Source organism: Bombella sp. ESL0378, from assembly GCF_009725845.1.
Lineage (GTDB): Bacteria > Pseudomonadota > Alphaproteobacteria > Acetobacterales > Acetobacteraceae > Bombella > Bombella pollinis.
In genome coordinates this window covers 1-230,686 of record NZ_WNIF01000005.1, presented here as the reverse complement: position 1 = coordinate 230,686, position 230,686 = coordinate 1, and the positions used below count along the sequence as shown (strand labels likewise).

The 230,686-nt window shown below is 53.5% G+C and carries 203 protein-coding genes, 2 tRNA genes, 1 pseudogene and 1 riboswitch (1 of these 207 cut by a window edge); of the genes and pseudogenes, 68 read left to right on the top strand and 138 right to left on the bottom strand.

The genetic code is table 11. The annotated features are described in order from the left end of the window. The 4 genes in view from GM556_RS02680 to lptB are tightly spaced (at most 7 nt apart) and all read left to right on the top strand, a layout consistent with a single transcriptional unit that may run on beyond the window. On the top strand, nucleotides 1–637 hold the 3' portion of the coding sequence (locus tag GM556_RS02680) for an SIS domain-containing protein (RefSeq protein WP_155572965.1). 341 nt of this gene lie to the left of the window's left edge; the window shows 637 of its 978 coding nt (coding positions 342–978); its start codon lies off the left edge, out of view; the stop codon is at nucleotides 635–637. Beyond that, a complete protein-coding gene (gene lptC / locus GM556_RS02675) occupies nucleotides 634–1,374 on the top strand; it encodes an LPS export ABC transporter periplasmic protein LptC (RefSeq protein WP_155572964.1) in 741 nt (246 codons plus the stop codon). Before GM556_RS02680 ends, lptC begins: the two co-directional genes overlap by 4 nt. Nucleotides 1,375–1,381: 7 nt before the next feature. Further along, the gene (locus tag GM556_RS02670; protein WP_230873254.1) at nucleotides 1,382–2,302 is read left to right on the top strand and encodes an LptA/OstA family protein; all 921 of its coding nucleotides are present in this window, start codon (nucleotides 1,382–1,384) and stop codon (nucleotides 2,300–2,302) included. Next, nucleotides 2,299–3,045 (top strand): LPS export ABC transporter ATP-binding protein, encoded by a 747-nt coding sequence (gene lptB / locus GM556_RS02665; protein WP_155572963.1) that lies wholly within the window; start codon nucleotides 2,299–2,301, stop codon nucleotides 3,043–3,045. Before GM556_RS02670 ends, lptB begins: the two co-directional genes overlap by 4 nt. An 8-nt stretch (nucleotides 3,046–3,053) precedes the next feature. On the opposite strand, the gene GM556_RS02660 is transcribed toward lptB, so the two are convergent. Both GM556_RS02660 and GM556_RS02655 read right to left on the bottom strand, forming a co-directional pair. Next, nucleotides 3,054–3,263, bottom strand: a complete 210-nt coding sequence (locus tag GM556_RS02660) for a DUF1150 family protein (protein ID WP_155579175.1) — start codon at nucleotides 3,261–3,263, stop codon at nucleotides 3,054–3,056. 49 nt (nucleotides 3,264–3,312) lie between these two features. Next, on the bottom strand, nucleotides 3,313–3,831 hold the full coding sequence (locus tag GM556_RS02655; RefSeq protein ID WP_230873253.1) for an Hsp20 family protein: 519 nt from the start codon (nucleotides 3,829–3,831) through the stop codon (nucleotides 3,313–3,315). Nucleotides 3,832–4,004: 173 nt separating this feature from the next. Between GM556_RS02655 and def the strand changes: the two genes are divergently transcribed. The 5 genes from def to GM556_RS02630 are packed head-to-tail and all read left to right on the top strand — an operon-like array spanning nucleotide 4,005 to nucleotide 8,954. After that, nucleotides 4,005–4,556, top strand: coding sequence for a peptide deformylase (gene def, locus GM556_RS02650; protein ID WP_155572961.1), 552 nt, complete (start codon nucleotides 4,005–4,007; stop codon nucleotides 4,554–4,556). 4 nt (nucleotides 4,557–4,560) lie between these two features. Further along, nucleotides 4,561–5,493, top strand: coding sequence for a methionyl-tRNA formyltransferase (gene fmt, locus GM556_RS02645; RefSeq protein WP_155579174.1), 933 nt, complete (start codon nucleotides 4,561–4,563; stop codon nucleotides 5,491–5,493). Further along, nucleotides 5,486–6,286, top strand: a complete 801-nt coding sequence (gene truA, locus GM556_RS02640) for a tRNA pseudouridine(38-40) synthase TruA (RefSeq protein WP_155579173.1) — start codon at nucleotides 5,486–5,488, stop codon at nucleotides 6,284–6,286. The genes fmt and truA overlap by 8 nt, the downstream gene beginning before the upstream one ends. A gap of 32 nt (nucleotides 6,287–6,318) precedes the next feature. After that, nucleotides 6,319–7,806, top strand: a complete 1,488-nt coding sequence (gene rfaE2 / locus GM556_RS02635; protein ID WP_155579172.1) for a D-glycero-beta-D-manno-heptose 1-phosphate adenylyltransferase — start codon at nucleotides 6,319–6,321, stop codon at nucleotides 7,804–7,806. Further along, on the top strand, nucleotides 7,806–8,954 hold the full coding sequence (locus tag GM556_RS02630) for an AGE family epimerase/isomerase (protein ID WP_155579171.1): 1,149 nt from the start codon (nucleotides 7,806–7,808) through the stop codon (nucleotides 8,952–8,954). The genes rfaE2 and GM556_RS02630 overlap by 1 nt, the downstream gene beginning before the upstream one ends. Here the strand turns inward: GM556_RS02630 and dapE are convergent. From dapE to rpoZ, 27 genes are all read right to left on the bottom strand, one after another. After that, nucleotides 8,951–10,096, bottom strand: a complete 1,146-nt coding sequence (gene dapE, locus GM556_RS02625) for a succinyl-diaminopimelate desuccinylase (protein WP_155579170.1) — start codon at nucleotides 10,094–10,096, stop codon at nucleotides 8,951–8,953. The two genes, GM556_RS02630 and dapE, sit on opposite strands and share 4 nt — an antisense overlap. Nucleotides 10,097–10,104: 8 nt before the next feature. Continuing rightward, the gene (gene dapD, locus GM556_RS02620) at nucleotides 10,105–10,935 is read right to left on the bottom strand and encodes a 2,3,4,5-tetrahydropyridine-2,6-dicarboxylate N-succinyltransferase (RefSeq protein WP_155572955.1); all 831 of its coding nucleotides are present in this window, start codon (nucleotides 10,933–10,935) and stop codon (nucleotides 10,105–10,107) included. 52 nt (nucleotides 10,936–10,987) lie between these two features. Continuing rightward, nucleotides 10,988–11,902, bottom strand: coding sequence for an acetylglutamate kinase (gene argB / locus GM556_RS02615; protein WP_155579277.1), 915 nt, complete (start codon nucleotides 11,900–11,902; stop codon nucleotides 10,988–10,990). Nucleotides 11,903–11,952: 50 nt separating this feature from the next. Continuing rightward, nucleotides 11,953–12,615 carry a ribosome biogenesis GTP-binding protein YihA/YsxC gene (gene yihA / locus GM556_RS02610; RefSeq protein ID WP_155579169.1) on the bottom strand — a complete coding sequence of 221 codons (663 nt, stop codon included), beginning with the start codon at nucleotides 12,613–12,615 and terminating at the stop codon, nucleotides 11,953–11,955. Beyond that, complete coding sequence (gene yidC, locus GM556_RS02605; protein ID WP_155572953.1) at nucleotides 12,615–14,408, bottom strand: membrane protein insertase YidC; 1,794 nt, start codon at nucleotides 14,406–14,408, stop codon at nucleotides 12,615–12,617. The genes yihA and yidC overlap by 1 nt, the downstream gene beginning before the upstream one ends. Before the next feature lie 122 nt (nucleotides 14,409–14,530). Continuing rightward, nucleotides 14,531–14,752, bottom strand: coding sequence for a membrane protein insertion efficiency factor YidD (gene yidD, locus GM556_RS02600; protein ID WP_155572952.1), 222 nt, complete (start codon nucleotides 14,750–14,752; stop codon nucleotides 14,531–14,533). Further along, nucleotides 14,749–15,099 (bottom strand): ribonuclease P protein component, encoded by a 351-nt coding sequence (rnpA, locus tag GM556_RS02595; protein ID WP_266137725.1) that lies wholly within the window; start codon nucleotides 15,097–15,099, stop codon nucleotides 14,749–14,751. The genes yidD and rnpA overlap by 4 nt, the downstream gene beginning before the upstream one ends. Further along, a complete protein-coding gene (rpmH, locus tag GM556_RS02590; RefSeq protein ID WP_018979184.1) occupies nucleotides 15,099–15,233 on the bottom strand; it encodes a 50S ribosomal protein L34 in 135 nt (44 codons plus the stop codon). The genes rnpA and rpmH overlap by 1 nt, the downstream gene beginning before the upstream one ends. Before the next feature lie 155 nt (nucleotides 15,234–15,388). Beyond that, the gene (gene gloA / locus GM556_RS02585; protein WP_155572950.1) at nucleotides 15,389–15,796 is read right to left on the bottom strand and encodes a lactoylglutathione lyase; all 408 of its coding nucleotides are present in this window, start codon (nucleotides 15,794–15,796) and stop codon (nucleotides 15,389–15,391) included. Nucleotides 15,797–15,815: 19 nt separating this feature from the next. Next, nucleotides 15,816–16,655, bottom strand: a complete 840-nt coding sequence (locus tag GM556_RS02580; RefSeq protein WP_370513573.1) for an LpxI family protein — start codon at nucleotides 16,653–16,655, stop codon at nucleotides 15,816–15,818. Further along, on the bottom strand, nucleotides 16,652–17,509 hold the full coding sequence (gene lpxA / locus GM556_RS02575; protein WP_155579168.1) for an acyl-ACP--UDP-N-acetylglucosamine O-acyltransferase: 858 nt from the start codon (nucleotides 17,507–17,509) through the stop codon (nucleotides 16,652–16,654). Before lpxA ends, GM556_RS02580 begins: the two co-directional genes overlap by 4 nt. Before the next feature lie 5 nt (nucleotides 17,510–17,514). Then, entirely contained in the window at nucleotides 17,515–17,934 is a 420-nt protein-coding gene (gene fabZ, locus GM556_RS02570) for a 3-hydroxyacyl-ACP dehydratase FabZ (RefSeq protein ID WP_155573491.1), read from the bottom strand. Nucleotides 17,935–18,102: 168 nt separating this feature from the next. Then, on the bottom strand, nucleotides 18,103–19,146 hold the full coding sequence (gene lpxD / locus GM556_RS02565; protein ID WP_155579167.1) for a UDP-3-O-(3-hydroxymyristoyl)glucosamine N-acyltransferase: 1,044 nt from the start codon (nucleotides 19,144–19,146) through the stop codon (nucleotides 18,103–18,105). Nucleotides 19,147–19,164: 18 nt separating this feature from the next. Continuing rightward, a complete protein-coding gene (locus tag GM556_RS02560; RefSeq protein ID WP_155572947.1) occupies nucleotides 19,165–20,085 on the bottom strand; it encodes an OmpH family outer membrane protein in 921 nt (306 codons plus the stop codon). A 54-nt stretch (nucleotides 20,086–20,139) separates the two neighbouring features. Beyond that, nucleotides 20,140–22,647, bottom strand: coding sequence for an outer membrane protein assembly factor BamA (gene bamA, locus GM556_RS02555; RefSeq protein ID WP_155572946.1), 2,508 nt, complete (start codon nucleotides 22,645–22,647; stop codon nucleotides 20,140–20,142). A gap of 226 nt (nucleotides 22,648–22,873) precedes the next feature. Further along, nucleotides 22,874–23,962, bottom strand: coding sequence for an RIP metalloprotease RseP (gene rseP, locus GM556_RS02550; RefSeq protein WP_230873252.1), 1,089 nt, complete (start codon nucleotides 23,960–23,962; stop codon nucleotides 22,874–22,876). Beyond that, the gene (gene dxr, locus GM556_RS02545) at nucleotides 23,962–25,137 is read right to left on the bottom strand and encodes a 1-deoxy-D-xylulose-5-phosphate reductoisomerase (protein ID WP_155572945.1); all 1,176 of its coding nucleotides are present in this window, start codon (nucleotides 25,135–25,137) and stop codon (nucleotides 23,962–23,964) included. Before dxr ends, rseP begins: the two co-directional genes overlap by 1 nt. 89 nt (nucleotides 25,138–25,226) lie before the next feature. Then, a complete protein-coding gene (locus GM556_RS02540) occupies nucleotides 25,227–25,994 on the bottom strand; it encodes a phosphatidate cytidylyltransferase (RefSeq protein ID WP_155579166.1) in 768 nt (255 codons plus the stop codon). Continuing rightward, a complete protein-coding gene (gene uppS, locus GM556_RS02535) occupies nucleotides 25,991–26,677 on the bottom strand; it encodes a polyprenyl diphosphate synthase (protein WP_155573489.1) in 687 nt (228 codons plus the stop codon). The genes GM556_RS02540 and uppS overlap by 4 nt, the downstream gene beginning before the upstream one ends. A 68-nt stretch (nucleotides 26,678–26,745) precedes the next feature. Next, the gene (gene frr / locus GM556_RS02530; protein ID WP_099026109.1) at nucleotides 26,746–27,312 is read right to left on the bottom strand and encodes a ribosome recycling factor; all 567 of its coding nucleotides are present in this window, start codon (nucleotides 27,310–27,312) and stop codon (nucleotides 26,746–26,748) included. Nucleotides 27,313–27,363: 51 nt separating this feature from the next. Then, nucleotides 27,364–28,101: a UMP kinase gene (gene pyrH, locus GM556_RS02525; RefSeq protein WP_155572943.1), complete on the bottom strand. Its 738-nt coding sequence runs from the start codon at nucleotides 28,099–28,101 to the stop codon at nucleotides 27,364–27,366. Between the two features lie 94 nt (nucleotides 28,102–28,195). Then, a complete protein-coding gene (era, locus tag GM556_RS02520) occupies nucleotides 28,196–29,137 on the bottom strand; it encodes a GTPase Era (RefSeq protein WP_155572942.1) in 942 nt (313 codons plus the stop codon). Beyond that, nucleotides 29,130–29,882 (bottom strand): ribonuclease III, encoded by a 753-nt coding sequence (gene rnc, locus GM556_RS02515; protein ID WP_155572941.1) that lies wholly within the window; start codon nucleotides 29,880–29,882, stop codon nucleotides 29,130–29,132. The genes era and rnc overlap by 8 nt, the downstream gene beginning before the upstream one ends. Continuing rightward, the gene (lepB, locus tag GM556_RS02510) at nucleotides 29,882–30,721 is read right to left on the bottom strand and encodes a signal peptidase I (RefSeq protein WP_155579165.1); all 840 of its coding nucleotides are present in this window, start codon (nucleotides 30,719–30,721) and stop codon (nucleotides 29,882–29,884) included. Before lepB ends, rnc begins: the two co-directional genes overlap by 1 nt. 67 nt (nucleotides 30,722–30,788) lie before the next feature. After that, nucleotides 30,789–31,220, bottom strand: coding sequence for a holo-ACP synthase (acpS, locus tag GM556_RS02505; protein ID WP_155579164.1), 432 nt, complete (start codon nucleotides 31,218–31,220; stop codon nucleotides 30,789–30,791). Nucleotides 31,221–31,225: 5 nt separating this feature from the next. Continuing rightward, nucleotides 31,226–33,532, bottom strand: coding sequence for a bifunctional (p)ppGpp synthetase/guanosine-3',5'-bis(diphosphate) 3'-pyrophosphohydrolase (locus tag GM556_RS02500; RefSeq protein ID WP_155579275.1), 2,307 nt, complete (start codon nucleotides 33,530–33,532; stop codon nucleotides 31,226–31,228). A 112-nt stretch (nucleotides 33,533–33,644) separates the two neighbouring features. Next, the gene (rpoZ, locus tag GM556_RS02495; RefSeq protein ID WP_155572938.1) at nucleotides 33,645–34,010 is read right to left on the bottom strand and encodes a DNA-directed RNA polymerase subunit omega; all 366 of its coding nucleotides are present in this window, start codon (nucleotides 34,008–34,010) and stop codon (nucleotides 33,645–33,647) included. Nucleotides 34,011–34,377: 367 nt separating this feature from the next. Here rpoZ and GM556_RS02490 point away from each other — a divergent pair, with 367 nt between their 5' ends. Then, on the top strand, nucleotides 34,378–34,986 hold the full coding sequence (locus GM556_RS02490; protein ID WP_099026116.1) for an NYN domain-containing protein: 609 nt from the start codon (nucleotides 34,378–34,380) through the stop codon (nucleotides 34,984–34,986). Nucleotides 34,987–35,199: 213 nt separating this feature from the next. Continuing rightward, complete coding sequence (locus GM556_RS02485; RefSeq protein ID WP_155572937.1) at nucleotides 35,200–35,808, top strand: superoxide dismutase; 609 nt, start codon at nucleotides 35,200–35,202, stop codon at nucleotides 35,806–35,808. 83 nt (nucleotides 35,809–35,891) lie between these two features. Here GM556_RS02485 and yajC read toward each other — a convergent pair whose 3' ends face one another. Then, a complete protein-coding gene (gene yajC / locus GM556_RS02480) occupies nucleotides 35,892–36,242 on the bottom strand; it encodes a preprotein translocase subunit YajC (protein WP_099026118.1) in 351 nt (116 codons plus the stop codon). Between the two features lie 88 nt (nucleotides 36,243–36,330). Here yajC and GM556_RS02475 point away from each other — a divergent pair, with 88 nt between their 5' ends. Further along, nucleotides 36,331–37,206 (top strand): ATP-binding protein, encoded by an 876-nt coding sequence (locus GM556_RS02475; RefSeq protein WP_155579163.1) that lies wholly within the window; start codon nucleotides 36,331–36,333, stop codon nucleotides 37,204–37,206. Between the two features lie 43 nt (nucleotides 37,207–37,249). Here GM556_RS02475 and GM556_RS02470 read toward each other — a convergent pair whose 3' ends face one another. After that, complete coding sequence (locus GM556_RS02470) at nucleotides 37,250–39,727, bottom strand: TonB-dependent receptor (protein WP_370513572.1); 2,478 nt, start codon at nucleotides 39,725–39,727, stop codon at nucleotides 37,250–37,252. 240 nt (nucleotides 39,728–39,967) lie between these two features. Between GM556_RS02470 and mutT the strand changes: the two are divergent. After that, a pseudogene (mutT, locus tag GM556_RS02465) lies at nucleotides 39,968–40,375 on the top strand (8-oxo-dGTP diphosphatase MutT); the annotation flags it as partial. A gap of 28 nt (nucleotides 40,376–40,403) precedes the next feature. Here mutT and GM556_RS02460 read toward each other — a convergent pair. Next, nucleotides 40,404–41,297 carry an SMP-30/gluconolactonase/LRE family protein gene (locus GM556_RS02460; protein WP_155579273.1) on the bottom strand — a complete coding sequence of 298 codons (894 nt, stop codon included), beginning with the start codon at nucleotides 41,295–41,297 and terminating at the stop codon, nucleotides 40,404–40,406. 135 nt (nucleotides 41,298–41,432) lie between these two features. Here GM556_RS02460 and GM556_RS02455 point away from each other — a divergent pair, with 135 nt between their 5' ends. Continuing rightward, nucleotides 41,433–42,197 carry a molybdopterin-binding protein gene (locus GM556_RS02455; protein ID WP_155579162.1) on the top strand — a complete coding sequence of 255 codons (765 nt, stop codon included), beginning with the start codon at nucleotides 41,433–41,435 and terminating at the stop codon, nucleotides 42,195–42,197. Between the two features lie 45 nt (nucleotides 42,198–42,242). On the opposite strand, the gene GM556_RS02450 is transcribed toward GM556_RS02455, so the two are convergent. Beyond that, nucleotides 42,243–42,962: a MutH/Sau3AI family endonuclease gene (locus GM556_RS02450; protein WP_196424584.1), complete on the bottom strand. Its 720-nt coding sequence runs from the start codon at nucleotides 42,960–42,962 to the stop codon at nucleotides 42,243–42,245. A 208-nt stretch (nucleotides 42,963–43,170) separates the two neighbouring features. On the opposite strand from GM556_RS02450, the gene GM556_RS02445 reads away from it, so the two are divergent. Continuing rightward, entirely contained in the window at nucleotides 43,171–44,010 is an 840-nt protein-coding gene (locus GM556_RS02445; RefSeq protein ID WP_155579161.1) for a DNA adenine methylase, read from the top strand. A gap of 125 nt (nucleotides 44,011–44,135) precedes the next feature. On the opposite strand, the gene GM556_RS02440 is transcribed toward GM556_RS02445, so the two are convergent. The 3 genes from GM556_RS02440 to GM556_RS02430 form a co-directional block, all read right to left on the bottom strand. Next, entirely contained in the window at nucleotides 44,136–45,104 is a 969-nt protein-coding gene (locus tag GM556_RS02440; RefSeq protein ID WP_099026123.1) for an acetyl-CoA carboxylase carboxyltransferase subunit alpha, read from the bottom strand. A 73-nt stretch (nucleotides 45,105–45,177) separates the two neighbouring features. Continuing rightward, complete coding sequence (locus GM556_RS02435; RefSeq protein WP_155579272.1) at nucleotides 45,178–46,074, bottom strand: tyrosine recombinase; 897 nt, start codon at nucleotides 46,072–46,074, stop codon at nucleotides 45,178–45,180. A gap of 14 nt (nucleotides 46,075–46,088) precedes the next feature. Beyond that, nucleotides 46,089–46,292 carry a hypothetical protein gene (locus tag GM556_RS02430; protein ID WP_155572931.1) on the bottom strand — a complete coding sequence of 68 codons (204 nt, stop codon included), beginning with the start codon at nucleotides 46,290–46,292 and terminating at the stop codon, nucleotides 46,089–46,091. Between the two features lie 131 nt (nucleotides 46,293–46,423). On the opposite strand from GM556_RS02430, the gene aroB reads away from it, so the two are divergent. The 6 genes from aroB (at nucleotide 46,424) to GM556_RS02400 (ending at nucleotide 54,512) form a co-directional block, all read left to right on the top strand. Then, nucleotides 46,424–48,103: a 3-dehydroquinate synthase gene (gene aroB, locus GM556_RS02425; RefSeq protein WP_155579160.1), complete on the top strand. Its 1,680-nt coding sequence runs from the start codon at nucleotides 46,424–46,426 to the stop codon at nucleotides 48,101–48,103. A gap of 187 nt (nucleotides 48,104–48,290) precedes the next feature. Then, nucleotides 48,291–49,439, top strand: coding sequence for an OmpA family protein (locus GM556_RS02420; protein WP_155572929.1), 1,149 nt, complete (start codon nucleotides 48,291–48,293; stop codon nucleotides 49,437–49,439). 176 nt (nucleotides 49,440–49,615) lie between these two features. Then, the gene (locus GM556_RS02415; RefSeq protein WP_155572928.1) at nucleotides 49,616–50,050 is read left to right on the top strand and encodes a GtrA family protein; all 435 of its coding nucleotides are present in this window, start codon (nucleotides 49,616–49,618) and stop codon (nucleotides 50,048–50,050) included. 92 nt (nucleotides 50,051–50,142) lie between these two features. Continuing rightward, nucleotides 50,143–52,782, top strand: a complete 2,640-nt coding sequence (alaS, locus tag GM556_RS02410; protein ID WP_155579159.1) for an alanine--tRNA ligase — start codon at nucleotides 50,143–50,145, stop codon at nucleotides 52,780–52,782. A gap of 136 nt (nucleotides 52,783–52,918) precedes the next feature. After that, complete coding sequence (locus GM556_RS02405) at nucleotides 52,919–53,611, top strand: carbonic anhydrase (protein ID WP_155572926.1); 693 nt, start codon at nucleotides 52,919–52,921, stop codon at nucleotides 53,609–53,611. Between the two features lie 10 nt (nucleotides 53,612–53,621). Further along, nucleotides 53,622–54,512, top strand: coding sequence for an endonuclease/exonuclease/phosphatase family protein (locus GM556_RS02400; RefSeq protein ID WP_230873251.1), 891 nt, complete (start codon nucleotides 53,622–53,624; stop codon nucleotides 54,510–54,512). Here GM556_RS02400 and GM556_RS02395 read toward each other — a convergent pair. The 3 genes from GM556_RS02395 to GM556_RS02385 form a co-directional block, all read right to left on the bottom strand. Further along, a complete protein-coding gene (locus GM556_RS02395) occupies nucleotides 54,509–56,062 on the bottom strand; it encodes a peptide chain release factor 3 (RefSeq protein WP_099026130.1) in 1,554 nt (517 codons plus the stop codon). The two genes, GM556_RS02400 and GM556_RS02395, sit on opposite strands and share 4 nt — an antisense overlap. A gap of 89 nt (nucleotides 56,063–56,151) precedes the next feature. Beyond that, nucleotides 56,152–56,769, bottom strand: coding sequence for a 30S ribosomal protein S4 (gene rpsD / locus GM556_RS02390; RefSeq protein WP_043560719.1), 618 nt, complete (start codon nucleotides 56,767–56,769; stop codon nucleotides 56,152–56,154). A gap of 81 nt (nucleotides 56,770–56,850) precedes the next feature. Continuing rightward, on the bottom strand, nucleotides 56,851–57,009 hold the full coding sequence (locus tag GM556_RS02385) for a hypothetical protein (protein WP_155572925.1): 159 nt from the start codon (nucleotides 57,007–57,009) through the stop codon (nucleotides 56,851–56,853). 119 nt (nucleotides 57,010–57,128) lie between these two features. On the opposite strand from GM556_RS02385, the gene GM556_RS02380 reads away from it, so the two are divergent. Beyond that, nucleotides 57,129–58,331 (top strand): MFS transporter, encoded by a 1,203-nt coding sequence (locus GM556_RS02380; protein ID WP_155579158.1) that lies wholly within the window; start codon nucleotides 57,129–57,131, stop codon nucleotides 58,329–58,331. 21 nt (nucleotides 58,332–58,352) lie between these two features. Here GM556_RS02380 and GM556_RS02375 read toward each other — a convergent pair whose 3' ends face one another. From GM556_RS02375 to GM556_RS02355, 5 genes are all read right to left on the bottom strand, one after another. Continuing rightward, nucleotides 58,353–60,059, bottom strand: a complete 1,707-nt coding sequence (locus GM556_RS02375) for a TolC family protein (protein WP_196424583.1) — start codon at nucleotides 60,057–60,059, stop codon at nucleotides 58,353–58,355. A 26-nt stretch (nucleotides 60,060–60,085) separates the two neighbouring features. Then, nucleotides 60,086–61,948 (bottom strand): FUSC family protein, encoded by a 1,863-nt coding sequence (locus GM556_RS02370; RefSeq protein WP_196424582.1) that lies wholly within the window; start codon nucleotides 61,946–61,948, stop codon nucleotides 60,086–60,088. Continuing rightward, on the bottom strand, nucleotides 61,941–62,999 hold the full coding sequence (gene mdtN, locus GM556_RS02365; protein WP_155572921.1) for a multidrug transporter subunit MdtN: 1,059 nt from the start codon (nucleotides 62,997–62,999) through the stop codon (nucleotides 61,941–61,943). Before mdtN ends, GM556_RS02370 begins: the two co-directional genes overlap by 8 nt. A gap of 10 nt (nucleotides 63,000–63,009) precedes the next feature. Further along, on the bottom strand, nucleotides 63,010–63,309 hold the full coding sequence (locus tag GM556_RS02360; protein WP_196424581.1) for a YtcA family lipoprotein: 300 nt from the start codon (nucleotides 63,307–63,309) through the stop codon (nucleotides 63,010–63,012). Nucleotides 63,310–63,544: 235 nt separating this feature from the next. Next, nucleotides 63,545–64,903: an MATE family efflux transporter gene (locus GM556_RS02355; RefSeq protein ID WP_155579270.1), complete on the bottom strand. Its 1,359-nt coding sequence runs from the start codon at nucleotides 64,901–64,903 to the stop codon at nucleotides 63,545–63,547. Nucleotides 64,904–65,038: 135 nt separating this feature from the next. On the opposite strand from GM556_RS02355, the gene cysS reads away from it, so the two are divergent. From cysS to GM556_RS02340, 3 genes are read left to right on the top strand one after another with little or no spacing between them, the layout of a single operon-like run. Next, complete coding sequence (gene cysS, locus GM556_RS02350; RefSeq protein WP_155572919.1) at nucleotides 65,039–66,427, top strand: cysteine--tRNA ligase; 1,389 nt, start codon at nucleotides 65,039–65,041, stop codon at nucleotides 66,425–66,427. Between the two features lie 6 nt (nucleotides 66,428–66,433). After that, nucleotides 66,434–67,219, top strand: coding sequence for an RNA methyltransferase (locus tag GM556_RS02345; RefSeq protein ID WP_155572918.1), 786 nt, complete (start codon nucleotides 66,434–66,436; stop codon nucleotides 67,217–67,219). A gap of 10 nt (nucleotides 67,220–67,229) precedes the next feature. Further along, the gene (locus tag GM556_RS02340; RefSeq protein WP_155572917.1) at nucleotides 67,230–68,261 is read left to right on the top strand and encodes an ion channel; all 1,032 of its coding nucleotides are present in this window, start codon (nucleotides 67,230–67,232) and stop codon (nucleotides 68,259–68,261) included. A 1-nt stretch (nucleotide 68,262) separates the two neighbouring features. Here GM556_RS02340 and gltX read toward each other — a convergent pair whose 3' ends face one another. The 4 genes from gltX to GM556_RS02320 all read right to left on the bottom strand — a co-directional run bounded on the left by gltX (nucleotide 68,263) and on the right by GM556_RS02320 (nucleotide 72,812). Further along, entirely contained in the window at nucleotides 68,263–69,597 is a 1,335-nt protein-coding gene (gene gltX / locus GM556_RS02335) for a glutamate--tRNA ligase (protein WP_155572916.1), read from the bottom strand. Nucleotides 69,598–69,651: 54 nt separating this feature from the next. Further along, nucleotides 69,652–70,206 carry a hypothetical protein gene (locus tag GM556_RS02330; RefSeq protein ID WP_230873250.1) on the bottom strand — a complete coding sequence of 185 codons (555 nt, stop codon included), beginning with the start codon at nucleotides 70,204–70,206 and terminating at the stop codon, nucleotides 69,652–69,654. Further along, entirely contained in the window at nucleotides 70,203–71,282 is a 1,080-nt protein-coding gene (locus GM556_RS02325; RefSeq protein ID WP_196424609.1) for a nicotinate phosphoribosyltransferase, read from the bottom strand. Before GM556_RS02325 ends, GM556_RS02330 begins: the two co-directional genes overlap by 4 nt. Nucleotides 71,283–71,435: 153 nt before the next feature. Further along, on the bottom strand, nucleotides 71,436–72,812 hold the full coding sequence (locus GM556_RS02320; RefSeq protein WP_155572915.1) for a class II 3-deoxy-7-phosphoheptulonate synthase: 1,377 nt from the start codon (nucleotides 72,810–72,812) through the stop codon (nucleotides 71,436–71,438). 240 nt (nucleotides 72,813–73,052) lie between these two features. Here GM556_RS02320 and GM556_RS02315 point away from each other — a divergent pair, with 240 nt between their 5' ends. Then, complete coding sequence (locus tag GM556_RS02315; RefSeq protein ID WP_230873249.1) at nucleotides 73,053–73,490, top strand: hypothetical protein; 438 nt, start codon at nucleotides 73,053–73,055, stop codon at nucleotides 73,488–73,490. A 29-nt stretch (nucleotides 73,491–73,519) separates the two neighbouring features. Here GM556_RS02315 and GM556_RS02310 read toward each other — a convergent pair whose 3' ends face one another. From GM556_RS02310 to GM556_RS02300, 3 genes are read right to left on the bottom strand one after another with little or no spacing between them, the layout of a single operon-like run. Next, the gene (locus GM556_RS02310) at nucleotides 73,520–75,622 is read right to left on the bottom strand and encodes an FUSC family protein (RefSeq protein WP_155579157.1); all 2,103 of its coding nucleotides are present in this window, start codon (nucleotides 75,620–75,622) and stop codon (nucleotides 73,520–73,522) included. 26 nt (nucleotides 75,623–75,648) lie between these two features. Further along, nucleotides 75,649–77,040: a glutathione-disulfide reductase gene (gene gorA, locus GM556_RS02305; RefSeq protein WP_155579156.1), complete on the bottom strand. Its 1,392-nt coding sequence runs from the start codon at nucleotides 77,038–77,040 to the stop codon at nucleotides 75,649–75,651. Nucleotides 77,041–77,086: 46 nt separating this feature from the next. Beyond that, entirely contained in the window at nucleotides 77,087–77,980 is an 894-nt protein-coding gene (locus GM556_RS02300; RefSeq protein ID WP_155572912.1) for a ferredoxin--NADP reductase, read from the bottom strand. Between the two features lie 193 nt (nucleotides 77,981–78,173). On the opposite strand from GM556_RS02300, the gene GM556_RS02295 reads away from it, so the two are divergent. Further along, nucleotides 78,174–80,597: a helicase-related protein gene (locus tag GM556_RS02295; protein WP_155579155.1), complete on the top strand. Its 2,424-nt coding sequence runs from the start codon at nucleotides 78,174–78,176 to the stop codon at nucleotides 80,595–80,597. Nucleotides 80,598–80,730: 133 nt separating this feature from the next. Here GM556_RS02295 and GM556_RS02290 read toward each other — a convergent pair whose 3' ends face one another. The 9 genes from GM556_RS02290 to GM556_RS02250 form a co-directional block, all read right to left on the bottom strand. Beyond that, nucleotides 80,731–81,837: a hypothetical protein gene (locus GM556_RS02290; RefSeq protein WP_155572910.1), complete on the bottom strand. Its 1,107-nt coding sequence runs from the start codon at nucleotides 81,835–81,837 to the stop codon at nucleotides 80,731–80,733. A 145-nt stretch (nucleotides 81,838–81,982) separates the two neighbouring features. Then, nucleotides 81,983–83,248, bottom strand: coding sequence for a serine--tRNA ligase (serS, locus tag GM556_RS02285; RefSeq protein WP_155572909.1), 1,266 nt, complete (start codon nucleotides 83,246–83,248; stop codon nucleotides 81,983–81,985). A gap of 29 nt (nucleotides 83,249–83,277) precedes the next feature. Further along, the gene (gene tatC, locus GM556_RS02280) at nucleotides 83,278–84,051 is read right to left on the bottom strand and encodes a twin-arginine translocase subunit TatC (protein ID WP_230873269.1); all 774 of its coding nucleotides are present in this window, start codon (nucleotides 84,049–84,051) and stop codon (nucleotides 83,278–83,280) included. A gap of 92 nt (nucleotides 84,052–84,143) precedes the next feature. Next, nucleotides 84,144–84,752, bottom strand: coding sequence for a Sec-independent protein translocase protein TatB (tatB, locus tag GM556_RS02275; RefSeq protein WP_155579154.1), 609 nt, complete (start codon nucleotides 84,750–84,752; stop codon nucleotides 84,144–84,146). A 15-nt stretch (nucleotides 84,753–84,767) separates the two neighbouring features. After that, nucleotides 84,768–85,406: an SMC-Scp complex subunit ScpB gene (gene scpB / locus GM556_RS02270; protein ID WP_155579153.1), complete on the bottom strand. Its 639-nt coding sequence runs from the start codon at nucleotides 85,404–85,406 to the stop codon at nucleotides 84,768–84,770. Then, a complete protein-coding gene (locus GM556_RS02265) occupies nucleotides 85,399–86,160 on the bottom strand; it encodes a ScpA family protein (protein WP_370513571.1) in 762 nt (253 codons plus the stop codon). The genes scpB and GM556_RS02265 overlap by 8 nt, the downstream gene beginning before the upstream one ends. An 18-nt stretch (nucleotides 86,161–86,178) precedes the next feature. Next, nucleotides 86,179–87,183 carry an SPOR domain-containing protein gene (locus tag GM556_RS02260; RefSeq protein WP_155579152.1) on the bottom strand — a complete coding sequence of 335 codons (1,005 nt, stop codon included), beginning with the start codon at nucleotides 87,181–87,183 and terminating at the stop codon, nucleotides 86,179–86,181. Between the two features lie 3 nt (nucleotides 87,184–87,186). Further along, the gene (argS, locus tag GM556_RS02255; RefSeq protein ID WP_155579151.1) at nucleotides 87,187–88,998 is read right to left on the bottom strand and encodes an arginine--tRNA ligase; all 1,812 of its coding nucleotides are present in this window, start codon (nucleotides 88,996–88,998) and stop codon (nucleotides 87,187–87,189) included. Between the two features lie 76 nt (nucleotides 88,999–89,074). Then, the gene (locus tag GM556_RS02250; RefSeq protein ID WP_155572903.1) at nucleotides 89,075–90,244 is read right to left on the bottom strand and encodes a deoxyguanosinetriphosphate triphosphohydrolase; all 1,170 of its coding nucleotides are present in this window, start codon (nucleotides 90,242–90,244) and stop codon (nucleotides 89,075–89,077) included. A gap of 154 nt (nucleotides 90,245–90,398) precedes the next feature. Between GM556_RS02250 and GM556_RS02245 the strand changes: the two genes are divergently transcribed. Further along, the gene (locus tag GM556_RS02245; RefSeq protein WP_155579150.1) at nucleotides 90,399–90,734 is read left to right on the top strand and encodes an iron-sulfur cluster assembly accessory protein; all 336 of its coding nucleotides are present in this window, start codon (nucleotides 90,399–90,401) and stop codon (nucleotides 90,732–90,734) included. A 26-nt stretch (nucleotides 90,735–90,760) separates the two neighbouring features. Continuing rightward, nucleotides 90,761–91,531 carry an exodeoxyribonuclease III gene (gene xth, locus GM556_RS02240; RefSeq protein WP_155579149.1) on the top strand — a complete coding sequence of 257 codons (771 nt, stop codon included), beginning with the start codon at nucleotides 90,761–90,763 and terminating at the stop codon, nucleotides 91,529–91,531. On the opposite strand, the gene GM556_RS02235 is transcribed toward xth, so the two are convergent. From GM556_RS02235 to GM556_RS02215, 5 genes are all read right to left on the bottom strand, one after another. Then, nucleotides 91,528–92,343 carry a nucleotidyltransferase domain-containing protein gene (locus GM556_RS02235; RefSeq protein ID WP_196424760.1) on the bottom strand — a complete coding sequence of 272 codons (816 nt, stop codon included), beginning with the start codon at nucleotides 92,341–92,343 and terminating at the stop codon, nucleotides 91,528–91,530. The two genes, xth and GM556_RS02235, sit on opposite strands and share 4 nt — an antisense overlap. A gap of 137 nt (nucleotides 92,344–92,480) precedes the next feature. Beyond that, nucleotides 92,481–94,301, bottom strand: a complete 1,821-nt coding sequence (gene aspS, locus GM556_RS02230) for an aspartate--tRNA ligase (protein WP_155579147.1) — start codon at nucleotides 94,299–94,301, stop codon at nucleotides 92,481–92,483. Nucleotides 94,302–94,454: 153 nt separating this feature from the next. After that, on the bottom strand, nucleotides 94,455–95,405 hold the full coding sequence (locus GM556_RS02225; RefSeq protein ID WP_196424759.1) for a GNAT family N-acetyltransferase: 951 nt from the start codon (nucleotides 95,403–95,405) through the stop codon (nucleotides 94,455–94,457). 149 nt (nucleotides 95,406–95,554) lie between these two features. Continuing rightward, the gene (locus GM556_RS02220; RefSeq protein WP_155579145.1) at nucleotides 95,555–97,165 is read right to left on the bottom strand and encodes an FAD-dependent oxidoreductase; all 1,611 of its coding nucleotides are present in this window, start codon (nucleotides 97,163–97,165) and stop codon (nucleotides 95,555–95,557) included. A gap of 59 nt (nucleotides 97,166–97,224) precedes the next feature. Further along, the gene (locus tag GM556_RS02215) at nucleotides 97,225–98,025 is read right to left on the bottom strand and encodes a DUF2076 domain-containing protein (RefSeq protein ID WP_155579144.1); all 801 of its coding nucleotides are present in this window, start codon (nucleotides 98,023–98,025) and stop codon (nucleotides 97,225–97,227) included. A gap of 183 nt (nucleotides 98,026–98,208) precedes the next feature. Between GM556_RS02215 and GM556_RS02210 the strand changes: the two genes are divergently transcribed. Together GM556_RS02210 and glyS are read left to right on the top strand one after the other, a co-directional pair. Further along, nucleotides 98,209–99,105 carry a glycine--tRNA ligase subunit alpha gene (locus GM556_RS02210; RefSeq protein ID WP_155572895.1) on the top strand — a complete coding sequence of 299 codons (897 nt, stop codon included), beginning with the start codon at nucleotides 98,209–98,211 and terminating at the stop codon, nucleotides 99,103–99,105. Continuing rightward, complete coding sequence (glyS, locus tag GM556_RS02205; RefSeq protein WP_155579143.1) at nucleotides 99,098–101,200, top strand: glycine--tRNA ligase subunit beta; 2,103 nt, start codon at nucleotides 99,098–99,100, stop codon at nucleotides 101,198–101,200. The genes GM556_RS02210 and glyS overlap by 8 nt, the downstream gene beginning before the upstream one ends. Before the next feature lie 84 nt (nucleotides 101,201–101,284). Here the strand turns inward: glyS and GM556_RS02200 are convergent, their stop codons facing one another. From GM556_RS02200 to GM556_RS02160, 9 genes are all read right to left on the bottom strand, one after another. Further along, nucleotides 101,285–101,944, bottom strand: coding sequence for a LysE family translocator (locus GM556_RS02200; protein ID WP_155572893.1), 660 nt, complete (start codon nucleotides 101,942–101,944; stop codon nucleotides 101,285–101,287). Between the two features lie 30 nt (nucleotides 101,945–101,974). Further along, nucleotides 101,975–103,129, bottom strand: coding sequence for a rod shape-determining protein RodA (rodA, locus tag GM556_RS02195; protein WP_099026165.1), 1,155 nt, complete (start codon nucleotides 103,127–103,129; stop codon nucleotides 101,975–101,977). Between the two features lie 9 nt (nucleotides 103,130–103,138). Further along, nucleotides 103,139–105,073 carry a penicillin-binding protein 2 gene (mrdA, locus tag GM556_RS02190; RefSeq protein WP_155579142.1) on the bottom strand — a complete coding sequence of 645 codons (1,935 nt, stop codon included), beginning with the start codon at nucleotides 105,071–105,073 and terminating at the stop codon, nucleotides 103,139–103,141. A gap of 71 nt (nucleotides 105,074–105,144) precedes the next feature. Further along, on the bottom strand, nucleotides 105,145–105,705 hold the full coding sequence (locus tag GM556_RS02185; protein WP_155579141.1) for a hypothetical protein: 561 nt from the start codon (nucleotides 105,703–105,705) through the stop codon (nucleotides 105,145–105,147). Between the two features lie 51 nt (nucleotides 105,706–105,756). Continuing rightward, nucleotides 105,757–106,692 carry a rod shape-determining protein MreC gene (gene mreC / locus GM556_RS02180; RefSeq protein WP_155572890.1) on the bottom strand — a complete coding sequence of 312 codons (936 nt, stop codon included), beginning with the start codon at nucleotides 106,690–106,692 and terminating at the stop codon, nucleotides 105,757–105,759. An 82-nt stretch (nucleotides 106,693–106,774) separates the two neighbouring features. Further along, nucleotides 106,775–107,821, bottom strand: coding sequence for a rod shape-determining protein (locus GM556_RS02175; protein WP_155572889.1), 1,047 nt, complete (start codon nucleotides 107,819–107,821; stop codon nucleotides 106,775–106,777). Nucleotides 107,822–108,041: 220 nt separating this feature from the next. After that, the gene (locus GM556_RS02170) at nucleotides 108,042–109,613 is read right to left on the bottom strand and encodes a 2-isopropylmalate synthase (protein ID WP_155579140.1); all 1,572 of its coding nucleotides are present in this window, start codon (nucleotides 109,611–109,613) and stop codon (nucleotides 108,042–108,044) included. A gap of 193 nt (nucleotides 109,614–109,806) precedes the next feature. Then, on the bottom strand, nucleotides 109,807–110,655 hold the full coding sequence (locus GM556_RS02165) for an N-acetylmuramoyl-L-alanine amidase (protein ID WP_155579139.1): 849 nt from the start codon (nucleotides 110,653–110,655) through the stop codon (nucleotides 109,807–109,809). Between the two features lie 52 nt (nucleotides 110,656–110,707). Continuing rightward, nucleotides 110,708–110,854 (bottom strand): hypothetical protein, encoded by a 147-nt coding sequence (locus GM556_RS02160; RefSeq protein WP_155572886.1) that lies wholly within the window; start codon nucleotides 110,852–110,854, stop codon nucleotides 110,708–110,710. A 334-nt stretch (nucleotides 110,855–111,188) separates the two neighbouring features. Here GM556_RS02160 and GM556_RS02155 point away from each other — a divergent pair, with 334 nt between their 5' ends. Then, nucleotides 111,189–113,966 (top strand): ribonuclease E/G, encoded by a 2,778-nt coding sequence (locus GM556_RS02155; protein WP_196424758.1) that lies wholly within the window; start codon nucleotides 111,189–111,191, stop codon nucleotides 113,964–113,966. 107 nt (nucleotides 113,967–114,073) lie between these two features. On the opposite strand, the gene GM556_RS02150 is transcribed toward GM556_RS02155, so the two are convergent. Further along, nucleotides 114,074–114,421, bottom strand: coding sequence for a hypothetical protein (locus GM556_RS02150; RefSeq protein WP_155579138.1), 348 nt, complete (start codon nucleotides 114,419–114,421; stop codon nucleotides 114,074–114,076). 24 nt (nucleotides 114,422–114,445) lie between these two features. Continuing rightward, nucleotides 114,446–115,978 carry an exodeoxyribonuclease VII large subunit gene (gene xseA, locus GM556_RS02145; RefSeq protein WP_230873266.1) on the bottom strand — a complete coding sequence of 511 codons (1,533 nt, stop codon included), beginning with the start codon at nucleotides 115,976–115,978 and terminating at the stop codon, nucleotides 114,446–114,448. 78 nt (nucleotides 115,979–116,056) lie between these two features. On the opposite strand from xseA, the gene purD reads away from it, so the two are divergent. Then, complete coding sequence (gene purD, locus GM556_RS02140; protein ID WP_155579136.1) at nucleotides 116,057–117,295, top strand: phosphoribosylamine--glycine ligase; 1,239 nt, start codon at nucleotides 116,057–116,059, stop codon at nucleotides 117,293–117,295. Nucleotides 117,296–117,350: 55 nt separating this feature from the next. On the opposite strand, the gene GM556_RS02135 is transcribed toward purD, so the two are convergent. From GM556_RS02135 to polA, 3 genes are read right to left on the bottom strand one after another with little or no spacing between them, the layout of a single operon-like run. Beyond that, a complete protein-coding gene (locus tag GM556_RS02135; protein WP_099026176.1) occupies nucleotides 117,351–118,025 on the bottom strand; it encodes an HAD family hydrolase in 675 nt (224 codons plus the stop codon). An 11-nt stretch (nucleotides 118,026–118,036) separates the two neighbouring features. Next, on the bottom strand, nucleotides 118,037–118,702 hold the full coding sequence (locus tag GM556_RS02130) for an SCO family protein (RefSeq protein ID WP_155579135.1): 666 nt from the start codon (nucleotides 118,700–118,702) through the stop codon (nucleotides 118,037–118,039). 23 nt (nucleotides 118,703–118,725) lie between these two features. Beyond that, the gene (gene polA, locus GM556_RS02125; RefSeq protein ID WP_155579134.1) at nucleotides 118,726–121,530 is read right to left on the bottom strand and encodes a DNA polymerase I; all 2,805 of its coding nucleotides are present in this window, start codon (nucleotides 121,528–121,530) and stop codon (nucleotides 118,726–118,728) included. Here polA and GM556_RS02120 point away from each other — a divergent pair. Further along, nucleotides 121,460–122,608, top strand: coding sequence for an alpha/beta fold hydrolase (locus tag GM556_RS02120; protein WP_230873248.1), 1,149 nt, complete (start codon nucleotides 121,460–121,462; stop codon nucleotides 122,606–122,608). The genes polA and GM556_RS02120 overlap by 71 nt on opposite strands. 66 nt (nucleotides 122,609–122,674) lie before the next feature. Beyond that, a tRNA-Arg gene (locus tag GM556_RS02115) sits at nucleotides 122,675–122,751 on the top strand. A 74-nt stretch (nucleotides 122,752–122,825) separates the two neighbouring features. On the opposite strand, the gene GM556_RS02110 is transcribed toward GM556_RS02115, so the two are convergent. After that, nucleotides 122,826–128,078, bottom strand: coding sequence for a type ISP restriction/modification enzyme (locus GM556_RS02110; protein ID WP_196424757.1), 5,253 nt, complete (start codon nucleotides 128,076–128,078; stop codon nucleotides 122,826–122,828). A 325-nt stretch (nucleotides 128,079–128,403) separates the two neighbouring features. Here GM556_RS02110 and GM556_RS02105 point away from each other — a divergent pair, with 325 nt between their 5' ends. Next, nucleotides 128,404–128,832, top strand: coding sequence for an EamA family transporter (locus tag GM556_RS02105; protein WP_155579132.1), 429 nt, complete (start codon nucleotides 128,404–128,406; stop codon nucleotides 128,830–128,832). A 54-nt stretch (nucleotides 128,833–128,886) separates the two neighbouring features. On the opposite strand, the gene GM556_RS02100 is transcribed toward GM556_RS02105, so the two are convergent. From GM556_RS02100 to GM556_RS02045, 12 genes are all read right to left on the bottom strand, one after another. Then, a complete protein-coding gene (locus tag GM556_RS02100) occupies nucleotides 128,887–130,317 on the bottom strand; it encodes an amino acid permease (RefSeq protein WP_155572877.1) in 1,431 nt (476 codons plus the stop codon). 130 nt (nucleotides 130,318–130,447) lie between these two features. Further along, nucleotides 130,448–131,977 carry a hypothetical protein gene (locus GM556_RS02095; RefSeq protein WP_230873247.1) on the bottom strand — a complete coding sequence of 510 codons (1,530 nt, stop codon included), beginning with the start codon at nucleotides 131,975–131,977 and terminating at the stop codon, nucleotides 130,448–130,450. Nucleotides 131,978–132,227: 250 nt separating this feature from the next. Beyond that, entirely contained in the window at nucleotides 132,228–133,757 is a 1,530-nt protein-coding gene (locus GM556_RS02090; protein ID WP_230873246.1) for an alginate export family protein, read from the bottom strand. 176 nt (nucleotides 133,758–133,933) lie between these two features. Beyond that, the gene (locus GM556_RS02085) at nucleotides 133,934–134,974 is read right to left on the bottom strand and encodes an SDR family oxidoreductase (RefSeq protein ID WP_155579131.1); all 1,041 of its coding nucleotides are present in this window, start codon (nucleotides 134,972–134,974) and stop codon (nucleotides 133,934–133,936) included. Nucleotides 134,975–135,061: 87 nt separating this feature from the next. After that, nucleotides 135,062–136,303 carry a glutamate-5-semialdehyde dehydrogenase gene (locus GM556_RS02080; protein ID WP_155579130.1) on the bottom strand — a complete coding sequence of 414 codons (1,242 nt, stop codon included), beginning with the start codon at nucleotides 136,301–136,303 and terminating at the stop codon, nucleotides 135,062–135,064. 25 nt (nucleotides 136,304–136,328) lie between these two features. After that, nucleotides 136,329–136,979, bottom strand: coding sequence for an invasion associated locus B family protein (locus tag GM556_RS02075; protein WP_196424756.1), 651 nt, complete (start codon nucleotides 136,977–136,979; stop codon nucleotides 136,329–136,331). Nucleotides 136,980–137,014: 35 nt separating this feature from the next. Then, nucleotides 137,015–137,701 (bottom strand): hypothetical protein, encoded by a 687-nt coding sequence (locus tag GM556_RS02070; protein WP_155579128.1) that lies wholly within the window; start codon nucleotides 137,699–137,701, stop codon nucleotides 137,015–137,017. A gap of 116 nt (nucleotides 137,702–137,817) precedes the next feature. Further along, a complete protein-coding gene (locus GM556_RS02065) occupies nucleotides 137,818–138,177 on the bottom strand; it encodes an invasion associated locus B family protein (RefSeq protein ID WP_196424755.1) in 360 nt (119 codons plus the stop codon). Between the two features lie 24 nt (nucleotides 138,178–138,201). After that, a complete protein-coding gene (locus GM556_RS02060) occupies nucleotides 138,202–138,435 on the bottom strand; it encodes a hypothetical protein (RefSeq protein WP_155579126.1) in 234 nt (77 codons plus the stop codon). Between the two features lie 135 nt (nucleotides 138,436–138,570). Then, nucleotides 138,571–138,828 carry an invasion associated locus B family protein gene (locus GM556_RS08590; protein ID WP_370513579.1) on the bottom strand — a complete coding sequence of 86 codons (258 nt, stop codon included), beginning with the start codon at nucleotides 138,826–138,828 and terminating at the stop codon, nucleotides 138,571–138,573. Between the two features lie 32 nt (nucleotides 138,829–138,860). Then, the gene (locus GM556_RS02050) at nucleotides 138,861–139,163 is read right to left on the bottom strand and encodes a hypothetical protein (protein WP_155579124.1); all 303 of its coding nucleotides are present in this window, start codon (nucleotides 139,161–139,163) and stop codon (nucleotides 138,861–138,863) included. Between the two features lie 137 nt (nucleotides 139,164–139,300). Then, nucleotides 139,301–139,840, bottom strand: a complete 540-nt coding sequence (locus GM556_RS02045) for an HdeD family acid-resistance protein (RefSeq protein ID WP_155572869.1) — start codon at nucleotides 139,838–139,840, stop codon at nucleotides 139,301–139,303. 158 nt (nucleotides 139,841–139,998) lie between these two features. Between GM556_RS02045 and gpmA the strand changes: the two genes are divergently transcribed. Next, nucleotides 139,999–140,706: a 2,3-diphosphoglycerate-dependent phosphoglycerate mutase gene (gene gpmA, locus GM556_RS02040; protein ID WP_155579123.1), complete on the top strand. Its 708-nt coding sequence runs from the start codon at nucleotides 139,999–140,001 to the stop codon at nucleotides 140,704–140,706. Nucleotides 140,707–140,718: 12 nt separating this feature from the next. Here the strand turns inward: gpmA and GM556_RS02035 are convergent, their stop codons facing one another. From GM556_RS02035 to GM556_RS02015, 5 genes are all read right to left on the bottom strand, one after another. Continuing rightward, nucleotides 140,719–141,600: a GIY-YIG nuclease family protein gene (locus GM556_RS02035; protein WP_155579122.1), complete on the bottom strand. Its 882-nt coding sequence runs from the start codon at nucleotides 141,598–141,600 to the stop codon at nucleotides 140,719–140,721. A gap of 169 nt (nucleotides 141,601–141,769) precedes the next feature. Continuing rightward, the gene (locus GM556_RS02030) at nucleotides 141,770–142,993 is read right to left on the bottom strand and encodes an SMP-30/gluconolactonase/LRE family protein (RefSeq protein WP_196424573.1); all 1,224 of its coding nucleotides are present in this window, start codon (nucleotides 142,991–142,993) and stop codon (nucleotides 141,770–141,772) included. A gap of 84 nt (nucleotides 142,994–143,077) precedes the next feature. After that, a complete protein-coding gene (locus tag GM556_RS02025) occupies nucleotides 143,078–144,142 on the bottom strand; it encodes an asparaginase (RefSeq protein WP_230873245.1) in 1,065 nt (354 codons plus the stop codon). Between the two features lie 63 nt (nucleotides 144,143–144,205). Continuing rightward, on the bottom strand, nucleotides 144,206–145,423 hold the full coding sequence (locus tag GM556_RS02020) for a hypothetical protein (protein WP_155572865.1): 1,218 nt from the start codon (nucleotides 145,421–145,423) through the stop codon (nucleotides 144,206–144,208). A 58-nt stretch (nucleotides 145,424–145,481) separates the two neighbouring features. Beyond that, entirely contained in the window at nucleotides 145,482–145,997 is a 516-nt protein-coding gene (locus tag GM556_RS02015; protein WP_155572864.1) for a hypothetical protein, read from the bottom strand. 331 nt (nucleotides 145,998–146,328) lie between these two features. Between GM556_RS02015 and GM556_RS02010 the strand changes: the two genes are divergently transcribed. Continuing rightward, complete coding sequence (locus GM556_RS02010) at nucleotides 146,329–147,834, top strand: globin-coupled sensor protein (protein WP_155579121.1); 1,506 nt, start codon at nucleotides 146,329–146,331, stop codon at nucleotides 147,832–147,834. 104 nt (nucleotides 147,835–147,938) lie between these two features. On the opposite strand, the gene GM556_RS02005 is transcribed toward GM556_RS02010, so the two are convergent. Beyond that, the gene (locus GM556_RS02005; protein WP_155579120.1) at nucleotides 147,939–149,060 is read right to left on the bottom strand and encodes a glycerol dehydrogenase; all 1,122 of its coding nucleotides are present in this window, start codon (nucleotides 149,058–149,060) and stop codon (nucleotides 147,939–147,941) included. 296 nt (nucleotides 149,061–149,356) lie between these two features. Beyond that, nucleotides 149,357–150,190 (bottom strand): pantoate--beta-alanine ligase, encoded by an 834-nt coding sequence (panC, locus tag GM556_RS02000; RefSeq protein WP_155579119.1) that lies wholly within the window; start codon nucleotides 150,188–150,190, stop codon nucleotides 149,357–149,359. Between the two features lie 177 nt (nucleotides 150,191–150,367). Between panC and GM556_RS01995 the strand changes: the two genes are divergently transcribed. Both GM556_RS01995 and GM556_RS01990 read left to right on the top strand, forming a co-directional pair. After that, entirely contained in the window at nucleotides 150,368–151,609 is a 1,242-nt protein-coding gene (locus GM556_RS01995) for a TIGR03862 family flavoprotein (protein ID WP_155579118.1), read from the top strand. Continuing rightward, nucleotides 151,606–153,072 (top strand): ATP-binding protein, encoded by a 1,467-nt coding sequence (locus GM556_RS01990; RefSeq protein ID WP_155579117.1) that lies wholly within the window; start codon nucleotides 151,606–151,608, stop codon nucleotides 153,070–153,072. The genes GM556_RS01995 and GM556_RS01990 overlap by 4 nt, the downstream gene beginning before the upstream one ends. Here the strand turns inward: GM556_RS01990 and GM556_RS01985 are convergent. The 8 genes from GM556_RS01985 to tkt all read right to left on the bottom strand — a co-directional run bounded on the left by GM556_RS01985 (nucleotide 153,069) and on the right by tkt (nucleotide 163,700). Next, a complete protein-coding gene (locus GM556_RS01985) occupies nucleotides 153,069–154,685 on the bottom strand; it encodes a DUF563 domain-containing protein (RefSeq protein ID WP_155579116.1) in 1,617 nt (538 codons plus the stop codon). The genes GM556_RS01990 and GM556_RS01985 overlap by 4 nt on opposite strands. Nucleotides 154,686–154,857: 172 nt before the next feature. Next, nucleotides 154,858–155,424 carry a gluconokinase gene (locus GM556_RS01980; protein WP_155572857.1) on the bottom strand — a complete coding sequence of 189 codons (567 nt, stop codon included), beginning with the start codon at nucleotides 155,422–155,424 and terminating at the stop codon, nucleotides 154,858–154,860. Further along, nucleotides 155,412–156,098, bottom strand: a complete 687-nt coding sequence (gene rpiA, locus GM556_RS01975) for a ribose-5-phosphate isomerase RpiA (protein WP_155579115.1) — start codon at nucleotides 156,096–156,098, stop codon at nucleotides 155,412–155,414. Before rpiA ends, GM556_RS01980 begins: the two co-directional genes overlap by 13 nt. After that, nucleotides 156,095–156,835, bottom strand: a complete 741-nt coding sequence (pgl, locus tag GM556_RS01970) for a 6-phosphogluconolactonase (protein ID WP_155572855.1) — start codon at nucleotides 156,833–156,835, stop codon at nucleotides 156,095–156,097. The genes rpiA and pgl overlap by 4 nt, the downstream gene beginning before the upstream one ends. Nucleotides 156,836–156,864: 29 nt before the next feature. After that, nucleotides 156,865–157,692, bottom strand: a complete 828-nt coding sequence (locus GM556_RS01965; RefSeq protein WP_230873244.1) for a Cof-type HAD-IIB family hydrolase — start codon at nucleotides 157,690–157,692, stop codon at nucleotides 156,865–156,867. Between the two features lie 72 nt (nucleotides 157,693–157,764). After that, nucleotides 157,765–158,769, bottom strand: coding sequence for a phosphogluconate dehydrogenase (NAD(+)-dependent, decarboxylating) (gene gnd, locus GM556_RS01960; RefSeq protein WP_155572854.1), 1,005 nt, complete (start codon nucleotides 158,767–158,769; stop codon nucleotides 157,765–157,767). Nucleotides 158,770–158,771: 2 nt separating this feature from the next. Continuing rightward, entirely contained in the window at nucleotides 158,772–161,618 is a 2,847-nt protein-coding gene (locus tag GM556_RS01955; protein ID WP_155579114.1) for a bifunctional transaldolase/phosoglucose isomerase, read from the bottom strand. A gap of 15 nt (nucleotides 161,619–161,633) precedes the next feature. After that, nucleotides 161,634–163,700 carry a transketolase gene (gene tkt / locus GM556_RS01950; protein ID WP_155579113.1) on the bottom strand — a complete coding sequence of 689 codons (2,067 nt, stop codon included), beginning with the start codon at nucleotides 163,698–163,700 and terminating at the stop codon, nucleotides 161,634–161,636. 319 nt (nucleotides 163,701–164,019) lie between these two features. On the opposite strand from tkt, the gene GM556_RS01945 reads away from it, so the two are divergent. The 5 genes from GM556_RS01945 (at nucleotide 164,020) to GM556_RS01925 (ending at nucleotide 168,574) form a co-directional block, all read left to right on the top strand. Then, complete coding sequence (locus GM556_RS01945) at nucleotides 164,020–164,526, top strand: ankyrin repeat domain-containing protein (protein WP_155579112.1); 507 nt, start codon at nucleotides 164,020–164,022, stop codon at nucleotides 164,524–164,526. Then, a complete protein-coding gene (hisC, locus tag GM556_RS01940; RefSeq protein ID WP_155579111.1) occupies nucleotides 164,523–165,587 on the top strand; it encodes a histidinol-phosphate transaminase in 1,065 nt (354 codons plus the stop codon). The genes GM556_RS01945 and hisC overlap by 4 nt, the downstream gene beginning before the upstream one ends. A gap of 37 nt (nucleotides 165,588–165,624) precedes the next feature. Then, nucleotides 165,625–166,863: an aminopeptidase gene (locus GM556_RS01935; RefSeq protein ID WP_155579110.1), complete on the top strand. Its 1,239-nt coding sequence runs from the start codon at nucleotides 165,625–165,627 to the stop codon at nucleotides 166,861–166,863. A gap of 21 nt (nucleotides 166,864–166,884) precedes the next feature. Next, a complete protein-coding gene (locus GM556_RS01930) occupies nucleotides 166,885–167,328 on the top strand; it encodes a hypothetical protein (protein WP_155572848.1) in 444 nt (147 codons plus the stop codon). Between the two features lie 481 nt (nucleotides 167,329–167,809). Continuing rightward, complete coding sequence (locus tag GM556_RS01925; RefSeq protein ID WP_155572847.1) at nucleotides 167,810–168,574, top strand: response regulator transcription factor; 765 nt, start codon at nucleotides 167,810–167,812, stop codon at nucleotides 168,572–168,574. A gap of 67 nt (nucleotides 168,575–168,641) precedes the next feature. Here the strand turns inward: GM556_RS01925 and glmM are convergent, their stop codons facing one another. From glmM to secA, 15 genes are all read right to left on the bottom strand, one after another. Beyond that, the gene (gene glmM, locus GM556_RS01920) at nucleotides 168,642–170,012 is read right to left on the bottom strand and encodes a phosphoglucosamine mutase (RefSeq protein WP_155579109.1); all 1,371 of its coding nucleotides are present in this window, start codon (nucleotides 170,010–170,012) and stop codon (nucleotides 168,642–168,644) included. A gap of 142 nt (nucleotides 170,013–170,154) precedes the next feature. Next, nucleotides 170,155–172,047, bottom strand: a complete 1,893-nt coding sequence (gene ftsH / locus GM556_RS01915) for an ATP-dependent zinc metalloprotease FtsH (RefSeq protein WP_155579108.1) — start codon at nucleotides 172,045–172,047, stop codon at nucleotides 170,155–170,157. Between the two features lie 169 nt (nucleotides 172,048–172,216). Beyond that, nucleotides 172,217–173,590 (bottom strand): tRNA lysidine(34) synthetase TilS, encoded by a 1,374-nt coding sequence (gene tilS / locus GM556_RS01910; RefSeq protein ID WP_370513570.1) that lies wholly within the window; start codon nucleotides 173,588–173,590, stop codon nucleotides 172,217–172,219. Next, on the bottom strand, nucleotides 173,568–174,533 hold the full coding sequence (locus GM556_RS01905) for a tol-pal system YbgF family protein (protein ID WP_155579107.1): 966 nt from the start codon (nucleotides 174,531–174,533) through the stop codon (nucleotides 173,568–173,570). Before GM556_RS01905 ends, tilS begins: the two co-directional genes overlap by 23 nt. A 108-nt stretch (nucleotides 174,534–174,641) precedes the next feature. Further along, entirely contained in the window at nucleotides 174,642–175,130 is a 489-nt protein-coding gene (gene pal, locus GM556_RS01900) for a peptidoglycan-associated lipoprotein Pal (protein ID WP_155572844.1), read from the bottom strand. 85 nt (nucleotides 175,131–175,215) lie between these two features. Further along, a complete protein-coding gene (gene tolB, locus GM556_RS01895) occupies nucleotides 175,216–176,583 on the bottom strand; it encodes a Tol-Pal system beta propeller repeat protein TolB (protein WP_155572843.1) in 1,368 nt (455 codons plus the stop codon). 24 nt (nucleotides 176,584–176,607) lie between these two features. After that, the gene (locus GM556_RS01890; protein ID WP_155573471.1) at nucleotides 176,608–177,576 is read right to left on the bottom strand and encodes an energy transducer TonB; all 969 of its coding nucleotides are present in this window, start codon (nucleotides 177,574–177,576) and stop codon (nucleotides 176,608–176,610) included. Nucleotides 177,577–177,640: 64 nt separating this feature from the next. Continuing rightward, a complete protein-coding gene (gene tolR, locus GM556_RS01885) occupies nucleotides 177,641–178,069 on the bottom strand; it encodes a protein TolR (protein WP_099026211.1) in 429 nt (142 codons plus the stop codon). Nucleotides 178,070–178,074: 5 nt separating this feature from the next. Beyond that, nucleotides 178,075–178,806, bottom strand: coding sequence for a protein TolQ (tolQ, locus tag GM556_RS01880; RefSeq protein ID WP_266137563.1), 732 nt, complete (start codon nucleotides 178,804–178,806; stop codon nucleotides 178,075–178,077). A 111-nt stretch (nucleotides 178,807–178,917) separates the two neighbouring features. After that, on the bottom strand, nucleotides 178,918–179,346 hold the full coding sequence (locus tag GM556_RS01875) for a YbgC/FadM family acyl-CoA thioesterase (RefSeq protein WP_099026213.1): 429 nt from the start codon (nucleotides 179,344–179,346) through the stop codon (nucleotides 178,918–178,920). Nucleotides 179,347–179,358: 12 nt separating this feature from the next. Then, nucleotides 179,359–180,417, bottom strand: coding sequence for a Holliday junction branch migration DNA helicase RuvB (ruvB, locus tag GM556_RS01870; protein ID WP_370513569.1), 1,059 nt, complete (start codon nucleotides 180,415–180,417; stop codon nucleotides 179,359–179,361). Further along, nucleotides 180,414–181,052 (bottom strand): Holliday junction branch migration protein RuvA, encoded by a 639-nt coding sequence (ruvA, locus tag GM556_RS01865; RefSeq protein WP_155572842.1) that lies wholly within the window; start codon nucleotides 181,050–181,052, stop codon nucleotides 180,414–180,416. The genes ruvB and ruvA overlap by 4 nt, the downstream gene beginning before the upstream one ends. Further along, entirely contained in the window at nucleotides 181,049–181,555 is a 507-nt protein-coding gene (ruvC, locus tag GM556_RS01860) for a crossover junction endodeoxyribonuclease RuvC (protein ID WP_155572841.1), read from the bottom strand. Before ruvC ends, ruvA begins: the two co-directional genes overlap by 4 nt. Further along, nucleotides 181,552–182,301: a YebC/PmpR family DNA-binding transcriptional regulator gene (locus tag GM556_RS01855; protein WP_099026216.1), complete on the bottom strand. Its 750-nt coding sequence runs from the start codon at nucleotides 182,299–182,301 to the stop codon at nucleotides 181,552–181,554. The genes ruvC and GM556_RS01855 overlap by 4 nt, the downstream gene beginning before the upstream one ends. 14 nt (nucleotides 182,302–182,315) lie before the next feature. Continuing rightward, nucleotides 182,316–184,970: a preprotein translocase subunit SecA gene (gene secA, locus GM556_RS01850; RefSeq protein WP_155579262.1), complete on the bottom strand. Its 2,655-nt coding sequence runs from the start codon at nucleotides 184,968–184,970 to the stop codon at nucleotides 182,316–182,318. A 359-nt stretch (nucleotides 184,971–185,329) separates the two neighbouring features. On the opposite strand from secA, the gene GM556_RS01845 reads away from it, so the two are divergent. The 5 genes from GM556_RS01845 to GM556_RS01825 all read left to right on the top strand — a co-directional run bounded on the left by GM556_RS01845 (nucleotide 185,330) and on the right by GM556_RS01825 (nucleotide 190,402). Then, entirely contained in the window at nucleotides 185,330–186,310 is a 981-nt protein-coding gene (locus GM556_RS01845; RefSeq protein WP_155579106.1) for a peptidylprolyl isomerase, read from the top strand. A gap of 3 nt (nucleotides 186,311–186,313) precedes the next feature. Then, nucleotides 186,314–187,549 carry a bifunctional glutamate N-acetyltransferase/amino-acid acetyltransferase ArgJ gene (argJ, locus tag GM556_RS01840; protein WP_155572839.1) on the top strand — a complete coding sequence of 412 codons (1,236 nt, stop codon included), beginning with the start codon at nucleotides 186,314–186,316 and terminating at the stop codon, nucleotides 187,547–187,549. A 158-nt stretch (nucleotides 187,550–187,707) separates the two neighbouring features. Beyond that, on the top strand, nucleotides 187,708–188,964 hold the full coding sequence (locus GM556_RS01835) for an NAD(P)/FAD-dependent oxidoreductase (RefSeq protein ID WP_155579105.1): 1,257 nt from the start codon (nucleotides 187,708–187,710) through the stop codon (nucleotides 188,962–188,964). 143 nt (nucleotides 188,965–189,107) lie between these two features. Beyond that, entirely contained in the window at nucleotides 189,108–189,836 is a 729-nt protein-coding gene (locus tag GM556_RS01830) for a 2OG-Fe dioxygenase family protein (RefSeq protein WP_155572837.1), read from the top strand. A gap of 53 nt (nucleotides 189,837–189,889) precedes the next feature. Then, nucleotides 189,890–190,402 carry a hypothetical protein gene (locus GM556_RS01825; RefSeq protein ID WP_155579104.1) on the top strand — a complete coding sequence of 171 codons (513 nt, stop codon included), beginning with the start codon at nucleotides 189,890–189,892 and terminating at the stop codon, nucleotides 190,400–190,402. 48 nt (nucleotides 190,403–190,450) lie between these two features. On the opposite strand, the gene GM556_RS01820 is transcribed toward GM556_RS01825, so the two are convergent. Next, nucleotides 190,451–190,524, bottom strand: a tRNA-Gly gene (locus GM556_RS01820). 121 nt (nucleotides 190,525–190,645) lie between these two features. Further along, nucleotides 190,646–190,726: riboswitch (SAM riboswitch) on the top strand. Nucleotides 190,727–190,806: 80 nt separating this feature from the next. On the opposite strand from GM556_RS01820, the gene metZ reads away from it, so the two are divergent. From metZ to ispF, 3 genes are all read left to right on the top strand, one after another. Beyond that, nucleotides 190,807–192,021 carry an O-succinylhomoserine sulfhydrylase gene (metZ, locus tag GM556_RS01815; RefSeq protein ID WP_155579261.1) on the top strand — a complete coding sequence of 405 codons (1,215 nt, stop codon included), beginning with the start codon at nucleotides 190,807–190,809 and terminating at the stop codon, nucleotides 192,019–192,021. 138 nt (nucleotides 192,022–192,159) lie between these two features. Further along, complete coding sequence (gene apaG / locus GM556_RS01810; RefSeq protein WP_155572836.1) at nucleotides 192,160–192,636, top strand: Co2+/Mg2+ efflux protein ApaG; 477 nt, start codon at nucleotides 192,160–192,162, stop codon at nucleotides 192,634–192,636. A gap of 27 nt (nucleotides 192,637–192,663) precedes the next feature. Next, nucleotides 192,664–193,881, top strand: a complete 1,218-nt coding sequence (gene ispF, locus GM556_RS01805) for a 2-C-methyl-D-erythritol 2,4-cyclodiphosphate synthase (RefSeq protein WP_155579103.1) — start codon at nucleotides 192,664–192,666, stop codon at nucleotides 193,879–193,881. 13 nt (nucleotides 193,882–193,894) lie between these two features. Here the strand turns inward: ispF and GM556_RS01800 are convergent, their stop codons facing one another. The 8 genes from GM556_RS01800 to aat form a co-directional block, all read right to left on the bottom strand. Then, nucleotides 193,895–194,593: an ATP12 family protein gene (locus GM556_RS01800; protein ID WP_155579102.1), complete on the bottom strand. Its 699-nt coding sequence runs from the start codon at nucleotides 194,591–194,593 to the stop codon at nucleotides 193,895–193,897. A gap of 17 nt (nucleotides 194,594–194,610) precedes the next feature. Further along, nucleotides 194,611–197,340 carry an AsmA family protein gene (locus GM556_RS01795; RefSeq protein ID WP_155579101.1) on the bottom strand — a complete coding sequence of 910 codons (2,730 nt, stop codon included), beginning with the start codon at nucleotides 197,338–197,340 and terminating at the stop codon, nucleotides 194,611–194,613. Between the two features lie 59 nt (nucleotides 197,341–197,399). Next, a complete protein-coding gene (locus GM556_RS01790; protein ID WP_155572832.1) occupies nucleotides 197,400–198,371 on the bottom strand; it encodes an RluA family pseudouridine synthase in 972 nt (323 codons plus the stop codon). Continuing rightward, nucleotides 198,368–199,732: a replication-associated recombination protein A gene (locus tag GM556_RS01785; RefSeq protein WP_155579100.1), complete on the bottom strand. Its 1,365-nt coding sequence runs from the start codon at nucleotides 199,730–199,732 to the stop codon at nucleotides 198,368–198,370. The genes GM556_RS01790 and GM556_RS01785 overlap by 4 nt, the downstream gene beginning before the upstream one ends. Nucleotides 199,733–199,785: 53 nt before the next feature. Beyond that, nucleotides 199,786–203,028, bottom strand: coding sequence for an AsmA-like C-terminal region-containing protein (locus GM556_RS01780; RefSeq protein WP_155579099.1), 3,243 nt, complete (start codon nucleotides 203,026–203,028; stop codon nucleotides 199,786–199,788). Between the two features lie 38 nt (nucleotides 203,029–203,066). Next, on the bottom strand, nucleotides 203,067–203,564 hold the full coding sequence (gene bcp, locus GM556_RS01775) for a thioredoxin-dependent thiol peroxidase (protein WP_155572829.1): 498 nt from the start codon (nucleotides 203,562–203,564) through the stop codon (nucleotides 203,067–203,069). A 3-nt stretch (nucleotides 203,565–203,567) separates the two neighbouring features. Then, nucleotides 203,568–204,434, bottom strand: coding sequence for a hypothetical protein (locus tag GM556_RS01770; RefSeq protein ID WP_099026229.1), 867 nt, complete (start codon nucleotides 204,432–204,434; stop codon nucleotides 203,568–203,570). Between the two features lie 96 nt (nucleotides 204,435–204,530). Further along, entirely contained in the window at nucleotides 204,531–205,205 is a 675-nt protein-coding gene (aat, locus tag GM556_RS01765; protein WP_155579098.1) for a leucyl/phenylalanyl-tRNA--protein transferase, read from the bottom strand. Nucleotides 205,206–205,236: 31 nt separating this feature from the next. Between aat and GM556_RS01760 the strand changes: the two genes are divergently transcribed. Then, nucleotides 205,237–205,437, top strand: coding sequence for a hypothetical protein (locus tag GM556_RS01760; RefSeq protein WP_155579097.1), 201 nt, complete (start codon nucleotides 205,237–205,239; stop codon nucleotides 205,435–205,437). Here GM556_RS01760 and GM556_RS01755 read toward each other — a convergent pair. Both GM556_RS01755 and GM556_RS01750 read right to left on the bottom strand, forming a co-directional pair. Beyond that, on the bottom strand, nucleotides 205,434–206,273 hold the full coding sequence (locus GM556_RS01755; protein WP_155579096.1) for an EcsC family protein: 840 nt from the start codon (nucleotides 206,271–206,273) through the stop codon (nucleotides 205,434–205,436). The genes GM556_RS01760 and GM556_RS01755 overlap by 4 nt on opposite strands. Nucleotides 206,274–206,338: 65 nt before the next feature. Next, on the bottom strand, nucleotides 206,339–206,755 hold the full coding sequence (locus tag GM556_RS01750) for an EVE domain-containing protein (RefSeq protein ID WP_155579095.1): 417 nt from the start codon (nucleotides 206,753–206,755) through the stop codon (nucleotides 206,339–206,341). A gap of 163 nt (nucleotides 206,756–206,918) precedes the next feature. Here GM556_RS01750 and ccmC point away from each other — a divergent pair, with 163 nt between their 5' ends. The 10 genes from ccmC to GM556_RS01705 all read left to right on the top strand — a co-directional run bounded on the left by ccmC (nucleotide 206,919) and on the right by GM556_RS01705 (nucleotide 215,488). Next, a complete protein-coding gene (gene ccmC / locus GM556_RS01745) occupies nucleotides 206,919–207,659 on the top strand; it encodes a heme ABC transporter permease CcmC (RefSeq protein WP_155579094.1) in 741 nt (246 codons plus the stop codon). Beyond that, a complete protein-coding gene (gene ccmD / locus GM556_RS08585; protein WP_180794174.1) occupies nucleotides 207,656–207,826 on the top strand; it encodes a heme exporter protein CcmD in 171 nt (56 codons plus the stop codon). The genes ccmC and ccmD overlap by 4 nt, the downstream gene beginning before the upstream one ends. Nucleotides 207,827–207,853: 27 nt before the next feature. Then, nucleotides 207,854–208,381 (top strand): cytochrome c maturation protein CcmE, encoded by a 528-nt coding sequence (gene ccmE / locus GM556_RS01740; protein ID WP_155579260.1) that lies wholly within the window; start codon nucleotides 207,854–207,856, stop codon nucleotides 208,379–208,381. Nucleotide 208,382: 1 nt separating this feature from the next. Then, nucleotides 208,383–210,416, top strand: coding sequence for a heme lyase CcmF/NrfE family subunit (locus tag GM556_RS01735; RefSeq protein ID WP_155579093.1), 2,034 nt, complete (start codon nucleotides 208,383–208,385; stop codon nucleotides 210,414–210,416). Beyond that, a complete protein-coding gene (locus GM556_RS01730; RefSeq protein ID WP_155579092.1) occupies nucleotides 210,407–211,006 on the top strand; it encodes a redoxin domain-containing protein in 600 nt (199 codons plus the stop codon). Before GM556_RS01735 ends, GM556_RS01730 begins: the two co-directional genes overlap by 10 nt. After that, entirely contained in the window at nucleotides 211,003–211,473 is a 471-nt protein-coding gene (locus tag GM556_RS01725; RefSeq protein ID WP_155579091.1) for a cytochrome c-type biogenesis protein, read from the top strand. Before GM556_RS01730 ends, GM556_RS01725 begins: the two co-directional genes overlap by 4 nt. 5 nt (nucleotides 211,474–211,478) lie before the next feature. Beyond that, complete coding sequence (gene ccmI, locus GM556_RS01720) at nucleotides 211,479–211,934, top strand: c-type cytochrome biogenesis protein CcmI (RefSeq protein ID WP_155572820.1); 456 nt, start codon at nucleotides 211,479–211,481, stop codon at nucleotides 211,932–211,934. Continuing rightward, nucleotides 211,931–212,287: a hypothetical protein gene (locus GM556_RS01715; protein WP_155572819.1), complete on the top strand. Its 357-nt coding sequence runs from the start codon at nucleotides 211,931–211,933 to the stop codon at nucleotides 212,285–212,287. The genes ccmI and GM556_RS01715 overlap by 4 nt, the downstream gene beginning before the upstream one ends. An 84-nt stretch (nucleotides 212,288–212,371) precedes the next feature. Next, nucleotides 212,372–214,042, top strand: coding sequence for an NAD-dependent malic enzyme (locus GM556_RS01710; protein WP_155579090.1), 1,671 nt, complete (start codon nucleotides 212,372–212,374; stop codon nucleotides 214,040–214,042). Nucleotides 214,043–214,081: 39 nt separating this feature from the next. Continuing rightward, on the top strand, nucleotides 214,082–215,488 hold the full coding sequence (locus GM556_RS01705) for a lyase family protein (RefSeq protein WP_155572817.1): 1,407 nt from the start codon (nucleotides 214,082–214,084) through the stop codon (nucleotides 215,486–215,488). A gap of 126 nt (nucleotides 215,489–215,614) precedes the next feature. Here the strand turns inward: GM556_RS01705 and GM556_RS01700 are convergent, their stop codons facing one another. From GM556_RS01700 to GM556_RS01685, 4 genes are all read right to left on the bottom strand, one after another. Continuing rightward, the gene (locus GM556_RS01700) at nucleotides 215,615–220,564 is read right to left on the bottom strand and encodes an autotransporter outer membrane beta-barrel domain-containing protein (RefSeq protein ID WP_155579089.1); all 4,950 of its coding nucleotides are present in this window, start codon (nucleotides 220,562–220,564) and stop codon (nucleotides 215,615–215,617) included. Nucleotides 220,565–220,691: 127 nt separating this feature from the next. After that, nucleotides 220,692–222,134 (bottom strand): amidophosphoribosyltransferase, encoded by a 1,443-nt coding sequence (purF, locus tag GM556_RS01695; protein ID WP_155579088.1) that lies wholly within the window; start codon nucleotides 222,132–222,134, stop codon nucleotides 220,692–220,694. Nucleotides 222,135–222,205: 71 nt separating this feature from the next. After that, entirely contained in the window at nucleotides 222,206–222,760 is a 555-nt protein-coding gene (locus GM556_RS01690; protein ID WP_155572814.1) for a CvpA family protein, read from the bottom strand. 33 nt (nucleotides 222,761–222,793) lie between these two features. Then, on the bottom strand, nucleotides 222,794–223,102 hold the full coding sequence (locus tag GM556_RS01685; RefSeq protein WP_155572813.1) for a hypothetical protein: 309 nt from the start codon (nucleotides 223,100–223,102) through the stop codon (nucleotides 222,794–222,796). A 271-nt stretch (nucleotides 223,103–223,373) separates the two neighbouring features. Between GM556_RS01685 and GM556_RS01680 the strand changes: the two genes are divergently transcribed. From GM556_RS01680 to GM556_RS01670, 3 genes are all read left to right on the top strand, one after another. Then, complete coding sequence (locus GM556_RS01680; protein WP_155579087.1) at nucleotides 223,374–225,029, top strand: Hint domain-containing protein; 1,656 nt, start codon at nucleotides 223,374–223,376, stop codon at nucleotides 225,027–225,029. Nucleotides 225,030–225,176: 147 nt separating this feature from the next. Further along, complete coding sequence (locus tag GM556_RS01675) at nucleotides 225,177–225,878, top strand: hypothetical protein (RefSeq protein WP_155579086.1); 702 nt, start codon at nucleotides 225,177–225,179, stop codon at nucleotides 225,876–225,878. Continuing rightward, nucleotides 225,878–227,776, top strand: a complete 1,899-nt coding sequence (locus tag GM556_RS01670) for a ShlB/FhaC/HecB family hemolysin secretion/activation protein (protein WP_155579085.1) — start codon at nucleotides 225,878–225,880, stop codon at nucleotides 227,774–227,776. The genes GM556_RS01675 and GM556_RS01670 overlap by 1 nt, the downstream gene beginning before the upstream one ends. Here GM556_RS01670 and hemA read toward each other — a convergent pair. Next, nucleotides 227,773–228,981, bottom strand: a complete 1,209-nt coding sequence (gene hemA / locus GM556_RS01665) for a 5-aminolevulinate synthase (RefSeq protein ID WP_099026246.1) — start codon at nucleotides 228,979–228,981, stop codon at nucleotides 227,773–227,775. The two genes, GM556_RS01670 and hemA, sit on opposite strands and share 4 nt — an antisense overlap. 202 nt (nucleotides 228,982–229,183) lie before the next feature. Between hemA and GM556_RS01660 the strand changes: the two genes are divergently transcribed. Next, the gene (locus tag GM556_RS01660) at nucleotides 229,184–230,440 is read left to right on the top strand and encodes an MFS transporter (RefSeq protein ID WP_155572809.1); all 1,257 of its coding nucleotides are present in this window, start codon (nucleotides 229,184–229,186) and stop codon (nucleotides 230,438–230,440) included. The last annotated feature ends 246 nt before the right edge of the window (nucleotides 230,441–230,686 follow it).

The window sequence follows — 230,686 nt, the reverse complement described above, 5'->3', positions numbered from 1 at the left end:
CCATGCGACGCGATTGGGGTTGGTGCAAATTGCCCTCACCAGCAATCCCGACTCTACCCTTGCTCGTGCTGTGCAGATTCCGCTTATCCTCCCACAAGTGCCCGAGGCCTGCCCAATGGGCCTAGCCCCTACGACCTCTTGCCTGCTGCAACTCGCTCTGGGTGATGCTCTAGCGATTGCCCTTTTAGGCCGCCGGGGGTTTAATCAAGACGATTTCCACCAACTGCACCCTGCTGGCACATTAGGCGCGCGCTTACGCCCTGTAAGTGACTTTATGCATAGCGGCGATGAGATGCCTCTCGGGCAAGAGACCATGCCGCTGCGTTCTATCATTTTAGAAATGACGCGCAAACGCTTTGGCTGTATCGGCATTTTAGATGAAGCTGGCCGCCTAAGTGGCTTTATCAGCGATGGTGACCTCCGCCCCGCTTTGGAGCGCGACCTTGATGCAACCTATGCAGCCGATATTATGAATCGCAGCCCGCTCACCACAACAGCACATGCCCGCGCACAGGAGGTGCAACATCTTATGAGCCACCGTCCCACCCCTGTGAGCAGCTTGTTCGTCTTGGATGAAGAACGCCGGCCTCTTGGTATCCTCCATATCCATGACCTTTTACGGGCAGGTCTCTCATGAAGGCTCCCCCTCCTAATCGAGATGATTTTGACCCAGACCGCGCAGCAAAAACGCAGCAACTAGCCCAATTACGGCAAGAGGCCCTCGCGCGCCGGCGTACACCGCCCTCTGCCGCCGCAATGGCCCGCCGCCGCCTATTATTCAAACGGGCGAAATGGGGATTGCCAGCTTTTGCAGCTTTTATGCTGCTCTGCATTGCCATTTGGCCGGAAATCAATCATCTCATCCACCAAAATAAAGCTATCTTAGAGATGATGCGCCATACCCATACTGATAGCGGTATGATGGAACACGCTATTTATCACGATATTGATTCGCATGAACGGCCCTACACGCTCACCGCGCGCATCGCCCAGCAAAGCGAGCATAACCGCATTGATATGACCGACCCCGTGGCCGATATTATGCTCCATAACGGGCAATGGATTCATGTGAGGGCTGATATAGGGATGTACCTCCAGCATGAACAAACATTGACCCTAACCGGCCATGTTGTCCTTTATCGCAGTGATGGCTTATTGCTGAATAGCCCTACGGCTGATATCGACCTGCCACAACAAATTGTCGCCACGCATGATTGGGTCCATGCAGAAGGGCCTTTTGGCACACAGGACGCTGAAGGGGCTTTTATGGACCAACAAACAAATACGATTCAGTTCATCGGGGCAGGAAAGACGAATCATTTTGCTGATTTATCGCCCACCCCCTCTTCTCCCAAACCCGTAAAAAGCCCATAAGGAGGGCATGATGCGTTTTTCTGTCCTCTCTCGCTCTTATACTCCTCTGGCAGTGGCCGGGTTAACACTCGCCACCTCCCTTCTTGCAGCCCCTTGCTCTGCTCATGCGGCTGATACTGTCATGCCCGACCAATCACACGGGCAAGTTGTGCATCTCTTTTGGAAGAAGGAGGAGATTTACGACCATAACCGCCAGACCGTTACCCTCACAGGTGGAGCGCGTGCCCAGCGTGGTGATATGACTGTGGATGCAGATACGCTGGTTGGTTATCTCCGCCCCAAACCCCAAAGCGCACAAACTACAGAGAGCGATACGGGGAATATGGAGCTTTACCGCGTAGAGGCCTTTGGGCATGTCCATATCTATAACCTTGTGGACCAAGGATGGGGGGATCACGGGCTTTATGATGTCGATAAAGGCGTCATGCTGATGACTGGCAAAGCCATGAAGTTCACAAGCCCACGCCATCTCCTCACCGCACGCGACCTTGTGGAATATTACCCCCATACGCGCGTCTCCATCGGCTGGGGAGATGCTACTGTCAATACGAGTGACGGCAAACGCATCACCGCCGATATTATGCAAGCTTTTGAGCTCACTGATGCCCAGAAGGCGGCTAACCGTGCCAGCCAAAAGGGGCAGAGTGCTAACAATTCTGACCAACAAGACACAAATCTAGACCGCGCTTACGGTTGGGGGCATGTGGTCGTCCGCACCGAGCGACAAACCGCCACGGGAGACCGAGGGGTGTATCTAGCTGGGCCGCAACTTGCCCGTATGGTGGGTAATGTGCATGTCACCCAAGGGCAGAATCAAAATAACGGCTCCCAAGCGATTGTGGATTTTAAAACAGGCATTTCCCACATGCTCTCTGGCTCTAGTGACCCTGTACAGGGCCTAATTGTCCCAAATGAGACCAAGCAATGACTACCGACCTTATCAGCGAGACCCCCGGCTTAGCCGCACATGGCATTGCCAAGAGCTATAAAAAGCGCACTGTTGTGCATGATGTTTCCCTCCATGTGCAACGGGGTGAGGCTGTAGGGCTGCTTGGCCCGAATGGGGCAGGGAAAACCACCAGCTTTTACATGATTGTTGGTCTTGTGCAGGCCGATATGGGCAGTATCACCCTTGATGGTGCTGATATTACCCCCCTCCCCATGTATCGCCGGGCACGCTTAGGCGTTGGCTATCTCCCCCAAGAGGCCAGCATCTTCCGTGGGTTAAATGTTGAACAAAATATTCTTGTCGCGCTCGAAGCAGTGGAGAAAGACCGCGACAAACGCCACGCTATGCTAGATGGCCTGCTTGCAGAGTTTGGTATTACACGGCTGCGGCGGTCCCCTGCACTTGCTCTATCAGGGGGTGAGCGGCGGCGGCTAGAAATCGCCCGCGCTCTTGCTAGCCAGCCTAATTATATCCTCCTAGATGAGCCTCTAGCGGGGATTGATCCTATTGCGGTGAGTGAGATTCGCGACCTTGTCTCGCACCTAAAAGATCGCGGCATTGGCGTGTTAATTACTGACCATAATGTCCGCGAAACGCTGGAAGTGATTGACCGCGCTTATATCCTCCATAGCGGGCGCGTCTTAATGGAAGGCACACCGGAAGCCATTGTGGCTAACGAGGACGTTCGCCGCGTCTATCTGGGGGAGAACTTCTCCCTCTAATCCCAGGGCTAATGCAGGAAGGTCGGCACCATATCTTGCTCAAGGATGGCATCAAACGCGCTGGCTTCATCCTCAGCAATCGCTACGGGTGTGCCATCAGCGGCATAAATTGCCACAAGGGAAGCTCCCTCATAGGGGAGAGGCCGCAGATAAGCGACCTCTGTCAGACCCCAATCCCGCAGCTCCGCACCTGTCATCGCACGGGCACGGGCGTGCATCTCCTCTATAACATCATGTGCGGACTTAGTTTGAGTGGGCTTCCCCTTCTTACTCCCGCCCAAACGGCCCCTCCTCCATCACAGGGGATAGGTCACGCGCGGGGCTTACATCATCCCGGCGGGCTATATCGGGCATCGCAGTGGCAAGCTCAGCACTGCCTTGCTGGATGGTAATGTGTTTTATCCGCACCTCTGGCTCTGGGCGATGGAGGTCGATATGCAGCAAGCCATTATCAAGCCACGCCCCAGCAATCTCAATGCCTTCTGCTAAGACAAAGGCTTTATGAAACTGCCGCGCTGCAATCCCGCGATGGATGAACACGCGGCCCTGCGCGTCATCAGCTTGGCGACCACGAATGACGAGCTGATTATCCTCTTGGGTAATCTGCAAATCATCCATCACAAACCCTGCCACAGCAAGGGTAATCCGCAGAGCCGTACGGCTTAACTGCTCGATATTATACGGCGGGTAACCGTCTGATGCTGTTTTTGAAGCACGCTCAAGCATTTGTTCCAAATGGTCAAACCCCAAAAACATGGGGGATGTAAAAAGACGTCCTGACGACATAAGCGAAACGGCCTCCTCAAGGAGCGAGACGTGATAACAAGCAGGCGACCCTACCAAAGGCATCCCCCACGCTGCATGATATGATAATCCACCTCCTAAGATGCAAGCCCTCCCTCATTAGGCATACAAAGAAGACGCTGGAATTAACACCGCCCAGCCGCTAACATAGCCGTATGAAAGACTTAGATTTTCTTGAGCGGCTTGATGATATAGCCCCAACGTCAATTCTTGTTGCGCCGCAACCTGTTCTCAGCCGTGTCGCCCATGAGGTACGACCAGAGGATATGAGCGGGATTCGTGAGGCTCTGCCGGGGATGTTCTCGGCTATGTATAAGGCCCCCGGTATTGGCCTTGCGGCCCCACAAGTGGGCCTAAGCCAACGCTTTGTCCTTGTCGATGTTGCCCGCGAAGATGAACCACGCGACCCGATGGTCCTCATCAATCCAGAAATCATCGATTCTGCTGAGACACTCGCCGCGCGAGAGGAAGGCTGCCTCTCCCTCCCTAACCAATATGCTGAGGTTATCCGCCCGGAATCCATCCGTGTGCGCTATCGTAATTTAGCTGGTGAGACCATTGAGCAAGAGGCATCGGGCTTACTGGCCACCTGTATCCAACATGAGATTGACCATCTCGATGGTATTTTATTTGTGGACCATCTCTCCTCGCTAAAACGCAATATGATTATGCGGCGTCTAGCGAAGGAACAAAAACGGAGACGATAAACCCATGCGCCTCATCTTCATGGGGTCGCCGGATTTTGCCGTCCCTGCCCTTCATGCGCTTATAAAAGCGGGCCATGATATTGTGGCCGTCTATACCCAGCCCCCACGCCCCGCAGGCCGGGGGAAGTCATTACGCCGGCAACCCGTGCATGAGGCCGCAGATGCGCTAAACATTCCTGTTCGCACCCCAGAAAGACTGCGCCATAATGAGGAAGAGCTGGCTATCTTCCAATCCTTCAACGCAGATGCGGCGATTGTGGCGGCCTATGGGTTGCTTCTTCCAGAGGCGATTCTTAATGCTCCCCGCCTTGGGTGCTTAAATATTCATGCCAGCCTCCTGCCGCGTTGGCGGGGGGCTTCGCCCATCCAATCAGCCATTCGCGCTGGGGATGAAAAAAGCGGTGTCTGCATTATGCAGATGGATAAAGGGCTTGATACGGGGGCGGTCATTCTCTCCGAGGCCACACCCATCACCCCCACGGATACCGCTGGGAGCTTGCATGATAAATTAGCGGAGAGTGGTGGGCGTTTAATCGTCCGTGCTTTAGCCGAGCACCCCACCCCTCGCCCGCAAGATGATGCCCAAAGCTGCTACGCTCCGCGCTTAGAACGCAAAGATGGGCATATCGATTGGACACGCCCCGCCCATGAGATCGAGCGGCAAATCCGGGCCTTTATCCCTTGGCCAGGAAGCTATGCCTTATTGGATGAGCAAAGCTATCGCATTGGGGCCGTAACGCTAGTGGATGACGCCGAAGCCACTGCTCTCACCGCTGCATCCCCTATGCCGGGCACCATATTGGATAACGCTTTAACCATTGCGTGCGGGCAAGGCTGTTTGCGTATTGAGCAAATTCAAAAACCGGGGCGAGCCATGATGGCACGAGACGCCTTCCTCCGCGGTACCACGCTTAGCAAAGGGGCCCGCTTTGTTTGATGCTGCTCCCCCCGGTATTAGCCGCTGGGCTATTCGTATTGAGTTTGATGGACGGCCCTTTGTAGGCTGGCAGCGGCAAAAGAGCGGCCTTTCCGTCCAACAACTGATTGAAGAAGCTGCGCAGCATCTCACACAGGGCCGCAAGGTCAGCAGCGTAACGGCAGGGCGGACGGATTCGGGCGTGCATGCAGCGGGGCTTGTCGCGCATTTAGACTTCCCAGAAGATGCCCCGCTCAGCCGCAAAGCTGTGCGTGATGCGCTGGGCTATCACCTCAAACCCCACCCTATCTCCATTTTAGAGGCTGCCCCCGCACCGGATGGATGGAATGCCCGCTTCTCTGCAACATGGCGGCGATATCGTTACACCATCCTCAACCGCCCGGCTCGGCCTGCGATGCAGGAGGGCTTTGTCTGGCATATTCGCGCCCCGCTCGATATTGAGGCAATGCAGGAAGGGGCCAATCACCTCCTCGGCAGTCACGATTTTACATCCTTCCGTGCTGTCGCTTGCCAAGCGCGTGATGCCCTCCGCACCTTGGATGAGCTGACCATCACACGCTCGGGAGAGGCTGTGTATATTGATACACAAGCACGCTCTTTTCTCCATCATCAAGTCCGCAATATGGTGGGAACGTTAGCGTTAGTTGGCCATCATCAATGGTCCCCCGAGCGTGTAAAAACAGCCTTAGAGGCCCGTAATCGCTGCAAAGCAGGCCCTACGGCTCCACCTGATGGGCTATGCCTGATGAATGTTGGTTATCCTGATAATCCCTTCGCAACCCAAACGCGCTAACATCCTATGACTTCTATGAAGGGGTATGTATTTTGTCCAAGCCTGTAACAACCCGCACCATCACCATTCTGGGCGACCTGCTTTTAGACCAATATATTAGCGGTGAGGTCAATCGCATCTCCCCAGAGGCCCCCGTCCCCGTCTTATTGCACACTCAAGAGCATGTAACCCCCGGTGGGGCCGCAAATGTCGCGGTGAATGCAGCGGCTCTTGGCCATCCGGTCCATCTCATCGGGGTTGTAGGCAAGGACCCTGCGGCAGAAACACTCCGTCAGGCCCTAGCACAATGGTCGGACATCGCTTTAACGGGCCTTATCACCGATCCTAACTGGACAACCATTACCAAAACCCGTGTTCTTAGCGGGCGGCAACAAATTGTTCGCTTAGACCAAGAGAAACTGAACCCCTTCCCCCGTGCGGTTGAGGATGCCCTCATTGCTGCAACGCTCACCGCGTTAGAGACAAGCCGCATCCTCATTTGCTCCGACTACGCCAAGGGTGTGCTGTCTGATTATGTGCTGCAACATGTTATTGCCGCCGCTCGCGCACGGGACATTCCTATCTTAGTGGACCCTAAACGGGCTGATATATCCGCCTATCGCGGGGCAAGCCTTTTAACACCCAACCGGCAAGAATTGCGCACCGCGTTAAAAACCGCCTCTATCCGCCCGCCTACTGGACATGAATGGGCCTTAGATGAGGAGGCAGAGATTGAACAAGCCTGCACAGCCATAGCCCCTCTTACAGGTAGCGATATCCTCCTCACACGCTCCGAGAAAGGAATGACCCTCTGGCAGCAAAAGGCCGCCCCCCTCCATTGCCAAGCTCATCCTTCAGAGGTGTATGATGTCTCTGGCGCGGGCGATACGGTCATCGCCACAATCGCCTGCGCGTTGGCCGATGGTCATGCCCTCCCCAGTGCGGTCACTATGGCTACCACAGCCGCCGCTATTGCGGTGAGCAAATTAGGCACAGCCTATGTGACGCATGAGGAATTGCATCAGCATCTCCTCGCGGAAATTGCCGATAACGGCTCTTACCTCCCTCTTACTGATGCCTGTGCGATTGTGGAGACGTGGAAGCGTCATGGGGCTTCGGTCGTCTTTACGAATGGCTGTTTTGACTTGCTCCATCCCGGCCATGTTGCCCTTGTTCAATATGCTGCAGGGCAAGGTGATAAACTCATTGTAGCCCTCAATAGCGATGCTTCTATCAAACGGCTCAAAGGTCCACGGCGGCCTTTGCAGCATGAGCAAGCCCGCGCAACGGTTATACGCGCCCTACGCCATGTCGATCTTGTTGTTCTATTTGATGAGGACACCCCCCTTGAGACCATTACCGCCCTTAAACCGGACATCATCGTTAAAGGGGCTGATTACAAAGAGGATGAAGTCGTAGGGGGAGATTTCGTCAAGGCCTATGGCGGACGGGTCTGCCTTGCTCCACTGCTAGATGGCCATTCCACAAGCCGCATCGTTAAAATCATGGATGACACGCACCCTTTAAAGGACGTTCCCTAATGCCGTCTCTCACAACAGAGCAAACACAATGGCACTCATGGTTATGCCAGAAGGCCCTACCCCTCTGGAACCAAGCTGGTTTTGATGAACAAGCTGGCTTGTATCATGAACGCCTCACCTTTGCAGGAGCTCCCATCCCCCTCCCTCATCGCCGTTTGATGGTCCAAGCACGTCAGGTTGCGACTTATTGCCAAGCGGCTTTAAACGGCCATTATAAAGCAGGAGAACGCGCTTTGGCCTGTTTGGCACAACTCACCAAACGCTATCATCGTGCTGATGGTCAAGCGGGATGGGTCTTTGCTTTAGGGCCGGACCTTGCCCCCTCTGACACCAAGCGCGACCTTTACGGCCATGCTTTCATCCTCTTTGCCCATGGATGGGCCTATCGCCTTAGCGGGGATACAGCCCTCCTTACCATAGCTGAGGAAAGCCTTGCTGAGATTGATGCCCTCTTTCCATCCCCTCAAGGGGGGTATCGTGACGCTATTCCTGCCCTCTCTGAGCGACATTCCCAAAACCCGCATATGCATCTTCTGGAAGCCTGCCTGACCCTTTTTGAGGTCTCACAAAGGGAGGTTTTTCTCCATCATGCAGAAGCTATTCTGGCTCTGGCCCTGCGCGCCTTCATTCCTCAAGGGACAGATGCGCTGTTGGAGTTCTTTACCCCCGCTTGGACGCCAGAAGAACCCTATGGGCGCAATCGTGTCGAACCCGGCCATCAAGCCGAATGGTGCTGGCTGTTAGGAGAGTATCATCGTCTTGCCCCAACAGGTGCGCACGCCACTGCTGCACGCAAGGCCCAACATAAGCTCTATGACCGCCTCCACCAAACTGTTCCCGGTCCACTCCTGCCCGATGCGTTATATGATGATGGTACCCTACTAGAGGCCACAACACGCATCTGGCCCCAAACGGAGATGATGCGCCTGCTCGCTCAACACGCGCCCGCTGATCCTGCTACGCGGTATCAACGTCTATGTCGTATGAGCCAACTTTTCTTCACCCAATACGCGCCTACTACGCTCTTTGGTGGGTGGATTGACCGGCTAGATGAAGCAGGCAACAGCGCAACGGACCATATGCCCGCTAGCAGCTTGTATCATATCTATAGCGCGGGGCAGGCTATCCTTAACGCCCCACCCGCTTAAACACCAAAACGCTGCATGAACTCCCCGTAAATCTGGGTTAGCTCCTCCAATGAAGCGAGGGAGACATGCTCATCACATTTATGCATCGTTGCCCCCACGAGACCGAACTCCGCCACAGGGCAGCAATGCGTGATAAAACGGGCATCGGACGTGCCCCCGCCAGTATCGAGCTTCGGCGTCCGCCCTGTTACAGCCTCCACCGCTTGGGAGAGATGCTCTACCTCCGCCCCCGCTATAGTGCGAAAGGCTTCCCCACTGATGGAGACATCCACCGTGCCATGCGCTGTATGGCACGCCACAACATCCTCTATCCAGCCCGAAAGACTTTCCCCCGTATGGAGGTCATTAAAGCGAATATTCACCCGCGCTTGTGCCGTAGCGGGAATCACATTCGTTGCAGAATTACCGACATCAATGCTGGTAATTTGCAAAGATGAGGGCGCGAACCACTCATTGCCTTGGTCCAGCACACGCGCTGTTAGGTCACTTAAAATCTTCACAAGCCGATGGGTGGGGTTATCTGCCAAATGTGGATAGGCCACATGCCCCTGCACCCCACGCACCGTAATGACGGCATTCATGCTGCCACGGCGGCCAATCTTAATCACCTCCCCCATCTCTGTTGGGTTGGTCGGCTCACCCAGGAGGCAGAAATCAGGCTGTTCCCCCTGCTCTTGCATCCACTCCAACACGGAGCGTGTGCCGTAATGCGCGGGGCCTTCCTCATCCCCTGTAATCAGGAAGGCAAGGCTTCCTTTAAGAGGCCCGGCCTCCAGCCGGCGCGCTACAGAGGCCAGAGCGGCCGCTACACCGCCTTTCATATCCGCTGTACCACGGCCATAAATACGACCCTCGCGCACCTCCCCCGCAAATGGGTCGCTGCTCCACCCCTCACCGGGGGGCACAACATCTGTATGACCAGCAAAGCAAAGGCAGGGACGACCCTCCCCTAACCGCGCATAAAGATTGGGGGTCTCCTCCCCCTTAGGGCCAAAGGCCAACCTTCTGACGGTAAAGCCCATCATCTCCAACGCCTCTGCCACGACGCCCAAAGCTCCGTCATCAGCCGGGGTAACAGAACGACAACGAAGAAGGGCCTGCAAAAGGGCAAGCGGGTCCCGCAGGGAAGATGACAGGCTCATAAGGTCACTCAGTCGCGCAAGAGCTCATTGATGGATGTTTTAGAGCGTGTCCGCTCATCCACACGCTTCACGATGACCGCGCAAGCTAAAGAAGGCCCACCCGGTGTCTTGGGTGGCAATGTACCCGGCACAACAACAGAGTAAGCCGGGACACGGCCCATATGAATCTCACCTGTTGTGCGATCCACAATCTTCGTGGAGGCCCCAAGGAAAACCCCCATGGAGAGAACAGAGCCACGCTCGACCACGACGCCCTCAGCCACCTCAGAGCGTGCGCCGATGAAGCAATCATCCCCAATAATCACCGGTGCGGCTTGGAGGGGTTCCAGCACCCCGCCAATCCCTGCCCCACCACTAATGTGGCAGTTCTTCCCAATTTGAGCGCAGGAGCCCACTGTGGCCCATGTATCAACCATTGTGCCGCTTTCCACACGGGCACCGAGATTAACGAAGCTGGGCATCAAAACCACACCCGGCGCAATATAAGCCGAACGCCGTACAACAGCCCCCGGTACAGCGCGGAAGCCTGCTTTCTCGAACTCAGCCTTGCCCCAACCAGCAAATTTGAGCGGCACTTTATCAAAGCCCGGGGCACCACCACAGCCATAAGCCATAGGCTCGGACTCATAAAGACGGAAGGACATAAGAACGGCCTTCTTCAGCCATTCATGAACAATACGCTCCTCGCCCTTTTGCTCTGCAACACGGAAGGTCCCGTTATCCAACCCTGCCAGAGCAGCCTCTACGACATCGCGCGCCTCCCCTTTGGTTTGAGGAGAGAGGCTTGCACGGTCCTCCCACAAAGTTTCTACATGCTTACGCAGCGTTGCGTGGTCCATAATTCATTCCTTTTTAACAACCATCATGAGGGCAAATAGCGTGCCCTTTTCCTCATTCTGCCGTGATGAGCGTGCCCGGTCCGGCGCGGGTAAACAGCTCTAGCAAGCATGTATGAGGCACGCGACCATCCAAAATAACCGCAGCCTTAGCCCCTGCTTGCACGGCTTTAAGGCATGTCTCCACCTTCGGAATCATCCCGCCTGTGATATGCCCCTCTTTAATAAGCCGGCGTGCCTCTGCTGCGGTAAGCTCCTCAATGCGCTTACCATGCTCATCCAAAACACCGGGTACATCGGTCAGCATCAATAGACGAGAGGCCCGCACAGCCCCCGCTACGGCCCCGGCGGCTGTATCGGCATTAATGTTATAAATCTCGCCTTCCTTACCGGCCCCTAAAGGAGCAACAACGGGAATCACCCCCGCCCCTAAAAGCGCATAAAGAACGCGCGGCTCCACCCGCACAGGCGTGCCGACAAAGCCGAGGTCTATAGCCTCCTGATGTGCCGCATCACCCCGGCGATAATGGACTAACCGCTCGGCCTGAATCAAACGCCCATCCCGGCCGGAAATCCCAACGGCCAAGGCCCCTGCATGGCTGATAAGGTCTGCCACTTGCTTATTGACCGTACCGGAGAGGACCATCTCGATGACATCAATCATCTCACGGTCTGTCACGCGCAGCCCATCCACGAACTGGGATTCAACCCCCAGACGCTTCATCATAGCGTTAATTTGCGGCCCCCCGCCATGCACCACGATGGGGTTAATCCCCACAAGCTTGAGCAAGGCAATATCGCGCCCAAATGTCGCGGCAAGGTCATTCTCAACCATTGCATGGCCGCCATATTTCACCACAATAGTATCACCGGCATAGCGACGCAGATAAGGCAAAGCCCCTGCAAGAATAGCCGCTTGCTCTTGCTCGCTTAATTTATCGGACGCCAGAAATTCTTCCGGGAGTGGCATAGGAGGGGAAGATGAAGAAGACATGACCATTCACTCTCAGACACTATTTTTCAAGGACGCCCAATAGCGGGTTCAGCAAACTGCGCTATTATGCCACGCAATTCCGCAATACCCAACGCAGTTGTACTACTTGTCGCCACAATATGGGGGAAGGCTGCCGCATGGCTTTTCGCCAAGGCTTCCACTTCCTTCACACGCTCTGTTAGAACCGTGGGGGATAAAGCATCGCATTTTGTCAGCACGATTTGAAAGACAACCGCCGCCTTATCCAAAAGGGCACAAACCTCTTTATCAGAGGTTTTAAGGCCAACCCGGCCATCAATCAGCAAAATCACACGGGCCAGATTCGGACGGCCACGCAAATAGGCGAACATCGTCCTCTGCCAATCTTCCTTCACCGCTTTGGAGGCTTTAGCAAAGCCATAACCCGGCATATCCACCAAAGAAAGACGCCCGCCGAGGTCGAAGAAATTAAGCTGCTTTGTCCGCCCCGGCTCTGATGAGGCACGGGCCAAAGCCCGCCGCCCCGTCAAAGCGTTAATGATGCTGGATTTGCCTACATTAGAGCGTCCTGCAAACGCCACCTCTGCCCGCTCTGGCGGGGGAAGCTGCTCGATCGTCTGCGCGCCGAAGAAGAAGTCACAAGGGCCTGCAAAAAGCCGCCGACCTTCCTCAAGTTCTTCCTCACTCAGAGCAGGGATATGATGTGGCATCACGGCTCGTTCTTCTTGCCAAAGCGTTTACGCAAAGCGCGCCCGCCCAGCTTCATCAACGGTACAGGCAGGGCCGTCCGCCGCTCGATATAATGCTGCTGGAGGAAGGTCAGCACGTTGTTCCATGTATAATAAACCAGCAGACCAGCAGGAAAGCTCGACATCACAAAGACATACACCACCGGCATGAATTGCATAATCCGTGCCTGTGCTGGGTCCATCTGAATCATGCTATGCTTCTGCAACAGCCAGAAGGTAATGCCCAATGCCGCTCCCCAGACGCTAAGATGCAAGAAGGAGAAAATATGGGTTGGGTCAAACGGCAAGAGACCAAATAAGTTAAACAGATTTGTTGGGTCTGGGACGGAGAGGTCCTTAATCCACCCAAAGAAGGGCGCGTGCCGCTCATCAATGCTCAGATTCAGCATCTTATACAAGCAGAAGAAGATAGGAGCTTGGATAAGCATCGGCAAACAACCCCCAACCGGGTTAATTTGCTCCTCCTTATACAAGGCCATGACCTTCTGATTCATCGTCACCGGGTCATCTTTATATTTCTGCCGTATCTCTGTGACTTTAGGGGCCACGAGCCGCATACGTGCTGATGATTGTGCCGCTTTAGACGCCAAGGGAAAGAGAACAATCTTCACCAACAGCGTTAAAGCCATCAAAGCAAGGCCGAAATTACCAATATGGATATAAAGCCAATGCAGCACGAAAAGGATGGGCTTATTCAGGTAGGAGAAAGCACTCCAACCGAAATCAATACTATCATCAAAGCGGGGCAAACCTAGCTTGCGGCCATAATAACGCAGCAATCCGGGTTCTTTCGCACCAGCAAAGAGGTAACTCCCCTGCCCTAGCCGCGCACCATCCTGAATGACCATCGGCTCTTGTGGGGTAAAGGTTGCGCGATAAGAGCCGCTCTGTGGGAGATAACTTTCTTGCAAACGGACAGGCAAAGCCGAATCCGCCCCGATGGCTGCTAACCAATATTTATCCGTAATGCCACCCCAACCACCTTTGCTCGTGGCCTCCCACGAGACATGATTCGGCTTGCCAGCATCACCACGAATGTCTTTATACCCATTGCGTGTCAGGTCATTTTCCATGACGGAAACAAGGCCCTCAAACTCTGTTAAAGAGCCTGTGTTTTGCGGCAGATAATCACGCTGTATCCGTTGGAAAGGATAAAGTGAGACAGGCTGGCCAGAGTGATTCTCCACCTCCTGCCGTACCGTCACCATATAGTGACGATCCTGCGCTAAATGAATAATGAAGCGCACATTCGCGCCATTATCCCAATAAAGCGTCACGGGCTGCTCTGGTGTAAGGGCCTCCTGCCCACCATCGACCTGCCAGAGGGATTGCTCATCAGGCACACGGGTTTTATCCCCCTCCCCATTCTGCCAGCCTAACACAAGATAGGTCGGCATTTTGCTGCCTGCTTTATCCAGCAACCGCACGAGCGGACTATCATGGGCGATCGTTTCGCGATAGCGCGTAAGCTCCAAATCATCCAACCGCGCCCCGCGCAGATTGAAGGAGCCTTGCACATCAGGACTCCGCACCGCTAGACGATGCTCTTTGTGGTCGTCCTGTGCTGCCTCTGCCACAGCCGGAGAGGCCATAGGAGTCGTAACAGCGGGCGATTGATTCGCCACAACAGAGGCCGGAGCCGGTGGGGGCGCGGCCTCTGGCTTATGCGCTTTCTGCGGCACAAGAAAATTAAAGCCAATCAGAATTAACGCTGATAAGCCAAAAGCGAGGATAAATCTTTTGCTACTTTCCATCGGGCTAGAGCCGCTCTTTCGTTGAACTGGAAGGGTAGATGGCCCTTCACTGGCGTAAAATCATCCCTAAAACAATAGCCGGGTTCATTTTTTTATCCATCCCGCCCTTATTAAATAGGCTGCTAAGGGGGATGATCCACACCCCCCGGATGAAAGGGATGACATTTTAAAATACGGCGTATCGTCAACCAAGAGCCATAAAACGGCCCATATCGGCGTATCGATTCCTCACCATAAGCACTGCAAGACGGGTAAAAACGACAACGCCCACCCATAAGCGGCCCTAGCAAAATCTGGTACAGCTTTATTAAACCGACCAAAAAGACACTAAGCACATGCCTCATCTCCCCTCACCCTCTAAGGCGCGGAGGACTTTCCGAACATCTTTCTTTAAAAGAGAGAAAGGCCGTTGCCTCGTTGCAGCACGGCCTATCAAAACAAGGTCACCAGAAGGAGGGCAGCCCTCCTCCTTCACGCTCACACGTAAAGCCTCACGCAGACGGCGGCGGGTGCGATTACGCACAACAGAATTACCGACCTTTTTCGTTACGGTAAAACCAGCACGCACCCCCACATCCCCCTCTCGCGGCAGAACCTGCCCAATGAGACCGGGAGACACGACCTTCTGCCCCTTACGGGCTAAATATAGAAACTGCGACCGCTTTTTGAGACGGTCAAGCCGCTCCATAATTAGGCAGAAAGCTTCTTACGACCTTTTGCACGGCGGTTAGCCAGCACGCGACGCCCGCCAACAGTAGCGGAGCGTGTACGGAAGCCGTGACGACGCTTACGAACCAGACGGGAAGGCTGATATGTGCGCTTCATTCTTTCTATCCTCTAATCTTTAGAACATGCTCAATGGCACGTTTTAGAACAGGACGCACCCAATAACGCCCCTCCACTTAGGGGTGGCTTTTAAGGGGCTGGCCCTGCTCTGTCAATCCTACAATGCCCACTCATTGCTTATAAGGCATTAGAACTTAGGCAGGCTTCGGAGCGTCAGCTTTCTCAATCAGCTCAATCTTATAGCCATCAGGGTCCTGCACGAAGGCAATCACAATGCCCGTATTGCCCATCGGCCCAGCCTCACGCGTAACGCGCCCACCTCCCTGGCGAACAACCTCTACCGCCTCCGCAACATTTGGCACCCCAACAGCAAAATGCCCGAAGCCCGTGCCGTGAGTATAATCTTCTGTTTGGTCCCAATTATAGGTGAACTCAATTTCCGCTTCACCATGCTCATTGCCGCCATAGCCAATATAAACCAGCGTAAACCGCCCCTCTGGCACTTCTAACCGCCGCAGCTCACGCATGCCTAGCAGCCGGTAAAAGCTTAAACTACGCTCAAGGTCACGTACACGAACCATTGTGTGAAGATAAATGCTCATATCTCTTTCGTCCTACTCTCTATAAAGAGGGTGTTTCCGCCCCCAAGCCATAAAGAAATAATCCTAAACGGTCTGCCTCTTTTATACAGTGCTTCTCATCCAGCACCAAGGTCAGCTGTGGGGGAAAAGCGACCCCACGCAACCCAGCCTCTGCCGCCCTTACAAGAGTCATCGGACCGATTGTTGGCATATCAGCACGCAGCTCTTGCCCCGCTTTGGGCATTTTAACGAGCACCCCGCCTGCCCCCTCCTGCTGCAAAGCCGCACAACGCTGGAGCATCGCATCCGTCCCCTCCAGAGCTTCTACCGCCAAGGTCAGCCCTTGCTGAACAACACAGCCCTGCCCAATATCTAGCGGTCCCATCACGGATAAAATATGCACCGCTTGCTTTATATCCGCTAACGCTTGTTCATCAGGCTGAAACCTGCCCCATGCTCCCTTCTGGCAACATGACGGTGTGAGAAACTCATGCGCCCCACGGATGCGAAAGCCTTCCTCCTCCAATAGGCGTACAATCGCAGCAAGAAGGCCATCATCCCCCGCAAAGAGGGCACGGCCTAACCGGCCTATCAAGCGCATCCCCTCTGCATCAGGCCGTAAAGCCCGCCATGAGGGTCGCTTAATTGGGCCTATTAAAACAAGCTCTCGGCAATGCTGCGCCCTCAAAGCGCGCAGAATCGCCCCAGCCTCACCGAGGCGTATAACCTCATGAGGGTAGGGCGTAAGCAACGCCTCATCTACAAAATCTTGAAAACCGATAAGAAACGGCTCACGCCCTTGCTGGCGTAGGGCCGCAGCAACACGAGCAGGCAAGGGACCACCACCGGCTAAAATCCCAACCCGCTCTTGCTGGATCACCCCTCATCATCCTTTTCCCACGCAGCCCCTCTCCCCGGGCGGGTCAGACCGCGGCGCGTTGGGGCCTCCATAAAGTGGAGCATCTCCGCCACACGCTCAATATGCCCATATTTTTGGCGAACAGCCTTCACACGCTCCCCTAAAAGGGCGTCCCCTCCACGAATACGAGGGTATAATTCCCGAAAAGCGAGGCGCATCTTCTGGATTTCCCCTGCATCCACCCCCGCACGTTTCAGCCCTACCCAATTAAGCCCTACGAGACGAGCACGGTTACCTAAAACACTCCCATAGGGGATAACATCCATCTCCACACCGCACAGCCCCCCCACAACGGCCCCACGGCCAATGCGGACAAACTGATGCAACGCAGCCGATCCCATAATGCGTGCTTGCTCCCCAATAATCACGTGACCGCCCATCACCACATTATTGACAATGATAACACCATCACCCAACACACAATCATGCGCGATATGGGCATTGGCCATGATGAGACAATCTCGCCCGATATGGGTCTCCCCCGCGCCTTGGGCTGTACCACGATGAATTGTGACACTCTCCCGCACGATGGTCCGCGCCCCAATATGGCACCGTGTCGGCTCATTTTTATATTTTAAGTCTTGCGGGGGATACCCCACTGTCGTGAAGGGATAAATCTCCACCCCTTCCTCCACAACAGTATGCCCCTCTATCATAACAGACGCATGCAGGCGGACATCATCGCCCATACGCACATGCGGACCCACCACACACCAAGGGCCTATCTGTACCCCTCGGCCTAAAGTCGCTTGTGGGTCCACAAAGGAGGTGGGGTGAATCTCCGTCTTTTTAGGGAGATGTCCCGGTTCTGGCATCAAAGTCAGTCCACAATCATCGCGCTGAATGATGCCTCAGCCACAACGACATCATCAACCTTTGCCACCCCACGAAAACGCCACACAGTCCCCCGTGCGCGCTCTTTTTTAACATGAATCCGCAACTGGTCGCCCGGACCAACAGGACGGCGGAACTTCGCGTTCTCCACCGTCATGAAATAAACCAACTTCCCCTCGAAAGCCTTCCCGAGGGTTAGCACCACCAAGGTTGCCGCTGTTTGCGCCATGGCCTCAATGATGAGAACACCTGGCATAACAGGCCGCGCCGGGAAATGCCCCTGAAAGAAAGGTTCATTAACTGTCACATTCTTAATGCCGACAGCGGATTCCCCTGCCTCAATGTCTTCCATCTTGTCCAGCAAGAGGAAAGGATAGCGATGCGGAATCGCCTTCATAATCTGCATGACATCAACGCTCTCTGGCACTTGATGTGTCTGCTCAGCAGCCTCTCCCACCTATTTCATCTCCCGGATTTTTTTGACAAAACGCGACCAGCCCTCATCACCTTAGGATGAAGGGAGCAATCTTTGCCCCTTTTACCAAAAAAATCCCCAAAAACCAATCCGGGAATGTTATTTGCGCGACAACTTCCTTAATGTCGCCACATTGCGAAAAAACTCTCGGAAAGGCATCGCGGGGCTACCAATCACATCGGCCCCCGCTTCCACATCATTCATAACGCCGCATTGCGCACCAATCCGCGCCTTACGGCCAATATGAATATGGCCAATCAGACCCGCCTGCGCGGCAATCGTTACGAAATCCTCAATCACGGTGGACCCAGATACACCCGCTTGGGACACAACAATACAGCAACGGCCAAGCTGTGCATTATGGCCTATTTGCACCAGATTATCGATGCGTGTCCCCGCCCCAATCACCGTGTCACGCATTGATCCACGATCAATAGTTGAGTTCGCTCCAACCTCAACACCATCACCCAGCACAACACGACCTAGCTGCGGGACCGTCTCAAACCCTTCCGGCCCCACGGCAAAGCCAAAACCATCTTGCCCAATCCGCGCACCGGGATACAAAACCACGCGCTCCCCCAACAAGGCGTGGCTAAGTGAAACATGCGCCCCAATCCGGCACCCTGCCCCTATAACAACATGGTCGCCCACCGAGGCATGCGCGCCAACCACACAGCCATCCCCAAGGCTCACCCCATCACCAATAACAGCGAACGGCCCTATCTCCACCCGCTCCCCAATCGTAACATCCTGCCCAATAACGGCAGTAGGATGCCGTTTGGCTTGAACAGGCGGTAAAGGATGGAATAAACGCGCAACACGGGACCAGAGCAAATAAGGCTCACGACTCACCAGCGCGGTACAGCCCTCAGGCACTTTATCAACAAAAGCAGGCCCTAGCACGACCAGACCCGCCCCCGTTTTCTCTAACAAAGGCAGATAACGGCGGTTATCACAAAAACTAACATGCTGCGGCCCGGCTGCATGGAGCGGAGCGACCCCCTCAAAGAGGGTTCCTCCCCCAGCAGGACCCGTTGCCTCCGCCCCGGTGGCCTTCACCAACTCATCTAGAGAAAACGGCCCAGCACGCGTGAAGAAACGAGAATCACCCGGTAATTGTGTTTTCTGTGCATCCGCCACCATGGCCACCGCCCTCTGGTTTTAGTGACGCCGCACTACAGAGCCTGCTGCTGGTGTTTGCGCAGGTGCAGGTGGTTGCTGTGCAGCCTGCATCATACGCTCCTCATCAGCAGTAGTCGGCATTTTACCAGATTTTGCCAGAACCTCCGGGTCCACACCATCAGCAGGGATGAACACATGGGGCAAAACCTTGTTCAAGCGGTCTGCCACTTCCTCGGTAATATCCTGACCATCAACATGAAGAACTGCCTGCTCCGCATGGAGGATGAGATTCATGCCATGGGCAGCCGCAACCTTGGCAATAATGCCATCGCGTTGCTCCAACACCCGCTCAATCTGATGGAAGGCCACTTGATAAGCCTCTTGAATGATTCGTGCTTGATTGCCAAAATCATGCTGATCCTTCGCGCGGCGTTCTTGCAAATGCCGTACACGCAGCTGAAGTTGGTCGGATGTCAGACTACGCGCTTGCACTTGGAGCTTCTGCTGCTCCTCCCGCCATGCCGCTTCTTCCTTTTGGACCTGCTGTGCGAGGCGATCACGCCGTGCCCCAAGGACCTGCTGCATCTCTTGCGCTGCTGTAGAAAGCTGCATCACACCTTGGACACTAATCAACCCCAATGTAAGCGGTGGTGGAGCATCCTCCCGTGGAACAGCTGGTGAGCTAGGCACAGCAGGAAGTGGCAAAATAGCCGGGGCCTGCTGTGGTGCATCACCCTCACCTTCATCAGAGGCTCCATCATCCACACCAGCGGCATTTTGTGAAGCCACAGGCACCGTAGGAGCCGCCGCAGCATGGTGATGCACTGCTGGGGTGGCTGGCTGAGCCGCCTTCGGCACGAACCATGCCCCACTTCCATTATTGTCAGCAGCAACAGCCTGCCCTAGCGGCAAAAGAGCCACCGTGCTGGCGAGCATCAAAGAGACGGAAAAGCGTGACATGAAACCCTCTTATTCAAAAAGTCCTAGCGTAACGAAAAGACTGCTCAACAGATTTTAAAATTGCTGCCCAAAGCCAAAGCGAATTGGATACAGGCGGTCCCCTCTCTCACGCCGAATCGGCACAGCACCATCAATATTAACCAATCCGAAAGGACTTTTCCATGAAATCCCCAAACCACCAGAGACACGCGGCGTCATCGTGCTACCACCGATTGGCGTATAATAGGGGTCATTAAAATTACGATAATGGCTACGGTCCTTCACGCGCTTGCCAGAGAGGCTACCTGCGTCAATAAAGCCACGCCCAGAAATACCGAGACTCTCGCCAAATGGCAGCGGGAAGTTCACCTGCGCTGAGGCTGTGTACATGAAAGTACCCCCTAACAGGTCATCCTGCCCAGCACCGGGGCAATAACCATTACGCGCTTGTGCGAGCGTATTATTCGCTGCGGTTGGATGACAGGGTGCAGGATAGTGGGAGCTACGCGGCCCCACACCACCTTGCAGGAAGCCGCGCAGATTCTCACCACCGAGATAGAAGTTATCAACGATGTTTCTATCCCCGCTAGAGCTCCAGTCATGCATATAACCCACGCCACCTTTAAATTGGAGGCCCCAATTATGCGTTCCTGTCAAATCATCCAACGGTACATAATACGCACCATTTGCCTTTACGCGGTAATATTTCTCATTACCCCCTAAGCCAGCAAACTCCCCGCCCGCGCTCACAACATAACCAGAGCGTGGGTTCATGCGGTTATCGCGCCGATCATATGTAATCGTAGTACCAATCTGCGATAGCAGAGACCAACCCGCCGCATTACGCACATAGACAGAAGGCGTATCATCCTGCCACCCTGCATAATCTTGATTCGGCACGCCATTACCCACATGACGATCCACCACCGTGTAAGTCCACGATTGGGAAAGATAGCGGTTATAAGCGTAGCCTAGACGGATGGAGGCACCATACTGCCCCTCATTATAGCTCTGATACGTTTGATAATTATTCTGAACCGTATAAATATCAAACCCAGCAACAAAGTTACGCCCTAAAAAGTAAGGGTCTGTAAAAGACAAATCCGCCTGCTTCTCGTAATACGCAACCGTACCGGAGAACCCAGCATCCACACCTGTCCCTAAAAGGTTATGCTGCTTGAGGCCCACATTCCCCATCACACCGGCATCTGTCGAGTACCCACCACCAAGGGAGAACTCCCCTGTTGGCTTCTCCACCACATTAGCACTGACATTAACCTTATCTGGAGCAGAGCCTTGGCTTTGATCCACATTTGTACTGCTAAAATAGCCCATATCTTGCAGGGCCATCTTTGTATATTTGCGGTTGAAGGGCGTATAAGCATCCCCCTCGACCATAGGCAGATTACGGCGGATGACATGGTCACGCGTGACAGTATTGCCGTTGATATCAATCCGCTCCACATAAACATGTGGACCTTCCACAATATCAAAAAGGAGGTCAACCACCTTCTTTTCTGGGTTGCGTGCAATCTCTGGACGGACCATCGCGAAGGGATGACCGTTTGCCTGCAACCATTCCTGCATATCGGTCGCATTATCTTGCACGGCTGTGCCGTCATAATACTGGTTTTTATAAACCTCGATATGCTTCTTCACCATCTCTGGGGTGACATGATGCACATTAGAGCGCACGCCAATCTTATTCAGCTTATAACGTGGTCCCTCATGGATCGTGAAGGTGATATAGAAACTCTTATGATCCGGTGATAACTCGCCTGTGGAATCAACAAGATGAAAATCCACAAAACCATTATGCAAATAGAACCGCCTTAACAGCTCTGCATCATACCGGACGCGCTCTGGATTATACTCATCAGAGGATGAGAAAAAGCGATACCATGCAGATTCCTTGGAGGAGATCGCATGCGATAATACAGCCTCGCTATAGGTATTATTCCCCACAAAGGAGATTTTCCGCACTAGCGTCTGCTGCGCTTCGTTAATATTAAAAATGACATCAACACGATTATGCGATAGCCGAATCACTTGCGGGACCACCGTTGCCCCGTAGCGGGCACGGGCAGCATACATATTCAAAATCTTCTGACGGTCTGCGGCAACAATTTGTGTTGAGAAGACCGCACGCGTCCGCAAGCTAATCTCTTTTCTCAAATCAGCATCTTTGAGGGTATGATTTCCCTCAAAAACAATCCGATTCACCACCGGATTTTCTACCAAATTGACAATCAACGTGCTGCCTTGACGCTGCAAAGTAACGTCCCGAAACAAACCCGTTGCGTATAATGTTTTTAAGGAGCGATTAAGAGCATCGCGGTTAAAGCTATCGCCCGGCTGCACCACTAAATATGATAAGACGGTGCTGGTCTCAATCCGCGTATTCCCACGAACATCAATAGACTGAATCATCCCCCCTAAGGCGAGCCCCCCCGGCTCGGCCTGATTCGCTACGGGATGAGCATGCCCCCCACGCCCATGACCTCCCAGAGGCGCAGCCTGTGCAGCACTAAGCAGGGTTGGTGCCGTACAGACAGACGCCAGCAGAGCCAGTCGAACGGCCATTGGCCGAAAGCTTTTTGTACGCAATCCTGACAAAACCGGTATTCCTCGTCTCAAAGTTCTACGAACAGCCATCCCACATCATTCCGATGCAAGCCGCTCAACACAGTCCTATACGCATAGCGCAACCCACCGCAGCTCTTTAACCATATAATGACCAAAGACCCACTTATTTTAGTTATAATACGCTACCCAAGTATGGTCTTTTCCCTCATTGAGGGGGCAAAAATCAACCCCCATGTGCAAACAACCAGTGAAAAACACCCAACCCCCTGAGATCATTCACTGTTGAATAGACAAAAAGAGCCACAACGAGCAATAATCCAAATTGCAGCGCGTAACCTTGTGTCCGTTCTGATAAAGGACGACCTAAGACAGCCTCGCAGGCATAAAACAGCAAATGCCCGCCATCAAGCATCGGCACGGGGAACAGATTAATCAAACCTAAATTAAGCGACAAAAGTGCCACAAACCCAACTGCGCTCGCCACCCCATAGTCCACCGCTTGGCCGGACATATGAATAATGCCTATCGTCCCCGAGAGCTGCTTCGCGCTCCGCTGCCCACTGACAATCTGCCAAATGCCCTCCAGCATATTAGCGCACATATCCCATGTTTGCCCAAACGCTGCGGGAATAGCCTTGTAAACAGGCAAAGGTGCCCCATGCTTCAACATAAAGCCCACGCCTAAACGGCCGACCTCATGCCCATCTTGTGTGAGACGATCCAACGTCACGGGGAGTTCTAGCTCTTTGCCCTCCCGCATCACGCTGACCTGCATCACTGCCCCCGGATGAGCCGCTACTTGCGTCTGAATATCACCAATGCTGAGGATACGATGCCCATCCAGCTTGGTAATCTCATCCCCCAACTTTAAGCCCGCACGGCTAGCGGCACCATTAGCAGCGAGGCTACCAATATCGGGCTTTGCCTCTGGTTTGCCGAAGCAAGAAAGCAAAACAGCAAATAATATGATGGTCAGTAAGAAATTGAACACCGGCCCTGCGACAGTTACAAGCGCACGGGAGAGAACGGACTTGCGGTTGAAGGCGTTCTCATCGCCTTCCTCAGCGGGGGCATCAGGGTGCTTCTCAAAGCCATGCAGCTTAACATATCCCCCCAGTGGCAAGAGGCTAATTTGCCATTTTGTCCCTACCCGGTCCTGCCATGATGTCAGAGCTGGGCCGAAACCAATGGAGAATACATCCACCTGCACCCCACGCCAGCGCGCGGCCAAATAATGCCCCATCTCGTGAACGAACACGACAATCCCAAAAACGACTAACCCGGCAATAACCGTATATACGGTATGCATCATCAGCTCATACGCTCCATTTGCTCACGGGCGAGGACGCGACCACGTTCATCCCAATGATAAATATCCTCCAAAGAGGTTGGCTCTGGATTCTCGGGCATAGCCTGCAAACTTGCCTCAATAAGCTGGCCAATACCGAGGAAACGAATCTTCCCTGCTAAAAACGCCTCAACGGCAATCTCATTCGCTGCGGAGAACACCGTTGGGGCCACACCGCCTGCTCGCAATACTTGGCGAGCTAGACCGAGAGGGCGGAAACGGTCCTCATCAACGGCCTCAAACTCCATCCGGCCAAGCTTTACAAAATCCAACCGCTCGCATTTTGTCTCCATCCGCGTAGGGGCCGCTAATGTGTGAGCGATGGGAATCCGCATATCAGCCGTACCCATCTGGGCTACGAAGCTCCCATCCCGAAAACACACCATCCCATGCACGACCGATTGCGGATGAACCAGAACATCTATCTGATGCTCCGGCAGCGAAAAGAGGCGTGCGGCCTCAATGACCTCTAACCCTTTATTGGCCATAGAGGCTGAGTCAATCGTAATCTTCGCCCCCATAGACCATGTTGGATGCTTTAAAGCCTGCTCTGGCGTGGCTTTGGCCATCTCCTCCTTGCTCGCCCGGCGGAATGGCCCGCCAGAAGCGGTAAGGACGATCTTCTCCACTAAAGACATATCCGCCCCGCCGAGGGATTGGACAATCGCATTATGCTCGGAGTCAACCGGCAGCAACTCTGCCCCGGCATCGCGCACGGCCTTGAGCATGACATCCCCCGCGCAAACGAGGGCTTCTTTATTGGCTAAAGCGACCTGATGCCCATTTTGCACCGCTGCCAATGTAGGGGCGAGACCCGCCGCCCCTGTGATGGCGGCCATGGTCCAATCTGCCTCTAGCGCGCCTGCCTCAATCACAGCTTGCCGCCCTGCTGCGACCTTTGTAGATGTCCCGGCTAGACGCTCTTTAAGCTCGGCATAATGGCTCTCATCATTTAAGACGGCTAGCTCCGCATTTAACGCACGCGCTTGCTCTGCCAAAAGAGCCGCATTCCGCCCGCCTACCAGAGCCCGCACTTGGATGGACTCTGCCTGCGTTTTTAAAAGGTCAACGGTAGAAACACCAATACTGCCCGTGCTGCCTAATACGCTGACCCGCCGCCGCTCAGAACCTCCACCCATAAACACCCTCTCCTTTAATTGTTCCATCATCTCGCATAAAAGCCTCTGCCCTATAGCAGATCACCCACCAAATCCTTAAAGAAATAAGCCTAAAATAGCGTCCAAAAGGCTGCCTGACCGCTGCATAGAGCACATAACGCCGCAATGGGGGCTGCCAGTAACAGCGCATCTAGCCTATCTAGCAACCCGCCATGACCGGGAATCAGCTTACCCGAGTCCTTTACCCCTAAACGCCGCTTAAAGGCACTCTCCATCAAGTCCCCACATTGGGCCGCAATGGCTAAAATGCCCCCCATAAGACAGGCACTAACAGACCAACCCGCCCCCGCAGCATGAGCAATGACCCCGCCCATCACCACAGCTCCTATAATCCCTCCGATAGAGCCAGAAATGGTCTTACCGGGGGAGATCGCTGGGGCAAGCTTAGGCCCGCCAATCAAACGGCCTGTCGCATAAGCGCAACTATCACTCGCAATCACGGCAAATATGACAAAGAGTGTCTCATACAAGCCTTCTGGGCGACTACGCAGCCATAAAAGGGCAATCCCCCCAAAAATGGAGACCAACACCGGCCCGCAAGTGGGGAGACCAAACAAAAGACTCGCCCCCACCAAAGACGCCACAGCCAACCATTGCCCCTTAATCGCGATCAACCCCGCGCAAAGCGGCCATAACATCAACAAGACACCACGCAGAGTTTTCATCCGTTGGCCGAGCAGGCTTTCACCCTCCCAGACCAGACCTATCATAACCAGAAGCACTAATGCCCGGTACACCCATCCGCCCGACCATAAGCAAAACAGCACGATAGGCACTAAAACGAGGCTAGAGAGAATACGCTTTTGCAGCTCCGTCATGATGGCCGTCCTCCAAACCGCCGTTGGCGGCTTTTATAATGCTGGAGAACCTCTGCAAAATCAGCCTCGCTAAAATCCGGCCAGAACACATCAAGAAAAATCAGTTCCGCATAGGCAGACTGCCATAAGAGGAAGTTGGACAGGCGTGCCTCTCCACTTGTACGGACCACAATATCCGGGTCTGGGACATCATGTGTCTGCAAAGCGGAGGCAAAGCGGCCCTCATCAATCGCTTCTGGCTGTAATGTCCCGGCTTTTACTTGCTCTGCCAAAGCGCGCGCACTTGCGGCAATTTCTGCACGCCCCCCGTAAGACAAAGCCAAAATTAGCGTTAGCCGCGTATTCTGTGCGGTTTTATCTTCCGCACGGCGTAACTCTTTACAAAAAGCTGCCCCAAAACGCTCAGGCTCACCAATAATCCGCAGCCGTACCCCTTGCTCATCCAGCTCCTTAAAGCGATGGCGCAAGTAAAATTGCATCAGACCGGTAAGGTCCTTGATCTCATCACCAGAGCGCCGCCAATTCTCGGAGGAGAAAGCATAAAGGGTGAGATACTTCACCCCATTTTGTATGGCAGCCCGCACACAACGCTGCACAGCCTCCCCACCAGCGCGGTGGCCCTGCACTGTAGGTAAGCCGCGCTGCTGCGCCCAACGCCCATTACCATCCATAATCACAGCCATATGGCGCGGCACGGCGGGAACATCCTTAGCAGATGATGAGAGGGAAGAAGCCACCACGACTCTAGCGATCAGACCTGCTTAATATCACGCTCTTTATCAGCAAGCAGCGTATCAACCCGGCCAATATAATCATCGGTTAGTTTTTGGATGGCAGCTGTCCAGACCTTCAGGTCATCTTGGCTGATATCGCCATCCTTCTCTAGCCCTTTGGCTTTATCCATCCCATCACGGCGGACACCACGCACAGCAACACGTCCGCCTTCGGCATAGCGTGCCGCGGCTTTGGCCATCTCATTGCGGCGTTCTTCCGTCAATTGAGGGATGGGTACACGAATCGTCTGACCCTCAGCGGCAGGGTTCAGCCCCAGCCCGCTATCGCGAATCGCTTTCTCAACAGAGGACACAACGCTAGCATCCCATACGGAGACTGTTAGCATACGCGCTTCTGGCACAGCGACAGAGCCAACCTGCGAGAGCGGCACAACAGAGCCATAAACCTCCACCCGCACCGGCTCCAACAAATTAGGGCTAGCCCGACCAGAACGCAGGCCGGAGAGGTCTCGCCGCAAACTCTCTATCGCGCCTTCCATGCGGCGTTTTAGGTCATCTAGCAGGGTGTTTAATTCTGTACTCATAACATGCTTCCTCAAAAACCATTCTTTTAAACGCGCTTAGCGCGTCTTACCTCAGCCTTCAACAATGCGCGTAAAGGGTCCTTCCCCCTTCATCGCCGCAGCAAAGGCACCCGGTGCATGAATGTTAAAAACAATAATGGGCAGCGTATTCTCTCGCGCAAGGCTCACAGCGGCAGCGTCCATAACCTTCAGGTTGCGTGCTAAAGCATCCATATAGGTAAGCTGCTCATACCGCGTGGCTTCAGGATTGCGGCGTGGGTCGTCAGAGTAAACACCATCAACCTGCGTCCCTTTAAAGAGGGCATCGCACTCCATCTCATTTGCGCGTAACGCCGCGGCGGTGTCGGTCGTGAAGAAAGGATTACCCGTCCCCGCAGCGAAAATAACAACTCGCCCCTTCTCCATATGCCGCAAAGCACGCCGCCGGATGTAAGGCTCAGCGATAGACGCCATATGAATAGCCGTCATCACGCGGGTTTCAACCTCGCGCTTCTCCAACGCATTTTGCAACATGAGCGCATTGATAACCGTTGCCAACATCCCGGCATAATCGCCCTGTACGCGGTCCATCCCCTTGGCTGCTGCGGCTAACCCGCGAAAGATATTGCCGCCCCCAACAACAAGGCACACCTCCCCTCCCATCGCGACCACGGCGGCAATATCGGCCGCGACCATATCCACCATCTCCGGGTCTACACCGGCTGTCCCTTTGCCCATGAGGGCCTCACCAGACACTTTGAGGAGAACACGTTTATAAGGGAAGGAAGGGTTTTGTGGGGCGGAACTCATAATCGTAGGGGCTCTCTAGCTTAGGGGTGTCCGGATATTTGTCAGCCCTCTCATACAGAGCCAACTCTCAGCAAACAAGAAAAACTCATAACCCTCAGCTATGCTCAGCAAGACCAAGGGCACGGAGGCGGGCTGTTTCTTCATCCCATGCTGCACGTTCCTTCACATTCAGGAAAAGATGGCACGGCGCGCCAAGCAAGCCTGATAGCTGCTTCCGCGCCCGCATCCCAATCTCCCGGATGCGCTGGCCGCGCTCGCCAATCAAAATCGCTTTATGACCAGACCGCGAGACATAAACTGTTACATCAATACGGATTGACCCATCAGGCCGCACTTTAAACGATTCCGTCTCCACAGTGGCATGATAAGGAATCTCCTCATGGGTCTGTAAAAACACCTGCTCCCGCACAATCTCAGCAGCAAGAAAACGGTCAGGCAGGTCCGTTAGGTCATCCTCTGGATAATGGTATGGCCCTGCAGGCAAGACTTTGGCCAGCCCATCTAACAACCCATCCACCCCGTCACCAGAGCGCGCACTGACCATATACACCTCCTCCACCCGCAGCAAATCCGTAACGGCTTTGGTCAGGGGGAGAAGCTGATCATGGGCGATGAGGTCGGTTTTATTCAGCACCAACCAGACAGGACGTTTGCTTTCCTTTAGCGTGGTGATGATGTCGCGGATTTCATCCGTCAAACCAATGCGGCTATCAATCAATAAAAGGCTTAAATCAGCATCTTGCACACCGCTCCAAGCCGCTTTTACCATCGCGCGGTCCAACCGCCGACGGGGTTTAAAAATCCCCGGCAAATCCACAAACACAATCTGCGCTGCCCCACGCATGACAATGCCTAAAGTCCGAAAGCGTGTCGTCTGTGCTTTAGGGCTAACGATGGAAAGCTTGGTCCCCACGATATAATTCATCAAGGTGGATTTACCAGCATTAGGAGCCCCTACTAGAGCCACAAACCCGCAACGAGCCACACCATCATGAGCGGGGGATAATGTCTCTGGATGGGTAAAAGCCTCAGTCATGGTCCACCTCCCGTCCTAACTGCTTTAACAACGCTTTTGCAGCAGCACTTTCTGCCGCGCGTTTACTGCCCGCCTGCCCAACACCGACCTGCCCTAGCGCATGCACTTCCACACAAAATACAGGCGCATGAGATGGCCCCTCAGCAGACGTCAGCTCATAATGCGGCAAAGCTTCCCCACGGCCTAGCAAAAACTCTTGTAATAACGTTTTAGGCTCTTTATGCGGCTGGCCGCTCCGCTCAATATCCCTATCCCATAAGCGGCGGACAACATGCCGTGCAGGCTCCAGCCCAGCATCAAGATATAACGCCCCTAAAAGGGCCTCCATCCCATCGGCAAGGACACTCGCTAACTCGCGAATCCCGGCATGTTCCTCATGTTGGGCAATTTGTATAGCCTCAGAAAGTTCAATCCGCTCCGCAATGCGGGCTAAAACAGGGCGTGAGACCAAATGTGCATGGCGCGCCCCTAAGGCCCCTTCTTGCTCCTCTGGGTACCGCTCAAACAGCCATTCAGCCATGAGCAAGCCCAAAACACGGTCACCTATAAACTCCAACCGCTCATTAGAGCCTTGCCCACGGGGCTTCTTTACGCCCTTTTGGTCCTTCTTCTGTCCCCGATTCCGCCCTGCCCGCCGAGGCACGGCAGAGCGATGGGTCAAAGCTTCATGCAACAGAGCTGAATCCTCAAAATGATGATTCAGCTTAGCTTCCACAAGGCGAACGGCGTCCTCTCGTGTCATCATTAGTCGATACCGTGTAAAAAGCGGCCCCACCGAATCTCCACAGGCCAGTACCAAAATTGCCATGCTGGATGGCGCATCTCTACAGAGAAAAGAACAACCTTCGCCTTACCCACCAGATTTCCTACAGGGACGAATCCGAGGTCATGCCCGCTACTATCGCTGAGATACGCATTCCCCGGTGGGGCCGCACATGCCCCTGTCTCACGCCCCCCTTGGAAGCGGCTATCAGAGCTATCATCTCGATCATCCCCCATAGCGAAAAGACAGCCCTGCGGGACGATATATTCCGGCGTATTATTAGCGAGGTCATGGTCACGCATTTTCAAAATATCATGCGCAACAACGCGACCATCCTCCCGCGGTATCACCTCACGATAACGCGTGCCAGAAAGCACATAGCCGCGCTCATCCTGCACGCTATAAGGGCCTTTATCCTGCCTTGGCACGGCCTGCCCATTGATGAAGAGCCGCCCCTCCTCCATACGAATCCGGTCCCCCGGCAAGCCAACAATACGCTTGATATAATCAATGGAGGTATTCTGCGTATAACGGAACACCGCTACATCCCCACGATGAGGCATACTGGCAAAATAACGCCCAGAGATGAAAGAAGGCGACATCGGGAAGGAATAGCGGGAATAGCCGTAGCTCATCTTAGAGACAGCAACAAAATCCCCCACTTGCAGCGTAGGCACCATCGAGGCGGAGGGAATATTAAAAGGCTCCACCAATAAAGACCGCACAGCCACAATCAGCACAATCCATAAGATAATCTGCCGAATAGAGGCCCCAAGGCTCTCCTTCTGCTCTGATGGCTCTAATGATGTCTCTGCGCTCATATCTCTCTATATCCTAAATCTAACCCACCCGGCATAGCCTGCTTGGCCTGTGGGGTCATGCGTTAATTTACCGTGCTGCGCTTTTCTCTACATCACCTATAGGGACAAGCTGTATCAAAACCTGTGCCATTGCGAGAGGGGCATCATCACTCATACTCACCAAAATCTCAGCATAATGGCCCGCTGGCGTACGCTTTTGCAAAAGAGCCGCAGCCTTACCAGAGAGACTCATAAACGGCGCACCCTTCGCGTTACGCTCCACAGCTATATCCTGCATCTGCACGCCCTCGGCAAAGCCTGTCCCCAAAGCTTTAGCACAAGCCTCCTTTGCGGCCCAACGCTTGGCACAAGCCCCCGCTTGGGCCGTAGGGGCGAGGCTACGTATGTAAGATTGCTCCGCTGGCGTAAAAACACGCTGCAAAAACGCCTCCCCATGCCGCGCCAAGGCTCCCTCTATCCGCGCTATGGCGCAGACATCCACCCCAATACCCAAAATCATACGGGTTATCCCTTCGTCCGCTCTGCTTGGAGGACGCCTTTCTCGGAGCGGAAACTCGCTAAAACCGTAGCAAGATGGCCTTTATTACGGACCTCCAAATCCACCAAAATCTCCATAAAATCGAGCTGACGATTCACAATCCGCAAATTCACCACACTCGCCTCATGCCGCGTTGCGAGATTGGTAAGAGCCGCAAGAACAGCCGGGTCACTCCCTGCCACAACAGAGAGCCGCGCCATATAGCGGGGGGCATCCCGCCCGACACGCCCCATAGCCTCATCGCTCCACGAAATCTCCAAAAAACGCTCCGGCATGTCGGAGAACATGCTGAGATTATGACATTTCCGCCGATGCACCGTCACCCCTTTTGAGGGCGCAATAATCCCGACAATCCGGTCCCCCGGCAGAGGGCGACAACACCCCGCGAAATTAATCTCAATCCCACTCCCGATGCCCTCAATCAAGGGGCTATCATGGCTATTAAGGGGTTTGGGTGGTGCAGGCCGCTGGCCTAACCGCTCCTCCAAACGCGGAGATAAGCCGGGGACAATCCGCGGGGCGCGCCCTTGGCGGGAAAGCTCGGGATATGCCGCCCCAACAACATCTTTCGGGTCTATATGACCCGCCCCAACAGCCCCGTATAAATCTATAAGGCTATTCTGCTTTAAGGTGCCTAAAATACCCTCCAACACCTTTTCAGAGCCATCCACCCCTTTTTGACGGAAGGCCCGCGCCACCGCACCACGGCCATTTTCTACATTATTCTGCCGCTGTTGGAGAGCAACAAACCGCCGTACACGCGCCCGCGCTTTGCCGGTAACGACAAACCGCTCCCACGAGGGTGAAGGTGTGCCCCCCCGTGCGGTCATGATGTCGATTTGGTCCCCATTTTGCAAAATATGCTTTAGCGGGACGAGCCTACCATTCACCTTAGCCCCAACGCAGCGATCCCCTATCTGGCTATGCACCGCATAGGCAAAATCCACCGGGGTCGCCCCACGCGGGAGAGAGATAAGCTGCCCTTTGGGGGTAAAGCAAAAGACTTGGTCTTGATAAAGCTCTAACTTCGTATTCTCTAAGAACTCATCAGGGCCTTGGCTATCCTCCAAAATATCCAACAAATCTTGCACCCAACGCAGCTTACGCGTGTAAGCCCCGAAGGTCTCAGACAAGACAGCCGTTTCATATTCACTCGGGTTAGAGCCATCTTTATAGCTCCAATGCGAGGCCACGCCATTTTCGGCAAGGTCGTGCATCTCTGGCGTGCGGATTTGCACTTCAATCTTTTGGCTATGAGGGCGGTAAAGCGTCACCCCTGTATGCAAGGATTGATAACCGTTTGTTTTCGGCGTGGAGATATAATCCTTAAACCGCCCGGCAATCATCGGGTAAGCCCCATGCACAGCCCCCAGGGCCGCATAACATGCCTCCCGCGTAGGCACGAGGATACGAAAGGCCATAATATCCGAGAGCTGCTCAAAGGCGACATTGCGCCGCTTCATCTTCTCCCAGATGGAATAAGGCGTCTTTTCTCGGCCAACAACCTCCGCCCCCTCTACCCCAGCTTCTTTACAAAGAGTGAGCAACTCACAACGTATTTGCTCAATCATATCCGCGCCTTGGCCACGCAGATAATTCAACCGGGCGCGAATAGTCGCATCAGCATCAGGCTCCAGATTCGCAAAAGCGACATCCTGCAATTCTGTCTTAACGCGGTCCATACCGATGCGCTCGGCAAGGGGAGCGTAAATATCCAACGTCTCACGCGCAATACGCTGGCGGCGATCCGTCCGCTGCACATAATGCAAGGTCCGCATATTATGCAGCCTATCGGCCAACTTGACGATGAGGACGCGAATATCACGCGACATCGCCAAAACGAGCTTACGGAAGTTCTCTGCTTGTTTTGTCCGGTCGGATTGCAGCTCCAAACGCGTAAGCTTGGTCACGCCATCCACAATAGCAGCAACATCTTTACCAAATTGGTGCGTTAAGCTCTCCAGCGTAACGCCCGTATCCTCCACCGTATCATGGAGCAAACCCACCATGATGGAGACAGGGTCCATATGAAACCCCGCCAAAATATTCGCTACGGCGATAGGGTGCGTGATGTAAGGGTCGCCATTATCACGGCATTGCCCCTCATGTGCTTTTGCCGCTAGGTCATAGGCTTTTTCTATCTGGGCAAGGTCGGCATAAGCATCATATTGCCGAATACGCTCTAACAGACCATGAATAGGCGGATGAAAGTCTTTAGGCGCGGGGTTGGCCGTCTCACCCGTTTTTCCCTCTGAACCTCCAGATGAAAGCAACGACTCACCACCCACGACCCCGCCTCCATTCCATCCCGCTAGCCCCCTAATTGGGAGAACAGTGCGAGAACAACCCCCTCCCCCGCTTACAGAGGAGGCGGCCTTTTAAAGATTAGCGACGTCTCCGGCCAGAACCAGCTTCATCAGCAGCCATATTAGCGGCTTCTTCCTCAGCGGAGACATCCTGCAAACCAAAGATATTCTGGTCTGTTGGGATCAAATCTAGCACTTCCTCATCCGAAGGCTCAACTTCTGGCTGATGGCCCATGGAGCGGACAATCCCATTCTTCAGCCCTTCAAGGCTGACATGGTCCTCCGCAATTTCACGCAGGGCTACAACAGTATTTTTATCATTATCGCGTGGGACCTGTAACTCCTCCCCACGGGAGAGACCACGCGCCCGCTGAGCAGCCAGCAATACGAGGTCAAAACGGTTTGAAACCTTCTCAATGCAATCCTCTACGGTCACACGTGCCATAAAACTGGCTCTCCCCCTGTAATATCACACCGAGCAGACTTTGCTCTCTCGCAAAACCGCCCCAGCCTAGCACGAAAAGAATGGCATCACACCCACCTATCGCACAATCTGTGCGAGCAACTATCATAAATCTCTTTATTGATGCAACGTAAAGCTGTAAGAAGGGGCATAGGGGCTGTCCTGTCCTCCATGCGGCATGCCTTTACCACAGATGATGCTACATCATCACAAAAGCCATTTATGGAGCAGGGAAAGAAAAAGGTGTTTACCACCACATAAGCCAAGAGTATTTGACGGTCTAAACCTGAGCAAACAGGACGTTCCTCCTAGCATAACCCCATCAACTTAAAATCCTATAGTGAGCTATATGTCTAACCTTCTGCTACGCAAAAACGATCGCACGTCACTTTTCATCAACGGGGCCAGCCTCCACCATGCAGCCCGCAATCTTGGCTTTGAGGTGGACTTCCTAGCACTGCGGGATTTGTTTGAGCAGCAATCAGCCTTTCAACGCGCCTTTTATTACGCTGCTATGCCAGAGACAGAGGATTACTCCCCCCTACGCCCCTTGACAGATTGGCTTGCTTATAATGGCTACCATCTCGTCACTAAAACAGCACGGGAGTTCACCAACCAATCTGGCCAACGCCGCATCAAAGGGAATATGAATGTCGAGCTGGCTGTGGACCTTATCGAGCAGGCCCCACGGTTGGACCACATCGTCATCATCAGTGGCGATTCCGACCTTCGCCGTGCTGTAGAGGCGGTGCAAGCTTGTGGTGTCCGTGTGACAGTCATCTCCTCCGTTAAAACCACCCCCCCAATGATTGGTGATGACCTCCGCCGCCAGACCGACCATTTTGTGGAATTAGCGGATATTGCCCATCATTTCACCCGCCGCAATGCCGATAACCGCTCCCGCCCGCCTATTCGTCATCCTGCTGATGTCGATGATGATTATGATGATGGGGAATAATTCTCCCCTCCCTAAAAGCCCCGCCCTGCTAGAGCGGGGCTTTTTTGATACGATTTCTCAATTATAAGATTATTTGGACCATTTTACTCTTTTTTTTGCCCATCTCTCCTCTCGCTCCCTTGACGTTCCCGCACCGCCGCCATAGCTAAAGGGACGTCATGAGGGGGTCGGTACTCCGTGCCTCCCCTCTCCTATAAGTAAGGAAGATTCACAATGGCTTTTGAGCTCCCCAAACTCCCCTATGCGGAAAATGCTTTGGCTGCTGCTGGCATGTGCCAAGAAACGCTGGAGCTGCATCACGGTAAACATCATCAAGCCTATGTTACGGCCCTTAATGGGTTTATTGAAAGTAAACCAGAACTTGCTGGTAAATCCCTTGAGGAAATTATCGCCCTCTCCCATACAGATTCCGCCCTCACTCCAGTCTTTAATAATGCTGGCCAGCATTGGAACCACATCATCTTCTGGAACTGCCTCAGCCCTAAAGGCGGGCGCATCCCCGGTGCGTTAGAGAAGAAGCTGGTTGAGGATTTCGGCTCTGTCGATGCTTTTAAGGCCGCCTTTAAACAAGCCGCAACAACGCAGTTCGGCTCCGGCTGGGCGTGGCTGGTTTTAGGCTCTGATGGCAAGCTGAAGGTTACCAAAACCGCTAATGCCGCCAACCCCCTCTCCGAGGATGAAGGGCGTACACTCCTTGGGCTAGATGTGTGGGAACATTCCTATTATCTGGACTTCCGCAATCGCCGCCCTGATTATGTGACAAACTTCCTCGATAAGCTCGCTAATTACGACTATGCCGAGGCCTGCCTTAAAGGGGCCTAAACCTCCTGCCCCACGGCATCTATAAAAGAAACCCCGCCATGATTACTCGTGGCGGGGGTTCTTTAGGGCATCGTTTATAACGATTATGAATCGTTAGCCGCTTTGCCTTCGCGTGAAAGGACGGTGTTAATCGTGCTGCGGATGACCTTCACCTTCACACCGGGGGCAATCTCCACATCCACTTCCTGCGAATCATCACGGGTTGCTTGCACAGTCCCCACAATGCCGCCCGAGGTCACGATGCGGTCACCACGGCGCAAATTGCTTTGCTCCTCACGCAGCTTCTGCTGGCGTTTTTGCTGAGGGCGAATCAGCAAGAAATAGAACACAACACACACCAAAAGGATTGGAGCAAATTGCACCAATCCCGCTGCACTAAACGGGCTAGCTGCTGCATCAGCCGCATAGGCTGTAGAGAAAAGAAGATTGTTCATAAGTCAGTTTAGTTCCATCTTAGGGAGAAACGCTTGGCGACCATATAGTGCCGACACCACACGTCAACCTTCATTCTAGGAAAAGACCATGCCTTCCGCTGCATTCCTCCCCCTTTTAACCCGCATCGCCGAGAGTTTGGAGCGCATCGCCCCACCCCCAGCAGACCCTACCGTATTAGAGGATGAACGCAGCGACATCTTCCTCTGGCAAGGCACAACAGCCAACCTACAACCACTTAAAGCTATGCAGACCGTCCCACTCTCTTTGTTAAAAGGGATCGACCAGCAAATGCAAAAAGTGCTGGCCAATACGCGCTTTTTTGCCCAAGGCTTAGCGGCAAATAATGTCATGCTATGGGGCGCACGCGGGATGGGAAAATCCTCCCTCGTCAAAGCTTGCCTTCTCCGGGTGAATGAGGAGCAGCGCAAGGCAGGCCAGCCTCCCCTCGCCCTCATCGAAATCCCCCGCGATGACCTCCACACTCTCCCGCAGCTTCTCGCCCTATTGCGCTGTAGCACCCGCCGGGTCATCCTCTTTTGTGATGACCTCTCCTTTGAGGCACAAGATGCCGATTATAAATCGCTCAAATCCATCCTAGATGGTGGCATTGCAGGCAGGCCAGAGCATGTATTGGTCTATGCAACCTCTAACCGCCGCCATCTCATGCCGCGTCATATGATTGAGAATGAAGCCGGAGATGCCATCAATCCGGGGGAAGCGATTGAGGAAAAACTCTCCCTCTCCGACCGCTTCGGCCTCTGGATTGGCCTGTATGGGGCAACGCAGGAGCATTATCTCAGCATCATTGATGCCTATGCCGCAGAAAGGCACCTCCCCATCGCTCAGGAGGACCTCCACCGCCGTGCCCTCCAATGGGCTATCCAACGAGGAAGCCGCTCTGGCCGGGTCGCCGCTCAGTTTATAACCGCCCTTGCTGCAGAGCTTGCAACAGCACAACGCTAGCACAATCGGTCCAGCCTCTCATAATACAGGCTGGGCCTTCCCCTTAAAACGCTGCGCTAATCGTCCCGAAATATTCCCGCGTGGCCCCACGCTCTAGGGACTGATAATCCCCTACAGGTGGGTTATTATTCTCACCCATCATGGCAATATATTTTGTATTTAAGAGGTTATAGACGTTAAAACTCACTGTAACATCACGCACGCCAGCCAGTTTCTTAAACGTATAGCTAGCCCCTGTATTGGCCAGCCAATAACCACCAATAGAGGTATCATTCATAAAGCTATAATAACGCCGGCCGAAATAATTCGCATCAAGATGCGCGTTCAATCCATGCCATGTATAGGCAATAGAGGCTTTATACATCCATGTTGGGTAATTAGCGATGCTCTTACCTTTGAGCGGATAATAATTCCCCGCGCTAGAGGTAATATTACGCTCATATCGCCCCCTATTATAGCTAAGCGTATTGGTAATCACCAAGCCCGGCAATGGACGGATGGCAATACTCCCATTCGCCCCCGTCATAGAGATACGCCCGAAGTCAAACTCCTCAGAGATCGGGTTAAACATCGTCCCGCGTGCCCCAGCGAGAAGCTCGTGCATTAAGGTGGAGTGATAAACGGTAGCATCTAGCTGCACAATGGAGGTCGTAAAACGATACCCCCCTAGATAGGTCCATGCTCTTGCAGGCTTGCTCTGCGCCTTTTGCCGTAGGAACTCCTGCTGATTCGGGACGGAAAAGAGGGAGTTTGCCACCCCTGTACCGGAGACCTCATAAGCACGCATATTCTTAGAGACATCAATATAGAACTCATGATGGCGATTCACCCGCCAATCAAGATTGAAATGCGGCAAAAATGCCCCTGTCGCATGTAAGGAGCCAGAAGACAGCCCCCCTGCATCCAGCGCAGCCCATGAATTATCATTCTCATGCCCACCACCAGATGTCTGGGAGATAAGAGAACGGAAGCCCGCTGTCAGCGTCAAATTACGCGTGATGCTATAAATATCCTGTAGATGCGTCTGCACCACATTGGTACGCCAGCGGAAGTTATATACCCGGTCAGCTGGGCCATACACATTATATGGCCCAACGGCTTTAACAGGATTCCCCGCCCCTAATTCTGGCTCTAGGTAATTATATAAACCTGCTGTTTGGTTATTATTCTCATACCAAATACCGGTCTCAATTTTATGATGAGCAATACGATATTGCAGGCTACTATTAACCCCAAAACGCTGCTGGCTATTCTTCCACACCTCTTGATAAAGCGGTACACCATTAGGTGTTGCTACTTGGAGGTCCGGGTCGGTCGAAGCAGCAGAGGCGGCGGCTGTGTAGCTATAATTACCCGACTGCCCATGCCCATAAACAGTTGTGTGCCATGTGAGATGGTCAGTTAATGCGAAATCGAAGTTCAACCCACCTAAAAAGTTTGTCTCACGCTGCCCCCCGTCATAATACGGCATTTGGCATGCATTGACCTGCCCATTAGACCCCGGATAAGCGAGAAAATTATTCGGGCTATTATTGCATTGCTGCGCCCATTGATAGGCTTTTTTGTAATCAGGATAGAGATGAGGCACACGCCATCCCAGATTATGAATCATCCCCAAAGAGAGGTCTGGGTAATTTTGCTGTTGCAGGTCTGTCCAGTCAAAAAAAGCAGAGATTTTGCTACGCTCACCAACAGGTTGCACTAACTTCGCATTCACTTGTTGGAGGAACTGATCACCCTTCCCTTCCCACATTCCCTCATCTGTACGCGCATAAGAGGTGTAAAACTTCGTCCCCGACTCATTCAGCCGTCCAGAATCAAACCGAGCATAAGTCCGATAGGAGCCATAGCTCCCAAAAGCTTGGCTAACCTTCCCCCCCAATTTATCGGCCGGGTCGCTTGAGGTAAAACGAATTGTCCCGCCCAGCGTGTTGGTCGAGGGGACATCCACCCCACCCCCACCTTGGGACATAGTGATGCTATCAATATCATCAGGGATGATAGCAGAGGCCAAGCTCAACCCATTAACCGATTGATAGGTCTGGTCATTTAGCGGGATGCCATCAAGCGTTACGCCTAGCTGATTCATAAAGAAACCACGGACGTAAAGATTGGCCCCAAAACTATCCACACCGAAAGGGTCAGTCGAGGTAAAACTAACCCCCGGCATACGGTCCAACGCCTTATAAGGGCTGGTACCGGGGACATATTGCTTCATCACGCTTTTCGGCACCACCATCTCTGCCGCGCGGCTAACATGCCCTGCATGAACAGAGAGCGTCTGCACGCCTTTTGCGATAACATATTTCGGCTTGTGATGAGTTGGAGCAGCGTGAGCCCCCGCCTGCTGGGCAGGCGCAGCCCCCTTCTTTGCCGGATGCGCAGCCATAGAGGACGCCAACTTCTTGCCTGCTGTTCCATGTGCTAAAGCAGGCTTCTGCGGCTTTGTCTGTGCAAAAGCAGACGCGCCCCCCAAGCCAACAGACATCACAACAGACGATAAAAGAAGATGACGGCGCACTATGCTCAAATCCCTCGCATATTCCAATGGTGATAAACTAGCCACACACTGTTACAGAATAACCGATGATTATCCTTTCATAACAGGCCGGTTTCCTTACCGGCCTACTGCGCTTACGCCAAGGATTCTATCCTTTTTTTAACTTTTCCTCTTTTCCCTGTGGCATAAAAGGCGCATTTTAACCTTATCTTTCCTCTGGTCAGTCCATCTTAATGGGAATATTGCATGACGACACCTTTCCGTCCCCGTACCTTACTCGTCACAGCAGCCGCTCTCATAAAAGATAATGGCACGGTCCTGCTGGCCCAACGTCCAGAGGGCAAAAGCTTTGCAGGATTATGGGAGTTTCCCGGTGGGAAGGTCGAAGTCCCCGAATCACCAGAGGCCGCCTTAGTGCGCGAACTCCATGAGGAACTGGGCCTCATTGTGGCACCAGAAGCCCTAAAGCCCCTTACTTTTGTGAGTGAGGATTGCGCAACCTTCCATCTCCTCATGGTGCTATATGTCGTCCGGCAATGGGAGAACGACCCTATCGGGCGGGAAGGGCAAACCCTCGCTTGGGTCTCTGCTGAAGATTTAGGGACGTATCCTATGCCAAAGGCGGATGCGCCCCTCATCCCCCACATCCAAGAATTGCTCACTCACTAATAGCGGGCATAATGGCTGAGACGCCGCCTTATAGCGGCTCCAGCGCGAAGCTATGTTGGGGGTTACCAGCAATATCGGTACGGAAGGCAAAAATCCCCCCCGCTTGAGGCTGCGCCTCTGCCATACCAGGGGTTAAGCCCTTCCGTGCGGTCGTTACAAAAACGGTCTTATAATCCACGCCCCCAAAAGCAACCTTCGTTACATTAGAGACTGGCAAAGCGATAGGCTCCATCATCGTTCCATCAGGCCGGAAACGCGTAATCTGACCACCAGCCCATGTGCCGCACCATAAATTACCTTCACTATCGGTCACCACACCATCGGGATACCCTTTCGTCAGGGTTGCGAAGATACGCTTATTTTTAAGCTCGCCTGCCTCTGTAATATCAAACGCATAAATACGTTGGCGCGGGCTATCGCAAGCATAAAGTACCTTGCCACAAGGTGAGAGTGCTGGCCCGTTTGAGACCGTATAGCCACTATCCCAATGAGACACGCTAAGTTGACCCTTTTTATGCTCAACATGGTAAAGGGCACCACTCTCCCGGCTCTCGCCTTCATCCATCGTGCCAAACCAGATGCGCCCTTTTTGGTCCACACAGCCATCATTAAGGCGGTTATCGGGATCCTCTGCCTCTATCGTGCACGCATGTTCAAAATATCCGGTTTTAACATCAAACCGATGCAACCCATCAGGCAACCCCGCCAAAAATGTGCCATCACTGACAGGGAGGAGAAAGCCAATCCGATTAGGGGCATTCCAACTCTTGAGCGTAGCATCTGCAAGGCAATAGCGATGGACACGATGGCTATGAATATCCACAAAATAAAAGGACTGCTCTGCCGCTATCCAAACTGGTCCCTCCCCTAGCATGGCACGGAGGTCCGAGAGACAAACAGGTTTGTGATATTCTAGCTCCATAGCGAACACTCCTTTTCTTACCACCGTAATAGGCCCATAGTGAGGGTGGTTCATACATCCTTCATCACGTCCCTAGGCTGATAGGACACCCTACAACCTATGGGGATGTGGCTATTATAAGGTAATTCTAAGCTTATGGCTTCCCGTACAGCGTGTTTTCTTGTCATTGGTAATGAGATTCTCTCCGGCCGCACACAAGATGCAAATGTGCGCGTCCTTGCTCAAGCCCTCAATCATCAAGGGATTCGGTTGGTAGAGGTCCGTGTCATCCCCGATATTCCTGCTCATATCATCACAACGGTTAATGAATGTCGCGCCCGGTTCGACCTCCTCTTTACAAGCGGGGGCATTGGCCCCACCCATGATGATATTACCGCCGCGTGCATTGCCGAGGCGTTTAACGTCCCGCTGATATGCCATGAGGAAAGCTTCCGCCAGCTTGAAGCCCTTTTCCCTGCCGGGAGCTTTAATAAAGCCCGCCAGCGTATGGCGTGGCTCCCCCAAGGAGCAACGCCTATTAAAAACAGCGTCTCCACCGCGCCGGGTTTCTCTTTAGGCAATGTCCATGTCATGGCGGGGGTGCCGCGTATTTTTCAAGCCATGGTCTCATGGCTCATCCCGCAATTAGAGGCAGGCTCCCCTTTATCCAGCGTAAGCTGGTATAGCTATGATGTGTATGAAGGCGACCTTGCTGAGCCCCTCACTGCCCTGCAACATAACTACCCTATGCTAGATATTGGCTCTTACCCCTTTGATGCCGGCCCAAAACGCGGCGTGGCTCTTGTAGCCAAAGGGTATGATGACCAAGCCGTCTCCCATGCAGGGGCCGCCCTTAAGCACTTATTGCAAGGCCTCGGCTTCACACCGCTAGAAGGCGACCCTCCCCGTCATACAGACTAAACACGCCTTTAAGCGGCCCCTTCCCCCAACGGGGAGTCAGTGCGTTTATTCGTCATCTGTTAGTGGGATACCTATTTGCGCGCCAGAGACCTTATGTAAGGAAGACTTAGCCTTGGCATTAGGCTCGAAGAGTTTCCTCACTAAATCTTTGCGCGCATAAAATGCACGGGTCTTAGGGTTAGGCTGCCCAGTTCTTGGATTAACCCCTCCTTGACCTTTTGTTCTTGGTTGAATCCATGTTCCATCTTTTCCACTTAAACTATGGAAACCATCTTTTATAGATTTCTCTCTAATATCCTCATAGTCTTTCTTTATCTCCTTTATTGTCTCATCACCATCTAAAAACTCAAAAGAGGTTACGCTTAATAATTTACTTGTCTTCGCCCCGCTCCCCTCAAAAGAGGTAGCGCAGCATATTAATTTTTCTAACTTGCTCCATAGATGAGTTTTATAAAAATCATCCTCTTTCGCTAAGGACGCTTCATCTATCATCGTAATGGCCATTGTTTCCTTGGGGTCCCATTTATCGCCTTTTCTTGTATGCACTACAGATTTTAACTCAAAATCTCCTCCGTCTGGTGCCCTAATATTGTTATTATCCAAACCCGCTAACTGTTCTAAAACCTGCCCTTTCCACCCTTTATTAATCTTTCCATCTTTTTCTATAGTAATGTTATATTTCTCAGCGTAAAGCCCTAAATCATGGCCTATATATTTTCGTAAATTATGTAAAGCCTCATCCCTTGATATGGTCTTTTTTGTCATCTTATATCCCCTACTCATGTTTTTTAGTAAGCTGAAGCCACAACGCTATAAAGATAGACCGTTAAAAAACGCCCTGTCCTAAGATAGAGAATGTATTAAAGCTTATGTCAATCTAAGATATTTTCTATAATAGCCATACATAAATAGGTATGATATATCATTAAACAAGGTATTCCTTTGTTCCTTTGTCTGGAAGAAAATCAGCAAAATGCCTCTCTCAAGAGACAAAAGCAATTTTATCCACCCCAAACCATTTGTGAAATGGGCTGGCGGTAAACGTCAATTAGTTGCTATCCTGCAAGAGGAACTGCCAGAGGCGTTCAATACATATTATGAACCTTTCTTAGGCGGTGGCGCACTCTTTTTTAGCCAACTGCCCCAAAAGGCGGCCATCTCGGACATTAACTCTCACCTCATCAACGCTTATACGATCATCAGAGATGAGTTGCCCTGCCTATTGCAGGCTCTCAGCAAACATCAGAACACCCCTGATTATTTTTACGCCATACGCGCCCAAGACCCGACTACGCTCTCCAAGGTAGAGCAAGCCAGCCGGTTTATATTCTTGAATAAAACATGCTTTAACGGCCTGTATCGAGAGAATAAAAAGGGCCAATTCAATACCCCATTCGGCAAATATAAAAATCCAAACATCCTAGATGCGACAAACTTAACCGCTATCCATGGCTATCTTAATGAAAAATCTATATCCATTAGCCGCCATGATTATAAAAAAGTGCGTTCTACCGCTCAAAAAGGGGATTTTGTGTATCTCGACCCCCCCTATGTGCCGCTGACACCAACAGCTAACTTTTCTAGCTACACAAAGCAGGGGTTTACTCTGCAAGACCAAGAAGACCTTGCCGCACTCTTTAAAGAGCTTTCACACAAAGGGGTCAAAGCCATGCTCTCTAACTCTAATACCGAGATTGTTAGAGAGCTATATCGCGATTTTGATATCAAAACAGTATCCGCCAAAAGAGCCATTAACTGCAAAGGGGGAAGCAGAGGAAAAGAGCCAAACGAGGTTATTGTGAAGAATTATTGATGTAATACAGAGCGTTCCAAGATACTAAAAAACTCCCTTAAAGCTGCCACATACCAGTCTCACCATAAAAAAACCGCCCCTATAATGGGAGGGGCGGCCTTATACGGCGTAATACTACCTACATATCAATGAGCGCGCGTCATCTCCAAATAACGCTCCCTGCGGGATGGCAGCAAATCCTCTTTAGGGATTGCCTTCACAGCGGCCAAAGCCTCTGCGATGGCCTCACCAACACGGTCAATCGCCTCGGCAGGCATACGCTGTGCACCACCAACAGGCTCCTCAATAATCTGATCAATCAGCCCTAATTTCTTCAAATCATGAGCTGTCAATTTCAAAGCTTCAGCGGCATTAGGGGCCATCTTCGGGTCCCGCCACAAAATAGAAGCCGCCGCTTCTGGCGAAATAACCGAGTAAATCGCATGTTCTAACATCAACACACGGTCCCCTGCGGCAATGGCAATCGCCCCACCAGAGCCACCCTCACCAATTACGGTAGCAATCAACGGCACTTTTACTTGCAGGCATGTATCAATCGCCCGCGCAATCGCCTCGGCCTGACCGCGTGCCTCAGCATCAATCCCCGGCCATGCGCCAGCAGTATCCACAAAAGTGAGAATCGGTAGGCCAAAACGCTCTGCCAGACGCATCAAACGCTGCGCCTTACGATACCCCTCTGGCCGTGCCATCCCAAAATTATGACGCAAACGGCTCTCTGTATCAGAGCCACGCTCTGTGCCAATCACCACAACAGGCTGACCCCGAAAGCGCGCAAGCCCCCCGATAAGAGCTTGGTCATCCCCAAAAAGACGATCCCCCGCAAGAGGGGTGTATTCTGTCATGAGGGATTCGATGTAATCCAAAGCGTGAGGCCGCTGTGCATGGCGTGCAACTTGTACCTTCTGCAATGGCGTTAATTTGCCATACAAAGTGCGAAGCTGCTTATCCGCCTTTTCAGACAGACGGGTCATTTCCTCATCAATATTCAGACCATCCAGGCCGGCCCCATTTTCTTGGCGGCTAACCTGACGAAGTTCACCGATCTTGGTCTCAAGCTCGGCAACTGATTTTTCAAAATCTAGGAACTGGCGCATACCCTGCCCGATAGCACGCCAAGAGAGCCTAAAATAGCCCTTATTTGCATTTCCTAACGAGAAACTCGTCCCCTCATCCCCCTCGTCCTAAGGGATGATATTGCCGAACTGTTTCTTTCAACCGTTCTGTCATCACCTGTGTGTAGATTTGCGTGGTCGTAATATCAGCATGGCCTAACAACATCTGTAACGCTCTAAGGTCAGCACCGCGATTGAGCAAATGTGTGGCAAAGGAATGACGCAATACATGCGGGCTAACCCGTTGCGGGTCTATTCCCGCTTGAAGCGCACAAGCGTGCAAAATCTTATCAAAACCCTGCCGGGTTAAGGGCTTTTGGGGGTTACGACCAGGGAACAGCCACGGGCTATCCAACACGCTATCATAAGCTATCAAGGCCTCTGCCGCTTCTCGCGCAGCATGAGAGAACGGCACCAATCGCTCCCGCCCGCCTTTGCCGCGGATGGGCAACATCCCTCCCTTATGACGCACTGCCTGCGCAGGAAGGGTGAGGAGTTCGCTAATCCGCAGGCCCGTTGTATAGAGCAGCTCTAACGCTACGCGAGCCAGTAAATCGCGCCGCACATCAGCATGGCCGCGTGTGCCTTTCTCCAACAGTTTTTGCACCTCAGCTTCGCTAAGCGGATGAGGCAAGCCCGCCTGATAACGTGGCGTTGCTTGGCCTGCTGTAAAATCATCCTCACGCACACCCATTTGAAGCAAAAAGCGGGCAAATTGTTTAAGGGCAGAAAGCCGCCGCGCTTGTGTGCGTGCGGCAAGCCCCGCGCGCCCTAACGCCGCAAAATAGGCGTGAACACGCATTGCTGGCACTACAGCTACGGACTCCGGCGCACACCAACGGGCGAAATCCTCCAAATCAGCGCGATAAGCTTGCCGCGTCTTTTGAGCCGCCCCGCGCTCGGCCAACATCGTCTCCAAGAACGAATCTATAAGAGCCGCAGACTCCACCATAAAAGTGCGATGCTTCAATGCCCTCCAACAGGGGGTAGCTCCGGCAAGCTTGCCCCCCCGCTTGTCTGTGCTGGCGCGCTAGGTGCAGCATGGGGCACTAAGTCATGATGAACCATAACAGGAGCAGGAGCATGCTCCCCATGCGTTAAGATATAGCCGCCCCCTGCCAGTATAATCAGGACCAATAAGGCCACAGCCAAACGCACAATGACTTTCATAAAATCACTCCCCAAAGGATATGACACACTTATAAAGGGAAGAAGCCATTTTAAAAACCCTCCTTCTCCAACATGCTCTTAAACATAGAGGAGACCTACCCCCGCCTCTTTAGCCGTGATAGAAAAACGCTATGTCGCACTCTCCTTCCCCGCGCGCTTCGTCAGAGAAGCCCCCTTTTCATATTATTGTGCTTGTTGGCCTCATGGGGGCTGGCAAAACCACGCTAGGCCGCCAACTTGCGCACTATTACGGTATCCCTTTTATCGATACTGATGCCGAAATTGAAAAAGCAAGCCGCCAAAGCATTGCAGAAATCTTCTCCCAACATGGAGAGGCCCATTTCCGTGCGGGAGAGCATCGGGTCATACGCCGCCTCCTCAAGGGGGGGCCATGTATCCTTGCCACAGGCGGCGGAGCGTGGATGCACCCACGCACCCGCGCCCTTAGCCATAAACGAACAGACATTTGCACTATATGGTTGCATGTCCCCATGCCAACCCTCCTCAAACGTCTCCTCCATAATCGCCATAACCGGCCTCTCTTAGCCCAAGGCGACCCAGAAGCAACCCTCCGCCGCCTCGCCCAAGAGCGTTACCCTTATTACGCAGAGGCCGACCTTATCATCGAATGTGGAGATGAAAGCGTGGAACACGCCACACACACCATCACAACCCAACTCGCCACAGCCACACCACCGCATCATGTTCCCGTTACATTGGCAGGCCATAGCTATGAAGTACTCACCGGCCCTCAGCTTTTGCATGATGCAGGCTTACGCATCCGCCCTCACCTGCCCAATAACCGCGCTGTTATCCTCACAGATAGCACGGTCGCCTCCTTGCATCTCGCTGCGCTAGAAGAAAGCCTCACCCGCGCTGGCATCCATTTTGCCACCATCACCGTACCGCCCGGGGAAAGCAGCAAATCCCTCAAGCGATTTGAAGACGTCATTGAAACGATTCTCGCCCAAGGGATAGAGCGCGGCACAACCATCATAGCCTTTGGCGGTGGTGTTGTAGGGGATCTTGCTGGCTTTGTTGCTGCAAGCATTTTGCGCGGCGTACCCTTTATCCAAATCCCCACCACATTGCTTGCTCAAGTTGATAGCTCTGTCGGCGGGAAAACCGGCATCAACGCAAAAGCCGGGAAGAATCTCATCGGAGCCTTCTGGCAGCCTAACCTCGTTCTAGCTGATACAACCGTGCTGGACACACTCCCCCCACGCCAGCTCGTAGCGGGGTATGCAGAAATCGTTAAGTCAGGCTTAATTGCGGATGAAAGATTATTCGCATGGTGTGAGCAACATGGCCATGCCGTCTTAAAAGGCGACCCTGCCGCTCTAGGCGAAGCGGTACGCCGTGCCTGCCTCTTTAAAACCGGAGTCGTACAAGACGATGAGCGGGAATCTGCCCACTCTGGCGGGCGCGCCTTGCTTAATCTGGGCCATACCTTCGCCCACGCTTTTGAGGCCGAGTTTCATTATGATGGGCGGCTCTTACATGGGGAGGCTGTATCTATCGGCCTACATATGGCTCTTGCTCTTTCGGTCAAAATGGGACTCGCCCCACAAGACGATCTCGCACGCCTAGATGCCCATCTACATAAGCTCAATATGCCTGTAGGAAAGGCCGACTTGCCCCATAATCTCAGTACAGCGACTCTTCTGGCACATATGGGGCGGGATAAAAAACTCCGCGAAGGAAAAGTAACCTTCATCCTCCTCCACGGCATTGGCAAAGCCTTCACCTGTCGTGATGTCGCCTTGGAGGATGTTCGCGCTCTCCTTCTTGCCGAAGGGTTCGCCCCTTAATCAATCTGTGTTCAATTAGACACAGTATCTACTTCTTCGCAACAGAGATGCCTAAAAGCTCTTAACTTTGAGGCATCTTTCCCCTAAATCAGACTCATCGGCCGCGCTGGCTTCACACGGTGATCATTCCGATGCCCGCCAACCGTAATGGCCGTATGTTACACAATGTTAAGGACTGATGAAGTAAATGCGTATTCGTAATGCACTTCTCGCCATGACCTCGATGGTGGCTCTGCCCTCCCTCGCCATGGCCAGCACGATCACCGGCCCGTATGTCGATATGGCAGCCGGCTATAACCTGGTTCAGCACCAGAGTGCCCGCGTTGGCACAGGCCGCAGCATCAAGCGCGATGCTACGCAAGACTACGGCAAAATGCACTCCGGCACAGGCTTTAACGGCTATCTGTCCGCTGGTTATGGCTTCGGCAACGGCCTGCGTGCTGAGGTTGAGGGTAACTACAACCAGACACATATCAATCGTCTGACAGGCACCTTCGCTGATGGTGGAACACGTCACGCTCATGGTAAGAGCGAAGGCTATGGCGCGTTCGTCAACGTCCTGTATGACATTGACCTCGGCATGTTCGGCCTGAACAACTTCCCTGTCACACCGTTCGTTGGTATCGGTGCTGGCTATATGTGGCAGAACTACCGTAAGGTTTACAACCGCGGCACAAACTATCCTAACTTCAACAACACCACAGGTGGCCTCGCTGCTCAGGGTATCGTTGGTGCGGCTTACGACATCCCAGGCGTTCCCGGTTTGGCTCTGACCACCCAGTATCGTTTCATCGGTCAGGCTGGTTCTTCAGGGGGGGGCTCCAACGGCCGTCACTACCTGCATCATGACGGTGAACGCGGTGATCGCGTTGGTTATGGCACACGCTATACCCACCAGTTCCTCTTCGGTGTTCGTTACGCCTTCAACAGCGCACCGCCAGCTCCGCCAGCTGCACCGCATGTTGTCGTTCCGCCGCCGGCTCAGGCTGCTCGCACTTACCTCGTCTTCTTCGACTGGGATAAGTCCAACCTGACAGGTCGCGCTCGTGAGATCGTTGCTCAGGCTGCTCAAGCTTCCACACACGTCCAGACAACACGCATCGAAGTTAACGGTTACACCGATAACTCCGCTGCTCATCCTGGCCCGCGTGGTGAGAAGTACAACATGGGTCTCTCCATCAAGCGCGCTAACAGCGTGAAGGCTGAGCTGGTCCGTCTCGGCGTGCCTGCTACAGCTATCGACATCCACGGTTACGGCGATGCCAAGCCGCTGGTTACAACAGCTAAAAACACACGTGAGCCGCAGAACCGTCGTGTTGAGATCATCCTGAAGTAAGTTCAGATGAACACTCAGCGGACCATCTAAGGTTTGTGAAAGAGGGCACCTCCGGGTGCCCTTTTTTGTGGGCTTTTTATCTCTAAAACCGTTCTAGAAATCCTTACGTCTAGAGCCAAGCTATGCTAAGCCCCTAGCTATTCCATCCCTCACAGCGTTGGCACCTAAAAGAAGCAATGCACCTCATCAAACAAAACTGGCAAAAATATTATCCCCTCCTCCAACGGTTCTTCTATTTTGGTATCGTTGGTGCGATAGGCTTCCTGGTAGATTGGGCTACATTATCGCTCTTTCGTCATGCCCTTGGCCTGCGCCTCGCCGCTTTGCTTGCTTATATTGTGGCCTCTAGCAATAACTGGTTGTTAAATCGTTATTGGACATTCCGCGACCGTTGCCGCGAAAGCTATACACTTCATCACCAATGGGGACGATTCATCCTCGCTAACTTACCCGGATTTATCATCAATCGCGGAATTGTGCTGGCTCTGTTCAGCCTCTGGCCCCTTACACGCCATTATACTTTTATCGCCCTTCTTTGCGGCACGGCTGGCGGCATGTTCATCAATTTCGCCTTCTGTCATCATTTCGTCTTTCACAAAAAGAAAGACTAATCCGACTAAGAATCCTGCCATTTCCAATAACGCGGGAATCCTCTAACATACGGAAAGCATTCCTCCTTTCCGCCCTTCGGACTTATAGGCTCATGATCAGCACCAACGATATCCGCTCTCAATTCCTCAGCTACTTTGAATCTCACGGTCATCAGATTCTACCCTCTGCGTCTCTTGTGCCACAAAATGACCCATCCCTTCTTTTTACCAATGCGGGGATGGTCCCTTTTAAAAACGTCTTTACCGGGCAAGAGAGCTTACCCTTCAAGCGTGCAACAACAGCCCAAAAGGTCGTCCGGGCAGGCGGGAAGCATAACGACCTTGATAATGTTGGCTATACAGCCCGGCATCATACTTTCTTTGAGATGATGGGTAATTTCAGCTTTGGAGACTACTTCAAAGCGGAAGTGATTGAATTCGCTTGGACACTCCTAACCAAGGGCTTCTCCATCCCTGCGGAAAAGCTGCTTGTTACTGTCTATGCAGATGACCATGAAGCCGCAGAATTGTGGAAAAAAATCGCGGGTCTTACGGACGAAAAAATCATCCGCATTGCTACCTCTGATAATTTCTGGCGCATGGGCGATACTGGCCCTTGTGGCCCCTCCTCCGAAATCTTTTACGACCACGGCCCCTCTGTTGCTGGGGGCCCTCCCGGTAGCCCTGATGAAGATGGCGACCGCTTTGTCGAGATTTGGAATCTCGTCTTTATGCAATTCTTTGAGGAAGGTGAGGGCAAGCGCTCCAACCTCCCCCATCCTTCTATTGATACCGGCATGGGGCTAGAGCGGTTCGCTGCCGTTATGCAGGGTAAGAAGGATAATTACGATACAGATACCCTCCGCGCTTTAATTGAGGCCTCTGCGGAGTTAATGCATCAAGATGCTGATGGGCGTTTTAAAACCAGCCATCGCGTTGTGGCTGACCATTTACGCTCTACAGCCTTCCTCATCTCCGATGGTGTTCTCCCCTCCCGCGAAGGGCGCGGCTATGTCTTACGCCGCATTATGCGCCGTGCCATGCGCCATCTCCATCTCATGGGCGCGAAGGAGCCCGTTTTTTATCGCCTCCTCCCCGCGCTCATCCAACAGATGGGCCATGCCTACCCAGAGCTAAACCAGCATAAAGCCCTCATTGCTGAGACCATGAAAGGCGAGGAAGAACGCTTCACCGCCTTACTTGGCCGTGGGATGGCTCTGCTGGAAGAGGAAATGGGACGACTCTCCAGCAAAGGGCAGCTCCCCGGTGATGTGGCTTTTAAGCTTTACGACACATTTGGCTTCCCGCTGGACCTTACCCAAGATGTCCTCCGTGAGCGCGGCCATAAAGTGGATGAGGCAGGCTTTGAAAATGCCATGGCTGAGCAACGCCAACGTGCCCGTGCGGCCTGGGTGGGCTCTGGCGATAGTGCTGTAGAGACTGTGTGGTTTGATGCGCGCGACCGCTTCGGGGGGACGGAGTTCCTCGGCTATGTAAGTGAAGCCGCGGATGCCCAAGTGCAAGCTATCTTCCGCGGTAGTGATGAACTCGCCGAGGCAAAAGCGGGTGATGAAGTCGCTATTCTTCTCAACCAATCGCCTTTTTATGGGGAGAGTGGTGGGCAAGTGGGCGACCACGGCACGCTCACAGGCCCCGGTTTGAAAATCGACATCACCGATACGCAAAAGAAGAACGGCACGCTCATCGTGCATTATGGCCGCGTGGTGGAGGGTGTCCTCAAACCCGGTATGGATGTCCATGCCGAAATCGACCATACACGCCGGACGGCCGTGCGCGGGCATCACTCTGCCACACATTTATTGCATGAGGCCTTGCGCCGTCACATTGGCGAGCATGTCACCCAAAAAGGTAGCCTCAACACGCCGGATCGTTTGCGGTTTGACATCAGCCAGCCCCGTCCCCTCACTGAGGAGGAGCTAAAGCACATTGAGGCTGAGGTTAATGCGCGCATCCGGCAAAATAGCCCGGTTGAAACGCGCCTCATGACGCAGGAGCAAGCCATTGAGAGCGGGGCTATGGCCCTCTTTGGTGAGAAATATGGCGACGAGGTGCGCGTTGTCTTCATGGGGGATGAGGATGAGAAAAACCGCCAAGCCTACTCCATCGAGCTTTGCGGCGGAACGCATGTAAACCGTCTGGGTGAGATTGGCCTTTTCCGCATCCTGTCCGAAAGCGGGGTCTCATCTGGTGTGCGCCGCATTGAGGCCGTATGTGGGGCCGCAGCAGAACAGGCTATTCGCACTAGTGAGGACCGCCTTGCCGAGATGGCCGCTCTGCTCAAGGTCACACCGGCTGAGGCTCCCGCTCGTCTTGCCGCTTTGTTAGAGGAGCGCAAAGCCTTAAATGCGCAGATTTCCTCTCTGCAACATAAGCTAACAACGGGGGATGGTGCGGCATCAAGCGAGACAATCAACGGTGTTACGCTTGCAGCCCGCTTCTTGGAGGATGTAAACCCCAAGGACCTCAAAGGACTAGCTGAGGGGCTGCTCAAACAGATTTCCTCCGGCGTTGTCGCGTTAATCTCCGGGGCGAATGAGCGTGGCAGCATCGTCATTGCCATTAGCAAAGACCTCACCACACGTTTTGATGCTGTAGCCCTTGTCCGTGAGGCTTCTGCCCTCATGGATGGTAAAGGTGGCGGTGGCCGTCCCGACATGGCCCAAGCCGGTGGGACTGAACCCGCTGCTGAAGCTGTGTTTGAGATGATTCGCCGTAAACTTACAGAGGGTTAAGGTCTTTTCAGCTAGACGGAGATTAAAAATCTTTTTAAGGGTGCGGAGCGATAGGGCTGTATCTCTCTATCGCTCCACCTGCCATTACGCCATCTTTTATTTTTGTATGAGGCGTCTTAACCGGGGAAACAAAAATATGGTCTTTCACCGTAACACTCTGCTAGAGCTGCTGGATGGCGTGCAGACTTTCGAGAGCGAAGTGTATCCACAAAAGCAGGATCTATTCCAGAGTCTAGCTTACGATCAGACCCCGCCAACCTTGTTCATCACCTGTGCGGATAGCCGCATCAGCCCTAGCCTGATTACACAGACAGAGCCGGGTGAGCTGTTCCTCATCCGCAATGTCGGTAATATCGTCCCCGCCTATGGCAATATGGTTGGGGCAATCGCCTCAGCCATTGAATATGCTGTCGGTGCGCTCAAGGTAAAGAACATCATCATCTGCGGTCATTCTAACTGCGGGGCTATGTCGGCTCTCATCGACTTAGCTACGGAACCGGACAAGCTAAAACATATGCCCACCGTCCGCCGTTGGTTGCATAATGCAGAGGCCGCCGCTGCGACTATTAGTGACCTCCGTGCCGAAGATGTCGGCCCTAAGGATGTGCGCGACCTTGCGGAAGCAAATGTTCGTTTGCAGATTACACATCTAAAAACCCATCCCATCGTTGCCAAAGCCCTCTCCCGTGGGGAGCTAAATGTACAAGGATGGTATTACGATATTAAGAAGGGCCGTGTTTATATTCTTACTGAGGATGCCAAAACAGAACATTCCGTCAAAGAGGCTATCGCTATCCTTAGAAAAAATAAAAACCCCAATGATGTTTAATCATGCCATCATGACAAACTATAAAAACCGCCTGCGCGCGCTCGTAGGCGGTTTTTTATGTGCCATGCTCTTTGGCTTCCTCTCATCCGCTCAAGCCTCTACCCCGCTTAAACTCACAAGCTGGAATATGGATTGGCTCACCCTCCGCCCCGCTAATGACCCCGCCTTACCGCCCAACGTCCCTACCCGGACACAGGCCGATTTTGCTGCCTTGCGCGCTTATGCAGAGAAGCTCCAAAGCGACCTTATCGCCTTTGAGGAAGTCGATGGCCCAGACGCAGCACGACAGGTTTTCCCCCCGCAGGATTATGATCTGTTCTTTGCGCCTGACCCCATCATCCAGCAAGTCGGCCTTGCTATGCGGCGCGATAAGGGGCTGACAGCAACCCTCAACCCGGAGCTTACGGCCCTCAATATACTACAAGAGGGCCATCACCACCCCCTAAGAGGGGGGCTAGACATCACCATCCATCATGGGGATGCCCATTTACGCCTCCTCATCCTGCACTTAAAAACAGGCTGCTGGGCCCAGCCACTGACCTCTAAAAAACGGGCTTGTCGGCTGCTTTATCAACAATTTCACGTCATTGAAAATTGGATTTTAGACCGTCAAGATGACGGTATCCCTTTTGCCATTCTAGGCGATTTTAACCGCCGCCTCACCCCGCTCGACCCACTTATGCAAACCCTGCAAAGCGATGCCCCCCTCACCCTGACCACTGCTGGCTTCTCCAGCCCATGTTTAGGAGGGCGGCAATTTATCGACCATATTATCCTCGGCAACCAAGCGCGGGAGTGGCTTATTGCCGATAGTCTAAGGGTTATGGTCTTTCCCCATACAGCACGGGGCATAACCCTCTCGGATCATTGCCCCGTTTCTGTCCAGCTAGCTTTGCCTTAAGCCTTCTCAACAAGCCCAATCTGCTTAATATCATGGAAGCTGAGGGCCTCATTCATCTCCATAGCGCGATTCATCATAAAGCCTGAACCAGCGAGAAAGACGGGGTCTCCATCCAAATCATCAGCCATGGCACTACGATTGACAGCCGTAAATTGCTCCAACGCCGCCTTTTCGCCCGTAACCCAACGCGCTAGAGTGAAGGGCGTGCTCTCAAAACCAACAGGCACGTTATATTCAGCATTCAGGCGGGATTGTAGAACATCAAGCTGCAAGGTACCCACCACCCCGACAATCGGCGGTGCTCCATCTTGAGGGCGAAAGAGCTGGACAACCCCTTCCTCTGCTAATTCAACCAATGCTTGGCGGAGTTTCTTGGCCTTCATAGCATCATCTAAACGCACACGGCGAAGAATTTCTGGTGCAAAATGAGGCACACCGGTAAAGCGCAGCTCCTCGCCATCGGTTAATGTATCCCCAATCCGCAATGTGCCATGGTTCGGGATGCCCACCACATCACCTGCAAAGGCTTCCTCCACTAACTGACGGTCTTGGGCGAAGAAGAATTGCGGTGTGTGCAGGGCGAATTGTTTACCAACCCGCACATGTTTAAGGCGCATACCACGCGTTAAACGGCCAGAGCACACACGCGCAAAGGCCATGCGGTCCCGATGGTTAGGGTCCATATTGGCTTGAATCTTAAAGATTAAGGCCGTGACATTCTCCTCCGTTGCCTCAACCTCACGCGTTTCAGAGGATTGCGCGCGCGGTGGCGGCCCGTACGCAACAAGCGCATCCAGCAAATCCGTAACGCCAATTTCCTTCATCGCGGAGCCGAAAAAGACGGGCGTTAAATGGCCCTCATCAAAAAACTCTTGCTCAAAGGGGGGCAATACGCCCTCAGCAAGCTCTACCTCCTCCCGCATCAGCTGCAAGCGTTCATCATCCTCTGCTAACTCCTCTTTGAGATGCAGAGATTTGGTGCGGATATCATAAATCCCGGCAAATTTTGCAGCACGCCCAACCGGCCATGTCGCAGGGGAGACATCCAACGCCAATGCGCTAGAAATCTCATCAAGCAGCTCAAAGCAATCTTGTGCCTCACGGTCCATCTTATTGATGAAGGTGACGATGGGAATATCCCTCAACCGGCAAATCTCAAAGAGTTTCCGCGTCCGTGCCTCAATCCCCTTTGCCGCGTCAATCACCATCACGGCGCAATCCACCGCCGTTAGCGTGCGGTATGTATCTTCGGAGAAATCCTCATGGCCCGGTGTGTCTAGCAGGTTAAAGACACAGCCCCCGTAATTGAAGGTCATCACCGAGGTAACAACAGAAATACCACGGTCCTTCTCAATGCTCATCCAGTCCGAACGGGTGCGCCGCCGCTCCCCCTTGGCCCGCACATTCCCAGCTAGCTGAATCGCCCCACCAGCGCGAAGGATACGCTCTGTCAACGTGGTTTTACCAGCGTCAGGATGGGAGATGATGGCAAATGTGCGCCGGCGTGACACCTCCGCTGCAATATCACCAGCTTTAGGAGACTCGGACATAGGGACTTTCCTCACTTATGAGCATGAAACAGCAAACGCCGGACGGTACAAACCGCCCGGCGTCTCTTATACGGCTCAAAAACCGTCTCTTAGCGGGAGTAGAACTCGACCACCAGATTCGGCTCCATCTGCACCGGATACGGCACATCGGAAAGCTGCGGCACGCGGATGAAGGTACCCTTCATCTGGCGATGATCAACCTCGATATATTCAGGCACATCGCGCTCAGCACTCTGGACGGAATCCAGAACAATCGCGAGCTGCTTGGACTTCTCACGCACCTCAATCACATCCCCTTCCTTCACGAGGTAAGAAGGAATATTGACGCGCTTACCATTCACCAACACATGGCCGTGGCTGACAAACTGACGCGCAGCAAATGGCGTCATAGCAAATTTCAGGCGGTAAATAACCGCATCCAGACGACGCTCCAACAGACCAATCAGGTTCTCAGACGTATCACCCTTGCGGCGCACAGCCTCATCATAATAACGGCGGAACTGCTTCTCGCTGATGTTACCGTAATAACCCTTCAGCTTCTGCTTCGCCATCAACTGAACAGAATAGTCAGATGGCTTCTGACGGCGACGCTGCCCATGCTGGCCGGGGCCATATTCACGGCGATTAACGGGGGATTTTGCACGGCCCCACAGGTTAACTCCAAGGCGGCGGTTAATTTTATACTTGCTCTCAAGACGTTTTGACATCGGTTAAACCCGTATTCTCTCTCAGACGTACCGATTCTGCGCGGCAGCCCTTTGTTGCACCGGTAGGCTCTCTCCCCATGTTCAACAATGGTTAGACAAAACGGAATCGCCTACGACCATACGGAAGAACAACGCCACAGCGCGCTGCCTCCCAGCCAGACCATCCACATTCCCGGCAATGGGGTTGCGAGTACATGAAGGGATGAGGAATGTCAAGAAACAGGAAGCAATCGCTACCATCGCCTTATAAAAACTATAAAATTAAGATGCGTTTTTATAAGTCCATCTTGGAAAACGCCTTCGCTATCCCGTAATATTGCCCCATATACCTCTTTGTCATTAAGGGAGAATGCTTCCTCATGGAGCAAACCCAAACCAACACCGGGCCACAGCTTACCCCACCACATGGGTTTGCCCCGGCCATTGCAGCCCTCATGCTGGGTACCTTCACCATTGGCACGGGCGAATTCGCCATGATGGGCATTCTGCCCGCCTTCTCCAAGGCACTTCATATCTCTGTCGAGCATGCAAGTTCCGTCATCTCCGCCTATGCCTTAGGGGTCGTCATTGGCGCACCTGTAATGGCGATTGCTGGGGCGCATCTATCACGCCGTACCATTCTGCTTCTCTTGCTCACCCTCTTTTGCATCGGCAATATCGGCACTGTTCTTTGCTCCGCTCTACTTCCGATTGAGGTCATGCGCTTTATCACCGGGCTTCCACACGGGGCCTATTTTGGTATCGCCGCCTTGACCGGGGCTTCCATGACCGTACGCGCCCGGCGTGGGCGAGCCATTGGCATGGTCCTCTCCGGGATTATGATTTCCACCGTTATTGGAGCTCCCCTCAGCACCTTCCTCTCCCATTATATCTCATGGGAGGTCATTTATGGGGCTTTGTCCGTCCTAGGCCTGCTCTGTATTGCAGGAGTATGGGCTCTCATCCCGGCCGATAAACCGCGCCATGATAATAATGCCCTCTCAGAACTTACTGCCTTTAAAAACCCTCATGTTCTGCTCACCCTCCTTACAGGGGCTATCGGCTTTGGAGGGATGTTTGGGGTTTATACCTTCCTCACCTCCGCGCTTGCCCAAGTTACGCATCTAAGCCCTTGGATGGTTACGCTGTATCAAGTCATCTGGGGCTGTGGCATGGTCGCTGGCAATGCCTTTGGCGGGGCCATGATTGATAAAAACCTCGACCTCACAACCATTTTCAGCCTCATTGCTAGCATTATCTTCATGCTTGCCTTCTGGGTTTTTCTCCCATCCCCTGCGGCAATGGTTGTGATTTGTTTCTTCCTCCCGGCTGCCACAGTCATCCTTAGCCCTGCTATGCAAGCGCGCCTTATGGATGTTGCAGGGAATGCGCAAACACTCTCCGCCTCGCTTAATCATTCCGCCTTTAATATTGCTAATGCGTTAGGGGCATCCTTTGGGGCGTTCCTCGTTGGGCATGGGCTGGGGATGAATGCAGTCGGCTGGGGCGGGGCCATACTCTCCGCTGGAGGGCTGGTGATTTACCTTCTCACCCTCCATGTTGGCCGCCGCCATCCCCTTTAACCCCAAAACGCAGCGCGTGCCTTACGGATGTTGTGTTGCAACGGGCACTGGCTCTGGTGCTGTTTCAGCCAAAGAGCCTTCAATATCCGCCAAGGCTGCGCTGCTGCCCAACGTCCCTGCTGCATAAGCGAGGGATGCAGCAGCACTCAACATACCGTAATAGCTGTCAGAAACGGAAAGACGCGCATTAAGAAGTGTATTTTGCAGCTCTAGCATACGCGTCATCGTCCCATCACCAGAACGGTAAGCGGTCAGAGCAGCATCAAAGCCCGTTTGGCTAGCCTTTTGCAAGCTAAGAGCCGCTTGATAGGCGGTAATCCCCGTATGGAGCATCGCCTCCGCGCTCACGATAGTTCGTACTGCGTTATTTTGTGCATCTTGCAGCGCAGCACGGGCACTATCCTCGCGCTCATGAGCTTGCCGCAAACGGTTACGGCGTAGCCCACCATCATAAATTGGGACAGAAATCCCCGCCGTGATCGTACTCCCAAAGGCATGGATACGGTCATTCAAAGACGCAACCGGCCCTAAAGGTAAATCGCGAAAATGCAGGTCATCAAAATTATACCCCACATTCCCATTCATGAAGATTTGTGGCCGATAACTCGCCCGCGCCCCCTCAACAGCACTTTGTGCCGCCCGCAAACTTGTATAAGCAGCCAAAACATCCGGCCTGCGCGAGACAGCTTGATGAACCATCTCCTCACTAAGGCGAATATCATCAACCTTAATATCGCGCTTATTATCTGTCTGCACATGCAAAGGTTGCGAAGGATTCAACCCAACGGCTGTAAGCAGCTCTAGCCGATAGGTTTCGACATCGCCTTCCGTGCGTGCCAGAACCAACTCCGCCTCGGCAACGGCTTGTTCAGCCTGAGACGTATCCACCACAGTCCCTTCGCCATTGCGTAAATTAGCCGCCGCAGCGCGAGAAATCTCATGCGCGTTCTCAAGCGATTGCTTCACTAAGGCAACGTTATTTAACGCAGCAGAATAGCGATAATACGCCAACGCTACTTGATGAATAACCTTCTGATGCTCACCAGTAAAAAGAATATTCTTACCTAAGCTAATCTGGCTGGCTTCCTCCATCGTGGCACGACGTTTGCCGAAGTCGAACAATAACCATTCCAGTCCCACTTGTTGCCGCTCGATTGTGCCATGAATCTTCGTATTACTATTCGTTGAGGCGTCACCGCGAATCCTGTTATGCGGCTCCAACACCATATATCCCCCCATAGCACTTGCCGTTAAATGAGGGAGATATTGCGAGCGCGCGATGCCTGTCTCCGCCGCGCTCTGACGTGCCGCATCCCACGCCATACGCGTTGAGGGGTTAAGGGACTGCGCTGCATCAATCAAATCCGCCAAATTATAAGCGTGATCGACCTGAACGGAAGCTAAAGCAGGAGCCTGAGGCATACTATGGTCCGCCGCCAACCTAAATCCCGCTGGCATACGCAAGCCCCGCGCGCCACGCTCTGCATGAGGGGTAGCCTCTCCCCCTGCAAGGAGATGACCTTGCGCATTAGTCCGCTGTGCCCAAGGGCGGTCTGGTGCCGTGGGCGCATCCTTCATCGCCCCTGTTTGGCAACCGCTAAGAGCTGTGCTGCCTACCAACCATGCACACAGCCACACCGCCTTGCGCCACCGCCCGCCCGGCGCGCTATATTGGCAAGATGACACAACTGGCCAGCTTTGTGCCTTTTGTCCTTTATTATGCCTCATGCGTTTTTCCCAATCCCTGCCCATCATCACGATTGCCCCTCTCCTTGTGCAGAGGCTGGCGCATCTTCTTTTAAAATCTGGTCCAACCGAATGACCTTTTTCTCCTGATGCTCTGCTGTGGCCCCAAATAAGCATCCTGCATTCATAACAGCCCGCCGTAAAAACACCTTATATTGCCGCAGCCTATGTTGTGTTGGGCGCATATAAGAAGGCTCTAACATAGCAGAACGCAACGAACTCATCGCACCACTAGCAGCCTCCTGCACCCGAGCGGCCTGAAGCATACGTTGGTCATGATTCCACTGCGTTACGTCTTGCCCTAATAAAGCATCTAACGCTTTGAGCTTTTTCATCGCCCCTGTCATCGCACTGCATGGCCAAAAGACCGTGTGCACAACAAAGGTAATGGTTAGTCCAATCAAAATCCCGATAATACGATCGCGCGGGATGGTAAGATCTGTCGCTGGGGCAAATTGCACAAGGTCCGATAAAGCAAAGGCTATGATCATCTGCAAACCCATATAGGAAATCCGCTGATCACCGGCCTTTACCCACGACCCGATAAAAATCATAATCCCAACAACGATCAATAATTCTGCCACACTCGTTAGGTGAGGCATCACCCACACGATGAGCCCCATCGCCATACTACAGCCAATCAGTGCCCCAAAAATACGAAGCCGCTGCTTATCCAACACAGCCCCCATTGTTGGGAGAGACACAACAAAGCAGGTGATGATGCACGTATGCACCCCTGTCCAATTCAACTGCTTATAAGTGATAATCGCTATACAGACAGAAACAGTCCCCTTGACGGCAAAGCGGACATTCTCCTTATCCCAAAACGCCCCCGGTATAAAGAAACCCGGCTTTTTGGGAGGGTTTTTTGCTGGCGGCTGATTAGGAGGGAGCTGGACCTCCTCTGCCGTGAGCGGTTGCGTAAACGCCTGAATTAATCGCTCTATCTCTTGCGCTAAAGGACCAGAGCAAACCGTTTGCTCGTCTATCTCGGTTGGTCGCCTATTCTCGGCAAAACAATCCCCCAATGCCTTCACCTTACCAGCAAGATGAGCGCAATCCTCATCGCTGATAGGCGCATTATTCGTCAAACATTGCTCAACGACTTGCAAAATACCAAAGCTATTTAAAGCAGCACGCCGTAGATAAGAAAGATCCATCCCCGTCCAGCGATGCTCTAACGCTGCAAGGCCGAGAACGCCAAACATACCGCTTACACCCTCACCGACACTATCGGTGATTGCCTCTTGCAAACCTATCGGAATTGGCTGGCCTTTTGCACGGCGGGTTAGGCATTTTGCTGATAAGAACAACCGCTCCACAATCTGATCGGTCAAAACATGCTCTGGCGAGGGCGAAAGCCAACTCCCAATGAACCCTATCAATCCCCCAATAATGAGGAACACACGCCACGCATAAAGTACAAGACGAGCAACTGCATCGCCTATTTGCATACTATCTAAGGTTACAAGCAGGTAAGACAACACCAACCCACCCACAACACTAATGAGACCTAATATGGTGGTGGTACTCAAAAAGAAAAACACAAAGCTCAGCAACAAGTTAAACACCAATGTTGCAAAGAAGTTGTTGATAGTTGTCGCCACACCAACGTAAAGGACACCCGTTACGACCGAGAAAAAGACCACATACATCACGGCGACTTTCATATTCGCCACTCTGTTATTCTGCCATAAGGCGGCCAAGCTCAGGGTAAGCAGGCTCAACATTGGCAGCTGCCATATCTCACCAATCAGCACAGCCCCCATACAAATGAGAGCATTGCGCAAGGCCAAAGCAGTGCGGCCGCGTGTCGGCCTAATCGCCAACCGCCATACCCGCAAAACCGCATCAATGTACGGTTTAAGCATGGCAAGCAGCACCATGGAGAATCTCCACATTGGCCGTCGCCCCTAATCGTAATAAATGTTGGTTTTCAGCGGCATGCTCAATCCGTATCCGCACAGGGAAACGCTGCGCAATATGCACCCAGTCCATTTGCCGCTCCACATACGGAGCCCCGCGGTCATTTTCCTTCATGTAATCAGTCAACACACCCCAACCGACACTCTCCACAACCCCACGGAGTGGGTGGCTACGGTCGATCATGGAATACACAGTGGCACAATCCCCTTTATGAATCGGGGCAAGATTGATTTCACGAATAGGGGCAAGAGCATACCATTGGTCTTTTGATACCAACGTAAACAGCACCTGATTGGCCGCAAGGACCTCCCCTTCCCGCACGCCTAGGCTGGTTACAAAGCCATCAAGATTCGCTGTAACGCGCGTTTGGCGTAGTTCATAACGAGCATGCTCCACCGCTGCGACAGCTTCTTTGAGAATCGCTTCAGCATGCTTCACATCACCAACGGCGACTTGGCTCGCCTGCTCGGCATGTTGGGCTTCGGCCAAGGCATCAACAGCCGAGTTAAACCGCGTCACAGCTTGGTCATAAACCTGCCATGAGACATAATGTTGCTCAGCCAAAGGTTTAAGACGCGTCACCGTGCGCCATGCAAGGTCTTTCTCATCCTCTGCTTGATGGTGCCTACGTTCACTTGTTGCAGCCTCTGCCATACGCACAGCCAAAGCACGGCGGGCGTCATTAAGGTCTGCCTCGGCTTGCGCTTGGCTCGCCTCGGCCCGATGCAAGGCAATCTCGTAAGGTTCAGGGTCGATTTGATAAAGCAAATCCCCCTTATGAACAGGCTGGTTAGGCTCCACAGCCAGATGCTGCAAACGCCCCCCTACCAGAGCCGCAACATGAACGCTCTCTGTATAGATAATCGAACTATCACTATCAGGATGCAGCCCTGATTCATGATCCACATACAGGGCCACAAGCAACGCCCCCACAAGGGCAGAAAGGGCCAACACGCTCCCCACAGGGAAGCTGCCTTTAATTCGTTCTGTTTTCATCAAAGCACCCTTACTGCCCAAAAAGCACCAGCCAGCCTATCAGACCGACCAATGACCCAAGGGAAAGATACGTCACCAAATGAAAGCGCAATAAGCCATCCACATGCAAAGCAAGGAAGATTGTCCGCAGCAAAACCGCCCCGATCCCCCCAATAACAAGGCAGATTAACCAAGCGGGGAAATACGCACCCACTATGGGAAAACTAGGCGCACCCACCCATGCCCATCCTTTTGATGGAACAAGACTTAAAGACACAACCCACCATGGTATGCCATCACGAGAGGGAAAAGCGACCTTAGGCAACTTCATACAAGATTCTACTCCAACCATCAGAAAAATACATACTGTCGCAATATGGGGTGCTTACCCTCTTGGATGAATACGCTACAGCGACCACACACGCTTTGTTCACTGAATTATATATGTTTTAGCAGGTACGATGCGTTAAGGATATAGAGGACCAAGCCGTCTTTCAAACAGATTGAACCCATCACATACACAAACCCTACCCCCTAAAGCCCTTCCTTATACAGTCCCTATAACGCTATGACGATACGCTCCCAACACGGCGATAGAGCAGCATATAGAGGCGTAACCCTAATGCCACAGCAGTAACCCCTAGCCCTGCTGCAAGGCCAATCCACAAACCTTTAACACCATAACCCTGACAAAAAGCCAGCCAATACCCCAAACCAATGCCGACCAAGCCATAAGTTACAATGCTAATGACCATGGGTACCACCGTATCACCACAGCCACGCAAGGCACCGTTACACACTGCTTGTATCCCATCTACAATCTGGAAAATCCCCGCTATTTTTAAAAGCAGAACCGTTGTTGCAAACGTCCCAGCATCGGGCGGCGTCCCCGTATAATAAAGCCGTGCAATCCAATCCGGGCTAAGCATCAATACAAGGCCTGTCAGAATCGTCCACAACAATACAAGCAGCAACGCCCCGCTAGAGGCCCGGCAGGCTTCTAATGGTCGTTTTGCCCCACGCCAATAAGCCACCCGCACATTCGCCGCTTGCCCAATGGCTAAACACACCATGAAAAAGAGGGAAATCGTGTTCAATGCCACTTGGTGCGCTGCCAGACTATGCGTCCCTAACCGCCCTGCATTTAATGTAGTGATTTGAAAGAGCAAAAGCTCTGCCGTGGCGGTCACCATCATCGGCAAACCAAGGTGCAAAAGCTCCTTAATAAGCGACAGACGCACCTTCATAGGCTTCAATAACGCCCGTAAATTGGCTTTACGCAGGCATAGCCCCAACAAAACAAGGCTCGCCCCCCACCCTGTGAGCATGGTGGCATGGGCCGAGCCGAACAGCCCATAAGCCGGTAGACCAAACCAACCATGAATTAGAGCCGCATTCAGCACCCCATTGCACACGGCCATAATCGGCATTGTCCATAATAAGAGCGATTCTGCTCCCAAGGACGGCAAGGCCACACGGCATAACCCTAACAGAACGAGATTCGGCAATAGGGCATAGAGCAATACATCAATAAACCGCCCCCCTTGCGTGACGACAAGGTCGGGCTCTCCCATCCATGTGAAAATCGGGCTGGAGCATAATAAAATCAACAAGCACGGTATAAAGGCCAGCAAGGCGACCATAACCCCAGCACTGATGATGCTACGTTTATCATGCCCTCCATGATGGCCATGCTCCACCCCACCACGCGCATGGGAGAGCAGCACGCCGACTCCACCCAACACCGCTTGGAAGGAAATCATGGTCGTAAAAAAGAAATTGTTGGAAATCCCACCAATGGCAACCGCATCGACCCCTAAACTCCCGAGAAGGATCGTATCTGTCACCCCCATGGCCATCTCTGCCAACTGAGCGAGGGCAAGAGGCAAACTAACCTGAATGAGAGTGCGAATATGCGCGGACATCCCTACTCTAGGGTGTTTTATGTGGATTTTTGATGCAGACATACCATTCTCTTAACGCATATAACCCAAGACGCAACTATGAAAGTCGTAATTCCCCTGTTGCACCAGACGCATCTCTGTCGCATTGAACAGATTATGACTACGAAGCAGAGCCACATCACCGTGCCCCCCGCCTTGTTCAGCCTAAAGCTGCATGACAGCCACCGCCGTGAGACTGTCCCCTTTCTTCCCGAAGACCCGGCGCATATCCGCCTCTATTTTTGTGGACCAACGGTTTATGACCGCGTCCATCTGGGCAATCTGCGCTCTATGCTTAGTGCAGATATTATGGTGCGCCTGCTTCATGCTCTTTATGAGCGCGTCACTTACGTCCGCAACATTACTGATATTGATGATAAAATCATTCAACGTGCCGCAGAGAATGGGGAGGACATCACCCACCTTACCGAACGCACAACAAAGGACTTCCACCAAGACCTCGCTGCACTAAATATCCTACCCCCCACTATTGAGCCGCGTGCTACGCATCATATCCCTGACATGCTGGCGATGATTGAGCGTCTCATCACCCAAGGCCACGCTTATGAAGCTGACGGGCATGTGTTGTTTGATGTTACCTCCTTCCCCAGTTACGGCGCGCTCTCTGGTCGGTCGCTAGAGGATATGCAGGCCGGAGCACGTGTGGAGGTTGCCGATTATAAACGCCATCCCGGTGATTTTGTCCTCTGGAAGCCTTCCAACGCAACAGAACCCGGCTGGGATAGCCCCTATGGGCGCGGGCGGCCCGGCTGGCATATTGAATGTTCCGCCATGGCAGAACGCTATCTAGGGGAGAGTTTTGATATTCATGGCGGGGGCAATGACCTCCTATTCCCTCATCATGAAAATGAGCGTGCCCAATCGCTTTGCTGCCATCCTCATAGCCATTTCGCCCGCCATTGGCTCCATACGGGGATGCTGCTCTCTGGTGGGGAGAAGATGTCCAAATCGCTGGGCAATTTCCATACAATCCATGAGGTGTTAGAGCGCGCACCCGCAGAGGCCCTCCGCCTGCTTTTCCTTGGGGCGCATTATCGCTCTACTTTGGACTTCACATGGGAGAAGCTGGAGGAAGCACGCCATATTATGGACCGCTTCTACCGTGCTTTGGAGAAAACCCCCGCCACGAAAGACGATTCACGCCCTGTTGATGTCCTTAATGCGTTATGTGACGACCTCAATACACCACAGGCACTCAGTATTCTGCATCGTTATGCTGATGCGGCGTTAGAGGGCCAACAAGAGGCCGCTAATCAGCTCCTCGCAGGGGGGCAGCTTTTGGGCCTCTTTACCATGAGCCCGACTGAATGGTTCCAAGGGGGAACAGAGCTAGACCCTGCTACGATTGATGCCCTCATTGAAAAACGCCTCGCAGCGCGTAAGGTGCGCGATTTTGCCCTTGCCGACCAGATACGCAATGACCTCGCCGCCCAAGGGATTCTGCTCGAAGATGGCCCTAACGGCACCACTTGGCGCAAAGGATAAACAACAATGACAGGCCGTAATGGTGGGGCAGACCTCGCCCCACCCGCTCCATTCGACCCCGTTATCATCCTCGTGCGCCCGCAATTAGCGGAGAATATCGGCACCACAGCGCGCGCTATGGCTAATGGGGGATTATTTCACCTCCGCCTTGTTGCCCCGCGTGATGGCTGGCCCCAAGCACGCGCATGGTACGCGTCCTCTGGGGCTGACCGCATCTTAGAAGCTGCAACTGTTTTTGATACAGTCGATGACGCGATTGCAGACCTTCACCGTGTTTTTGCCACCTGTCCACGGCCTCGCCACGTCATTAAACCGGTGATGACAGCCCGTGGAGCGGCGGCTGAGTTACGCGCTATCAGTTCCCGCCACCTTAAAGCGGGCATCCTTTTTGGGCCAGAGCGCGCAGGGTTGGATAATGAGGATATGGCCCGTGCCGATACGCTCATCCGTTACCCGCTGAATCCGCGCTTTATGTCGCTTAATCTGGCACAAGCGGTCTTAGTCATGGCTTATGAATGGTATCTTACAGAAGATACCGTACCTGAGCGTTATTTTATGACGAATGAAACACACGTCGCCACAAAGGGGGAAGTTGAGACCTTTATGACCCACCTCATCCACGACCTTGACGAATGTGGCTTCCTCCATCATGAACAAAAGCGGCCCGGTATGGTCCGCAATCTCCGCCATCTCTTTGCCCGTGGCGAAGTGACTGAGCAAGAGTTACGGACCCTCCATGGGGTCGTCAGTGAACTCTCCCGCGCGCGTAAAGCCCGCCACTTGAAAAAGTAACGCTCTCTTTATGTTCTTCCAAAGCCCGCATGACCTCCTCCTACGTTATAAACAAAAGCGGCAACAACAACGCCCTCCGGCACAAAGTAGTTTTCTCTCGCAAGATAATATCTTTAACATCCCTGTAAAAAGGCGTACGGGGGTACGTCTCTTAGGGGACCTATATCATATCAGCCTAAGCATAGGCTGGACTGCCTTTTTTGCCGCCACCACAGGGGCTTATTTCTTCATCAATCTCCTCTTTAGTCTTTGCTTTTTTTGCCTACCCCATGGGGTTAGCAACGTCCAAAAGAACGATTTTTGGGCGGATTTCTTCTTTAGTGTGCAAACGCTCTCAACTGTGGGGTATGGCTACCTCTACCCGCAAGGCTATCTGGCGAATGCCATTGCCTCTATAGAAGTATTCGTTGGCGTGGTGTTTACCGCCATCATCACCGGCTTAGTCTATGCACGCTTTTCTCGCCCTCGTGCAGCCGTCCTCTTTAGCCGCGTGGCCACGCTTTCCCAGCGGGGCGAGCATATGTGCCTCAATTTCCGTGTTGGTAATTTGCGGCGCACCCCCCTCATCAATGTAGAGCTTGAAGCAATTATCGCCCGCACACAACAAGATGATACAGGCCGGGAAACCCTCCAGCTAGACACATTGCCATTAACCCATGGCCATATTCCGCTGCTCCCTGTTAGTCTCTCCTTCACCCATACCGTTACGGAAGAAAGCCCGATTTATGAGCGGGATAAAGAGGCTCTGCTGCAACAACAAGCGGTCATCCTGCTCACCCTCACCGCAACGGACCCCGTATCCGCACAAAGTGTGTTTTCATACCGCATGTATAAAGCCGATGACCTTCTCCCAAAGTCACGCTTTGTTAGTCTGCTCCAGCCAAATAATGATGGTGTCTTAGAGGTCGATTTCAGCCTCTTTCACTCGACCATCCCTGATGGCACAAGCGATACAAACAACGCACCTTCCCCACAAGAGCCAGTGGAGGCCCAGCAGCAACCAGAAGATGCTCCTACTCCTCCCTCCGAGCCGCAGGGATAAATTATCCCTGCACCGCGTCCTCTAAGCGTTGCAGCACACGCCCGCGGCCCATAAGCGGTAAAAGCGCGGCAAGCTCTGGCCCAGCATCCTCACCTGTTAGAGCCAAACGTAAGGGCAGGAAGAGCTTCTTGCCTTTACGGCCTGTCTCAGCCTTTATGAGGTCGATCCAGCGTTTCCACACTGTTTCATCCCACGGCTCTGCGGGTAAAAGCTGTGCTGCTTGGCGGAGGAACGCGCCATCTTCAGGCTGCGAGGGCGCGACAATATCCCCCTGCACCACAGCCCACCAATGTGCAATCTCTACCGCAAGGTCGATATTCCCACGGATGGCCAACCAGAATGCCTCATCAGCCCCCTCTGGCAAACGTGGCCGGATTTCCTCATACGACATGCTATGCAGCACGCGCCGGTTCAATCCCAAAAGCTGTGGGACATCAAACCGTGCGGCAGAGCGTGATACATGGCTAATATCATAGCCTTGAATAATCTCCGCCATATCTGCCACTTGCGGGTCGTCCGAACTTCCCAACCGGGCAAGATAAGCCACTAAGGCCCGTGGCTCTATCCCATCATGCCGCAAGGTGGAGAGAGACAAACCGCCTAAACGTTTGGAGAGCTTACCGCCATCCTGCCCCAAAAGCAGCGGCAGATGCCCAAAGGTGAAATGCCCCACTTTGGTGCCGATAGCCTCGGCAATATCCAACTGCACACCCGTATTGGTCACATGGTCTTCCCCACGCAGAATATGGGTGATGCCCATATCCACATCATCAATAACAGAAGCCAATGTATAAAGGATGCTCCCATCCGCACGGACCAATACCGGGTCGGACACGGCACTTAACTTTACATGGCACTCCCCCATCACAAGGTCTTGCCATGTTCGCGTTGTCCCGCTGAGCTTAAACCGCCAATAAGGCACCTTGCCATTTGCCTCGGCGCGAGCGCGTTGCTCCTCTGTCATCCGCAGCATCGCACGGTCATAAAGCGGGGGCTTCCCCTCTCGCAGACGTTGCTCGCGCTTATATTTCAGCTCCAACTCACTCTCAAAACAAGGATATAACCGCCCATCAGCTTTAAGCTGAGCAATGACTTCCTCATAACGGGCTAAACGCTCAGACTGCCGAGCATATTCGTCCCAGTCTAACCCAAGCCATGTGAGGTCCCGGCCAATCCCCTCCTCATACGCTTTGCTGCCGCGTTGTGTATCTGTATCATCCATCCGCAGCAAAAAGCGGCCCCCATGCCGCCGCGCGAACAGCCAATTCGCTACGGCAAGACGTGCATTACCAACATGGAGCTGCCCTGTGGGCGAAGGAGCAAAGCGTACTTTCATAATCATTCCGTCTTTTGGTCTCATAAATCTAAAAACTAAGGGGCGGCGTTAGGGTTAGGACTCAGCCTGCTTGCGGCGGATGATTTCCGTCACAAAGGCCTCGTCATCATCCTCATCAGCAAGGTCATCATCATGCGCAGTGTCCGAAAAACCCTCAAGAGCGGCTTCATCAACAAGGCGGCGCGGGTCTAAGGCACGCCAATCACGCTCCATCGGAGTGGCAGGGCTGGAGACAAAATCATCCAGCTCCGTGCTGGCCTTCCATCCATCCTCACCAGCATCCACAACCTCAGCATTCTCCCCAAAGGCGAACCAACTTTCCAGCACATCGCGCTCTGCAGCCCCGGGGATACGGCACCGCTCTATACTATCGCGCACATAAGCACGCGCAAAAGCATTGGCATGGGCGAGGTCTAAAAAACCTTTGACCTCCTCCACCACGTCATCATCACCCGCACTCGCCCCGGATTGGTCGAGGATACGCACCACCCAGCCAGTCTCCCCCGGCTTGGCAGTGGCGGCTTGCTCTGGCTCCTCCCCTTCGCTCACTTCCCCGCGAATACCAGTGATGAAAGCGCGCTGCGCCTCTTTATCAGCCTCATCCATCATTTGGCTCTCTCCTGAAGTTTCTGCAAAAGGAACTCACGGCCAATCTTCACCCGTGGCACCTCATCATAAGCAACAATATCCGCCGTTGCATAAGTCTCCGACCAGCGATCAGGCAGAAAAGACCCAGTGCCCACAATATCAATCGGGGCAGACGCATCATGCATGGCTGTGCATTTAGCGATGCCAAAGCCAGAGGAGACAATAATCTTTACCTTTGTAAAGCCTGCCTCATCCAACGCTTCACGCATCCGCCATATCGCTGCGGCAGAGACCCCCGTCCCCACCAAATAACGCAGTTCTTTCTCCGAGCGATAACGCCGAATCGTACCCGGCGTGTGACGCTCCAACACTTCATAAGAGCGTTGCGGGTCTAACCCTTCTAAAAACCGCCCGCCATGCGTATCTAGCCGCACACTCACATTCCCCGCTGCTGCACGCTCTGGGAAGCGGCGGCAGACAGCCAGCGCATCGCTCACCTCTTGGCCAAAATAATCAACTAGAACGGTTAAACCTTCATCGGGGAAGCGTTCCACATACATTTCTGCGGCCCGCAAGGTAGAGCCTGCATAGCCAATAAAGGCATGTGGCATCGTCCCTAGCCCACGCTCCTGCCCAAAAAAGCGTGCCGTATCGTGATTCGCATTGCCGATAAAGCCAACAGCCCCTTCCTTCTGCGCGGCGCGAGAGCCCACAGCGGCGGCATAAGCCATAAGCTCTTGCATCTCCGCCCCCGCGCAATGGCGTGCATCCATCGCGAGGAAGGGCACTTTGGGTAAGGCCAAAGCCATTTGATACGCGTTATGTGCCGCAACACAAGCCGCCCCTGTTTTTTGGAGCAACAATGTCTCTAACGGCGCAAGGGCCTCCAACGATCCTGTAAGGTAAAAGAGCGGGTCACCCGCCCCAACCCATGTCCCCTCTGGATGGACCTCTGTAATCTCCACCGCAAAACCTTGATGCTGGGCAACATTCTCTACCCAGCGCAGAGCCAAGCCATAAGCCGCCACAACCGGGCGACGGATAAAGACGGCATAGGTTACTCGACTATCCCCAAACTGGCGGACAATATCGCGCATTCTTAAAAAATACGCATCCGTCCGCCCCTCAATCTGGGCCGTCTCCAACTCTTGCCGCGGGGTTTTTGCCTGTTTGAGGGCCTGATTCCAACTGCTCACACGACCACTCCCTTATAAAGAGCCCGCCAGCACGCGATGGGCTGGCCGTTCTGCTCACCCTTTTGCAAAGATACGCGCCATCCGCTCGGAGAGCTGGAAGGCAATCTCCAAAGATTGCTCCGCATTCAACCGTGGGTCACAGAATGTTTTATAGCATGTTGGCAAGTCAGCATCGGTCAAACCGCGCGGGCCGCCGGTGCATTCTGTCACGTTATAGCCTGTCATCTCCAGATGAATCCCGCCAGGGATACGCCCTGCTTGCTCAAACACATCCATAAAGCCGGTAATCTCCCCCAATACATGCTCAAACGCACGCGTTTTATACTTATTGGAGGATGTCGTGGTGTTACCATGCATCGGGTCGCACACCCATGTCACACGGCGGCCTGTTTGGGAAACAGCCTCCAATAAAGGCGGCAGAAGCTCCCGCACCTTTTGATGCCCCATACGGGAAATCAAGGTAATGCGACCGGCCTCATCCTCTGGGTTGAGAATATCTAAGAGTTTTTTCAAATCCTCCACTGTGGTGGTCGGCCCGACCTTGATCCCAATCGGGTTATCCACCCCACGGAGGAACTCCACATGCGCGCCATCAGGCTGTCGCGTGCGATCCCCAATCCAAAGGAAATGAGCCGAGAGGCCATAATGCCGCCCGGTCGTCTCATCAATACGTGTCAAAGCTTGCTCATAAGGCAGCAGCAATGCCTCATGAGAGGTAAAGAACTCCACCTCATCATATTGAGGGGCATTATCATCCACACCACAGGCCTTCATAAAAGCAAGGCTGCCTTCAATCTGGCTGGCAAGCTGCGCGTAACGCTCCCCTTGGGGGGATTGCTGCACATAATCCAACATCCAGCGATGCACATCATGCAGATTAGCAAAACCGCCATGGGAGAAAGCCCGCAATAGATTCAACACACCAGCGGCTTGAAAATACCCCATCTCCATCCGGGCGGGGTCTGCTTTACGCGCTTCAGCGGTGAAGTCCGGACTATTGACGTTATCCCCGCGATAGCATGGCAGCTCCACCCCATCGCGTGTCTCGATATCAGAAGAGCGCGGCTTCGCATATTGCCCGGCCATGCGTCCGATTTTCACCACAGGCACTTTGGCTGAAAAAGTCAGCACGGCAGCCATTTGCAGCAGAACGCGGAAGGTATCGCGAATAATATCGCCGGTGAACTCCCCAAAACTCTCCGCACATGGGCCGCCTTGCAAGACAAAGGCCTCCCCGCGTGAAGCCGCTGCTAACCGCGCTTTGAGCCTGCGCGCTTCCTCCCCAAAAACGAGTGGTGGATAGCGATGCAGCCGCGCCTCAACCTCGGCAAGAGCGTTCTGGTCCTCATAATGCGGGGCTTGGCGGATGGGCCGCGTGCGCCAACTCTCGGGAGACCATGAAGCTTTGCTCTGCCTATCTGACTGCTGCATCTTACTCTCCTACAACATGGGGAACGGGGCGGATTTACCATACCTTTTAGGGCATGATCAGGCTGTTGGCACCTTGTTTTATGGCTGAAATACGTTGCAAATGGTAGAGTTTGCAGCAAATTAATCGGCTATCTTCACGCAGATCTGCCATCTTTCTCTCTGAAAAAACTTGATTATTACGCCCCATATAGCGAGTATAATGCCCTAGAAGTAGCTTTACCACGCAGGACGTAATCACATATGGCTTCGCGCTTTTCTTTCCCCCTCATGCGGCTGACAACACTCGCAGCCTTGGGGCTTGCCACCTCTCTTAGCTCTCACGCTGTTGCGCAGAGCGTCCATTTTAGCACCCCTTATCAGGACGACTCCTCCAGCAAAGTTAGCAGCAAAAAATCGACACAAAAAACCACAGCACCTACCACCCATGGTGGTGAGCATTTCCACGCTACAGGCCATCGTCCCCCACCGCCGGGTTATCAGGATGTACCCTCCACAGAATTTGAAAATGGGCCAGACCCGGACCACGAAGCCCATCTGCGCTCTAACCGAGATGCTGTCACAGGGAGCAACCTTGGGCATTTCGGTAGCGCGTATCAAGATAGCAACCCCATCCAAGGCGGCAAAATGGGCGATGCAACAGGCAATGGCTGGGTTGCCCCGCGTGGCAACGGCTTTTAATCGCCCTGTGCCTCTCTAAAAGCAGGGCGTTACCCCCGGTTACGCCCGCGTGCGAGTAGGAACTCATATTCTTTACGGAAGAAGTTTCTACTCGCCATATATTCAAAATGAATAATCCGCAACGAGCCAATCCCCACGGCTAGATCATGCCGTGTTGTACTTGTACTGTGGCTTTGCTGGTATTTTTCTATTAGAAACTGTTGTTCCTCTAAAAAAGCTTTACTGGTAGAGCGCGGAAGATGGCCGCCTGCTTCTGTCAGATGGATAATATCTTTCACCATCTGCTCACCTGTTTGTAGCGCATTTTCGGGCAATCGCTTTTGCAACGCCAAATCCCGCAAGGTGATGAGATGCCGTCCTACCGTCATCACCGCCAATGTCCCACGGACCATACTATTCACGTCATGCTGGGGTAATTTCCCTGCAAAACGTATGACCTGCTCCATGCGTTGTGTGGTTTGGCTTGTCCAGTCATTTTGAGCTTTCTTACGACCTTGCAAAGGCTGTTTTAGCTGACGAATCTCCTCCACCAGCTGGCGGCGTAACTGCGCCCATGCTTGCTTAGTGGAAAATGGCATTACCGTTTTAAAAATCTGCACCCCACTGCATAACGCCAAAAGCAAAGCAAGGGATTGGTTAAACCACTCTACCTCATTAATGCGCGCCTGATTATCCAACCCCAATACCCAAGGGAAGAAATTAACATAAGAGGCTGCAATACCAATCGTTGGAGGATAGCGTAAAGCCACCCCGCCCAGAAACATAAACACCGCAAAAGGAAGAGAAAATACCAGGTAATTAGAGGTCAGCGGCATTACAAAAAAGACGGGAATAATACTGGCCAATACCGCCCATACCGCTCCGTAAAAGAAGGATTTACTCACTAGGATCATATTATCCATAATGGAGAAACGGGCGCAAACCACAGCCAATAGGCTTAAATAAGCCCACCCGTAGGACCATGCGGTTACTTCCCATATTAATGCACCTAAAATCATAGCCACTGCAGCACGCACCGCATTGGTAAAGGCCAACCTCCCATCCGCAATACGGTGAATATGATGCCGCACCAAGACATGCCGCTTCCGCTTCTGTAACCCTACAAATTGGGATTCCACAGCCGAGCGGAAATCCACCAACATGGCTTCCACCCCCACCCCGGCGATGCTTTGCTGGATGGAATCATCATCATTCAGCGGCAGGCAACGTTCTAATTCCTCCCGATTCTCCTGCAACATAACATCCAACCGCCCCAACCCCGCGACCACTTGGAGAATGTCTTTTTTCAATAAATTGGAGAGGTCATCCATTTCCTCAGCAACACGCTCCAGCCCCTTGGCTAAACGCTCTGGAATATGCGAGGCAGAAGCAAGGCGGGAGCTCAGCCCCACCCCACGCGCAAGAACAAGAGCTACACGCTCTAACGTGACATAAGCGCGGTCCGCATCTTCCCCTGCTAAGCGGGAATCAATACGGATAAACTCTAACTGGTCATTAAAACTTTGAAGTGAGCCAAGCAACCGCGTCAGCCTCTTAATCCCCTCATCATCACGTCGTAAAACATGCCCTAATGCGATGGCTGTTTGGCTCAACAACTCTGCAATACGCTTTTGCAATTCCGCCTGTGCCGCACGGTCCGCCCCCGGTACAGCAATCATTCCCGCGACCATCTCACAAACAACGCCGAGTAAAATATAAGAGCCGCGCGCCATGGCGATATAGAACACATGATCCGGCTGCTCGGCTGAGGCAAGGGCGATAATGGCCCCCGTATAGCCAGCGAGAACCATCGCATAACCACGGAAGTTATCCAGCAAACAGGCAATACCCGTACACCAGCCAACCCATCCTGCTAAAAGTAAGAAGAAAATCCATGGATGTTGCGGGGCAATGGCGATGAGGCCAATCCCCCCCACCATCCCCAGCATGGTCCCAGCAATACGCCACCGCCCTTTAGAGAGACTCATCCCGCGAGAATTCTGGGCGACAATCCACACCGTCATAGCCGCCCATTGCGGCCCGCCCATCTCCATCTTCAAAGCGATGGCAAGAGCGACTAAGCAGGCGATGGTTGTTCTAAGGGAGAAGAAAACGGCACTCAGAGTTGTGGGCTGTAACTTGGGCCAACTCATGCCTATCTCACCCCTTTAATAAAGCCTTATTGCTTATCCACCATACGGGTTGGGGTTCTCATCGTCACGAACTCCTCTGCAGTGCTAGGATGCAAAGCAATCGTTTGGTCCAACTGCTTCTTCGTCAGCTTTGCCGTTACAGCAATAGCCAGCATTTGGATAATCTCTGGCGCATCAGGCCCGACCATATGCGCGCCCAACACAATGTCGCTCTGGCGGTCCACCACCAGCTTCATCAACACCTTCCCGGCCCGTTTCGGCAATGTTTGGCGCATGGGGGTGAAGGTGGATGTATAAATAGCGAGGTCATGCTTTTGGGCCGCTTCCTCCTCACTCAGCCCCACAACCCCTATAGGGGAGGAGAAGAACACCGCCTTAGGTAGCGTCTCAAACGACCATGTGCGCCCTTGCGGGTTAAAAAGCTGCTCGGCCAACATATGGCCTTCTGCAATCGCCGTGGGGGTCAGGTTATATTCATCACGAATATCCCCAATCGCATAGATAGAAGGGATATTCGTCCGCCCATCAATCCCAGCGACAACATGGCCCTTCTCCATCACTACGCCAACAGAATCAAGGCCTAGCTTATCAATAGCGGCCCGGCGACCCGTTGCCATAATGACAGCATCAACCTCATAAGCTGTGCCATCATCCAACACAAGGCGAACAGCTTTACCACCGCCAACATCCTCTAACCGCACGGGGCTCGTGCCGGGATGTTGCGTAATGCCATATAGGTCTATCAACTCTTTTAGATGAACGCGGACCTCACCATCAAAGCCGCGCAAGGGCAACGTCTGACGGTAGAATAAATCCACCTGAGAGCCCATACCGACTAAGATACCAGCAAACTCCACCCCAATATACCCGCTGCCAATAATCGCAACCCTTTGGGGCCGCTCCGGGAGGTGAAATAGCTCATCAGAGGTAATGGCCAGCTCTGCACCGGGAATGTCCAACCGTATTGGGGTCGAGCCTGTGGCGAGAACAATCTTCTTAGCCCGCACGCGCTGTACCGGGGCATCCGGTGCAAGGACAGAAGGGCCAATCTCGATCGTATGAGCATCAATCAGACGGGCATCCCCCGTATAAAGGGTGATGCCTGCTTTCTCCAACATAGAGATGTAAATACCATTTAGGCGTTCAATCTCACGGTCTTTCGCGGCAAGGAAGCTATACCAATCGAATATTTCAGGCCGTTGGACATCCCAACCAAAAGCTGGGGCATCCTCAATCATACGGCCTGTCTCTGCAGCATAGACCATCAGTTTTTTGGGGACACAACCGAGATTGACACAGGTCCCACCCCAATGACGACGTTCGGCAATGCCCACGCGGGCCCCGTTCTGCGCGGCAATACGCGCACAACGCACCCCACCTGAGCCAGCACCAATGACAAAGAGATCCAATTCCTGCATAGCGTGCCTTCCTCCCCGCAAAGACTCCTGCCTTTACAGCGCGGCTTTACCGCTCTGCAAACGCTTTCTCGACCACATAAGAGCCTTGGCGGCTCATATTACCTTCCTCAAAACCGCGCTCTTCCAGCAGTTTTTGTGTATCTGCAAGCATCTCTGGAGAGCCACAAATCATCACACGATCATGCTCTGGGTCTAGCTCATCAATATTCAGGTCACGGAAGATGCGGCCATTATTGATCAATGCCGTGATACGCTCCTGCACGGGAAACTCCTCACGCGTCACAGCGGGATAATATTTCAGCTTCGCAGCAACATCTTCACCAAGGAACTCATGCTTTGGCAGGATATTGGTGATGTAATCCCGGTAGGCCAACTCCCCACGCTCACGCACTGTATGGGTGAGGATGACATTCTCATAGCGATCATATGCATCAGGGTCTTTAATCAAGCTCATGAAAGGAGCAAGACCCGTCCCGGTGGAGAGGAAATATAGATTCCGCCCCGGTTTGAGATTATCGAGCAACAAAGTGCCAACTGGCTTACGGCCAATCAATACCGTATCACCAACCTTTACATGGCGCAGGCGGGAAGTGAGTGGGCCATTCTCCACCGCAATGGAGAGGAACTCCATCTGATCCTCATAATTCGCAGAGGCAAGGGAGTAAGCACGCAATAACGGCTTGCCCTCTACCTCAATCCCAATCATCGCAAATTGCCCGTTGGAGAAGCGCAAACCGGGGTCGCGAGTCGTGGTGAAGCTGAAGAGCCGGTTTGTCCAATGATGCACTTGCTTCACCGTGGCCGGATAAAGATGGCCATATTCTTGCGTTGGGACAGCAAGGCGATATTGGCCCTCATACCCTTCAAAAGGGACGAGGCCCGTCAATGGCTCAGCAATAACAGGGGTCGGAGCTGATTCAGCAGGATAAGGTGTGCTCATGAATCCGTCTTTCTCTCCAAAATGACGCTAGGTCACAATCTTTTATCTCAAGGGGGTGATACTAGCGAGAGGCCATCATTACCACCCATCATGCCCCGTACCATGCCTATCTTTTCCTCTTTTGTCATCACAAACACAGTCATACCCGCCTTTTTGCTTGACTTCCCTACCCACCACTCCCGAAAACACCCCTATGACAGATGCTTCCTCCTATGATTCCGCCAATACAACGCCTCTCTCCCCTGCGGAGTTCGCCTTAACACAGGCTGAAGAAGCCTTTGGCACGCATCTTGCCATCACCCCGCGTGAACGTGCCGCTTTGCTCCGGCAAGTGGCGCGCCGTTTAGGGGCTGATAAAACCAGCATTAATGAAGCCGAGCTCCTCCACGCGCTCTGCCAAGTCCGCCGCCGTGGTTGGGCTAACAGCATGATGAACCATGCTCATCGCAGCGGGGCGGTTTGGGTACGTAAAGCTGATGTCCTCCTCGCAGCGGAACGGATTCACGACCCCCTCATTGATGAGGAAGGCCAAGCCGCCGTGCTGGAAAGCCTCTTGGAGGAACGCTGGCGGGATATGGCCGATACCCCCTTGCGCGTCCTTGATGATGTGCGTGCCGACCTAGCCGATGCGGGAACGTACCTCTCTGGTGCGCAAATTGAGCGTCTCTCCCACAGCATTGCCCGTGCCTTTGGTGGGGTTGATCTCGGCTTTGAAGATGAGCTGATCCTTGAGGAAGAACGCCGCGCACGCGAGCAAGAGGACATCCGCGCCAAAGCCGAGGCCCGCCGCGCACGCGAGCTACAGAAAATTAAAGACTGGGAAGCCACACTTGTCGGGTTTGAGAAACTCCCCGCCCTTCTGCATTGCTCCCGCCGCGAAGCCCTACGTTGGATTGCAGAACAGCGCATCCCCATCGCCAAACGCGACCAACAGCCAGACGGGTTGGAGATTTTCTATTTTGACCCAGCCGAGCTTAAAAAATGCCGCCCGCTCCTCAATAGCTGGCGACGTGGGACAAGCCAAAAACGCGATGAAGAGTATGATGATAGCCCCCAAGCCCGCAAAGGCAATGCAGCTATCGCGCGTGTAGCGGCATTAGACCGCTTTGCAGCGCATTTCCGCACGGCACGCGCGCTTAATCGCCGCATCACGCTTGTGACAGGGCCGACCAACTCCGGCAAATCTCATACAGCGTTAGAGGCCCTCGCCCAAGCAGAAAGTGGGCTGGCCCTCGCCCCGCTGCGCCTCTTAGCCCATGAGTTCCGCGAGGCTATGCTAAGCCGCGGCGTGCCTGCCTCCCTCACCACGGGGGAGGAGCGCATCATCGACCCCACCGCTCGCCATCTTGCCGCTACCGTGGAGATGTGCCCATTTAACAACCCTGTTGATGTGGCCATCATTGATGAAGCCCAAATGCTCAGCGACCCTGACCGAGGTGCGGCATGGACAGCGGCCATTATGGGGGTGCCTGCCCGCCATGTGTTCATCTTAGGCGCGGCAGATTGCATCCCCCTCGTCAAACGCATTGCCGAACTCTGTAATGACCCCGTTGATGAGATCCATCTAGAGCGTAAAAGCCCGCTACGCCCTGCGGGCACACTTGCCTTAACGGACCTCCGCGCAGGGGATGCCCTCATCGCTTTCTCTCGCCGGGATGTGCTAGACCTCCGCGCCGAGCTAATGGCCCATAACCGCCGGGTAGCCGTTATTTACGGGGCGTTGAGCCCAGAGGTCCGCCGGGCCGAGGCAGCACGCTTTAACCGTGGTGAAGCGGACATCCTCATCGCGACTGATGCGATTGGCATGGGGCTTAATCTCTCCATTCGCCGGGTGGTATTCAGCACGCTGCGCAAATATGATGGGCGGCAAACGCGCAATCTCGTCTCTCAAGAGGTCAAGCAAATTGGCGGGCGCGCGGGCCGTTTTGGTAAACATGAGGAAGGCTTGGTCTGCGTGCTAGAAGGGGCGGGCCGTCCCAGCTTCATCCGCCATATGCTCGAAGCCCCACCAGAGCCTATGCTAGAGCTACGCCCCCTTGTGCAGCCCGATGCTGACATTGTGCAAGCCGTTGCTCAAGAGATGGAATCAGACAGCCTCTATGGTGTGCTAACCCGCATTAAACGGGCTGTTTTACGCCCTGATGACCCCAATTACCGCCTTGCGGATATGGAGCAAGCGTTAGAGATTGCCGCAGCCTTGGAGGGGGTAGATGGGTTAGACCTCTCCACCCGCTGGACCTACGCCATGTGTCCTATCAACACACGCGATAACGGCATCCCCCGCCTTGTGGAATGGGCGGCCCTCCATGCGCGCGGGCAATCCATCTTCCCCCCCGGCACGGGCCGCCTTCCCCAAGCCTCTACCGCCGGGCGTGAAGAATTAGAACGCGCTGAAAAACGCCATCGCCGCCTTGTGACATGGCGGTGGCTGGCAATGCGCTTCCCCGATAATTACCCAGAGCTCATCGTGGCGGAACGAAATGCCGCTATCTTAGATGAATGGATTGAGCATGTCCTCCGCACTCAAAGCCGGATGCGCGAGACCTCCCGCCGCCATCAGGGCCGCCCGGGGCGAGCATCACCCAAAACCCCATGCAGGAGAACGCGGCCATCATAAAGCCTCCCATGGTAAGAAAAGCAACTTAAGCTCTAAAAAACCACATCACAAACGCAAAACGCATTAGCCCCACAAAAAAGGGCGTGCCCAAATGTAGAACACGCCCTTTTTGCGACAACGCTAAACCCTCACCTTACCGGCTCGGAATAGTGACCATCGCCCCCTTGGACGTTGCTGTCTCAGCAATCGCATGGATGAATTGCAGCATGGAGAAAGCAAGCTTACTGGCAAGGTCGCTCTTTGCAATCCAGTACCAAGAACCTTCATACTCCACAGCTGTATAAGCGACATCATCACCCGGGCGCGCTGCGCTACAATGGATGAGAATCGCTGGTTGCGGCTCATTAGGACCACGCACAACAGAGGGAGCTGTAATGCCCTTCTCTACCATTTTTTTGGGCACTTCCATCGTACTGGCCACGTCCTCCCAAATGGACAACATGGAACGCGTCACCATTGCCACCTGGCCGGGATGGTCCGCCGTACGGCCATAAATAACCTCAGCTTGATCGCTGCCTGCGGGGAGTTGCAAAGCTTGGCGCACTTGGTTCTGCAACTCCGTAATCTCTGGAGAACTGCTCTTAGGTAAGAGAATAAAGGTCCGCTCTGGCTGGGCTGGCTGTGTCTTTGTTGCGGGTGTAGGGGCAACGCTACGGATACTCAACGCATTACCAGCCTGCAATTTACGCAACGCGCGCAGTAAATACGTAAAGCGGATGGAGGCTTCTTTACCCTCCGTCCCTGCAATCGTGCTAGTTGTATTGCTCGCCGGGCCGATAGATTGCATCGTCATTTGCAATAATGTATCCACCGGCAACCCGCTGGAAATCAACGGAAGAAGCGTCTGTGGCGAAATCGGCCGCAAAATATTCACCGAGAATTGCACACCAGAAACAGGCTGATACGTCACAGTCGGGCTATCACTATAGGAATAGCCTAAAGAGCCACCCAGCGACCCACCTGCCCCTTGAATCCACGGCGTACCGCTAATATTCGCGCTAGAACTCGTCTCAGCTGTGTAAGCCGAGATGATTTGTGTCGTCTCAATCAAGGTCGGCGACAGAGAATAACGAAGCTGCACAATGTTAAAGAGCATCTCCTGATTCTGCTGTCGGCTCATTTCCCTTTCATAATCCAAGCGGTCCCGCCGCATATTATGCGGACCGACTGAAGACGCGCAGGACGTAAGAGCAAGCGCACTAACCGCCAACACACGCCCCATAGAACGAAGCAAGGTCATACTTTATCCCGAAAATATAACACTGAGGATATACCACCCCCGGTGCATCAAAAATTATGATGCTGTTAACTTATCACAGCCCCTTATAAGCCTACCAGCAAAAAGAGGAACAAAAACAAGGGGTCGCACACGTCACCTGCATAGGTTACGAACGAATAACATCAATACCCCCCATATAAGGGCGCAAGGCCTCCGGCACGATGATGCTGCCACCCTCCTGCTGATACACTTCCATCAGGGCAATCATCACGCGCCCCACCGCAAGACCGGAGCCATTTAGTGTATGCACAAAAGCAATCGTCTTCTCCTTACGCAAACGGGCATTCATCCGCCGCGCTTGGAAGTCCCGCGTATTGGAGCAAGAGGAGACCTCCCGCCATGCTTGCTGCCCCGGCAACCATGCCTCTAGGTCATATGTTTTAGCCGCCCCAAAGCCTGTATCACCCGCACAAAGCAACACACGGCGGAAGGGCAGGCCCAGCCGCTCCAACACGGTCTCGGCTGCACGGGTCATGCGCTCATGCTCTGCCTCACTCTCCTCTGGTGCGACAATGGAGACAAGCTCGCATTTCGTAAATTGATGTTGGCGCAACATACCCCGCACATCCCGCCCCGCAGAGCCAGCCTCAGAGCGGAAGCAGGTGGAGAGGGTTGTCATGCGCCGTGGCAAACTCTCCGCCGTGAGAATCTCCCCCATAACTGAGGCTGTCAGCGGCACTTCCCCCGTAGGGATGAGCCAACGATCATCATCTGTATGGAACGAATCTTCCGCAAATTTGGGTAATTTATCCGTGCCATACATAGCCGCTTCATTCACCAAAAGCGGTACAGTGACCTCCTCATAACCAAACTCCCCCGTATGCACATCGAGCATAAACTGCCCTAAGGCCCGCTCTAGCCGCGCTAGGGCTCCACGCAACATCACAAACCGCGAGCCTGCAATCTTACCCGCCGCGGTAAAATCCATCAGCCCCAAAGCTTCACCAAGCTCAAAATGTTGTTTGGCCTCAAACGCAAAGGACGGCACCTCCCCACGTTGATGCACCACGACATTATCGCTCTCATCCTTGCCATCAGGCACGGAAGCATCAAGCTGGTTTGGCAAGCGTTGGAGGACACCATCAATGCGCGCTTGGATTTCGCTCGCACGGGCCTCTAACTCAGCAATCTGTTCCCGCAATGCCGCACCGCGGGCCTCGATGGCGGTTGTATCCTCCCCTGCCCGTTTGGCTTGGCCAATCTCTTTTGCCAAGCCTTTCCTTTGCCCTTGGGCCTCCTGCAATGCAGCTAAAGCCGCCCGGCGTTGTTCATCCTCTTTCACCAAACTCTCCGCCACAGCAGGGAGGTTACGCCGTGCCAAAGCGGCATCGAAAGCAGCAGGATCAGCGCGTAGGGCTTTAAGGTCGTGCATAAGGTCAGATACTCCGTATAAGCTCTTAATTATGGGAGGGTGGATGAGGTCTCATCGTCATCATCAGCGGTGATAGGCTTAGGCTCTACCAAGCGAGCGGTTAGGATAGAGACCTCATACAACCCTACAAGCGGGATAGCGAGGCCCAGCATCGTAATTGCATCCGGCGGGGCCAATACCGCTGCAACCGCAAAAGCCGCCACATACGCATAACGGCGAACACGCCTTAGCTGCCCCGTCCCCACAAGCCCGGCCCGGACAAGGAGGGTTAATATCACGGGGAGCTCAAAGCAAATCCCAAAGGCCATAATCATCTTGGTGACAAGATTAAGATATTCCGAGACACGCGCTTGCAGCTCTATGCCCATCTGATTCGCCCCCCCTAATTGTTGGAAGGAGAGGAAGAACTTCCACGCAAAGGGGAAGACGAGGTAATAGGCCAACGCCCCCCCTGCGACAAACAACACCGGTGTGGCAATCAAAAAGGGCGCGAAGGCCTTTTTCTCATTCTTATACAAACCCGGTGCGATGAATATCCATGCCTGGATAGCAATCATCGGGAAGGAGAGGAAGAAAGCCCCAAAAACCGCTACACGCACATAGGTAAAAAAAGCCTCATAAAGGGCTGTATAAATCAAATGCGGTTGCTCACCCTTCTGCCGCATAATGCTCGCTAAAGGGGCGGCCAGAAAGCGGTAAATCTCACCCGAGAAGTGATAACATAGCAAAAACGCCACTACAAAAGTCGCTAAAGACCAAATTAACCGTCGCCGAAGCTCCATCAAATGCTCCAGCAACGGCATAGGTTTATCCTCTACAGCCCCATTATCCTGCACTTCTGCTGTGGGGAGGGGTTGGGAGGTCGGCTCATTTATTTTAGAGGGGTCATGCTGGGTCATGAGGTCGCTGTCTCCCTCGTTTTATGAGGCTGTGATGGCGCAAGAATGGTCGTGCGTTTACCATGATGCAAAGCAATTTCAGGCGGCAAGAAAGCAGGACGATGCCAATAACGTGCTTCTTCAATCAAGCGTAGAGCCGTCGTCGGGGGGAGGAGTGCGGGCGCGCGCTCCAACGCTGCGGCTTGCTCTTGCATACGGGCATTATGCGGCTGGGGGTTTGTATAAGAACGCGGCTGTCCTAACTCCTCACTCCCCGGTGCAGGCGGCGGAGGCGGGGGTGGTGGAGGGGGCGGCGGTGCCATAGGCATCCCCTCCTGAGGGCTACCTCCCATTTGCCTTTCTAATGTGCGGTCAGGGTCAATCGCCTTGCGTAACTGCTCGCGTGGGCTAAATTGCCTAATCTCTCGTAATTGATCTCGTGCTTCACTGAGATCGGCCTCTTTAACCATCTCATCAATATGATGCTGAAACTCCGCCCCCATCTTCCGAATGGCTTTAAGCGTCTTAGAGAGCGTCCGCATCGCCACGGGGAGGTCTTTAGGGCCAATACAGACGAGTGCTACAATCACCAATAAGGCAATTTCCGTCCAGCTCAGGTCAAACATCGTCCCATCTCCCCCTTATGAAGGCCGAATGGTTTCTTCTAGCTCACTTCCCCCCTCATCGGAAGGCGGCTCAAAGAGCAATTCTTCCCGTCTGGGGAGGTCATTAAGGCTCGCAAGGCCAAAAATCCGTAAAAATTGTGGCGTTGTCCCCCAAAGAACAGGCCGCCCCGGCACCTCTTTACGCCCTTTAGGGGTTATCAATCCCTCCTCAAGCAATGTATCAAGAATACTTTGCCCAAGCCGTACCCCGCGTATTGTCTCAATCTCCACCCGCGTGCAAGGCTGATGATACGCCACAATCGCCAAAGCCTCCAACGTGCCTTGGCTCAACCGCCTTGGTCGCTCAATCACCCGCGCAAGGGCGGGGCCAAACATAGCGCGTGTCCGTAATTGCCAACCACCAGATACCGCCTGAAGCTCCACCGCATGGCCTTTATAACGCTGGGCCAGCCCATCAAGAACAGCACCGGGATTATCTGCCTGTTCCTCTAACCCTTGCTCCCGCAATATCGCCACAATAGCACTAGCAGAAACCGGCCCCGCATTGGCAAATAGCAGAGCCTCTACAAAGCTAACTGCCATTGCGGCTCTATCATGCTCCACCATGTCCGGCGGAATCTCCAGCATGGTTGACGGCATCTCACGCTCACTCATGCCCGCTCTCCTCTCTCTGCCGCCATTCTATGACGCCAAACGCATTTTCCTGCCGTAACTCCACCTGCCCCCCACGGGCCATCTCCAACCCAGCCATCAAAGCCCCAGCGAGGGCGGCGCGCTGGCTAAGGGGGCCGCCTTCTGTTAGCTCTGGCAAAACAGACGCCAAAGATTGCCACCCGGCCACATGCGCCCGCCCTAAAAGCCGTGCGAGTGCAGAGCGCGCTTGCTGGATGCTCCAATACCGCGCCACGCGTGGAGAATAAGAGCGTTTGCGCCCGCTCCGCCGCCGCGCAGCAAGATAAGCCAGAACCAAAGCCGGCATATCCCCCTTGAGCGGGGCCATCTCAATACGCGTATGATTTTCCGGCTCTGGTCGGGCAAACACATCACGCCCTAAGCGCGGTTGCTCCTCCAACCATGCCGCAGCACGGTGCATCTGTTCTAGGTCAATCAACCGCTCATGCAACTGCCCAGCGGCATCTTCCGCCTCATCATCCTGCGTAGCAGATGGCAGCAAAAGGCGAGATTTTAACCATGCGAGCCACGCCGCCATGACCAACCAATCCGCCGCTATCTCCAACCGTAACGCCTCCGCCCCACGGCGGGCGCGCTCTACAACATCCAGATATTGCTCTGTGAGTTGCAGAATGGAGATTTTCTGGAGGTCCACCTTCTGAGAGCGCGCAAGGTCTAAAAGGAGGTCCAACGGCCCCTCAAACCCCTCCAACACCAAATGCAATGCGTCACTCACAAGCGATAGGCCATTGCGTTAGTTTGTCACCACAGCACAAGCCTGCGCTTGCGCATGCAGCTTCACACAGAATTGCCGCGCCGCTGCCCGGTCAGCAAAGCCTCCCACCCGCAAACGGATGAAGTGCTTACCATCGCGCTCCACCGTCCGCAAAATAGGCTCACGCCCGCCTAAAAGGTCTGGCAAGCGGTTACGCAGATGCGCCCATTCCTGCCGAGCTTGCGCCTCATTTTGTAAAGCAGCAAGCTGTACTTCATATAATGTCGCAGAGGCCGGGGCTGGTGCTTCGGCCTGCGCCGCCTTGGCCTCTTTCCCCTGCCCTGCTGCATTATCGGGTATAGCCGGTGGCAAGGGAGCAACTTTTGCCGGGGGAGGAAGCTCCCCTTCCTGAACGGCTGAGGTTTGCGCTGCTGGAGCTTTCACAGCCTCTTGCTTCGCTTCAGTCTTTGTTTCCCCATCCATAGGGGAAGCCCCTGCATTATCTGCCCCAGACGGCGGCTTCGTTTCCGACAGTGACGAGGCTTCACCCTCTTTATGAGCGGTAGCGTCAGAGGCCGCTACTTTCTCCTCCCCATTGGTTGCAGGCTGGTCCAACCGTCCCGCAAGCAAGCCCGCATCAGGCTGTTCTGGCGGGGGGGCTAAATGCACCGCACCGCGACCGGTAACGTCACTTTTGGTTGTATCATCCCCCATAATCATCATACCGCCGGGGTCAGCGGGGCGATCCTTCACAGCATAGGGCGGCGGGCCAATCACAGGCACACCAGCGGGATGACTGCCCACAACCCAATTCCACACCCCGCCAATCACAAGCAGCAAGACCGCTCCCGCAAGGGCAAGAATCATCAAACCACGCGTGCCGAATTGACCTGTTAGAAATGATGAGACAAACCCCGCACGACCCGCTGCATCGCCACCACGCACGTTGCGCTCTCTGCGCGGCGGCCGCTGCGCCCCACCAGCTAAGCGTTCGCGCCCTTGTGGGAGTGTATCATCCTCATACTCATCATCCGGCCTAGCCATGGCTTAGCGTAGCTCCTCTACCGCCTCAACACCTAGAAGCCCTAGCCCGATGCGCAATGTCGCCGCAATGGCCGCAACAAGGGCCAAGCGTGCCTTGCTTGCCTCTGGGGCATCATCTTGAATAAAGCGCAAGCTCGTCTCCTCACGCCCGCGATTCCAAAGCGCATGGAAGTCCGCCGCAAGGTCAATGCAATAGGTTGCAATACGGTGCGGCTCCCGCGCGAGAGCAGCGGCCTCGATCTGGCGGGGCAATTCTGCAATGCGGCGTAAGACGGCTAATTCCTCATCCGCTGTAAGGGAAGATAAATCCTGCCCTGCAAGGGCGGCCTCTGTCATAGCCTCCGCCCCGTAACGCTCCTCCCCCAACCGTAGAACAGACCGACAACGTGCATGAGCGTAATTGACGTAAAAGACCGGGTTATCCCGCGTCTGCGCAACAACGGCATTGAGGTCGAATTCCATCTGCGCATCGGCTTTACGGGTCAGCATGGTAAAGCGCACGGCATCCTTGCCGACTTCATCAATCAAATCCCGCAAGGTCACAAAGGTGCCAGCCCGTTTGGACATACGCACTGGCTCGCCATCTTTTACGACACGCACAATCTGGCACATCACGACTTCAAAAGCCGTCTTACCCTCCGTCAACGCCGTAATGGCTGCACGCATCCGCGAGACATAGCCGCCATGGTCAGCCCCCAATACGTCAATCAAAAGGTCCGAACGGGATGCTTTATCAGCATGATAGCCGACATCATTGGCAAAATATGTGTTCGACCCATCAGACTTCCGCAAGGCGCGGTCTTGGTCATCCCCAAACTCTGTCGAGCGGAAAAGCGTCTGAGGGCGCGCCTCCCAATCCTCGAGCTTCTTACCCTTTGGGGGCTCTAACACGCCTTCATAAAGCAGGCCGCGCGCTTCCAACTGAGCGATGGCCGCATCCACCTTCCCGCTCTTTAAAATCTCTGCCTCACTGCTAAAGATTTCATGCTGAATCCCTAAAGCTGCGAGGTCCTCTTTAATCATCCCCATCATCTGGGCGAGAGCTTCCGCCCGCACAGTCTCAAACCACGCATTCTCTGGGGCAACACCCCCATCAGCCCCGGCAAGGGCACGGCCATGTTTTTTGGCCAAAGCCTGCCCCACAGCGATGAGATAATCACCTTGATATTGCAGACCACTCGGGGCCAAAGCCCCAAACTCATCAGCCGGAATCTCCGTACCAATAGCCTGAAGATACCGCCAATAAGCCGCCCATGTTAGCGCAATAACTTGCGCCCCAGCATCATTAACGTAATATTCCCGCGTGACGTTAAAACCCGCTGCTGCTAGCAGGTTCGCTAGTGCATCCCCCACCACAGCCCCACGGCAATGGCCAACATGCATCGGCCCGGTCGGATTAGCCGAAACATACTCCACATTCGCACGTTTCCCCGCCCCTAAGCGGGACTGCCCATAAGCCGCCCCGCGCTTGAGAACAGCTTTTGCGACATCATGAAACAAAGCAGGCTTTAAGGTCATATTCACAAAGCCAGGGCCTGCCATCTCTACATAGGCGATGTCAGGCAAAGCCTCTAGCTGCGCGACAAGCTCTTTAGCAATCTCAAAAGGTTTCCGCTTAGCTGGCTTTGCTGCCAAAAGGGCCGCATTCGTTGCCATATCCCCATGGGACGCATCACGCGGAGGAGTGACCTCCACACGGGCAGCAACATCATCTGGCAGGTCAGGCAATACGGTCTTGAGAGCCGCAACGACCTTCTCGCGCATGACGGAAAAAAGACAATCTGGAGATGATGCTGTCGGGGCAAGAGCTGCCATAATCTATATTATTCCCTTTAAAACCTGCCAAAGCCCTTCTTACGGCTTGGTCTTTCTTCCGTCCCTGATACAGCACTTACCCTAAAACGGAAATATCCATCAGCCGGCGATGTTCCTCCATCGCAAAACGATCCGTCATCCCTGCAATATAATCAGCAACTACACGGCGCGAGGCGGCCTCGTACCCTTTTTTCTTGCTTGGCAAAGCTTGCTCCCGCCATGGCGTTGGCAATAGCTCCGGCTCATTACCCAAAATAGTGCAAATATCTCCCAAAGCGATACGCGCTTTACGGGTCATCCGCTGTACACGCCAATGCCGATACATCCGCGCATAAAGGAACTTGCGTATCTCCTTATTCCGCTCGGCCATTTCAGGCGAGAACTCCACCATCGCCCGGCCTGCATGGCGCACCTCATCCGCATTTTGCGGGTCTAACGCGGCTAAATTCTTCTGGCTTTGTTCAATCAGGTCACTCGCTAAGCGATTAATCACCCGTCGCACCGTCTCATGCCGAATACGCTGGTCACGGTCAAACGCCCCATGACCGGACCAATCCAACGCACGCGCTTCCTCAAGGCAGGTTTTTAAAAGTGGGACGGATTCAATATCCTCAAAACTGAGCAAGCCCGCCCGCAAGCCATCATCAAGATCATGCCCATGGTAAGCGACATCATCACAAATAGCGGCAATCTGCGCTTCTACAGAGGCATAACATTCCAACTCTAACGGGTAACGGTCATCAAAACTCACCAGCCACGGGGAGGGTCGTTTTACAGGGCCGTGATGTTTTGCCAGCCCTTCCAACGCCTCCCATGTCAGATTCAAGCCATCAAAACCATTATATCGCGCTTCAATCTCCGTCACTTGCCGTAAGGACTGGATGTTATGGTCAAACCCACCCCAATCCTTCATCGCCTCTTGCAACGCATCCTCCCCAGCATGACCAAAAGGCGTATGGCCAAGGTCATGCGCGAGGGCGATAACCTCTGTTAAATCCTCATTCACCCCTAATGTCCGGGCAATAGAGCGGGAAATTTGTGCGACTTCGAGCGAATGGGTCAGCCTTGTGCGGAAAAAATCACCTTCATGATTCAAAAAAACTTGCGTCTTATATTGCAGCTGACGAAACCCCGCCGAATGTAACACACGGTCACGATCACGCTGCCACGGAGTGCGGGTAGAGCTTTCCTCCTCTGCAAATTGTCGCCCGCGCGCGCCTTGCAACTGTACAGCGTATCTAGCCATTATGCTCTATTGTCCCCATATCCATATGTAGGCTGCTATAACTACACAGCCTTTCAGCTTTTGATTCTTGGCGTCCAATTTTATAGTGTCAACCGTTCCGCAACCATTTCTGCCGCGATGGTAGGCGTTTTTGTGATGATAAGGAGCATATCTCATGGCCGAGTTTAGCATTTCCCCCGCGGCAGCGGCCCGTATCGCAGAGATTATTAGCCAGCAACCCCACCCTGAAAACACCGCCCTGCGTGTTGCCGTACTCGCGGGCGGGTGCAATGGCTTCCAATATCAATTTAAGCTTGTCCAAGAGCGAGAAAGCGATGACCATTTAATTGAAAAAGACGGCGCACGCGTCTTTGTTGACCCTACAAGCCTAGACCTCCTCGAAGGGGCAGAGCTAGATTTTGTTGATAAACTCATGGGCGCGCATTTTACAGTTAAAAACCCCAATGCGGCCTCATCTTGCGGGTGTGGCAGTAGTTTCTCCCTCACCTAACACCTTTTTTGGAGACCTCACACCCTATGTCCCTGACCTTTGCCAGTTGGAACATCAACTCCATCCGCACCCGTGCCCATCTGGTAAAAGACTGGCTGGACCGCAATGAGGCCTGTACCTTGCTCTGCCTGCAAGAAATTAAATGCGAAGCCCACCAATTCCCCCCTCTCTTTGAGGAGGCTGGCTTTCATGTCGCTGTCGCGGGGCAGAAGGCTTATAACGGAGTTGCCCTCATCAGCCGCGCCCCTCTAACCATCACGACCGACCACCTCCCCGGTTTTGAAAGTGACGAGGCCCGTTACATCGAGGCTGAGCTAGACGATGTGACCATTGGTAATCTCTACCTCCCCAATGGCAATTCTGGCGGAGAGGCCGGCTTTGCTAAGAAGTTAAACTTCTTTGACGCCCTTTACCATCGCGCCCGTGCTTTGCAGCAAGAGGGACGCTCCTTCGCCTTTATTGGTGATTATAATGTCTGCCCAACGGATGAAGATTACGCCCCCAAAGCTCTCTCCCCAAATGATGCCCTCCTCCACCCAGAAAGCCGCGCAGGCTTCCGCCGTCTGCTATGGTCCGGCCTGACAGACGCACTACGCTGCCTACACCCTACCGGGCAACATTATACATTCTGGGACTATCAGGCAGGGGCATATCAACGTAATTCCGGCTTACGGATTGATCACGCCCTCCTCTCCCCCCGCCTTGCCGACCGCCTCACCAGCTTCACCATCGACAAAGACGAACGCGGCCGAGACAAACCCTCCGACCATGTACCGGTGGTCGTTACTCTTTCCTAAAACGGCACCTTCATCATGGCTCGGAACAAAGCCTCGGCCTGCTTTTGCACGTCTTGCTTCGGTTTGGGGAAGGGGCGGGCCTCGGCATGGGCGAATTCGGCTTCGATAAGCTCATTCACCGCAGGGATGGAAGGGCCGCTCTGCTGCTCCCGGCTTCTGGATTTAAGATGCAGCAACTCCCGGATAGGTCCCAATACGGAGCGTGGCACGTCACAGCCCTGACAAAGGGCTTGAAAGTTCATCGGAGGTTGGCCCTGCCCGTGCAGGCGCATCCAGCGTAACGCCATGGCCGGGCGTAGCGCGTAAAACAGCCGCTTATAATGTGTTGTTCCATCCTGTTGGAAAGCACACTTCCAGCTATTACGCCCTAGATTTAGATAATGAAGTTGGCAGCTTAATCCCGCTTCAATCTGCTGGGCAAAGGCGGCAAGCTCATCAGCTTGTGCTTGCCATACATAACGCACCGGGCTGACTAACCATTCCAACAAAGTGGGATTAGGTTTCATCAATAGATTCAGGGCCTTGCGTATATCCCAGCCATTTACGTCCAAATCATCAGAGATAGGCAGCTCAATCACATCCCGGCCTGGCGTTAAGGACAAATACCAATCCAACCGATGGCGATAGATAAAGCGCACATCATAATCACTATCTGGCGAGGGGAACCCCCATGCACGGCTGCCACTCTCCACAGCAAACAGGATCTCCACATCATGATCCTGCTCAATCTGTCGCAAGCTGGCCATGACCTCCGCCCGCACCGCTGGAGCAATTTCCGGCACGTAATCCGGCATCATCTCACCAAAACTCATGCGCCGCTCCTTCTTTCCCCTCCCCAGAATGGCCCAGACCATCACAAGAAGACATAGCCCCGCTACAAAAAAGCCGAGATGGACTTACCATCCCGGCCTTTATCTCACCACCTAAACCATCCACTCAAGGCTGTAACTCAGCCCTTCTTTTCCGCCGCGTTACCGCTAGAAGCAGAAGGTTTCGGCTTAGGCAAGTCCAGCTTGAGGGAAAGCTCCTTCAAGCGGGCTGGCTCGACCGGTGCAGGAGCTTCCATCATTAAATCCTCCCCGCTCTGATTCAGCGGGAAGAGAATGACCTCACGAATATTCGGCTCATCAGCGAGCAGCATGACGATGCGATCCACACCCGGTGCCGCACCACCATGCGGCGGAGCACCATAGCGGAAGGCATTGAGCATCCCACCAAAGCGCGCCTCCACAACATCAGAGCCATAACCTGCAATCTCAAACGCCCGTAACATCACCTCTGGCAGATGGTTACGCACCGCCCCGGAGGATAGCTCCACACCATTACAGACAATATCATACTGATAAGCCTTGATGCTCAACGGATCCTGCGTATTCAGGGCCTCCAAGCCACCCTGCGGCATGGAGAACGGGTTGTGGGAGAAGTCAATCTCTCCTGTTTCCTCATTACGCTCATACATGGGGAAGTCCACCACCCAGCAGAAGCGGAAGGCATTTTGCTCAATCAGCTCTAGGTCTGTCCCGATCTTCGTCCGCACCACGCCGGAGAATTTGACGACCTCATCACCCTTCCCTGCCACGAAGAACACAGCATCACCGGCCTTCAATCCGCACATCTCACGGATTTTCGCAACGCGCTCGGCTTCCAGATTTTTGGCAATTGGGCCTTTCCCGCCTTCTTCATCAAAAATAATATAGCCAAGACCACCAGCCCCTTGGTCCCGCGCCCAATTATTAAGTTTATCGAAGAAGGCACGAGGACGGCTGCCCGCACCCGGCGCCGGGATCGCCCGCACCTGCCCACCAGAGGCAGCAATACGCGCAAATAACCCAAAGCCAGAGCCTGCAAATTGCTCCGTTACATCCTTAATAATCAACGGGTTACGCAAATCCGGCTTATCGGAGCCATAATCGCGCATCGCATCCGCATAGGGAATACGGGGGAAGGCCCCTTCGGTAATCTTCCATCCCTCTGGGGTAAACTCATTAAACACGCCCGCTAATACTGGCTCTAGCACTGCGAAAATATCTTCCTGCGTGGCGAAAGACATTTCAAAATCCAGCTGATAGAACTCGCCGGGACTGCGATCCGCACGGGAAGCCTCATCACGGAAACAGGGAGCGATCTGAAAGTAGCGGTCAAACCCCGCCACCATCGCCAACTGCTTAAATTGCTGCGGAGCCTGCGGCAACGCATAGAACTTACCCGGATGCAACCGTGCTGGCACGAGGAAGTCCCGCGCACCCTCTGGGGAGGAAGCTGTAAGAATAGGGGTTTGGAACTCAGTAAAGCCCTGCTCGACCATACGGCGGCGCAAGCTGGTGATAATCTGGCTCCGCAAGACGATGTTGCGGTGCATCTTCTCACGCCGGAGGTCGATATAACGATATTTCAGGCGTAAATCCTCAGGATAATGCTCCTGCCCCGCCACTTGGAAAGGCAGCACCTCCGCACGAGATTGCACATCAATCTCGCTGGCACGAACCTCCACATCCCCTGTTGGCAAGGCGGGGTTACGCTGCCCATCCTCACGCACCACGACCTCACCGGTGACGGTGATGACGCTCTCCACCCGCAAACGCTCGGCTTTTTCGAGCAATGCCCCCTCAGAAGGGATGACAATTTGCGTCATGCCGTAATTATCGCGTAGGTCGATAAAGAGCAGCCCGCCATGGTCCCGCTTGCTATGAACCCAGCCAGAGAGCCGTACGGTCTTGCCTGCATCATCAGCACGCAGGGCATTGCAAAGATGGGTACGGTACTGGTGCATGAATCTCAAACCTCGTTATTATCGTCTCTAACGGCATAAGGTGCCTTACGCCATCCTGACGCAGCATCCCTCTTCTCGCTGCTTCCTACCTGAAAAACTAAAAAAACGCCAATCTTAATCCGTCATTGCTCCTGCTATGGTAGAGAAAGAGATTCAATAAAAATCATAATTGCCATGTTTCTTGATGATGTATTTCTTAACCATATCAATGATGTAACATTTTATATTATACGCCCATGTACCGAAGCGGATTTCCGGCCGGGAGACTGGCTTTTGCCCAAAGCTCGCTAACATTTTTGCTGTACGAACAGAGCCAAAACCATCAAAATCAAAAATCAGATACCGCTTTTTGGCTTGCTTCATCGCCTCCCAAATAAGCAACATCGTCATGCCCGGTACTCTAGAGCAATGACAGCGTGCCGATTGCCAAAAATAAAGCGTCTGCTCGTCCCATATTAATAATGCGGCAGAGACAAGCCTCTCTTGCTCATAAGCATAGAGGGCCATCGCCTGGTCACGTTGATAAGCAGCATCAAACAACGCCTTTAACAGGGGGAAATCATGATGATTATGCGGCAATTCTCGTTGTACTAGGCCAATAAATCTCTCACAGTCTCCCGCCTGCTGAACAGAGAGCTTCTTCTCGGCTGTCCTAATAAGATTACGCGTTTTATGGTCACAATCATGCCAAACAGCCTCCAATGGCTTCTCCGGCATAATGCGAAAGGTAAAGTCATGCATGACCTTAAACCCCGCTAGACGAAAGGCCAGTAAGGACTCATTATCCGGGTCTACGAAAAATTGAACCCCATCATGCTTGGGTAAACGCGCGATTGTTTTTTCAACAACGTGTCGAATATTTTGTTCATGTCGAAATGGCTTAGAAGGCGGGAGCGATAAATGCGGGCCTAATATCCGCGTATATTTAGGCATCCTTATAACGGGAGAACCTAATTTCTTTTTTACAATGAATGGAAAATGAGACACAATTTTCCCACCCATCTCAATATCGATAGATGAAAATTGCCCACGGCTTGCTAGCTCCAACCACCAATCTTGATGAAAAATAGATAGCGGCTTTGATATTAAAGTAGCATCAACCATAAGAAACACTTTATTAATCATGTTTAAAGATAGGTAGAGTTGTAACATTAAATTGTAGTAAGTTATACTAATAATTATTTTAATTTCTTATAGTCTTAGGCTATGCGGCTCGGCTTTCATCCTCCTACTATCTCTATCTAAAGGGCCGTTTATACAATACGCGTCCTAACCTCTCGCGCCACAAATCCTTCAAAATCCACGGCAGCGCGTGCCATCGCTGCAGAACGGCCTGAGGAGACTAATGCAACAACTTTTTGACCCTTCATATAAGCGGCCATAAAATCAAACCCGCCGAGGTCACCCTCAATCAAAACATGATCAAAGCTCTCACCCCAACCTAAATATTCCAGCTTTTTGCCAAATTGCTGCGTCCAATACCACGGAACAGGCATAGGCTGGGGCGGGAGGCCTAAAATACTCCGTGCTGCTGCACGGCCCTCACATTGGGCAGGACGCCAATGCTCAATCCGACATAATGCTCCATTCCGCCGGAACGCAGCCACATCCCCAGCCGCATAAATACCGGGGCGTACCTGCATAGTATCATCTACGATAATACCCCCTACCACGCCCTCATCCTCAATATGGGAGGGCAAAAAATCCCGTGATGGCTTATTCCCAACGGATACAAGCACATGCGTGCAATTAAGCACCATACCATCACCCAGCTCCACCCCCGTGACGCGCTCTGTCCCGTGGATGCCCACAACGGCGGTATCTGTCACAAAGGCAACGCCATTATCCTCATGCAGACGGCGTAGAATCTGCCCAACTTCGCGCCCCCATTGCCCCTCCATAGGGAAAGGACGCTCTGTTGCAATGATGGTCACCCCAGCCCCTTTTTGCCGCAGAGCAGAAGCTGTCTCTAACGTTGTAAGCCCACAGCCTATGAGGATAACGGCTTGGTCTCCCGTAATCTCCTCGGCAATCTTCCACGCATCCCGTACCGTATGGAGGGACATCACCCCCTCAAGCTCTATCCCCGGTAATGGCGGCAAAATGGGCCGCCCCCCTGTGGTGATAAGGATGTGGTCAGCACTATACCGCTTGCCTTCCTCTAAAAGGACTTCCTTTTTCTCACAATCCAGCGCAACGACCTTGCCCCGCATACGGGCAATTTCATGCCGTGCATAAAAAGCTTCGCTCAAAAGAGGGGAGGGTTGAACTTTCTCCCCCCCACCGAGGAAGACCCCTTTGCTCAAAGCCGGACGTTCATAGGGCAAAAAACCCTCATCCCCAATCAAGGTAATGCGCCCTGCAAAACCTTCTTCCCGCAATGTATAAATCGCACTCGCCGCAGCTGCCCCAGCCCCTACGATGAGGACCCTCTCCTCCTCTCCGCTCTGTTCAACCGGTTTGCGAGACATCGGGTGCGCCCCTACAAGAACACGCCCCTCCACCTGCCGGACCGGGTAAACCGGCAAATGTGAAAAAGCGATAGGCTCTTTCAGCTTACCATCTCGTACCCCAAAGACAGCTTTATGCCATGGGCAAACAACCACATCCCCATGCACAGAGCTACGACACGCCAAGTCTCCGCGAAATGTCGCACCCTTATGCGGGCATCGCCGCCCGATAGCGTGGATATCATCCCCCATCCGCACAAGCGCAATAGACTGCTCTTGTAGCGTAATGGGCAGGATGTCTCCTTCACGCACATCCTCTATCGCGGCGACATCATAAAGGGTTTGGTCCGGCACAGGAGAACCAGCCCCTCGCGTTCCTGCTTCCTGAACCACTTGAGGAGCTTTCTCCACCATCGCGCCCTAATCCCTTTTCATACCGCAACGCTACTATCGCCCTCTATTGATAAAGAGGCTTAGAAGAAATCGTCCCGGTCCGCATTATCATCAGAAAAATCTTGTGGGCCGAAATCTTGTGCGCCAAAGCCCCCAGCATCTGTCCCACTACCACCAAAAGGATCTGTCCCTTGTGGGCCGTTAAAATCCCCATTCGCACCATCGCCATAATAATTATTGACGATGGTTGTCTCATTACCAAAATCGGCCCCCGTCCCGGCGGCACCCTCATGGGCCCCATGCTCACCAGAGAACAGCCCCTCCAACGCATGTGCTGCCATCATACCACCAGCGACACCGGCTGCTGTTGTCAAAGCCGAACCTAAAAAGCCCGAACCAGAGCGTGCAAACATCCCCGGCTGATAGCCCGGCGGTGGGGCATAAGCCCGCCCCATTTCCGGCGCAGCCGCCCCAGAGGCTGGGCCCCAACCCGGTGGCAACGCTGCCCCACGCGGCGGCGGCGTAGCAGGACCACGGCCAAACAACCCGGAGAAGAATCCACCAGACTGCCCCCCTTGCGTACTCGATTGCGAGGCCGTTTGCTGCTGCAATAACGCTATCTCCCCTCGTGCTTGCTGGAGCTGCATCTCAAGCTCACGAATACGCGCTTGTGCTTGGGCTAATGCCGCCTCCTGCACAACAGCAAGCTGCGTGATGCGGTAGCGCGCCTCTGGGTAACGCTGAAAGGTCTCAGCAATATAGCGGTCCGCCTCTGGGTCAATAGGGGGCAAGCTGGCTGGCCCTTGACCATTTGGCAGCCCTACCCCGCCCCCAACACGAGCAACAAAGCGGCTTATGAGATCACGTTCTTCCGAATTCATGAATAAGCTATCCTTCATCAGGCAAGGGCTATAGCGGCTAGGAAGACCGCCCTTATTGCCCCATAAGATAGGATACTGTTCCCCACCCCTGCAAGGCCCCTCCTCCCCTCATGCCAAAATTGCCTTCTAGCTGCTAGCGATTATGCCGCTCATCCTATAGAGTAGGCGCAACGCTTTACGTTTATGGAGCCTCGTGAATTGTCCGCATCCCGGCCCCCTTGCTTTCAGGAACTTATCCTGCGTCTTCATCAATTCTGGTCTCAAAAGGGCTGTGCCATCCTTCAGCCTTACGATACCGAGCTTGGCGCAGGCACACTCTCGCCACATACTACATTGCGCGCTCTTGGCCGTAAGCCTTGGGCTGCGGCCTATGTGCAGCCATGCCGCCGCCCCTCTGATGGTCGCTATGGGGAAAACCCCAACCGCTTACAGCATTATTATCAATATCAAGTTCTGCTCAAACCCACACCGCAAGAGAGCCAGAACCTCCTGCTTGAGAGCTATCGCGCGATCGGGATCGACCCAGAGAAGCACGATATCCGCTTTGTTGAAGATGATTGGGAGAACCCCACAATCGGCGCGTGGGGCCTTGGTTGGGAAGTCTGGTGCGATGGGATGGAGGTGACGCAATTTACCTACTTCCAGCAGGTTGGCGGCATCCCAACGGTCATCCCCTCTACCGAGCTAACTTACGGGTTGGAGCGGCTAGCTATGTATGTGCAAGGGGTGGAGAATGTCTATGACCTCGACTTCAACGGTCGGGGCCTCACTTACGGCGATGTGTTCCTCCGGGCTGAGCGTGATTATTCCCGCCATAATTTCGAGCTTGCCGATACGGATATGCTCCTTGCCCAATTTAACGCTGCCGAGGCTGAATCTATCCGCCTCTCTGAAGCCGGTGTGGCCCAGCCAGCTTATGACCAATGCTTAAAAGCCTCCCATCTATTTAACCTCTTAGATGCGCGCGGGGTTATCTCCGTCTCCGAGCGTGCTTCTTATATTGGGCGTGTGCGTACATTAGCGAAAGCCGCCTGCGAAGCTTGGCTTGCTGGAGATGAGGAGGACACCACCCATGGCTGAATTGCTACTTGACCTTTTTTGTGAGGAAATCCCCTCCGGGATGCAAGCCCGCGCGGCAGAGGACCTTACCCGCTTGCTAGAGCAAGCCCTAGTCCCCCTCAACCCCCGCACTATACGCGGTTTTTACGGGGCACGTCATATTGCCGCTAGCCTAGAGGTGGATGAGAGCATCCCCGCGCGCACCCTCTCCGAGCGTGGACCGCGTGAGAACGCGCCAGAGAAAGCCCTCGCTGGTTTTTGCCGTAAACATGGTGTCTCCCCCGATGCTCTAACAAAAGAGAACGGTTTTTGGGTCCTCCACCGCACGCTCCCGCCCATCAATGCAGCAGCTCTCATCGCCGAGCAGCTACCAGAGCTATTATGGAAGTTCCCTTGGCCTAAGGCGATGCGTTGGGGCAATGGTTCGCTCTTTACATGGGTGCGCCCGCTTCATCATATTGCCTGTGTGTTGGATGGGCAGACCGTCCCCTTCAGCCTTGCGCGTCAGGATGATGATGCTCATGGCCTTACAAGCGGCAATGTGACAGAGGGTCACCGCATCCTCTCCCCCGGCACGTTCACCATCACCAATACGGCGCAATGGCTGCGGGATTTAGAAGCTCGACATGTCATCCTTGATGAACAAAAACGCGCTGATCTCATCCGCAATGGTGTGCATAAATTAGCCGAGGATAAAGGCTTAAAGCTCGTTGAGGATGAAGGGCTTGTCCAAGAAGTCAGCGGGTTGGTGGAATATCCCGTACCTTTGCTCGGCCGCATTGATGATACCTTTATGGACCTTCCGCCAGAGGTGATGCAGGTCTCCATGCGAGTAAATCAACGCTATTTTGCCCTGCGTACGCAAGAAGGCAAAGCGGCTCCCTATTTTGCCTTTGTCGCCAATCAAAGCTTCACTGATGCAGGGGCCCTCTGCATCGCGGGGAATGAGCGCGTCCTACGCGCCCGCTTTGCTGATGCCCGGCATTTCTGGGACCTTGACCGCAAAACCAAACTCGCAGAGCGTGTCGCTGCGCTAGGGGCTGTGACCTTCCATGCTAAGCTTGGCACGCAAAAAGAACGTGCAGAGCGCATCGCCACTTTAGCGGGCCTCATCGCCACAGATATGGGCCTTAATGAGGAGCAGATAGCCCATGCTAAGCGGGCGGGCCTGCTCGCTAAAGCAGACCTAACAACGGGCATGGTGGGTGAGTTCCCTGAGCTTCAAGGCGTCATGGGGGGCTATTATGCGGCCCATGATGGTGAAGCCTCAGAGGTGGCACAAGCCATTGCTGAGCATTACATGCCCCGCGGGTTGAACGACCAAACAGCTAACGCGCCCATCTCCATCGCCGTTGCTCTCGCTGATAGGCTGGATATGCTGGCAGGCTTCTTCACAATTGGGGAGACACCCAGTGGCTCTGGCGACCCTTACGGGTTACGCCGCGCCGCTTTAGGCGTCATCCGCACCATTCGTGATAATGGCCTCCGCCTAGACCTTGGCCACCTGCTCTCCAAAGCGGCTATCCCTCATGCCAGCAAGGCCGGTAAGGATTCCGCTCTTGAGGATATGGATGGGTTCTTCATCGATAGGCTGCGCGTCCAACTGCGTAATGAGGGCCGCCGCCATGACGTGCTGGATGCCACATTGGCCGTCACGCAGGCCCTAGAGGGCACAACCCTCTTTAAGCATTTAGATGGTGACCTCGTCCGCCTGCTCAACCGGGTGGAGGCTCTCTCTGCCATGATAGGCACAGAGGATGGGAAGAATCTTCTCGCCGCCTATCGCCGTGCCAATAACATCCTCCGTATTGAGGAGAAAAAAGACGGCCCCTATGCCCCCACGCCAGAAGCACATCTCTATGTGCAGGAGGAGGAGCGTGCGCTAGATGACGCCCTTAAAGAGGCTGGGCCTATTATTGATGCCCATTTGAAGAAGGAGGACTTCACCAGCGTTATGCAGCATCTTGCCGCTCTACGCCCGGTGATCGACCGCTTCTTTGAGGCTGTCACGGTAAATGCAGACGATGCAGCACAACGCAGCAATCGCCTGCGCCTCTTAAAACGCTTTAGCCAAAGCGGGCGGCTCATTGCTGATTTTAGCAAGATTGAAGGCTAAACCACCCTTCATCACACTTTCAGCACATCATTATAAAGGCCGGTGGGGTTATGGTCCTGACCGGCCTTTTTATGTCCGTTCTTATCAAGGAGCGACGGGACTATGGGTGAGGAATATCTTCGCCCCAAACCCGATAAACACAAGCCCAGTAAGCCGATCAAGCCGCCGCACCACCACCGGCTTATTAAAAAACCGCGCTAAAGGCACAGTAAGAGCCACTAGCAGCCCTAGCCAAATAAATGTCAATAAGGCCTGAATCACCACCTGTACTAAGGTAAAAGCCACAATATTGGCATCTGGTGGGATGAATTGTGGGAAGAACGTCACCACAAAAATCCCCGCCTTAGGGTTTAGCAAGTCCGTCAACACCCCTCGGCGGAAACCGGACCAAAAATCGTGACGAGATGTAAGGGGGGGACGAAATGTCGTTGGAGGGGACGTTGTCAACGCGGCTCTGGGATGAAAGAGCTGAGAGCAGCCTATCCATAATAAATACAATGCCCCCACACATTTTACGATGAAGAAGGCTTTGCTAGAGGCAGCCAATAATGCCGTCAGCCCGAAAGCGGCCGCTAAGCCCCATATGGTTAGCCCGAGTGCGATGCCAAAAATGGCCCCTACCCCAGCGCGCCGCCCCTCTGCTGCGGCTGTCCGTAAAACCATGATGGAATCCAACCCCGGCGTAATGGTGAAAAGTGCGCCAGCGGTCGTAAACGCTAATAAGGGGAGAAGCCACGCATGCATAAAGACCGACTACCTCTCACGCTTATTGCTTTAATCAGGGTCATCCCGATGGACCCAGCTTGATAAAAGCAGGCCAAAACCAAACATCATTGTCAACATAGCCGACCCCCCATAGGAGATAAGTGGCAAAGGCACCCCACCGACAGGGATAACCCCCATCACCATAGAGAGATTTACAACACAATATAAGAAAAAATCCATCGAGATACCCAGCCCGACCAGCCGGCCAAACCGATTACGGCATCGCAGTGCAATTAACATCCCGCTCATTGTGATGAGAAAGAGCAGGCCAATCACCAACACACCGCCCGCATAGCCCCATTCCTCACCAATCATGGTGAAGATAAAATCCGTCTGCTTTTCTGGCAGGAAGCTAAGCTGGCCCTGCGTGCCATGCATATAGCCTTGCCCCCAGCGACCACCCGCCCCAAGGGCAATCCGCGATTGTAGGATATTATACCCGGCCCCTAACGGGTCATGCTCAGGGTGTAGAAACGTATCAATCCGCGCTTTTTGGTAATCATGCAGGTGGCTGTAAAGAAACGGCCCTAAGAACGGGATAGGCGCAGCCAGCAGGATGATTAACCACCAGCGCATCCCTGCGGCAAAAAAGAGCGAGGCCCCAATCACACCCACAATGGTTGCCGTGCCAAGGTTAGGCTCCTTTAACACCAACACGACAGGAATAGCCGTTAAAATCGCGGGGATAATCAAGCGCAGCGGATTTCCCATCCGCTCCCGCCCTATCCGGTAAAACCATGTTGAGAGCATCAACACCAGCGCGATTTTAGAAAACTCTGAAGGCTGAAACTGAAAGCCCCCCAAATTAATCCACCGCTCTGCCCCCTTACCCACATGGCCCATTTTCAACACCAGAGCCAAAAGCAAGATGGACAAACCATAAATCGGGATGGAGAGCATCCGCAAAACGCGCGGGCTAGCAAGGGCTACCCCCAACATCATCAAAAGCCCAAAGCCAAAGCGTATAATCTGCGGTTGAGCAAAGGCTTCCGCACGCCCGCCACCTGCTGAATATAAAGCGATATACCCAACACCAGCCAAGCAGCACACCAGCAGAACAAAAAACCAATTAATCTGCCATAAACGCGAGAACATGCGCAGGTTAGGCTCTGCTCGCAATAAACGCCGCGCTGTGCGAGGGACAGTAAAATCCTTGAGGGACATAAGCCTCCCCTACTCGCTTACATCATCAGCGCGTGCCACAACCCCGCGCGAGAGTGACGTCCGATTAGCAGGGTCTCTTACCAACGTATCGGTCATAATCTGCGCGGCCAGCGGGGCGGCCTCTGTCGCACCAGCATTACCATGCTCTACAACGACCGAAACCGCATAACGCGGGTTATCATAGGGTGCAAAACAGATGAACAACGCATGAGGGCGATACTGCCACGGCAGATTCATAGAGTTAAAATGCCCGCTCTCACGCAAAGCGCGGGGAACATTACGCACCTGTGCCGAGCCCGTTTTCCCCGCCATTTGTACACCGGGGAGGTTTAAACGCGCTTGGGGAGCCGTCCCTTGTGGCTCATTCACCACCGCGAACATCCCGCTCCGCGCAGCTATGAGAGAATCCTTCGCAAAGGGCAGAGGAGGAATATCCTCCGGCACAAGCTTCTCACTCACCGTCCGAACAAGATGGGGTTGCACCATCCGCCCCGTAGCTAAGCGAGATGTATATGTGGCCAAAGCCAGAGGCGTTGTTTGCACCAAGCCTTGCCCAATCCCCGCATTAACGGTGTCACCGCCATTCCAATGATGCCCATGCTGCCGCCGCATCTCTGGCGTGGGGACAGAGCCCGCCCGCATATGGGGAAGCTCTATGGGTAAATGGCCACTTAGGCCTAAGCTAACAGCAGCCTCGTGAATCGCATCCATCCCACAACGGCGCGCTACTTGATAGAAATAAACGTCACACGAATATTTCAACGCCTGATGCAGGTTAATAGAGCCATGCCCATAACGGCTCCAACAATGGAAGCGCACCCCGCCCATGTCGTAATAACCCGGACATGTAAAACGCTCCGAAGGGGTAATGGCATGGGCCTTCAACGCCGCTAATGCTACGGCAGGCTTAAAGGTAGAGCCCGGCGGATAAAGACCGGACACAGCTTTATCCACCAACGGCGTAGCGGGGTCGGTAATTAAGCTATTCCATTGCGTACGGCTAATCCCGCCATCAAATAAAGTAGGGTCGAAAGAGGGCGTGCTGACCAGCCCCATCACCTCCCCATTGCGGCAATCCATCACAACCGCACTCGCCACACGCTCGCCAATGCGTTCTCTGATGCGTGTTTGCAGCACTGTATCTAGCGTCAAACCTAGCCGCGCACCGGGTTGGCCTTCTACACGTTCCAACTCGCCCATCACACGGCCATAGGCGTTGACTTCCATCTCCACCGTGCCGGGCTGGCCCCGCAGCGTAGCCTCTTGTGTTTGCTCTAACCCCCCACGGCCTATCTTCATCCCCGGCAGAGCCAATGCGGCGTTATGCTGCACATCAGTCTCATTCGGCGGGGCAACATAGCCGATAATATGAGACATCAGCTCTTTAAACGGATATTCACGCGTGGTGCCGACATCAATCAACACACCCGGCAAGCTCGGTGCGTTTAACCCCAAGCGTGCCACATCATCCCATGTGAGAAACTCTTTTAACGTCAGCGGCACATAACGGCGAATATGTTTGCGGTCCCGCTCTATACGAGCCCGATCCCGCTCATCTAGCGGCACAATGGTGGCAAACCGATCCACCACCGCCTGGAGGTCCGTTGTCTCCTCCACCATCACAAGAGCGCGCCAATTTGGCTTATTCCCCGCAACGAGCACACCACAACGGTCGTAAATCTCCCCACGTGCGGGCGATATCTGCCGCCGACTCGTCCGATTACGGCGTGCTTGCTCCTTTAACGTCTCACCGTCTACAACCTGCAACTTATAAAGATGATGCGCCAGAGTGCCCATAACGCCCGCCTGCACAGCTAATATCAACAGCGCGCGCCGCGTAAACATACCCCCCCCGACAACCTGTTCTTCTGTAAAAGATAGGTCGGCCGTAGGACTACTCCGCTTCCGAAATAGCGAGCCGGGGTCATTACGCCAGAGGGACATCCAGACTAAACACTTAAAGAAGGATTAAAAAAACAGAAATCAAGCTACTTAAGCTATATTTACACAGCCTATTATAATCTGTCATGCTTTTCCATAACGGAAAGGCCCCATAGATAAAGAATATGCAAAAAAGGGTAACTCCCCACTGCCAAAGCCTCTTGAAATACAATCGGATAGACCGAGAGTGCCCCCCGTACCCGGATGACCATTAACACCCAATTTGTCAAAGCTTCCCCAAGGACGATTAGCCCATAAAGACTCCACGCCAAAAGAAAACCCCGGCGCGATAAACCAACGCGACAACCATGAGCAACGCCATAGGCAACCAGCATCCAAAATAAGAGAACACCTGGCGGATTTACACTGAATAATTCCACCACCAAACCACCGCAGAACAACCCCACTAATGGCATAAAAGCAGGCCGATAAAGCGACCAAAACCACACCGTCCCCAGGACAAGAGCTACCTGCAACTCCATCTGCCCCAAAACCCTAAAGGGAGCAGAGAGAATAATCGCCAGTACCACCATAATGATACAAGGGAAGAGCTTTCGCCTTACCCGAACCATAAGCTTGCGCTGCCGTGCCCCCTCCAACGCGTCATGGTCTAGCCCGCTATGCTCAAACCGCATCACCACCCCCTTGCATCCCCTTAGCGCACCTTTTACACGCCCCTTGTCTCATCATCCATTTTGTAAGGATGAGAATGGCAAAAACCGGCGTAGATTCTGCCAGCTTGAAGGCGTGTTCCCATCATGTTGCTCTGGTAAAAGCGGCGGTTTCTCCCGCACACGGTCAGAGCTAATTGGCCCCTCCGGCATGAAATCACCATCAAAAATACGCACAAGGTCCAAATGCTCCAAAGCAGCATCTGGCACCACAACCGCCTGGCCCGGTGCAAGATAATGGACACGCCCTACTGCAATACCACCCGTTAACCCTGCTGTTTGTGCCCGCGTTACCAAATGCTCCCCCTCCTCGGGGTGAATATTTTGGTTATAATACATCAGACGTGGATAAGGCGTATTATCACCTATCATCATCGCATCACCGCCGCTATTTTGCAGCGTAACGGGGATACGACTTGCCGCATCTTCAATGAGCAACACACGGACCACCTGCGGGCCGACTTCGCTCACCCGCCCGACAAGGCCAACCTCGTCTACGGCAAGGCTACCTGCTGTAACGTGATGCCCCCCGACACCCAGCAACACAGCGCGCAAATAAGGGCCGCTCTCATCACGCACGACCCAGCCACTTACATAATCCCGCGCGCCTTCTGCCCCCCAATGGAGGACAGATTTTAAACGGGTATTTTCTTGCTTGAGTGTTTGCGCCTCCCCATACCAGTAAGCAAGCTTACGGTTCTCTTTGCGTAAGCGGGCATTCTCCGCCAAGAGGTCGCCAACACCTTGTAATGTGAGCTGCCATTTATGAAATTGTCGCTGCGGAAATAATAACGCCTGATATACTGGCCCGACTTCCCGCACCGCAGCCATGCGCATCCGCGCCATTTTATCAGACCATATCTGCCCCGCTAGAATGATTCCCACAGCCACAAACACGAAGGCCGGTAGAACCAACCCCGATAAAAGCTGACGTGTATGGATGGAAATCATGAAAAAGCAGCTCCTCCCCTCTTACCCTCTTTGTAGCACAAAGTGAGCGGCAGGCTGAGCCTGCCCCAGCGAGGCCCTATTATCAATACATGCTGCTCAAAACGCTGCGGAGCTGCTGCATTTGTTCCAACGTCCGTCCTGTCCCCACAGCTACGCAAGAGAGCGCATTCTCTGCAACAAAAACTGGCAAACCTGTTGCGTTTCGCAACACATCATCAAGGCGGCGCAACAACGCCCCCCCGCCAGAGAGAACGATGCCCTTCTCAACAATATCCGCTGCTAGCTCCGGCGGTGTATGTTCCAGCACCGTAGCCACAGCATCAATAATATGGCCTACCGGTTCTTCCAACGCTTCAGCAATCTGCGCCTCACTGACGACAATCTCACGCGGGACGCCATTGAGCAAATCCCGCCCCTTTAAAGGCAGGGTCCGTTCCTCCCCTTGGGAGTTCGGATCAAAAGCCGCAGCCCCGAGGTCAATCTTAATCCGCTCAGCAGAGCTTTCACCAATCATCAGATTATAATTGCGGCGGATATAAGCCATAATGGCCTCATCCATTTGGTCCCCCCCAACACGGACAGAGCGTGCATACACAATGCCGCCGAGGGAAATCACGGCAACTTCTGTCGTGCCACCACCAATATCAACAATCATGCTGCCGGAAGGCTCCGTCACAGCAAGGCCCGCACCGATGGCCGCCGCCATAGGCTCCTCAATCAAATATACCTTACGGGCCCCAGCACTCTCCGCACTCTCCTGAATCGCACGGCGTTCCACCGCAGTGGATCCAGAGGGCACACAAATTACAATCTGAGAGCTGAAAAAAGAACGGCGATTATGCACTTTGCGGATGAAATGCTTAATCATCTCCTCCGCACTCTCAAAATCAGCAATCACCCCATCACGGAGGGGACGGATGGCTTGAATATTTCCCGGCGTACGCCCCACCATCAACTTGGCCTCATTACCCACGGCCAAAACTTGTCTGCGCCCGCGTACCTCTGTGACAGCAACAACGGAAGGCTCACTCAACACAACACCACGCCCCTTGACGTATACCAAGGTATTGGCAGTGCCAAGATCGATCGCCATATCGGCGGAAATGAGCCCCAACAGACGAGAGAACATTCAAAACTCCTGGCAGGATGACCCCGCTTTTACGAGGATAAAGAAAATGGTCCGAATACCATTCACAGCATTCGCCGCGAATTATAAAGCTCCATGATAGTTCAGCAAGGCCATATTCCCGCTTCTGCATGTTTTTTTCGCAGAAAACCCGGCTCATTAATAAGCTGTTATATTCAGATGCCCTTTGACTTTACAAAAACGGGGGCCGTAGCCCTCGCCTTTAAGCGACTTCCTCAGCCGGCTCTCCACGCAGACGCTTCACCAACAGCTTATTGAGCGCATGGATATAAGCCCGTGTCGCAGAGACAACCGTATCGGCATCACTGCCTTGCCCATCCACAAGACGGCCCCCCTCCTGTAAACGCACCGTTGTGCGTGCCTGAGCATCCGTCCCTTCGGTCACATTCGCTACCGAGAACAACGCCAAGGTCGCCTCATGCGGGAAGGCCTCACCTAACGCACGGAAAGCCGCATCCACCGGGCCATTCCCCGTTGCTGTGACGTGCCGCGTTTCCCCGTCAATCTCCAGCGTCATAACAACATGAGCGGCATGCTCCGTCCCACCCTTCAGCTCCAAAGAGATGAGGCGCACACGCTCATGATCCCGACTCTCATCATCAACCAAGGCCCGCACATCATCATCAAAGACAATCTTTTTCTGATCTGCCAACGCCTTAAAGCGTTGGAATGCCGCGTTGATTGTCTCCTCTTTCAGGTCATCATAACCCAGAGCCTTCAATTTATCGCGGAAGGCAGCCCGACCAGAATGTTTACCTAACACCAAGGAGGTACTCGTCCAGCCCACGCTCTCCGGCGTCATAATCTCATATGTTCCAGCATGTTTAAGGATGCCATCTTGATGGATGCCACTCTCATGGGCAAAGGCGTTACGCCCCACAATGGCCTTATTGGGTTGGACATCAAAGCCTGTAATGGTCGCCAGCAAACGCGACATCCCTAACAGCCGTGGCGTCTCAATCCCCGTCTCCATACCGTAGCGATCATGCCGAGTCCGCAACGCCATGACGACTTCCTCTAGTGCTGCATTACCTGCGCGCTCGCCAATGCCGTTAATCGTACATTCAATCTGGCGGGCTCCCCCCTCAACAGAGGCCAGCGTATTGGCCACAGCCAAACCTAAATCATTATGATTATGGGTGGAAAAAATCACCTGATCCGCCCCCGGGACACGCTCCTTCAACATCGTGAAGATGCGCTCCATCTCATCAGGGGTCGCAAAGCCGACTGTATCGGGGATGTTAATGGTCGTTGCCCCGTTCGCGATGGCTGTTTCCACACAACGGCACAGAAAATCCGGTTCCGTCCGGGAGCCATCCTCAGCTGACCATTCAACATCATCTGTATAGCGGCGGGATTCCTTATTGCCGAATGCTATCAGCTCCAACACGCGCTCCGGCTCCATCCGCAACTTGTACTTCATATGCAGAGGCGAGGTGGAAATGAAGTTATGAATCCGCCCCCGGCGCGCACCTTTAATCGCCTTACCAGCGGCCTCAATATCCCGCGCAGCACTACGGGCTAACCCACAAATGACAGGCCCATCTACATGGTCAGCAATTTGTTTTACGCTTTCGAAATCACCTTCCGAAGCGGCGGGGAATCCTGCCTCAATTACATCAACCCCCAGCGTAGCCAAAGCATGGGCCATACGCAGCTTCTCATTCAGATTCATGGAGAAGCCGGGAGACTGCTCGCCATCGCGCAAAGTGGTATCGAAAATAATGATACGTTTATCGTCAATACGGCCAAAGGAAGGATGCTGAAAAGACATGATGTCGTCCCTATTTCTACGTTTACTGATAGATTATTTAAGAGAAACCCCCTGAACGCGACAGGCCATCTGCCTGCCTATACGGCATTCAGGGGGTTATAAGTCGTAGAAAGAGGAGGGTACGAAACTTTATCATTACCGCGGCAGCCTATCCTCTCTGTTACAAAAACACAAGAGGACAACGCGGCATCTTTCACAACGTAGCGTTTGTACGGCTTTGAAAGTAATGATCGATGGCCTGCTTCATCGCTTGGGCTACTTGTGTTCTATGCGCAGCGCGGCGCAATGCTTGCTCATCTAAATGGTTGGACATAAAGCCCATCTCTACCAACACTGAGGGAATATCGCCCGACTTCAACACCCGAAAGGCCGCATGGCGCGAGGGGTGATGCAGCAACTGCACCCGATTCTGAAACGCCTGAATCACACTCGCGGCCATATGAGCCGAGCCACGCCGTGTTTCCTCATGAATCAGGCTATTCAAAATCGCTTCAACCTCAGCTGGCACACCCCCTATCCCTGCATGACCTGCAAAACGGTCCGCACTATTTTCCGTCTCGGCTAATGCGGCTGTTTGTTTGTCCGAGGCATTGCCGGATAATGTATAAACACTCGCCCCGCGCACCTGTGGTTGATGCAATGCATCGGCATGCATAGAGATAAAAAGGGCTGCCTTATGTTTATGCGCAAGCTCTACACGCCCTGCTAAGGGGATAAAATGGTCATCACTGCGGCTCAACACGACCTGATATTGCCCTGAGGCCAGCAACATGCGCCGTAGCTCTGTCGCGGCGGCGATGGCGATATGTTTCTCATACGTTCCAGAGACACCAATCGCACCGGGGTCTTTGCCCCCATGGCCGGGATCCAACATGATGACAGGCTTGGGCGGGGGAGCATGGCGTAAAATAGCCGGAGCGTGTAAAGGGTGCCGCCCTGCTGCCTGCACTCTGTGTATGCAAGAAGACGCCCCAGCAAGGGCTGTAACAACCCCACCTCGCGCGGCCTTCAGCATAAAATAGCGGCGTGTCAGCTCACTCATGCCCGTCTCTTTGCCCTTCACGATGCGCCGCCTCCTCTTAACTATGCGGCGATTATAGCCCATAACGAACAATACAGACTATAACTCCCCTCTTGCCAGAGGCGATAATTTGCGCCATGCTCACCAAGCGGATGCCGATTAGCATAATGCGCCCCTTCCGTTTGAGACGCTGGGCAGCATTATAGTGAGAGCGGCTCACGCTGCAAAAATGCGCTTCATACCGTTTGGTGTCGAAAGCCTGAGGCAGTTGCCCTCAGTTCGCTCACACCCTGGTGGAGGGTTCGCATCTATAATTAAGCGCAATCGGCCCGGAGGCATCACATCTCGCAGGCAGGTTGCATGATAATCCCGGTGGCAGTGTCTGCTACCAGCATGTTTACCAGAGGCTGCAATGCTGTTCTGTGTTCTTTATCACGGTGTGCCGCGTTATACTAAGCCTAACGCCACAAACCAGACAGGATGCTGCCCTCTGTTGACCCAGACAATCGGCGCAAGCAGGGCAATGACCCGTGCGCCACGGAGTCCCATCCTTCATGACTAAGCAAATGCTCATCGATGCCACACACGCAGAGGAAACCCGCGTGGTGGTTATGAATGGTAAGCGCGTTGAAGATTATGATGTTGAAACATCAGCGCGCCGCCAGCTTAAAGGCAATATTTACCTTGCTAAAGTTATCCGTGTAGAGCCAAGCTTGCAGGCTGCTTTTGTGGATTATGGCGGTAATCGCCATGGCTTCCTCGCTTTTAGCGAAATCCACCCTGATTATTTTCAAATCCCTGTTGCTGATCGCGAAAAGCTCCTCGCCCTCCAAGAGGAGGAATATAACGCAGAGCAACGCGAACAGGATGACCCCCTCGCAGAGGACGACCGTACAGAAGACACCCTCGCTGAAGATAACGGCGATGATGATAATGACAGTGACGATGTAAGCCCGGAAATTGTCAGCGGCGAGCATGATACTGGTGATGAACATAGTGCCAGCCGCCGCATGGCGCGTTTTCTACGCAATTACCGCATCCAAGAAGTCATCCGCCGCCGGCAAGTAATCCTTGTTCAGGTTGTAAAGGAGGAGCGTGGTAATAAAGGAGCTGCTTTAACGACCTATCTCTCCCTTGCGGGGCGTTATGGTGTGCTCATGCCCAATACCCTCCGCGGGGGCGGTGTGTCGCGTAAAATTACCTCCGAAACAGACCGGCGGCGTTTACGCAGCATTGTAAACATGCTGGATCTCCCCCCCACAATGGCGATGATTATCCGCACCGCCGGGGCAGGCCGCCCGGAGACGGAGATTACGCGGGATTGTGAATATCTCCTCCAACTCTGGGAAGATATTCGCACTCATGCGCTTACCTCTATTGCCCCTGCTTTAATTTATGAGGAAGCAAGCCTCATTAAGCGGGCTATTCGTGACCTCTTTACCCGCGATATTGAGACCGTATTGGTTGATGGAGAGGAGGCGTGGAAAAATACGCGGGAGTTTACACGCCTGCTGATGCCCCATAACGCCAATCGCATCCGCCTTTGGCAGAATAGAGGGCAAAATCTCTTCGCTCATTATCAGGTAGAAAGCCACCTTGATGCGATGTTCTCCCCCACTGTGCGGTTGGAATCTGGGGGCTATCTCGTCATCAATCAAACCGAAGCCCTTGTCGCTATTGATGTCAATTCCGGTAAATCCACCTCCCAGCGCAATATTGAGGAAACCGCCCTCCGCACAAATCTGGAAGCCGCTGAGGAAGTCGCCCGCCAACTCCGCCTGCGTGACCTTGCCGGGCTGATTGTCATCGACTTCATCGATATGGAAAGCCGCCGCCATAATAATCAGGTGGAAAAACGCCTCAAAGATGCCTTACGGTTGGATAGAGCGCGGATTCAGATAGGCCGTATCTCTCATTTCGGCCTTTTGGAGATGTCGCGCCAACGCCTGCGCCCCTCCATTGCTGAGAGTATGCTCAGCCCCTGCCCGCATTGCCAAGGCACTGGCTCCATCCGCGGGGTGGAGAGCATGGCCCTGCAAGTACTACGCAATATAGAAGATGAAGCCAGCCGCCGCCGTGCTTCGGAAATTGTCGTGCATGTTAGCCCGAATATCGTCCTTTACATGCTTAATAGCAAAAGGGCGGCTATTAGCGGGATGGAGCAACATCACGACATGACCATCCGTTTTGAGAATGATAGCAGCCTCCCCGCAGGGGAGCTCCGTATTGAGCGTGTTGCCCCACGCCATAATCATCACAAAGCCACACGCAGTGATAATCCAGTCACGACAGTGCGCACGATTGACATTGCTCATGAGCCCCCGGCTTCTCACACTACAGCATTTGATGAGACACCCTCTCCTGAAGCTGAAAGCGATAATCAGGAAGGGACCTCCCGCCGCCGCCGGCGCAGACGGGGGGGCCGCCGCCGTGAGGAGGATGCCCAAGACGCTCTCAACTCCATAAATGAGGAGACAGCTATGCCTAACCCGGCAGAAAGTGACGACCGTACAGACAGTGACCGTGCCCTTATGCCCGGACGCCGGCGCACGAGAACACGGCGTGTCACCACGAATATAGAGGGCCAAGCTCCACAACAAGACGCGCAGGAGCGGCCTGACCGCCGTGGGCATGCAGCCTCTCGCCGCCGCCCTACACGCCAGCGCGATGAGCAGCCCTTCCAAGAAGAACCATCTGCTTATCAAGGACCAACGCCGGCTAATCCCTTCCATAATGCAGGGATTGATATTTTCGATATGATGGAGCAGCAAGAGGCACGTCATACGGCCCCGGCTCATCCTCAAGAGGAGCCTGCGGAAGACCCCGCCCCGACCACACGCCACCGCAGGCGCGCTCCATCACGGGATGAAACCAACGGAGTAGAAGACGAGACAACCTCTCGCCGGCCTCATACACCTCGCCGTCCCCCAACACGCAGCCGTATTGTTACGGACCAAGAGGCAGAGGATGAGGAGAATCACGTTGTAAAAATCTCCGCTCGTCCCGCCACTGCTGATGAGGATGGGGAGACGGCACCGCGCCCACGCCGCCCACGGCCCCCTCGCCGCACGGCAGCAGCGCGCACCACAACAGCGAAGGAGCCTGTAACAGAGGAAGCATCACCCGCGTCCCTTGATGAGGCCCCTGCGGAAAACACCACCCCACCGCGCAAACGCCGCCCTACCCGGCGGAAGAAGGCTGATGAGGCCCCTCCCTCTGCACCAGAGCCAGTGGAAGCCACCTCCTCTGCCGAAAATATCACCGCACCGCAGCCGGTGAATATTGATGAATCCAAGCCGAAGAAACGACGTGTGGGGTGGTGGCGGCGTTAAGTCGCTACATCCCCCAAAAGATACGAGGCTTTTAAATAAAAAGACGGCTGGGGTTCTCCTATGCCGTCTTTTTTAGGCTGTTATTATGATGCACGCGCACCTATTCTTTAGCGGCAAACGCTATTCGTGCCATTTTCCGCGATGAAGGTTCCTGTCAATGGCTGAAAACAGGCATTACGCGTACAGCTATTGCCTGTCCCAAGGCTGCTCGTATAAATCGCTCCGCCTGTGGCGGCTTGCTCATGCAGGGCCGTGCCACATAGCGGGGTCGTCACTGCTGCGGAGGGCAGATTCATCTTCACCCGGTTGGATGCAGGATTAGAGGGGCCTGTTGGGGCCCCTGCAAAACTCTGAATCTTAGGACGCTCTGCCGCCGCCCGCTCCTGTTGGGAGGGCTGGCTCGCACAGCTTGTGAGTAAAAGACCTATCCCCACTATAGCTCCATAATAACGCATCGGCCCCTCCTTCATATCACTTCATTATAATCCAAGTTCACCTTGCGTGTCTTCCCGTTGGGCTGATGCTATGGTGGTCTTCTCGCGCGTACTCGGCACAATGCCACTACGCCCTGCGCCACCCTCACGCGGGTCTAACTTAGCTTGTCTTGCACCATCTACAAACGCAAGCTGCACTATACCCCCTTGAGGTAAAGCCGCCGCGTGCGTCACTGGTCGTCCCTTTGCATCCTGCACCAGCACATAACCACGCTCCAATACCGCACGGGGAGAGACAGCCTCTAAATGCCGCGCCAATCCAACAAGCCGCTCTCGTTGTACAGCACACTGTCCTTGAATCACCCCAATTTGCAACGGCATCCGCATAAGACGCATCTGGCAGCCCTGCCAAAAACGCTCCCACCCTGCCTGCAACCGCCCCGCCTGCCCCTCCAGCAAACGATGACGCTGACCAAGAACCGTCTCCATGGCCGGGAGGTGAAATGCCGCCCCCCCCAAGCGTGCACGCGCACGCATCACAAAGCCCGGTAAGGCAAGCTCCAACCTTTGAGCGCGGTCATCCAAACGCATACGTGCCGTATCAAGCAGGCTAGGCAAGTCCGGCATACGCGCGGCCATTGCTTGCAACTGCAAGCTCTGCTTTTGCAAAATACCCACTAACCCGCTTGAAAGGCGCGCTGCCCGATGGGCAAGGTCTGCCACAAGCTCCGAGCGCACAGGCACGGCCATCTCCGCCGCGGCAGTCGGTGTCGGGGCCCGGCGGTCGGCTGCATAATCTACGAGGGTTGTATCGGTCTCATGCCCCACGGCGGAAATAACCGGCAAGGGGCACGCCGCCACGGCCCGTACCACAGCTTCATCATTAAAGGCCATGAGGTCCTCTAACGAACCACCCCCACGCGCTACAATTAACACATCTGGCGGGTGGGGAAGCTGCCCCATTGCCTTAACAGCATGAGCAATTTGCTGTGCCGCTCCCTCCCCCTGCACGGCAACGGGCCAGAGCAGAATCTCACGGGGGAAACGGCGGGCAATAGTGGTGCAAATATCATGCAAGACCGCACCAGAGCGTGAGGTAATCACCCCGACACGATGCGGCAGAGAGGGGATAGGCTTCTTCCGCTCCGGCGCAAAAAGCCCTTCATCTCGCAGACGCACCCTTAGGGCCTCTATCCGCGCGAGCATGGCCCCTTCCCCGGCAAACTCCATCCGCTCAATAATCAGTTGATAGCTCGACCGCTCCCCATAAGAGGAGATGCGCCCAGTGGCGATAACCTCTGTCCCATTTTCTGGCACCATACCAAGGCGGGAGGCATTGCCCCGCCAAATCACCCCAGCAATCTTCCCCCCCTCGTCTTTGAGGGAAAGATAAATATGCCCAGAGGCATAACGCTTCATCTCCGTGATTTCCCCACGGACGCGCACACGGCCAAAGCTTCCCTCCAGCACGCGCTTAATGGCGGAAGAAATCGCCCCAACAGAATATTCGGGAATATTACTCCCCGCCGAAGTAGCATTTTGCGGCTCTTGGGCAGAAAAAAGAAGGTCTCGTTCCATCATCCTGCTATTCTATGCTAAATGAGGGGCAACGTAAAAGCGGCTATCAACACCGCAGGCTCATATAAAGGAAACAGGATGCGCGTACTTCTTGTTGGTTCTGGCGGGCGGGAACATGCCCTCGCTACCGCCATTGCCCGGTCCCCTCAGCTCAAAGCCCTCTTTGCCGCCCCCGGTAATCCTGGCATAGCAGAATGCGCCCGTTGTGTCCCTATTGCAGCTGATGATATTGCAAGCCTTGTAGAGTTCGCCCAAAAAGAAGCGATCGACCTTGTCGTCCCCGGGCCGGAAGTCTCCCTCGTAGCGGGGTTAGCCGATGCATGTAAAGAGGCTGGCATTGCCTGCGCTGGTCCTTCCAAAGCGGCAGCGGCCTTAGAGGGCAGCAAGGCCTTTACAAAAGAAGTGGCCGATGCTGCGGGCATCCCCACCGCACGCTGGCAGCGTTTTGATGCTAATAGCAGCATAGACGCCGCCAAAGCCTATGTGCGTGAGCAAGGTGCGCCGATTGTCATCAAGGCCGATGGCCTCGCTGCGGGCAAAGGCGTTGTTGTGGCACAAAGCGTTGATGAAGCCCTCTCCGCCATCGATCATCTCGGCCTCCCCCTCGTCATTGAGGAATGTCTTACAGGGCGGGAAGTATCCCTCTTTGCCTTTTGTGCAGATGATAAAGCCAGCCTGATTGGTGCCGCACGGGACCATAAGCGCGTTGGCGATGGCGATACTGGCCCTAACACAGGCGGGATGGGAGCCATCTGCCCCCCACCGGATTTTGACCGCGCCGCACAAGAGGCCGCATTAGACCTCACTGTCCGTCCCATGTTGGCTGAGATGCTCCGCCGGGGCACGCCCTTCCGTGGTGTCATCTTCGCAGGCTTGATGCTGACAGAAGAAGGACCAAAGCTCATAGAATATAATGTCCGCTTTGGTGACCCAGAGGCCCAAGCCCTGCTCATCCGCTTAGAGAGCGACCTCCTCCCCGCCCTCAAAGCCCTCGCAGAAGGCACCCTCTCTGAGGAGAGCATCCGCTTTACAGACCAGCCCTCCCTCTCCCTCGTGCTCGCGGCTAAAGGCTATCCTGATGCTCCGGTAAAAGGGGGTGTCATTTCTGGCTTAGACCGCACCGCACAACTCCCCGGCGTTTCCATATTCCACGCAGGAACAAAGCTAGAAGGCGATAAATTGGTAGCGAATGGAGGGCGCGTGCTGACCATCTGCGCCACAGCCCCCACAGCAGCCAAGGCGCGCTCTCGCGCTTATGAGGCCGCAGCGACTATTCAATGGGCTGATAAAATGCTCCGCAGCGATATTGGACTCTAAAGCGGCATAATAGGTGATACCCCCCCACCCCCTTACCGGCGGGCGGGGGCCTCCCTTAGCTCTCCGTCTTTGCTAACAGGGTCGGAAGCTCCCACAAACTATCAATATGATATGTAGGCTTTAACGCCTTACAGACCTCCGCCACACCATGGCCGTAGCTGGCCCAGCAGACATCCATACCGAGTGTTTGGGCAAAGCCGATATCGGCCGTTGTATCCCCCACCATGAGGAACCCCGCTGCGGGGACGGAAGGAAATAGCGGCGCAAGACGATGCTGAAACACCTCTTGCTCTGGCTTACGCGGTAGCCCTTCTTCTGCACCGAGGGTGACCTCAAAAAACCCATCAAGCTGGAACCGTGCCAAACTATGACGCAAGGTTGGCCCATGCTTGTTACTAAGGGCCACCAACCGATAGCCACGCTGCTTTAAAATAGGCAAGACCTCATGCACCCCATCATACAGGAAGGTCTCCTCCGCATCCGCTTGGGCATAACGCTTCCGATAGGCTGCGACATAACGCTCGGCTTCTTCGGGGGAACTATCATTAACTAACCCCTTATAAAACCCTTGGAGCGCATCGCCCTTACCTAACCGCTCTGCCAGCTCCGCAGCGGAGGGCGGGGTACGGCCAATGTCCTCAAAAGCTTCGCGCAAGCTCCTAATAATAGCCGGGCGTGTTTCAGCCAATGTGCCATCATAATCAAGTAAAAGAACAGGATAACGTAACATAGCGGCGGTCCTTATTGGCTCTTTTGCTGAGGGTGAGCCATGAGGTGCTCTAACCCAGCCGTCAACGCCGTTGAATCATGCGTAACAGGGAGCATCCCAGCATAATGGCCCTCTGAGTCCATGACCACAAAGGACGGCGCAGGCTTATAATATCCAGTCCCCCGCTCCTGCTCATAAGGGGCATGGAACAAGCGCGTCATCGCTTGGGTCATGTTCTGGGTCGCAAAAACGGGAAAGATATGCGGGGCCACCCCCATGACATAATCCTTCAACCCATCAGAATCCTCCGCTTTTGCATCTAAGGATACAACAAGGGGGAGGACCTTCCGGCCCTGTGCCTTCATGCTCATAAGGGTGGCATCCAAAGCCTTTAAAGGCGGCTGGCATTGGGCAGCAGGGCAACGCGGGTCCACAAACCACACCACCATCCACGCCCCGCGGAAGTCCCCTTCCGTCACCATTCCCCCCCCAAGGGAGAAGACACGGAAAGAGCCACCAACCTCATTACCCTGTTTATGGAGCCGCGCCCCTTCATCATGACCAGTGGAGAGATAATACCCCCCCAAACCTAACAACCCCGCGACCAGCAACAAACCCGCTATAATCGCCCCAATCTTCCAACCTAGATATTTTTTTGGCTCCACCCCGCCCGTACCGTCACTCTGCACGTCCATCATGCTCCTTACTATGACCTCAAACCTCAATGAGCCTCAGCCCAATTATCCCCAAGCCCCGTCTCCACCACCAAGGCTACATCCCTTAACGAGGCCGCTTGTTCCATCACACGCTTTACCAAAGCGGCTGTTGCCTCAGCGTCCTCATCGGGGACTTCGAACAATAATTCGTCATGCACTTGCAACAACATACGCGCTTTTAACCCGGCCTCAGCCAAAGCACGCGGTACCTGCACCATCGCTTTTTTGATGATATCAGCCGCCCCGCCCTGCAAAGGCGCGTTAATCGCCTGCCGCTCCGCATAGGACCGCTGCGCTGCCTGCCGCGCTTGCATCCCCGGCACATAACAACGCCGCCCAAAGGGGGTCAGGACATAACCCTTCTCGCGCGCTTCTTCCTTCATCGCCTCCATATAGGTACGGATGCCGGGATAACGCTCAAAATACGCCTCAATATAGCGTTTGGCCTCCCCTTGGGGCACCTGCAACTGACGCGCCAACCCAAAGGCTGAAATACCGTAAATAATACCGAAGTTAATCGCCTTCGCCCGCCGTCTCGTCAACGCATCCATCCCTTCTAAGGGGATATTAAACACCTCGGACGCTGTACGGGCATGAATATCCTGCCCATGACGAAACGCATCTAATAATGGGTCAATCTGCGCTACCTGAGCCAATAAACGCAGCTCAATTTGACTATAATCCGCAGAGAGCAGCTTATGCCCCGGTGCTGCCACAAAAGCCTGCCGAATACGCGCCCCTTCCTCCGTGCGGATGGGAATATTCTGCAAATTCGGCTCATTGGAGGAAAGCCGCCCTGTTGTGGTTGTCGTCATCTGGAAGGTCGTATGCACACGCTGGGTCTTCGGCTCCATCAGCTTAAGCAGCGCATCTGCATAGGTGGATTTCAGCTTTGCCAAACGCCGCCAATTTAGGATAGCCGTTGGTAAATCGTGCCCTTGTACAGCAAGCTCCTCCAACACGCGGGAATCTGTCCCCCATGCGCCGGTTTTCGTCCGCTTGCCCCCCGGCAGACCCATCTCATCAAACAGGATTTCCCCTAATTGTTTAGGCGAGCCAATATTAAAGGGCCGCCCGGCGCGGTCATAAATCCCCTCCTCCATCTCCGCCATGCGTGTTGCGAAATCTTCCGAGAGACGGCGCAATTCCTCCGCATCCACACGGATGCCAGCGTCCTCCATCCCCTCCAGCACGGTGATGAGGGGACGCTCCATCTCCTCATACAAGGCGGTGGCTTTCTGCCGTGGTAAGGTCAGGCGCAATATCTTCCACAAACGCAATGTTACATCCGCATCTTCCGCCGCATAAGCGGTTGCTTTATCCAACGGGACTTGCGTAAAGGCGATGCGATTCCGCCCCGTGCCCGTAACATCATCATACGAGATGGGCGTATGGTCTAAATGCAGGCGGGAGAGCTCATCCATCCCCTGCCCATGCGCCCCAGCAAACTGCGCGTAAGACAGCAGCATCGTATCATCCAGCGGCGTAATAACCTCCAATCCCGCACGGCGCAAAATCGTGAGGTCATATTTCGCGTTTTGGAAAATCTTCAACACCGCCTCATCAGCCATCAATGGGGCAAGCAGGGCGAGCGCATCTTTTACAGCGATCTGCTCCCCAACAGGAGCCTCCAACGTGCCTTCATGACGGAACGGCACATAGCACGCCTTCCCCGGTGCAATAGCGAGAGACAAACCAACAATCTCCGCCGTGCGTGCATTCAGGCCCGTTGTTTCCGTATCCACCGCAACGAACCCAGCCTTATAAGCAGCCTCCACCCATTGTTGAAGTGCCTCCTGCGTTGTCACCGTCTCATAAGGGCCAAAGGGAGCCTCACTGCGAGGCACCATATCGCCCTCCACCTCAGCCTCGCCACTAGAGGCTGGACTCACATCAGGCTTATGCCGCGCTGGCGAGCGGGCCTTGCCCCCAAAACCCATGCGTTGAAGAATGGAGGAAAAGCCCATGCTCTCCAGCCAATGCCGCAACGTCTCAGCATCAGGTTCGCGGGGACGTAGCTCATCAACAGGGGTCGGCACAGCGACATCATCCGCTAATAAAACCAACTGGCGGGAAATACGGGCCCCCTCGGCGTGGTCAATTAGGTTCTGCCGCCTTTTAGAAGGCTTCATCCCCGGTGCGGCCTCCAACACCGCCTCTAGCGAGCCATATTCATTAATCAACTGTGCCGCCCCTTTTGGGCCAATGCCCGGCACACCCGGCACATTATCGGTAGAATCCCCCATGAGGGCTTGCACATCCACCACTTTATCAGGCGTTACACCGAACTTCGCTTCAACCTCCGCTAAGCCGATGGGCTTTTGCTTCATCGGGTCCTTCAGCATCACCCCCTCACGCACAAGTTGCATGAGGTCTTTATCGGAGGAAATGATGGTGCAACTCCCGCCTTGCTCCACCACCAGCCGCGCATAAGTTGCTAGGAGGTCATCCGCCTCCCAGCCGGGTAGCTCAATCGCGGGGATGCCGAATTGGTCCGTCGCTTGGCGAATGAGGTCGAATTGCGGGCGTAAATCCTCCGGCGGCTCTGGCCGATGGGCTTTATATTCAGGATAAATATCGTTACGGAATGTTTTGCGCCCTGCATCGAAGATGACAGCCATAGGCTGGCCCTCATGCTCTTTAATGAGGCGTGAGAGCATATTGGTAAAGCCATAAACGGCATTAACAGGCACACCCTCCGGGTTGGTCATCGGGGGGATGGCAAAAAAGGCACGGAAGATGAAGCCAGAACCATCCACCAAAACCAGATGTGTGTTTTTTGACGTCACGCCGTCCCTCTCCCTTGCCATATTGGGCACATTACTTTTGCTCTATAGGCTCTCTCTAGCGGATTTCCGCCGCTTTAAAAACGCCCCACATGCCGATAAGGCTGTATTTCTCCCTCTCATGCTCTGTTATGCGCTATGTCTCACAGGGTGCAGCACGGGGCCGCGCCCGGAAACATGGCCTCACAGCCCTACAGAATCCGCCTTCATCCCCGCGAGCCTCTCCCTCCCGCTCTCCGATGGTAAGAGTGCGCCCATACGGCTTTACACGCCACCCCAAAACAAGCCCCTACGCGGGGTGATTCTGGCCTTTCACGGCTTTGGGGATAGCCGCGATGCGTGGGAGGTTATGGCACCACCCTTAACGCAGGCTGGGTTCCTCATCGTTGCCCCTGATATACGCGGCTTTGGGGCCTTCCCCACACCACGGACATGGAGCAACACCCAACGCCTCATTGCTGATAGCCTAGCAGAGGCCCAATGGTGCCATCAGCAATGGCCCAAACAACCGCTTTACCTAATGGGCGAGAGCATGGGGGGTGCTATTGCCCTCCTCACCAGCACTGCACTGCAGGCCCCCCACCCCGCCGGGTTAATCCTCCTCGCCCCAGCCATCATGACATTAGGCCAGCCATGGCAAAGCCTTTTGGAGGGCTGGAATCTCATCACCCCTCAAGCTCGCCTAACAGGGGCCCATATGCCGGGACAGCATATTGCAACACGCAATATCAAAGCCCTCCGTCGCATGTTTTTCGACCCTCTCACCCGCCATGGCACAACCGTCCACGCCCTCCGGGGGCTAACGCATCTGATGAGCCATGCCACCCAAGAGACCCCAAAACTACACACACCCACCTTGCTGATATGGGGTGATCGCGACCAATTTGTCCCCGCCTCTGCCACGCATCACCTTATCCAACGGGTGCCTCAAGGCCTTCTCCGGCTAGATGAACTCCCCCATGGCTATCACCTCATCTCCCGCGAGCCGCAGAACCGCCCTGCCCGAGACATTCTCTCATGGCTTGAGCAGCCAGGGCATTTCCTCCCCTCCGGCGGGGATAATGCTGCCACCATGTGGCTTTGGCTGGCAGAAACACAGTGAACGCACGAAAAAGCGACAATTCAGGGCTAGGCAAACACATCTCTTACCGTTAAAAGAACGGCCAGCGGACCCGTAGCTCAGCTGGATAGAGCGTTGCCCTCCGAAGGCAAAGGTCGCGCGTTCGAATCGCGCCGGGTCCACCATCCAACAGTCCTAAAAGCAAAGACGTTAGGGGCGTATTTCAGCCCCTTGCTAGCCTCTTACCGCTGTCTTTCTCTCACAACGCCATCTTAGGCAACATAGCTAGCACCTCTCTCGTCTCTAATGCCACATGCAGCACTTTTAAAAAGAGCAAGAGGGGCCATTTAGGGTCTTGAGCTTCGGCAAGAGCCCAATCGTTAGGGTCATTGGTGATGGTGGAGCGTTTATCAATCTTGACCTGCTGACGATCCATGACCCACTCAAGAGCAGATTTGCCATTGACCTGATATTCATAGGCTTCCAGCGGAATACCTGTAATCTCGATGTGATTATTATAAATCAGGTGGGTTTTGTCAGGGATGCGTTTGCCATCCTCACCACGGGTTTTGGCAAAAGCCATCTTCTCGACACGATAAAGCTGCTCCTCCGTAAGGCCCGCTTTGGTTTTGATATGCACATGCGTAGCATCATCCAGCGCGAAATAAGGCACCGCCGCCTCATACCCCAAATGAAGCTCCGCAAGCGCCCGTCCTGCTTTGGAAAACGCCCAGAAGTCATCTTCCGTCTTTACGCAAGGGATACGGGGGAGTTCCTTGGAGAGGCTGGTGGCGTAATGGCTGCGATAATCCGAGGCATGAAGCAGACCATAGATGTAATAAAACACATCTTCTTCATCAAACTGCGCCTTAGGCCATGCTTTACGGAAATAGGCCATGCCCTCTGGCGTGATAGCACTTTTCTTTTTGTAACGAGCCGCGCTTGGCTCCTCCATCCCCCCAAACATATCCCCTTCAGGCTGCGCAGTTTTTATGGGTTCATAATGATAGAGAGGGAAGCATTGAGCATGATGTATCAATTCCAGATCAGGCAAATAATCCGTCATTATGCATGACAAGTTCGCATTATCTGGTGTTACACAAATCACCCTATTCTCCATCCCCACTTCTGGGAAGATTTTGGGAAGTTGGCCTGGCCTATGATTTAGTCTTGAGCTAAAAAATATCCTCTCCTTTGTAAACGGACGATAGACCCCAATACGAACCTCTCCCTCAGAAATGAAAAGGGGTTTATTTAATGCTACCTCATTCTGTAAACCACTTGTCCAACTTAGTGCCGTCGTTGCAAAGTTAGGAGAGCGTTTTAATTCATTCAGCCGAGCCTCTTTCTTGGCATGAGGTAAAAGCTCATTGAGCCGTTCCCGCTCAGCTTCGTAAGTCGCAACTTGTTGCTCTACACTCTGCTGGATATGCTCACGAGAGAAGTTCCACACCCATGCGTCTCGGTTGGTTTGAATACCATTAGAGTATATCCCAAAAATCCCCTTTTCACCTTTTCTACTGCCCATCGTCATAAAGGCTGAGAAACTATCATCTCTCTGGTTTAACCAGTCGCCATGCTCATCAGGTGTCAATGTGTGCCAGCGGCGGAACGTGCCATCGGGGTTGGTCTCTTGCCCCGCATCTGAGGCCTCGCTCGGGATAGCTGCGATAGACCCAAAGCGATGCAGCCAATGGAACTTATCCGTCTCCGGGGCGTTGCTTAGGTTTGCCCCGGCGCGTGCATAAGCCTCCTGCGCTGTAAGATAGTCACCAATATCGCAGAAATGGATTTGGCCTTTGCCTGTATGAGTCTTTTTGCGGGCTAGAATGGTGATAGCAACCGGAGCCCGGCTGCCTTGCCCAAAAATCTTTCCCCCTTCCTGCCGAGAAAGCTCACCACTGGTTCTTTGATTCCCACGCAGATGAAAAATCCAGATTTCGGAAAATTCACTTTCCAAAGCGTTACGGAGGCCAGTACTGGCAGCACTATCTATGAAGCCTGCATTGGTCACAAACCCTATGACGCCTTGTTCACCTATGCGATCAGAGGCCCAACGAATACTGCGGATATAGCTATCATAAAGGGAGTTCTTGTTCGTGGATTGGGAGTTCCTTGCGTAAGTCTCCTCAATTCGTTTATCAAGATATTCATATTTATCATTCTGGGCCTGTCCGGCTTTACTAGCCCCCGCAGAATAAGGCGGGTTGCCCATAATCACCCGGATGGGGGCACTCTCCTGTGCAAGGATGCGGTCACTATTGCCTTTTAGGTATCCTCCCATGCTGTCATGCAGGGTTCTATCTGTCTGCACATGCTCTGTTAGGTTAAACGTGTCCGTCAGGCAGAGGCCACCAAAGGGTGCTTGTTTGCCTGTACGGGCGGTATAAGAGGTCGCGATATTAATGCCCGCTACGTAATAAGCGAGCAGGACAAGCTCATTGGCCCAAAGGCCGGGCTTGCCAAGGATGGCATCTTCTTTCCCGGCGGCCTCATATTTGGCAGCCAGTTTTTCAGTAGGGATGATGTAGTCTCCCTCACTACCATCGGCCTGACGTTGCCGCAGGTCAATCAACCGGGCGATAAAGCTGCCAGTACCGGTAAAGGGGTCCAAAACCGAGACGTTCTCATCCCCCATGCCACAGCCAAACTGCGTCTGAAGCACATGCTCAACAGAGCGGATGATAAAATCCACCACGGGGACCGGTGTAAAGACAATGCCCAGCTTATCAGCTTGTTTTTTGAAGGCCTCTCGGAAGAAATCATCATAAAGCTGGATGGTCAGGGCCTGTCGGCTCTCCGGGCTGGCATCTTTCAGGCGGGCACGGATGCTGTCATAAAAGCTCTCCAGCCCTTGCTGTTCCTTCGTCAAGCCGTTGGCGTAAAGCTCCTGCGTGACGGCATCAAGAGCTTGTGTCATGGGGTTGGAGCTATGACCACCATTTTCCCCGAAAAGAGCATCAAAAACCGGGCCTGTCACAAGGTGCTGGCCTAGCATCTCGATGATGTCACTATCCGGGACGTTCGGGTTGATAGAGGCGTGGATTTCCGCCTTTAGCTTGTCAAAGACCTTCCGGGCCCGGGCGGATGCGTCTTGCAGGGTACGTTCTGCATCATGCTCGGCCCCAAGGGGGAGCTGACCATCCAAAAGGCGGCTAATACTAATAATATGCCGGTCCACAATGCGTTTGACGTCTTTAGACCACCGAGCAAAGGGATTACGATTGCCAACCTTCTGCACAATACGAGCATAAAGCGCATCAGCCAGCTTTTCCCGCTGGCCATATTGCATGACAAGCTGCTGGCCGTAATCGGTAATCTCCTCCTCAGAGGCACGTTCACCCGCACCCTGACCATTGAGATGTTTATTCACACTATTGGCGGCGGATTCAGCTTTGCCCTTTTTATTTTTAGCTGGAATACGAGCTGAGACGCATACGACTTCCATTTTCGTATGGTCCAGCTTGCCACCCAGATTCACACGGTCTAGCTCATCATCCAGAGAGGAATCATGCGCCCGGAGGGCCTGAAGAACCATCCAAACCGTACGAAAGCCTGATGACCCTTTAGCGAAATATTCATCAGCCGTATAACCATGCGGCACCACAACGGGAATAATGATATAGCCACGTTTCTTACCCGGCGCACGGCGCATCACCCGCCCTACGGACTGAACAACATCCACCTCGCTGCTGCTAGGGGCTAAAAACACCACGGCATCCAATGCGGGGACATCCACCCCCTCAGACAAGCAACGCACATTAGAGAGGATACGACAGACCTCCCGTTCTTTCCCATCTTCATCAATAAAGGGTGGGGCATCATCCTTCAGCCAGTCCAGCCGTGCGCTTTTTTCGGCAGCGTTCATCCCGCCATCAACATGCCTAATCTCGCAATAAGCCCCAGGCTTTTCCTTCTTGGCTGCCTCTTCTGGTAGCTTACTCTTGCGCTTACGGTACTCCTCCACAACATCGGAGAAGCCCTTCTCAATCACACGGGAGGCAACATTGCCGCTACGTTTTTTAGACGGATCAATCGTAGAGCAAAAAGCCACCGCCCTATGCATCGGGCGGGTCTCATCCTCACCTCGCATATCATCACGGGAGAGGCCCTTCCATGCACCAATAATACGCGAGGCGACATCCAACGTGATGTTATTATCTTTATCAGACAAGGTACTAGGGGCGAACTCCGCCACATCGCTCTCTGACACACCGAGAACGACAATCTTATAGGGGCAGAGACGCTCCTTCTTCACCGCCTCAGCAAAAGAGATTTCATGAATAATGGGGCCATATAGCTCCTCATCATCCATGGAATACAAGGTTGTATCGGCATCCTTGGCCTTCTCCAACGCGTCGGATGAGAAGATACGCGGCGTTGCCGTCATAAAAAGAGTGCGCGCCCGTTTTATGCCGTCCGGCTGATGAATGAACTGGAAGGCCTTTGTCTCTTCATCTCGCCTTTTAGCACCGCTCGTACGGTGCGCCTCATCGCATATGACGAGGTCCAAAGCAGGCAAACCAAGCTTCTGCGCCTCCCCAATAACAGGCGAAGAATGATAGGTCGAAAAGATGACGATCATCCGCTCATCAGCATCTTTAGCAGAACGCGCTTTGGTAAGGGCGTTTGTCAGGCCGAGGGCATCGGTAGTGGCGGGGTAATCCAAGTCATTTTCCACCCGTCCAACATCATCACGTTTTTTACCCACTTCGCTATCTGAGCAAACGGCAAAGCAGGACAACTTAATAGCAGATTGCTGCGTCCATTCCGTCAATGTCTGAGACACAAGATGAAGCGATGGCGCTAAAAACAGAACAACCTTCCCTTTGCCTGCGAGATTTTCCGCAATTTTGAGGGATGTAAAGGTCTTGCCCGTTCCACAAGCCATAAGAAGGCGACCTTTAGTAGGATGTTCTATAGTCCCCCCCTTCAAGGTTGAGACGGTTTTTACGATAGCTTCCTGCTGTTCTTCACGAGGTGTTTTGCGGGGTAGTAATGTCGGTTCACCCGTCTTGAGATACTGGCTCCAATCTATGGCCGCATTTTCAAGGTCGGAAAGCGTTGTTAAATGGATGAGCGGCTCGACCATCTGCATGGTAGCCTTAGCGTTATCACCCCACTTGCCCGTTGTAGCGATGATCCGACGACTGATGAAGTCCGCACGATTGCTTGCCGCGATGAAGCTATCCAATTCCTTTTTGGAGATTGTATGGTCCGGGCTATAAAATTTGGCCTGAATGGCCTCAAAGCCGGAGCCATCCTGCATAACACCAACAAGATCAACCCCCGTATCACGCGCCGAACCACCGGGGATGTATTTTTTAACCCAATCTGCGAAGGTCAAAACCTCCGAGAATAATTCCTGAAACTTCGGCTCATTCTGAAGATAAATTTGGGCCAGTCTTTCAAACCCCGTGCCCCGGTCCCGCTGGCCTGTCTTATGGCCCTGCCCATCCTCATCAAAACTCGCCAGAAGTGTGCGAAAAGCAGTGCCTTGTGAATTGGACATGAGAGGTCTCCGGTTCATAATAGTGTTTTCACACTACACAGTGAAGCAAGGAACGCCAAGCAGGACGGCTCTCATCCTAACTAGCTTATGATCTTTCCTTTTGCTCTACCTCTCTGCTCACGCTGGGAGCATACCCCCCTGCTGAATATGAGAACTGACACAAACAGTCAGAAGAAACTGTAATTCAAAAAATTACAAAAGATATTACCACCAAAAAGCCCATTAAATAGAACGTTGGAGACCCGAACCGTTAACCCTGCCAAGCCCCCTTTTCAGACCATCTTCCATATTTTAGAAAAAGATCAGCATAATATGAGGAGGTATAATGCCCTCTACCTCATGGCTCTTTTGGGCCTTACTTTCCGCAGGCTTTGCGGCATTAACGGCTCTGTGCGCTAAGGTCGGTGTTAATGAGATAGATTCCGACCTTGCAACATTCATCCGTACGATCGTCATTCTTGCTATTCTGGCCGCTTTATTGCTGGCGACAGGAAAGTTTCATAATACCGCAGGCTTTACGCCACGGGCGTGCTTTTTCCTGCTGCTCTCTGGTTTGGCGACGGGGGCCTCATGGCTTTGTTATTTCCGCGCCCTCAAGCTGGGGGATGCGGCCCGTGTTGCACCAGTCGATAAACTCAGCGTTGTGTTTGTCGCCTTACTAAGCGTCACATTCTTAGGTGAGCAGCTATCACTTAAAAGCTGGATGGGGATTCTTTTTATAGGGCTGGGGGCTATCCTCGTCTCTATAGGTTAGCCCGCCCATAGGGATGGAAGGAAGCCCCCTCCATCCCTATTCCTTATGCCTAACTTAGGCGTTACCGTCTTTAGACTCTTCGTCCTTTGTCTCTTCCTCCGTCACCACAGGCTCGGAGATAGCGACAGGGGCCAAACGGCTCGCAAAGTTACATGCCATGAGATAGCACACCACAGCTGTACCAAGGGAGGCAAAAGCCGTTTCCCGCTCGCCGGGATTAATCAACATGGCGACAAACACCAAGATGATAGCAATCAACGAGGCAATACTCAGATACGGATAGAGCATCATGGTAAAATGCTCACTCGTCCCTGCACGCTTACTACGCCCACGCAGAACAATATAAGATGTGGCAATAAGCGCGTAGGTTAAGAGGATTAACCCACCACTACAGTTCAGCAAGAAGCCGAAAATCTCACTCGGTGCGAAGATGGAGGAGAACGCCACCAACAACCCAGCAATAGAGCTGATCGTAATCGCCATACGCGGGGCTTTATCTGGTGCAGAGCGCACAAGGAAGGCCGGGGCGTCACCCTGAATCGCCAACTCTGTCAGGATACGAGAGGTGATGTACATGCTGGAGTTCAAGCAGGACAGAACGGCACTCAAGATAGCAATCTGCATAATGAGCGCAGCACCCGGCACACCCATAACCTTCAACACAGCCACGAAGGGGGATTTACCCGGATAAAGGCTCCACCACGGCACGATCATTGTAATCAAGCAGATGGAGGAGACATAGAACATCATAATCCGCAAGCCGAGTGTCCGTGTCACGCGGGAGACGTTCTCCCCCGGGTCGGATGTTTCAGCCGCCGCAACGGTGGAAATCTCAGACCCCATCATGGTGAACAACACCGTTGGCACAAGGGCAAGCAGCGGCACAATACCATTAGGGAACAAACCACGGCGACCAAAGAGATTCTCATGCACGGACACACCATGACCAAAAACATGCAGGACATAAAGCAATGCCAACAAGATAAAGGCCACAATGGTGAACACTTTGATGCTGGAAAGCCAGAACTCACATTCACCAAAAATCTTTGGCGCAAAGAAGTTCACCAGCTTCATGCTGATGATGAGCAGGACAGACAACACCCAGACAGGCAGATGGATCCAATCCCGCAGCATCATGGCCCCAGCGATAGCCTCCGAGCCAATCACCACCACCCAGAAAAACCAGTAAAGCCAGCCAGAGGCAAAGCCGATCCGATCCCCATGGGCAAGACGAATATATTCCACAAAGGAGCCACGGCCCGGGTCACTCACGACAATCTCGCCCAGCATGCGCATGATCGCCATGATTAAGAAGCCCACAGCAACGAAAACGAGCGCAATGCCCGGTCCCGCCTTTGCTATAGCCGCACTACTCCCGACAAAAAGTCCCGCGCCAATCACACCGCCCAGGGCAATCATCGCGATATGACGACTCGAAAGTCCTTTATCCTCGGACACGGTTTGATCGCTAGTTGGTTCCTTCATGAAAAGGTCCTTATGATAGTTGGCTGTACGGGGCACCCAGTAAAAAAGATGAACACTCCGCTACGGTAACCCATTTTGTGACATCTCCCGACAAAATGGAAGGCAGAACAGAAGAAAAGCCCGTATTGCCCTAAAAATGCCGGTAAAAATAAAGTTCCAGAACGCCTGATGTCCCATGCATGGGCGGAACATTCATCCCACTAGGGATCCCTGCTTTTGCAAGAGCCTTACCCCCAGGACCTGCAAATGCGGCCCCTCCTGTAATGGCTCCAGATGTATTGGCATCAAACGAATATTCAGCAGAAAAATCAACCTCATCCGACATATGCCGCCCTACCGTACTCGGCAGGCCAGAGCCACTGGGATAGAGAAAAGAAAGGTCATAGAAATGCAGACCCAACTTTAATTCATCGCCTTTGCGTAATAAATGGATTGGGGGCACGCCTGTCAAGTCCACCTGATGAATTTCCATATTCGAGAGCGGAGCAAGATACATGCCTGTAATCTCTCCCGGCCAATATCCGCCATAAGTATAGCGGCGACCATCATAGAGAAAATATGTATCATAATTATGTTTTGTCCGGCTATGAGGGTTCTTCCCTCCACTAAAGCGCGTGTAACGGTAGAATATATGGGGCTTCCATGGCAGAGATGTAAACGTATATCCCGGCTCTATATAGGTTGCATAGGCGCTAACACCCTTATAACCATTACCTGCATGGCTATTTTGTTCAGAAACAAATGTCCCATATAAGGAGAAATGCTTGTCAATGCCCCATGTTTTTACAGGAATGAACGTCCCACCCCAACTGAGCTGCGTAACATTCATCCCCTGCCGGTCCGCACGGTTTGCGTAGTCATAAGCGGCCCCAATATTCGCCTTACGCACATGAAAATACGCTAACGTAATATAGGCCGCCCTATCCTCATAAACTGCACCACCGTTACCACCCTCTTTGCTGCGAAAAAGGGTAACATCAAACCCCTCAAACTTCGTCTCCGGGCGGTCATTATTGCGAGTCTGATTGTTATTAGTGTTATTCTCCAGCATAAACGCATCGGCACGGATATGCTTACCTTGATATTTAATCACCCCAGGTCCTGCAAAAGCAAAACGCGGCGCATACCACCACGCCCCGCGGTCCCCAGAGCTATAAGCCCCCTTCCCCACAAGAAAACCATCATCAATCTGGAACTTTTGCCGCCCTCCTTCGATGATCAGCTTTTGGTCTTTATTAAACGGTATATCGACCCCCAAATTAGCTTCCTCCAACGTAATCGCCCGCGGCGTACGCGTGGTTTGGGAGAGGCTTTCTGCATCCCCATCGCCTAAGGTTGTCGAGCCAATCGCCGATGCTTGACCAAAGACCGTAAAGCCCCACGGGGTCTTCCATTGCCCTGAGAGAATTGGCTTGCCATAGAGCTCCGCATAGGTCGTATCTTGAATCAACGCATAACCGCCTGAGCGGCGTTGCCTATAAGAACCCGCACCGTAATTCGTATTGGGTAGAAAAAACGCATCCCCGCCAATATCCAACCCGGCTTTAATCGTAACATTCTTACTCTCAATAAGTGTCTGATCTGCATAAGCGTCAGAAACTGCATAGACATTGCCTAATGCGGCCAGAGAGATAAGCAATCTCCGCAATTTTGATGCCATATTCAAACCTTTTTGGGGTACTTTGTCGCTCTTTTATTACAGGATAATCTAACTCTGTCTATATCATGACATAATTAGTTATTAATTAAACCTATAATTACTCATCTATATATAAAGTTATTCTTTTATTATTGTAGAATGTAGGTTTTTGTTTATCAGCCGTTAATGCCCTGTTCCCCGTGCCTCTTCCTCTCTTTGAAAGCACTATGGGTACGGCCTTTCCCGTATGAAAATTACCTCTCAAAAAATCTCAAAAATGTTTATAAAAATATAACTCCACCACGCCAGACGCCCCATGTACCCCCGGCATCGTCTGCCCAGCAGGCACACCAGCACGCACTAAAGCTCGCCCTGCTGGACCAGAAAAAGCCGCCCCCGCAGCAATCGCACCTGATGTATTAGCGTCCAACGCATATTCGGCAGAGATATTCACCTCATCAGACATACGCCGTTTTGTCCCCGCTGGCAGCCCTGCCCCGGTAGGATAAAGATAAGCGAGGTCATAAAAATGCAGGCCAAGCTTTAGCTCGTCATCCTTCTTCCATAAATGAACAGGCGGCACACCTGTAATATCAAATTGCTGAATCTCCATATTAGATAAAGGCGAGAGATTATTACCTACAATCTCACCCGGCCAATAGCCGCCATAAGTATAGCGCGCGCCATCATATAAAAAGAAAGTATCGTAATTATGCTTTGTCCGGCTATGTAAATCCCTTCCGCCACTAAAGCGTGTATAACGGTAGAATATATGAGGCCGCCAAGGTGCATTTGCAAATGTATAGCCGGGCTCTACATATACAGCATAAGCACTTACACCCTTATAGCCATTGCCTGCATGGCTATTCTGCTCCGAGACAAAATTGCCGTAAAATGTGATATTCTTTGTAAAAGGATGAGCCTTCATCGCAAAGGGTGTCCCGCCCCAGCTAAGAGCTACGACATTCATCCCCTGCCTATCTGCCCTATTGGAGTAATCATAGGCCACACCTTTATCCGCATGACGCACATAAAAATAGGTCAGCGTAATATAGGCGGCTCTATCACCATAAGTAGAGGCCCCATCGCCCCCCGGCTTACTGCGGAATAACGTAACATCAAACCCAACAAACTTTGTTTCTGGCTTATCATTTCCATAAGTCTGGCGGTTATTACTATTATTCTCCAACATAAATACATCAGAGCGTAAAGATTTCCCCTCATATTTAATGACCCCCGGGCCAGAAAAAGCAAAACGTGGCGCATACCACCACGCCCCTCTCTCACCGGAGCTATAGGCCCCCTTCCCCATCAAGAACCCATCATCAATTTGGAACTTCTGCCGCCCGCCCTCAATAATCAGCCGCTTTGTTTTCGTGAGAGGGATTTTGACACCAAGATTTGCATCCTCAAGATTCACCTGCCGTGGTGTGCCAGAGGTTTGGCTCACACTCTCTGCATCACCATCGCCAAGGGTGGTAGAGCCAATGGCTGAAACTAGCCCAAAAACTGAAAATCCCCACGGTGTCTTCCATGTGCCAGAAAGCATAGGCTGGCCATAAAGCTCCCCAAGGCTGACATTCTTTGTGCGTGTATAGTACCCCCCTTTATGAGGCGCGTAAGAACCTGTCGCAAAATTAGCATTAGGGAAATAAAACGCATCGCCACCAATATCTAATGCAGCATTGATGGTGATATCTTTACGAGAAAACAGCGTGAGATCAGCATAAGCTTTGGGAAAAGGGATGATCGTGACCGCCATAAACGCTGCATAAAGCAGTTCCCGCGTTTTTACCGCCATGACTATCCTTCTCTCGGTCTCCTTGGCGGCTCTATTACAGCATGTTCGCTCGACAATCCAGAGAATGTTACAGAAGCGAAAAAATATCTCGCTCTATCCTCCTCTCACCCCAAAGCTCCCCTGCAAGGGGGGCAACCATACAGGCTGCCACCACATTGCATAAGCGGCATCAAACCTTACCCCGGTATGCCATCACCGCCAGTAATACCCCAAACTTGTCCCGTCACATAGCTGCTCTCTTGAGACGCCAGCGTGACATAAACCGGGGCAATCTCCACCGGCTGACCAGGGCGATGATAAGGCGTCTCCTCCCCAAAATGTTGCACAACTGATTGCGGCTGTGCCCCGCATACTTGGAGAGGCGTCCAAAATGGTCCCGGTGCCACAGCATTCACCCGGATGCCACGTGGGAGAAGCTGCCGGGCTAAGCTATGGGTCATATTGGCTATACCGGCCTTCGTCATCGCATAATCAACCAAAATCGGGTTAGGCTGATACGCATTGCGGGAGGTCGTATTAATAATCGCACTACCCTTTGGCATATGCGGGATGGCCGCTTTTACAAGCCAAAAGAGTGCGTAAAGATTCGTCTTGACTGTCCAGTCAAACTCCTCAGTCGTAAGCTCAAGAATATCCTCACAATAATGCTGCCGCCCTGCATTATTAACCAGAATATCCAACCCACCCAGCGCATCGACCGCTTTATGTATGATGGTCTGGCAGGTTGCTTCCTTACGAATATCACCCGGCAATAACACGGCTTTTCGCCCAGCTTGACGGATAAGAGCCTCAACCTCACGCGCATCACTTTCCTCTTGCGGCAAGTAGCTGATAGCAACATCGGCCCCCTCGCGCGCATAAGCAATCGCCACGGCCCGCCCAATGCCGGAATCCCCACCAGTGATCAACGCCTTACGTCCCGCAAGCCGACCGGAGCCTTGATAATGCGCCTCCCCACAATCTGGGCGAGGGGTCATCGCACTTTGCAGGCCGGGCCAATTCTGTGGTTGTTGCGCAAAAGGGGGAGCGGGATAACGCGTCACAGGGTCCAATAACCCCCCTGCCTCGTGCGTCTGCATGACAGACGGCCCCGCCGCAGCTTGAGCGGATGAGAATAAGGAAAGTGACCCCAAAGCGGCAACCCCAGAGACAAAACTCCGCCTATCAACAGCCCGTTGATGCTCGGTTTGGCGGGCATCTTTTACAATGCGTGACATAGAGGCTCCTTCCTCAACGAACGTTTCTAAAACATCCCCTACCCTCTTCTTTCCTCAAGAGGAGGTCAAGCATCCCTTATCTCATCATTATGGCCGTATATGCCCCGCCCCATGCACCTCATAACGGTAACTCGTTAGTTGAAAAGGCCCAATCGGCCCGCGTGGTATGGCACGCTCTGCCACAATCGCCACCTCTCCCCCAAGGCCGAACTCCCCACCATCGCTAAACTGGGTCGAGCTATTCCACATCACAATAGCACTCGGAATACGCGCCATAAAATAACGCGCTACGGCTTCATCCTCTGTCAAAATTGCTTCAGTATGGTGGGAGGAAAAACGTGCAATATGCGCTAGGGCCTCGTCAATATTGGCCACAACAGCGATATTAAGCACTTTATCCAACCATTCTGTCGCAAAGTCTTCCTCTGTTGCCGCAGGCAAGGTTGGCAGAAGGGCACAGGCGGCCTCATTCGCGCGAAAGCTACAGCCCTCTGCGCCGAGGTCTGCTACAATCAACGGGAGAAGCTGCGGTGCAATGGCAGCATCTATTAAGAGCGTTTCTGTCGCCCCACATATGCCGGGGCTACGCAGCTTGGCATTACGCAGCACACGCCTTGCCATCATAGGCTCTGCCGCCGCATGAATGTAGCTATGGCACAACCCTGCCGCATGCGCCAAAACCGGCACGCGTGATTCCCGCTTGATACGCTCTGTCAAAGCGCGATCGCCACGGGGAATGATGAAATCAACCAACCCAACAGCCTGCAATAAGGCCGCACGCTGTGCCGCATCCCCATGTGGAATGAGAAGAACGGCATCTTCTGGCAAGCCCGCCTGTCGCAAGCCACGCTGAATCACTTCATGAAGGGCCTGCATACTATGGGCACTCTCCGCCCCACCGCAAAGCAGTATCGCATTACCTGACCAAAGGCTTTGTAATGCCGCATCCCAGCCTATCACCAAGCGATGCTCGAAGATTAAGCCTAACACCCCCAACGCTATGGCAACACGGCGGATTTTTAAGCCATTGGGCCGTTCCCATTCCCCAAGAACCTGCCCAACAGGGTCCTCCATCTCCGCAAGAGCCTCGGCCTTACGGGCCATCCCTTCCAAACGCTCATCTGTTAATGTTAATCGCGCTTGTAAAGAAGGACTAAGAGCAGGCCCGCCTATATCATGCTGGTTCGCTGCCAGCACAGCCGCCTTATCCGCCCGCAATGCAGCAGCTATATGGTACAGGGCGTCTTGACGCTGTTTTGTCGGGCTTAGAGCCACACTCTGAGCCGCTATCCGCGCACGCTGTGCGAGATGTTGCACCGTCATAGGCATGACCTATCTCCCTCCCTACCCTACATTAGGGGGCCAAGGCTCCTTGAGCGGTCCAGCTCTCAATCTCCCTCATCCCAAGCTGAATATCCGCTAAGGAAAAGCTGTAGGACCACGCCTCACCCTGCTTTGTTTGCGCGCTTAAATACCCCATTTGCCCCGTTGCTAGGGCCTGAAGCTGCTCAGCCGTCAAAGCCTGCTGCACCATGCAGCCCGTACCATCGCATGATTGTATCGTCAGCGGGATAGTCGTCCCTTGGTCAATACGGAGAGACGGCGCAGCCTGCATCCCAAATGGCAAGCGCGTGGGTAAGTTAAAGCTTATCTCCCATGGCTGTTGTGCCAAAGGGGCTGTCTTCATATTCGGTGTGGTGTGTGTAAAGAGGAGAAAACCGCTATCAATCGTTGTGCCGCTCATATGCTCAAGCTGAATAATGCAAAATTGCGTCACTTGTGGGCTGCCTTTGGCAGGATACGCACAGCCATAACGCCACGGCCCTGCAAAAGCGGACCGCGCAGCAACGCCCGGATGCTCTGCGGCCATAATCTCCGGCATGCCCCCACCTTTTTGCGTGACAGACGCAACAAGAGCCGCCTCATCCGCCCATGCTGGTACCGGCATAAAAAATACGAGCAATGCAGCAAGCACACCCCCAAACATATAACCATCATGCCGCATTTTCATTCCTTCCCACACCGCTCTCATACCCCCCCTTATGGCCCTGCTGCTTTTGGGGCCTCACAGGACTGACATTCCGGCTGCGTCTCAGTAAATCTGGTCACATTATCAAGCATGAACCGAAAGTTCATAAAGCCCAGATTGTAGAACCATTTTGTGCCATTCTTCAACGTCACTGTCAGATGGGCATGTTTTGCTTGTTTAAGAGATTGTACAAACGCGTTTGATACCTCGGGGCGAAACGCCGCTTTGCATTTCTTACCGTAACACACATCCCACCCTATTGCCATTGGTGGGCCGTGGTCCACCACAAGCTGTAGAGGGATGCTCTGGTCTGCCTCTACCATATCTGGGAAGATAACCAGCACAAACCATGGATGCTGCGACGATGGGGCTTCCTCACGCGCTAAGAATATCTCGCCACCTGATAAAAAATTATCTGTTACTGTCCCTCCCATAAAAGGACGACTAACCCAACATTTGTTAACGTTATTATGCCACTCTGGCGTCCCGGGGAGGCATCCCAACCCCCAGCTCCACCAGTTCCGCGCCAAACTCGTCCTTACCGCGCCTCTCACCTGCTCAGTACCTGTATCAAAAGGCAGATGAGGATTCCCCCAATCCACGCGCGCAAAAGCGTTGCTGCCCCAACATAAGAGGCAAGCCAAGAGGCCGCTCTTTACCAACGGCATTACCCTCTTTTGCAGAACAAAACGTACCATGATAGCCCCTTACAAAAACGCCCAGCCTTATAATGAAGGCTGGGTATCTCTATTTACGAGAGCATAGCCCCCAAATAATATGGGAGTTCGCAACCCACTCCATCATAATCCACATATTAGGGGATTAATTCACCATGCTCAATCCAGCTATCAACCTGTGTTAGACCTGTATTTACAACATCCAAAGAAAAGTCATAAGAATAGACTGTGCCGTTCTTCTGCTTTGCAGTGAAATGCGCCTGTTTTTTAGTCTTCAAAGCCTGAATAACAGCCTCCGGTATAGCCGGAATCCGTACGCTGCATCCTAAATCTGTACAAGACCGCCAATTAATAGACAAAGTCGGACCTTGCTCAATAACTAACTGAGCAGGCACGCTTTGGTCCACCGCCACAAATGCCGGGAAAACGACGGAAACCCCCCAAGGCTGCTGCACAATGGGTCGAGCCTTCATATCCGTTGTTTGACGTAAAAACATCACCATCCCATTTTTGCTAGTTTGCTAGGGGGTCTTACCTATGGCAAAAGCACGGCCTACCGTACATATCGTAGCACTTGCTGGACTAGCCTTACCCGGATAGACACACCCATACCCCCATGGACCCATTGTCATCGCTTTTTTCACAAAGCCGGGACTTGCTGGTACAGCATCAGGGGAGGTTCCTGCATGAGCATAAGAGCTACCAGCAAGACACACAGCCAGCGCGCATAGGCCGCCTTTTACAAAACGCATCATTCTTATCTTTATCCTTCTCATAGGCGTATTTTGCAACGGACGCTAACGCATTTACCCCGCAAAGCCAGCACTACACGCCCAATGCCTCTGCCTATATTCCTTAAAAACTCTGTTAGTTAATGCCTTAATGCACGATTAAGGGGTTAACTCACCATGCTCAATCCACTGGTTAATCTGTGTAATGCCCGTATTCACCCCATCCAGGGTAAAATCGTAAGACCATAGCGTGCCATCTTTCTGCTTCGCTATAAAACGCGCCTGCTTTCCCGCCTTCATTATCTGGAGAAAATCCTCATGGAGAACCCTAGCAATAGTCTGACATCCTAAAAAGCTACAAAACGCCCATGGAATTAAAACTTTATGCGTCTGATCTACCACAAGTTGCGCTGGCACTGTTTGGTCAACTGCCACAGCTCTGGGAAATATTACAAGAACCCCCCAAGATTGTTGGCGATCGGCTTCTGCGCCACATCAGACGTTACGCGCAAAAAGATTGCAGACCCACCAATAGCCCCCGCCAACACACCTGAACGAAAAGGCCCACCAACCCCACAACTAATTATATGAGCTTTGCCCGTTTTATCAGGGTACGCACAACCATACCCCCACGTCCCAATACGCGCTGACTTTGTAAGCAAACCGGCACGAACAGGTATTGGGGCCGGAGAGGCCGCATCCTCAACATAAGCAGCATGCCCCCCAATATAGCCAACAAGAAGAATGACCACAGCCCACATGCCATTCTTTATAGAGAGAGAACATTCCCCCGTTTTCACTCATCCGTCTCATACCCCTATATAAAGATACCCAGCCACTATGCGAGGCCGGGTATCTTTATACTTATGGTATGCCATCATCAACGCATTTAGAGCAAATGCTTCAGTAACGCGCTCCGGTAAATCAAAGAAAAACCCCAGAAAATCAAACTAATCGCTACATAAAAGCCTAAAGCAGCCTGTGCGGTGATGGGGTTTAAGCACAGCAGCATCACACCGAGAACGATATTCACTAACGCATCAATCGCCATAAAACCACGGCCATAGGGAGAGGCCCCCATACCTGCAAGCTCCATCACACCACGGACGATGAACCAAGCGGCGATCCACACCGTTAAACCAATCGCGGCACCAATCGGATTAAAGAAAATCAGACCCGCTAGGACGATAAAACATATCCCCAAAAGCCCATCAAGCATTTTGCGCTCCATGGCATTACGGCGGAAGACATCAACCAATGTACAAATCCCTGCCACGAACAATAAAGCAGCTACCAAAGCGGTAAGAGAGATGAAGGTCAGTACCGGGGTCACTGCCATCACAAGACCTGCGATAACAATCAATATCCCCATAATCAGGCCGGAATTACCTTCCCGCTGTAGTAATGAGTCGTCTTTCTTCTCAATCATGAATGGCGTCCTTCTATATCATCACATATTCTGCATGGCGCATCCTTAACCATCTGGCAAGTATGAGAAGCCATGCATGATAGGCGGGGCATTCTCTCTTGGCGTCCCCTATAATCCTCTTGTAGCGTTACAGCCCCAACCATTAAGAGGAAGGCCCCATGACCCATGCAAGACTCGTGCTCATGCGCCACGGGCAAAGCCTTGGTAATCATGCTAATCTCTTCACCGGATGGTATGATTTAGACCTCTCCCCCGCAGGTCATGAAGAAGCCAGAAGAGCAGGCCGCCTGATGCGCGCGCATGGCTTCCAGTTCCATGCAGCTCATTGCTCTATGCTCAAACGCACCATCCATACTTTATGGCATTGCTTGGATGAGCTGAACCAAACATGGCTCCCCGAACATAAAAGCTGGCGGCTAAATGAACGTCATTACGGTGCCCTACAAGGGCTGGAGAAAAACGATATTATTGCCCGCTATGGGGCTGAGCAGGTCCAGCAATGGCGGCGCGGCTTTGCCATTACCCCACCGGAAGTTGGGGAAAACAGCCCCCATTATCCCGGCCATGACCCGCGCTATGGCAGCCTCCCCCGCGCTGACCTCCCCAAAGGAGAGAGCCTCGCTACGACCATAAAGCGCGTCCTTCCTTATTGGCAAAACACACTCCGCCCCAGCTTACAGGCGGGGCAATCCCTACTTGTCATCACCCATGGGACGGTTATGCGCGCGCTCATCAGTCAACTAAACAGCCTCAGCCCGGCAGAAACCTGCACGCTAGAACTCCCCACCGGCACCCCGCTCGTCTATGAGTTTAAAGCCGATGGTCAAACAGAACGCGCTTATTACTTAAAGGCGCAAGACGAATAATGCACCTTCACTTTACTCCCTGACACATTCCGACAATGTGTGCCCTGTCTCGTCCTTCCATTCTATCCATCCATTTGCTGCACGCCCCAATAAAAAACTAGCGGCAGGGGATGGATTTGTAAAAACTCTATCTTGCATTAACCGTAATTTCTGCCCCTCCCACTTCAATATCCCTTCCTTAATAGCCCTCTCTCGTTGTGCGACACAGCTCGGGGAATAAGCCCTCAAACCCTTTGATTCTACTCGCCCGTAAGAGCCTTTAAGAACGACCATCCCCTCTTCCGTATAAATACCGCACCCTTCCACGCCATCTCCTCGGCAGAAAAATAATTTCTCTACCTCAGAAAGCTTCTCATCCTCTCTCACCTGCCCTTTAGCGACACTCCTTTTCAATTTTAGTTCAAAAAGAGGATACCCTAGGGTTGTCAATAAAATATCAATCGTTCCAAATAACTCTACACATTCGGCTTTTATAGAAGGATGAACTTGCGGCAAAATACCCGTATTACCGTTGCTCAATATGTAACGTTCCACCTCTTTTGTTTTTTGTATCGCCATTGCTTCCAGAAAGCGACCATGTGCTACATTCAAGCTCTCCGCACGCGATACAACCACCACTGCTTTATTCCAAAAATCCTTACTCCTATTATGCTCTTTTAATCGCTCACCTAGCCGCTCTGTTTGCCCTATATAAACTTGGGGATGTTCTGTTTGTTCATCTTCACCAAACAAAAAATAAAGCCCCACAGCTTGAGCTTCTGACATCCTCATAAAACGATCCAGCTGCGCCCTTGGAATCTCAATGACATTTACAAGGCGGGTCGTCACCCAGGCCACACGAAGACTTTGCGGATTACCAAATGGCAAAAAGACCTGAATTGTTTGAGGGTGCATTATTGTCACTCCCTATCCTCTCTAAGAAGTAACGTCATGTACAGAGTATGACACATATGCTTCTCCCCACCTATCCACAGCCTCATCCCCACATCATCCACTATTTCATCCGCCAAAATTGTGGGTAACTCCGTTGGAGCGTGGGACACATGGGGCATGGGAAAAAGCATTAGCAATACCCTGCCCCTTGGGTTGCCGTCACGAGGCTAAAGAGGGCCGTGCCACAGCACATATATAGGATATTCCGTTTCGGCCCACCAAAAGTGAGGTTGGAGCAGCCAATGGGCAAACGAATACGGCCTATCATCTTTCCTTCTGGGTTATAAATCAGCACACCGCACAGCCCTAACGGCCCCCATGCCCCGCACCAAAGATTACCCTCCACATCGGCACGGAGACCATCAGGGCGCATCGGATGGCCTGCTACGGTGAAATCCGTAAAAATCCGTCCATTTACCGGGCGGCCCTGCTTTATATCGAACACATGGATGCTGTGGTCTGGCAAGGGCGGTTGCGCACCCAAAGCAACACCTGATGAAACCACATAAAGCTTTGTGCCATCAGGTGAGAAGCAAAGCCCATTAGGGCCAGCAACATCCTTTTGGGATAGTACAGCCTCTATCTTGCCTGTCTGCCCATCAATGCGGAATGTATGGTCCTCCTGCCGCTGCAACCCGCCATATTGGCTTGTCAGCTCAGCATCCAAATAAGGATTCAGATGCCGATGAGGGTTTGCTGGCCCCTCCGCATCAGCATGGCCTTCTACCACACCATCCCCATAGCCGGGGTCGGTAAACCAGATGCCCCCATCAGGGGCTACGACAACATCATTAGGAGAGTTAAGCGGCTTACCGCGATACCGGTCGGCCAAGACGCTTGCTCTGCCATCATGCTCCCAACGGATAACACGGCGCATCCCATGCTCGCAGGTAATTAACCGGCCTTCTTCATCAAATGTATTGCCATTAGCATTATAGCTCTCCCGGCGATACACGCTGATATGCCCTTGCGGCCCATCCTCTGGATCATACCGATATTGCCGGCTTGCAAGCGTATCACTAAGTAGGAGGAACCGCCCAACCGTACACCATGCAGGCCCCTCCAACCAGCCAGCCCCTTGCCATACACGCTGTAAAGGGGCGTTGCCGTAATTCACCTGCCCAAAGGCGGGGTCCAAAACTAATATATCGGGGTCAGGCAGATTAACCGGCGGAGCCTCTGCCCCCCACGGGCGCGGGGGCATGCTCGTCACACTCAGCCCAGAGGCAATCGGCCCGATGGCCCGCCCTGCAATGGGGGTAGCCGCTAAACCCACAAGGCCACTCAACACACCACGCCGGGTTAAGCACATATGCCGCGCCCTCCTTTGTGACACCTTTGCTTTGATGCTCATGCCCTGCCCTCCTCATCTAAAATATTCGCCACCCTACCGCGGAAGGCTCCGGCTTATAAACTGATGAAGATGCAGGGCTGCTTCTCAATACCCGAAAGCAAAAGCCTGTTGCACATCTCCAACATCCCGCACATCTGCCGCTAAGAGAAGTTGGAGCAATATCCGAGCCTTTTGGGGGTTTAGGTCATATGATGCCACAAAATGATGCGCATTATCATCAACCTCTACATTCCGGTTAACAAACCCATCCCCCACATGGCTAGAGCGCACAACCACAAGCCCCGCTGCTACGGCACGGTCCAGTGCTTTCATAGCCGAGGCAGAGACATTGCCATCGCCCATCCCGGCAATCACAAGCCCTTTTACCCCTGCACGAATGGATTCATCAATCTGCCGTCCATCCATATCCGCATGAGCGTAAATCACATCAACAGCTGGCAAGCTCTGCTCTTTGGGGAGTGCCATCGCCAAACGCGAGCGCGGTGGGGCAAAAAAACGCACCGCTGCCGGGTCCACAATCCCAACAGGCCCTGCATGACGGGAGGTAAAGGTTTGCAACGCTGTGCTATCAGCCTTACTCACCCAATGGGCCGCATGGATTGTATCATTCAGCACCACCAACACACCCCGCCCGCGTGCGTGGGGATGGGTAGCGACCTGCACAGCCTCGTAAATATTCGCCGGACCATCCGCACTAATGGCTGAGCCAGGACGCATAGAACCTGTCATCACCACAGCTTGCTCATGATGCAACACAGTATCGAGGAAGAAGGCCGTCTCCTCCATCGTATCCGTGCCGTGGGTGATAACCACCGCATCCGCCTCATGATGAGCAAAGGCGGCATTAATCCGCTCTGCGAGACGGAACCAGACCGTATGATTCATATCCTGCGAGGGAATATTAGCAATTTGCTCCACCTGAAGATGCGCAAGCTTGTCCAGCCCCGGCACGTTCGCGATGAGTTGCTGTCCTGTTGCCGTCCCGGCATCATAACCAATGGCCGAGCGTGGGTCAGCCTTGCCCGCAATCGTGCCCCCTGTGGCTAAGATAAGAACACGCGGTAAGGGCCCCTGCCCTGTGCTTCCCCCGCCAGACGCAGGAGCGGCCGCCATAAGGCTTGTCCCCCAAGGTAACATCGTCAACACCATAAAAACTGCCCTTATGTAAGCTTTCATCCCCATAGCCCCCTTCATCATCAACACGCACCTCCCCTACACAAGGGCCACGATGAGCGGGCCCAGCAATGTGAGTAATACATTGGCAAGTGCATAAGTAATCGCAAACGGAATTGTAGGGCTACTATGACCCGCTTTGGCTAAAATCTCCCCAAAAGCAGGGTTAGAACTACGCGTCCCCGCTAAAGCCCCGGCAAAGAGAGCCACATTGCGGTAGCCTAACACAAAATAGCCAATCAATGCCGTAATCATGAGGGGGATAAGCGTTACCAGCCCCCCTAACAACAGCAACATAACCCCATGCTCTGCAATCACCGCCACGGCGCGTTGCCCAGTTTGCAGGCCCATCACTGCCACAAACCCCGCTAAGCCAAACATGCTCCAAAAGGCACAAACTGATGAGGGCATAGCCCCATAATGAGGGTGCCGCCCTTGCCACCAGCCAAACACCAAGCCCGAGAGCAACGCTCCGCCCCCGCTCCCTAATGTAAGGGGAATATCCCCCCAATGAACCACCACCAATCCCAGCAACAATCCCGCTGCAACGCCGAACATATTATAAACAAGGTCCGTCCCCACTGGCAGAATAACCGGCGGGATGGCTGAATGTTTTGACGTTTCTAGTACAGCATCCTCAGTAGGGGTAAGCCCTGTATTACGCGCATCCTCCGCTAAAGACCGGCCCATGCAAAAGGGCAGAATATTCACACAAAAAATAATTGTGCCGATAGAGCCAAAAATGTAGGTCACCGCATAACCAATGGCGACATTACCTTGTAATTGCTGTACTTGCGCTAAAGGCAGACCTAACTTTTCTAAGGCCGATCCCGCGGTGCCAATCATCGCAGATTGGGTCAATCCCCCAGCCGCTAAGCCCGCAGCCATCCCTTTATCTAAATGAAATAACCGGCCTAGGATAACAACCGTGCCAAGGCCGCTCATGGCCATAATCACCGCTAAGGCGATTTCCTTACAGGATTGCCGCCCTAAAGAGCGGAAAAAACCCGGCCCGCTGCGATAGCCCACCGCATAGATGAACAAGACAAAAAGGACCGTTTTGAGGTTGGAGCTAATCTGCACACCATATTGACTGAGCAAAACTGCGACTAATAAAGACCCTGCCACCCCACCAAGCTGGAAGGCTCCGACCTTTATACGCCCTACCAAATACCCCAACCCGATAGAGAGGAAAAAGGCCAGCTCCGGGCTTTCAGCAAATAAATGCGAAAGCCCAGAGGCTATAAAATGCAACATCCTAAACCCTTTTCCTCATCGGCTTAATAGGGGGCATAGCACTACCCCCTTGGCGTCGTTACTCCGCCGCTGTAAAAATTTCTTCTAAATGCTCAAGAGAAACTTTCTCCAAGCTATCGGAGATAGACTTCCCATCATGGTCGAGCTTCTCAATCTCATAAACCACAAAACCATCATTATCATAATGAACATGCGTGACGATAAAGCGATCACTCGCTTCGCCTTCCCCACGATGCTCCTCTGTCTTTTTAAGTATTTGTCCCTTTTGGAAGGGGAACTTCTCTAATTTTTCGTCATCAATTTGTCGGACAGCGTGGTTCCACTCTTTAAAAGTCTGCTTAATGACGGAATAAATCTCCGTAATATTGGGGAACTCTTCCACATCTTCCGTTGTCAAAACCTCAACTGTAGCAAGGTCAGACCCGAAATTGGCTTGGAGCTGATAAATGTCTGGGACCACCGTGCGGACAGCCTCCAAAACACGCTCAAGAAACTCTGGCCCATACATAGATGAGTTAAAATTCAACATCTTAGAACGATCAAGCGTAATAGTAATTTTGGCAGTTGTGGCCATAACGCCCTCCTGGATAAAAAATTGCCAACCTCATTTTACCAAATTGCTACCGCCCAGCACAGCCCCTACGCTCATAGAAAGGGCATTATACCCAAAAGGCCCCTCCCCCTTTCACGCCGCCATCACTATGAAGTAGATCATAGAAAAATAAATGTATTTTATCACATATATATAATAATCTTATTGTTAATTGTTAGGTAATAATTCCAAAAATATTAATAAATAACTTCATTTAATCTGAAAATATCCTATACCATCAAAAAATACTTTCAAAAAAATCTTATTCATTCATATTCCCCTCCAAAGCTGTAAAGAACGCTTGGAGTGTTTCATGCCAACAATCTCAACCGCCATCACTCACGACAATAAGCCTCTTGATGATTCTGTGAACCTACCGTCTCGCCTTCATTTTCTTGGTCTTACTGAAAAAGAATGCCAAATAATCCGGCGGATTGAGCCTTATATTACCAAAGCCATCCCTCATGCGTTGGATATTTTTTACGACCTTGTTGCTAAAGAACCAAAAACAAAAATATTCTTCTCTTCTAAACAACATATGCAACAGGCCAAACAGGCACAACTTGGCTATTGGCGTCATATTGCTCTGGCTAATTTTGGGACACAATTTGCCGATACAGTCCGGCGTGTTGGTAAAACCCATGCCCGCATTGGGTTAGAGCCCCGTTGGTATATTGGGGGCTATGCCGTTATTTTAAGCCACATTATCCAAGATGTTACCGCACAACTTGTCCCTGCTGTCCCTTTCTTACCGCCAAAACTCCCCCTACGGGAGCTTGCATCTTCTTTCGCCTGCCTCTTAAAAGCAGTCTTTTTAGATGTGGACCTCACTATCTCTATCTATATTGAGGAGACTAAGAGGAGCAATAAAGAAGAAATGGCAAAGCTTGATAACGCTATTGAGCAAGAGCGTCAGTTCATCACTCAAAGCTTCGGCCATATCATCAACGCATTAGCCGATAAAAACCTCTCCCTCTCTGTGGAAGGTGACCTCCCCACAACCTATCTCCCCATGCGCGATGACCTCAATCACGCCATCGCTACATTATGCCAAACCCTCAATATCATTAAGGAAACAACTGGCAGCATTGATAATACAGCCGATGAGATAAATAGTGCTGCCCGCGACCTTGCTCGCCGGACTGAAAAACAAGCGGCATCTGTCGAGAAAACAGCCGCCGCAGTGGAGCAAATCACCGCAACTGTGTCATCCACCGCCGCCCGCGTGTTAGAAGCTAATCACTTTGTGAAGGACTGCCAAACTGCCACAGAACATTTCGGCACGATGATTCACCGAGCCCATGAGGCAATGAAAGGAATCGAACGCTCTGCCGAAGCGGTGAATAAAATCACCAATGTGATCTCTAATATTGCCACCCAAACCAACCTCCTTGCCCTCAATACAGGGGTAGAGGCGGCTCATGCAGGAGAGGCGGGCAGCGGCTTCCGCGTGCTTGCCCAAGAAATCCGTAAATTAGCCAACCGTGTCGGTAACGCCTCTGAAGAAGTGAAAGAACTTATCAGCACATCCCAAAACCACGTCACCGCAGGCTCCAGTATTATGAAGGATGCCAGTAATGCCGTGGGTACTATCATCTCCAACGTGGCGAACATTAACTCACATCTCCAAGAAATTACTAAAGCTACATCCGAGCAAGCCTCCGCTTTGAAGGATGTAAATAGTGCCATTGCCACCATCGACCAAGGCACGCGGGAAAATGCCGCCATGGTGGAGGAGACATCCGCCGCAACTGCCAATATGGCCCAGCGTACACGCCAGCTCCGCCACCTACTAGGGGAGTTCACCCTACAGAACTAACCTAACACACCATATACATACCCATATAAAAAAAGCCCGGAGCATCTATCCCCGGGCCTTTTTGCAAGGAGGGTGGAAAACTACCCCCTTTATAGAGCAGAGCCTTATTTGCCCTGATGCTCTGCGCGATAACGCTCACCTAACGCATTAGCCGCTACCATAGCGTGATACACATCATCTGGCGTCACCTTAAAGGGTAGGTTCCCCATTGTGTCGTTCTTATCGCAAGCGATTTCAGCAACTTTGCGCCAATCTGCCTCAACAAACTCTTTTACGCCAAGTTCCTTCAGCGTCATGGGCAGGCCAGCAACCCGCACGACACGCAAGACTTCCTCAATCTCTTCCTTCGGCGCATTCTCAAGGACGAGCTGGGTCATCAAACCAAAGACCACTTTTTCACCATGCTGAGCGTGGTGGAGATCCTCAATCGCGGTCATACCGTTATGCACCGCATGGGCTGCAGCAAGGCCGCCTGTCTCCGCCCCGGTCCCACTAAGATAGATAGTCGCCTCGACCATCTCCTCCAAAGCGCGGGTCGGCACTTTATTGCGGACGGCATCCATAGCGAGATCCACATTCTTACAGACAAGGTCGTAACACATGCGTGCTAGGCCCAACCCTGTACGGGACGGACGCTTACAAGAAAGGTTCATCCCATCAGCCTGATGGCAAGCCCGTGCCTCAAAATAGGTAGAGAGCGCATCACCAATCCCCGCAGCGAAGAAGCGTACCGGTGCACTAGCGATCACACTTGTATCAGCCACCACAACATCAGGATTCTGCGGCAGGAAGAGATAACGGTCAAACTCACCGGACTCAGTATAAATCACTGCCAGAGCGATACAGGGGGCATCGGTAGATGCAATGGTCGGGTACAGGATGATAGGCAGTTTGTAGTAATGTGCCACAGCCTTACTGGTATCGAGTGTTTTACCACCACCAATACCCACGATGACATTCGCACCCTGCTTTTTGGCTAGCTCACCCAGACGTTTAATCTCGGCATCTGTACATTCGCGATTAAACTTCTCGGCCTTCCCCTTCAGCCCTGCTTTCTCCAGCCCTGCGACAGATTCCTTCTGCACGCGCTCAACGAAGAACTCATCGCTGATGATGAAGGCATTATCGCCGAAATCCTTTACAACATCATGTAGCTGGGCCAGCAGACCCGTACCGATGACAAATTTCTTAGGGGAAGCAACGGTGCGTGGGATATTGTTAACCATACTCAAACTCTCCTATCAAGCATATGAACAATGCTGAATACCCCCTTACGCTACGCCCTTCTTACGCGCTTGACTAGAGGGGGGAGCGTATTTCCCGGCATGACTGCATGTAGTGAACTGCATAGGTTTTTGACTATTACCCTTCTTTACCTGAAAAACTCTCCCTTTCCTTTAATAATGGGACGAAAATACCCCTATTTATAGGCACTCCACCCTCTCCCTATTATTTTATACAGGACCATCTACGGCCTCATCACCTCCGCAAGGAGAACATAATATTATCCCCTACATCAACCTCATAATAACGGCATATTATCAATCAAACGCACCGCCCCTACCCGGACTGCTAATAACGCTAAGGCATGAGGCGGGATAATCTCCCCCTCGGTATGGAATGTCTCTGGGTTTACAATCATCGCATAATCAATGTCTGTCAGCCCTTCTGCCTCTAGGACAGAGCGCATTGCCGCCTCCAACACAGTACGGCGATGCTCCCCAGCACGCACACAGTCCCGCGCATGGCACAAAGCCCGATACAAAGCCGGGGCACGTTTGCGGTCCTCCTCCGTTAAGCGGCTATTGCGGCTAGAGCCAGCCAAACCATCTGCCTCCCGCCATGTGGGGGCGGTGATAATCTCTACAGGGCTGTTCACATCCTCCACCAAACGGCGAACAACCGCACATTGCTGCGCGTCTTTCTGCCCAAAATAGGCCCTTTGTGGTTGGATGATGTTAAATAACTTCGTCAGCACCATCGCGACCCCCGCAAAATGACCGGGGCGAGAGGTGCCCTCTAATGCAGCAGCCACACCGCCAAGGGACATCTGCGTTACAAAGCCTTCTGGATATAATTCTGCCACATCAGGGGCGAAAACACACGCCACACCTTCTTGCTGTAACAAGGCCACATCGCGCTCTAACGCACGAGGATAAGTTGAGAGGTCCTCTGCCGAGCCAAATTGTATGGGATTGACAAAGATGCTCACAATCACCGCATCATTCTCCGCCCGCGCTTGCCTAACGAGGGAGAGATGCCCCTCATGCAAAAAACCCATTGTCGGGACAAAACCTACCGTCCCTAAAGCAGCACGCGCTTGCCGTATGGCTTGGATTGTTGTGCAGAGTTCCATCTCATCATCCCCTTCATCTAACGGCCCTATAAGCCTAGAGGCTCCTCCTTATCCTGTCTTATAAGACGATTCTATAGAGGGTTGCATAGAAAGCCCATCTTTCCCCTCGCTACAGAACAGGCTAACAACAGCTACAGCCTCCTCTTCACACGATATTATCGCCGGATACGCCCCTCTATGTGCCATCATGCTACGGCTCCTACTGCCCCTATTGCGATTATTGGTGCTGGCCCTGCAGGGCTTTTCGCTGCGGAATTATTGAGCAAGCGCGGCTATCAGGTTCATCTTTACGACCATATGGCGCGGCCGGGGCGCAAGCTCCTTATGGCAGGGCGTAGTGGCCTCAACCTCACCCATAGCGAGCCGCTAGAGACCTTCCTCACCCGCTATGGCCCCGCGCGCCATTGGTTAGAACCCGCTTTACGCGCCTTTTCCCCCACAGACCTCCAAAATTGGGCTGAAGGGCTTGGCACGCCTTGTTTTGTGGGCAGCTCTGGCCGGGTATTCCTGCACTCTCTTAAAGCCTCACCCCTTCTGCGCCAATGGCTTGCGCGACTGCAACAGCAAGGGGTGCAGCTCTTTCCCCATCATAAACTCATCGGCCAAGAAGGGCTAACCCTCACCTTCCAGACGCCAAAAGGGGGTGTAACGCAGCCTGCCTCGGCGGTTATCCTCGCCCTTGGGGGAAGTAGCTGGTCCCGCTTGGGCAGTGATGGCCAATGGGCCTCCCTCCTAACCCCTTATTGCACGCCGTTTGCGCCCTCAAATTGTGGCTTTATGCCCGACTGGCCGGATGACGTCCTCACCCGGCATGAGGGCGCCACATTACGCGGGGTTACGCTCAGCTTTGCAGGCCAGACCAAACGTGGGGACCTCATCATCACCAAACGCGGGCTTGAGGGGGCTCCCCTTTATGCCCTCTCGGCCCCTCTGCGTGAGGCCCTGGCGCAGAACCACCCGCGCCCTATCACCCTGCATCTCTCCTTACGCCCTACCTTAAAGGCGGACGCAATAAGGGAGCGTTTGGCACGCCAACGCCTGCGTGAAAGCCGGAGCAATAAGCTCCGCAAAGCCTTAGGGTTAGACCGCACCATGCGCGAGCTGCTCACCCTCCTCTGCCCCGAAGCCCGCAGCCCTGATGAGCTAACACAAGCGATTACGCATCTCCCCCTCACCCTCACCGCACCAGCCGCATTAGACCGTGCTATCTCAACGGCCGGTGGGGTCAAACAGGATGCTTTGGATGAGCATCTCATGTTCCATCATCAGCCCGGCTTATTCGCCTGTGGAGAAATGCTTGATTGGGAGGCTCCAACGGGGGGATATTTGCTCCAAGGGTGTTTTTCGACCGCTTATCTTTGCGCAGAGGGCGTTCATCTCTGGCTCTCTGGCGCATTGCCCGGTAAACTACCTGCATGAGTTCATCACAGTTTGGCCCCCTTCTCCTTGGCACGACCTCCCGCGGTGAGGATGCCCATATTGACCTCCCCGAATTGCTCGCTACGCGTTTGCTCGTGCAGGGTAATTCTGGCTCTGGCAAATCCCACCTCCTCCGCCGGTTATTGGAGCAGAGTGCGACCCTCGTCCAGCAAGTCATCATCGACCCAGAGGGGGACTTCGTCACCCTTGCTGAAAAATACGACCATCTCGTGATTGAGACAGATACACAATCCGAGGCCAGCCTCCGCGCGGCGGGGGAACGCGTGCGTATGCATCGTGCCTCTGTTGTGCTGAATCTGGAACAAAGTGAGGCAGAAGGGCAACTCCGCTCCGTTGGGGCCTTTCTGAGTGGAATGTTCGATACCCCACGCGCTTATTGGTATCCCGTCTTAGTCGTTGTGGATGAGGCGCAACTTTTTGCCCCCATCGCAGGGGGGGATACCTCTGATGAAGCGCGCCGCCTCTCCCTCAATGCCATGACCAACCTCATGTGCCGCGGGCGTAAGCGCGGTATGGCGGGGATTATCGCTACTCAACGCCTTGCCAAGCTTGCGAAGAATGTCGCCGCAGAGGCCTCCAACTTCCTTATGGGGCGGACCTTCCTTGATATTGATATGGCCCGTGCCGCGGACCTCTTAGGGATGGAACGCCGCGCTGCTGAGAGCTTTCGTGACCTTGCCCGCGGGCAATTTATGGCCCTCGGCCCCGCACTCGCCCGCCGGCCTCAACGGGTCACGATTGGCCCGGTGGAAACCGCAAGCCATGCAGGCGGCCCAGCCCTTATGCCCTTAGAGCAACCCTCCATGCCTGTGGAGGAATTACGCGACCTCATCTTAGAGCCTGTTGCCGAGCCAACACCCCGCCCGCGTAAAGAGCCTGCTGCCCCCAAGCCGGACCTCCTCGCCCAACTTGATGCCTATAGTGCAAACCGTGCCGCAGAGGAACAACAGCAAGCCAGCCTCTCCACCGATCCAGACCCAGAGACCCTCTGGCAACTTGTTGCAGAAACAGGGCAGGATAAAGACGCAGCCTATCGCCCGCTTGCTACCTTGTATCAAGACTTCCAAATGCGGGCGCGTTTAGCAGGATTCTCACGCAATTTACTGCCTATGGCGCGCTTCCAGACCATGCTCAGCACCATCCGATGCGGCCTAACGCGCGAGCAAGCTGAGAGCGAAGAATGGCAGGATATTCAACAACGGGCCGGACGCTTACCGGATGATATGCAGCCTGTTTATTTCCTCCTCGCCCGGGCTGCGATGGAGGGCAAGCCATGCCCTGATGATGCCGCCCTTGCCCGCGCTTACGGCACACACTCCTTAGGACGCGCCCGGCGGCAACTCACTTATCTGGAGACATGCGAGGCCATCATCTTACAAGGGACAGGTCGCCACCGCCGTGTTGCGATTATTGGGCCGGGCTGGCAAACCGCGGCTCTTTAATCACGGCTTGTTTCTTCCACCTCATGGAACATACGGTGCCACGCGGCAGCAAGGCCGGTTTGATGCGCGCTCTGCTCATCCCATGTGCCGGAGCGGCATTTATGCCCTAATAAAGTAAGAACCTGCTGCAACCGCCCGCGCGCCCATGTTACATTATGGGGCTGTAGGGTGAATTGCTCCCAATCAAGACGTTCTGTTCCATCACTATGCAAAGGCAGGCCCATATGGGCGGGCGGAGCCTTTAACCATAAGCCTGTTTTGGGATGTTGCAGGCTCACACGCTCTCCCTCCCGAAGGATACGGTAGGAGAGCAGCGGCTCCCGCTCATCATGGACAATATCCAAACATGGTAAGCAATCATCCTCTGCACAGAGGAAGGCCACATCCCCCACAATAAGAGCCAGAATAGGCACATGCCAACGATTTGTAGAGCCACAACAAGAGACGATCTCGGAAGCAGTATGCAACATCACCGGCTCACCAAGACCAGAATAAAGCTTGAAGATACCAATCCTCTCCCCAAGGGAGGGCGTGGGAAGCATCGCGCGTGATACACGCGGCGCAGGAGGATGTTTCTCCTCCCGCATAAGCTGCGCTAAGCGTACCAAAAGCGCATTAGCGACATCCTCGGGCTTTTCGAACATACAGGCTTCATGAAAGCCATGTGGCGAAGGGACATACGTTTGCCCGCTAGGCTTTACCTGCACATAAGCGACACGCGCATCATGCACAGCATCCATAAGAGGGAAGGAGCGATAGACGTGGTCATCAAAACATAAAGCAACGCCACGCACATAATCTGTGAAGATGGCCGTATGCCACGCAGACCCCATAAGACCAATAATAGGATGACACGCAAAAAGAGAGATTTGCTCCCGCACACTTAATTGCTCTGGGACCACAATCTTCACCCCGCGCTGCTCCAACGCTTTAATGAGCGCATCCTCATTCACCAACTGGCGGGATCCCGTCTTTAAAGCCGCACGGCTTAAATAAACAGGCTGCACCTTACGCTCTCGCATCTCCTGCGGGAGAGCACGTTCGCCTATCTGCCGGCAGATTTTGCCATAAGTCTCATATATAAAGCCATCCTCGCTAAAAGCCTGCCCGGGGAGGAGCAGCTCCTCCACAATAACGGGTAAATGCGGGATAAGAATCTGCTCGGCTTTAATACCGCAATAAGAGAAAAGCTCTGCCATCCACGGCGTGGCAAAAATCTCCCCCACGGTCATATCACTATGAAACAAAATATGCCGCTCTGGGTCGGGATTCTGCAAACAATAAACCAAAACACCCAGACATTCCGTAATAAAATGCCCATAATGATTGCCAATAACACCACCGTAAATAATACGCTCTTTAAGGCGCAGCCGGTGCGATGATGTCGTAAGAGATGTTGTGAGACCTTGGCTTTTTACAGTTTGAGGATAGTTGGAAAATAAAGCATGGTCGAGTATCTGCCGCCCTGTCTCCGAGAAAAGACCAAACGCCGTATCACGCCCTCCATCTGCCCGTGGAACATAAATAACATTACGCCTTATTTGGACCTCAGGCTGCCCGGGGAAAACACTGCCCTGTAGAGCAGGAATGGGGCAATCTACTAATGTCATCATGTTATGTCCCTCAGCCGGTCCCTCTTTATACGCGGTCCTACTGTTTTAGCGTCACAATAGCAAAGCCTCAATTTGATAAAATGATCCCCCTTCCTCACAAAAATAGCGGGGCCGAAACCCCGCTATTTCATCTCGTTAAAAAAACGTCCTAAACCGCATAAGCGGCCTTGAGTTAGAAGTTCTCCGGCGGAGGAACAACACGCAGACGCTCAATCACGCGGTCACGCAATTCCTCTGGGGTAGCATCACCCGGTACGCGGATAACAGGCTCATCATCCGTTGGCTCCTCAAGAGTAGCCAACTGGCTTGGCAGCAAGGAAGGTGGCATATAATGCCCCACGCGATGCTGCAAACGCTCCTCGATAATCTTCGGGTCTACCTTCAGGTAAACGAACTGAACCGGAATATGCTTAGCAAGAGCCTCGCGATATTTCTTCTTCAGCGCGGAGCAGGTCAGCACAGCACCTGTTCCCTTCTCGGCACATTTTGCCAGCCAGTCATGGCATAGCTCCAGCCAAGGCGCGCGATCCTCATCGGTCAACGGGTGGCCAGAACGCATCTTCTCCACATTCGCCTTGGGGTGAAGGTCATCACCTTCCTGAAACGGCCATCCAAGACTCTTAGATAGCAACTCCGCTACAGTCGTCTTACCGTTGCCAGAAACACCCATCACCACAATATAATGCGGAGCGATACCAGCGGCAGCTTTGGCTGCCTCTTGCTCTGTCATGGCGCCCATTGTTCAACCTCCCGTTCGGTTGCAACCAGTACATCGGTTGCCATATTGGGGAACAGTCCATGCTCCACCACACCTACAATCCCATCAAGGCGGGATGCTAATGCCCGCACATCCTCAATAGGGCCAAAGGTACAATCGAGTATTCTATTCCCATTATCGGTAGTAAGAAGCTCACCAGTAAGCTTCCTGCGGGGGCGGATTATCTTTGCCCCCATGGCTTCCAGACGGGCCGCCGTTGCCTCATACCCAAAAGGAACAACCTCCACAGGTACGGGCACCCGCTCGCCAAGCTGGTTCACCGGTTTTGTCGCATCGACAATAACGACAAAACGCCGTGATGCCTGCGCAACAATCTTCTCACGCAGCAAAGCCGCCCCTAGCCCCTTGATGAGATGTAGCGTCTTACGCTCAACCTCATCAGCACCATCAATGGTGATGTCGACTACAGAATGCTCTGCAAATGTTGTGATTTTAATCCCTGCTGCACGAGCTAAAGCAGCCGATTCCTCAGATGTCGGAATGGCTAGAATATCCAGCCCCTCAGCCACACGCTCGCCTAGACGCTCAATCATGAAGGCGGCAGTACTGCCTGTGCCAAGCCCAACAACCATCCCCGATTCAACGAGGCTGGCGGCATAATGAGCAGCGGCACGTTTGCAGTCATCAACGTTCATGAAGGCTCTCCAGCAGCAGCACTGTCGGCCAGTATGAGGATTTCTCCCTCTGATACAATACACCCTGATGGGATGCTGCCATCCCCCTGACGCAAACGGGCCAACATTGGTACTTTATTTTCCCCCGTCACCAAAAAGACCACTAACTTGCTAGAGGCAATGGCTGGGTATGTCAGGGTAAGACGCTCATGCGGGGCTGTTTTGGGGGCGGATACCCCTACCCAAGCGGTTTTCTCTTGTAAAACAGCCTCACCGGGAAAGAGGGAGGCCGTATGCCCATCTGTCCCTAAGCCCAGCATGACGATATCAAAAAGGGGATGCCCTGCCTCTAATGTCTTACGGCCATAAGCATGTTCCAACACGGTTTGATACTGTGCGGCATCAGCTTGGGCGGTCCCTTTTGTCGGCATAGGATGAATCTGAGCGGCCGGAATCGCTACTTTGGAGAGCAATAATGTCTTAGCACTCGTATGATTGCTATCCTCATGGCCCTCTGGCACATGACGCTCATCCCCATAGAAAATCTCTACGCGTGACCAATCAATTTGTTGCGCTACCTCTGGACGTGCAAGAATCGAGAATAATTTTTTAGGGGTGGACCCACCAGAAAGCGCAATACGGGCCTTACCGTCCCGCTTATTACGCACCGTCTCTATTAATAGCTCTGCCATTTTCATGGCGACAGCATCAGCATCCTTCAACACATCCACAACGGCGTAGCGCATATCTGTTGTCATACCCATAACTCTCCGAATCACTAACTACCCTATTGTGATAGGGCTGCGGGTATAATGAACCTCTCTGCCGCATATGCCCAGCCATCTTCAGCAGGTGTTTTTGTCACATAGCGTGCCTGCGCCTTTACGCCCTCTGGGGCTTGGCCCATCGCAATGCTCATCCCCGCTACGCTCAACATCGGTAAATCATTCGGCGCATCACCCAAAACCGCTACATTCTGCGGGGTTACGCCATAAAGCTGGGCAAGCTCCCTCACCGCATCACCCTTATTGGCTAGGGCGGGCGTAATGTTCAATTTATGTGGTGCTGAACGCAACATACTGGCCCGCCCCCCAAAAGACGCAGGCAATTCAGCCTCTAACCGCGCGATTAAGGCCGTATCCTCCGAGCATACCATCACACGATTCACAGCCTCATCTTGTAAGGAAAGTTCAGCAACTTCCCGCGGGGTGATGCCTGTTAAATTATGCTCGCGTTGTACTAAAGCCGTACTTGCATCCCTAACAAGCCATTCACGTTCGGTCTGGAACCATAGCTCTACCGGCAAGGGCGCAAGCCGTGCCAGCAAGGCTGTTACATCCTCGGGTGGGAAACGATAGCTCTTTAAAATTGTGCCATCAGGGGAAAAGAACACCCCCCCATTAAACCCCGCGCACGGCCCCTTTAGCCCTAACTGCCGCACATAAGGCAGAATCGCCGCAGGCAAACGCGCACTTACAAGCGCAACAGGGACATGATGCGCGGCAAGCTGCTCCACCGCTTTGCATGTCGCAGGGGAAAGGCGTTTATCGGGGCCGAGAATGGTGCCATCCATATCTGACAACACCAATTTGATTATGGGGGCTGTATCGCTCATCCTGACCATCCTCCTTAAAGGAGGCTAGGGGCGGATGCCCCCAACCGCCCCTTACGCCCTATACCAGGCCTTTTATTTTTTACGCTCTACATGCCCACCAAAGCCGTAACGCATGGCGGAGAGAGCTTTCTCGGCAAAATTATTACCTGTCCGAGAGCGGAAGCGTGTAAAGAGGGCCGCTGTCATCACAGGAGCGGGCACATCCTCCTCAATCGCTGCCTCAATCGTCCAGCGTCCTTCACCAGAATCCTGCACTTCCCCACTAAACTCGCTTAGGTCGGAAGAGCGGGCAAGAGCCTCGGCTGTGAGGTCTAACAACCAAGAGGAGACGACACTGCCACGACGCCACACCTCTGCAATATCAGCTAGGTGAAGGTCATAACGCTCATCTTCAGGCAATTTGGCAGAGTTCTTGCTGGCGAGAACATCAAACCCCTCGGCAATGGCCTGCATCATGCCATATTCGATGCCGTTATGAATCATCTTCACAAAATGGCCTGCCCCAGCAGGGCCGCAATAAAGATAGCCTTTCTCGGCCCGTTGGTCGTGACGGCCATCATCTTCACGGTCTGGCGTACGCGGCACATCACCAACACCCGGTGCCAATGCATCAAGAATCGGGTCCACATAATCAGCAGCATGTTTCTCGCCGCCATACATCATGCAATAGCCGCGCTCTAACCCCCACACACCGCCAGATGTGCCGACATCAATATAATCAATGCCCCGCTCACCTAGCTCTTTCGCGCGGCGAATATCCTCTTTGTAATAGGTATTGCCACCATCAATGATGATGTCACCCTTCCCCAAGAGAGGGGCAAGCTTTTGGATGCAATCCTCAGTGACCTTCCCCGCTGGCAACATGACCCAAATCACGCGGCGTTCTTCCCCAGAGAGAAGCTCCACCATTTTCTCAAAAGTAGGAGCCCCCTGCGCACGCCCTGCCTCGCAACGCTCAACGGTGCGGTCGATAACGGCAGCGGTCCGGTCAAACGCAACGACATCATGGCCTTTACGAGTCAGGCGGACGGCAATATTACCGCCCATACGGCCTAGCCCAATAATTCCGATACGCATCCTCAAGCTCCTTTTAAAATCTCTGTCACCAGTTGAGCGAGACGGTCCAACCCTGCTTGCAACGGCCCTGTAATATGCACGCGTAAAGCACGACGCCCACGCGAGGCAAGAACATCGAAATCCCCTCTGGCCTGGGCGGCTTTGACAACGCCAAAGCTATACGCATAGCCCGGGATAGACAGGTCAGCAGCATCATCTGCCGTTATTTGGAGGAACACACCGCTATTGGGGCCTCCTTTATAGGCCTGACCTGTCGAATGGAGGAAACGCGGGCCAAACTGCGCTGCTGTTGCCACATGGAGCTGCTCTCTCAACGCCACCCTAACCGTCTGCTCCCAAGCGATATGAGCTTTATTTCGCTCAATGTAAGCCAGGAGACCAATATAATCATTCTTCCCTACGCGGTCAAAATGCGCTTTGAGGATGGCTTTGGCATCCTTCCCCGCCAAAGCCTCATGATTACGCTCATCAGCATAAAAAGCGAGGTTGCCATCCTTTGCAAAGGGGGCTTCCTCTGGCAAACGCCCTGTCTCTGCATAAGCTTTTGTCAGTTTCCGCGTCTCAACCTTGCTAAACTCCACATCAGGTTGATCGAACGGGTCAATCCCCAAAACAGAACCCGCTACGGCTGTTGCAAACTCAAAGACAAAGAAGGCTTGGACAATCTGCTCCACCGTATCAAGATGCAGTGTCACGACTGGGTGACCTGCCTCACGCAGAGCTTTCAGCCCCGGGCTTACAGGCTCATGCCCAAGCCGCAACTCCACAAAGATGCGGTCATCACTATAGACATCCGGCCGGCCCAACGGCTCGCCATCAATAGGGATGAGCCCCGTACCGCTCTTACCCGTACTTTCTGCCAAAAGCTGCTCTAGCCATGCCCCGAGGGAGGCAATCTGCTCAGAGGCAACAAAGGTCACCTTATCCCGCCGGAAGGTCGTTGCCGCCACACCGAGAGCCAAACCAAGATTTACACCCGGATTCGTCACAGGGGGGACAGAGGCATCGCATGCCTCAATCATCAGCTGTGTGCAGTTCAACAACGCACGCACATCATATCCGGCAGCGGCTGCGGGGGTGAGACCAAAGGGGGAGAGAACAGAATACCGCCCCCCAATCTCTGGATTACCGTGGAAGATATGCGCAAAACCGTGATCCTGCGCTACAGTCTCAAGCGAGGAGCCGGGGTCTGTCACCGCTACAAAGCGGTCCCCCGGTTTACGGCCAAGGGCTGTCCCCGCTAAGGCCCAGAAATACGCAAAAAGAATATTTGGCTCGAGCGTGCTGCCCGATTTACTGGAAACGATGAAGAGTGTCTTGGTAGGATCAATCGCCTTAGCAAAGCTCGCAACCTGCTGCGGGTCCGTGCTATCCAGCACATGCAACTTCGGCCCGTCAGATACCTGGCCAAATATCTCCGCCAGAACCTCCGGCCCAAGGCTAGAGCCACCCATCGCAAGGAGCAGCACATCGCTATAACCGCGCTCTTTTACCTCGCGCTGTAAGGCCTCGTAGGCATTAATATGGGCCATGCCATCTTTAACGACATCAAGCCAGCCGAGCCATTTGCTCTCTGGCCCATTTGTCCAAACAGACGCATCGCGCTCCCACAGGCGGCGCACCTTACCATCCTGCGTCCAGCTTTTACCCGCTGCGACAACAGCGTTATCCAACTCATCCGATAATGCTAAGGATACTCGCATAAGACGTCCCCCCAAAACAGCCTCTCGGCGGGCTGCAACCGCACCGAGTAATCCATCAAAAGCAGCTTTAAACGCTGCTACACCTTCGCCCAACAACGTGGTGGTTACCGCTGGGAGATCAAGTCCTAGCCGGTCTGCATCCTCTAGAATCAGGCGCGATTGCTCCACATGATCCGCTAAGCGCGCTTGGGGCACACCATGGTCCCTAAACGCCTCGAGCGTATGTGGTGGTACCGTATTGACAGTATCCTCGCCAATCAGCTCCTCTACATAGAGGACATCACGATAGGTCTTATCTTTTGTACTCGTACTGGCCCAAAGCAAACGCTGGGTTTGCGCGCCCTTTTCTGCCAAAGCTTGCCAACGCGGACTCGCCACAACATGCAAATAATGTTGATACGCCATACGCGCATTGGCAATAGCAACCTTCCCACGCAAACGCTTCAACGCGTCCGCTTGCGGGTCCCTCGCAGCGATGCGCCGGTCTATCATCGCATCAATCCGCCCATCAATGCGACTTACGAAGAAGGATGCCACGCTCCCAATCTGGGCGATGGGTTGACCTCTCTGAACGCGCGCCTCTAATCCACGCAGATAAGCCTCCAGCACGTTTTCATACATGGATTGAGCAAAAAGCAGCGTGATATTAACATTTATCCCCTCCGCAATGGCCTGCTCAATCGCTGGGAGGGCGGCCTCTGTCGCGGGGATTTTAATCATCACATTGGGCTGATTAACACGCTGCCATAACCTGCGAGCCTCATGCAACGTGGCCTCAGCATCATCAGCTAGATAGGGTGAAACCTCTAAGCTGACATAACCATCCCGGCCGGATGTCTCATCAAATACAGGGCGCAAGACACGACAAGCTTGGCAGATATCCGCCACCGCTACGGCTTCATACAAGGCACCAGCAGGCAAGCTCTCCTCACACAGTAGCTCCTGCACGGCTTCCTCATATTCCGCCCCTTGGCCGATAGCTTGCTCAAAAATCGCCGGGTTGGAGGTCACCCCTTTAAGGGCATCCTCCTTCACCAGAGAGGCCAAACGGCCTTCTTCAATAAAATCCCGCCTGATAAAATCGAGCCAAATAGATTGGCCGTATCCTGCCAGACGCGTAAGGGGGGTGTCCGGCTTACGCCCCATATCTTTCCTCCTCCATCAAGCCGTTTGTTGGCTCAACAAACGGCGTGCTTGTGTGTACACAGCCTCTACCGTAAAGCCGAACTTCTCCATCAATTCCGCCGCAGCACCAGATTCGCCAAAGCGATTCATCGCGATAACGACACCATCTAGACCGATATAGCGGTCCCACCCAAAGGATGACGCCATCTCGACCCCGACCCGCAAGCGCACCGCAGATGGCAATACAGCATCACGATAGGCTTTCTCTTGCGCATCGAACAGATCGAAACTCGGCATAGACACCACGCGCGCCTTAACCCCCTCAGCAGAGAGACGCTCATACACTTCTACCACCAAAGAGACCTCAGAGCCTGATGCTAACAGCAAAATCTCTGGCGTGCCTTCACAATCTGCCAAAACATACCCCCCACGCGCCACACCAGCGGCAGAGGCATAGCGGCTACGGTCCAATGTGGGGAGATTCTGGCGCGTAAGAGCAAGAGCCACCGGCCCAGAGCGATGGCCCATCGCAACACGCCAGCTCTCTACCACCTCATTAGCATCAGCAGGGCGCAACAATGTAAGCCCCGGCATGGAGCGGAACTGGGCAAATTGCTCGATAGGCTGGTGCGTTGGCCCATCCTCCCCCACGCCGATGGAGTCATGTGTCAGCACATAAATCACAGGCAGGTGCATCAACGCGGCAAGACGCATCGCAGGCTTCATGTAATCCGAGAAAATTACAAACCCAGCGCAGAAAGGCCGCAGCCCACTTAAAGCCAGCCCGTTACAAATGGCTGCCATGGCATGTTCACGCACACCAAAATGAACATTACGCCCACCATAATGCCCGCTGCCTTCCCCTTGGTTAGAGGGTGCCTGCAAAGAGAATTCCCCTTTAATCAGGGTCCGTGTCGAAGGGGCAAGGTCCGCCGCTCCCCCCATAAGCCACGGCACATGAGTTGCCATGACATTGAGCACCTCACCAGAACTTTGGCGCGAGGCAATCCCCTTTGCATCTGTGGGATAATGGGGGAAGTTATGCTCCCACCCTTCTGGGAGCGTGCCAGCGAAAATATGCTTTAACTCCCGCCCTTCTTGCGGATATTGCACACAATAAGCCGCAAATTGCTCCTCCCACCGCGCTTGCGCTTCCGCCCCGCGCTTGCCAGAGAGGGCCTCAAAATGCTCCCTTATTCCATCCGGGACGGTAAAATGTGGGGCATCATGCGGCCAACCATAGGCCTTCTTAGCCCCTATAAGGGCCTCCATACCCAGCGGCTCACCATGGGCCGAGGCCGTCCCGGCTTTGCCCGGTGCGCCATAGCCGATGATGGTATTCAGGATAATCAAAGTCGGGCGGTCCGTCTCCTCCCGCCCTTGCTTGAGAGCCGCGCAAATAGCGGGGACGTCATTCCCATCCTCAACTTCCAGGACCTGCCAGCCATAAGCGGCAAAACGTGCAGCAACATCTTCAGTGAAGGTCACATCTGTAGAGCCTTCAATCGAGATGCGATTGCTATCATACACCCATGTCAGATTGCCTAATTTGAGATGCCCTGCAAAAGAGGCCGCCTCACTGGCTACCCCCTCCATCACATCACCATCGCCACAAAAGGCTGTGATGTGATAGCCAAACAAATCAAACCCCGGCCTGCCATAACGCGTTGCCAACCACCGCTCGGCCATCGCCATACCTACGGCACTACTGCACCCTTGGCCTAAAGGCCCTGTGGTCATCTCCACCCCTGCGGTGAGGCCATATTCTGGGTGGCCCGGCGTGCGCGCCTCAAACCGGCGAAAGTTCTTTAAATCCTCCAAGGTAAGCGCGGGACGGTCCACGACCTTTCCGTCCTCTATATCCTTCACACCAGCGAGGAAAATAGTCGCATAAAGCAGGATGGAGGCGTGCCCTCCTGAGAGGATAAATCGATCCCGCCCCGGCCAAAAGGGATCAGCCGGATTATAATACATTGTAAACTGCCAATAAGCATACATAGCCGGAGCCAGAGCCATTGCGGTACCCGGATGGCCGGATGTTGCGCGCTCTACACCATCCATCACCAATGTGCGGATCGTGTCTATGCCAAGTTGAGACAGCATACTATTCACTGATCTAACGTCCTTAAGTCAAAACATCGTCCGGTCGCCTGCCATCAGCCCTGTGCCCCTTAACACAGCCAAATGACAGTCCAGACATTCTACAACTGGCCTTATACGGCAAAAGAACGCAATGCCTAACACGCAAATAAGGTTAATTTTCCCTATAATTTCATCCTCATAACGGCAGAGTGACCATTATCGCCCCTCCCTGCACATACCTGCCGCACCGTCTCCCCCTCTTGACCTTACCGCTCACACGCAAGAGAGTAGATATACTTGTTAATCAGTCTGTTCTCCTTTTTTAAAAAGCACCCTGCCCATGTCCCAACCCACTATGTCCTTCACCCCAGAGCAAATTACCACGCTCTTTATTGATGCTGCCCGTAATGGGGAGACTGACCTTGTTACGCAATTTCTGGACGCTGGGATGCCCGCAGATTGCACCAACAACCAAGGTTATACGCCCCTCATTGTCGCAACCTATAATGAGCAGCTCGATACCGCGCGTTTGCTGCTAGAGCGCGGGGCCGACCCTAATGGCGTGGATGCAAAAGGGGCAACCGCCCTCTCCGGTGTGGCCTTTAAAGGCTTTGAACCCATTGCCCGCCTCCTCTTAGAGCATGGGGCGAAGGTGGATCATCCTAATCATGCAGGGCGGACACCTCTTATGTTCGCCATCATGTTTGGGCGGCAAGCAATGGCGCGCTTCTTGCTAGACCATGGGGCCAACCCAGACCTCCGCGATGCTGAGGGCCTCTCCGCACGCGACCTTGCCCATCGTCAAGGTCTTGGCAGCCTCTTTGAAGCAAAGGCACCAAACCCATGAGCCGCTTTTGGAACCAACGAGTCCATACCCTCAAGCCCTATATCCCCGGCGAGCAGCCACGCATGGCAAAGCTGGTTAAGCTCAATACCAACGAATCCCCCTACGGCCCTTCTCCGCGCGCGCTAGAGGCTATCAAAGCCAGTGCTGATGACACGCTGCGCTTGTACCCAGACCCTACCGCCCTAGCCCTGCGTACAGCCATTGCCGTGCAAGCAAATGTCCCCGTTGAGTGTGTTTTTGTCGGCAATGGGTCTGATGAGGTCCTCGCTCACACATTCCGCGCCTTATTCCAAGATGATGCCCCTGTCCTCTTCAGCGATGTGACATATGGCTTCTACCCCATCTATTGCCAATTATTTGGGCTAACATACCGTACCATCCCACTACGCGATGATTTCACCATCGCGCCAGAAGATTATGAAGGGCCTACGGGGGGCATCATCATTGCTAACCCTAATGCCAATACAGGCATCAGCCTGCCTTTACCGGCCATTGAATCACTTCTCCAACGCGTCTCGGAACAGGTTGTGGTGATTGATGAAGCCTATGTGGATTTCGGTGGGGAGAGTGCTATCAGCTTAATCGACCGCTATCCCAATCTTCTTGTCATTCGCACCTTCTCCAAATCATCAGGATTAGCAGGGCTGCGCGTAGGATACGCCATTGGCTCGCCCCCCTTAATTGAAGGGCTGACACGCGTGAAGGATAGCTTCAACTCCTACCCTCTCTCCCGCCCTGCCCAAGTAGGGGCGGAAGCCTCCATCCGTGATGAGGCATGGCTTAAACAAACAACAGCCCGCATCATCACCACGCGCGAGCGCATTATCACGGCTTTGCAAAAGCGTGGGATGGAAGTCCTCCCCTCCACGGCTAATTTTATTTTAGTCCATCATCCCTCTTGCTCTGCGGCGCATATCTTCACCGCCTTGCGGGAACGCGCCATCATTGTCCGCCATCAAGGTGATAGCCCACGCATCAGCGATTGGTTACGCATCACCATCGGCACAGATGAGGAGATGGATAGCCTCCTCACCGCACTTGATGACATACTCCCCCGCTAAACGCCCCCATGCAGCCTCTCCAAAGGATTATATGACGATGCCTACATCTTCTTTCACCCATGACCAGCTTTTAGACCGTCTAGCAGAAGTTGCCGTCCGCACGGGGTTAAATATTACACCCGGCCAGCAGCTTATTATTACCGCAGGGCTGGAAGCCGTCCCGCTTATCCGGCGCATCACCACCCATGCTTATAAAGCAGGGGCCTCACTCGTCACAACGCTGTATCAGGATGATGAAACCACTCTGGCCCGTTTCCACCACGCCCGTGAGGAGAGCTTTGATACAGCTGCAGGCTGGCTGGCCAATGGCATGGCTGAAGCCTTCCGCAATGGCGCAGCCCGCATGGCCATCACCGGGGGCAACCCCACCCTTCTAAAGGGGCAAAACCCCGAGCATATCTCCCGTGCGAGCCGGGCAAGCTCCGCTGCTCATCGCCCCGCGATGGAGCTTATCACAAGCTTTGATATTAATTGGAACATCATCGCCTGTGCTACCCCCGCTTGGGCGCAGCAGGTCTTCCCCCATCTCCCAGAGGATGAAGCCCTCGCTGCCTTATGGAAAGGCATCTTCCATGCCTCCCGCGTGGATGTTGCAGACCCTGTAGCGGCTTGGGCAGAGCATAATAAAACCCTCCATGCCCGCGCTGCTATGCTCAATGACGCTCGGTTTGATGCCTTGCACTTCACCGGGCCGGGGACGGACCTTACCGTTGGCCTCGCAGATGGGCACCTCTGGACAGGTGGGGCAGAAGCTGCGGGCAATGGTGTGGTCTGCAACCCTAATATCCCAACGGAGGAAGTCTTTACGACTCCCCATTGTGCGCGGGTAGAAGGTACCGTCTCCAGCACGAAGCCGCTGTTTCATCAAGGGTCCCTCATTGATGGGATTCAGGTCCGGTTTGAGAAAGGCCGCATCGTGGAGGCCCATGCTCAAAAGGGCGAAGATGTCCTCCAACGGATTTTGGAGAGTGATGAAGGTGCGCGCCGCATTGGGGAGGTGGCCCTTGTGCCTCATTCCTCACCAATTTCCCAAAGCGGTATTCTCTACCAAAACACCCTTTTTGATGAAAATGCCGCGTGCCATATAGCCCTCGGCCAAGCCTACACAAAATGTATGATCGACCCTGAAGGCTTGAGCGAAGATGAGCTCATCGCCCGTGGGGCCAATCACTCCATGATTCATATTGATTGGATGATTGGCTCTGGCAAGATTGATATTGACGGTGTGAAAGACGGCCAGCGCGTTCCTCTCATGCGTGCAGGGGAATGGGTGTAACGTCAAGCAGGATAAACGCCCATGGCCATTACGCTCGACCCTGCCCATCTACCTAAGTTGGATGTCCTCTCCCTCGCTCAAAACGGTCTCATCCTCCGTGCTGAGCGAGAGACACCAGAAGGAAGCATCCCCTGCTTTCTCACCCGCGCAGGGTGGGAGGAGCTAATAGCGCACCATAAAACCACGCCAGAGGAAACAGAGGCACAGATTGCAGCGCGCCTCCTCCCTGCCTTAGAGCGTATTTGCGCTCGCCTCCTCAGTGAAGCCGCCAAAGAGGCCGAGCAACAACATAAAGAGGACGCCACCGTCTTTACCCTCCAAACGGACCTTTTCCCAAGCTCCGCCCAGACACGCCTTGTCTTTGTTGCTGATAAAACCCATCCCGTTGCCTGCGCCTTGATTGGAACGGTCGAACACATCACTCATATATTGGCGATAACGCATAATAATGTCGGGCAGGCTTAAAGCGACTTCACGAAAATGCGATTCGTCTTCATTCACTCCCCTGATAATGGGCTATTTATGGCGAAAAGATGGCATTAAATTGACTTACAAGTAATTGAAAAATCCAATAAATAGACACAAAATAATAAGCATACCCGTTAATTATGTTCACGATATAATAATTTTACGTTAATTTAAAAATTAAATTAGATAATTCTTTTATTAATGAATGTTAAATATTTGATTTAAAACAGATACAAAAAAATTTATATCCGATATACATCATTTAAGGTTTAAATAACTGTTGAAGATACTTTCCCCTTACTTTAGGGGAAAATGTAAAATTATCGTGATTGAACATCACTTTTGCTCGAAACGAGCTAGCAACAAGCTTTCGTAAAACCTATACTTTTAGTTGTGTGATACCCTCATTAAACAATCTAGGGTTGCATTATTGGCAATAAACTCCCCATACTACAACCAGTCTAAGGGAGTTTGAATTATGCGTATTCTTATCGCTGAAAGTGACAGCATCGCTGTAGAACAGCTCATTACCGTGCTGGAACGGTTCTCTTATCAGGTTGAGCATGTCAAATCAGCTAATGAAGCTCTCGACATGTTCAAACATTACCAATACGATCTTTTCATCACCGCTTTGGACTTACCAGACCAGTCCGGTGAGGAATTGATTCGCCAGTTGCGGCGGTCCCGGCTGACGACCCCCATCATGGTTCTCTCATCCCATGCAGATGCTAAAACGAAGGTTGCCGCTTTCTCTGCTGGGGCAGATGACTACGTCACCAAGCCTTTTGATATGAGCGAGACCCAAGCGCGCATCCAAGCTTTAACACGCCGTGCCTATGGAGTGCCAGAGCCACGCCTCACCGCTGGGCCGCTGGAGCTTGACCTTGAGGGACGTATGGTAAGTGTGAATGGCCAATTCCTCAACCTTACCAGCAAGGAATACTCCATCTTAGAGCTTCTCCTCCTCCGTAAAGGGGCTGTGCTTACTAAAGATATGTTCCTAAACCATCTTTATGGCGGCATTGATGAGCCAGAAATGAAGATTATTGATGTCTTTATTTGCAAGCTCCGCCGTAAATTACAGCGGTTTGGTGTGGGCCATATGATTATCACTGTCTGGGGCCGTGGGTATATTCTGCAAGACCCCACAACAACAGCCACCCCAACACCAACCCTCACAGCTACGGCACCGCAAACAGTGGGCCATAGCAATAATGTCGCTGACCTCTGTCATGCTGGCTAACCAGCCTTGACGCTTCACTACTCCCAAGGGGGACATTCTTGTTACAGAATGTCCCCTCTTTTTTACCCTAAGCTGTTGTTAATGTACGAATATACGCACTTACACGCTCTACAACCATATCAACCAACGCCTTATCCTGCGCCTCGACCATAACGCGAATTAAAGGCTCTGTCCCACTCGCCCGCAAAAGAAGCCGCCCCTTTCCAGCAAGCTGCTCCTCCGCCCATTGCACAATCTCTTTTAAATCAGGATGCGTCATCGGGTTCACCTCCTGATACGGCACATTCTGTAAACGCTGCGGATAAGGGGTAAATAACTGACAAAGTTCACTCGCTTTTTTACCCGTCTCGACCAACGCCGCCAGCACTTGCAAGGCCGCTAACAGCCCATCGCCCGTTGTCGCATAATCAGACAACACCATATGGCCAGACTGCTCCCCCCCTAGATTCCCCCCTGTTTGACGCATCCGCTCCACAACATAACGGTCCCCCACCGCAGTGCGGTATAAGCTTAAACCTTGCGTGGCAAGGTAAGCCTCTAGCCCCATATTGGACATCACTGTTGCGACAATTTCAGTCCCTTTTAAGCAGCCTAACCGCTGCCATAAGGTCGCAATCAGAGCCAAAATCTGGTCTCCGTCCACTATCTCGCCGCGCTCATTTACAATCAACACGCGGTCTGCATCACCATCTAACGCAATGCCGCAATCAGCCTTATGCTCACGCACCGCAGCACATAGGGCTTCTGGATGGGTGGAGCCAACGCCATCATTAATATTCAGCCCGTCAGGGGAGGCCCCCAAAGTAATGACCTCTGCCCCCAACTCCCACAAAGCGACCGGAGCCACACGATAAGCTGAGCCATGAGCGCAATCCAAAACAATCTTCAACCCATCCAACCGTAGCCCACGGGGGAAGGATGATTTCACACTCTCAATATAACGCCCTGCGGCGTCATTCAGCCGAGAGGCACGACCAATCGCCGCAGGAGAGGCGAGCTGCCCACTTAAATCCTCCGCCATCAGAGCTTCAATCTCTGCCTCGACAGCATCGGAGAGCTTAAAGCCATCAGGGCCAAAAAGTTTAATGCCATTATCCGTAAACGGGTTATGCGAGGCAGAAATCATCACGCCTAAATCCGCTCGCAAAGACCGCGTTAAAAACGCAACGGCTGGCGTAGGTAAAGGCCCTAACAGCACGACATCCACCCCGGCAGATAAAAAGCCAGAGACCAAAGCACATTCGATCATATAGCCAGAAAGACGCGTATCCTTCCCCACAATAATCGTATGGCGATGTTGGCGGCCTGTCTCACTCTGGCGGCAAAAATACAAGCCAGCCGCTTGGCCTAGGGTCTGGGCGATATCTACCGTCATGGGGGCCATATTCGCCGTACCGCGAATACCATCCGTGCCGAAAAACGTCCGTTTACCTGCCATGCCCTTCCCCTTTATCGACTAAAACACCCATCGCCGCTGTGATGCCAGCCTCCCTTTTAGGACGCAAGGCCTTCCCCTAACAAAACAGGCGCATGACCTCCGCCATACGCCTGCTCTTAACCCTCTTTTTTAAAAGGAATCGTTAAGCCGGTTGTGGAGCTACCGGCCCATCATCCCCAACAGAAGCACTCACCCCTTGAATAAATGAGGGCACAGAAGGCCTACGCCCATGGAAGGACTGATTCTCCTCATCAGTACGGCCTAAAGACTCCCCACGGATGAGACGACCAATCTCCTCACCTGTTAGAGTTTCATACTCCAACAAGGCCTGCGCAACACGGTGAAACGCCTCCATATGGGTCAGAATGATATGGCGGCATGTAGCATAGGCCTCATCCAGGATTTTGCGGACCTCCTGATCCACCTCCCGTGCTGTGATGCCAGAGAGTGTATCCTGATCAGCATAGTCCATCATGCCCAGCTTATCGCTCATACCCCATCGTGTGACCATCTGCCGAGCAATGCCTGTTGCCGACTGAATATCACCAGCCGCCCCGGCACTTACCTCATCATGCCCAAAGATAACCTCCTCACCAACGCGACCTCCCATACAAATCACAATCCTAGAGAGGCACCATTGCCGCCGGTAGGCAAGATTATCTTTCTCCGGCAAGGACTGCACCATCCCCAAAGCTTGCCCACGCGGAATGATCGTTGCTTTATGCATTGGGTCAGCACTCGGGCTATAATAACTCGCCAAAGCGTGTGCCGCCTCATGATAGGCGGTCATCTTCTTCTCTTCTTCCTCAATAACGGCAGAGCGGCGTTCTGCGCCCATCCGTACCTTATCATGCGCTTCATCAAATTGCGCCATGCTTACTGTCCGCAAGCCCAAACGTGCCGCAAATAATGCCGCCTCATTTACAAGGTTAGCCAGCTCCGCACCAGAGAAGCCAACGGTCCCACGCGCAATCACTTTTGGATTCACATCAGAGGAGAGCGGCAACTTCTTCATATGGACTTGAAGAATCTTCTCACGCCCTCTCACATCCGGGTTCGACACAACCACTTGGCGGTCAAAACGACCGGGACGCAGCAGAGCAGAATCCAAAACATCAGGGCGGTTAGTCGCAGCAATCAGGATAACGCCCTCATTACTATCAAACCCATCCATCTCCACGAGCATTTGATTAAGCGTCTGCTCACGCTCATCATTACCGCCGCCCATGCCTGCGCCGCGATGGCGACCAACTGCGTCAATCTCATCAATAAAGATAATGCAGGGGGCGTTCTTCTTCCCTTGCTCGAACATATCGCGCACACGCGATGCCCCAACACCGACAAACATCTCCACAAAATCAGAGCCGGAAATGCTGAAGAAAGGCACATTCGCCTCCCCCGCAACGGCGCGGGCGAGCAAGGTCTTACCGGTACCGGGCGGGCCAACCAACAACACCCCTTTGGGAATCTTCCCCCCCAGCCGGGTATATTTATGCGGGTCCTTTAGGAAGTCGACAATCTCGACCAGTTCCTCTTTAGCTTCTTCAATCCCAGCAACATCGGCAAAAGTCACACGGCCCTTTTTCTCGACCATCATCTTAGCGCGCGATTTACCAAAACTCATCGCCCCACGCCCACCGGCACCGCCATTTTGCATCTGACGGAACAACATGAAGCCTAAGCCGAGCAAAAGCAGAATCGGCAGATACGCCATGATATAACGCCAGCCCGAATTATCATCACTCTGCGATGGATGAGCCGTCACCTGCACACCAGCAGAGGTAAGACGCGGGACGAGCATCGGGTCCTCTGGGGCGTATGTCTCAAAGGCTGTCCCATTCGTCAGTACACCAGAGATATTCTGGTCCTGAATGGTCACCGAGCGCACCTCATGGCCTTCCACGTCATGCACAAAATCGGAATAAGCAATTTTTTGAGTCACCTGATGACTACCGGGCTGGAATGCTGCCAGCACACCGATGGCTGCCAAAACGATGACCACCCAAATCGCAACATTACGGCCAATGTTGTTCATCTATTTTCATACCCCATTAAATAGGCCATGCAGTTTCACCCCACACGACTCTCTCTAGTCCCCTCAAGATAGGTATTTCTGCCTCGGTTCCTACCCCTTACAACGTAGAAAGGGGACAAAAGACGCTCTTTTTTGCATTTATGTAAGAGATTTCATCTTTACATAGCCTCTATTCAGCGTAGCCACTCTGCCAATCACGCTCACCCGTAACAGGGATTCCCCCCTCCCATACAAAAGCCACACGGGGGACATCAGAGCGCAAACCACGCATAGCCTCTGGCACAGCCACAAGCTCCTCCCCACGCCATAAAGCCGGCAGACTCGGTAAGATGCAGGCAGGCACATCACGCCCCTCACGCCATCGCGTAGCCTGCATGCCTAAAGCAGCAATCACTACATCAGAATATTCCGGCCCGTAATATCGCCATCGCCCATCCCACCATTGCCCTGTATGAGCGGGCATAGCCCCTGCAAGATTGCGTGCCTCACGGTACAACATCCAACCTCGCTCCTGCCCTTTTAACGGGGTAAGACAAGCCCGCCCTAACGCCCCATGCCCAGCACGGCGCAAAGCAGCCACAGCATGCCGCGTAGGAGCATAATCCTGCCCCCCAATGAGCCGAATCAATCGGCCCATCACCTCATCACATAAAGCGGCAAAGCGCGTTTCATCCAGCCCATCATCTATAAAGATATGCGGCCTCTCATGCGCTGTTTGAATCAGAAAAGGAGCCAGCTTTAGCCATCCTTCTGGCTGCCACGCCACCCCATGAGCAAGGAAGCGCGCTACCCATGCGTCATCCTCTTGCTGGGCTATACACGCCTTTTGTTGCAGCTCCCTCATCATACGCCGCTGCGCTGAGGTTATATCTTGCCGCACTTGAACACGGCGAAACCGGCGATTTTGATTAGACGGGTCCTCGCACCAGGCCACACCAGCTTGCTGCAATGTGGCGCGTAAACGCTCTGGCCTGACCCCCAATAATGGCCGTGCCACTATAATCCGCCCACGCGCAGCACGATGGGCCATACCCGCTAGCCCTCGCGTACCGCTGCCACGCTCATGCCGCATCCAGAGTGTTTCTTCTTGGTCAGCCTCATGATGGGCAACCAAAAGAACCGTTGCTCCAGCGTCCACGCATGCTGCCTCCAAAGCAGCAAAACGCCCCTCACGCGCGCGTTGCTGTAGCCCCCCCGCAGCCAACGGCCCTAACGTTAATAACCGCGCGGGAATATCCAACGCCACTAAACGCTCACATGTTAAACGGGCCTCCGCTGCGGACTCTTCACGCAACGCATGGTCCACCACTAACGCAAGAACATGCCGCCGCCATCGCCGCGCTAAAAGGGCAAGGGCCATGGAATCCCCTCCGCCCGATACCGCAATACAAACCGGATGCCCTGCCTCATCAGGCCCTATAGGCTCCACCAACGCCATCAAAGCGCGAAACTCGACCTCTGTAAGCGGCTCTGCCTCCCCAGCCTGTATGAGATGAGGGGGCGATGTCCCTACCCCCGCCTTAATGGCAAGATGCTCTCTCACGGAAGATTTTTTCAGACGCCTTTACCCGTGCAGATGCATTGGGGAACTCTTTATGTAACCGCTGCAATGCCTCGCAGGAGGCCGCTTTATTGCCTAACGCCAACATAGAGGCCGAAACCCCAAGCAGTGATTCCGGCGCGCGGGGAGAGGTCGGTGTACGGCTATAAATATCATAGTATGTTAAAGCCGCATTTTTATAAGCTTTCTGCCCCGCTAGGGACTGCGCGAGCAAGAACTGAGCTTCTGTTTTGCTCCACCCCGTTTTACTCTCTTTTATAGCCTGACGGGCCTGCTCCTCAGCCTCTTTGTAATTATGTGCTTTCAAAGCAGCTCGCCCCGCTTGTAAGGCATCTGCCCCATTATGAGGCACAACCGCCGCAGAGGCAGCAGAAGGCGCATCACCCGCTGCCGCTGGAGCCGCATGACTCTCCGCCGCATGTGGGGTAGCCGCAGCATGATGGCCATTCTCCAAAGCAAATTGCATATCACCAAGCTGCTTATTCACTGTCGCTTCATCTTGATGGAGTTGATTGCTCATCTGCTCCATCTGCCCGTGCATCTCCCGCACTTGGCCTTCCAACGCCGTGACGCGCTCAAGCAGCGTGGTCACCAGGTCGCTGCTGCCCCTTTGATGCGATGACGCCGCAGCACGGGTTGTCTCCTCGCGCCCCTCTGATGTGCTAGGAGCGGGTGAAGGCAATGTCTCTGGCTCGGCAGTGCTGGCACCGCTATCGCTTAGGTCATCAAGAGCTTCCCCGCCCTCATCCGCATTATGCTCATGTTGTTGAGCAAGAGCTTGATGTTGCTTCATGATCGCCTCGCGCGAGAGGGAATCATCCGCCCATGCCACCGAAGCTACTGCGTAAGATAGCAGGGCAAGCCCCCCTAACCCCCGCATCACCGCACATGTCATGCTTGTCATAGTCTCAGCAGAATGACGCATAATCTCTTTAACTCCCCACCGATGAGCCATCATTACATATAAAATCGGACCGGTCTCTCCAACCGGCCCGATTTCTCCCCATAAGGGGCATCAACCCCCTAACTACTCTTAGCGGACAGAGGTAATCGCGTTACGATTTTGTGCCCATGCATCTGGTGTATCACCATCAGCTGTTGGGCGGTCCTTACCATACGAAATGGTCATGATGCGTGTTGGAGCAACACCCTTGGCCTCCAAATATTCACGCGCCGCATTGGCACGACGCTGCCCCAGAGCAATATTATATTCCTCCGTCCCGCGATCATCACAATTCCCTGCGATGAGAATATTCACCTGCGGATAACGAGCCAACCACTCAGCCTGTTTATCCAATGTTGCGCGAGCATCGCCATCAAGCTGATTCTTATTCAGCTCGAAATAGATGCGATCCCCTGCTGTGGCAACAAGGTCACCCTCACTGCCCGGTGTGGGACCCTGATTATATTGCTGTTGGGATACGTTCTGGCCATTGCCATCACCATTATCATCTTTATGGCCACCACTACATGCAGCCAAAGCGCAAACCATGCCTAAAGCGGCAATCTTTGTAATTTTCATAACCATTCCTCCAAAATAATCTCCCCCTATATGAGGGAGCCTTCCCCCGCCCGCACTGCGCGAACAAGAAAAACCGAAATACCCCTTACCGCCGTAAAGGAGACCAAGCCGGGTCTGACGCGCCCGTTGTGGTGGGGATGCTATGCTCGTTAAACCCAGCAACATCAATCACCTCAATGGTAGAGGTAAAACCAGATCCCCCCGTTCCAGCGGCATTTTGACGGCAGAAGGCCAAAGCCCGGCCATTAGGCGCAAAACTGGGACTCTCCACCGTGAAGCCTTCTGTCAAGGTCCGCTCACCAACACCATCTGGGCCCATCAACCCTAGGGAGAATCCACCATGACCAATGCGCGTAAAGGCAATTTGATCCCCCCGTGGTGACCATACGGGGGAACCATAATGCCCATTCCCGTAAGAAATCCGCCGTACATTCCCCCCATCGGCACTCATAACGTAAAGCTGGGGTGAACCACCACGATCGGAGTTGAAGACAATGCTCCGCCCATCAGGGCTAAAGCACGGGCTGGTATCAATCACACCTGGGGTACCTGTCAGCTTACGCCGATGTTGCGTAGCAAGGTCAATGAGATACAAATCCGCCCCGCCATCACGCGTTGTGGCTGAGAGGATAATGCTCCGCCCATCAGGGGAGAAGCGCGGCGCAAAAGAGATACCCTCAAATGTGCCAAGAATCGTCTGCTGCCCGCTATTGAGGTCATAGACATAAACGCGTGGGCGATTATTGGCATAGGAGAGGAACGCAAGCTTCTCGCTAATTGGACTAAAGCGTGGCTCCAACGTCAACCAGCTGCCATTGGTCAGCATATGCGCGTTCGCCCCATCTTGGTCCATAATCGCAAGACGGGTTGTTTGATGCCGCCGCGGGCCTGTCCGCGCGATATAGGCAATCCGCGTATCGAAATACCCGTCCTCACCTAATAACCGCTTGTAAATCTCATCAGCGATGATGTGAGCAATCCGCCGCCAGTTGCTTTGAGAGGCCGTATAAGCACGGCCTGTCATCTGCTGGCCTGCCAATACATCCCACAAGCGCATCTCGACCCTTACATTGTCCGCCCCTGTTGCGCTCCCCGCTACAGCAACGCGCGCGCCACGGGCTTTCAACGCATGAAAATCTGGCTGGCGAGAGGCGGGAACATCACCACCTAATAGCTCGAACAACCCCGTGCTGCTAAGGTCTGCGGCAATCACACTAGAAATCTGATCCCCTAGCCCCGCCCCAAAATTAGGCACCACAATGGGAATAGGAGCTTGATGAGCATTGGCTACAGTAATCTCTGCCGGAGCCGCCTCACCACTGGCATAAGCACGCCCCCCTAAAAGGCCCAGCGGCGTAGCCAAAACACCCCCCGCAGCCACCCCGCCCATAAGGGACCGGCGGGAAAGATGTTTCTGAAGAAAACCAGCTTCAGCATCGGAAAAAAATGACATGACCTACCTCAGATAAATCCAGCCTTAGGGCTTAAAAAGGAAGCGAAACTGCCGCACCTGCCCCAAAAGTCGCTTAGGTACAGGCAAGCGGGAACATACAGGGCTCAACACCGCATCACGCGCGCGCTCAGCCTGAACACGATAAGCCGGGTCCGCCGCCATGCGGGCGCGCGTCTCTGGCAGGAAGGTCACCATACGTGCCTCACCTGTTGCATCGACAGTGACCATCATACGCGCTGAGAAGCTCTGATAATTCCGCGCTAATGTATCTTCTTGATAACAACGCTGCACGGAAGAACCAATGGCATTCTGCTCCCCGCTTGTCAGGGCGGCCGTATCACCATCAACACGCCCACCCCCGTGAGGAGACCCCCCTTGTGCCGGGTTAGGATGCGCTTTAGGCGGCTGCTCCTGCTTTGCTTGGCTACGGAACTCATCCAGCGTGGCCAACAAAGAGCGACTATCAGCTTGCGTTTTCTTCGCCTCATGCGCCTGCTCCGTATGGGAGGGCTGCGCCTTAGTCGGCGGCCTCTCCACCACACGCTCTGGGGCCTTCACCTGCGCCTGCTTACGCGCGGGCACTGGCTGAGGCTTAGGCGTATCACTCACCTCGCCCTTCTCCTGCACGGGAGCCTTTTGCTGCACGGGCGTCTTAGCAGCCACCTGCGCGGGCTCCGGCTCAGCTTGAGCAGGGGGAGGTGGTGGCGGGGCAGGCGGTGGAGGCTCAACAGGCTGTGGCTTTGCAGGCTCTGGCGCGGGGGGAGCTTTCGTCTCTACCGGCGCAGGAGGAGCAGGCACATCGGCTTTCTGCATCGCTTTTGCCGCAGCATGAGGGCCGCCTGTACTCTCATAGACCATAGCAACCGTCTGCTCTGGCTGCGGCTCCGGTGGTAATGGCTGAGGGTGCCACAGTAGAAGGACCAACAACCCACCATGCAGCAAAAGCGAGACCACTACCCCGCCTGTCACCAAGCTGGAAGGCTCTCGCCCCAACCGCGGATAAGGCGGTGGAGCCTCATCAAAAGGTGAAGATGAGGAGAAACTCACAAACAGCTCCTTACTGCCCGCCCTGTGGCTGCTGGGCAAGAAGGGCCACATGAGTAAAGCCCCCAGCGGTAATCTGACCCATGACGCTCATCACCTTACCATAATCAATCTTCGCATCAGCGCGGACAAAAATCCGCCGCCCGGAATCATTACTCGCTAATTGCTGCAAGTGTGAGACTAACTCCTCCGCACTCACCGGGTCTTCCCCTAGGTAAAGGCTGCCATCGCTCTTAATCGACACGGTAATAGGCTTATTATCCGCATTAACAGGCTTAGCACTCGTCTGCGGGAGGTCCACATTCACACCACTTGTGAGCATCGGTGCTGTAACCATGAAGATGATCAACAACACCAACATCACATCAACCAGCGGCGTCACATTAATATGCGATTCTGGCTTCCGCCGGGTCCGCCGCCCGCTCCGTAAGGAAAACGCCATGACCTTCAGCCCTTCCCGCCGCCACGCTCTTCAGACTGACGGGAGAGGATAGCAGCAAACTCCGTACCAAAACCCTCCATCCGGTCGCCAAAATTATCAATCGCGCGGCTGATAAGGTTGTACGCCACATAGGCAGGGATGGCGGTAATCAAGCCAATCGCTGTAGCAAACAAAGCCTCAGAGATACCCGGGGCTACCACGGCAAGATTCGTGTTATGCATTGAGGCAATAGAGCTAAAAGCGTGCATAATTCCCCAGACTGTCCCAAACAGCCCCACAAAGGGAGCCACCGGGCCAATCGTAGCCAACAGCACAACATAGCGGTTCAGACGGTCCGTCTCGCGGGCAATCGTAATGCCAATGGCACGGTCTATCCGCTCGGACGTACCGCCATGAATCACATCAATCCCCGCAATACGGGAGGACCGCCGCCATTCCCCCATAGCCGCACCAAATACCGCAGCCATAGGATGAACAGGCCGTGCCCCCTCGCTATCATAGAGGTCATCCAACGAGCCACCGGACCAAAAACGGTCCTCAAACGCGCTGGCTTCTTGATTCACACGGCGAAGAAGAAGGAACTTCTCCACAATCACAGCCCAGACGAAGATGCTACATAGCACCAACCCTACCATCACAAGCTGCACCACGAACGAAGCATTCAGGAACAGATGAAGGGGAGACATCCCCGCTGCCCCAGCAGCACCCAGGGCACTCGAACTCACAGCCTGATCCACTCCGCTCTCCTATCTCATAGTCCATCAATTAAAAAACTACTGCTTCATGTTGCAGTAGGATGACCTTTTTTCAATGGCACAAGGGGAGGAAAGAGCAAATATCTTTAATCGTTAATCTTTTGTCAGGTCTTTTAACCCCTCCAACCGCGCTTGATAAACGGCGGGCAGACGCAAAGGGGTCATGCTGGCGAGTTTTAAACACGCTAGCTCTACTTCAATCACCACGGCCTTTTGCCCCGCTCGGCTGTGATTGGTGATGATTTGCCGCAACATCAACCGCGCCCCGCTGGCATGCAGGAGGCTTGTCTCCACCTCTAACAGCTCATCCAACCGCAATGGGGCGTGATAACGGATATTCAACTGCCGGACGACAAAGCCTATCCCATCCTCTGCGGCCATCTCGCCTACAGATAGCCCTAAAGAGCGCAACGCCTCTGCCCGCGCACGCTCTGCAAAGCCAAGATAACGCGCATGATACACAATGCCCCCTGCATCCGTATCCTCATAATAGACACGAAATTGACAATGATGGGCCGCCATACCCTCTCCTTTTTATAAAAACCGTGGCTCTTGTGGCTCTATAGAGCTTGCTGGTGGGGTCAAACCCAAATACCGCCATCCCGGCTCCCCCAACATACGCCCGCGCGATGTCCGTAAGACGAGACCTTCCTGAATCAAATAAGGCTCTACAACATCCTCTAATGTATCGCGGGCTTCTGCCAATGCTGCGGCGAGGGTCTCCACCCCTACAGGGCCACCACGATGATGCTCGGCAATACGGCGTAAATACCGCCTATCCATCGCATCCAGCCCGTGGCGATCCACCTCTAAGCGAGAGAGGGCCATATCCGCTAAGTGGCGGTCAATCACATCCTTTTTAGCAACCAACGCGAAATCACGCACACGCCGCAGCAACCGCCCAGCAATACGCGGTGTCCCGCGTGAGCGGCGGGCAATTTCCTCCGCGCCTTCATCTGTAAGGGCCATGCCTAACTTTGCAGCCCCACGGCTGACAATCTGCCGCAATTCATCCGGTGTATAAAAAACGAGCCGCAAGGGAATGCCAAAACGATCCCGCAACGGCGTAGCTAACAAGCCAGAACGCGTTGTCGCAGCAACGAGTGTGAAAGGGGCAAGGTCAATCCGTACCGAGCGCGCCGCTGGCCCCTCGCCTATGACAAGGTCAAGCTGAAAATCCTCCATAGCGGGATAGAGGATTTCCTCAATCGCAGGCTGAAGGCGGTGGATTTCATCAATGAACAGCACATCGCGCGGCTGGAGATTCGTCAAAATAGCGGCTAAGTCGCCTGAGCGTTGAATCACAGGCCCAGATGTTGCACGGAAACCTACCCCCAATTCCCGTGCAACAATTTGAGCAAGGGTCGTTTTCCCTAAACCCGGCGGGCCATGCAAAAGGACATGGTCCAACGCTTCCCCACGTTTACGCGCCGCCTCGATAAAGATAGCGAGATTCTCACGGCTCGCTTTTTGCCCCGTAAAATCAGCAAGGCTTTGAGGGCGCAAAGCAACATCTGCCACATCCTCCGCCTGACGTGTTGCATCCGTCTCTGGGGCACGCTGGGGGGGCGTCTCCGGCATAAAGGGTGTCATCGTGCAAGCTCCTTCAAGGCAAGACGAATCACCACATCCAACCCGGCCCCCTCAGTCTCCCCGATAATCCGATTAACAATAGGCCATGCCTCAGCACGTTTAAAACCTAACCCCTCCAACGCCATAAGGGCATCTTGCTCAACCCCTCCGTGAGGATGCGCCCCACTTACCCCACCACCGCCGTGGCTCATCGGCGCAAGGGGCTGCCCACTAAGGCTTGCAGGCGCGGGCATCTTGGCGACTTTGGCTTTTAGTTCCGTCAATAAACGCGTTGCTAGCCGCGGCCCAACCCCGGCTGCTTGCGTAAACACCGCTTTATCCTCCGCCTGCACAGCCTGCCATAATAAGGCGGGCCGACTGGCCGATAAAATCGCCAATGCCACGCGCACACCAACGCCTTGAACAGTCGTAAGAAGGCGAAACCACGCTTGCTCATCCGCATCAGCAAAGCCGAAAAGCTGGATGGCATCTTCCCGCACAATTGTCTCCACCAACAGGCGCGCAACCTCTGGCGGGCGTGGCAACTGCCCTAATGTATGGGTAGAGGCCGACACCACATACCCCACCCCGTGCACATCAATCAGGCAATGATCCCCCTCTATATGCGAGACGAGGCCGGTAAGCTGTCCTATCATGCCATGCGCACCCCCATTGCGACATGCTGGGCACTCGCCCGATGATGAGCATGGCAAATCGCAATCGCAAGCGCATCGGAGGCATCAGCACGTTTTATCTCCGCCCCCGGCAAGAGACGGCGCACCATCATGCTCACTTGCTCCTTGGTGGCAGCACCCGTCCCAACAACAGCACGTTTAACCGCCATCGCGCCATATTCATGCACACTTAACCCCGCAAGAGCAGGCACTAACAACGCCACACCACGCGCATAGCCGAGCTTTAATGTCGAGGAGCCATTGCGATTCACGTAAGTTTCCTCCACCGCGGCCTCACTTGGCTGATAACGGCGGATGAGGGTCACCAAACCCTCATGCAGGTCACAAAGGCGGCGGGGGACATCATCACCGGACTGCGTGGCTAATACACCATCAGCCACATGCCGGAGGCGATTGCCCTCCACATCCACCACACCCCAGCCCATAAAGCGTAGGCCGGGGTCAATCCCTATCAGACGAATCAAGCTGCGAGAGCCTCAGCAACCTCATCAGGGAGGTCAAAATTGGCATAAACGGCTTGGACATCGTCATTCTCCTCCAGCACATCAATCAGCTTGAGGACAGAACGCGCTTGGTCTTCATCCAAAGTCACGGTCGTTTGGGGACGCCAATCCAGCTTTGCCGAGCGCGGCTCCCCAAAACGGCCCTCCAGCGCATCACGCACGCTCATCAGAGCTTCCATCTCGGTGATAATTTCATGACCATCTTCCGTGGTCTCTACATTATCCGCACCAGCTTCAATAGCGGCTTCTAGCATATCATCTTCGGAGGCTGCTTCCAGCGGATAGGTAATCACCCCAATATGATCGAAACCGAAAGAGACGGAGTTTGTCTCCCCCAAAGAGCCACCATGTTTAGAGAAAGCCGCACGCACCTCGGAGGCTGTCCGATTACGGTTATCTGTCAGCCCCTCGATGATGATGGCCACACCAGCGGGGCCATAACCCTCGTACCGTACAGCCACATAATCCTCACCACCGCCGGCACCGCTGGCCTTCTTAATAGCCCGCTCGACCGTATCTTTTGGCATATTCACTTCACGCGCAGCCGTGATCGCAGCACGCAGACGGGGATTCATAGCCGGGTCTGGCATACCAGAGCGTGTCGCCACGGTAATCTCGCGAATCACCTTCGCAAATTGCTTGGCCCGCTTTGCATCCTGCGCGCCCTTACGGTGCATAATATTCTTAAATTGGGAATGTCCTGCCATGGGCCTCTCTCCTCTTAAACCATCTTACCGTGACAATGTTTAAACTTTAGCCCAGAGCCACAAGGGCATGGGGCATTGCGTGGAACCTCATTCAACCAACGCGCAAATGTGGCTGTATCCAACGCTTCATCCTCTACGGGCTCCTCCACCTGCATCGCCGCAGGAACCTCCGGCATGGTAGGTGCCTCACTAACAGGCTGCACATGGGCAATCGCCTGCACAACGCGCATCCGCATATCTTCCAGCATATATGTAAACATCTGGAAGGCTTCTTGCTTATATTCATTAAGCGGGTCGCGCTGGCCATAAGCCCGCAAGCCAATCCCTTGGCGCACTTGGTCTAGCCCGTGGAGATGCTCCTTCCACGCGCCATCAAAAGATGTGAGCAGAATATGCTTCTCAATCAAGCGCATCATATCCGGCCCGATGGTCGCTGCACGCGCAGCATGAGCCCGTGTGGCTTCTTCCTCAATCCGCTCGATGACGCCTTCTTCGGTCATGCCATCTTCTTGCGCCCATTCTGCAATCGGCAGCTCAAGGTTCAAAACACGCTTAACTTCGCGTGTCAGCCCTTCAATATCCCAAGCTTCAACAAAGGCATTCTCGGGAATATGCGCATGGACAATATCTTCAATCACCTTGCCGCGTATATCCGCAATAACGCCGGAAAGGTCCTTCAAGGCCATATATTCGCGCCGATGGGCATAGACCTCTTTACGCTGTGCATTCATGACATCGTCATATTTCAGCGTGTTTTTCCGCATATCGAAATTACGGGCTTCGACCTTCTTTTGCGCTTTTTCCAAGGCACGATTCAACCAAGGGTGCACAATCGCTTCACCGCGCTTTAGGCCCATCTTCTGCATCATCGCGCCCATACGATCCGAGCCGAAAATGCGAATCAAATCATCCTGCAAGGACAAGAAGAAGCGCGAATTACCGGGGTCACCCTGACGGCCAGACCGCCCACGGAGCTGATTATCAACACGCCGGCTCTCATGCCGCTCCGTCCCGATAACATAAAGCCCGCCAAGCTCATGCACACGCTCATGGTCTGCCGCAACTTGCGCCCGCACTTGGGCGGCAACAGCCTCACGCTCGGCTTCATCCTCAATGCCTGCGGTCTTTTCAGCCACCAGCATGTCCACATTACCGCCAAGCTTAATATCTGTCCCGCGCCCGGCCATATTGGTAGCAATCGTAATCGCGCCGGGCACCCCTGCTTGTGCAATAATGCTCGCCTCACGCTCATGATGCCGTGCATTCAACACATTATGGGGGATACGCTTCTGCCGCAAAAGATGTGAGAGAATCTCGCTCTGCTCAATCGAGGCCGTCCCAACAAGGATAGGCTGTTCCCGCTCATGAACCTTACGAATCAACTCCGCTACGGCCTCGTATTTCTCCTCCGCCGTGAGATAGACCTCGTCATTCGCATCCTTACGACGGACAGGCAGGTTGGTGGGGATTTCCACCACCTCAAGATTGTAGATCTCCGCAAACTCATCCGCTTCCGTCATCGCGGTACCGGTCATGCCCGCAAGTTTGGGGTAAAGGCGGAAGTAATTTTGGAAGGTGATAGAAGCAAGCGTTTGATTCTCCTGCTGAATCTCCACCCCTTCTTTCGCCTCTAGGGCCTGATGCAACCCATCGGAGTAACGGCGACCATCCATCATACGCCCCGTAAACTCATCAATGAGCATCACTTTACCATCACGGACGATGTAATCTACATCCCGCGTAAAGAGCGTCCGCGCCCGTAATGATTGCTGAACATGATGCACGACCGAGACATTATGCAGGTCATATAATCCCCCGCCCTGCAATAGCCCCGCCGCATTCAGCATCTCCTCCACAAGGTCAGAGCCATGCTCTGTGAGGGTGACGGTCCGCATCTTCTCATCTTTATCATACACATTTGGCTCCTCAACCAAACGTGCCACCACCTCATCTACATGCCGATAAAGGTCGGAACTATCATCCGCAGGGCCAGAGATAATCAGCGGGGTGCGGGCTTCATCAATGAGGATACTATCCACCTCATCGACAATGGCGAAGTTGAAGTCCCGCTGTACCATCTCCTCTAGCGCGTATTTCATGTTATCGCGCAGATAATCAAAGCCGAACTCGTTATTCGTCCCGTAAGTAATATCCGCCGCATAAGCTGCTCGGCGTTCCTCATCAGAGAGGTTAGGGATAATCACACCAGTTGTGAGGCCGAGGAAGCCGTAAAGACGGGCCATCTCCTCCGCATCACGGCGGGCGAGATAGTCATTCACCGTTACAACATGCACGCCCTTGCCTGTTAGGGCATTTAGGTAAACTGCAAGCGTACCGACAAGGGTTTTACCCTCACCCGTGCGCATCTCGGCAATACGGCCATCATGAAGGACCATCCCGCCAATCAACTGCACATCAAAATGGCGCATCCCCAATACACGGCGAGACGCCTCCCGGCACACCGCAAAAGCCTCGACCTGCAGCTCATCCAGCGTAGCACCATCAGCCAACTTACGGCGGAACTCTGCCGTTTTGGCCTTTAATTCCTCATCCGTAAGAGCCTGTATCTGAGGCTCTAAGGCATTAATCTCCGGCACTCGCCGCTGATATTTCTTCAAAGAGCGGTCGTTAGAATGGCCAAAAAGGGCGCGAGCAAGGCGTGAAAGCATGAGATACCCTGAAAATTTTGCCATCAGCGGCCAGTGTCCCTTCCTCTTTCCTTGAAAGCCGAAAAGGACATGCTACGGATGGTCACAACGCTTTTCATATAGGACCGACATAAGGGCCCTTGCTAGTATGGTCAATGAAAAAGCCTACCTATCCCCCTTATATCCCTACACGCCACCCCCTGCCCAACAACGCCATACACATAATAAAAAGAAGCAGATAGCTCACCACCCCGCCCATAACATGACATAAAATATAGGAAATACTTTGGTTTTTCCGCTCTCATCCCCTTGCAGGGCGTAACGGGCTTTGTCATGGTAATAAAGCTGACTTTTAGTGAACCAAGATAACGAGGTTTTTCATGCGGCTTTCCCGCTCTCTCCTGCTCTGCACAGCCCTTATGGGGGGTATTTCTTCTCTGGCAACGCACGCTATGGCTGCCGATACCAAGCCTGCAACACCAGCTGCGGCTCCTTCTGCCAATGCAGCAGCTCCCGCAGCGGACCCTAACTTGGTTCTTGCTACCGTCAATGACCAAAAGATTACCCTTGGCGATGTCCAGCGCGCTGCGTTGACCTTACCGCCAGAAGCACGCCAGCTTCAGCCAAGCGTTATCATCCCGCTGATTATCAACCAGCTCGTGGACCAAAAGGCTATCCAGCTACAAGCTGAGAAAGACGGGTTACAGAACAAGCCTGCCGTTAAAGCTGCCATGGATGCTGCCGCTAGCACCGCCCTCCAAAATGCGTATCTGGAAGAGAAAGTCGCCCCTAAATTAACTGATGAAGCCCTAAAGGACTATTATCAGACCCATTATGCCTCCAAAAAGCCTGAAGAAGAGGTCCATGCCCGTCACATCCTTGTTGATAGTGACGCTAAAGCGCAGGATGTCATTCGCCAACTCAATAAAGGGGCTGACTTTGCCAAGCTGGCCAGCCGCCTCTCCACCGATAAAGCCTCTGGTGGCACAAATGGGGGCGACCTTGGTTGGTTTAAACGCGGGGACATGATCCCTGACTTCTCCAATGCTGCTTTCTCCATGAAGTCCGGCACCATCACACAAAAACCGATTCATACTCAATATGGCTGGCATGTTATTCAGGTTCTAGGGACACGCACAGCCCCTGTGCCGAGCTTTGAGCAAGTCCGCGACCAAATCCGCCGCGACCTGATTCGTCAGGAAGTGCATAAGGTTGTGGAAGACGCTGAGAAGCAGGCTCGAATCGTTCATTACGATGCGAAAGGCCAGCCCATCACCAACAGCCCAGCCGCTCCGGCTGCCGCTCCTGCCTCCACCCCCGCTCCGGCTCCCGCCGCAGCCCCAGCTAACACGGCACACTAAGCTATGGCACAGTCGTACCCGCGCTCCCCCTTGGCTCTTTCCCTCCCGAAGCTAACCTCCATTGCGGGGGTACGCCTCAGCGGCGTGGAAGCCAATATACGCTATAAAGGGCGAACGGACCTTATGTTGGTTGAGTTTGCTCCGGGTACGACAGCAGCCGGGGTGTTTACCCGTAATCTCTGCCCCGGTGCCCCTATCCCTTGGTGCCGTGGTGCGCTGGCTCATACGCCCCACGCACGGGCTTTGCTGGTTAATTCTGGCAATGCCAACGTCTTTACTGGCCGTGCTGGTGAGGAGGCTGTGGTAGCATGTGCAGGTGAGGTCGCTCATCTACTAGATTGCCCTGTGGAAGACGTATTTCTTGCCTCCACAGGCGTAATTGGGGAGACCCTCCCTTATAAAAAAATTATCGCAGCCCTCCCCGCCGCCATTGAGGGCCTCCATGAGGACCGGTGGGAAGACGCTGCACGCGCTATTATGACGACAGACACCTTCCCCAAGGCGGCACGCCGTGAGGTCGCTATTGGGGATGTGACGGTCTGCCTCCAAGGCATCGCCAAAGGCTCTGGCATGATTGCGCCGGATATGGCGACTATGCTCGCCTATGTCGTCACCGATGCCGCTCTTCCCCAGCCTATATTACAAGCCCTATTGGAAGAAGCTGTAGGGCCGAGCTTTAATTCCATCACTGTGGATTCCGATACATCCACATCAGATATGGTCATGCTCTTTGCCACAGGGCAGGCCAAACATGCCGAAATCACCTCCCTTGAGGATAACGCACTCTCTGCCTTCCGCACGGCATTAAAGGAGCTATTACACGAGCTTGCTTTGCTAGTGGTGCGTGATGGCGAAGGGGCGACAAAGCTCATCCGGGTTGATGTCCAAGAAGCCGAAAGTGATGAATCTGCCCGCAAAATCGCTTTAGCCATTGCTAACTCCCCCTTGGTGAAAACGGCCATTGCTGGTGAAGATGCCAATTGGGGACGCATCGTCATGGCGGTTGGTAAAAGTGGTCAGCCAGCAGACCGCGATAAACTTTCCATCGCCCTTGGGGACCACTGGGTTGCCAATAAGGGCGGTGTTAAAGAGCATGATGTCGCAGCCCTAGAGGCCTATATGCGCCAACAGGAAATCACCATCACGGTGGATATGGGGCTGGGTGCAGGCTCTGCGAGCATTTGGACGTGCGACCTAACCCACGGCTATATTGATATAAATGGCTCGTATCGCAGTTAGGCGAGCCATACCTCCCTATAACCTTAACACCTTCTTAAAAACATGCAGTCTTCTTCTATCGGGGCTTGTATCTCCTGCATGAGAAGGCTACTAAAACACGTTTTACTACCGCGCATGTCCTAATTGCGCTCAGAGCATCAAAAACGAGGGAACGGTTCATGGCCGCGAAGAAACATATCGTCATTCTTGGAGGTGGTGTTGGCGGGCTAGAAGCCGCAACGCAGCTAAGCCATAACCCCCATGTTACAATCACCCTGATTGATAAAAACAACGTCCATTTTTGGAAGCCCTCTCTACACGAGTTCGCATCCGGTACAATCAGCGAGAAAGGCAATTTATTTGCCTTTAATGAGCTTGCGAAACGCTTTGGCTTTAGCTTCATCCAAAGCACGTTAGAGACAATCGACCGCCCTAACCGGACTATGACCTTAGAGAATGGTCAAACCCTCTCTTACGATACGCTAGTGGTCGCCCTTGGCTCTTGCGCTAATGACTTTGGGACACCCGGAGCCAAAGAGAATTGCTTGTTCCTCAACTCCCTTGCTGATGCGACTATTATTCATGACCGTTTCCGCTCTCTCATAGAGCGTGCTCAGCTTACCAACGAGCCTGTGCATTTAGGTATTGTAGGCGGGGGGGCAACAGGCGTGCAACTTGCCGCAGAACTCTGCCAAGCTATTGATAACACACCCGGCCTCGGCCCAGAGACCCGGCGTAGATTGCTCAAACCTACTTTGGTTGAGGCAAGCGACCGCCTACTCGCAGCTTTCCCGCCTAAAGTCTCTGAGGAAGCCCAAGCTCAGCTTGAAGCATTAGGCTTTGAGGTCATCACAGAGGGCATGGTCAGCGAGGTTGGTTGCGGTTATATCGCCCTCAAAGATGGGCGGCGAATCGACTCCAACTTCCCCATTTGGGCCGCCGGGGTTAAAGCCTGCGCAGCGACATCCTTGCTCAAAGACCTAGAGCTAAGCCGCAGTGGCCAAATCATGGTCACAGCAACGCTCCAAACTACGAAAGACCCTGCTATCTTCGCTATTGGGGATTGCGCCCGCATGGAGGTCAACCCCGTTGCCCCAACCGCACAAGCCGCCCGCCAAGAAGGACGCTATGTTGGCCGTATTGCTATCCCCCGGCAAATCGCGGGGAAGGCCCCTACACCCTTTGTCTATACAGATCGCGGGGCTGTAGTCGCTTTAGGCCAATATAATGCGTGGGGCATGTGGCCCTCCAAAAAGGAGTTTGGTGGCCATGGCCTAGGGGCCAAACTGGCGCGTTTCATTCATGAAGGGCTTTTCCGTCAACATCAGATGAGCCTAAGTGGTCTTGTCCGCACCCTTGCTTTGACGGTTAAAGAGCATCTCCGCCCTAATAATCCAGACCTCAACGGCAAAGAGGACGAAACAAAAGGCCACTAACGCCGCTCCAATGCTCTCTCCCCTCTTGCCTCACTGTGAGGCGAGAGGGGGAATTGCACCACCTGATACAGACAAGCCCTTATAGTCCGTCTATACTCCTCGACACACACTCCATATCCGTGTTGGAGAGAGGTTCGCTTGCCATGACATCCACCCTACGCCACGCCACGCAAAAGCAGCTCCATCAGCAGGGCTTCCTACATCTTCCTGCGGCGGATGCCAAAGCATGGCTACAGCCCTATGGTCTGCGAGACTGGGAAAGCTTCGCCACAAGCTGGAACCATCTAGGGATGGACCGCTACATGGCCGATAATGGGCGTTATCGCCGCCGCCGCTACGGAACCTTTTCCATCAATAAAGGACAGATAACGCGCAAGGAGCATCAACCCCATTATCAGAGCCGTGATTATAACCTCCTCAATGGCGGGGTAGAACGATGGTTCAACCCTATTGAGGAGGCCATTTGTGCCCATCCTGCCCTGCAAGCTATCCTAAAAGCGAGTGCAGTAGTGGCGAATCAGCTGACCCAAGATCATGCACGCCCAGCCTCATGGCATGTGGAGGTTCATCAATTCCGCATCGAAGCCGCCACCGATGCAGCGGGCCGACCAACACCAGAGGGTATGCATCGCGATGGTGTAGATTGGGTCTTTGTGTTTATGATCAACCGTATCAATATTCGCGAGGGCGTTACGAGCATCCATGCCCTAGATAAAGAAACACAGCTCGGCTCTTTTACTTTGAAAGACCCGCTCGATACCGCTATCGTCAATGACCATCGCGTTTATCATGGCGTTACCCCTGTAGAGCCGGAAGACCCGACAAAACCAGCTTATCGTGATGTCCTTGTCGTCACATTGCGTTACGAATAATCACCCTATATACCCCCCTCTCGCCCTGCCTTAGCCACTACAGGAGCATGATTATGATAGGCTTACACCACCGCTCTCTCCATCGCTTTAATCTTGTTGTGGCCCTCACCGCCATAAGCACACTCACATCTCTGCTCCCTGCCATGGCTAAAACGGCCCCTCATGCGTATCGCGCCCCTAGCACAACCCCGGTAGAACTCACCGCCCACCCCGGTACAGAGCTCGACAAGCAAGCACGCGCTCTTAATGCCGATTTACTAGATGATGCCGCCCGTCATCATGACCAGCCCATCATCCTTACAGGGACAGCTCGACTCTCCCCACGCCAAAAAGAGACGATTCTCTTTGTGCAACTTCAATCCTACCGGCTATGCGGCTCGGCTGGATGCACAACCTCCATCTACCGTAAAGCTGGAAATGACTGGGAGACCTTGCTCGATAGCGTGAATGGCACCATTCGCATCACACGGCGTTATCATAATGGCATGGCAGATTTGCTCATCAATGGGAATGACCGGTGGGTCTTTGATGGCCAACATTATCAAGACACGCTCAACAGCCCGTAAGGCTCTACCTAACGGGCAACGCATCTCATCCAACTTTTAAGGAAATCTTGGAGCGGATGAGGGGAATCGAACCCCCGTATGCAGCTTGGGAAGCTGCCGTTCTACCATTGAACTACATCCGCTCAACGAGGCTCCTTATACTGGGGAGGGCAAAACTGTGCAATCCCCTGCATTATATTTTTTCGTAATAGTTATGCTTGACGCCCCCGCACCCCAAGCGCATAGTCAGCATGTAACGGCTAGTGCCATTACCCTCGCGATTTGACAGGCCGGCTTGCGGCGAGGTTAAACAATATGCGCTAAAGAGGCCCTGTTTCTCCCCCGCAGAATCAGGACTTCCAACGGCCTCCATCTTAATAAGGCGGCTCGTTAGGATGCGACTGCCTCTTCAGCTGGAGGAACCCATGCCCTCTACCGACCCTACCTTCCTCGCCTCCTGTCGCACAGGTACTCGCCTGCTGCATGACGCGCGCCATCGTACCGAACATGGGGAGACATCCGATGCCATCTTCCCCACATCCGGCTTTGTGTATGATAGTGCCGAGCAAGCCGAGGCTACTTTTGAAGGCACGATTCAACATCTTCAATATTCCCGCTATGGCAATCCCACGGTCGATGCCCTGCAAGACCGTCTCGCCCTGCTAGAAGGAGCCGAGGCCTGCCAAACGACGTCCACCGGCATGGGGGCTGTCTCCTGCGCGTTGCTCGCCCATCTTAAAGCGGGGGACCGTATTGTTGCTTCCAGCGCGCTCTTTGGCTCCACCCATTGGCTGCTCGACAGCTTGATCCCCTCTTATGGGATTGAGACCGTCATGATTGACGGCACCAACCCCGCAGCGTGGGAGGAAGCCCTCTCCCGCCCTGCCAAGGCTGTGCTGATTGAGACCCCCTCCAACCCTATGCTGGATGTGCTGGATATTCGCCATATTGCCACGCTTGCTCATAAAGCGGGTGCGCTCTTTATGGTCGATAATGTCTTTGCCACCCCTGTCGGCCAAAAACCGTTAGAGCTTGGGGCCGATGTCGTCATCTATTCCTGCACCAAACATATTGATGGGCAAGGCCGTGTGATGGGCGGGGCGATTCTAGGGAGCCAAAAATGGATTACCGAGACGCTGCAACCCTTTGTTCGCAATACAGGTAACACGCTCTCTCCCTTCAATGCGTGGGTTCTCTCTAAGGGGCTAGAGACCTTACAACTCCGCGTTGAGGCTATGGCCCGCAATGCTGCCCGTATTGCTGATGTGCTAGGCGACCTTCCCGGTATTACCGCTGTGCGCTATCCGGGACGGAAGGACCATCCCCAAGCAAAGCTTGCACACACACAAATGAGCAATGGTGGCACACTGATTGCCTTTACCGTTGCAAATGGCAAGAAAGGGGCTTTTGCGTGCCTCAATGCCTTTCAACTCATTGCTATTTCTAACAATCTTGGTGATGCACGCAGCCTTGCTACACATCCTGCCACCACAACACACCGCAAGCTGACGCAAGAGCAACGCAATGCCCTTGGCATTACCGATGGTTCTATCCGCTTCTCTGTTGGTTTAGAGGATGCAGAGGACCTCATCGCAGATATGCGCCGTGGGGCAGAAGCTGCTTTAAGGGCTGGACGCTAACCCCCCTTCTTGTGCTATAAGGAGGTGTGTCCACACACCCCCTAGGCCGTCCATCATTCCCCCATGATGGGCGGCCTTTCTATAAGATGCGGCCCTCATAGCCGTGACAAACTGTTTTAATGAGTCTAGTAAGAGCCTATGTCTGATACATCTTCTCCCACGGACGCTTCTTTGGCTGATACAGACACTGTTGAGCTAGAGCCTATAACCTCCCTCCCCGCTTTTACTGCCCGTACAGGCGATGTCACGGTGAATGTTCGTCCCTTTTGGGTCGATGAACATTCCGACCCTGATGAGCATCGCTATGTGTGGCTCTATCATGTTTTGATAGAAAATAACGGCCAAGAGAGCATCCAACTTCTCTCCCGCAGCTGGACCATCACCGATGAGCGCGGCAGCCAAGAACAAGTGCATGGCGAGGGCGTTGTGGGGGAGCAACCCATCATCGCTGCCAAAAACAGCTACCAATATACATCCGGGGCGGAGCTTAAAACCCCTAGCGGTTTTATGGAGGGCATCTATCACATGATAGCCCCTACAAGCGGCCATCGCTTTGATGTCACCGTGCCAGCTTTTAGCCTAGACAGCCCCCATCATATCGGCATGACCCACTAACCTCCCGGTTTTGCGAAGGACGCCTCCTTGGACGCCACTCCCTCTCCCATCAAACGCAAGCGCGTTGCGGCCCTCCTCCTTGCCGCAGGGCGTGGGCGGCGATTCTCCGCTGGTGCGACAGAAGAACAAGCAGCCATCAGCAAGCAATTCCATCTCCTTGCGGGACAGCCTGTTATTCGTCATGCGGCCCTCGCCCTTTTACCGCATGTTGATTATCTCCAACCTGTAGGCAATGACCCTCTCCTCCCGCAAGCTCTAGCAGGGCTGGATGTTCTTTCCCCCGTCCCCGGCGGAGCCGAACGTCATGATAGTGTGCGCGCTGGGTTGGAGGCTCTGGCTGCTTTGCCCACGCCCCCTGATATTGTGCTTGTTCATGATGGTGCGCGCCCTTATGTGCCAGCGGCCCTCATTACCCGTGTTTTAGAGGCGTTAGAGCATCATGAAGGCGTTATCCCTGCCCTGCCTGTCAGCGATACGTTAAAGAAGGTCAAAGACGGCATCATCACCGATACCGTCCCGCGTGATGGGCTATGGCGTGCGCAAACCCCGCAGGGCTTCTCCTTTCCTTTATTGCACGCCCTCCATACCCGCCACCGTACAGCCTTAACCGATGATGCCGGACTTTTAGAGGCAGCAGGCCACCCTGTGGCTATCGTTATGGGGGCCGAAGATAATATTAAACTGACCGTTACGGAGGACCTTATGCGGCTTGAACGTGCCATGCAAAGCCAAGAAAACCAGCCTACCCCACCGCTCCTACCGCGTGTTGGGCTGGGTTATGATGTCCACGCTTTTGCTGAGGGGCGTAAGCTCATCCTATGCGGTATTGAGATTCCTCATGAGAAGGGCCTTGCCGGTCACTCTGATGCCGATGTGGGAATCCATACACTTTGCGATGCGATTTACGGTGCCCTTAATGAGGGTGATATTGGCCGGCATTTCCCCCCCACAGATGAAAAATGGCGCGATATGGATTCCGCTCGTTTCCTCATCCATGCTGGGGAGCTAATTCGCTCCAAGGGGGGGATGTTGGTGAATGCCGACCTCACCATCATCTGCGAACGCCCCAAAATCGGCCCTCATGCTCAGGCCATGTGCGCTCGTTTGGCCGAGTTGCTCAAGGTCCATCCCAGCCGCATCTCCGTCAAAGCCACAACGTCCGAGCGTCTCGGCTTCACCGGGCGTGAAGAAGGCATCGCCGCTACAGCCGCCGTCAGCGTCATGGTGCCCGATAGCGGGGTGTAATACCCCCGCTATTCTAGCCCTGCATGAGGTTATAGAAACGGAGCGCATCCGCAATATCCGCGTTTTTGCGCTCTAATTGGCAGGCCAGCTCTTTGTCATGGCCCCATTTTGTAAGCTGCTGATGTTCATCTGCATGGGCAAGATGCACAGCGTCATCAAAAGACACGATCCCCCGCACAAGGGCGAAAGGCAGCAGCAAACTACCCATAATAGGGACCATAACCCCTAACGTAGCCAATAAGGCGGGGCCCATCGTCGCCAACGTGGCTTTTACCGCCTCTTTGTAAGATTCTGGCTGCTCTAGCGGCATCACCGCCTCAGTCATGTCAGGATGTAACCCTTGCTCCGCTGCCCACGTAAGGATGCGGCTAACTAAAGCCCCATCCTGTGCCTCGCTTTGGTAACAGAGATTATCATCAATCCCATAGCCATAGAGAACGGCCTCTGTCGCGGTACGGTCGGGCAAAATACGCTCAATATAACTCCCGGTAATACGCGTCAGCACCAAATCATCAGGGGTGAAATGCGCCCCTTCAGCAATCTGCTGCCACTCCTCCCCCAGAGCATGAGCCAGGGCGGGTGACGATACCGCCAACACAGCTCCCGCAGGTAAGCGCACGGGCCGGCCATCTAGCAACACGCCTTGTTGCCCATCATCTCCGACCGGCCCAACGGTTACATGCTTCCAAAAGCGTTTACGCGCTTGTACCACGCTCTACCCCCTTCTCTTTAATGCCCACCAAGGCCAAGCGCACGCAGGATACCCCCTGCACCACCGCCATGGTCTTGCTCCCGCTCAGGTAGGGGCAAACCTTGCCGCCCTGCGCGTGCTTGTTGCACAGCATAGGCGCAAGCATCATCACCAAATTTTGCTGTATCAAGCGGGGGCAAAGCGGGGACGCCATCTTTCCCTGCTGTACCGATATGGACGCTTCCCCCTTTACCCTCCAGCAGCAATGGTGTGGAGAAATCCGCCCCAATCACACTAACATGGGGCATAAGCTGAAGCGTATAGCTTTGGTCTGCCAAGGCCATACTGCCCTGCCCAAGGACCGAAAGATGTTTGACCTCCAAAGCCATATCCCCAAAATGAGCCTGCCCATGGTCAAACTGCACCACGCCCGCAGCACAGCGCAGGCCCATAGTGCCATCACCCAACTTGAGCAACCGTGCCGCCGGGCCTGCTAAGGGGGCCAAAACCTCTCTATAAATACGTCCATCCACAACTGAGAGACCCATCTGCCCCTCAATCGCTTGCAAAAGGTCAGATGGATGCGCGCCTTCCGTCCCTAAAGCCCCCACAAGTTGAATTGGCCCCTCCACCGTGACAGGCTGGTTTAACGCCAACTGCACCCAACGTGCGGGCAAAATGAGCGGGTCTGCTTTCATACCCATCCGCAAAGGTGCGGCAGAGCCATCCAACACAATCTCACCCGATAACGGCACTGTCTGCACCGCCCCCCCTAGGACAGAAAGAACAACATGCCCCTCACGCCCTAAAAGATGGAGATGCAAACCCTGATACTCTATCGCCTCAGTTTGGAGATGATCGGCTGTAAAATCCACATCTACAGGCTGGACCGCCATAGCCCCTAACCAGCGAGCCAGAGGGCCATCATGGCCGGGTACGTTAGTAAATGCAGCCCCCAACGCATTATCACCCGGTGGATTAGCCTCGACCTCCCTATCATGAGAGCCAGCATATTGCGCCCCCACATACCGATCCCCTGCTGAGCGCGATTCAGTCGAAGGTGCAGCAGCTGGCGGCTCCACTGTTTTTAGCGCAGCACCAAGTGATAAAGTCGGCACAGAAGGTTCCGCTGCGGAACCTGCAAACTCCATAACCGGCGCATAATGGAAACGCGTCCCATCCAAATGGGTAAGATGTATCTGCCCCGTCAACCCAGCGGCCCCTAAAGGCGCGGGAAGCGTCATCGTAGCTGTTCCACCAATCTCTTGACTCTCCAACACGACATCGCGCGCTGTAACGGCAGGCAAGCCCGCCTCCCCTATCGCCCCAAGAGCAAGCTGCCCTTTCAGATGCATATCATGCAGCAAAAGGCCGGAGAACACTCCCCAATCAGGCAACTGCAAAAGGCCCGCTTGGCCAGAGACATCCAGCATGCTGCCCTTCCGCCCCATCTGGCCTTGCAACGCGAACGAAACATGCTCTTGCGCCGCATCGCTCTTTTCTGCCTCGTTTTGGTTAAACAAGCTCGCCAAGGTTTTATCCTGACCTTGGACCTCCATCTTCACCATTACGGGGGCGGATTCATCTGGCAAACCCGCAGCAACGGCCTGTTGTAAGCTCTGCACCTCTCCATTAAGACGCCACGCATAACGCCCCCATATGGCCTTGCTCTGCACAATAAGCGGAGCCTGCCCATTATCAGCATCCAGCTGCACATCCCGTAGCTGAAGCCCCGTTGGAGCTAGTACATGCCCTAAATGGAGATGAATCACATCAGGGCGCAAACGCTCTGGTACATGCAATAGAGCATCTGTCAGCGCGACATCAGCCCCTTTATCAAGCCCAGCATCAACCTTATGCGGGACATCAACTGCATGAAGGCGCAGCGTGCCATCAAGCTGCTCTATCTCTACAGGAAGAAACTGAGGAAAGAAGCGATGCAATCCTTTGAGAGAGGCCCAATGCCCCTCCAACGTAAAGGCTAAACCCTGCAAACGATGCGCATCGCTCATCGCGCCATCTAAAGTAGCGTGATCCTGCTGGGGACCACTCCCTAACGTCATACCAAGGCTGAAAGGCCACGGCCCCTTTTGCTCTGCTTTGGCAGAGAGTAAACGCGCTAACGGCCCTATACGCCCGCGTGCGGTAAAAACTGTATGTTCAGATTGCCCGCTCATATCCACCCACGGGCTGGCACTACGCATGCCATCTAGCTCTAAACGGGTTATCTGAATACGCCCCGTAAAGGGCACCTCACCTGCTGGTACATCATCTTGCCATGAGAGCGTAGCATTCTTTAAATGCAAAGCCCCAAAGCTTACCTTCCAACGCGGATGGACCCGCCCTGCCACAGCGATGGGAGGAGACGCTGCCTCGCCTTGTGATTGGGTCAACACAGGCAACCATGTGGAGCATTGTCCCTCACGCGCCCGATGCACAATAACGCCAGCTCCATCCACTGTGAAATCTTGAAAAGACACTTCACGGTTTAATAAAGCAAATAAAGACATATCCGCATGGACAGACCGCGCCACAACAAAGGGCGAGCAGCCCGGGCGCGTTAACATCACATTCGTTGCTTGGAAAGACGGCCATGGTAAGAGCTGAAAAGACGTCTCTCCCATTTTAAGCTCTAAGCCTGTTTGGGCTTGGAACACCGCCGTCACCCGCTCACGCAAATGGTTTTGGTCTATCAAAAACTGTGGGGCAAGGCTGATGCCTGTCAGCACGACCACCAACCCTATCAGACTGGCTGCTAGTTTTTTCATCAGCCTCTTCCCTTTCCTTCTTTCACATCGGGCTTGGGTAAAACCAACGCCCCACCATCTTAACGGCTACGGCGGGGCTTAGGGGTATCACCTGCGATAAACCCCAACATCTGAAACGTCTCTTGCATATGCGGCGGCAAAGGAGCCGTAACCTCCAACCGCCCCCCTGCTGGGTGGGGGAAGGCCAGCATACGCGCATGAAGATGTAACCGGTCGGGGAAGCCCTCCACATGCGCTGCAGCCCCGCCATAGCGCGGGTCCCCCAAAATAGGTGTGCCTAAGCTCTCTGTATGGACGCGTAATTGATGCGTCCGCCCCGTCCATGGTGAAAGGGCCAGCCAGCTAAACCGCTTACCCGTGGCATCAAGCGTCTCATAAGCACTTTTAGCACTCATCGCATCCTCATCGCCGCGCTCTACTGGCACGATGAGCGAGGCCCCACCAGCCCCTACTTTGGCCAAAGGCTGATCAATAACGCCCTCTGGCGGTGTGGGACGCCCCACCACAACCGCCCAATAGGTCTTGCTCACCTCACGACTACGAAAAGCCGCCGCCAACTTCGCCGCAACGCCGGGCGTCCGCGCCACAAGGAGCAACCCTGATGTATCCCGGTCGATACGGTGAACAAGCCGGGGCTTCTCGCCCCCTTCAGGGCGCAACCCCTCCAACATCATATCCACATGCACGGTAATGCCGGGACCGCCTTGTGTTGCCAGACCAGAGGATTTGTTCAACACAATGAGCTGCTCATCCTCATACAGAATCATATCCCGCATTTGTTGGATAAGCTCTGGGTTAGGCGGTGGCGGCGGGGCTGGGCGGCTTTGGTCTGGCAGAGGCGGGATGCGGATGCTCTGGCCGGGGTAAAGCCGTTTATTAGGTTGTACACGCCCACCATCAACCCGCACCTGCCCTTTACGGCATAATTTCTGCAACCCGCCTTGGGTCAAATTGGGATAATGACGGCGGAACCAGCGATCAAGGCGTAAATCGGCCTCATCCTCACTGACAATACGATTCTGAACACTCATGATTGGCGAGATGCCCGTTTCTGCGTCAACATGTCCAGACGCTCGCGGATTCTTTTTTCAAAACCACGATCAACAGGCTCATAAAGTGTCACGCGCTCCATCCCTTCTGGAAAGTAATTTTGGCCAGAGACACCATCTTCATAATCATGGTCATACTCATAACCTTTATTATAGCCTAGCTCCTTCATCAACGCTGTTGGGGCGTTACGAATATGTGCAGGCGGCATGAGGCTCCCTGTCTGTTTGGCTAAAGCCCGTGCTTGGTTATACGCTTTGTAAACAGCATTCGACTTAGACGCCACAGCAAGATGTACCACAACCTGCGCTAATGCGACCTCCCCCTCTGGCGAGCCAAGACGCTCATAAGCTGTCGCCCCAGCTTGCGCGAGCGGCAGAGAGGTTGGGTCAGCCTCGCCAATATCCTCACTCGCAAAACGCACAAGACGGCGGGCAATATAGCGCGGGTCCTCCCCCCCTTCTAACATACGGGCAAACCAATAAAGGGCCGCGTCAGGATCACTACCACGCAATGATTTATGCAACGCAGAGATAAGATTATAATGCTCATCCCTATCTTTATCATACAAAACAGGACGGCGGGCTAAGAAGCGCGCTAAAGCCTCCGGGGTAAGTGGCTGCGTATCTGCTTTTGTGAGCGATAAAAGCTGCTCCACCATATTAAGCAGATAACGCCCATCCCCATCCGCCATTGCCCTTAGTGAGGCCCGTCCTTCCTTGGTGAGCGGGAGGGTGCGGCCTATCTCCCCCTCGGCACGGCACAATAATTGCTCCAACGCCTCATCATCAAGACGATGCAACACCAAGACCTGACAACGCGATAAAAGAGCGGAGTTCAGCGCAAAGGAGGGGTTCTCCGTTGTCGCTCCCACCAATACGACCGTGCCGCGCTCCACATAGGGGAGGAAGCCATCTTGCTGCGCCCGATTAAAACGGTGAATCTCATCAACAAATAATAGCGTCCCCCGCCCGGTAGCCTCTGCTTTGCGCCGTGCTTCCTCAAACGCCTTTTTTAAATCTGCCACGCCTGAAAAGACGGCTGAGATTTTCGTATAAAACAACCCAGCTTGAGCAGCGAGAAGCTGAGCAATGGTCGTCTTACCACAGCCCGGCCCACCCCAGAGGATTAAGCTTGAGAGATGGCCGCTCTCTAACATCCGTGTCAGCGTGCCTTCCGGCCCTAGGAGATGCTCTTGACCGCGAACATCCCCTAGATGTTGCGGGCGCAATCGGTCTGCTAAAGGCTGTGTCCCCGCCTTGTGCCCTATAGCAGCCCCACGGCGTGGCAATGCCGCTCCCGCCTCTGGCTCCTCTGAGGAAGACCCACCAAAGAGATCCGCCATAATCTCCGCCCTCATCCTCTCTCACATTTATTCTACAGCCTTGATGATAAAAGCTACTCGAACAAACGCCTTAATATAGCCGGCACAAATGCTGAGAGATAATTAACATGCAAGGCGGGTTTGGCAAAACTCCCCTCTAGCTTATAGGTCACCGCCATGGCTCCACTGCCTTTCTTAGCCCCAAAGACGCTCCCTGCGGCCTGATTCACCCCAAAGAATGGCGAGAGCGTCCCTTGCATATGCAGCATCTCCTGCCCGAGATCGACCTGCCCTTTAATCGTTCCCCCAAAGATGGCATTACTGGCGCGGCCATCCTCAACATCCAGACGATTACCCGCCACATGGAACGCGGCCCGAATCTGCACATCCTCAAAACGATCGCGCGAAATCTGCCCCCAATGCAAAGGGGCCGCCAAAGTAGCCACAACTAACGGTGTTGGTGGATGCTCCAAAGCTAAATTATCAATCTTCAAACGCCCCGTAAAAGGCGGCAGACCAAGGCCCACACCCATAGTACGCTCTGCCTCTGTCACAGATCCTCCCGATGCTACGGGCTGACAACGGCCCTCCAAATCCACTGCCCCACCAGTAAATTGCTGATAAATCCCCAAAGAGGCTAACCAAGCCCCAAAATCCGCTACCGTAAATTTCACATCATACGCGCCCTCCTGCCCGGGGATGGGGGTGAGGTCAAAAGCGAGTGGATTAGGTTGGCGTACATGCAGAGCAAGCTCTGTTACATGGTAAGCTGTCCATTGCGCGCGCACTATGACATGAGAGGCCGTTTTCTCCTTCCCATAAAGGACTTTATTAGCCTCCAGACTCACCTTCCACGTCCCCGCTGGGAGGAAAGATGTGCGCGATTTGGATGGCGATTTACCCGCACCCGCAGGAGGCTTCGCAACAGGTTGCCCCTTCTTCTTCCCCCACCATGGGGTAAGGTCTAAAAGCTCTGCTTGAATATTCGCTTGATAACGTGCTGTCAGATCACCCTTTAAAGGCCAGTCTAACACAGCGTTGCCCTCTGTCCGGCCAAGTTGAAAGTGCGTCAGATGAACACCGCCCACCTGCCCTTGCCGCACGCGCCCCTCCGCCTTTAAAGCAATCTGCGGCCCATGAACTTGCACATCATCCAATCCGATAAGCTGACCATTCTCCCACAGGATCGTCCCTGTTAAGCCTGCATCCGCCCCGGCGGGCTTCTGCCAAAACGAAGCTGTCACAGCAAGCGGCGTAAGATCTAGCTGTAAGTGCGCTGTTGTACGTTTATGCTTGTTGCCTAATCCATATTGCTCATACACAACATGACTTTGCGCTTTACCTTTTAACACGGAAGGCTGCGCAATAGAGGCAGGCACCCCAAGGGTGCGAAACTCCGCTACACCGAGCGGGGCGGTTAAATCAGCCTTCAATAATAAACGCCCTGCAACATTGGATTGGAAACTATCAAACACACTCCCCGCTACTGTAAGACCACGAAAAACCGCTCCGCCTTTAATCGTCAAGCTAGTCTCATTAATAGAAAGCCGTCCCCAGCCTTGTTGTACATGGTCAATACCGGGCATCGCTATCCCAATATCGCGAATGTCAAACGCTGCTCCGAACTGCAACTCCTTCATACTGAAATGCTTTTTGAGCGGTAATTTAATTGTAAAAGTCCCCTTCATCTCGCCCTGCGTTGTCGCCGGGTCAACAGGATGACGGGCTAAGAGATTCAATCGTGGTGCTGACAAAATATATAAAAAAGGTGGTAATTTGCCCTCCATCCCCAAAGAGAACTCACCCATTTGTTCATGATGTAACAAATCACTCAATATAATGCGCCCAGAAGGCAGCAAAACCATACCGCCTTTACCGTCAGCAATATGGCCGTGCTGAAGGTCTATTTGCAATGTCTCTGGCCCTATAAAATGAGCATGAGCATATTCCCCCGTTACTTGGGGCATATTATCTAACCATGTCACATTCAGCCCATGGCCGATCAAATCACCATCCAAAGCATGGACATCCAACCCAGCTAAACCCGTTGTACTGGAGAAATAAAGGATAAGCCGGAGATGATCCCCTCGCCCGGCAGTCATATTGGTTGTCATCCAACGCCGCGCGCCGCGAGCGGCTCCTTCAGGCCAGACACTCGCTAATGTTGCAAAATCGAAGGCAGCAACCTTACCATCTACCGTCAAGCTGACATTATGTGCATGCTGTAGATGATCCATTTCGCCATGAGCATCAATAACAAATGGGACAGGAATCTCATGGGAATCCAGAGCAGTTAAATCCGTATGAAGGGCCAATGCCCACGGCTCGGGCTTATCAGCATGAGCTGGCCCAAAGGTGAAATGCGACCGCGCCGATGACACACGGAAAGGCATCTTCCCCGGCCGAATCACCTCTCCCGCCCCAGCGTCAACTGTGCCACTAAGCGTCTCGAACGCCCCTAACACACCGCGTTGTTGAAACTGCCCCTCTAGCTGAAAAGCAAGCGGCAGATTAGCGACTAGAAGCCCTTTCTTCTGCTCATTCGCCACAGGAATCCACGGGGCCAAAGCGGGCAAGCGCATAGGGGAAAGAGTGAAGTGCCAATGGCTTTTCCCGCTCCCCTCTGGGGCAATATCGCCCTTAATCTGCACTGTCCCACGCTCTGTCCCATCCACTAATCCCGGCCCTTGGAGGGAGAACGCAAATTGACCCCGCCAACCGCTCTGCGGCTCATAATCCGCCTGCATCTCCGGCATGCTCATCACCAAAGAGGCATCTGGTTGAGCCTCATCCAGCATGGTGAGATGAAGATCACGCACATCCATATGATACGGCACGAGCGAAGCGAAGGACTCATCCCCCCCAAAGCGATGATGCGTCCGTGCATTACGGCCCATCCCTGCAACCTGCACACGGCCTTGTAGGGTCTTTATCAGGGTTACATTAACCCCTTGCACCTCAAGCGAGCGCGCCCTCACCGTCCCACGCAATAGAGAAGCTAATTTAAAGGTAAACCCTACATGCTCTATATGCTGTATAGGAGCAGAAGGAGCGATGAAGCGAATATTATCAAGCTGCAATAATAATTTGGAGGAGTGACCGCCCTTTTGCGGTTGCCATGCGAGGGTCATGCGCTCCCATTGCAATGTCCCCCCGCCTATATGTGTTAACGCCCCACCCCACCGATGGGATAGGCCCGTCACATCCAACGGTCCCTGCGCTAACCGCCCCAAAAGCAGAGCTACAGCCAATAACACCCCAACAAATGGGATTAAAAGACCAAACGCCACACGGCGTACCATTGGCTGCCAGTTCATACTCTAGGAGACCCCAAGAAGGACATATCTAAAAAGCCTTATAGCTGTGCTAAAGCCTCTTGCACCCAAGCCACATGCTTTGCAGGGCTGACCTTCCGCTTAAAAGCAGCAATACGCCCCTGCGCATCAATAAGAAAGGAGCTGCGCTCTATTCCCATAAACTCACGCCCATACAGCTTTTTAAGCACCCAAACGCCATAAGCCTCAGCCAATTTATGCTCATGGTCGGAAAGGAGCGTAAAGCTCAGTGCCTGCTTGGTGAGGAACGTCTCTAACGCGCCAAGAGCATCGGGACTAACACCCAATACTGTCAGCCCCTCCCCACCGGGAATGCGCAACTCCGCCAAATGGTCACGCAAATCACACGCTTGCGTTGTACAACCCGGCGTAGAAGCCCGCGGGTAGAAATACAATAAATAAGGTTTACCTTTTAGCGAGGTACTCTCTACCTGCGTTTCCCCTTGTGGACCAACGCCCTCCAACGTGAAGTCCGGCGCGCTCTGCCCAAGCTCTATTACGTGCGTTTCTTGCGTCATGGCTTATTGCCCCTCATTGCTGCTTGTAGGTTGGTCGCTATGGGTAACACTCCCATCCCCTACCGAATCATCAGGGCTATGAGGTTGGTCCCCAGCAGGTTGCTCCACAGCCTCATGCCCCCCACGGCGCATACCCTCCATCGCAGCACCCGGCACGGGCGGCTGGCCTTGCTGAGATTGCTGTGCTTGCTGCGCCTGCTTTTGTGCAAGCTGCTTCTTCATCTTGGCAAATGGATCAAACTTCTGGAACCCAGCTGGAGGCGTAAAAATATCCGCAGGTAAGTCTTTATACTCTACGGCAATGGCCTTTAAACGGCCCGTTAGCCCATCAGCATCCACCCCTTCTTCAGAGAGAATGAGACCATCCTCCGTCACACAGGCTTTTGCTTTGCCGCGCTTGCTATCAATCGTCCAATTCTGGCACGTGACATGAGCAATCTGCTCCGTTCCCTCAGGGTGATAAGTCATCCCTAACCCTAAGAAGAACGGATTATGCAACCCATGCATAGGGCGAAACTCAATATAACGCCGCTCTTGCATACTCACGAGCGTCATAATCTGGGTTTGGCGATTTAAAATTGTTGCACTGCGGCCATCGTCAGGGTCTATCCGTAGCCGGTCTCCTGATGCAGCGAAGGATACTTTGACTTGATGCTCCGGCTCACTGCCTTTTTTATCACCCGGCAGCACCTCCGTTTGGAAGCGATACGTCACCACCGCATCCCGCGTGGGAGATAGCGGCGGGTGATCCGCCCCTGCCCATGCAAGAGACGTATGAGCCCCTACCAGAATCGCCAATGAGGCAGCCGCTATCACACCACCCTTGCCGCATCTATGCTGCCCATCCCGCTTGATACGCCAAAGTGTCATCACTGCCTCTCTTTCTTGCTCGTCTCATTCACAATCTTACCCCCCACCATAATCAGACCAAAAAGAGAGAGCCAGAGGGAAAAATGCCCCCGCCCTTCATCTCCCTTTAGAACGCTGGGCCATAAGGGTAATCTCGGCTGCCAAAGCCTCCAAACTTATATCATCAGGCCAATGGCCTTCCTGCATCATGGCCGCCTCAAGCTGCTGTTTATACGCTATAAAGGGGACAGACACCCCACCCAAACGCGCTAAATGAGGGGTGATATATTGCGTATCTAAAAGCTTATACCCCCCACGCCGCAATGCCGCCATGAGATGCACCAGCGCGATTTTGGAGGCATCCCGCACGCGCGAGACCATGCTCTCCCCAAAGAACGCCCCATGCAGGGAGACGCCATAAAGCCCGCCGAGCAAAGCCCCGCTCTCTTTAGCGCGCACCTCGACAGAATGAGCATGACCTAAGCGATGCAACTCCCCATAAAGCTGCCGAATCCGCCCGCTAATCCATGTCTCTGGCCGCTCAGCGGTGGCTTGGGCGCAGGCTTGCATCATGCCATCAAAATCTTCATCACTACAAAGGCGATAATGCCCGGCTAAGACGCTCCGCATTAACCGCCGCGGTAGGCGGATGGCCTCCAAAGGCTCTAGCGGGATAATCCCCCGCTCTTGTGGGCAGAACCATTCCAGCTCATCGCTCTGCTCATCTGGAGCCATGGGAAATAAACCTGCCGCATAAGCGCGCAAAACTAACTCAGCCGTGATAGTCTCCATCTCTCACGCAGCCCTTATAGAAAGACTCTTCATGTCCACACGTCAGCCTTCATCCTACCAAACATATATCTACGCTCTCAGCCTAGGGCTGGCTTTTATGCTGCAACTCGCCCGCCCTGCCCTGCGCCCTCTTATGAACATCATTGAGGTTGGCTGCCTTCTTGGCATCCTCATCTTCGCCCCGTTAGAGCTCTACCAGCTCTGCCGTCATAAAAAGGGCCGATGCGTCTAGCCCTTTGCCCCTGCATGACCCCGATACGCCTCGGCAGCCTCCTGCACGGCCATACCGTGGGTGCGCTCCAACCGCCGGATGGTGAAATGCGCTTTCGCCACCGCACGATAATGCGCCAAAAAGGCGGAGTTAATCGCTGCCCCACATAAGGCCCCCGCTACCGGGACCATCTGCGCCGCTAATTTGCGGGAGAGAGCCATCCCATAATGGCCAGCAACTTCCGCCATAAGCAATACAAGCGGCTGACCGCGCATGAGGCTGCGTGCTGCAAAAAAGCCGAGCTCACCTTGCCCCTCACCCGGCTCGCCGCCCTGTTTGCCGCCCATATTCCGTAGGGCAAAGACTTCCAAACACGCGCGGCGTGTTTCCTCGCTTTGCAAATCCTCCCCATTTTCCTGCGCGATAATGGCAATCTCACGCATAATCGTTAGGGTGGTAAAGCCAATATCCGGCCCCATGCTCATAAGGCCGCCAAAGCCGCCCGCCGCACCAGAAGCTGCAACAACGGCTTGCCTCATCCTCTCCTTAATCGCGTGCTGAGGCCGCCCCTTTTGCCGCTCCAACCCCAAAATCGCGATGCGATAAGCTTGCTCCAACGCTGTAGCGGCAAGGGATTGCACCTTCTCTTGCAGGCCCGGTGCCAAAGAGAGCGTATGCAAGCCCAAATGCGCTGCACGACCAACCGCACCGCCCATCAAATCCGCCAAACGGGTTAGGGTGCTACGCCCTTTCTCAACACCATCAAGCACGGCATGTAATTGGGACAGAGCCTCCGTATCGAGGTCCTGAAACAGAAAAGCCGCGCTGGGCATATGCTCTTTCCGCTCGTTACTCATGCTCTGTACCTCCTTTTAAGAATCGGCTTTTACGCAAAAGCCTCCTCATTGTTACTAACCTTTAATCAGGCTTTTTCCCACTGGCCCTTTTTTGTGAGATACGCAAACTCCTCCTCCCGCACCGGTGCGACCGAAAGACGAGACTGCTTCAATAAAGCCATCTCTGTTAAGGTAGGGTCGGCTTTAATCTCTGCCAATGTGATAGGCTGTACAAAAGCCCCATCTGCTTTAACATCCACACAAACCCAACGCGGATCCTCTGCTGTTGGGTCGGGGTAAGCTTCCTTCACAACCTCTACCACACCGACAATGCGCTTTTCCGTCACGGAATGATAGAACAACGCCTTATCGCCGCATTTCATGGCCTTCAAATTATTCCGCGCTTGATAATTCCGCACGCCTGTCCATGGCTCAACATCATTCTGCACCTGCTCATCCCACGAAAAAGACGCTGGCTCCGATTTAATCAGCCAGAAGGCCATGGCTCCATTCTCCTTATATTCTATACGCTATTGGCCCCACCATGCCCGACTTCATCTCTTTTTCAAAGAGTCGTTTCCTACAGGATGGTGCGAACATGCTTACGGCCCCACCCTTCATATTTTTCATTTTCTTCCGCCCCCTAAAACGTCCATACTAGGGGCTATGCGCATATCCTCATCCCTAACCCGTTGGACAACCAGCCCCACCGCGTGCCTCACACTCATCCGCCGCCTCACCCTCCCTTGCTTATGTGTAGGGTTAAGCATGCTGGCTGTTGGGATGATATGGGGCCTCTTTTTTGCCCCGGCGGACTGGCAACAGGGAGAGACTGTCCGCATCATGTTCCTCCATGTCCCGATGGCATGGCTTGCCAGCTTGGATTACGCCCTCCTCGCCTTATGTGGCTTTCTCTATCTTATATGGCGCAACCCTCTTATTGGTCTTATCGCTGTGGAGGCAGGGCCGCTAGGGGCTATGGCTGCGGCTTTATGCCTCATCACAGGCTCACTATGGGGCAAACCAAGCTGGGGAACATGGTGGGTATGGGATGCACGGCTCACCTCCGTCCTCATTCTCTTTTGCCTCTATCTTGGTCACATCCTTACCATCCGCGCATTTGATGACCCACTCCGCGGCCAACGCGCAGCGGCCCTGCTGACCCTTGCCGGGGCGGTAGACCTCCCCATCATCAAATTCAGCGTCCAATGGTGGAATAGCCTGCACCAGCCTGCCAGCATCACCCTTACCAAAGCCCCAACTATGGCTATGAGCTTCTTTTACCCGCTCATAGTCTGTACCATCGGCTTTACCTTTACAGGGGTCGCCCTTTTATTGCTCCGCCTCCATGCCGCCTTGCTCGAACGCCGCGCCCAAGCCCTTGCCATGCAGGACCCCACATTATGACCCCACCCTCATGGCCCCCTCATTGGGGCTTTATCCTCGCCAGCTATGGGCTTACCTGCCTTGCCGTCCTGCTCATCCTCGGTGGTAGCCTCATCCGTTTATATCGTGCAAAACGGCGTCTTGCCCTTATGCACCGCCTCTATAAACCGTCATCCTCTTTAGACTAACGCTCCATGCCCTCATCACGCCCTTTCATGCGCCGTAAGGCTGGCCGGTTTTGGCTCATCATCGCATGCCTAAGCTGCTTCGCTGGGGCGGTGGGATTAATCATGCATGCGCTCTCCAGCACGATTATCTTCTTCATGACCCCTGCACAAATACACGCGCACCCCCCATCCATGCACCAAACCATCCGGCTAGGCGGCATGGTGGTGGCAGGCTCCCTCCATAACCAACCCACCCAAGATGGCACGCCAGATGCCTCCTTTGAGGTCACAGATGGCCAAGCCGCCTTGCGCGTCTCCTATCACGGCATTTTACCCGACCTCTTCCGCGAAGGACAAAGCGTTGTGGCTTTGGGCTATTATCAACCTTCAGGATATTTCCTCGCTTCTGAGGTCCTCGCTAAACATGATGAAACTTACATGCCCAAAGAGGTGGCTGATGCTCTGCAAAAAACCGGCAAATGGGACCCACGCTTTGGCCCCCCACCTGATGCTGCAAGTTGGAACCGTATGACCGCCCCCGCCAAAAACTCCACCACCCTAAAGAACACACCCTAATATGCAGGCCCTTTTCACCACACTGCTTGCACCCTTAGCCCCCGTCTTTTCACCAGAAAGCGGGCATTTTGCCCTCGCCCTTGCTTGTGTGCTTGCTGCCCTGCAAGGAATATTACCCCTCATAGGGTTGCGCCGCGCCCACAGCCCGCTTACAGCCTTGGCCCGCCCGCTTGCCCTCAGCCATTGCCTCGCATTGCTCATCTCGTGGGCCTGCCTCATCATCGCTGCTTTAGGGGATGATTTCTCCCTCAAACTCATTGCCGATAACTCTGCCATCAACAAACCATGGCCTTATAAAATAGCCGGATTATGGGGCAATCATGAAGGCTCTCTCCTTTTATGGGTGAGCTTGCTAAGCCTCTATTGCGCCCTCTTAGCCCTCCTCCCCTGCCAAAGCCCCCGCCATCCCGCCGGGTTGCCACCCCGTTTACGCAGCCGCCTCCTCGCCCTTTTAGGCATCGTCAGTGCAGGATTTGAGCTTTTTTGTCTCACAACCTCCAACCCCTTCCTCCGCCTCTGGCCCGTCCCAATAGATGGGCTAGGGATGAACCCCCTACTGCAAGACCCCGGCCTCGCTGTGCACCCACCCCTATTATATAGCGGTTATGTCGGCTTTGCCGTACCCTTCGCCTTTGCCATAAGTGCCTTGCTAGATGGCCGCGCCGATGCGCTTTGGGCACGCTATGCCCGCCCATGGGTCATCAGCGCATGGGCGTTGCTTACATTAGGCATCACATTAGGCGCGTGGTGGTCCTATGCCGTCTTAGGATGGGGGGGCTATTGGTTTTGGGACCCGGTAGAAAATGCCGCGCTCATCCCGTGGTTAACAGGCACAGCCCTCCTCCATAGCGTCATTGTGGTGGAAAAACGCAGCCATTTGCAAAGCTGGTGCCTCTTACTCGCCCTCGCCACCTTCGCGCTCTCACTCTCTGGCACATTCCTTGTTCGCTCGGGGATTCTCAACTCCGTTCATGCCTTTGCGAATGACCCGGCACGCGGCCTTTTTATCCTTGCCTTATTGGGCCTTTATGGCGGGGGTGGATTATTACTTTTCGCCTTGCGCGCGCCTAACCTCCTACCACCAGCAACACCATCCTTCACCCCCCTCTCGCGAGAGGGGGCGTTAGTCCTTAACAACATCCTCCTCTGCACCTTATGCGCCATCGTGCTTACAGGCACGCTCTACCCACCTTTTATGCAACTGCTCTTTGGGCGCACCTTATCGGTCGGTAAACCGTTTTTTGAGGCCACAACAACGCCATTCATCATCCCGCTCCTCCTTCTAATGGGGGGCAGCATGGCCTTACCTTGGCGTTATGCCCCTATAAACCCAACCTTACGCCGTCTTGCGCTGCCTCTATGCTTTACTCTTGGGATCATTCTCCCCGCCTTCTGGCTCTTTCCCACCGCTTTGGCAGCGAGTGTGGCTGTCCTCGCTCTTTGGGTTATCAGCGCAGCTTTAAACGACCTCATCATGCGTTTTTATACAATGCCGCCAGAGCATCGCGGCCTCTCCCGCTTGCCACGCAGCCTTTGGGCAACAAGCCTTGCTCATATTGGGGTCGGCATCACAATGCTGGGCCTATGCGGCATGGCTGGCAGCCAAGAACGCCTCATTGAGGCCCAAATAGGCACGCATCTCCACTTTGGCGGGCATGATTGGGCCCTCACCGCTCTCACCCCTCATCATGGCCCGAATTATGAGGCAGTAGAAGCTCACATCATCATCCGCCGTCATGATGCACATGGTCCCGTGCTAGCCACCCTTGAGCCGCAAATCCGCCTTTTCCCCCAACAGGGGCAAAAAATCCTGCATGTCGCAATCATTCACCGCCCGTTAGAGGACCTCTACGCCGCCTTAGGGAGTGTTAAAGAGGTCCAAACTCCGCAAGGCCAAAACACCTACCGCGTTATTTTACGCGTACATGAAAATCCCCTCGCCTCTTGGCTATGGTTTGGCGGAATCATCATGGCCATGGGCGGCGTCTTACATCTCATCCCCGCACGCCGTAAGAGGAGGCCCGCATGCGCCTAACACGCCGCCATTATCTCGCTGCTCTACCTGCTTTAGGGGCCGCTGGCTTAGGGGGTGGGTTCCTTTATATGCTCCGCCATGCCACCCAAGGAACATTCGACCCCAAAGCCGTTCGCAACCCACGGCTAGGCCAAGCAGTCCCCGCCTTCTCTCCCCTGCCAGCCTTGCCAGAGCAACCTACCCCTTGCCCCGGCCTCTCATGGCAGGATTTTCACACCCTCACGCAACCTGTCCTCCTGCTCATCTGGGCCTCATGGTGCTTACCTTGTCTGGAGGAAATCCCCTTCCTCCGCCAGCATATCGCGGGGGGGAGTACCACATCCCCGCTCGCTTTATGGGGGGTTTGTTATAAAGATACCCCCTCACAAGCCGCGCACTGGCTAGAGCAAGCGCATCACCCCTTCAGCCGTCTAGGCATGGATTATGACGGCCAATGCGCTATTGAATGGGGCGTAACAGGCGTGCCGGAGAGCTTCCTCATCCTCCCTCATCCTCTAACAGGCAGCCGCATTGTCTGGCACGGAACGGGGAGCTTAACAGAAGCACTCTATCGTGAGCAGATTCAACCCTTTTTAAGAGGGGCATTATGATGCGCATCTGCCTAAAGGGCCTGCTCCTCCTCGCCATCTGCCTATATGGAAGCTCCATCGGCCATGCTATTGATAGTCCTGATGAAATGCTACCCGACCCGGTATTAGAACAAAAAGCCCAGCATATTGGCCAGCAATTACGCTGCCTCGTCTGCCAAAATGAGAGCATTGAGGAAAGCTCCGCCCCCCTAGCAAAAGACCTCCGCCACATCGTACGTCAGCAACTCCAGCAAGGCCGCTCACCAAAAAACATTACTTTATGGATGACCCAACGCTATGGGGAGTTCATCCGTTTACAACCGCGCTTCTCTGCATCGACAGCCTTGCTCTGGCTTATGCCCTTCCTCAGCCTTATGATAGGCTTCCTCCTAGCACGCCCCCTCTGGGCACGCCGCACCTCTCCCCCGCCAGCCCCTCTCACTGTGGAAGAACGCCAAAAACTCAATCAGTTTTTCAATAAGGACTAGCCTGCATGTCGTTTCTACTCCTCGCCTTTTTATGCTTGTTTATTGGCTTACCTATTGGGATTAGCCTAGCGATGCGCGGCCTTTTAAGTAAACAGACGGAAGATCCCTTCCTCACCCTCCATCAAGAACGACTAGAGGCCCTCGCACGGGATAAACAAGCCGGGCTGATGGACCAACATCATTATGATGCCGCCCGTATTGAGACAGAGCGCGATATTATCAACCATATCTCCACCCCTCCACCAAGCCTCAGCGGGGCAGGGCATGCGCATCGCATCATTGGTATTTCCACCCTCGTCTTAGTCCCGCTTGTGGCCTTGCTGCTCTATGCCCTACATGGTCAACCCTTCCTCGGCCCGCATCCTGAAGCCGCCCTTCCTGCTGGGGCGTTTCATACCTCGCCTATCACGCCACCAGCCAGCACAATGGCCCCCACCCACGCCTCTGGAGGACAACCATGAAGCCCACTCTACCCCGCACAGCCGCCACCCGGTTGCATAACAGCACGCAGCCTCTACCGCCGCGTAAACTCATCCCATGCCCCTGCTGCCATGAACCCCTCCAACATACGGCCCTCCATTGCGCCCATTGTGGGGCAGAGAAACATTATGGCCCCCGCCTCCATGAGCTTCTCCTCTACGCATTAAGTGGCCTTGCCCTCTGCTTAGCCCTCATTTTCATCCTCACACCACATGCCTTCAGCACAGCATCCTTCTGGCTCTATCCCCTTTTAGGATCCGGGCTAACGGCAGGGTTCCTGTTGGCGCAATTCCGCTTCTCCGGGGAACGATGGATTCAACGCCGTAAAAAGTAAGAACGGGTTCCTTTTCTTTAAACTTCGCCGTATGATTGAGGCGTTATATCCAAGGCTCTGCCACGATTCTGGAGGTTCCTGCCCATGGCTGCCCCGCTCTCCCCTCGCACTATCACCCAACACGGGATGGCCTTATTAGACACGCCTTTACTGAATAAAGGCACAGCCTTCCCCATGGATGAGCGTACAGCTTTTGGGCTTCACGGGCTTCTTCCCCCCGGCATTCATACGCTGGAGGAACAGCTAGAGCGCGCTTATGATTACGTTACAGCCACGCCCGATAGTCTCAATCGCTATGTGCGCTTACGGACAATCCAAGATAATAACGAGACGCTCTTCCACGCCTTACTCCAAAAATATCTCACCGAGCTTATGCCCATCGTCTATACACCCGGCGTTGGGGAGGCGTGTCAGGAGTTCTCCAAAATATGGCAACGCTCACGCGGGTTATTTCTCTCCGCTGCGGACCGTGGACAAATCGCCGATCGCCTCGCAGCCATTCCACAGAATGACGTTCGCCTTATCATCGTAACCGATGGTGAACGCATTTTAGGCTTGGGCGATCTCGGTGCAAATGGGATGGGCATCCCCATTGGTAAGCTCGCCCTCTATACAGCCTGTGCAGGCTTAAACCCGGCCTTTCTCCTCCCTGTCACCTTAGATGTGGGGACAGAGAACATGACACTGCGTAACGACCCTGCCTATATCGGCAATCGTACGCCTCGCCTCCGTGGCCAAGATTATGCCGAGTTTGTGGAGGAGTTTGTCACCGCTATACAGCAACGCTGGCCGGGCATCATCCTCCATTGGGAGGATTTTGCAGGGCGTAATGCCGCCCCTCTCCTTAAACGCTATCGGGACCGCCTACCTAGCTTTAATGACGATATTCAAGGCACGGCCGCCATTGCCGTAGCGGCTATCCTCAGCGGCGTGCAAGCTAATGGGGAACGCCTAAGCCAACAACGCATCGCCATCGCTGGGGGTGGCTCGGCAGGGATTGGCATTGCCGAGCTGCTCCTCACCGCCTTAGAAGCAGAAGGCCTCAGCCGCGAGGACGCCCTAAAACACTTCTATATCGTGGATCGTAACGGCTTACTCACCCACGATATGGCTAATCTTAGCGAGGGGCAGACCCTTTTTGCCCGTCAGGATGAAACCGCTCAAAATGGACAGGGCCGCCCACTAGGGGAGGTTATCAGCAAATCTGCCCCTACGATTCTGATTGGTGTATCTGGCCAAGCCGGTCTCTTTACGGAAGGGATGATTCGCGAGATGGCCACTCATTGCACCCGTCCGCTCATCTTCCCCCTCTCCAACCCGACAAGCTGTGTGGAAGCCACACCGCAGGACATCCTCACCTGGACGGCAGGGCAAGCGTGGGTCAGCACAGGTGGGCCTTTTGCCCCAGTAGAGCTGGATGGCCGGAACGTCGTGATCGACCAAACCAATAATGCGTATATCTTCCCCGGTTTGGGGCTTGGAGCTTTGGCCTGCAAAGCCAAAACGGTAAGTGAAGGGATGATCATGGCCGCCGCGCAAGCCGTTGCCGCCCTCTCCCCATTGAAGAATGGGGGGACGAATCTCCTTCCACCCCTCGAATCCATTCGCACAACTGCTCTTAAAGTTGCATATGCCGTAGCCCAACAAGCGCAGGCTGAACAACTCTGCCCGGCTTTTGATGATACCGCCCTGCAAGGGGCCATCGCCGCCCTTAGCTGGCAGCCGCGCTACCGCCCCTATCGTCCGGCCTCATAAACGAGGCCCGTCCTTCCCATCCCTTGCTAGAGAGTTCCCATGGCACACCGTATAGAAACCGATGGCCTCGGCCAGATAGAAGTCCCCCAAACAGCCCTATGGGGGGCGCAAACACAACGGTCTCTACGGTATTTTAGCATTGGGAAGGACCTCATGCCGCGCGAGATGATTGAGGCCTATGCCATCCTCAAGCGCGCTTGTGCCATCGCCAATGCGGCGAGTGAGCGGTTAGCAGGCGATAAGGCGGACCTCATCATCCGTATTTGTGATGAAATTATGAGCGGGATGCACGACCGTCACTTCCCGCTGCATGTCTGGATGACAGGCTCTGGCACGCAATTCAACATGAATGTTAATGAGGTCATCGCCAATCGTGCAAGCCAAATGACAGGGCAACCTTTAGGGAGCAAAAAACCGCTGCACCCTAATGACCATGTCAATATGGCGCAATCGACAAACGATACCTTCCCCGCTGCTATGTATATTGCCAGCGCACTCACCACCCATCGCCGCCTCCTCCCCGCTTTGGAGCGATTACACGGGGCGATTGCTCATAAGGCAGCGCAATGGAAGCATATCGTCAAAGTCGGCCGTACCCATCTTCAAGATGCTGTCCCCATCACATTAGGGCAGGAATGGGAAGGCTATGCGGGTATGCTGGCCGAAAACATCCAACGTATTGAAGCCGCACGCGATGGCCTTCTCCCACTCGCCTTAGGCGGGACAGCCCTTGGCACAGGGGTAAATACCGACCCACAATTTGCTACACGCGCTTGTAAAGAGATTAACCGCCTCACCCAGCTCGACTTCACAAGTGGGAGCAATAAATTCGCCCTCCAAGGCGCGCATGATGCCCTTGTACATCTCTCCTCCACTTTACGGACCTTAGCGGGCAGCCTCTTTAAAATTGCTAATGACATCCGTTTGCTCGCCTGCGGCCCTCGCGCCGGATTGGGAGAGCTAAACCTCCCGATTAATGAGCCCGGCTCCTCCATCATGCCGGGTAAAATCAACCCCACTCAAGCCGAGGCCCTCACTATGCTCTGCCTCCAAGTGATGGGTAATGATACAGTTGTCGGGATGGGCGGGGCCAGTGGTATGCTGGATATGAACGTCTATAAACCGGTGATGATCCATAACATCATGCAAAGCCTCACCCTGCTCCATGATGGTATGGAAAACTTCCGCCGCTTCCTCATTGAGGGCACAACTGCCAATGAGGAGCATATCCGCCAACAATTAGACCATTCCTTAGTCTTGGTCACAGCCCTCTCCCCCAGCATTGGGTATGACAAAGCCTCTCAGGTAGCGCATCATGCCATGAAGCATGGACTCAGCCCCCGCCAAAGCGCGCTAGATCTCGGTTTTATGAGCGGAGAGGACTATGACCGCGTGGCGGACCCTGCCCTCATGCTCAAACCGAATATTACTCCGCCAAAAGGGTAAAACCCTACGCTACAACCCTACATTGCGTGATACAAAAAGGGCCTGACGAAGCAACTAGTCAGGCCCTTTTTTCTGCCCTCATTCATAAGAAAGGGCCGTCCCGAAAGAACGGCCCTCATAATAGGATCAGAACTTATAGCGGAAGCTCCCAGACCCGCCGGAGCTTGTCTGACGTCCACCATATTGGCCGATATAGTCGAGATTCACATCAATACGATCTGTCAGATGTGCCGCAAAGCCCGTATTAATCTGCGCTGTGTTGGTAGAAAGCGGTGTCCCCTGCACAGCCATGCCATAACCATCGCCTAAGCTGGTAAAGCCTTCCCTCACCATAGCATTCGTCCGACCAAAGGCCCGGCGATATCCAGCCTCTAAATGTGGGGAGAAGATAAGCTTCCCAATACCCACATTAGTGGCCAATTTCACCCCAACGGTGGAGAAACCAATAGAGCTATTTTGCCCCTTCACACGCAAGGATGCATCAGCCCCATGCTCACGATAGCCATCCTGACCATAATTTACATAGGTCATCCGCGCAAAAGGCTCGACCTCAAGCGGAGATTGGCTCCCGCTGGAGAAGACCATACGATACCCCGACTCAACAAATGCCTGTCCTGTGCCTGTGCGGTTATCAGAGGATAGACGACCAGAATAATCGCCATAGCTGAGCCTACGATTTGTATGCAGCATATTCCAAGAGTAACTCACCCCTGTTTTAAAGGTGACGGCTGCATTATCAATCAGCCCCCCAACATGCCACGCATTACCCGCATAAGCCCCAATCGTTGCCGAATTGGAATGAGAAGAAGATGCACGGCCAGATTGCACGCTAAACCAATCGCGCCCGTAGGCCAGAAGCCCACCAACACGCCAGCCGCCTTTTAGGCCCGTATCCGCACCCATAATCCAACCCACGCTGGATTGCCCCATATGAGCCGCTCCCGCACTACTGCCAGACTGGCCACCTCGCTGCCCATATACCGTCCCCCAGACAGAGACATGATGAGCAGGGTCCACATCGCAATAGCCGCTCGTCTGCTGCTTACCATCATGAGCATGAGCCCGCAACGCATCGCCTGCGCAATCCAGACGGTCCACCACAACTTCCTGAACATAGAAGCTATCATTAACCATTGCCGTCTTGGCACTGCCATGAATCTCACCAGAAAGCGCATTATACGCCCCGCGTACTTGGGCCCCTGTCTGCATAGCAGGCCCCAGCAATGCCGTCATAAAAGCAGGGCCTGCACCCGCTTCCGCTGCGCGGTCCAAGGCGGTCGCTACTTGATGCTCATTATGAGTTTGCGCATACGATTCAAAAGGAACAACACGCGTATAACTCATCAACCAACTACGATTATCCGGGGCCTCAAACACGCTCCCCTTTAAAAAGGCCGTATTGAGAGCTTTTGGCGTTTTTGCCAATGTCCCTGTGGCTTCGGCTTGGTCAGCTAAGCGCAAAACTGTCGTCTGATATTGCTTGCCCAATGCTACTTCAGAGAAGTTATGAACCGTTACGCCCACCTGCGCTCCATTAAGCTGATTATTCTTCCCCGTTAGAGTTAAGGGGGTGATAACACCTTTTGCGCCTTCTAACGTAACACCAAGATAAGCATTAGGATCCAGCTTCACGTTGCTGATCGTCCCACTCCCAGAAACAATCGCCCCCTTATCAACATTAAGCGTACCGCCGAGTGTAGTATTGACCTCCAACTCGCCCTGCTTAACATTTGTTGTCCCGGTAAATTGACTATCATCAGCCGTTTTTAAGAGCGTTACAGCCCCGTTCCCCGTCTTATTAAACAAGCCAGAGCCGGTTAGATTGTTCGCCAGGTCACCTCGGCCATCCTCACGAACCGTTAAAGAGCCTACTGGCTTATTAGCCCCGGTATCAGCCCCAGCGATATTAACAGTCCCCTTTCCTAAAGACTGGGGCCCTACGGTTGCAGAAGCACCAGAGCCAATCTCCGTTCCGCCAGCATAATCGCTGGTCCCCATAAGGGTATTATTCTGCCCATTAATAACAAGCTTACCCTGACCAGAAAGACTACCGTTATAAGCACTCCCATTACCGGATAGAATTAAACTAGCATCCTTACCCAAATAGCCCGGCCCCTCACCTTGGAGCTGACCAATTGTTGCGGTGCCCTTATCCCCAACGGTAAAGCGATTGCCAGTATCCTGCCCGCCATCAACCTGCAACGGACCACCAATAGAGGCATTGCCAGAGAGATTTAATACGCCAGCTTTCTGCTCAACTTTCCCCGTTACGCTAGCATTATCAATGTTCAACGTACCTGTATTATAAGCGGAGCTACTCTGCCCCCCTCCCTTTAAGGTCGCGGTGCCACCACTATTAGAAAGACCATCTGTCTTACCGGTAATAACCGCCGTCCCATTATTGACGACATACCCTACTGTTCCCTCATTCTCCAACGTCGCTCCTGAAGCAACTGCAACATGGCTTTTGTCGGATAAGGAAGCTCCTGATGCCACATGCAGCGTCCCCCCAACCACACTGGTCGGGCCGGTGTAGCTATTCTGCGCCTGTAGGTTCAGCGTACCATCACCTGTCTTCTGCACACTTGTAGGCGCGTTGCCATTATCAACAATCGTAGAGGCAATCGTACCGCTTTGCTGTGAGGCAGTATTTATAGCAAGGGTATTCTGTCCATTATTCCCCGGAGCGGCCGCCAGAGGTCCACCTTGTATGGTGTACCCACTCTTTTCGAAGTCAATATTAGACGTCACCCTTGGTAGGTTATCACGTGTAATCGTAATCGTCCCCCCCGGCCCGGTGAAGATAGGGGCGGTCTCTAACCTAAAGGGGGTACCATCCGTTACACCTTTTTCCGTCCAATTCGCATCCCCCCATTCCCAAGAAGGCGGCCTTTCCCAGTGCGGGCTAGAAATCACAGCGTCGATCTTTTTCGCCGAATCATCGTACACATAGCGGAACTCTTGGCCTGCGCTTGTAGCAAGCACACTTGGCCGCTCACCTTGCAATAGGCCCGTGTAGTCAATCAAATGATACAGGCCGACATCTACCGCCCCATTCTCACCTTTATTCTGCCCCGCAATCCCCGCTATCTGAATCGTACTACCAAGGTTTACATTACCCGCTACAAAGATATGAGAGTTATAGGCATCCCCAAAATTCCCCTTATCTGTCGTCGTACCTTCATAAAAGGTTGTTGTGCTACCCTTTTCGAGATTTAGGTCACCATATAGCTTCAGCAGCCCCGCTGCTCCACTATTTCCGATATTCAAAGTGCCACCCTTAGCGAGGGTCAAGGAGCCCTTCCGCTCTTGACTGAATGTAGCCCCCTGATTCTCAGCCGTAAGGCCAGCCGGATCCATCCCTGTAACATTGAGCGTCCCGCCATCACCAATAGCGACATTCCCTGCACCATTAGCCCCCCCTAAAACAATGAAGGAGTTGTTAAGATTAAGCCGACCACCTTTATCAACATCAATCTCGCCTGATCCTTGACCACCATCAACCGGGCCAATCCATAACGCTCCCTGCTTGACGGTCAGCGTACTCTGCGCGCCTCTCCCTTCAGTACGGTTAATCTTACGAGACGAATCATAGCCAACAGCATCCCCGGTTATATGAAGCGTACCATGAGCTTCTCCTTCCTCTGGATACGGATTACTCTGGCCATTTGCTGTACGCTGGTCAGGACCATTACCAGCACTATTGCCTAAATAAATACCTCCATTAACCCCACCGCCAGTGACTGTAAGAGAAGCACCATTAGCAAGCCATACCTCCCCAACTGAGGCCCCATAATCAACATGCCAGTCAGAAGCATTGCTAATATCACCCCTCTTCACACCATATTGCTGCCCTACAACAAGCTGAGCAACCCTAACATTAGCCCTGGCATCACTAATCACAAGGTCCGCATTAACGGACTTAACATTCCGAGACTCCTCTGCGGTCTGCGTTCTATAAACAAAACCATCACGCCCACCAGCAACAAGCAACTCACCAACATTAATAATAGATGGACCATGAATTAATACATGCCCCGAATCTCGTGTAACGGTCTTCTTATCTCCAAAATCCCCTGCTGCAGAAATCTCCATCGTCCCAATGTTAGTTACTGTCGCCTTATTTAATTCCGTAAAAACAGAGCCAAGCAGCAACTGACTCGTCCAAAAAGGGGCTCCTTGAGAAAGGCTACCCGACTGATTCATGTTCGGTTCGTTCTTCATGAGGAGCGACACTGAACCCGCATCCCCCAGGCCACCGCCGGAGCCAAGAATTGTTCCAGAAAAATAGCTACCCGAAGCGGATTTATCTGAATCAAATATTTTTAATACAGAGCCTTTAGATGTATTAGGCTCTACCTTAGATGAGGTTTGAAGGACATTTGAAATAGAAATAGTACCTTCACCATGAATACTCTTTAAAACATTATATATATTGTCATGTGTATTATAGATACTTAGCGTACTATTGTTCTTACTAAGATTCATATCAATTTTTGGTTGTACAGTGCCATCAGCACCCTCTATGAGGGAAGCGGGAGTACGACCATTTTGAACATTTTGATTTATTAGAGTACTATTATCGGTTGCTAATGTCCCCCCATTCTCAATCTTTATGAACGTTAATGTCTTTGCTGAGAAGTCTGTACCGGTTGCACCAACCTGAATAACCCCCCCTTGACTCCGCGAGCCTTCTATAAATAACGACTGCGCCGTCACATCAGCAAAGCTGGAATCAGCCTTAGTCGAAAGCAAACCAGCTTGCGTTAATTTGTTATAATCGCTTTCTGTAAGGCCAGCATAATTATTGCCCATTCCGCCAAATACATATGTTCTCGAGCTATCCTCCGGAATCTTCAAAGTAACGTCTTGGCCATCAACTTGGCTGACAAGACTCACCGGCGCCGCATCATCAGCGCGTACAACGCCCGCTGACGCTATCATAAAAGCTAGCGCGCTAACGGACACACTAGCAGAAACGCGGCGACTACGCCCCGTCAACAAACTTCTTACGTAAGCAGCAACACCAGAACCACTATGCCCATGTCGACTAACGGAAGGAGTCTGACCAATCATAACATACACCCCAGAAGTATCGTCCTGGAGTGAACTTATGACAAATTAGTAAACAACGCTACCAATTATTAATTTTTTTATTGATTTTAACTTGCCAGACTACACTCCACACGCGGCTTCCCATCACTTACCATTGGACGAGCTTACCCTCCTTATCCACTAAACTAATGGGATAATCACCGGAGAAACACGCATCACAATTCGTATGGTTAGCCACAGGGCGGCCTTGGTGACCAAGGGCACGGTACAAACCATCAAAGCTAATAAAAGCAAGACTGTCAGCATTAATCGCCTCACGCATTTCCTCTAGTGAATGTCGCGCCGCTAACAGATGTTTCTCCGAAGGGGTATCAATCCCATAAAAGCACGGATGCTTTGTTGGCGGAGAGGTAATGCGCATATGCACCTCCTTCGCCCCAGCAGCGCGCACCATATCGACAATCTTACGTGAGGTTGTTCCCCGTACGATCGAATCATCCACCAAAATAACGCGCCGTCCTTCCAGTACGGCTTTATTAGCGGAATGCTTCATCTTCACACCGAGATTACGTATTTGATCTGTCGGCTGAATAAAGGTGCGCCCCACATAATGATTCCGCACAATACCCATCTCGTAAGGTAGGCCACTTTCATGTGCATAACCAATGGCCGATGGCACGCCAGAATCCGGCACAGGCACGACAATATCCGCTTCTACACCACTCTCCCGCGCTAACTCTCCCCCAATGCGCGTCCGCACTTCATAGACGGACTGACCCTCCAACACAGAATCAGGGCGGGCAAAATAAATATACTCAAAAATACAAAAACGCCGCCCGACATCCCCAAAGGGCCAAAGTGATGTAACACCATCCCCATTGATAACAACAATCTCACCCGGTTCAATATCGCGAACATAATCCGCACCGATAATATCCAGCGCACATGTCTCGCTGGCCAATATCCATCCACCAGCCTTCTTCTCATAACCAGGCATCCGCCCTAACACTAAAGGCCGCACGCCGAGTGGGTCGCGCATCCCCATCATGCCGTTATCAGGTGTTAAGGTAATAAGAGAATAGGCCCCTTTAATCTGCTTCGCAGCATCCATCAGACGGTCAATAGCCGTATCATAAAGAGAAATCGCGATAAGATGGACAATAACCTCTGTATCCATCGTAGAATGGAAGATACAGCCACGCTTTACCAAGGCTTGGCGCAAGGTCGCAGCGTTAGTCAAATTGCCATTATGAGCAACAGCCAACCCCCCAAAGGCATAATCCGCATAAATGGGCTGAACATTACGTACATGCGTCCCGCCCGTTGTGCCGTAGCGGTTATGGCCAATCGCTGCTTCGCCGGGCAAGCCCTCTATAACCGTTTGGCTACCAAACACATCACCCACTAACCCAAGGGCTTTATGTTGATGAAAGGACTCGCCATCAAAACTGACGATGCCCGCCGCCTCCTGACCACGATGTTGCAGAGCATGCAGGCCTAGGGCTGTAAGAGCGGCTGCATTCGGCACACCCCACACACCAAAAACACCACATTCCTCATAAGGACGACTGGACGATTCAGGAAAAGACATAGACAGAGCAAACCTGACGAGCGAATCCCGCTCTTACTGAGTGACACAGCAGCGCATGAAACGCTGCCCCTTCAATGGCTATTTGGAGCCATAATGGCAAGATGTTCCGACCAGGAAAGCGGTACATAACCCTGCAAAAAAGCAACGCCTTGCACAATATAAGGGGAGAGGGTGCTCCCTTTCATCGCAGTTTCCAGCCAATCTTGGGCAAGATACCCTCCTGCGCAAAAAAGCAACACTAAAACCACATAACCACGCACCACACCAAAGCCTGCCCCTAAAAGAGCATCCAGCGGACCAGAGAGAACAACCCGAAGCGCGCGCGCTAACTGCCCCATTACAAAGTTAAGCACAATCAACACCAATACAAAAAGGACTAACCGCCCACCCCAATAAAGCAACGGCGTCCCTTGAAGGGAGGGCACAACCAACGGACCAAGCTTTGCCAAAACAGCACCGCCTGCCCGCATGACAACCCACACACTCCCGACCCAGACCAACAAAGCCCCGCTCTCGCGAGAGACGCCTCGCATCAATCCCCATAATGCCGAAAGCCCAATGAGACTGAGAATCCCCCAATCCATTGGTCCTAGATGCTCTAAAAACGTCCCATGCAGGCCTGCCATAACGACTCTAAAGCCCTCCGCCTCTCACTATAATTAGGGCAATTTGGTAGAACGATACCGCCCACCCTTACGCGCTCTTATGCCACGCTCTAACAAATCTGCCGAGAGGTCGAGCCGCTCTTTTAGTTCCTGCCATATAGCGGCCTCATCAATCCCATGCTGTCGCCATATTTTTTGAAGCTCCTGCAAAAAGAACGCACTATCACTTACCAGAGCCTTTGGATCGCCATAGAGATAATCCAACAAGCAATCAGTCGCCTGCTCTGCAAAGAGCTTGCACTCTTGGCCCGCCTCCAGCTCCACGCGCTCTTTGGTAAGTGTGTCTTTTATGGATTTTTTCATCACGTCATTACTATAGCGATTCCACTACCTTATGCGAAAGAAAAGAAAGCACACGAGGGCGTTACCGCTCCTCCAACAATCAAAAACTCAATCAATCATAAATATTTTTTAAAGATTCGCTTAATAAACATATTTTTTGTTCTATCACACCTTAAAAATATGACTTTCCATAAGAAAGACACCTTGCGTCAGAAATCATATGTTAATATTCTAACCAAGATGACTCAGCAGAATATTCTGCTTTAATCCTTATGATTGATGGCAAAAGCTCATGTCTCTAACTTGGGAAAACTCACAGAATTACAGTAATGATCCAAGCAGCTACTCACCCGGCTTCTGGTTCCATAGGTCATGGTTTCCCGAGGGAAGACCATTTGACCCGGATGAACAACTCTCTCCATTTGACAATTTAACACCTAATTTAACAGCCTATAAGCTTGTCGTGGACGGCAATACGACTGTTTCACCGGGCAATACAGCCCTCGCGTCTCTATATTTCGAAGAGACCCCTTCAATCGTAGCAAGAGTAACGCTAAAATATGAAGGTGCCCTTTTCCAGGGGGCTGTTGAACCTAATATCATAGCCGAGCTCCAAATTACGGGCATCTCCTTTGTAGATAGGACAACAGGCAAGCCCGTAACGGTTAGTAATGTCGCGAACCAGGCGAATACCTATTATTCCCCTGACCTATACCAACTCCAACAAAGCATTGCGAATGGCACATTAGCCAATAATTATACCTTCCTACAGCTCGCGCCTGCCGACTCTGCAATCACCGATAGCGAACGAGGCACAGTCAGAGCGGGCCTCCCGGTTGCTGTGGGCCCAAGCCCAGGTTGGCAGCTGCGCGATCCCCCCATTGTGGTTGCCTGCTTCCTCCCCGGCGCTATGATTACAACAGAGGCAGGCCCTAAGGCTGTGGAGGACCTTGCTGTTGGGGACCTTGTCCTTACAGGTCCTATCGGAGATCAGAAGTTAGAGCCTGTCACATGGGTCGGGAAAGGCCATGTATATGTCCTTCCACACCTTCCATGTGATGAAGCAGGGTACTCAATTTGCATTCGCAAGGATGCACTCGGGGAGGGCTGCCCTAATGCGGACCTTTATGTGACATCAGAACATACGCTCTATTTTGAAGGACGGCTCGTCCCGGCGCGTATGCTCGTTAATCATCGGTCCATCTATTACGATCGTGAGCAACTCTCTTATGAGTATTATCATTTTGAGACAGCCTCTCACAGCATCGTGCATGCCAATAATGTGGCCACTGAGAGCTATCTCGATACAGGCAATCGCCGCCATTTCCGGGCGGCACAGCCGCAGCAAGATGGTAATGTGCTTGCCTTCCCAACACCAAAAGAATGGGCAAAGGATGCTTACGCTCCGCTCACGGTAACAGCAGACTTCGTTCAACCGCTTTATCAACGGCTTGAGGAACGAGCTAAATCTCTTGGCTTCGCTTCCCAGCAGCCTTCTGCCACTCTTACCTACGACTCCAACATCCATCTCATCACCGATAAAGGGGAGACACTCCACCCCCTACGCCGCGTGAAGGACCGGGTCGTCTTCCATCTGCCAGAAGGGGTGAAAACATTGCGTCTTCGCTCTCGGACAAGTCGCCCTTGCGACACGCTCGGCCCGTATATTGATGACCGCCGTAATCTCGGTGTCCTCGTTGGGGAGATAGAACTCCACCAAGGCGGGCAGGTACACACCATCACCCATCATCTCACAGATCAACATACAGGATGGGATGTAAAGGAGGAGGCTCCTTGCCGCTGGACAAATGGTGATGCTCTCCTCCCCCTCCAAGGGATAGACCTTGCTCGTGAGCATACCATTTTAACCATCCAACTCCTCACAGAAGGGCCTTATCGTGAGAGCCCCGCCCACGGGGAGAACATCTTACAACAGGCTGCCTCATAACCTTGCGGGCCTCTCCTTTCCTCATAAAGGAGAGGCCCAATGGACGATAAACTGCCCAAAATCCTTTTCTCCCCGTGGAGAATCTTCTATACCTCTCCCCTATATGAATGGCGGTTATTGTCTTCTATCATGTGGGGTTCGGTTCTTATGAGTGTATCCGCCATACGCTACCAAGTGTGCTGTGCCTCAGCCATCATCCTCATAGGCAGCCTTCTCTCCCCTCATCACGCATGGGGGCAAGCTACACCCGTTGCAGGCTACTCCCCCGGCGCGCGTAGTGCCACAACCGCCAATACGATGCTTGATAGCGTTGTCGGCAATGCTCACTCTCCGCTTAAAAAACAAACCAGCATCACGGGCGACCTTTACCATATCGCTGCCGATGGCACTGTTACTGCGCCCAATGGGTTAATTGTCCCCCCCGGTGGTTGCCAAACCCCCAGTACGACCCGCCTCCCGACTGGCCAAGCGGCTAGTGCTCCAAACTCCCATTATCAATTTGGCACCGGCCGGCGTGGAAAAGGGTTTGAGACCGTAACCATCGGGGTAAGTGAACAACCTATCCTCGCAACATCCAGCCCCCACCCCCCCACAACACGTCGGGCAACACTCAATGCCTCTTTTGGTCCTACCGGCATTTATATTCTGCCAGAGCCATGCACGCGCTCCCATCCAAGCGACCGCGCCTTAACGTTAGATGCCGCCACCAGCCTTGCCAGTGCCGATGGCAACGCCTTTACTCTAGCGGGTAATCGCTCTCATGAGATCCCCGTCAATACAGCACAACGCTTACCTGATGGGGATATTGGCTTAAGCAATAATGCTCTCGCTGGCCCCACCTCTCCGTAATGCCCGCTCCTTCCACATCACAACGGGCCTTAAAAGAGTGGCGCATATGGTCATGGTCTGCTTTATTGGGCTTGCTCCTCATTCCTGCACAAGCCCTTGCCCAAGGTGTTCCCCCTGCCACCACACAAGCCGGTGTGCCCATCACCGCTTTGCCAGAACCATTTGGCCTTTTTAATCGCCATACAATCGGCGGGCCCTCTGCTAATGTCCAAGGTACAGCATCAGGCGATAACACCCCCAACACATCCCCGCCTGTAACAGAGCCCATTCCCCAAGGCCCTGCCGGACCAAACCCAACCCCCCATATGGCTAATGATGTGGCTTTGCCGCATCTCCAAGCTGTGGTCCTCCAACCTGCAGGTCAAACTGGCAGCCAACTGGACCAACAGCCCATTTCCTCAGCCGGGCTAAGGCTTAGCCACGCACCGGAGCTTTATAAAATCATCCTGCCTTATATAGGCAAACCCCTTACCTTCCAGAAAATGCACGAACTTACAGGGGCGATTGCCGTCTTTTATCGCCAACATGACCGCCCCTTTATCAGCGTAACGGTTCCGCCGCAGCGCGTGCATAATGGTGTGCTGCATATTGATATTTCCGAATACCATTTGGAGCGCATCACGGTGCATGGCAACCGCTGGACGCCTGCTTGGCAAATCCGGCAGACCAGCACACTCAGCCCCAACCAAACCATGGCCCTCACCTCCCTTCAGACGGAGCTAGACTGGCTTAACCTTAATCCTTTTCACACGGCAGACCTCATCTACCGCCCCGGTACGCACCCCGGCAGTACGGATGTGGATATTAATATCACAGACCGCTTCCCCGTTTATGCTTATGCCGCCATGAATAATCAGGCCGACCGCTCCTTAGGGCGGTTTAACTGGTACACGGGAGCCTCATGGGGAAACGCTTTTGGGCTGGGGCACATCCTGACCTATCAATTCAACCGCACTTTTATGAATCGCTTTGACAACCATACAGGCAGTTGGACCATCCCTCTTTTTGGGCATAATGCGCTCCAAATCTTTGGCAATTACGCCCTCTCTCACCCCACCAGCAACACGCGCGACCTCATCAACCGTGGCCAGAGCGGGCAAGTCTCCCTACGCTGGCTCCATATGTTCGACCATATCGCCCTAGGCCGTAATGCTGGTCTTGATGGCATGATTCAAGTTGGGTTTGATTGGAAGAATACCCATTCCGACCAATTCTACCATGCACGGACCATCACCCTCTCCGAGGCCGATACAGCGCAATTTGTGGTAGGCTATACAGGCTCCCTCCAAGACGCATGGGGGCAGACGCAAATTAATAACCAATTCTTTTACGGTCCCGGCGGCCTACTCCCCAATGATACACGCCGCGCTTATGAGGGCATCTTCCCGAAATCCAGCCCGAATTATGTTTATGACCGCCTCATGCTCACCCGCACACAAAATCTTCCTTACGGGTTTTCCTCCACCACGAAGGTAACCTTCCAACGTGCGAGCAAAAATCTACTCTATAGTGAGCAGCTCATGATTGGGGGAATGGGCAATGCACGCGGTTATTTTGCCAATACATCCTTCGGCAGTAACGGCAATGCTGTAAGCGAGGAGATATTCACCCCCGCCCTCTCTCTCCTCAAACTCGCCCATATCCCCACAGCAGGACAGCCAGATAGCAATAAGCTGGGTATCTTTTGGGATTGGGCAGATAACCGCCAAGTCCGCCATGTCGGCACAGGGCCACGCGCAGCTAGCCTCGCCAGCATTGGCGCAGACCTCACCGGTAGCCTCAATAGGCACATCAACCTTACAGTCGACGCCGGGATACGCCTGCGCCGCATCCATACAACAGAGCTCGCAAATCGCCGTGGGACGTTCTGCGACTTCCAAATTGTGGGGGGATTTTAAGCCCCTGCCCGCGGGAGGTTAAGCTCCTGCCATACATGATCCAACGCACGGACCAAAGAGTCTAAATCTGCCTCTGTATGCAGCGGCCCCGGCGTAAGGCGCAAACGCTCCGTGCCGCGCGGGACAGTCGGGTAATTAATCGGCTGAAGGTAATGACCATGCTCTTTTAAGAGCCGGTCTGTCACCTCACGGCACAAAGCCGCATCCCCCACCATCACCGGCGTAATATGCGATTGCGCGGGCATATAAGGGAGTTTCACTGCCTCTAGCTTCTTCCGCAAAGAGGCTACGGCGGCTTTCTGCCCCTTACGTTCGGCATCGCTATGGCGCAAATGCCGCACACTCGCCAGAACCCCCGCGGCAATCATCGGTGGCAAAGAGGTCGAGAAAATAAAGCCAGAACCAAAAGAGCGCACAAAGTCGCATAACGCCGCCGAGGCTGCAATATAGCCCCCCACCACGCCATAAGCCTTGCCTAATGTGCCTTCAATCACTGTCAGGCGATGCTCCAACCCACGCTCCTGCGCGACACCACCCCCTTGAGGGCCATACATCCCAACCGCATGGACCTCATCAAGATAGGTCATCGCATTATAGCGGTCAGCAATATCGCAAATCTCCTCAATCGGAGCGATATCGCCATTCATGGAATAGACTGATTCAAAAGCCACAATCTTGGGCGTCTCAAGCGGAAACTCTTTTAGCTTCGCTTCTAAATCTTGTAGGTCATTATGCTTGAAGATGCGCTTCTCCGCACGGGAGTGACGAATCCCCTCAATCATGGACGCATGGTTCAATTCGTCAGAAATCACCACACAGCCCGGTAAACGTGCCGCTAATGTTCCTAGTGTAACCCAATTTGATAAATAGCCTGAGTTAAATAATAACGCACTCTCCTTACCATGGAGAGACGCAAGCTCTCTCTCCAAACTAACATGGTAATGATTAGTGCCAGAGATATTACGCGTTCCCCCCGCGCCAGCCCCGCTTTCATCCAATGATTTATGAATCGCCGCTATAACATCAGGATGTTGCCCCATCCCCAAATAATCGTTAGAGCACCATACCGTCACATCACGCCCAACACCGTGATGAAATGCCTTGGGGAACTTACCTGCATGACGCTCTAACTCCGCAAAATAGCGGTAGCTACCATCAGCACGCAGGCCATCTAATGCGGTTTGAAATAGGGTATCGTAATTCATAAAATAGTTCTCCTTGCGGGCCTCACTTTAGGTCTCACTCCCCAGAAAGCAAGGCTTAAACACTGTTATAGGCGAAAACATGATTACAGAAGCCTTAAAAGGGGACCATAAAACTACTATTTTCCTCTCCATTCCGTTATAGCTAACTCCTCTTATGATTCCCCATCACGGGGCTTGCTGCCGGAGGGCCTCTCTTTTGCCTATGTCCGCCTCATCTCACCAAAATGAACATCCCCGTTTTGCTGCTTTACTGCCTTACTGGCAGGTCACACTGGCTGCCTTTAGCGGCTGGTTTTTGGATGCGTTTGACCAAACCGCCCTCATGTTTACCCTCCCCGATATTGCAAAGGATTTCGGCTGTTCATTGGCGATGTTAGGCAGCGTCTTTTTAGCGCAAGCTCTGGGGCGCGCTGTTGGCAACACAGGGTGGGGATGGCTCTCAGACCGCTTCGGACGCAAACCAGCCTTTACATTAGGCGTCCTTTTCTTTGCCCTGTTCGCCGCGTTAACCGGCACAACGCATCATCTCCTCAGCCTCATCATCATTCAATTCCTTTTCGGCATTGGCTTTGGGGGAGAATGGACCGCCTCCGCCACACTCTTGATGGAGAGCGTACCCGCCCCGCTCCGCCCCTTAGCCTCTGCTACAATGATGTCCGGTTATGAAATCGGCTATATGGCCGCAGCAGGGGCGCAGGCTTTAATTCTGCCACATTATAGCTGGCGGCTTATGTTCTTTATCGGCTTACTTCCGGCTTTACTCGTCATCTTTATTCGCCTTGGAGTGGCAGAAAGCCCCCTCTGGCTCGCCACGCAAGAAAAGAAGAAGCACGCAACACATACCTCCCCAACCGCCGAGAAAGGCCCCAGCCTATGGCATATCATACGTGCCTTCTGGAACGGAGCTGCTTTCCAAGCTGTAGCCTTTATGTGCTTCCTAGAGTTCCAAAAAGCAGCATTATACACATTCTACCCCACGATTTTGCGGGAGCATCACCATCTAAGCCCCCAGCTTATCTTCTGGCCCGTAGCACTTTATTGCCTCGGCTCTTTTAGTGGGAAAATCCTATGCGGGGCTTTAGCTGCACGCTTTGGGGAGGCCCGCATCATGCGCCTTGCCCTCCTAACCGTCATACTTTTAATCATCCCCTTCCTCAATGCAGGACCATGGGCCATTTTGCTTGCATCAGCCTTCCTCATCGGGGCAGCCGCATCAGGCGTTTATGCCCTTGTGCCACATTACCTCTCCCAACGCTTCCCTAATGAACGCCGCAGCGCGGGGATGGGCACAAGCTATGCTGTTGGCTCATTAGGACAAGGCTTAGCAGGTCGCATTGTACCCGCTCTTGGGCCTCTCGTGGCAGGGCTGCCCATCGCCGCAACCATATGCGTGCTCACTGGTACGATGATGAGCATCGGGGTAACGTTCTTCCGCCCGAAAGATGTGCAAAACTTCTAAGGGATTCAGCACAAAAAAGGCGGCCTTTTTGGGGCCGCCTTTTACATAAAGTCCTTATGACCTCTAAGCCTTAGAAGCTTACATTCACACTACCTGTAGCACCGCTTTCGGTAGAGTGGTTGCCATATTGGCCGATATAGGAGAGGTCCAGATTGATGCGGTTTGTAATCTGTGCCGTAATGCCTGCATCCGTCACAGCGGCATTGCTGGAGAGCAGAACACCAGCAACATCCATCGTGCTTGTTC

Coding starts and splice junctions, on each gene's coding strand:
- ruvA (WP_155572842.1), bottom strand. CDS start 181,052: ATGATAGGACAGCTTACCGGCCTCGTCTCGCATATAGAGGGGGATCAT.
- GM556_RS02130 (WP_155579135.1), bottom strand. CDS start 118,702: ATGATGGACGTGCAGAGTGACGGTACGGGCGGGGTGGAGCCAAAAAAA.
- GM556_RS02225 (WP_196424759.1), bottom strand. CDS start 95,405: ATGGTTGATGCTACTTTAATATCAAAGCCGCTATCTATTTTTCATCAA.
- gnd (WP_155572854.1), bottom strand. CDS start 158,769: ATGCGTATCGGAATTATTGGGCTAGGCCGTATGGGCGGTAATATTGCC.
- GM556_RS01670 (WP_155579085.1), top strand. CDS start 225,878: ATGCCCGCTCCTTCCACATCACAACGGGCCTTAAAAGAGTGGCGCATA.
- GM556_RS02420 (WP_155572929.1), top strand. CDS start 48,291: ATGCGTATTCGTAATGCACTTCTCGCCATGACCTCGATGGTGGCTCTG.
- cysS (WP_155572919.1), top strand. CDS start 65,039: ATGACTACGAAGCAGAGCCACATCACCGTGCCCCCCGCCTTGTTCAGC.
- GM556_RS02085 (WP_155579131.1), bottom strand. CDS start 134,974: ATGTCACGCATTGTAAAAGATGCCCGCCAAACCGAGCATCAACGGGCT.
- GM556_RS01750 (WP_155579095.1), bottom strand. CDS start 206,755: ATGGCCTTCTGGCTGATTAAATCGGAGCCAGCGTCTTTTTCGTGGGAT.
- GM556_RS02080 (WP_155579130.1), bottom strand. CDS start 136,303: ATGCCTATGACGGTGCAACATCTCGCACAGCGTGCGCGGATAGCGGCT.
- GM556_RS01985 (WP_155579116.1), bottom strand. CDS start 154,685: ATGATGACATTAGTAGATTGCCCCATTCCTGCTCTACAGGGCAGTGTT.
- GM556_RS02235 (WP_196424760.1), bottom strand. CDS start 92,343: ATGAGTTTTGGTGAGATGATGCCGGATTACGTGCCGGAAATTGCTCCA.
- aspS (WP_155579147.1), bottom strand. CDS start 94,301: ATGCACCAGTACCGTACCCATCTTTGCAATGCCCTGCGTGCTGATGAT.
- GM556_RS02475 (WP_155579163.1), top strand. CDS start 36,331: ATGCCTTCCGCTGCATTCCTCCCCCTTTTAACCCGCATCGCCGAGAGT.
- GM556_RS01965 (WP_230873244.1), bottom strand. CDS start 157,692: ATGAGCGATACAGCCCCCATAATCAAATTGGTGTTGTCAGATATGGAT.
- GM556_RS02340 (WP_155572917.1), top strand. CDS start 67,230: ATGTTCTTCCAAAGCCCGCATGACCTCCTCCTACGTTATAAACAAAAG.
- GM556_RS01755 (WP_155579096.1), bottom strand. CDS start 206,273: ATGAGTAACGAGCGGAAAGAGCATATGCCCAGCGCGGCTTTTCTGTTT.
- GM556_RS02455 (WP_155579162.1), top strand. CDS start 41,433: ATGGCTTCCCGTACAGCGTGTTTTCTTGTCATTGGTAATGAGATTCTC.
- lpxD (WP_155579167.1), bottom strand. CDS start 19,146: ATGGTGGCGGATGCACAGAAAACACAATTACCGGGTGATTCTCGTTTC.
- GM556_RS01685 (WP_155572813.1), bottom strand. CDS start 223,102: ATGAAAAAATCCATAAAAGACACACTTACCAAAGAGCGCGTGGAGCTG.
- mdtN (WP_155572921.1), bottom strand. CDS start 62,999: ATGAAAACAGAACGAATTAAAGGCAGCTTCCCTGTGGGGAGCGTGTTG.
- yihA (WP_155579169.1), bottom strand. CDS start 12,615: ATGCCACATCATATCCCTGCTCTGAGTGAGGAAGAACTTGAGGAAGGT.
- GM556_RS02110 (WP_196424757.1), bottom strand. CDS start 128,078: ATGTCCAATTCACAAGGCACTGCTTTTCGCACACTTCTGGCGAGTTTT.
- yajC (WP_099026118.1), bottom strand. CDS start 36,242: ATGAACAATCTTCTTTTCTCTACAGCCTATGCGGCTGATGCAGCAGCT.
- GM556_RS02005 (WP_155579120.1), bottom strand. CDS start 149,060: ATGGTTAACAATATCCCACGCACCGTTGCTTCCCCTAAGAAATTTGTC.
- GM556_RS01825 (WP_155579104.1), top strand. CDS start 189,890: ATGATAGGCTTACACCACCGCTCTCTCCATCGCTTTAATCTTGTTGTG.
- rpsD (WP_043560719.1), bottom strand. CDS start 56,769: ATGTCAAAACGTCTTGAGAGCAAGTATAAAATTAACCGCCGCCTTGGA.
- GM556_RS02120 (WP_230873248.1), top strand. CDS start 121,460: ATGAAGCCAGAACCATCCACCAAAACCAGATGTGTGTTTTTTGACGTC.
- ccmE (WP_155579260.1), top strand. CDS start 207,854: ATGCGCCGTAAGGCTGGCCGGTTTTGGCTCATCATCGCATGCCTAAGC.
- GM556_RS02185 (WP_155579141.1), bottom strand. CDS start 105,705: ATGCGGTTTGAGCATAGCGGGCTAGACCATGACGCGTTGGAGGGGGCA.
- GM556_RS02090 (WP_230873246.1), bottom strand. CDS start 133,757: ATGGCGGTAAAAACGCGGGAACTGCTTTATGCAGCGTTTATGGCGGTC.
- yidD (WP_155572952.1), bottom strand. CDS start 14,752: ATGAGGCATGTGCTTAGTGTCTTTTTGGTCGGTTTAATAAAGCTGTAC.
- GM556_RS02445 (WP_155579161.1), top strand. CDS start 43,171: ATGCCTCTCTCAAGAGACAAAAGCAATTTTATCCACCCCAAACCATTT.
- GM556_RS01705 (WP_155572817.1), top strand. CDS start 214,082: ATGGCACACCGTATAGAAACCGATGGCCTCGGCCAGATAGAAGTCCCC.
- GM556_RS02540 (WP_155579166.1), bottom strand. CDS start 25,994: ATGACGGAGCTGCAAAAGCGTATTCTCTCTAGCCTCGTTTTAGTGCCT.
- GM556_RS02360 (WP_196424581.1), bottom strand. CDS start 63,309: ATGAAGTTGCCTAAGGTCGCTTTTCCCTCTCGTGATGGCATACCATGG.
- GM556_RS01725 (WP_155579091.1), top strand. CDS start 211,003: ATGATGCGCATCTGCCTAAAGGGCCTGCTCCTCCTCGCCATCTGCCTA.
- GM556_RS01930 (WP_155572848.1), top strand. CDS start 166,885: ATGGCCATTACGCTCGACCCTGCCCATCTACCTAAGTTGGATGTCCTC.
- uppS (WP_155573489.1), bottom strand. CDS start 26,677: ATGGCTGTGATTATGGATGGTAATGGGCGTTGGGCGCAGCAGCGCGGC.
- GM556_RS02415 (WP_155572928.1), top strand. CDS start 49,616: ATGCACCTCATCAAACAAAACTGGCAAAAATATTATCCCCTCCTCCAA.
- rodA (WP_099026165.1), bottom strand. CDS start 103,129: ATGTCCCTCAAGGATTTTACTGTCCCTCGCACAGCGCGGCGTTTATTG.
- secA (WP_155579262.1), bottom strand. CDS start 184,970: ATGCTTTCACGCCTTGCTCGCGCCCTTTTTGGCCATTCTAACGACCGC.
- xseA (WP_230873266.1), bottom strand. CDS start 115,978: ATGGAACGAGACCTTCTTTTTTCTGCCCAAGAGCCGCAAAATGCTACT.
- ccmI (WP_155572820.1), top strand. CDS start 211,479: ATGTCGTTTCTACTCCTCGCCTTTTTATGCTTGTTTATTGGCTTACCT.
- argB (WP_155579277.1), bottom strand. CDS start 11,902: ATGCCACTCCCGGAAGAATTTCTGGCGTCCGATAAATTAAGCGAGCAA.
- panC (WP_155579119.1), bottom strand. CDS start 150,190: ATGGAACTCTGCACAACAATCCAAGCCATACGGCAAGCGCGTGCTGCT.
- GM556_RS02010 (WP_155579121.1), top strand. CDS start 146,329: ATGCCAACAATCTCAACCGCCATCACTCACGACAATAAGCCTCTTGAT.
- serS (WP_155572909.1), bottom strand. CDS start 83,248: ATGCACGACCTTAAAGCCCTACGCGCTGATCCTGCTGCTTTCGATGCC.
- GM556_RS02345 (WP_155572918.1), top strand. CDS start 66,434: ATGACAGGCCGTAATGGTGGGGCAGACCTCGCCCCACCCGCTCCATTC.
- GM556_RS02485 (WP_155572937.1), top strand. CDS start 35,200: ATGGCTTTTGAGCTCCCCAAACTCCCCTATGCGGAAAATGCTTTGGCT.
- GM556_RS02655 (WP_230873253.1), bottom strand. CDS start 3,831: ATGTCGTCAGGACGTCTTTTTACATCCCCCATGTTTTTGGGGTTTGAC.
- GM556_RS01760 (WP_155579097.1), top strand. CDS start 205,237: ATGTCCACACGTCAGCCTTCATCCTACCAAACATATATCTACGCTCTC.
- GM556_RS02025 (WP_230873245.1), bottom strand. CDS start 144,142: ATGGTGTTGACGATGTTACCTTGGGGGACAAGCCTTATGGCGGCCGCT.
- GM556_RS02330 (WP_230873250.1), bottom strand. CDS start 70,206: ATGATGGATGAGGCTGATAAAGAGGCGCAGCGCGCTTTCATCACTGGT.
- ftsH (WP_155579108.1), bottom strand. CDS start 172,047: ATGAACAACATTGGCCGTAATGTTGCGATTTGGGTGGTCATCGTTTTG.
- GM556_RS01680 (WP_155579087.1), top strand. CDS start 223,374: ATGTCTCTAACTTGGGAAAACTCACAGAATTACAGTAATGATCCAAGC.
- GM556_RS02015 (WP_155572864.1), bottom strand. CDS start 145,997: ATGGCCACAACTGCCAAAATTACTATTACGCTTGATCGTTCTAAGATG.
- mreC (WP_155572890.1), bottom strand. CDS start 106,692: ATGATTTCCATCCATACACGTCAGCTTTTATCGGGGTTGGTTCTACCG.
- tkt (WP_155579113.1), bottom strand. CDS start 163,700: ATGCTGTCTCAACTTGGCATAGACACGATCCGCACATTGGTGATGGAT.
- GM556_RS01945 (WP_155579112.1), top strand. CDS start 164,020: ATGTCCCAACCCACTATGTCCTTCACCCCAGAGCAAATTACCACGCTC.
- yidC (WP_155572953.1), bottom strand. CDS start 14,408: ATGGAAAGTAGCAAAAGATTTATCCTCGCTTTTGGCTTATCAGCGTTA.
- GM556_RS02435 (WP_155579272.1), bottom strand. CDS start 46,074: ATGGTGGAGTCTGCGGCTCTTATAGATTCGTTCTTGGAGACGATGTTG.
- dapD (WP_155572955.1), bottom strand. CDS start 10,935: ATGGACCACGCAACGCTGCGTAAGCATGTAGAAACTTTGTGGGAGGAC.
- GM556_RS02630 (WP_155579171.1), top strand. CDS start 7,806: ATGCCGTCTCTCACAACAGAGCAAACACAATGGCACTCATGGTTATGC.
- gorA (WP_155579156.1), bottom strand. CDS start 77,040: ATGCAGGAATTGGATCTCTTTGTCATTGGTGCTGGCTCAGGTGGGGTG.
- GM556_RS01980 (WP_155572857.1), bottom strand. CDS start 155,424: ATGGGCGCCATGACAGAGCAAGAGGCAGCCAAAGCTGCCGCTGGTATC.
- GM556_RS01795 (WP_155579101.1), bottom strand. CDS start 197,340: ATGAAAAAACTAGCAGCCAGTCTGATAGGGTTGGTGGTCGTGCTGACA.
- GM556_RS02440 (WP_099026123.1), bottom strand. CDS start 45,104: ATGCGCCAGTTCCTAGATTTTGAAAAATCAGTTGCCGAGCTTGAGACC.
- GM556_RS02045 (WP_155572869.1), bottom strand. CDS start 139,840: ATGATTGAGAAGAAAGACGACTCATTACTACAGCGGGAAGGTAATTCC.
- GM556_RS01925 (WP_155572847.1), top strand. CDS start 167,810: ATGCGTATTCTTATCGCTGAAAGTGACAGCATCGCTGTAGAACAGCTC.
- pyrH (WP_155572943.1), bottom strand. CDS start 28,101: ATGAGTTCCGCCCCACAAAACCCTTCCTTCCCTTATAAACGTGTTCTC.
- pal (WP_155572844.1), bottom strand. CDS start 175,130: ATGAAAATTACAAAGATTGCCGCTTTAGGCATGGTTTGCGCTTTGGCT.
- GM556_RS02490 (WP_099026116.1), top strand. CDS start 34,378: ATGTCTAACCTTCTGCTACGCAAAAACGATCGCACGTCACTTTTCATC.
- GM556_RS02175 (WP_155572889.1), bottom strand. CDS start 107,821: ATGTTCTCTCGTCTGTTGGGGCTCATTTCCGCCGATATGGCGATCGAT.
- GM556_RS02210 (WP_155572895.1), top strand. CDS start 98,209: ATGGAGCCTCGTGAATTGTCCGCATCCCGGCCCCCTTGCTTTCAGGAA.
- GM556_RS02105 (WP_155579132.1), top strand. CDS start 128,404: ATGCCCTCTACCTCATGGCTCTTTTGGGCCTTACTTTCCGCAGGCTTT.
- GM556_RS02385 (WP_155572925.1), bottom strand. CDS start 57,009: ATGGTAGCGATTGCTTCCTGTTTCTTGACATTCCTCATCCCTTCATGT.
- aroB (WP_155579160.1), top strand. CDS start 46,424: ATGTCGCACTCTCCTTCCCCGCGCGCTTCGTCAGAGAAGCCCCCTTTT.
- GM556_RS02035 (WP_155579122.1), bottom strand. CDS start 141,600: ATGCACCCTCAAACAATTCAGGTCTTTTTGCCATTTGGTAATCCGCAA.
- GM556_RS01675 (WP_155579086.1), top strand. CDS start 225,177: ATGAGTGTATCCGCCATACGCTACCAAGTGTGCTGTGCCTCAGCCATC.
- GM556_RS01715 (WP_155572819.1), top strand. CDS start 211,931: ATGAAGCCCACTCTACCCCGCACAGCCGCCACCCGGTTGCATAACAGC.
- GM556_RS02060 (WP_155579126.1), bottom strand. CDS start 138,435: ATGATGCGTTTTGTAAAAGGCGGCCTATGCGCGCTGGCTGTGTGTCTT.
- GM556_RS01780 (WP_155579099.1), bottom strand. CDS start 203,028: ATGAACTGGCAGCCAATGGTACGCCGTGTGGCGTTTGGTCTTTTAATC.
- GM556_RS02030 (WP_196424573.1), bottom strand. CDS start 142,993: ATGAGCATCAAAGCAAAGGTGTCACAAAGGAGGGCGCGGCATATGTGC.
- gloA (WP_155572950.1), bottom strand. CDS start 15,796: ATGAGCATTTATCTTCACACAATGGTTCGTGTACGTGACCTTGAGCGT.
- acpS (WP_155579164.1), bottom strand. CDS start 31,220: ATGATTTTGGGTATTGGGGTGGATGTCTGCGCCATAGCGCGGATAGAG.
- lptC (WP_155572964.1), top strand. CDS start 634: ATGAAGGCTCCCCCTCCTAATCGAGATGATTTTGACCCAGACCGCGCA.
- GM556_RS02215 (WP_155579144.1), bottom strand. CDS start 98,025: ATGAATTCGGAAGAACGTGATCTCATAAGCCGCTTTGTTGCTCGTGTT.
- GM556_RS02095 (WP_230873247.1), bottom strand. CDS start 131,977: ATGGCATCAAAATTGCGGAGATTGCTTATCTCTCTGGCCGCATTAGGC.
- GM556_RS02295 (WP_155579155.1), top strand. CDS start 78,174: ATGACAGATGCTTCCTCCTATGATTCCGCCAATACAACGCCTCTCTCC.
- GM556_RS02135 (WP_099026176.1), bottom strand. CDS start 118,025: ATGTTACGTTATCCTGTTCTTTTACTTGATTATGATGGCACATTGGCT.
- xth (WP_155579149.1), top strand. CDS start 90,761: ATGTCCCTGACCTTTGCCAGTTGGAACATCAACTCCATCCGCACCCGT.
- pgl (WP_155572855.1), bottom strand. CDS start 156,835: ATGACAACAGATATGCGCTACGCCGTTGTGGATGTGTTGAAGGATGCT.
- purD (WP_155579136.1), top strand. CDS start 116,057: ATGCGCGTACTTCTTGTTGGTTCTGGCGGGCGGGAACATGCCCTCGCT.
- GM556_RS02310 (WP_155579157.1), bottom strand. CDS start 75,622: ATGAGTTGGCCCAAGTTACAGCCCACAACTCTGAGTGCCGTTTTCTTC.
- era (WP_155572942.1), bottom strand. CDS start 29,137: ATGACTGAGGCTTTTACCCATCCAGAGACATTATCCCCCGCTCATGAT.
- GM556_RS01955 (WP_155579114.1), bottom strand. CDS start 161,618: ATGGGGCGTAAGCCGGACACCCCCCTTACGCGTCTGGCAGGATACGGC.
- polA (WP_155579134.1), bottom strand. CDS start 121,530: ATGGCAAGGGAGAGGGACGGCGTGACGTCAAAAAACACACATCTGGTT.
- GM556_RS01735 (WP_155579093.1), top strand. CDS start 208,383: ATGCAGGCCCTTTTCACCACACTGCTTGCACCCTTAGCCCCCGTCTTT.
- def (WP_155572961.1), top strand. CDS start 4,005: ATGAAAGACTTAGATTTTCTTGAGCGGCTTGATGATATAGCCCCAACG.
- GM556_RS01990 (WP_155579117.1), top strand. CDS start 151,606: ATGAGTTCATCACAGTTTGGCCCCCTTCTCCTTGGCACGACCTCCCGC.
- GM556_RS02245 (WP_155579150.1), top strand. CDS start 90,399: ATGGCCGAGTTTAGCATTTCCCCCGCGGCAGCGGCCCGTATCGCAGAG.
- GM556_RS02170 (WP_155579140.1), bottom strand. CDS start 109,613: ATGTCTTTTCAGCATCCTTCCTTTGGCCGTATTGACGATAAACGTATC.
- GM556_RS02320 (WP_155572915.1), bottom strand. CDS start 72,812: ATGCAGCAGTCAGATAGGCAGAGCAAAGCTTCATGGTCTCCCGAGAGT.
- GM556_RS02290 (WP_155572910.1), bottom strand. CDS start 81,837: ATGACCTTGCTTCGTTCTATGGGGCGTGTGTTGGCGGTTAGTGCGCTT.
- aat (WP_155579098.1), bottom strand. CDS start 205,205: ATGGAGACTATCACGGCTGAGTTAGTTTTGCGCGCTTATGCGGCAGGT.
- GM556_RS02450 (WP_196424584.1), bottom strand. CDS start 42,962: ATGACAAAAAAGACCATATCAAGGGATGAGGCTTTACATAATTTACGA.
- rseP (WP_230873252.1), bottom strand. CDS start 23,962: ATGATGCATACCGTATATACGGTTATTGCCGGGTTAGTCGTTTTTGGG.
- GM556_RS01785 (WP_155579100.1), bottom strand. CDS start 199,732: ATGGCGGATCTCTTTGGTGGGTCTTCCTCAGAGGAGCCAGAGGCGGGA.
- purF (WP_155579088.1), bottom strand. CDS start 222,134: ATGTCTTTTCCTGAATCGTCCAGTCGTCCTTATGAGGAATGTGGTGTT.
- GM556_RS02300 (WP_155572912.1), bottom strand. CDS start 77,980: ATGAGCACACCTTATCCTGCTGAATCAGCTCCGACCCCTGTTATTGCT.
- GM556_RS02325 (WP_196424609.1), bottom strand. CDS start 71,282: ATGCGCGATATTGTCCGCCAGTTTGGGGATAGTCGAGTAACCTATGCC.
- GM556_RS01710 (WP_155579090.1), top strand. CDS start 212,372: ATGGCTGCCCCGCTCTCCCCTCGCACTATCACCCAACACGGGATGGCC.
- GM556_RS01690 (WP_155572814.1), bottom strand. CDS start 222,760: ATGGCAGGCCTGCATGGGACGTTTTTAGAGCATCTAGGACCAATGGAT.
- GM556_RS01700 (WP_155579089.1), bottom strand. CDS start 220,564: ATGATTGGTCAGACTCCTTCCGTTAGTCGACATGGGCATAGTGGTTCT.
- GM556_RS02400 (WP_230873251.1), top strand. CDS start 53,622: ATGACAAACTATAAAAACCGCCTGCGCGCGCTCGTAGGCGGTTTTTTA.
- GM556_RS02220 (WP_155579145.1), bottom strand. CDS start 97,165: ATGGTGGAGAAAGCTCCTCAAGTGGTTCAGGAAGCAGGAACGCGAGGG.
- rpmH (WP_018979184.1), bottom strand. CDS start 15,233: ATGAAGCGCACATATCAGCCTTCCCGTCTGGTTCGTAAGCGTCGTCAC.
- GM556_RS02065 (WP_196424755.1), bottom strand. CDS start 138,177: ATGTTTTTACGTCAAACAACGGATATGAAGGCTCGACCCATTGTGCAG.
- GM556_RS02660 (WP_155579175.1), bottom strand. CDS start 3,263: ATGCACGCCCGTGCCCGTGCGATGACAGGTGCGGAGCTGCGGGATTGG.
- rnc (WP_155572941.1), bottom strand. CDS start 29,882: ATGATGACACGAGAGGACGCCGTTCGCCTTGTGGAAGCTAAGCTGAAT.
- fmt (WP_155579174.1), top strand. CDS start 4,561: ATGCGCCTCATCTTCATGGGGTCGCCGGATTTTGCCGTCCCTGCCCTT.
- gltX (WP_155572916.1), bottom strand. CDS start 69,597: ATGAAAGTACGCTTTGCTCCTTCGCCCACAGGGCAGCTCCATGTTGGT.
- GM556_RS02380 (WP_155579158.1), top strand. CDS start 57,129: ATGGAGCAAACCCAAACCAACACCGGGCCACAGCTTACCCCACCACAT.
- lepB (WP_155579165.1), bottom strand. CDS start 30,721: ATGAGCGCAGAGACATCATTAGAGCCATCAGAGCAGAAGGAGAGCCTT.
- GM556_RS02150 (WP_155579138.1), bottom strand. CDS start 114,421: ATGCGTTATTATGGAGCTATAGTGGGGATAGGTCTTTTACTCACAAGC.
- GM556_RS01935 (WP_155579110.1), top strand. CDS start 165,625: ATGCCTACATCTTCTTTCACCCATGACCAGCTTTTAGACCGTCTAGCA.
- GM556_RS02405 (WP_155572926.1), top strand. CDS start 52,919: ATGGTCTTTCACCGTAACACTCTGCTAGAGCTGCTGGATGGCGTGCAG.
- GM556_RS02370 (WP_196424582.1), bottom strand. CDS start 61,948: ATGCTTAAACCGTACATTGATGCGGTTTTGCGGGTATGGCGGTTGGCG.
- GM556_RS02560 (WP_155572947.1), bottom strand. CDS start 20,085: ATGTCACGCTTTTCCGTCTCTTTGATGCTCGCCAGCACGGTGGCTCTT.
- glmM (WP_155579109.1), bottom strand. CDS start 170,012: ATGGCAGGTAAACGGACGTTTTTCGGCACGGATGGTATTCGCGGTACG.
- GM556_RS02200 (WP_155572893.1), bottom strand. CDS start 101,944: ATGCATGCGTGGCTTCTCCCCTTATTAGCGTTTACGACCGCTGGCGCA.
- GM556_RS01730 (WP_155579092.1), top strand. CDS start 210,407: ATGCGCCTAACACGCCGCCATTATCTCGCTGCTCTACCTGCTTTAGGG.
- GM556_RS01995 (WP_155579118.1), top strand. CDS start 150,368: ATGTGCCATCATGCTACGGCTCCTACTGCCCCTATTGCGATTATTGGT.
- GM556_RS02395 (WP_099026130.1), bottom strand. CDS start 56,062: ATGTCCGAGTCTCCTAAAGCTGGTGATATTGCAGCGGAGGTGTCACGC.
- bamA (WP_155572946.1), bottom strand. CDS start 22,647: ATGGCCGTTCGACTGGCTCTGCTGGCGTCTGTCTGTACGGCACCAACC.
- GM556_RS02260 (WP_155579152.1), bottom strand. CDS start 87,183: ATGGCTAGGCCGGATGATGAGTATGAGGATGATACACTCCCACAAGGG.
- ccmC (WP_155579094.1), top strand. CDS start 206,919: ATGCGCATATCCTCATCCCTAACCCGTTGGACAACCAGCCCCACCGCG.
- GM556_RS02315 (WP_230873249.1), top strand. CDS start 73,053: ATGGCTTCGCGCTTTTCTTTCCCCCTCATGCGGCTGACAACACTCGCA.
- bcp (WP_155572829.1), bottom strand. CDS start 203,564: ATGACGCAAGAAACGCACGTAATAGAGCTTGGGCAGAGCGCGCCGGAC.
- dxr (WP_155572945.1), bottom strand. CDS start 25,137: ATGGGTGGAGGTTCTGAGCGGCGGCGGGTCAGCGTATTAGGCAGCACG.
- alaS (WP_155579159.1), top strand. CDS start 50,143: ATGATCAGCACCAACGATATCCGCTCTCAATTCCTCAGCTACTTTGAA.
- GM556_RS02460 (WP_155579273.1), bottom strand. CDS start 41,297: ATGGAGCTAGAATATCACAAACCTGTTTGTCTCTCGGACCTCCGTGCC.
- GM556_RS02075 (WP_196424756.1), bottom strand. CDS start 136,979: ATGCGGCATGATGGTTATATGTTTGGGGGTGTGCTTGCTGCATTGCTC.
- argJ (WP_155572839.1), top strand. CDS start 186,314: ATGGCACAGTCGTACCCGCGCTCCCCCTTGGCTCTTTCCCTCCCGAAG.
- GM556_RS01835 (WP_155579105.1), top strand. CDS start 187,708: ATGGCCGCGAAGAAACATATCGTCATTCTTGGAGGTGGTGTTGGCGGG.
- GM556_RS02250 (WP_155572903.1), bottom strand. CDS start 90,244: ATGGCTAGATACGCTGTACAGTTGCAAGGCGCGCGCGGGCGACAATTT.
- glyS (WP_155579143.1), top strand. CDS start 99,098: ATGGCTGAATTGCTACTTGACCTTTTTTGTGAGGAAATCCCCTCCGGG.
- frr (WP_099026109.1), bottom strand. CDS start 27,312: ATGAGTACAGAATTAAACACCCTGCTAGATGACCTAAAACGCCGCATG.
- GM556_RS01875 (WP_099026213.1), bottom strand. CDS start 179,346: ATGGCGGCCCATCATTGTCAATTTCGTGTCTATTATGAGGATACGGAT.
- fabZ (WP_155573491.1), bottom strand. CDS start 17,934: ATGCAGATTATGAAGGCGATTCCGCATCGCTATCCTTTCCTCTTGCTG.
- GM556_RS02670 (WP_230873254.1), top strand. CDS start 1,382: ATGATGCGTTTTTCTGTCCTCTCTCGCTCTTATACTCCTCTGGCAGTG.
- ccmD (WP_180794174.1), top strand. CDS start 207,656: ATGACCCCACCCTCATGGCCCCCTCATTGGGGCTTTATCCTCGCCAGC.
- GM556_RS01830 (WP_155572837.1), top strand. CDS start 189,108: ATGACATCCACCCTACGCCACGCCACGCAAAAGCAGCTCCATCAGCAG.
- hisC (WP_155579111.1), top strand. CDS start 164,523: ATGAGCCGCTTTTGGAACCAACGAGTCCATACCCTCAAGCCCTATATC.
- GM556_RS02430 (WP_155572931.1), bottom strand. CDS start 46,292: ATGAAAGTCATTGTGCGTTTGGCTGTGGCCTTATTGGTCCTGATTATA.
- tolR (WP_099026211.1), bottom strand. CDS start 178,069: ATGGCGTTTTCCTTACGGAGCGGGCGGCGGACCCGGCGGAAGCCAGAA.
- GM556_RS01660 (WP_155572809.1), top strand. CDS start 229,184: ATGTCCGCCTCATCTCACCAAAATGAACATCCCCGTTTTGCTGCTTTA.
- rpoZ (WP_155572938.1), bottom strand. CDS start 34,010: ATGGCACGTGTGACCGTAGAGGATTGCATTGAGAAGGTTTCAAACCGT.
- GM556_RS02020 (WP_155572865.1), bottom strand. CDS start 145,423: ATGTTGCATTTTATAGCCTCTGGGCTTTCGCATTTATTTGCTGAAAGC.
- hemA (WP_099026246.1), bottom strand. CDS start 228,981: ATGAATTACGATACCCTATTTCAAACCGCATTAGATGGCCTGCGTGCT.
- rpiA (WP_155579115.1), bottom strand. CDS start 156,098: ATGAACGTTGATGACTGCAAACGTGCCGCTGCTCATTATGCCGCCAGC.
- metZ (WP_155579261.1), top strand. CDS start 190,807: ATGCCCTCTACCGACCCTACCTTCCTCGCCTCCTGTCGCACAGGTACT.
- tolB (WP_155572843.1), bottom strand. CDS start 176,583: ATGTCATTTTTTTCCGATGCTGAAGCTGGTTTTCTTCAGAAACATCTT.
- GM556_RS01790 (WP_155572832.1), bottom strand. CDS start 198,371: ATGAGTGTTCAGAATCGTATTGTCAGTGAGGATGAGGCCGATTTACGC.
- GM556_RS02375 (WP_196424583.1), bottom strand. CDS start 60,059: ATGAGGCATAATAAAGGACAAAAGGCACAAAGCTGGCCAGTTGTGTCA.
- GM556_RS02355 (WP_155579270.1), bottom strand. CDS start 64,903: ATGTCCGCGCATATTCGCACTCTCATTCAGGTTAGTTTGCCTCTTGCC.
- mrdA (WP_155579142.1), bottom strand. CDS start 105,073: ATGTCCCTCTGGCGTAATGACCCCGGCTCGCTATTTCGGAAGCGGAGT.
- dapE (WP_155579170.1), bottom strand. CDS start 10,096: ATGAGCCTGTCATCTTCCCTGCGGGACCCGCTTGCCCTTTTGCAGGCC.
- tatC (WP_230873269.1), bottom strand. CDS start 84,051: ATGCCGTTGCTGGAGCATTTGATGGAGCTTCGGCGACGGTTAATTTGG.
- tatB (WP_155579154.1), bottom strand. CDS start 84,752: ATGTTTGACCTGAGCTGGACGGAAATTGCCTTATTGGTGATTGTAGCA.
- GM556_RS01855 (WP_099026216.1), bottom strand. CDS start 182,301: ATGGCAGGACATTCCCAATTTAAGAATATTATGCACCGTAAGGGCGCG.
- GM556_RS01845 (WP_155579106.1), top strand. CDS start 185,330: ATGCGGCTTTCCCGCTCTCTCCTGCTCTGCACAGCCCTTATGGGGGGT.
- lpxA (WP_155579168.1), bottom strand. CDS start 17,509: ATGCCAGAACCGGGACATCTCCCTAAAAAGACGGAGATTCACCCCACC.
- GM556_RS02100 (WP_155572877.1), bottom strand. CDS start 130,317: ATGAAGGAACCAACTAGCGATCAAACCGTGTCCGAGGATAAAGGACTT.
- GM556_RS02165 (WP_155579139.1), bottom strand. CDS start 110,655: ATGAGTGAGCTGACACGCCGCTATTTTATGCTGAAGGCCGCGCGAGGT.
- apaG (WP_155572836.1), top strand. CDS start 192,160: ATGTCTGATACATCTTCTCCCACGGACGCTTCTTTGGCTGATACAGAC.
- GM556_RS02070 (WP_155579128.1), bottom strand. CDS start 137,701: ATGGTACGTTTTGTTCTGCAAAAGAGGGTAATGCCGTTGGTAAAGAGC.
- GM556_RS01770 (WP_099026229.1), bottom strand. CDS start 204,434: ATGACACTTTGGCGTATCAAGCGGGATGGGCAGCATAGATGCGGCAAG.
- lptB (WP_155572963.1), top strand. CDS start 2,299: ATGACTACCGACCTTATCAGCGAGACCCCCGGCTTAGCCGCACATGGC.
- ruvB (WP_370513569.1), bottom strand. CDS start 180,417: ATGACACCCTTTATGCCGGAGACGCCCCCCCAGCGTGCCCCAGAGACG.
- argS (WP_155579151.1), bottom strand. CDS start 88,998: ATGGCAGCTCTTGCCCCGACAGCATCATCTCCAGATTGTCTTTTTTCC.
- GM556_RS02155 (WP_196424758.1), top strand. CDS start 111,189: ATGACTAAGCAAATGCTCATCGATGCCACACACGCAGAGGAAACCCGC.
- scpB (WP_155579153.1), bottom strand. CDS start 85,406: ATGAGTGAGCGTGAGATGCCGTCAACCATGCTGGAGATTCCGCCGGAC.
- gpmA (WP_155579123.1), top strand. CDS start 139,999: ATGACCCATGCAAGACTCGTGCTCATGCGCCACGGGCAAAGCCTTGGT.
- GM556_RS01905 (WP_155579107.1), bottom strand. CDS start 174,533: ATGCGTCATTCTGCTGAGACTATGACAAGCATGACATGTGCGGTGATG.